The organism is Chishuiella changwenlii (assembly GCF_900142565.1).
GTDB classification, from domain to species: domain Bacteria; phylum Bacteroidota; class Bacteroidia; order Flavobacteriales; family Weeksellaceae; genus Empedobacter; species Empedobacter changwenlii.
The window spans coordinates 1-173,226 of sequence record NZ_FRBH01000009.1 but is presented as its reverse complement, the minus strand read 5'-3'; the positions used below and the strand labels follow the sequence as shown (position 1 = coordinate 173,226).

Here is a 173,226-nt window from a genome sequence, read left to right as displayed (position 1 = left end):
TTCTAACTTCTAACTTCTAACTTCTAACTTCTAACTTCTAACTTCTAACTTCTAACTTCTAACTTCTAACTTCTAACTTCTAACTTCTAACTTCTAAATCCTGATAAACCTTGCGGATAATTCCATCGGATAAACCAATTTTAGGAACATGTATCTTTTTAGCATGAGACCATTTTAAAACATTGTTGTAAATTTCTAATGCATACACAACAACATCTGCACGGTCAGGTTTCATATTATAATTTTGCATTCTTTCTTCTGCTGTCATTGTTTGCAAAATCTGATACTGTCTTTTAACATATAAACTACTAAGAGGTAAACCTAATTTTACACCAGAATATTTATAAATGTGATTAATGTTTCCACCAGAACCAATTAACTCTATTGGCTCTTTACCAATATTTTCATCAATCCAATGTTTCATTTCTACAAAAGTTGTAGGATCTACTTTACCTTCTAATAAACGAACAGTTCCAACCTCAAATGATTTTGAAGAATAAACCTTTCCTTCTTTTAAAAGCGTTAATTCTGTGCTACCTCCACCAACATCAACATATAAATATGTTTTTTCATCTTTAATAAAATCTCCCAATTCAGTATTAAAAAGTAATTCAGCTTCTGTTTTACCATCAATAATTTCAATGTTGATACCAGACTTTTTCAAGACTTTTTTTACAACATCTTTTCCGTTTTTTGCTTCGCGTGTTGCAGAAGTAGCATAAGCTTTGTAAACTTCTATATCATACACTTTCATCATTAGTGCATAAGAAAGCATCGCGTCGCAAATACGTTCTGTATTTTTTTCAGAAATTTCACCATCAATAAAAACGTCTTGCCCCAAGCGGATAGGCATCCTAACAATGCTTGTTTTATTAAAAATAGGAGCTTTTCCTTCTTCTTCATAAACGTAATTAATCAATAATCTCATGGCATTAGAACCAATATCAATCGCGGCTAATTTTCTAATCTTCATTTTCTTCTTGGTTGTTTAATTTTAAAAAATAATCATAAGTTGTGTATTGAGATCTATTTGGAGGTAAATCATTTCTTTTATATGCTAAGCTAGATTTTGCAGTAATTTGTCTACCTTTTACATTATCTTCAAAACTAATGTCAAAAGTATCCATAATAATTTTCTTTAACTCTGGATTGTAAATTGGACATGCAACTTCTACACGGCTATCTAAATTTCGTTCCATCATATCAGCAGAAGAAATATAAACTTTATCATCGCCAGCATTCTTAAACCAATAAATACGTGGGTGTTCTAAAAACTTATCAATAACACTAACACATTGTATGTTTTCTGAAAGATTTTTAACCTCTGGAATAAGACAGTTAATACCTCTAATAACTAAACGAACTTTTACACCTTTCTGCGAAGCTTTGTACAACAAATCAATCATCTGTTTGTCGCTTAAGCTATTTAATTTCATGTTGATTTCTGCTGGCAATCCTGCTTGATGATTTTTAATTTCTTTTTTAATCATCTTCACAATCTTTTTTCGTGTACCATGCGGAGAAACTAATAAATGATAATAGTTTTGGTTAAGATAATTAGCTCCAAAGAATTTAAAAATTTGTTCTACTTCTTTTGTTATACCTGGATTGGTTGTAAAATAAGTGTAATCTGTATATGCTCTTGCAGTTCCTGCATGGAAATTTCCTGTGCTTATAAACACATATTTTTCTGCTAAATCACCATCTGGCTTACGTTCTATGTAACCAATTTTAGAGTGAACCTTTAAACCAGGAACACCAAAAATAACATTTACGCCAGCTTCTTGTAATTTTCTAGACCACATGGCATTGTTAGATTCATCAAAACGAGCACGAAGTTCTAAGACCGCTGTAACTTCTTTTCCATTCATTGCGGCATTAATTAATGAACGCATAACTTGCGAATCTTTCGCAACACGATAAATGGTAATTTTTATTTTTGTTACTTTAGGATCTATAGCGGCTTCACGTAAGAATCTAAGCAAAAGAGAATAGTCATGATAAGGCGCCATGATCATTTCCTCTTTTTCAGTAAATGACTGAAAATAGCTTGTGTATTTTAAAGGATTTTTTAAAGCTATAGGTTTTATCTTTTCGTATGTTAATCCAGGAATTCCAAAAGTTGGAAAACTCATTAAATCTCTTTTGTTATGGTATTTTCCACCTGGATTTATACTATCATATTCATCTAAGCGTAATTTCTTTAGAAAGAATTTTAAAGTATCTTCTGCAATTTCTGCGTCATAAACTAAACGGACTGGAACTCCTTTTTTTCTATTCTCTAAACTATGTACAACTTTTTCTAATAAACTATGTTCTAAATCGTTATCAAAATTTAATTCACTATCTCTTGTGATTTTAATGGAATGAGCTTCAATTGATTCGAAATCAAATATTTTGAAAATATCTTTTAAATGAAAACGTATAATATCTTCCAAGTACATGACATACGTTTTATCGTCTTTTTTAGGTAGAACAATAAAACGAGGAAATAGGTGAGAAGGGACAATTAAAATTGCATATTGTACTTTATCTTTTAATTGCATTTTTATCGCTAGATAAAAAGAACCATCTCTTAAAGATGGTACTTTTTTGATATCATCTAAAATAAAAACACCTACTGTATGAATAAATTCACTGTAAAAGTATTCTGAAATAAAATCTAAATAATTGTCTGGAATACTTTTATCATCAATAACATAAATCTGATGTTCTTCTAATTCCTTAAAAAGTTTTTGATGTAATTCATCATATTGTATACGTTGTTGGTAGACAATTTCATTAATTTCTTCTATTAATTCTTCATCTGTTTGATCTGCAACAATATTATGATAAACTTTTTCTACATCTTTAAACTGAATTGATCGTAAAATTGTTGAATAACGTACAGAATAAAACTCATCTAAATTATTGGAATAAATTCCTAAAAAACGAATTCTTTCTGATAAAGGAACGGTTTCATCGGCTGCTTCTTGCAATACACGAGCATTGAATGATAACCAACTAATTTCTCTATTAATATATTTTTTCATTTAATTTCTTTCGGTACAATAATTTTTATGGTTTTACCTTTGTTTATATATTTCCAATTGTCATTATCAAATTGAATCCAAACAAATCCTGAAGTAGGAAGATTGTATATAATATCATTTCCTAATTGATTTGTAAGGTCAGTAAAGGCGGGATTGTGACCAAAAATAAGAACATTTTCGTATTCATTGTCTATTTTCCTAATCCAATCATCTAAAATAAAACTAGAAAACGTATAAAGCTCTTTTATTAACTCTACATTTTGAGAGGGGAAAAGTATTTCGTTTACAATTACTGAAGTCTCTTTTGCTCTCGTTGCATTAGAGGAAAAAATTTTGTCGAATTGTAAGGATAATTTTTCCTTTAAATAAGTTGCTACTCTTATTGTTTTTGTTTCTCCTGTAGATGAAATCGAACGAAATTGATCTGAAACATTTTCATCCCATCTGCTTTTAGCGTGTCGCATTAAGAATAGATTTTTCATAACGTTTAGATTTTGGTTAATAAAAAAACAGTAATTAAATCTAATCATTATTTAACGAATAGACTTAATTACTGTTTACTTTTTTCGAAGAATGGGGTTAAATTTCTCCTTCGAAACTATTAAAATCACTTTTTACCCAATCTGGTAATTCAATAGATTTTTTTTCTTCCATATCATACATTACTTGTGTACTTCTTCCGATACAATGTATAATATCTTCGTTGTTTTTTCCTTTACTAGTTACGATATATTCAAAATCGAAACTCTTATTACCTAACTTAGATACACGAACACCAATACGTGGTTCTATTGCATCTGGACGTAATTCTATCTGGTAATCTGCTTCCATATGTGCAATAACAAACATATGCCTTGTCCATTGCCATTTTTTACTAGCAGCCATCATATAATAAGCTCTACCAATCTGAAAATATTCGAAATAGTAAACATTATTTACATGACCAATAGGATCGTAGTCGCTCCATCTTGGTTCTAAGCTTTTGAAGAATTTAAAATTTTCTATACTCATTTTTTGTGTTTTTTAAATGTTATTTTAATCTTCTGGATTTGGGTCTATAAACTCGTATTTATACAATTTAACTAACCAAAAGAAAAAGGAGAATAGGATAGGACCAAATACAATTCCAATAAATCCGAATAAATTTAATCCAACAATTACTCCAAAAATAGTGATTAAAGGATGTACATCTGCCATCTTTTTCTGTAATAGTAATCGAATTACATTGTCAGATAATCCAACAATAATAAAACAATATAGTAAAAGACCTATAGCATTTGCAGTATCTCCTTTTGTCAACATAAATATTCCGATAGGAACATATATTATTGCAGCCCCAACTACTGGTAGCATTGCAGCAAAAATTGTAAGAACAAACCAAGTAAAAGAGCTATCAACACCAAAAATTAAATATCCAATATAGGCTACAATAGCTTGTAAAAAGGCTGTTAATGGCATTCCGACAGCATTAGAAATAATTAAATCTCTTAAGTCGCTGTTCATTTTCTTTAGATTTTCTACTTTAAACGGAAGTATCTTATAAAACCAATTTACAAGTTTTACATGATTCATCAACATAAAGTACAGAATAAGAAATGCTACACCAAGTTGTAAAGTCATATCCATGGATGCATTTACAGTTTTTTCTAATATACTTCCTCCAACTTGTGTTAACTTCTCAATATTTGTTGCACTAAAAACATCGACATTAAATTTTGTTTGCAACATTTTAACTGTTTCATTAATGTCACTTTTAACTTTCTCTGTATCGTTTAAAATAACAAGAACTTTATTTGTTAGCATTTGTATCACTAGATAAACTGGTGCAATAATTAAAATTGCACTAATTGACATCAATACAATAACACTAGGTAACTTCTTCCATTTCTTGTTATCGGTTAACCATCTTAATGGCTTTAGTAATAAAACGTATAAACACAAAGCACCCAAAAAGCCAGGAAAGAATCCCAGAAGGTTTTTAGCGATTAAAGAAAAAACAATAAGTATTACTAGAATAAAAAGAATTTGTAATAATATATTGTTTGATAAATAGTGTTTTTTTATATTCATATAAGTCAATTTTTAAATAATAAATTTTTAGTTTTAATATCAAATTGAATGCTAAAAATCGTGATTTTATACAAATTTTGATAATTTTTTTCTAACTATTTTTTATTGAATTAGTTGAGAGATTAATTTTTTTAACCTAAACTCTAAAATACCTAAATATATGTTTCAAAATAACATATCCGATATAAATTTTATCCTTTTTTAATTATTGTATTAATAATTTCTAGAAAAGTAAGATATTTAAAAACTCAGGAATAGATAAACTTCTAAAAAACAAATCATTTTATTTTGAAATGTAAAGCAGTAGGTTTAGATTTGAAAATCTTTATAAAAAATAATAATTAACAAAGAAATACATGTTTAAACAACTTTTATTAACCGCTTCACTTGCATTCTCTACATTTTCTTATGCGCAAGTAACATCTATGATTAATGACAAGAATTCTGATGCTTCTACTAAAGTTTATGGAATGGCATTTTTAACAGATGCAACGAAAGCGAATGAAAAGTATAATTTTATTTTAGAAAATCAGGCAGCTATTCAATTTGCAAAACCTTTATTAGAATATGGTTTTCAGGCATCTAATGCACAAGCAGAAGAGAATGGATTAATGATTTATGTTGTAAAAGATAAAAAAGTTGTAGACCAATGGTTGGCTAATCCTACTTTTTATAATGTTTTTCATGATGGAATTCCTTATTCTTTTAATGCAGATAATTTAGCAGTACTTGCAGATAAGTATCCGTTAATTTATAAAGAAGAAAAGCGTCAATATAAAAATGAAAAAGAGTATAAAAAAGAGAGAGATGCGCTTTATCGTGATCCCTACAATTTAATTATTGTTGAGCCAGATTTTACTTATGAAGGTTATTTTGAAATTCAGTTTCCAAAAAACGAACAGTTTAAAAATACTGAAGCAATTGATGCATATTTACGTCCATTAATAGAAAAAAATTCAAAGAAAAAATTTGATATTAATTATGCTTTATCTGAAAAGAATATCTTAGATCGTAATCAATTTACAATGACAATTGTTAGTGAGGAAAATGTTTACAAGAAATTAAAATTAGATAATTTAGAAAAAGGAGCGTGGCAGACTTTGCCTTATGAAGCTTATATTTACAAAAAGAATAATTAAGAGTATACCTTTAAAGACCATTTTTTTAATCCTTTTAAAAAGAAAATTAGCTAAATAATAAATATAATATTTGAAAGAATAAACACGTTCATTTATATAAAAAAAGGTCGGAAATATTTTCCGACCTTTTTGTTTTTTTTATTTCTTTTGAATTGAAACTAATTTTGATGTTTCTCTACAAACATCAAATACGAAATCGTATTTTTTAGTTTGATCTTTACTTTCATAATTCGCGATGTATTCTCTACATGGAACTTGATCTTTTTTAGAACGATCAAAATCAACTTTACTTCTTTTAAATAATTCTTTTTTTAAGAATGTTGAATCTAAACTTTCAGCTTTTAAAAAAGCCTGAGCTTCAGGAGATATAGATAACTTTTTTGAATAAGCTTCATCTAATACTCTAGCATTTGGAAAATAGTTGCAAGAAAAGGCGCGTGGTCCGAAAGCCATAGCTACGAAAACCATTCCTATTCCGACACCTAGCAAATACTTCATAAATCTTTGCGAAAACGTCATATAATCAATAAATTAATATCGTGAAAAGGTAAATCAAACCAATCACATAAATTCTTTTTTACAATTCTACCTTTGTACAAATATACACCATTTCTTATAGTTTTATCTGTTTGTACCACATTAGAAAAACCAGATTCTTCTGAGATTTGTTGTAAATAGGATAGAAAATAATTACTTAACGCTTTCGTAGACGTACGTGCAACACGAGAAGTTATGTTAGAAACTGCATAATGAATGATATCATTCTTTACAAATGTTGGGTTGTCGTGTGTAGTTAATTCAGATGTTTCAAAACATCCTCCTTGATCTATACTAACATCAATAATTACAGCACCCGACTTCATATTTTCTACCATAGTTTCTGTCACAACACAAGGTGTTCTTGTTTCGCCACGTAATGCACCAATTGCTAAATCGCAACGGCGTAATGCTTTTCCTAATTCTTTAGGATCTATTGTAGAAGTTGATACACGTTGACCTATATTCTGTTGTAATCTTCTTAATCTGGTTAAAGAGTTATCAAAAACTCTTACAGAAGCGCCAAGCCCTAGAGCTGTTCTTGTTGCGTTTTCTGCAACTGTACCTGCGCCAAGAATAACAACTTCTGTTGGTCTAACTCCAGTTACACCACCCATTAATATTCCATTTCCACCGTTAGATGAGCTCATTAATTCACTTGCAACTAAGATGGCAGTTGTTCCTGCAATTTCACTTAATAAACGAACAACAGGTAAATGATTTTGTTCATCTCGAATAAATTCGAAACCAACAGCATCTACACGTTTTGAGATTAATTTCTGAAAATATTCTCGTTTTAATGTATTTGCTGGGACAGATGAAATAATTAATGCATTAGGTTTTATCCATTCTATTTCCTCCAAAGTTAATGGTCCAACTTTTAAGATAACAGGCTTTTCAAAAACGGCTTGTGTATTATATGAAATTTGTGCACCAGCTTCAGAATATTCTTTATCAGTATAGTTTGCACCTTCTCCAGCACCAGTTTCTATGGTAATCATGTGACCACAATTTACCATTATTTCTACTGCATCTGGAGAAAGACAAACTCTTTTCTCTTGATTATTTGTTTCTTTAGGAATTCCAATATCAAATCGTTCCTTTTTATGCGGAACCTCTAATCGCTCTGTTTGAGTAATTAGTTCTTCTTGCGAAAAAGGTGTAAATATGTTTTTACCTTCCATACGATTACTTAAAATTTAAATGACGAGCGCCATCAATATTTTTAATTGTAATAACGTGATGCTCTTCAGGTATAAAGTTAGCAATTTTATTTGGCCATTCCATTAAACAGTAATGATTTGAATAAAGATATTCTTCAATTCCAAAATCTAGGGCTTCATCTTCATGATTTAAACGATAAAAATCAAAATGATATACTTTACCATTATTGGTATCATATTCATTAACAATAGAAAAAGTAGGGCTTGATACTTCATCACTTGTACCAAGAGTTTTTACAAATTCTTTGATAAAAGTCGTTTTTCCAGCACCCATTTCTCCTTCGAAAGTGATTAGTTTATAGCGAAGATTGGCAAAAATATCTTTTGCAACTTCAGGCAATTCGTTTAAATTATGAATAATAAATTCCATTTATTTTTTTGGTGTTAACACAATCATTGGTATAATTACTTCTTCAAGAGATATACCACCGTGCTGGTAAGTATTCTTGTAGTAATTTACAAAATGATTGTAGTTTTTCGGATATGTTAAAAATAAGTTTTCTTTTGCAAAGATATACTTTGATGTAACATTTACTTTAGGTAAAAAGAATTTTTCTGGCTGATCGACAGCTAAAACATCTTTTGGATCATATTGTAATTGCTTTCCTAATTTGTAACGTAGATTAGTACTTGCTTCTTTGTCACCAATAACTTTTGTAGGTTCTTTTACGTAAATTGTTCCGTGATCAGTAGTTAAAATAATTTTCATTCCTTCGTTTGCCGCTTTTTTTACAATCTCCATTAAGTATGAATTCTCAAACCAATGTTTTGTAATCGAACGATACGTTTTATCATCACGAATCATTTCACCAACAATTCTGTTATCTGTTTTTGCATGCGATAGAATATCAATAAAATTATAAACAATTACATTTAAGTTATTGTTTTTATAATTATTAAAATCATCCGCAATTTTTTTCTCAAAATCAGAATTAAGTATTTTGAAATAGTTGTAAGATAAATCGCCTAAACCAATACGTTTAAGTTGTTCACCTAACAAATCTTTTTCAAACATATTTTTATTTCCTTCATCGGTATCATTTAACCAATAATCAGGATATTTATTTTCTATTTCTAACGGCATTAACCCCGCAAAAAATGCATTACGTGCATATTGTGTTGCAGATGGTAAAATGCTGTAATATAAATTTTCGTTTTCGGAATTATAATAACGATTAAAAATTGGTTCTATCACTTTCCATTGGTCGTAACGTAAATTATCAACCATAATTAATAGTACGTTTTTATCTTTTCCTAATTGTGGACGAACTAACTGATTAAAAATTGTGTGTGATAATACAGGACGATCATCTTCATCATGTAACCAATCTTCGTAATTTCTTTCTATAAATTTAAAGAATGCTGCATTTGCTTCGCTTTTCTGATTTTCGATAATCTCTGTTAAAGCAGTATCTTCTATATTTTCTAGTTCTAATTCCCAATAAACAAGTTTTTTGTAGATTTCTTGCCAATCTTCGTAATCACGTGCATTCATCATTTCCATTGCAATGTTTCTAAACTCTTGCTGGTAATTGATAACTGTTTTTTCTGATATAATTTTACTAGAATCTAATATTTTTTTTAAACTTAATAAAATCTGATTTGGGTTAACAGGTTTTATTAAGTAATCTGCAATATGAGAACCAATCGCATCCTCCATAATATGCTCTTCTTCACTTTTTGTTACCATAATAACAGGAAGTGAAGGACGCAATTCTTTAATTTTAGGTAATGCTTCTAATCCGCTAAGACCAGGCATGTTTTCATCTATAAGAACAGCTGCAAAATTCTCTTTTTCTATTACCTCTAATGCATCTGTAGCATTATTAATCATAGTTGTTTCGTATCCTTTTTTCTCTAAAAAAAGTTGATGTGGTTTAAGTAGGTCTACTTCATCATCAATCCATAAAATTTTTATAGCCATTGTTGAATTTTATTATTAAAAATATATTTTGTTAAGTCTAAAGATTAAATCAAATATAATGATTCGTCAAATGTTAAAATCAAAATAGTTTGTTAAACCTTAAAACAGTAAATCTAAAATTCTAATTACATAAATAGTTCCAAAAAATGCTCAGAATAAAATTTAAACAATATTTTAAGAATGTTTTCCCTGATCACTAGTGTATAAATGACTATATTTTATATCTTTGTTTGAAAATAAATACGTTTGAATTCATTAAAGAATAATAAGTTAAAGATAATTAATGATCCTGTTCATGGATTTATAACAATTCCTAACGAACTTATCTACCATATTATTCAGCACCCATACTTTCAAAGATTACGCAGAATTTCCCAAACAGGGCTTACAGAATCTGTTTATCCAGGTGCCCGTCATTCCAGATTTCATCATGCTTTAGGATGTATGCATTTAATGCAAAAATCACTAAATACCTTAAAAAGGAAAAATGTTGACATTACTTTAGAAGAAGAAAATGGAGCATTAATCGCTATACTTTTACATGATTTAGGGCATGGACCTTTTTCTCATTCATTAGAACAATCTATTATAAATGGTTCACATCACGAAGAAATTTCTCTTCGATTGATGGAAGAATTAAATAATCATTTTGATCAGCAATTAACTTTAGCAATAAAAATTTTTAAAGGAGAATATCCTAAAAAGTTTTTATCTCAATTAGTATCTAGTCAATTAGATTGTGATCGTATGGATTATTTGAAAAGAGATAGTTTTTATACTGGCGTTGTAGAAGGAAATATTAATCCGGAACGTATAATATCTATGATGAATGTTTCTGGTGATGAATTGGTGATAGAAGCAAAAGGAATTTCTTCTGTCGAAAAATTTTTAATGGCAAGAATGTTTATGTATACGCAAGTTTACACCCATAAAAAATCTTTTACAGCAGAAAATTTCTTAATTAGCGTTCTTAGAAGAGCCAAAGAATTAACTCGTGAAGGGAAAAATATATTTGCAACATCTGCTTTTAGATATTTTTTAGAAGAGAATGAAAAAGAGGGTTTATCTAAAAAAGGATTAGAAATTTTTACACGCTTAGATGATTCGGATGTATTATCTGCGATAAAGGAATGGCAGTATGAAGATGATTTTATTTTAAGTAAATTATCAAAAAATATTATTCAACGTACATTACCAAAATCATTTTTATTTGATAAAGAATTATCAGAAAATGATTTGTTATTAGAAAGAAGAAGAGTAGAGTCGAAGTATAAAATTGATGATGCTAGTTATTTTGTAGAACAAACAACAATAAAAATTCTCCCTTATAATAAATCGGACAATCCGATAAATGTTTTATTTAAAAATGGAGACGTTAGAGAAATTTCTTGTTCAGATAAAAGTCTGTTAACACAGTTTTTACAACAAGATATTACAAAATACCACTATCATAGTATATAAATCAGCTATTTAATAAATTTGACAAAAAAGTTAAATTACTTAAATAATCATTTTATAAATTTAAGAATAATTATTAGTTTTGCAGACTATGAAATTTAAAGCTGCTGATATTGCACAGTTATTGCAAGGAACCGTAAAAGGGGATGCAAATGTAGAAGTTTCGACATTGTCGAAAATAGAAGAAGGAAAAGAAGGGTCTATTTCGTTTTTAGCAAATCCGAAATATGAAAACTTTATTTACACTACACAAGCGTCAATTGTTATTGTAAGTAAAGATTTTGTTGCGACAGATTCTATTTCTTCAACATTAATTGTTGTAGAAGATGCTTACCAAGCATTTACTCAGTTATTGCAGCATTATAATACAATAAAAAATAACAAAGTTGGAATTGAAGAGTATTCAAAAATTGACTCTTCAGCAGAACTTGGTAAAGATATATATGTTGGAAGTTTTTCTTATATTGGAGCAAATGTTTTTATAGGAGATAACGTGAAGATATATCCAAATGTTTCGATAGGAGATAATGTAACAATTGAAAGTAATACTGTATTACACTCTGGTGTACAAGTTTACGAAGGATGTAAAATAGGTAAAAACTGTATTATCCATTCAAATGTTGTAATTGGTTCTGATGGTTTTGGATTTGCTCCAACAGCAGATGGATCATTTGAAAAAATTCCTCAAATAGGGAATGTTGTTATAGAAGATAATGTAGAGGTAGGTTCTGGTTCAACTATTGATAGAGCTACAATGGGATCTACAATTATCAAGAAAGGAGTAAAATTGGATAATCAAATTCAAGTTGCTCATAATGTTCAAATAGGGGAGAATACAGTAATTGCTTCACAAAGTGGTATTGCTGGTTCTACTAAAATTGGACGAAATTGTATGATTGGAGGGCAAGTTGGTATTGTTGGACATTTAACAATTGGAGATTTTGTACAAATACAGGCACAAAGTGGTGTTAATGCAGATGTAGAATCAAAATCTCAATTATATGGTTCTCCAGCAATAGATGCATCAAGCTTTAGAAAATCATATGTGCATTTTAGAAAGTTTCCAGAAATTGTGAAACGAATCGATAAATTAGAAAAAGAAAACAAACAAAAGTAAAAGTTAATGTCTGATAAGCAAAAAACTTTAGCGAACGAAGCCATACTTAAAGGAGTTGGTTTACATACAGGTAAATATGTTACATTAACATTTAAACCAGCTGATCCTGATACTGGATTTGTTTTTGTAAGAACAGATTTAGAAGGGCAGCCTCAAGTAGAAGCTGATGCACAATATGTTGTAAGCACTGCAAGAGGAACAACATTAGAGAAAAAAGGAGTTAAAATTCATACAACTGAGCACGTTTTAGCTGCTTTAGTGGGGATGGATATTGACAACTGTTATATAGAGATAGATAATGCAGAACCACCAATTATGGATGGTTCTTCTAAGTTCTTTGTTGAGGCAATAGAAACTGCAGGAATTGTAGAGCAAGACAAAGACAGAGAGTATTTCCGTATTAAAGAAATTGTAACTTATGTAGATCCAGAAACTGGTTCTGAAATTACTGCAATTCCTTCTGATGATTATCAAGTTACTGCAATGGTAGATTTTGGAACAAAAGTTTTAGGAACTCAAAATGCAACTTTATCATCTATCAGTAAATTTAAAACAGATATTTCTCAAGCAAGAACATTTTGTTTTTTACATGAATTAGAACAATTATTAGAAGCTGGTTTAGTAAAAGGTGGAGATTTAGACAATGCAATTGTTTACGTTGACAAAGAGATTACACCAGAAACTAAAGAAAAACTTTGTAAAGCTTTTAATAGAGAAGATGTATCTATTCGTCCAAATGGAATTTTAGATCATTTAACTTTACATTATCCAAACGAAGCTGCTCGCCATAAATTATTAGATGTTGTTGGAGATTTAGCTTTAGTTGGTAAAAAATTAAAAGCTAAAATTATAGCAACTAAACCAGGTCACCATACAAATACAAATTTTGCTAAAAAGTTAAGCAAACAAATTAAGTTAGCTCAACGCAATAAAGCACCAGAATTTGATTTAACAGCAGAGCCAGTTTATGATATTAACGATATCATGAAATTGTTACCACATCGTCCTCCATTTTTGTTGATTGATAAGGTAATTTCTAAAACATCAACAGGATTAGTAGGTGTAAAAAATGTAACAATGAATGAGCCATTCTTTGTAGGTCATTTTCCTAAAGAACCTGTTATGCCTGGTGTATTACAAATTGAAGCAATGGCACAACTTGGTGGGTTATTAATTTTAGGAGAATTAGAAAATCCTCAGGATTATTCAACTTATTTCATGAAAATTGAAAGTGCTAAATTTAAGCGAAAAATTATTCCTGGAGATACACTTGTGTTTAAACTAGAATTAGTAGAACCAATTAGGAGAGGAATTGTACATATGCAAGGAATTGGATATGTAAATAATCAGATTGCTGTAGAGGCAGAAATGATGGCAGTTATTACAAAAGAATAATAAAAAGAATGGAAGTTATGAATTATCCGATGGCGTATGTTCATCCTACTGCAATTATAGGAGAAAATGTTACAATTAGTCCTTTTTCTTCTGTTTACGAAGATGTAGAAATCGGAGATGGAACTTGGATTGGACCTAATGTTACAATTATGTCTGGTTCCCGTATTGGTAAAAATTGTAAAATTTATCCTGGTACAGTAATTTCTGGAGAACCTCAAGATTTAAAATACGAAGGCGAAAAAACCTTAACATATATTGGTGATAATACAACAATTAGAGAATGTGTAACAGTAAATAAGGGAACAAATGCCTTAGGTTATACAAAAATCGGAGATAATTGTTTAATTATGGCTACTGCTCACATCGCACACGATTGTGTTGTTGGGAATAATGTTGTTATTGTAAATGCTGTAGGTTTAGCGGGACATATTGAGGTTGGTGATTTTGCTTTTATTGGTGGATATAGTGCTGTACACCAATTTACAAAAATCGGAGAACATGCCTTTGTTGCTGGTGCAACACAAATTCGTAAAGATGTTCCTCCTTATGTAAAAGCAGCTAAAAACCCTGTAGCTTATGCTGGTGTTAATGCAATTGGATTAAGAAGAAAAGGATTTACGTCTGAAGAAATTTATGAAATTCAAGGTATTTATAGAATTTTATATCAACAAAAGAATAACGTATCTCAAGCTGTAGAACAAATCTTAGAAAAATTTCCTGATTCTCATTATCGCGAAGTTATTTTAAATTTCATTAACTCTAGTGATAGAGGAATTATGAAAGGTTACAGTTCTGGAGTATAATTAATTTTAATAAAAAAAGAATAAAATAATATGGCAACAACTTCTGATATCAGAAAAGGTCTATGTATTGTATTTAATAATGATACTTACAAAATTATCGAATTTTTACACGTTAAGCCAGGTAAAGGACCAGCTTTCGTTCGTACTAAATTAAAATCTTTAACTAACGGAAAAGTATTAGACAATACTTTCTCTGCTGGACATAAAATTGAAGAAGTTCGTGTAGAAACACGTAATTATCAATATTTATACGAAGATGATAATGGTTTCCATTTCATGAACAATGACGATTTTTCTCAAGTATATTTAAATAAAGATTTAATTGATAATGCTCAGTTTATGAAAGCTGGTGATGAAATTAAAATCTTATTCCGTGCATCTGATGAGACTGCTTTAGCTGCAGAATTACCAAATACTGTTATAATGGAAATTACTTATACAGAACCAGGTCTTAAAGGTGATACTGCTACAAATGCTACAAAACCTGCAACGACTGAAACTGGAGCTGAAATTCGTGTTCCATTATTCATTAACGAAGGAGATAAAGTAAAAATAAATACTGAAGATGGTTCTTATGTAGAGCGTATTAAAGAGTAATTTATTTAAACTATATATAATACAAAAACCCTCTATTTTAGAGGGTTTTTTTGTGTTTGAAAATTTGATGTATTTTAAATTTGCAATATATTTGCAATATTATTTTTAAAGTAAGGTCTTATTTTAATGATTTTTAATTTAATTAATTTTAAGTTTTTCTTTTTGCCTTATTAGATCTGTTACAAGTCCAAGAATCAACACAGTATCTTCATCATTTAACTGAATTGCGTTTTTATACTTTGCATTTTAAACAGAAATAAGAGTTACATTTATACTAATTTGTAAAGTATTTCTATTTTTAAATGAATACTACTACAAAATCACCACAACTTCAACGCTATAAACTCTAACTAAAAAATTAAAAATTTATGAAGAAAATTTTATTAATCAATGTGATGTTTTTATCTGTTTACACTTATTCACAAGTAGGGATAAATACACAAATGCCACAAGGTATTTTACATGTAGATGCCAAAAACAATAACAGCACTACAGGATTACCAACATTAGAACAGCAGTCTGACGATTTCGTAGTAAGTGCAAATGGCAATGTAGGTATTGGCACAACAAATCCAGATGCTTCTGCTATTTTAGAATTAAACGTAAATCAATTAGCTGATGGAAGTAAAAAAGGTTTTTTAGCACCAAAGTTATCTTTAAAATCGAGGGTAGATATTTCTACTATTCCAAATCCAGCTGTAGGACTATTAATTTATAATTTAGGAACTGAACCTACATTTACTTATAAAGGCTATGTATTTTGGAATGAAACAGAGTGGAGAGCGATTGATGGATCATCTTTAGCTGAAGGAACAATTGGATCGATTACTTGTAATTCAGTTACATTAATACCTAGTAATTATACTACTGGAGTATCATACAATGGAACTATGAATGTACCATATACTGGAGGAAATGGAGGTACATACCAAGCTCAAACATTAGGACCAATTAATGGTTTAACTGCAAGCTTATCTGCTGGTAATTTTGAAAATGGAGCTGGCGCATTAAGTTATAATATATCAGGTGTACCAACACTATCAACACCTAATACTACAACTTTTAATATTTCTTTAGGTGGGCAAAATTGTAGCGCAGTAATAGGAGCAGGAGATGGTATTTCTCCTGGTGATTTAGTTTATTATAAAACGACTATACCTGCATCTGTAGGTGGAGGAGGAAATAATGCAGTTATTAGCTCTAACTGGATGAATTTCCATGCAAGTGATTTACCAGTTATAGGAGGTAAGCTAAGGCTTGATGGTTATTTTAGTGCTCCTGTTACTGGATCTGGTACAATTTCATTTAATCCAAGACTTGTAAATGTTTCAGATAGTCCAGTTAGATTTTTCTTTAGCGCAATGACAACAGTTGATAATTTTAATACTGCTAATATTGTTTTGTCACCAAATGGAGGATGGGTGAATCTTGACAATGGTATTTATAACGGTTATGGAGAAAATAACACAACATCAAATCCTAGTGCAGCAGTAACTTCTGTTGGTCAAGCTAATACAGAGGTAGTTACAGTGGATTTATCATTAGATGATAAATGGTATAGAATTTATTATTATCCAATAGTTGATAATAATAACACTACTTCCATTGCAGATGATCAAAGAAAAATATTCTTATCAATTCAAAGATTATATTAAATAACAATTTATATGTCATTAAAAAAAGCTCCAAAAGGAGCTTTTTAATTATTGTTATATCGTTTACCAATCAACTGTATCTTTTTCTACTGGTTTTGTCGTATTAGGCTTTTTGTTATATAAAAAGTCTAAGTATATTTTACTGTAAGAATTAAAAAGTTGTAATAATTTGAAATAATTTACATCATTTAACTGAATATTATTTCCAGTATTATTTAAGGCATTATCTATAAAATCTCTGATTTTAAATTTTGGAATATTTAAATCTTTTGTAAAATAATCTTCTCCAAAATAGTTTTTGATTTTTGTAATCTTATCATATTTTGTTTCATAGTCTATTAATGCTTTTCGTTGTTTAGCTTTTCCAGAGAAAACATCATATAATCTACCAACATCTAATCGTGTTAGAGTAATATCTCCACTAAATAACCCAGCTTTTATAGACGAAGTATCTTTTATAGGTTTTAAATCTGGGTTTACACCAAGGCTTTTATAAAGATTTGTAATAACATCTTGTTTTCTACCATTCTTTACATCTTTTTCTAAAATACCAGTTAATTTTTGCCCAACGTAGGCTGTGTTTAATTGAATTGTTTTTACAGCTAAATGAATAATAATTTCTGATTTATTAAATAAAGTTGGTCTTAGGATAATTTGTCTATTTTCGTACCAATCGGATTGAATTTGTAATGTATCATTCACTTTTGCTTCAATAAAGAAAGTTCCTGTAAAATTAGAAATTGTAGTATGATTTGTTCTTAAATTGGTAATGTAAACTCCTTCTGCAATTTCTTCAGAATCGTCAATAATTAAATTTCCTTGTACCCATTTTTGTTGCGAAAAGATAAATGGCGACAATAATAAAACTGTAAATGTTAGTAATGATTTCAATAGGATATTATTAATACTTGATTTGCTTGTACGAATATATGTTGAAAATAATTAACGATAATTATATTAACAAATACTTAGCTAGGGTTTAGAATTCTATTAAGAAATTACTGACTTTGATTTAACTCTTTTAGATACTGTTTAGAATATTGTTCCAAATCAATCATAATTGTACCGAATTGTCTATTTAGCACTTTATCTTTTAATGGATATCTTGCATTAACATAGTACAAAAATTCTTCAATTTTATATTCAGGAATATTTAATTGATTCGTATAAAAGTCTTTAGGGTAGTAATGTTTTACTTCCTGTATAAGAGATAACTTAGCTTCGTAATTTCTTACTTTTCTTTCATCTCTATAAAAACCATTCATATGACCAATTAAACGAACAGGATTTAAAACATCTAGAGGTTTAAATTTAGCAATGTCTCTTTTTGGTTCCAAATCTCTCAAACGTTGATCTAAACCAATTCTGTCGTATAAATCAGTTTTTTTATCACGTTGAAATTTTGCTTGTAATGGACTTTTACCAATTGTAACATTTCCTAATTCTATTGTTTCTATATTAAGGTGAGCCTGTAAATATCCTTTAGAAAAAATACTCTCATTGATAACAATTTTTCTTGGTATAAGAAAATCCGCTTCAAAAAGAATTGTGTCTCCAATAGCAGCTTGTATAGAGTAATATCCAGAAGAACTTGTGTAGGTTTTACTCTCTGTACGAGAATTTTCTACTCTTACACCAGCAATAGAAGTTACATAATCGTTTCCTTCATCTACAATCACAGAACCAGTAATCAACTTATTTTGAGCATAAGAGATGACAGAACTTAGTATAAAGAAATAGGAAAACCAATTTCGCATAATTATTAACCTTTTAATTTTTGTTTTATTTTAGACCAACGATAATTTCTTATAAATTTTTCTTGATCTTTAGTAACCATTTTTGTTGTTTTATTAAAAGAAGCATCAAAATACCCTTTCAAATAAAACACAATATACGAAAGTTTCTTTTTACGCAAAGCTAATTTTGTTCCAGCAATTACAGTAATCCAAAATCCGTAACCTAAAGCATAATAAGCAGAGCCTTGTTTGTACAAAGCAGATTTATTATAACTTGCGCCTGTTGGTTTAAGATGTTTAATATGTAAGGAATCGTCTGTTATAACTTTCCAGCCATAATATTTACATAATAATTCATCAACAGTATCCCATCCCATATGTGGACGTAAACCACCAATTTTTTCGTAACACTTTTTTCGATAAGCTTTAAAAGCTCCACGAATATGATCTTTATCTGTTAAACTTTCTAAAATCCAGTTTCCATTTTTTTCAATGTATGCAAAACCGCCTACCATTGCAATTTGTTCGTCCTGATTAAAATGATGTAAAATTGTTTCAAAATAATTAGCTGGTATATCTAAATCAGCGTCTAGTTTTACAATTATATCATAATTGGGATCAATTATTTTATAGCCTTTTAGAAATGCCTGAACAACTTTACTTCCTGGCTGATGTTCTCCTTTTGATAAAATATTTAGAAGCTTTATAAAAGGATATTTTTGCACATATTCTTCTACAATTTTCTGTGTTTTATCAGTCGAATTATCATTTACAATAATAACCTCATGCGGCAAAATAGATTGTTTAACAATACTATCCAGCGTAATTGCAATAAAATTTTCCTCGTTATGCGCTGGTATTACTATTGTATACTTAGACAGTAAAATTTTCTTTTCGTTCTGCATAAATGGCATAATATCTAGGTGTAAATTTTCTTAGCAAAGGTCTAATCCCAATTTTATTTGATGGATGCGTCCATTTGTGTCTATGAATTACTTTCCAACCAGCTTTTTCCATTAACATATCAAATTGCCAATCCTCAAATTCGTGATAATGTACATCACGAGGATCATTCTGATTACGATAAGCAGGAGAAAACCATAATCTCATTGGAATTGTTGCTAATAATTTATCTCCAGGTAAATTTCTTAAAACTTCCATAGGATTAACCAAATGCTCTAAAATTTCTAATGCTGTAACAAAGTTAGCATCATAATTTTGTAAATCCTTGTAATGATAATCTAAATCATCACCATTTGTATTTTTTACATCAAAACCATTTTCAATCATTACTTCTGTAAATGGATTTTTAATACCTAAATCAAGTAATTTATCAGTTGGTTTAGCAAATTTCTTTAACAATGATAAAGTTTCATTGTATCTTTTTTGAGGATATATTTTGTACATTTTTAATGTCACTTTTAAGCGATAAATTTAATCATCTATTTTTAATTTTATTCGTTTATAATTTATTTTTTTATTGCAAATTTGCATTATGAAAACTATACAATATTATCGTTTAAGAAATAATAATAAGGTTGAGGGATTTGCCAAAGAAGTTGATGATACAACTTATTTTAAAGCTTACAACGAGTTTTCATGGCACGAAAATCCTATACTGTTTGATACAATTGATGTTGGTCTTAAAGTTTTAGACAAACGTAATAGAAGATTATATACAAATGATATTGTGCTTTATAAACTATTATCTAAGCCATCTTTAAGAAAAGGTTTTGTTGCTTATGAGCCTTTAAGGAGAGATTTCGGAATAATTGATTTAGAAACCTATCATTTTACACCTTTTTTTGCAGATGAATTAGCTCTTTTCGAAAATGATCGTTTAGAAGTTATTTCTCATTTATTCACTACAAAAGAAAAATCAAATTAATTCTAATCTTACTTATTTATAATTTGTACAAATTATATTAAGATTAATTCTTAATATTTGTTTAATACACGCTACAACCTTATTTTTGTATTCAAAACTCAACAAAATTGTTATCTAAAAAAACCAAATACGGACTAAAAGCAATGGCTCATTTAGCCAGGCAAGAAAGTAATAAGCCTGTTTTGATTGGTCAAATTTCTGATATAGAAGTTATTCCAAAAAAATTCTTAGAAGCTATTTTGCTAGATTTAAAAAAATTAGGGTTTGTGAACTCTAAGCAAGGAAAAGGAGGAGGATATTATTTGGCAAGAGAGCCAAAAGATATCAGTTTAGCTTCTTTAATAAGAGTATTAGAAGGTCCAATTGCTCTTTTACCTTGTGTTAGTAAGAATTATTACGAGAAATGTGATGATTGTCCTAATGAAGGTGTCTGTACTTTAAATAAAGTAATGGTTGAATTAAGAGATTCAACATTAGAAATCTTAGAAAATAAATCTTTAGAAAGTCTAAAATAAATATACAAGAATAAAGCCTGATTAAATCAGGCTTTATTCTTATATATAAAAAAGGATATCTTATAAATTATAAATAAAATTATATAATTATAACCGCTACATTTTTGTTAATTTTATAGCTTATTAGTTTATAATGACTCATCCATCAATAAAAGAAAGATTCAGAGAAATTCTTCTACAACATAATTTTCCTCAACATTACTATTTATTAGCAATTAGTGGGGGAGTTGATAGTATGATTTTGCTGAATTTATTTCGAGAATCATCTGCTAAGTTTCAAGTTGCACATTGTAATTTTCAACTTAGAGGAGATGATGCTATTCGCGATGAAGAATTTGTAAGAGATTATTGCGCCAAGCATACAATACCGTTTCATTCGGTAAAATTTGATGTAGAAGCATATCAAAAAACAGGAAATTACTCTGTGGAAATGGCATGTAGAAATCTACGTTACGATTGGTTTAAGGATGTACAGAAAGTAAATAATTTAGATTATTTAGTAACTGCTCATCATTTAGATGATAATTTAGAAACGTTTATTATTAATCTTTCTCGTGGAACAGGATTAAAGGGATTAGTTGGAATGCAAATAGATAATGGAAAAATTTTTCGTCCATTATTAGAGTTTACAAAATCTCAATTAATTGCATATGCTCAAGAAAATAATTTAGATTGGAAAGAAGATTATACAAACGAAACAGATGATTATACACGAAATAAAATACGTCATCATATTTCACCTATCTTAAAAGAAATACATCCTCAATTTAATGCGAATTTTTTGCAAACATTAGAATTTCTTAATGATAATCAGCAAATTATAGCGCAACAAATACAACTTGTTAAAACAAGTTTATTTAAAGGAGAAAACCCTATCAGAATTAATGTTGATGAATTAAAAAAATTGAATCCATTAGCATCTTATTTACATTATTTATTTGAGTCGTATGGTTTTTTATCAACCAAAGAATTAATTAAATTTTTAGATTCAAATACTGGAAGTGAAATTAAATCAGATACTTATAGATTAATAAAAGATAGAGAGAATTTACTCTTAATTATAATTGAAAAATCTACCGAAAATGAAATTCAAATTTTAGATGATTTTATTGAAATCAATTCGCTAAATTTGAAGTTCGTAAAATCTAAAAATCCAAACGAATACGCTACTGAAATAGTAGACTTTACGACAATTTTATTTCCATTAAAATTAAGAAAAGTAAGAGAAGGTGACTTCTTTTACCCGATAGGAATGAATGGGAAAAAAAAGTTAGTAAATAAGTTTATGAAGGATTTAAAACTATCAAAATTAGAAAAAGAAAATGTTTGGTTGCTTTGCGATCAAAACGATCAAATAATTTGGATAGTTAATCACCGTTTGGATGAAAGATTTAAAACGACGCAAACAAGTAAAAACTTTTTAAACATTACGTTATGTTAAAGAAACTTTGGATACTTTTTTTGTTTCCAATTTTAGTAAATGCTCAATTATTTAGCCCAGCTAAATGGACTAGCGCTGTAAAGGAAGTTGGTCAGAATGAGTTTGAAATAGAAATTACAGGGAAAATTGACAAAGGTTGGCACCTTTATTCTTCTAACCACCCAGATGGTGGAGTAGGAATTCCTGCAGCAGCAACTTTTAAACCTGCGGCTAACGCGAAATTAGTAGGAGGTATGCGTGAAGTTGGAAAACGAATTGATAAATATAGTGACGTTTTTAAGCAGGATGAGAAATACTTCGAAAATCAAGTAAAATTTGTTCAGAAAGTAAAAGTCTCTGGAGATAAACCAGTAAATGTTACTTATCTAATAGAGTTCCAGATGTGTGATGCACAAAGATGTTTACCACCAGATGAAACAAGTGGAACTATAAAATTAACACCAACTGCGAAAGCTGAGGAAAAAGATAAAGTAGAAGAAAAAGCTGAAAATAAAGTTATAGAGCCTGTAAAAGCAGATTCTGTAGCTCAACAAATAGCAAAAGATACTATAGTAAAAGATAGTGTTCCAGCTACGATTGACGCTAGTACAACTACTTCTAAAGATATTGATGAGTCTTTATTAGCTGATAACGAAAAGAAAAATAATGGATTATTAAAAATCTTTTCTTTAGGATTTTTAGGAGGATTAGCAGCATTGTTAATGCCTTGTATTTTTCCAATGATACCGCTTACTGTTAGTATGTTTACAAAACAAAGTAAATCTAAAACAGAAGGAATAGGGAAAGCTTTTATTTATGGTTTATCTATTATAATAATTTATGTTGTTTTAGGATTAATAGCAACAGTTTCTTTTGGACCATCATTCCTAAATGAAATGTCAACTAACCCGTGGGTTAACTTAGGATTCTTTGCAATTTTTATTGTATTTGCAATTTCATTCTTTGGTGCATTCGAATTAACATTACCTAGTAAATGGGTTAATGCAGCAGATAAAGGAGCAGATAAAGGAGGTTTAATAGGAATTTTCTTTATGGCGTTTACATTAGCATTGGTATCATTTTCTTGTACTGGACCAATCATTGGATCTTTATTGGTACAAGCAACACAAGAAGCTAATTATTACTCTTTAATGGTAGGAATGTTCGGATTCTCTTTTGCTTTAGCAATTCCATTTACCTTATTTGCAATGTTCCCAGGTTGGTTAAATTCTATGCCAAAATCTGGAGGTTGGTTAAATACAATTAAAGTTTCTTTAGGGTTTTTAGAATTAGCATTTGCATTAAAATTCTTATCAAATGCAGATTTAGTATGGCAAATGAATTGGTTACCAAGAGAAATTTTCTTAGCATTTTGGATTGCAATTTTCTTCTTCTTAGGATTATATCTTTTAGGTAAATTTAGATTAGAATTAGACGCGCCAACGCAAACAATAGGTATTCCGAGATTATTCTTTGCAATATTATCATTTACTTTTGTTGTTTATTTAGCACCAGGAATGTGGGGAGCTCCATTAAAATTATTAAGTGGATTAACACCACCAATGACGTATTCTGAATCTCCTCGTGGTTTTCATGAAGGTGTAAGAGGAGGACAAGCTGTTGCAAAGTTTGATGATCCTAATATTACAGCTGGTCCACATGGAATACCATCGTTTAAAGATTTTGATTTAGCAGTAGTTTATGCTGAAAAAGTGAATAAACCAATATTGTTAGATTTTACTGGACATGCTTGTGCAAACTGTCGTAAAGTAGAAGAGCGTGTTTGGAGCGACGAAAGAGTAAAGAAAATTTTAGCAGAAGAAGTAGTTCTGGTTTCTTTATATGTAGATGAAGCTAAGGAATTACCAGAAGATCAAAAAGTTTTTTCTAAAGCTTTAGATAGAAACTTGAGAACAGTTGGGAATAAATGGACAGCTTTTGAAATTGAACATTTTAATGCAAACGCTCAACCATATTATATTATAGTGGATAAAGATCTTAAACGTTATTCTAAACCATTAGAAGCAGAATTAGATGTAGAAGTTTATCTGAAATGGTTGCAAGATGGAATTGCAAGATTTAAAGAAAACAAATAATTAAATAAATAAAAAAATAGCCTCAGAAATTTTCTGAGGCTATTTTTTTATTTAGAAATTGGCACTTGAGAAGGCCATATTAATTTTGATGTATCGAATCCAACTTTATTAGCAGATTCTAAAAATCGTGTTTTAACTACATCTGATATTTCTTTTCTACGAGATAATATCCATAATAATTTATAATCTTCACTTGCAATTAATAAATTATTATAGTCTTTATCATAATCTATCACGTATAATTTTTTTGCTAATCGAGGTAAAAAAGTTGTCGAAAAAAGCCCAACATTATCAATATCTTGATTGGCTATTCCATCAATTTTTCGCCAATTTTTTTTCTTAGCATCATAACCACGAACAATAATTTCTATGCTACCATCTTCTTCCTCAAGAATAAAACGATGAGTAACATTTGTTAATTTAAGCTGAGATTTATTTTCGATACGAGCAATTTCATACCAACGTCCCATAAATTCATCTAAATCAAAATTTTGTACAGGTTTATATTTAGTATTCTTTTTATTATGTTTGGCGATATAAGCAGTTGTACCAATGGCTAAAGCTGCTAATGCTAATTTTTTTAAATTCATTTTAATCTTATTTTGTAAAACAATTAATTCATAACCCCTAATTGTTTTAAAATTTTTTCTTCATAGGGATCAATCTCAAACTGATTAAATTTTACAAATTCTGTTCCGTTTTTCAAATAACCCAAATGATAATTTTTTCGGATAACAGGTTGATTATCGAAACTTTCGAGAATAGGTAATTCAGAAATTGCTTCAAGAATAACCTCATTATTGATAGAAATTAAACCAAAGTTCATTAAATAATTATCTTTAGAAAGAAAGTAAGGGAAGTAAGCCAATATATCAGGTCGTTTAACTTTTAAATCTGTCGCTTTACCGAATGTAATAAAATTTTGATCTACAGGAGTAAGATATTCATACTGATAATCTATTAATAATTTATTTTCTTTATCAATTAATCCCCATTTTCCATTTAATTCAACACCAGCTAATCCAGCTTTAAAATCTGTACATCCATCATATTGAAATGGAATAATAATTTGATTCATTAAATCTATAAAACCCCATTTTCCATCTTTTTTCGCGGCACATAGATTCTCAATAAAATCACTTGTTAGTTCATATTCGAACGGTATAATAATTTGATTTGATTTTGTGATTAAACCCCATTTATTATTTTTTAAAGCACTGTAAGCGTTAACAGTAGTTAACACAAGTTTGTCAAATTCTAATGGTAAAATTACTTCACCATTTCTATTTATTAGCCCAAATTTATTATTTACAGAGATAGGAGCTAAGTTATTTCTATCGAATGTTGTTAACTCTTCAAATGTAGTTGTATCCTTATGTACAAAGTCATCAAATTGATCTGTATTTTTTGGGATTAATATTTCCATTTCACTGTATTGTTTTTGTATTAAGTTTTTAAAATATAATTGATTATATAAAAAAATAAAGAATTATATGTGTTTTGTTTATTTAAATTATTATTTTTGTAGTAACTAACAAATCAAACCTAATGAATATTTTTACCAAAACTATTATTTCGGCCACTATCCTAGCTAGTTATTCGGTTGAAGCTCAGAATCAAAGTGTTGAATTTATTAATATCCCTACAACAGTAAATTATAATTACGAATTTAATGGTTACTGGGGTATTTATGATGATAAAGATTCTAATTATAAAATTACTGGAGCAAAATTAATCAACAATTCTTCAAAAACAAGTGAAAATTTATATCTTGATTTATTCCTAGTTCCACAAAATGAATCAATAGATTTAAATAATTTACCTAATAAAATAACTACTAATGCTAAAATAGGTAAATTAGAACCTAATGGTACTAGTTTTAATAATGTTGTTGTTAGCATTAAAAATACTGATATAGAAAAGCAAAATCTTTATAAATATATCCCTGTTTTAGTCTTAAAAGATAGAGAGACAGGAAGTATTTTGAATTATAAGGTTTTGAATAATAATATTAATGGTGTTAAAAAAACTGAATACACTGTAGTAAAAGATAATTCTGCTACTCAAAACACAAGTACAACAACATCTAATGTAAATGTTTTTGATCCAATCCCAACAGCTACACCAGAGTTTAGTAAATTTAATCCTTATGTAGTTGCTGAAAGCAATTTAGATTTATATAATATAAATAAAGAAATTAAACTTCCTGGAGATTGGAAACTTGAAATTGATTTTGAAAAAATGACAGTTTCAGTTGATGGAGAGAATAATTCAATAGATAATTACAAATTAAGTAATTCTAATAAATTAATCTTAATGATTTATTTATCTAAAGAAAATATAAATAAAGATAAAATGATAAATGGATACGATTTTGTTAGTTTTGAATTAGATCCTATTGATGGAGGAACAAGATTGGTAAGTCCTAAATTTCATGATAACATAACTAAGTTAGCACCTGCAGGAGAATATTATCCTTTGCTAGTTTTAAAAGAATTAAATACAGAAAAAGGAGAGTACTTAATAAAATCTGCTGTAAGAATTGGAGATGCAGTATCATTTTAATTAACCTTATTATAATATAAAAAGCGAAACCTAATTAGGTTTCGCTTTTTTTGTTTGATATAAATAATAAACGAGTTGAATATAATTACTGTAACTTATAGTCCCTTCATCATTATTTGCTTTCAAAAACTGATTATTTAGTTCAGAAAAAACTTCGCTTGATTTACCATCATATTTTGAGTAATGATTAATTTCTGCTTTCCTATCTATAGTTATTTGTGGATACATATTATCAAGTTCCATTTTTACAAAATATGGATCTGATCTGTAGATTGCTCTCAAAAGAGAAAAAATACTTTTATAGTAAATAGAATACCTTACATCTGGATTCTGAGAATAAGTTCCTAAATAATAAGCTAAAAAGTTAGCTTCACTTTCTGATGCAAACCCCATTTGATGTCCATACTCATGGAATAGTGTAGAAGGTTGCTTTAAATCCGTATTAAACTTGTTTAAGTTAGCTTCTACAGTAAAAGGATTATAGTACCCTAAAATACCTAAATGATTTTGAATAGAGGATATAAAGGATAATTTATAATGTGGATTTTTCAAGAAATGGTAATTCTTTAACCACTTTTCATTTTTTAATTGATATTGAAGTTTTAAAAATTCTTTATTGTAATCATCCAAATTAGAAGTAAATTTTACAGTTGTCATAGAATCATTTTCAGAAATTAACTTTCTAACTTCTATAGCTTTTTCTAAATCCGAACAATAAATTTCCTTTAGAACCTTAGTTTCTATAACAAGTTTACTTTTATCAAAGCTTAATGTTTCCTTTTTATACATTACTCCCCAACTTAACATATAAATAAAATAAATCACATTTAAGAAGACAAGGAATTGATAAATTCTTTTGATTAAATTCTTCCTATTTGTAAAAATACTTTTTAAAATTAATGTTAAAAATGTTAAAAAAATAATTCCTATAAATGCGTAAAAAAATTCACCAAAAGGTAGAATTACAACGTTTGAGATATTAGAAATTAATTTAGAAATTGGAAAATTAATGTAATTAATTATAAAATTATTTACTGCTTGAAATGAAAATAATACCGAAAATAAAATAATTTGTCCAATAAAAATTGAAGAGATTATAATTATTTTTTTCCGCTTGTATAGTGTGTTTACACAAAACATAAATGTTATAAATTAATTATAAAATTAGATAAAATATTATCAATAATTAATATGAGTTAATATATCTTTTAAATATTAGTGTTGAAATTACAGAATAAAATTTCAAGAATTTTAATGAAGTAGGTTTTGATACAGTTATTTAGCAATTGATTTAAACGCTTATTTGTTAAATGTTTATAAACTTTTTTTTTGTTTTTTGTTTTTTAACTACATTTGCATCAACAACCTTAAAATCTATCTTATGAATACATGCCTACAATGCAACCAAACGCTTTTTGGTCGCAAAGACAAAAAATTTTGCAACGATTTTTGCAGAAACACATTTAATAACAATCTTAACAAAGACAAAGTAGAAATTGTTAGAAACGTTAATAATAGACTTAGAAAAAATAATCGTATATTGAAGAGTTTATTAGATGTTGGAGCGATTTCTGTATCTAAAAATCAATTAGATTTAAGTAAATTTGATTTTAGATACATCACAAATTTAAATGATTCCAAGGGTACACCAATTTATTATGTGTATGATGTTGGATATCAACCGTTAGACGAGGAAAATTATTTATTATTTCAGGAATAAATTTTTATTTTTTTATTGAAAAAAGCGTATTAAGTTTTTAATACGCTTTTATTCTATCCATTTATTATTAATAAATAATCCGAGAAATATAAATTCCTCGGACTATTTTATGATTTTTAATAAATTTTTCTAAATTATTCTTCATTAAAATATTTAAAGAAATATGGAATAGTTTCAATTCCTTTATAGAAATTAAACAAGCCATAATGCTCATTAGGTGAGTGGATAACATCAGAATTTAATCCGAATCCCATTAAAACAGATTTTGTTCCTAATTCTTCTTCAAATAAAGCTACAATAGGAATAGAACCACCACCTCTTTCAGCTAAAGCTTCTTTCTCAAATGTTTCAGCAAGTGCTTTTTTAGCAGCTAAGAAACCTTTGTGATTTGTTGGTAAAATGTATGGTTTCCCTCCATGATGTGGTTTAACCTTAACTTCTACAGATGCTGGAGCTAACGTTGGGAAATATTCTGTAAACTGCTTAGTTACAACATCAGGATCTTGACCAGGAACTAAACGCATAGAAATTTTTGCATAAGCATGTGATGGAATGACAGTTTTTGCACCTTCACCTAAATATCCACCCCAAATTCCATTAACATCTAATGTAGGACGAATAGAAGCTCTTTCTATAGTAGAATAATTCTCTTCTCCTTGTACATCAGCAATTCCAATAGATTTTTTATAATCTTCTAAAGAGAATGGTATTTTAGCTAAATCTTCTCTTTCATCAGAAGTTAATTCTAAAATAGGCTCATAGAATCCAGGAATAGTAATATGTCCTTTTTCATCTATTAACTTACCAATCATTGTTGCTAAAACATTAATAGGGTTTGGAACAGCACCTCCATAAACACCAGAGTGCATATCTCTATTCGCTCCTTTAACTTCAACTTCCACATAAGATAATCCACGTAAACCAACAGAAATAGATGGTTGTTCGTTAGATACCATAGATGTATCAGAAATTAAAATAACGTCGTTTTTTAATTTTTCTTTATTATTTTTTACAAAATTAACTAAAGATGGAGAACCAACTTCTTCTTCTCCTTCAATCATAAACTTAACGTTGCAAGGTAACTCGTTCGATTTATTTAAAGCTTCAAAAGCTTTTACATGCATAAACATTTGACCTTTGTCGTCTGCAGCTCCACGAGCAAAAATTGCTCCATCAGGATGAATTTCTGTCTTTTTAATAACAGGTTCATATGGACCAGATTCCCATAATTCTAAAGGATCAGCAGGTTGTACATCATAATGTCCATAAACTAAAACTGTAGGTTTTGTTGGATCTACGATTTTTTCTCCGTAAACAATAGGAAAACCTTCAGTTTCGCATATTTCTACATTATCTGCACCAGCTTCGTTTAAATATTTTGCAATTAATTCAGCAGCATCATTAACATCTTGTGTGTAAGCAGGATCTGCACTAACAGATGGAATTTTTAATAATTCGATTAATTCATCAAGAAAACGTTGCTTATTATCTTGTATAAATTGTTGTGTATTGTTCATTCTTTTTTGTTATGAATAATAGGTAAATTTAAACATAATTTCTTGACTAAACTTCCTTATTGAGAAAAATTATTTACCGAAAAACCTTTGTATCTTCGCAAAAAAAATAAAGATGATTTTATACAATACCACTTATATTGTTGAAGAAACAGTACATGACGATTGGTTTTTATGGTTAAAAGAAGAACATATCAATGATTATTTAAAGTCGAAATGCTTTGAAGGTGCTCGTCTAGGTAAGATTACATCGTATATAGAAAAAGGAGCAGTAACTTATTCGTTGCAATTATTTGTGAAGGATGAATTGACTTTAGATCAGTTTAAAAATAACTTTTTGTCAGATATTCAACAAAAGAGTATTCAGAAATACGGAACAAATGTTTTATCATTTGCTAGCGAAATGGATCATATAGGAGATTTTAGCTAAAAAATATTAGTAATTATTACTAACTAAAAAAGGTTGTTTCTATTAAGAAACAACCTTTTTAAATTTATGTTTTGTAGATTTTAATTAATCTAAAACTTCCATATCAAAATATAAAGTAGCGTTTGGTGGAACAACTCCTCCAGCTCCTCTAGATCCGTAACCTAATTCAGCAGGGATAATTAAGAAAACTTTAGAACCTCTGTTGAACATTGTTAAAGCTTCCATCCAACCTTGGATTAATCCTGTTACACCAACTGTAGCATCTAATGGTTGACTTCTGTCGTAAGAAGAATCTAATTTCTCACCATCATTTAAACGTAAAGTGTAGTGTACTTGGATTGCATCTCCTTGTACTGGTTTTGCTCCATTACCTTCTTCAATAACTACATATTTTAAACCAGAAGGAGTAACTTGTGCTTTAGCTTCTAAATCTTTTTGTCTGTTAATTTCAGCATCTTTTTCAGCTTTTATTTTTGCTTCAGCTTCTGCTTGTTTTTTAGCATGATTAGCTTTTGCATCATCAAATGCTTTAGCTCCGTCATATTTAGCGTATTTATCACCTTTACGAGCAATCTCTACTTTCTCAATAACAACAGGAACAACTGGTTTGTCACTTGGTGTTTTTTCTACATTAGAAATAGAATCAACAACTTCTAAACCTTCAACAACTTGTCCGAAGATTGTGTGACGTCCGTCTAACCATGGAGTAGGAACTTCTGTAATAAAAAACTGAGAACCGTTTGTTGCAGGACCAGAATTAGCCATAGATAAAACTCCTTTTTTATCGTGTTTTAAACTTGGTTCAAATTCGTCTTCAAAATCATAACCAGGACCTCCAGTTCCAATTCCGTCTGGATCTCCACCTTGGATCATGAAATCTTTAATTACACGGTGAAAAACAATTCCATCATAATATGGAACTCCTTTTGCTTTTGCTTTATTCTCTTTTTTTCCTTCTGCTAATCCAACGAAATTAGCAACCGTCATTGGAGCTTCTTCTTCGTATAATTTGATTGTCATTGCACCATGATTTGTTGTCATTTTAGCATACAATCCGTCTTCTAAACTTTTAAATTCTTCTTTGCTCATCGATTTTGGGATTTTAACACCACAACTAACTAACGTAGTTATAACTGTTAAGATTAATAATAATTTTTTCATTATAGGTTTTAGTGTTTATTTATTTTTAAGACTTTTACATCCATAATAATTGGTTCATCTGGACCTATTTTTCCTTCATCTCCATAACCACCATACCCTAAAAATGAAGGTAATAATAGTTTTGCACTCTCTCCTTGTGGAATATATTGTAGTCCGGCGTGTAAACCTCTTGCTAAATCTGCTTTACCTAGTACAACTTTTTTAATGCCATTATCTTGATAAGAATAAATAACATTATTTTCTAAATCTGTAACTTGATATTGAAACTCAATGTAATCTCCTTTATTAGCTGTTTGCTCAGTTCTCTGTCCATTGTTAGAAATCCAAAAACCAGAACTTGTTTTTACATATTTTAGATCTGATTTTTTCATATACTCATCAAACCATTGTAATTCTTCTTGGTGTAAAATTTTTCCACGTTCTTGCGAGCGTTTCATAAAATCATCATTAGAATACTCAACAGGATATTGTATTACTTTTTGTTCACAACTTAATAAACCAATTAATGCGAAAGCTATTAGGATAATTCTTTTCATTTAGATGACAATATTAGTCAATTTCTCTTTATATTCGGGTAAAATACTTTGTAAATAAGCAATTGTTTCTTCTATAGAAACATCTGATCGTCCACCAGCAGCATTCATGTGCCCACCACCATTAAAATGTTTACGCGAAAACTCATTTACATCAAAATCTCCTTTTGATCGAAGTGATATTTTAATAAAATCGTGATGTGTATCTTCGATAAAAATAATAGAAAAAATGAAATTTTCTACACTTAGACCATAATTAACAAAACCTTCCGTATCTCCTTTCTGAAAACCATTTGCTAACAAATCTTCACGTGTTAAAAACATAAATGCTGTACGGTATTCTGGTAAGAAAGTTAAATTGTTTAGGGTTAATGCTAATAATTTTAATCGTCCTTGTGTTTGTGAGTCGTTGACATAAGAAGTTACTTTGTCAACTTCTACACCTTTGTCTATTAATTCGGCAACAATTCTGTGTGTATCAGCTGATGTATTACGAAAGCGGAAACCTCCAGTATCTGTCATCATTCCTGTGTAAATACACTCAGCAATGCCTTTGTCTATTTTATCTAAGTCGCCCATGGCTTCTATAAAATTATAAACCATTTGACAAGTTGCTGGCATTTCAATATCAGAATACATAAAATCGAATGTATCTGGTTCGCGATGATGATCAATTAATATTTTAGGCGCAATAGAACGTTCTACCCAATTTCCTAAATCATCAATACGAGTAATAGTATTAAAATCTAAAATAAAGATTAAATCTGCTTGATGTATAATTGCTTCTGCAACTTTTGCCTTATAATCTGCAATAACAATGTCTTTTGCAGCAGGCATCCATTTTAGAAATTTAGGAAAATCATTTGGTGCAACAACATTACATTGGTGTCCCAATTTTTTTAAATAATGGAACATAGCCAAAGTAGAACCTATCGCATCTCCATCAGGATTTTTGTGAGGAAGAATAGCTATTTTCTTCGATGTTGATTTTAAAAGAGCTTTTAGCTCTTCGAAATTTGTCATTTGCATAGTTGCAAAGATAAACAAACAACTCAAAAAAAATGGAGGCTAAAGACAATAATTGCTAAATCCAAATTAATCTCATGAAATAGTGTAACGTAATCTACTTTCTTCTTACTAATTTTACAGTTCAAATAACAAGACGATGGATTTTTTATTGCAAGCAAATGGCTTAACAAGAAAATATAAAGATAAAGTAGCGCTTAATGATTTTAGTATAGATATTCCGCAAGGTTCTATTTATGGGCTTTTAGGACCAAATGGAGCAGGAAAAACTACTTTTATACGCATAGTTAATCAAATTACAGCACCAGATAGTGGAACTATTTTTCTAAATGGAGAACCATTAACAAAAAAATCGATAGCACAAGTTGGTTACATGCCAGAAGAAAGAGGTTTGTATAAAAACATGAAAGTTGGTGAACAAGCGCTTTATTTTGCAAAATTAAAAGGTCTTTCGACTGCAGAAGCTAAAAGAAGAACAGAATATTGGTTTGAGAAACTTGGAATGATGTCGTGGTGGAATAAAAAGCTAAGCGAATTATCGAAAGGAATGGGACAAAAAGTTCAGTTTGTAATTACAGTTATCCACGAACCTTCATTATTAATTTTTGATGAACCTTTTAGTGGATTCGATCCTGTGAATGCTCAAATTATTGCCAACGAAATTTTAGAATTGAGAGATAAAGGAACAACAATTATTTTTTCTACACATAGAATGGAGTCTGTTGAAGAAATGTGTGATCACGTAGCATTAATTAATCAGTCTAATAAAGTATTAGATGGTACAATAGAAGAAGTTCGTAATCAATTTAAAACAGGGAAATTTCAGGTAGAATTAGAAAATGTATCTGCAGATGGTTTACAAAATTTATCTAATGAGTTTGATTTGTCTAATGTTGAAGTAAAACATCAAAGAACAAGCCTTAATTTATTGTATAATAAAACTATACACACTAATGAAATACTTAATAAATTAATGAGTATTGGACAAGTACATCAATTTAAAGAGATTATTCCATCTATGAATGATGTCTTTTTGGAAGCCGTAAAACGTAGTTCTAACTCTAACTTATAAGCTAAATTATAGATGAAAAATATATTTTTGATTGCGCAACGCGAATTCTTTTCTCAAGTAAAAAACAAGGCATTTATTATAATGACATTTCTTTCTCCATTATTAATTGCTGGAGCTGGAGCTGTTATTTTCTTTTTAAGTTCTGCAAATAATTCAGAAGTGAAAAATGTTGCGATTGTTGATGAGAGCGCTGAGTTTTTAACATCATTTAAGTCGTCAAAACAAATGATGTTTAGTATTTATACTCCTCAAGAATTACAATCGATAAAAGATACTTTAAAGGATAGTGAATATTTAAACGCGATATTATATATTCCTAAAAATACAGATGGAAATTATAGTAATATTGAGAAAAACACACAATTGTTTACCAATGGTAATCTTGGAATTACAGATAGAGAAAAATTAGCGCATACTATAAGCGATAAAATTGAGAAACATAAACAGTTAAAAGCTGGTATTAATTTAGTTGATTTAGATTCTTCTAAAGCTAGAGTGAATATTAACGTATACAACGTAAAAGACGGAAAAGAAGATACAGGAGTCGAGTTAAAAATTGCGCTGTCTATATTTTTAACGTATATCATTTTTATGTTCGTTATGATTTACGGAGTTAAAGTAATGCGCTCTGTGGTTGAAGAAAAGAACAATAGAGTAGTAGAAATCATTATTTCTTCGGTAAAACCATTCGATTTAATGATGGGGAAAATACTAGGAACAACTTTAGTTGCTGTTACACAATTTGCAATATGGATTGCTATGACAATGAGTTTGCTTTTAGCTTTTCCAGTATTAGCTTCTTCTCGTATAGATCAAGCACAGATAATGATGAATCAAACACAAATGGCAGAAACAAATCCTGATATGATGCATAAAGTAACAGAAATAAGTGAAGTCTTGTTAACGTTTAATTATCCATTAATCATTTTTACTTTTATTGCTTATTTTGTATTGGGTTATTTATTTTATAGTTCTGTTTTTGCAGCAATTGGTTCTGCTGTAGATAATGATACAGATACGCAACAGTTTACATATTTCCCATTGGTGCCGATGATGATTGGTTTATACGGAAGTATGACAACTTTTGAGAATCCCGATGGTCCTGTTGCTTTTTGGTTATCTATGATTCCTTTAACATCGCCCATTTCTATGATAACCCGAATTCCGTTCGATGTTCCCATGTGGCAGTTAGCATTATCCTTATTTTTATTACTAATTAGTACAATTTTTATGGTGTATGTTGCTTCTAAAATTTACCGTATCGGAATTTTAATTTATGGGAAGAAACCAACAGTAAAAGAAATTATTAAGTGGATTAATTACAAGAATTAAATTTTATTCTAAATATCAAAAGAGAGCTTTTAGCTCTCTTTTTTTATATTGAAAATTTATGAATTACCATTATTTTATATCTGTTTGTATATTTACTAAAACTTAGATAACAAGTAGAGATTAGGATAAATTAATAAACCTTTTAAAATGCAAATTCCAGATAAAAACGAAATATTTCCATTGCCTCATTATAATAAGTTATGTTTTCTTAAAAATATCATCAAAAATCCCAATATTATAGTTGGTGATTATACCTATTATGATGATTTTGATAATGTAGAAAATTTTGAAAAAAATGTAAAATATCATTTTGATTTTATTGGTGATAAATTAATAATCGGAAAGTTTTGTATGATAGCTTCTGATGTGAAATTTATAATGAATGGAGCAAATCATAAAATGGATGGAATAACAGCCTATCCGTTTTATATTTTTGGTAAAGATTGGGTGAAATCAACTCCAAAAGCTGAGGATTTACCTTATAAGGGCGATACAATAATTGAAAATGATGTTTGGATTGGACATAATGTAACAATAATGCCAGGTGTAAAAATAGGAAATGGTGCTATAATTTCAACAAATTCTACAGTAACAAAAGATGTAGAACCTTACAGTATTGTAGGAGGAAACCCTGCAAAAGAAATAAAGAAAAGATTTTCGCAAGAAAAAATTGATGAATTACTCGCAATGGAATGGTGGAATTGGGAAATAGAAAAAATAACAGAAAAGTTAGAATTCTTAACTGAAAAATTGAAATAGACAGAACTTAAAAAATACAAATAACTTAACTTTGATAAAAATTAAATAAATATGATTAATCCAAATTATCGTTTACTTGTTGTAAGTACAAGTACAATTTATGGTAGTGGATATTTAGAATATATTCGAGAAGAAGTAATAGATTTCTTAAAAACAGATGAATTATTATTTATACCATTTGCTCGTCCTTCTGGTATTTCTCACGATGATTATACACAAAATGTGGTGAATGCTTTAGAACCTTTTGGAATTAAAGTTTCAGGATTACATACATACAATGATCCAAAAGAAGCCGTACGCAATGCAAAGGCTATTTTTATTGGAGGAGGAAATACATTTTTATTATTAAAAACATTGTACGAACTTGGTTTGGTAGATGTTATTAGAGAAGTTGTAGCAAATGGAGTTCCATACATGGGAAGTAGTGCAGGAAGTAATATGACTGGTTTAACAATAGGAACAACGAATGATATGCCAATTGTTTATCCGCCTAGTTTTAATGCTTTACAGTTTTTACCATTTAACATTAATCCTCATTATTTAGACCCAGATCCAAATTCAACACATAAAGGAGAAACAAGAGAAACACGCATTAATGAATTTCATAAATTTAATTCACAATCAGTTATTGGATTAAGAGAAGGGAGTTGGTTACGCGTAGAAAACGGAGAAATAGAATTAAAAGGAACTTTAAAAGCACGTATTTTTAAACCAAATGAAGATGCTATAGAAGTTGAATCAGGAAAATTATCTGCTACCATTTATTCATAACATTGTTAATCACAAAAAATAAATAACAGATGAATACAAAGGTTTTTAAAATATCTTTTGCAAGTGTATATCCACATTATGTAAAAAAGGTAGAAAGTAAAGGAAGAACAGTAGAAGAATTACACGAAGTTATTTATTGGTTAACAGGTTATAATTCTACAGATTTAGAAAAAATAATAGAAGACAAAATTGATTTTGAATCTTTTTTTGCTCACGCTCATTTAAATCCAAATGTAGATAAAATAAAAGGTGTTATCTGTGGATATAGAGTAGAAGAGATTCAGGATCCTTTGTATCAAAAAATTAGATTTCTTGATAAGCTGATAGATGAATTAGCGAAAGGAAAAGCAATGAATAAAATTTTGAGAGAATAATAATCTTTTTTATAAAGTCGAAAAACTTTCAGTTTGATTTTTATGACAAAACTAAATATTATGTAATGATAAGTTTAGTTTAAGTCTGGTATGTCTTCCTTATACGATGCAAAGCTGAAATGATACTTCGACAGGTTCAATATGACAAAGCTTGACAAATTTGAATATATAATTTCGGTTTCGATAAGTTCAACGTGAAAGAGTAGATTTTTAAATTAAAACATAAATATTTGTCCTCCTGAAATTGTTTCAGGAGGACATTATATTATAGATATTGTATATTAAAAAAACTATCAGTTCAAGTGAAGTTCAATAGGATTTTGTATCAAGAACTAAGACTAAGACAGTTTATCAAGTATTTTGGAAAAAATATAACTGTCAATATCCTTAAATCTTATGTCTTAAAATCTTAAATCTCTTCTTCAATTCTATTTTCAAAAATTACTAATTCATCATTTAAAAAACGAAACTTTTCTGTTCTTGTTCCTTTTAATCTTGGTGCTAAAATACCATCGTTCCAAATAGTATCAGAACTTAAAATTCTAGCTTCGTCCCAAAGGTTTAAGTTTATAAAACGCTGAATAGTTGCACTTCCACCTTCGATAATTAAAGATTGAATATTAGCTTCGTATAAATAATTAAGAATTTGAGGAACTATTTCTGTAGAAAAATCTAACTGAACTAATTTTAAATTTTCTTGTTCCGAATTTTCTATCGAGTTAAATATAACAGTTTGTTGAGTTTGATCGTATAGATGGAAACTTTGTGGTATAGCAAGATTTTTATCAATAGCAATGCGAACAGGATTATTACCATCCCACAATCTTGTATTAAGCTGTGGATTATCTATTAATGTTGTGTTTTTTCCAACTAAAATAGCTTGTTCTTCTGTTCTCCATTTATGTACTAATTGTTTACTATACTGGTTTGTAATCCATTTTTGTACATCATCTCTTCCCATGTATCCATCCTCGGTCTGTGCCCATTTTAAGATAATATATGGTCTCTTTTTTTCATGGAAAGTAATAAAACGTTTATTAAGCGCAAGACATTCTTTTTCTAAAACACCTAATCTAACGTCAATACCATTTTTTAATAAACGTAAATAACCTTGGCCATTTACTTTTGCAAAAGGATCTAATGTTCCAATGACAACTTTAGGTATTTCTTTTTCGATGATTAAATTAGCACAAGGTGGAGTTTTACCAAAATGAGAACATGGCTCTAATGTTACATAAAGCGTACTTTCTTTTAGTAATTCTTTATCTTTTACAGAATTAATTGCATTTACTTCGGCATGTGGACCTCCGTATTTAGAAGTAAAACCTTCTCCAATAATTTTATTATTATGTACGATTACAGAACCAACAAACGGATTAGGATATGTTGTTCCTAACCCGTTTGATGCTATTTGTATACAACGAGACATAAATATCTCATCGATTGCTTGTTGTGTCATTTTAAAATGTATGATTAAATTTATCAATCATTTAAATCAATGTTGAATAATGTTTTTAATTTGATTTCTTCTTCTGTAAGTTTCTTACGTTTTTCATCAATTTGTTTAAAAACATCTCTTAAAAGTGGACTGTCTTTATTGGCGTTAGAAAAGAAATTAACATTATTATCTAATTGATTAATGTCTTTTTCTAATTCTTCAATATTCTTACGCGTTTTTCTAATTTCATCATCTAGCATGCTACTGTTTCCATTAGCTTTCACTTTGTTTACTAGCGACTGTAACTCATAGTCATTTAGCTCAGCTTTAGATAAATTTAAATCAGAAATTTTAGAATTATATAAACTATTAAATTCTTGGTTAATAGCTAATTTGTCCGAAGGAACTTTTCCTAATGTATTCCATTCGCTTTTAAAACTCTGAAGTTCTTTTAATGCTTGGTCTTTATCCTCAGAGATTTGTGCAGCTTTAAATTTGTCTAAGAAACTTGTTTTTTGCTCAAAGTTTTGTTCTAATTTTTCGTTGTCTTGTTCGTGACGTTTCTTGTATCGGTCGAAGAATTTATTACATGTTTCTTTGAATTCTTTCCAAATTTTGTCAGAATTTTTTCTTGGTACATGACCTATATTTTTCCAATCATTCTGAATTTTCTTAATTACAGCAACGGAATTATTCCAATCTGTACTTTCAGCATGTTGTTTAGCGATTTCTAACAAAGCCGTTTTCTTTTCAAGATTAATTTGCTGATCAGATTTTAAGCTTTTATAGAAATCATTTTTAATATGATTAAATTCTCTTGTTTCCTTCTTAAAAGCATCCCAAGTTTCTGCATTTTTATCTTTCGGAACTCTTCCTAATCCAATAAAGCTTTCACGTAAAGTATTAATTTCAGTAATTGCTTTTTGCCATTCGCTATGCGATTTATTTGCAACACTTTCGTTAATTGATTTTATTTTAGAAATAATCTCGTTTTTCTTTTCAAGATTATCTTTTTGTTCTTGTTTTATTTTTTCGTTTAATTCACCTTTTCTGTCGTGAATCTTATTTGTTAATTCTTTAAAGTGTAACCACGTAGGTTCTCGTAAATCCTCTTGTACTGGTACAGCTTCTTCTTTCCATAAACGGTGTAAGTATTGCAGTTCATTAAGAGCTTTTTGTACGTTTGGTTCATTTATAAGCTCTTCTGCACGTTTTATGATAGAATAACGAACTTCTAGATTATGTGCATAATCAAGCGTTTGTAATTCTTTGTTCATATCCAAATAAGTATAGAAATTGTCTAAATGGAAAAAATAATTTTTGAAGATATTTTCTGCATTTTTAGCTGGAATTCTTCCTGCGTTATGCCATCTCGTTTTTAATTCACGAAATTTCTTAAACATAGAAGAACTAGAATCATTTTGTTCTTGGTACAATGATTTTAATTCATCAATAATAGCTAAACGTTCTGCAAGATTTTCATCTTCTTTCTTTTCATTTTGTTTATGATGAATAGAAAGTTGATTTTTGTAATCATTGTAAACTACGTTAAATTTTTCACGATATGAAGTTTCATATCTAAAATCTATTTCGTTACCTCCGTCTTCTAAAAATGCTTTTTTCTTTTCAGCTTCTTCTTTTTCTAATTTATTTTTGAAAGCATCTCTAATCTGATTAAAATGTTCGCGAATATCCTGAACATCATGCTTACTTAATAAATTTTTAGCTTCATCAATCAAAACATCAAAACTAAAAGTATCATAATCTTTCAGTGTAATTTCATTACTTTCTTCTTGATTATTCGACTCATTTGTTTTGTACGATTCTGTGTTTAAATCGTTTTTAGTAGATTCATTAGAATTATTTTCTCCGTCTGCATTATGCAGGTTATCCATTTCAGTATTCATAAGGAAATATGTTTTGTTTCTCAAATCTACTAAAACAAAAGAAGAAAATCAAGAGATTTAGTCTACTTTATTCCATATCTCCCATGCTTTTTCTGCTTGGAGAACTAACATTTCGTGTCCATTTTTAGTTTTAGCACTGTTGTTATCTCCGTTTTCTAAGAATTTAGTTACAGGTGGATTGTAGATTAAATCGTACAACAAATGTGTTTTGTCTATAGACTGATAGGGAAGAAGCGGAGCATTTTCTACATTAGGAAAAGTCCCAACAGGTGAACAATTGATAATGATTTGATAATCTTTGATTACACTTTCGTTAATATCATTGTAAGTAAAATGATTTTCTAAAAAATTTCTAGAAACAATTTTATATTCGATGTTTAATTTATCTAAAATATAAAAAACGGCTTTTGCAGCACCTCCATTTCCTAAAACTAAAGCTTTTTTGTGGTGCTCTTCTAAAAGTGGTAAGATAGAATGATGAAAACCATGAGAATCTGTATTATAGCCTATTTTTTTTCCATCTTTTATTAAAACAGTATTTACAGCTCCAATTTTTTCAGCTTCTGGAGATAGTTCATCTAAAAAAGGTATTATTTCTTGTTTGTAAGGAATGGTAACATTAAAACCTACTAAACCTTCTTTCTTAAATACATTTTCTACTTCACTAATTGTATTTAAATCAAAAACATTGTAGACAGCGTCTACAATGTTTTCATTTTTAAATTTTTCAGCAAAATAAGTCTTTGAAAAAGAGTAGGCGATGTTTCGTCCTATTAATCCAAATTGTCTCATTCTTCTTTATTTTTATTAAACTGAGCTTTTATCAATCGGAAAATTAAAGGCGAATTTGCCACGATAATAATTCCGAATATAAACTTCTCTAAGTTATGTTTTACAATATCAAACTGACCTAATGTGTGTCCTAATAACGAGATTACACCAACCCAAAGTACTGCACCAATAAAACTATACGTTATAAACGTTTTATAATCTAGATTGGTAACACCACATATAAATGGAATAATTGTTCTTACAACTGGCATAAAACGAGCAATAATAATTGCTTTTTTTCCATTTTCATTAAAGAAAACAGTCGCTTTTTCTACATGACTTTTTTTAAGAAAAAAAGAGTCTTTGCGTCCAAGAACCCAACCACCAAATCTTCTTCCGATAAAATAATTAACATTATCTCCTAAAATTGCAGCAACCATTAATAATGGAATAATATATTCTATATGTAAATGATTCTGTTCATCATTAGCAGCAATCATTCCTACAGCAAATATTAAAGCATCACCAGGTAAAAAAGGCATTATAAATGACATTACAATTAAACCTGTTTCAGCAAAAATGATAAGAAATAAGATTACATATATCCAATAACCATAGTTATTGATAATGTCCATTAAAACCTTATCTGGTCGTTGTACAAAATTGGTAATAAAGTCAATTATTGTTTGCATTGTTTATGTTTTATGCTCTGATTATATCAGCTCCTATAGCACGTAAACGAGTGTCAATATCTTCGTAACCACGATCAATTTGATCGATATTATGAATAATTGTTTTTCCTTTTGCAGAAAGTGCAGCAATTAATAATGACATACCGGCACGGATATCAGGAGATGTTAATTCTGCTCCTTTTAATGGTGTATCATGATTAAGACCAATAACTGTTGCTCTATGTGGATCACATAAAATAATTTGTGCACCCATCTCAATTAATTTATCTACGAAGAATAAACGAGATTCAAACATTTTTTGGTGAATTAATACACTTCCTTTTGCTTGCGTTGCAATAACTAATATAATTGATAATAAATCTGGTGTAAATCCTGGCCAAGGAGAGTCAGAAATAGTTAAGATAGATCCATCTATAAAACGCTCAATTTCGTAATTCTCTTGAGCAGGAATATAAATGTCATCATTTACTTTTTCTAATTTAATTCCTAATTTTCTAAATACATCTGGAATAACACCTAAGTTTTCCCATGATACGTTTTTAATCGTTAATTCTGATTTAGTCATTGCTGCTAAACCAATCCAAGAACCAATTTCAATCATATCTGGTAAACAAGTATGCTCTGTTCCTCCTAATTCTTCAACACCTTCTATTGTTAAAAGATTAGATGAAATACCAGAAATTTTTGCTCCCATACGATTCAACATTTTACATAATTGTTGAATGTAAGGTTCACAAGCTGCATTATAAATAGTTGTTGTTCCTTTAGCTAAAACAGCAGCCATAATAATGTTAGCAGTTCCAGTTACAGAAGCTTCTTCTAATAACATATAAGAACCTGTTAATCCTTCTTCACCAACTTCTACACCGTAAAAATCTTCATCTGGATTAAAACGGTATTTAGCACCTAGAGCAAAAAAACCTTCGAAGTGCGTGTCTAAACGACGACGTCCAATTTTGTCTCCTCCTGGTTTTGGCATAAATGCTTCTCCAAAACGAGCTAATAATGGCCCCATTAACATGATAGATCCACGTAAAGCAGCTCCATCTTTTCTAAATTGTTTTCCTTTTAAATAATCTAATCGTAATTCGTCTGCCTGAAAAGTAAAATCTCCTTTTCCGTTTTTTTGTGTTTTTACACCTAAATCTCCTAAAATTTCTATTAAGCGATTAACATCACGGATATCTGGAATATTTTTTACACGTACTTGTTCGTTGGTTAGTAAGACAGCACATAAAATTTGTAGCACCTCATTTTTAGCACCTTGTGGAGTAATCTCTCCTTTTAAAGGTTTCCCTCCCTTTATTTGAAATGTAGCCATTTTTTTGTATTAAATAGTTTTGATTTAACCTTTGTTATTGCGAACGTTTTGGTTACGATTATTGTTTTGATTATTATTTCGATTGTTGTTATTTCTGTTGTTCGAATTTTGGTTATTGTTTCGATTATTATTGTTGTTGTTATTACGATGATTTTGGTTGTTTCTATTTGTATTACTCTGATGATTAGAATTGTTATTATTCATTTTATCAGAAGAAACCAATTGATCGTTAACTTGTCGTAAATCAATTTTACCATCAGATAAGTCGTATAAATGATCAAAAATTACTTGATCCTCAACTGTATCTTTATTCCAAAGTAGGTAACATTTTTTCATATGATTTGCAATTGCAAAAAATAATCCTTCTCTTTTTTCACCTTCTTCCCAAGTAATTGCAACATCAATCATTTTTCTAATGTTGTGTCCATAGTATCTATATTTATAAATACTTTGTGGATAGTTTACTTTATTGGGTTTACTATTTACAGTATCTTTTTTAGTTGGAATAGGATATGGAGATCTTACATCCAGATCAAATTCTGCCATAATGAAGAGTTGATCCCAAAGTTTATGTTGAAAATCTGGAACATCACGTAAATGAGGATTTAATTCACCCATTACTTCTATTATAATTTCCGCAAAGCCGTTACGTTCTGTCTCGTCTGTGATTGTTTTACAATAATCTACCATTTCTTGAATATGACGACCATATTCTGGAATAATTAATTGTGTACGAAGTGTATTGTATTCCATTAAATTTTATACTGTGTATGTTGACAAAATTACAAATTTCTATTTGATATTTTAACTGAAAAGTTGATTTTCGAATTATAAATTTATATTAAAATTATTCTCCTAAAAGAACACCAGAAACGTTCCAATAACTAAAACTAGTTCCTTCTGGTTTTCCTTGCGGTATTTTAACTTGCACGCTGTGTTTACCAGCTTTTAAATCTCCTAAATTAACAAAGAAAGGAGAGGTAAGTGTCCCAGGACACCAATTAGAACGACTATAATCTGAAGAAGATAAGCCGTTGTTGAAATTTCCAGAAGCCGGATTGTAGCTTCTAAAAGAACCACAATCTTGTCGCCAAGGAATTGTACTAAAAACTTTTTGATTATCTACAAATATAGTATTTTCTTTTGGAACAAACTCATCTCCATTTTCCCAGCCACCATGTCCAGTTGTTATAAAACGTAATTTAGCATTATTCATATCTTCTTTTAATGTGAATTCTACTCGTAAACCATTAGGGTCATTAAATAAAGATGAATATTCTTGTCCAGCCATCTCCATTACATTTACTGTATTAAAAAGTGGAAGAACTTTTTGGTTAGGAATTGTATTTTCTCCAGATGGATGAATAGTTAAATTAGCAGAAATAAGATGCCCGCCTTGATCATAATTTCCGATATAAAAACCTATTAAAACTTCTTGATCCGACAAAACACCTTGAAATTCAGAAATTTCTTGTCTATAATTTGATTGGGTTTGCCATGTTTGATCTTTCAGCTGAATATGATTAAATTTATTGATACCGAATGATGTAAAAAAGCGCATTAATTCTACAGTAGGTGAATAGTTTTCTGTTAAGAAATAGCCTTGGTATTTTTTGTTATTACCATTTGTGTAAATTGGTAATTCATTAATTCCTTTTTGTAAACCATTCATAAATGTAATTTCAGAATGCATTGGAATTAGAAAAACTGATCCAGTTCTATCATAAGCATCTCCATTAGACATTTGAGTTACATTTAAGAATATCTGACTTTTTTGATTGATTTTAGGAATCTTTACTCTCTTTACGACAACTGTTCCATTCGCAAAACGATAAAGTGAATCTGTTGAATTTACATAATTTGTAAAGTTAATTTGTTGATTATCTAGTAAAGGAATATTTACAAATTTATTTTTCCAAATAATATCTTTATAAGTCAACAAGTCTAAAGGCTCTTGCTCTAATTCTTTTTCTACAAATAAACTAGGTTCTACCTCTCTATGACGTTCTATTCTAGATGCTCTTAAGGTGTAATTATTATTGCGTGTCATTTCTAGCACGAAACCTAAATTAAGCCCTAAAGTTGTTGGTGCAGCATTAATATTTAAATTATCTACAAACCATAAATCAATAGAATTTGAGTTAATAATTGTAGTTGCTTTTTTACATCTTAAACCTAAAATTCTCTTTGTTTCTCTTGTAATTGTAAAAACAGCTTTGTTAAAAGAAATAGAATCGTTGCTAACAATAGATTTTATAGAGTCAAACTGTGTTATAGATGAAATGATAGGCGATTTATCTTTACTAAAATAAAACATTTCATTTGGGAATTGTCTATCATCAGTAAAACTATTCTGTGTCCCAATAATTGTTTCTTTATTGTTACTTATTACTTGTATTGGATTGCTTTCTTCAACTTTTTTATCATTAGAAAATTTTTCATACGTAATAATATAAGTTTCTTGTGCATAATTTTGAGCACTTATAAAACAGAAAACAAAAAAGATAATTGATTTTAAATTCATTTTAGCTAAATGTAAAAAGGTTTACAAATAAATTGTAAACCTATGAAAAAAATATCTGATTTAAGAATAATAATGCTACACAAACGCATTAATTCCGGTAATATCTGCACCAGTAATTAATAAGTGTACATCATGTGTTCCTTCGTAAGTTATAACAGACTCTAAATTAGCTGCATGTCTCATCATCGGAAATTCACCAACAATTCCCATAGCACCAATTATTTGACGAGATTCTCTTGCTATATCTAATGCCATTTTTACATTATTTCTTTTAGCCATAGAAATCTGTTCTGGCGTTGCTTTATTTTCATTTTTTAATGTACCTAAACGCCAACATAATAATTGTGCTTTTGTAATTTCTGTTATAAATTCGGCTAATTTTTTTTGTTGTAATTGATAAGAAGCAATTGGTTTCCCAAATTGATTTCGTTCTAATGAGTAATTAAGAGCAGATTCATAACAATCTATTGCTGCTCCTATAACACCCCAAGAAATTCCATATCGAGCAGAATTTAAACAAGACAATGGACCTCTTAAACTATTTACATGTGGTAAAATATTTTCTTCTTTTATTAGAACATTATCAAAAACAAATTCTCCCGTTTTAGAAGCTCTTAAAGACCATTTGTTTAATGTTTCTGGTGTAGAGAAACCTTGCATATCTCTTTCTACAATAATTCCTCTAATTTTGCCTTCTTCATCTTTTGCCCAAACAACTGCAATGTCACAAATAGGAGAGTTGGTAATCCACATTTTCGCTCCATTTAATCTGTAATTTTCGCCATCTTTCGTTAATTTAGTTTCCATTCCGCCTGGATTAGAACCATGATTTGGTTCTGTTAACCCAAAGCTTCCAATAAAATCTCCAGAAGCTAATTTCGGAAGAAACTGACGTTTTTGTTCTTCGGAACCATACGTATAAATAGGATACATAACTAAAGAAGATTGTACAGATGCTGCAGAACGAACTGCCGAATCTCCACGTTCTAATTCTTGCATAATTAGACCATAAGACATCTGATCTAATCCTGCACCTCCATATTCTTCTGGAATATATGGTCCTAAAGCACCAACAGAACCTAATTTTTTCATTAAATCTGGAATATCATGATGGTGTTGCGCGGCATCATCAATAACTGGTTTTATTTCGTTATCTACAAAATCTCTAACCGATTGTCTGATTAATTTGTGTTCAGTCGATAATAAATCATCTATATCATAGTAGTCTGTTGTTAATTTCATTTTATGCAGTTTTTTATTATTAATCTAAAATTATGTTCATTAAATGTAAATATAATATGAATATTATTTGTTTTATGTTTTTGATTTACGAATTTTTTATATACTTTAGGTAAAACAATATAACCACAAAATAACACAAAAAAATGATAGAACGTGAATTAAAAGAGTTGAAAATTTTAACTGATAATTTAGGAACTTCTGCTGGAGAAAATTGGTTTGCTAATGGAAATGAACTATTGTCTCATTCACCAGTAGATGGTAAGCTAATTGGAAAAGTAAAAACTTCAACAAAAGCTGACTATGAAAAAGTAATTAAATTTTCTGAAGATGCTTTTAAAGAATGGCGATTATTACCAGCTCCTAAAAGAGGAGAAATTATTCGACAATTTGGAGAAAAACTAAGAGAGAAAAAAGAGTTTTTAGGTAAGCTTGTTTCTTATGAAATGGGAAAATCTTATCAGGAAGGTTTAGGTGAAGTCCAAGAAATGATAGATATATGCGACTTTGCTATAGGTTTATCTCGTCAATTATATGGTGCAACAATCCATTCCGAAAGACCAATGCATAGAATGTATGATCAGTATCACCCATTAGGAATTGTTGGTATTATCTCAGCTTTTAATTTTCCTGTGGCTGTTTGGGCATGGAATACATGTTTAGCTTTGGTTTGCGGAAATGTTGTCATTTGGAAACCTAGCGAAAAGACACCGTTTTGTGCAATTGCTTGTCAAAAAATATTAGCCGAAGTTCTAAAACAAAATAATATTGTAGAAGGCGTTTCTTCTTTAGTAATTGGAGATAAGGAAATAGGTGAATTAATTTCTCATGATAAAAAAGTTGCTTTGGTTTCTGCTACAGGATCAACAAGAATGGGAATAGAAGTTAATAAAGTTGTTGCAGCACGTTTAGGTAAAACAATTTTAGAACTAGGAGGGAACAATGCAATTATTGTTACACCAGATGCAGATTTAAAAATTATGCTTACAGCTGTCGTTTTTGGTGCTGTGGGTACTGCCGGACAACGTTGTACAACAACAAGAAGATTAATTGTCCACGAAAGTATTTTTGATAAAGTTAAAGATGCTTTGGTGAATGCTTATAAACAAATAAAAATAGGAAATCCATTAGATTCAGCTAATCACGTAGGTCCATTAATAGATACAGACGCTGTAGAATCATATTTATTGGCATTAGATGAAATAAATAAAGAGGGTGGTAAAATTTTAGTTGAAACGGGTGTCTTAGAAGGTAAAGATTATTCTAGTAATTGTTATGTAAAACCAGTTATTGCTGAAGTAGAAAATGATTATAAAATCGTTCAGAAAGAAACATTTGCTCCCATATTATATTTAATAAAATACAAAGGAGATGTAATGAATGCAATTGAAATTCAGAACAATGTAAAACAAGGTTTATCTTCTGCAATTATGACAAATAATCTTAGAGAAGCCGAACTATTTCTAAGTCAACAAGGATCGGATTGTGGAATTGCTAATGTAAACATCGGTACTTCTGGAGCAGAAATTGGTGGCGCATTTGGCGGCGAAAAAGAAACTGGAGGAGGAAGAGAGTCTGGTTCTGATGCTTGGAAAGCTTACATGAGAAGACAGACAAACACAATTAATTATTCTACGGATGTTCCATTGGCACAAGGAATTAAATTTAACTTTTAAAAAATCTACACAAATGAGTACAACACACGAAAAACTAGCAAAACATATATTAGTAGACGGTTATCCTATTGTAATGGATGTCGAAAAATCACATGGTTCTTATATCGTAGATGAAAATGGGGTAGAATATTTAGATATGTTTTCCATGTTTGCATCTACATCTATTGGTTATAATCATCCAGATTTATTGCGTAAAAAAGATTTCCTAGGTAGAAATGCTATTAATAAACCAGCAATGTCAGATATATATACAAAAGATTATGCTGATTTTGTAGAGACTTTTGAGCGCGTTGCAATGCCAAAGGAACTGCAATATTTATTTCTTATTGATGGAGGAACATTAGCGGTTGAAAATGCTCTAAAAGTTGCGTTTGATTGGAAAACTCGTCTTAATTTTTCTAAAGGAATAGAACAAGAGGCTGGTGAAGTTATTCATTTCAAGCAAGCTTTTCATGGTCGTTCTGGTTATACACTTTCTTTAACGAATACAAGAGATCCAAGAAAATATCAATATTTTCCGAAATTTGATTGGCCAAGAATTGATAATCCAAAAAGATCGTATCCTGTAACTGAAAATAACTTACAAGAAACAATAAATGCTGAAGATAAAGCTGTTCAACAAATAGAAGAGGCTTTATCTAAAAGAAGAAATAAAATTGCATGTATTATAATAGAACCAATTCAAGGAGAAGGCGGGGATAATTATTTTAGAAAAGATTTTCTTTTAAAATTGAGAGAAATATGCAACAAAGAAGAGATATTACTAATTTTTGATGAAGTACAAACAGGAATGGGAATGACTGGTAAAATGTGGGCATTCCAGCATTATGATGTTGTTCCAGATATACTTTCTTTTGGTAAAAAGACACAAGTTTGTGGAATTTTAGCGAATAAAGAAAAATTAGATATCATTCCAAATAATGTTTTCAAAGAATCGAGTAGAATTAATTCTACATTTGGAGGGAACTATATTGATATGTTGAGATTTAAATTGATTTTAGAAGTTATAGAAAAAGAAAATTTAGTAGAAAATGCTCAAAAAATAGGTAAATACTTTTTAGAAGAATTTTTTAAGATAGCTAAAGAAACAAAAAAAATAAATGCCGTTCGCGGATTAGGATTATTTATAGCTTTTGATTTTGAATCGGAAGATGTTAGATCTTCTTTTATAAAAAGATGCTTTGAACATAAATTAATATTATTGGCTTGTGGGGAAAAATCCGTTCGTTTACGCCCGCATCTTAATATTTCCTTAGAAGATGCTAATAAAACGATAGAAATTATTAAATTATCATTAAAATAATTAAAAAGTTGGATTGGAATAAAGATTGCTTTTTAACTTTGTAGTACTATAAAAAATAAAAATGATAGAATCTTTTTTCTTTGATTTTGATGGAACTTTACAAGGTTTCGAAAATCATACAATTAGCGATTCAACTTTAGAAGCGTTACAATTATTAAAACAAAAAAATAAGAACATATATATTGCAACAGGAAGAAATTTGGTAGATATGCCAGATGATGTCTTTGGTTATGGATTTAATGGGTTTATTAATAACAATGGAGGAATGTGTTCTGATGAAAATAAAAATACTTTTTTCGTAGAATATCTTGATCCAAATGATATTGAAGCGCTATTAGAATATGATGAGCAAAATCCGACAGCATTTTCTTTTATGACAACAGATAATCCATTTAGCATAAATCGTGTTAATGACGGTATTATTAAATCATTTAGTCATTTCAATATAAAAGTTCCAGATGTTGTAAATCCGAAAGATTTAAGAAGAGATAACATTATGCAAATGAATCTTTTTGTAGATGAAATACAAGAGAAATATTTAATGGAAAATGTTCTTAAAAATAGTGTTGCAACAAGATGGATAGAACATTTTGCGGATATTAATCCGAAAGATGTTAATAAGATGAAAGGGATAGAAAGAATGGCAAATAAATACAATATAGATCTTTCTAAAACAATGTCTTTTGGAGATGGAGGTAACGACATAGCAATGTTAAAAGGTTGTACAATTGGTGTTGCAATGGGAAATGCAAACGAAAATGTAAAACAAATTGCAGATTATGTTACAACTTCTGTTGAAGAAGATGGTATATGGAATGCTTTAAAAAAGTATGAAATAATTTAGGAAACATTTTGAATTTCTTGAAGTTGTATCTGATTTCTTACTATTTTTGATTTACTAATTCACACAAATATGGAAATTGATAATAGACAAATAGTTTATATACATGGATTAAATAGTTCTGTAAATTCTCAGAAATTTAAAATTCTAAAAGAAGCTTTTCCAACAGCTATTTGTGTAGAATGGACAGTTGAAAATAATATTTTTGATATTATTCAGGCAACTTATGAAAAACTGAAAGGAATTATCAATAACCTTGTAATAATAGGTAGTTCCACAGGTGGAAATTTTGCATGGCAACTTCAGAAGAAATTAAAAGAAAATGGAAAATCAAGTGAATTGATTTTACTTAATCCTTTGGTAGATCAGTCTTTTAAATATGTTGATGATTTACCAGAGGAGCTAAGTAAATATTTGGCTGATATGAACCGTTTTGAAGATACTAAAGTGTTTTTAGCTTTACATGATGATATTCTGAATACAGAGAAATTAAAAGATTTTTTTGAGATTCAACAAAAAATTTTTACTGATCAAATACAGATTATTGAAGTTGATGATAATCACAGGATAGAGAATTTTGAAACTTTATTAACGTTAATTTAATTTTTAGATAATATTTAAGTAACTATTATTTAACTTAAATGTGTTCTTTTTGTATCTCGAAATGATTTTATAAATTCTATGAAGAAATTACTATCTTACCTCTTTCTTGTATTCACTTTCGTAACTTTTGCTCAAGAAAAAGATTCTACAAAAATTCCAAAAAAAACAGTTCAAGAATTCAAAAATATGATGTCTCCATATTATAGTTATGGAAACGGATTAGGAATTACTTCACCTGATAGTTTGTATCAAGTTAATATACGATTTCGTATGCAAAACAGAATGGAATATATTCATTCTGATGGTGATGAAGATAAAATTGATGGACAGATAAGACGTTTACGCCTAAGATTTGATGGATATATTGGAGATCCAAAATTTGGATACTCTATGCAATTATCATTTGCTGCAGGTGATGTTGGTAGTGCCGAAGAAGGAAAAAATACCAATATTATTCGTGATGCCATGATATTTTATTATCCAAATAAACATTGGAGTTTAGGTTTTGGACAAACAAAATTACCAGGAAACCGTCAACGTGTAAATTCATCTGGTGCATTACAATTAACAGATCGTTCTATTAATAATGCAAAATTTAATATTGATAGAGACTTTGGATTTCAAGTATTATATAACAAGCGAGAAAGTGAAAAGTTCTCTTATATTTTAAGAGGTGCAATTTCTACTGGAGAAGGACGTAACTGGACAAATTTTAATGATACTGGACTTGCTTATACTGGAAAGGTTGAATTATTCCCATTCGGAGATTTTTCAAATGGAGGAAGCAACTTCGAAGGAGATATGCATAGAGAACAAACTCCAAAAGTGATGCTTTCTGGGGCTTATAGTTATAATGATAGAGCTCATAGAACACAAGGAGGATTGGGAGACGATATTCTTGGAGGAGGAACAGCAAACATTCAGTCTTTATTTTTTGACGCGATGTTTAAATATAGAGGTTGGAGTTTTATGTATTCTTATATGAGTAGAGATTCTGATAAAGCTTTATTTTATAATCCAGAAGATATTTCTAAATTTAATTATGTCTATAATGGCTATGGATCAGATTTTCAAGGTTCATATACATTCCCCAAACATTGGGAAGTCATAGGTAGATATTCTACACAAAAAGTAGATAAAGAAATTTTTGATTTTACTCCAAATACAAATCAATATACAATTGGACTTACAAAATATATTTGGGAGCATGCATTCAAATTACAGGCTGAATTTACTTATGAACAACAAAAGTTTTATAATTTGAATAATAAGAATAACTGGTATGCTCGTTTTCAAATAGAAATTGGTATTTAAAACTAAATAAATTTTAACCGATTTTTAAATGTTTTTAAATGCTTTTTTTTAAATTTGTATAAAACCTATACAAATGTCCTTACCTAAGAAAAAAAAGTCAATTAACCAAAATGTGAAATTTGGTGAAAAGAACATTCAATTAAAAGATGTTATTATTATCATAATTATAATAACAATTAGTGTAATATGTATACTACAGCTTTTAAATTAATCATATAAAAAAAATCGAGAATTATCTCGATTTTTTTATATAATAAACTAATTTTCTATTCATTATTTCAATATCATATTTAGTAATTTTCTGTCAGTTTGAGTAATTTTTCGTAATGAAATGAAGAAAAATTGTATTGAGAACTTAGATAAGAAAATCAATTAATCCTTACTTATTTCTCGATACAAAATTCTACCGAATTTCACTCGAAATGACGGGTTAAGTATTATGCGATTTTGAAAGAACATTTTGGCAAGTTCAATGTAACAAACATGACTTGATAAAATGTATTATTTAAAAAATTACAACACAATTTTCTGTCAGTTCGATTGATTTTTCGTAAAGAAATGAAGAAAAATTGTATTGAGAACTTAGATAAGAAAATCAATTAATCCTTACTTATTTCTCGATACAAAATTCTACCGAATTCCACTCGAAATGACGGATTAAATGGCAATCTTTTACTTTATACATTGTACAACGAAACCTTATAAATTCTCAAGCATCATTATAATTTCACTTTCTATTCTTTGCATAAGATCAGGTGAAATTTCTATTGTGTGTTGAACATTCTCAATCGTATTATAAGTTAATTCACCAGTTTCTAAATTCAAATTATATTCAATTTGTCCTTCCCAAGAATTACTCGATTCGTAGAATGAAATTGTTTTAAAAGGTAATCGTGGTAATAATTCACCAAAATATTCTTCTAATTTTATTTTATTACTTTCAGAGATGTTTTCCATTCTTTTATAATCATTGTATGAGCAGTTGTCTCGTAAAAAATAATTGCTAAAAGCTGTAAAAACTCTGCATGATTTAATTTTCCTTCCACAACTTCATTCAGGTTAATTTCGTAATATTCCTCAATTGTTCTTGTAATTAATTCCTTAAATGCATCTAAAGGAATAGATTCATTTTTTAATTCTTTCATCAAATAATTATCAGAAACTAAAAAATCTGGTCTTGTTCTAGCAATCGGAGATTGACGAATATTTAAAGCATTATGCAATGTTTGTGAAATTAATATGCCTCTTTCTATTTCTTCAAATTCCCATCCAGTTCTTACTCTACGAGGATTTTCTTCGTAAAAAATATGGTTATGAAAAGCATGTATATGTTTTGCAATATCTGTATTCGTATGTAAATACAAAAATTGAGAAATTGAACTAAATAAATGATTTCCGTTTAAGTTATTTGGGTAATATGTAAACAATAAAGGATAATGAAATAGAGTAGTGTACAAAGGAGAAAAACTATCTATAATATTAAGATTTAAAAGATTTGTTCCTTCAAAGTCTATTCTTTGTTTTTCTTGATAATAATTTACACCAGCTAAATAAATATCTTGATAAGCTAAATCGAATTGATTGATATACGCTCCAATTTGTTTAAAAAACGCTGTACTTAAGTGGTGAGTTGTAATTAACTTGTATTCTTTTCCTTTAAAAAGCGCTACAAAACTTTCATCAATTTCAGTTTTTAAATCCTCTTTTACAACTTGATCAAAATTAAATTCCTTATCACGAATAATATTTACATAAACTTCATTATATGTATAAATTAATTGTTTTATTGGCGCTGTATTTAATTCCTCAAAAGGATTGTATGTAGCCGATGGAGTAGCGTATAAAGTAAATAAACGACTAAATTCTTGATGAATTTTTTGTTCATCAGGAAACATATTCATTAATTGATTTGTATTCGCACTAATAATGCTTTCACCTAAAAAGAATAAAATTCCTGCTTTTAAATCTTCATCAAAGCCACAGCGATCAAGTGTTGCATCAAAATATGTTTTAAAAGGACTTTCAGTTATCTGGCTCATAAAGTTGTATTTATTTACATTTCTTAAACGTAAAAGTATTGATTTTTTTGAAGATTGTAAACCAAAAAACCTCTTTATAAAAGAGGTTTTTAATTTTTTTGATTGAATATTTATCTAATTAATTAGAAGTCAACCTTAGAAGGGTTTAAACCAGAAAAACCTTCTGTTGGTAAATCATCTATCGCTTTAATATCTTCTGCACTTAATGTAAAAGATTCAGAATCTAAATTTCCTTCGATGTTTTTCTCTGAAGAAGAACGAGGTAATGGTAAAATTCCTTTCGATAAACAGTAATTAATACAAACTTGACCAACAGAAACATTGTATTTTTCTGCTAGTTTAATAATTAATTCGTTTTCTAGAATTCTTCCAGAACCAAGTGGACTCCATGCTTGTACAAGAATATCATTCTCCTTACAAAAAGCAACTAATTCTGGTTGAGAATGTCCTGGATGAAGTTCTATTTGATTCACCATTGGTTTTACTTCAGCCGTTTTTAAAAGAGCTTCTAAATGATTGATATTAAAATTACTTACACCTATAGATTTTACTCTTCCAGATTTGTAAATTTCTTCGATAGCGCGCCAAGTATCAGCATTAATTTCTGCCCAATTTTCTGGAAATTGCGTTTCATTTGCTGGCCAGTGAATTAAATATAAATCTAAATAATCTGTTTGTAAATCTTTTAAAGTCTGATCAAAAGCAGCTAATGTTTTTTCGTATCCACGTTCTGTGTTCCAACATTTAGATGTAATAAATAATTTACTTCTATCTACATTACTCGCTTTTAAAACTTCACCAATTTCTTTTTCATTTTTATAAATTGCTGCTGTATCTATATGTGTATATCCTTTTTCTAGAGCAATTTTAACAGGCTCTATAACTTTATCACCATCTAATAACCAAGTTCCGAAACCGATTGAAGGAATTTGTACATTATTATTTAATGTAAAATGATTCATTATTTTAATTTTTAATGAGTTAATAATTTTCGAAAAAATAGCATAATTGCTTAGTCAAATTTAATACAATCGTTTATTCAAAATTGTCAAAAAGTGTTAATAATCGTGTTAAAGTTTATTAATATGAAAGAAAAATTCTCAATAAATTTTAATCTTTATTACAACTAAAAAATAAGAGAAATGAAACATTTTACAGGAACTATTGACGATTTTATGATTGTATATGACGACTATATAGATTTGCTAATCTTAGATCGAATTAATCAAGATATTACACTACATCATAAATCGCTACAAGGAATTTATGACGAACCGTCTATGAAAGAAAAATTAATAGAATTAAAAATCTATTTAAAAAAGCACTTATTAAGAGAATTTGAAGATTGGGAAATTTCGATTGATACAGAGTCTTTTAAACATGGGTTTAATCAAATTATTAATGGATCAAAATTAAACTTTGCTTGAAGAGCAACTAATCTAAACCTTCATAAAATCCTCTTCTAGTAAATCCTCTAAAGGGCTTTGTGTAATTGACTGTGGTAATTTTCTAAAAATAAAATTTCTAACACCCATTAAAAATTTATTATCCCATTGTGCAACTTTACCAGCCAAACGAGAAGTGTCAATAATATAATGTGTACGTTTTAAACGACGACGATTATAACCTTCGAAAGCACGTAAAATATCTGTTTCATTTTTTATCAATTCATCATATAATACACAAACATCTTCTACCGCCATACAAGCACCTTGACCCATATTTGGAGTTGTAGCATGTGCAGCATCACCAATTAATAAAACACGATTAAATGCATAATTACTAATCGGTTTTATATCCATAATAGGTGTTGTAATAATATCTTCTTGTTTTGTTTTTTGAAGCGTATTTCTAATTTGTCCTGAATAATCTTTGAATTGATTTTTTATATCTTGAAGTGTATAATTATAGACTTCCGATTTTAAAGGTGTATTTACACAAGCGTACCAATAAATCTGATTATTAATAAGTGGCGTTAAACCAAAACGTCCATTTGGTCCCCAAGTTTCTATACTTTTTTTAGAAAAGTAAGTTTTATCTTCTACAATTGCTCGCCAACATACATAACCTGCATATCTTGGTGTAGAATCTTTTAATAATTGCTGACGAATAATAGAGTTTATTCCATCTGCTGCAATTAAAAAATCTCCTTCGGTTGTTGTACCATCTTCAAAATGTAAAATAACTTTCTGAAAACTTTGTTCGAAGAATTTTATTCTTTTTGATGTATGAATATGAGTTGAATCTATTTTTGAAATTAAATAACGATGTAAATCTGCTCTATGAATGGCAAAATTCTCGTTATTATAATTTTTTCGAAGTCTATTTGTATCTGCTTTTAAAATTGTTTTTTCTTGCCAATCTTGTATCTCAAAATCTTCGAGCATGTGACCTAAAGGGGCTACTTCGTCAGCTAAACCTAAAATCTCAAAGGCTTTCATTGCATTAGAAGCTAATCCAAAACCAGCTCCAATTCCGCGCGCTTCAGCTGAGGCTTCAAAAATTTCATATTCAAATCCAAGATCTTGTAAGGCTTTTGCTAATGTTAATCCAGCAATTCCTGCTCCAGCAATTAAAAACTTTTTTGTCATTCTAAATTTAAAGCATAAAAATACTTAAAATTTAGATACTTTTAAACTGTTATGCATGTTGAATTAAAATTCGTTAGTTTATTTTTACGAGAAAACTAAATGTGTTTAATGATAAATTTATTTTAAGTCTAATATGTCACCTTGAACTCGTTTCAGGATCTCATCTTGCTATAAATAAATGAGAAGCTTAAATATGCTTCGACAGGCTCAGCATGACAAGCTTTAAGAGTATAAATTAAATTGTATTTTTTGTAATTATCTTTTTTATGATAAGAGTATTAATTTTCGTTAATTAAGCCGTTTTCAGAAATTGTAAAAGTCCTATTATCAAAAATTGATTTCATAATTAACCAAACTTTATCAACTAATTTAAATTTCAAATTTTCGTTACTATCAATTATTCTTAATTGACCAGTAAAAGTTATTCCATCAATTTTTAAACATTTTTTCGTTTGTTGATTATATAAAACTCCATTTGGAATATTATAGTGTTTTGTTAGCTTCTCTATTTTTTTGTTTTCAGGATTTACGTCTTTTCTAAAATTCGTTATATAATTAAATAGATAGTCTTGACTTTTATTCTCCATTATTATAACATACTTTAACAAATCTAATTCGTCTTTATATTTTAATTCTCTGTTATTGCCTATATCAATATTCAAGATTTCAGTTCTTGTTAAAGAAAAATTGATTTTAACATCAAAGTCTAAAATATGTATTTCTTTAGAATTTTCACTTAGATCTTTTTTTTCTATTTCTCTTAGTTCTACTAAGTCAATATTTTTATACTTTGCGTAATTAAAACCATCAGTAGTAAAACCTTTCTTACAAACAATAACTCCTTTATTAATACCACTGTCTTCAATAGTATTAGCAATTTTCATTACAATATCTTTGTTTATTTTTTTATTCCAATACTTACACTCTATGGCCGTTAGGTATTCATGTATACCATTAGAATGTGAAGTTAATACATCAATTTGATGTTCAACACCAGATTTACCTTTAACTTTACAAGTATTTCCATAACATTTTATTTTCACTCCAAATTCTTTACCTAGAGTTTTATAAATATATTTTGTAATTGATTCGTAAGTTTTCCAGTCTATATCCTTTCGATGCATAAAGTAATTTATAATGTTAGAGAAATGAGTTTATATTTCTTTATTAGATGATCAAGTGTTTCTGTTTGCTTGAATTTTCTTTGACATAAAAAATGCTTACGATGTTAGGAAAATTTTACTTCCACTTTGATGTTAGCACAATTGTCTCATTATGTGGTTTATTCTCCTCTGGTAGTTTATCAATCTTCATAACTACAGGTAGATCAGCAGAAAGTCCGGCAAGTATGCAACCACCTTGTGGAAGTATAGACAAGCTATCAAATGATATTTTATCTAAATAAGAAACTGTTCTTCCAATTGCTTCTATATCTTTATTATTAATTAATCTGTGTAAAAGATAGTTATGTAATTGAGAAATTATTGTATCGGATATATCGTATGGTCTTTGGCTTGAAATAGTTAAAAAAACACCAAACTTTCTTCCTTCTTTTATTATTTCTTCAAATGTTTCTAAACGATAATCTTTCCATGTTTCACTTTCACGAATTGAATTTCGTGATAATATGTTATGTGCTTCATCAATTATTATATTTAGATATTTTTCTCTATCTAAATTATTTTTTTTATAATATTCATAATAATATTTGCAAATTACTAATGGGATTATTTTCTTCATCTCAACATTAACATCGTTGAGATTTATTATCACTAATGGCTTTTTATTTGCCATTATTTTATCTACATTGATAACAGCAAATACTTTCGTAATTTCATTAAATTTTGTGTCAAGTCTATTATATAAAGGTCCGATATGTTCTTTTGAGTAATATCCTTTTGTTATTACGTCAAAATAATTAATTATGATTTGTAATCTTATTTTAATAAATGCATTAATCTTAGTTAAGTCAATCACTAGAGTTTTAATAATTTCTTTTAGTCTTTCTAAAAATTCAGAAGGTTTATCATTATTTTTAATATTTTCTAAAACATATGTACCATACTCAATTTTAAGTCCACTTTTAATTCTGTTTCTCACTTCCTTTATGTTTTTAAAAATTGAAGTATGATTATTTAAACGAAATAATTCATCTAAAAAGAAAATGTGAAAATCCTTATCTAAATTTTTACCACCTTGAGTAAGAATTGTACTTATAGTATTATTAATAAGAGATTTGATACCTATTTCAGTTTTTGTATGTTCAACTAGTGTTTTTCTGAATAAGGAACTATTTAAAAATGGTTTTTGAGTTTGATCAGTTGCTTTTAGTAATATTGACCAAAAAGTTAAATCATTTACTTCTGATTCAGGTATTGGAAATTTATCTTTACCATTTTTTGAAGTTGAGAGAAAAAAACGATTTTTATATTCTTTTTCTATAATTATATTGTCGCTATCATTTTCAACAGCATATTCTCCATTAAAATCAATTAAAATGAATTTTGCATTATTTTGAAATTTAGGATTCTCTTTATATTTGTTTAGTAGCTCATGATAAACCTTAGATAGAGTATATGATTTTCCACTACCCGTGTTTCCAAAGATACCTATATGACTTGCAAATAATTTATCAACTCCGAGTTCTATAGGAGTATTTGTTTCATTTAATAAATAGCCAAGTTTAATTTTTTCATCATCAACTTTTGCAAAACTGTGAATACAATTAAATTCTATATCATTTAATAGAAAACAATCATTATCAATCAAAGGTAATTCTTTTAATCCTTGGCGGAATATTTTTGTGTCAATATATCCAACTAATGTTACATTAAGAAAACGTTTTATTTTGTTTTTATGATTTGTATAGTTATTTATATTTAAATCTTTATCTTCAGATATAAATTCACCTTCAATTTTACCAATAATTTCATTATAACCTTTAGCTATTTTTATATATGAACCAACGGATACATTTTTGATAATTTTACCATCAAATATTAAATGTGGAGCATTTTTATTTTTATCTACACGAATAATTATATTTTTACCCTTAACTTCACTTACAGAACCAATTTTTAAAATTGATTCAGCAACAAAATTATCGTTACTTATTTTATTCTTCATCTTTTGGTTCTGCTTTGAGATTATCAGAAACAGCGATATCAACAACGGATAGTTTTTCGTTTATAGAGGATTCAAATTTTTCCGCAATATTTAAGAAAACAGAATTGACTACTTTTTTAAAATCAAAACCAATAAAATCTGTATATAAATTTTTATACTTCAATTGAGAAAATAAACTTTCAATATATTCTTTTTGTGAATCGCTATAGTTAAAAACAATTACTAATAGAGTTGGATTTGAGTTCAATGCTCTTTTTGTAATTTCTTTTATATGTTCGTCAGCAAAAGAGAAACCAGTGACAAAAAGAACAGTATTTTCACGTTCCAAAATATTAGAATACATTCTCATTTGTTCGTAATATTCAAGACGTAATGTTGTATTTTCAAATTTTTCTTTTGTAGGATTAATCATAACTAACTTATCATATTCAGTTATGAAGTTATCAAAAGCTTCATCAATAAAATTTTCTAAATTTAGTTTAGAGCATTCCTTTTTAATTTCTTCATAATCCTTGGGAATTATCTTGGGAGTATTTCCATCGTTTTCTATCTTAGTTAACGGAATTAAATATTCTGAGTTGAAATCAATGTTATTTAAATTTAATAATACATCACACTTTTGATTATATTTTATTTTGGTTTCAGATGATTTATCCCAAGTTACTGAACCATGAACCTTAAATAAGTTAAACAAAGGTAATTCTGAACTTAAACTATATTGAGAACTATTTTTAAAAAATGATTTTTGATAATTAGACGTATCAAAAGTTTGATTGAATTTACCACTGAATCCATCATTAAATTCTAAACCTAGTTTATCTAAAGTTACATCTAAGAATAAATCCATATTGGTTGTGAAGATATTTACTTCTTTAGGCAATAATTTATTCTTGCGTTTTAAGATTAAAACATTTAATGCTTGTAAAAAATCTTGATAGTTTTTTTGGGTTTCTTCAAATTCCGACTGCTTTGTTTCTTCTAACTCAAAAGTTTCATCAATTAATTTACTGTTCCCTTTGATACACTTTTCATAGTACCAGTATTTTATCGATACATCTAAGATTTTATACCACTTTTCAGATTTTACTTCATTTGGTTCTTTATCAAGGTCAGTTAATAATGTTTCAATATTTGAGAGTGTTTCTAAGTAATTTCTGGATGCACCCGAACCAATTAGAAAATTGAAGTGGCAACTTTCTATAATTTTTAGAATTTTGTCATTGTCCATTTTTTTAGAAGTATTATTACAGTTGTTTTAATCTAATTCACAAATATAAAATACTTTACATAATAAACAACAGTGCGTAAAAAGTTATTTAATAAACTTAAATACTATATTGATTCCTAACCACAAAGCACAAAAAAAAGGAACTTCGTCAAGTTCCTTTTAAATTTTTTAATAAACAGCGTATATTATTTTTTGAATAATACTGTAATACCTTCTTGATTTGGTAAAATCGGGCGAGGTTCTTCTGCTGTTACTATTCCTGCTTTTTCTTTTCTAAAGTTCGCTAACCAAAGAGGAATCCAAGAGATAGCCATCGTTGCAAAGAAGATGATACCCCAAAATCCACATAAGGCAATTGTTAAGAACAATAAGAAACCTAAAAATTGAATCATGATTTTATTTTTATGTGGTACAAACTTAACAAATAAAATTTATAGAAATGCTAACAATAATCACTTTTCTTTCATCATTCGATTTATTAAATTTGTAGAATTAGTTTATTAAACAAAAATCAAATATAGCCAAAATGGAATACAGAATTGAGAAAGACACCATGGGGGAAGTAAAAGTTCCTGCAGATAAATATTGGGGTGCTCAAACAGAACGTTCAAGAAATAACTTTAAAATTGGAGCTGCTGCTTCTATGCCAAAAGAAATTGTTGAAGGTTTTGCTTATTTAAAAAAAGCTGCTGCTTATGCTAATGCAGAATTAGGAGTTTTACCAACAGAAAAGCGTGATGCAATTGCTGCTGTTTGTGATGAAATCTTAGCAGGAGAATTAGATGATCAGTTTCCTTTGGTTATTTGGCAAACAGGTTCTGGAACACAATCTAATATGAATGTGAACGAAGTTGTTGCAAATCGTGCACAAGTTTTAGCTGGTTTTAAAATTGGAGAAGGAGAGCCAGTTTTAAAAGCAAATGACGATGTAAACAAATCTCAATCTTCTAATGATACTTTTCCAACAGGTATGCACATTGCTGCTTACAAAGCTGTTGTAGAAGTAACAATTCCTAGTGTTGAGCAATTACGTGATACTTTAGCTAAAAAAGCAAAAGAGTACATGAGTGTTGTTAAAATTGGTCGTACGCACTTAATGGATGCTACACCTTTAACTTTAGGACAAGAATTATCTGGTTATGTTGCACAATTAAACTATGGTTTAAAAGCTTTACGTAATACATTAGCGCATTTATCTGAAGTTGCTTTAGGTGGAACTGCTGTTGGTACAGGTTTAAATACTCCAGAAGGATATGATGTAGTTGTTGCAAAATACATTGCAGAATTTACAGGACATCCATTTGTTACTGCTGAAAATAAATTTGAAGCTTTAGCTGCACACGATGCAATTGTAGAAACTCATGGAGCTTTAAAACAATTAGCTGTTTCTTTAAATAAAATAGCAAACGATATCCGTATGTTAGCTTCTGGACCACGTTCAGGAATTGGAGAAATCTTAATTCCAGAAAATGAGCCAGGATCATCTATCATGCCAGGTAAAGTAAACCCAACACAATGTGAGGCTTTAACAATGGTTGCTGCTCAAGTTATGGGTAACGATGTTGCAATTACAATAGGAGGTACACAAGGACATTATGAATTAAATGTTTTTAAACCAGTTATGGCGGCTAATTTCTTACAATCTGCTCGTTTAATTGGTGATGCTTGTGTTTCTTTTGATGAGCATTGTGCACAAGGTATCGAGCCAAACTACGATCGTATTAAAGAATTAGTAGATAACTCTTTAATGTTAGTTACTGCGCTTAATACAAAAATTGGATACTACAAAGCTGCTGAGATTGCTCAAACAGCACACAAAAATAATTCAACATTAAAAGAAACTGCAATTGCATTAGGATATGTAACTGCTGAAGAATTTGATGAGTGGGTGAAACCAGAAGAAATGGTTGGTTCTTTAAAATAAGAATTATAAAACTATTATATAAAATAAACCCTCGATATGTTCTTATCGAGGGTTTTTTGTATAATTATTCTTCTTCAGGACTCTTAAAACATTTTGTTTTGAAGTTGGTAAGTTTTGAAGTTTTTCGACATCCATTGTGTTAGTTTAGAAAAAATAATTTCGATTCTATTCAATTACACTTTAACATGATGAGAAGTTGAAACGAGTTCAACTTGACAGACGTTATTAATTAATTTAAAAAAGAGAATTCGTTATATTATACACAATAAAAACCCTCGATATATTTTTTATCGAGGGTTTTGGATTATTATAAGTCTCTTATGTCTTCCTGAACTTGTTTCAGGATCACATTATACTATTAACGTGATGTGACAGTTATCTAAGCCCTTAAAGTCTTAAATCTAAGTACTATTGAGCTTTTGTAAACTCTAAATTGATTGATAATTTTACTTTATCAGAAACAACTAATCCTCCTGCTTCTGTTACTTGGCTCCATCCTAAACCAAAATCTTTACGATTAATTTCTCCAAAAAATTCGAATCCAGCACGAGTGTATCCAAAAGGATCTTGAATAACTCCACCAAAATCAGCATCTAAAGAAACAGCTTTTTTCTCTCCTCTGATTTCTAAAGTTCCTTCTATTTTTCCATTTTTAATACCAGAAGTACTTTCAAATTTTAATTCAGGAAATTTATCTGCATGGAAAAAATCTTCAGACTTTAAATGTCCATCACGATCTCCATTTTTTGTGTTGATAGAATCAACATTTGCAGAAAATGAAAATTTTGCATCAGAAAAATCTTCATCGTTTGCTTCTACATTAGCAGAAAAATTATCAAAATTTCCTGTTACTGTAGATATTACCATATGTTTTACTTTAAATTGTACTTCTGAGTGAGAAGCATCTAAATTCCATGTTGTTGCCATAATATTGTTTTTTTGTATGATTGTATAAATTGTTTAATTAACCTATTCTGAATGATAACATTCCCAATGAACCGTATATTAATTTGTCATTAAAAATAGTTACCTGTTCATTCTTTTCTTGTAAACCTAATGCATATACAGAAGGCAAATAATGTTCCATAGATGGAACGGCTAAATTGTAAGCAGTACCTTTTTGTACAAAATTGAATAGTTGTTGATGATCCCCAGAAGTAACAATATTTTTAAATGTATCATTTACTTCATAAGCCCAATCGTAACCTGCATCTGGTTCGTTCCAGTTTAATGCTCTCAAATTGTGTACAACATTTCCACTACCAACAATTAATATTCCTTTTCTTCTTAATGCACTCAACTCTTTTGCTAAAGCATAATGTTGTTGAGGAGTTTTGTAAACATCTAAGCTCAGTTCTATCATCGGAATATCTGCATTTGGATATAAAAATTTAATTACACTCCATGATCCGTGGTCAAATCCCCACATTTTGTCTAAATCAATATCAGAAGTTTTAATTAAGTTTTTAACCTCACTTGCTAATTCTGGACTTCCTGGTGCCGGATATTCTACATCAAATAAAGCTTGAGGAAAACCATAAAAATCATGAATTGTTTTTGGCTTTTGTAACGCAGTAACTTTTGTTCCCTTAGTTTCCCAATGAGCCGAAATACATATAATTGCATTAGGCTTTGGAATTGTTTTTCCAATATTTCTCCAACCATCAACAAAGATATTTTCTTCTATTGCATTCATCGGAGAGCCATGTCCTAAAAATAAAACAGGCATCTTTTCTGTTGTAGAAAAACTTGAACTAATTGATTTTAAGTTATTGAAATCCATGATTTTTATGGTTAATAATTATAATGTATTATTTCGCTTGAAATTCTAAGTTAGAAGTTAATGTAACAACATCACCAACAACCGCTTCTGGTATTTTAGCACCTACATTAAAATCAGTTCTTTTAATATTTCCTTTTACTGTAAATCCGTAAGTTTTTACTCCATTGTTTACAATATTACCATTGTAGATTAAAGTTAAAACAACTGGTTTTGTAATACCGTTTAAAGTTAAATCTCCTGATAATTTAAATTCTTTTCCTTTAATTTTAGAAATTGATTTAGATTTAAATTCTAATTTATCGTTTTTAGCTGCATTAAAGAAATCAGCAGATTTTAAATGATTATCTCTTGCTTCAACACCTGTGTTGATAGAATTGATGTTTGCAGTTACGTGAAATTTAGCATCACTTAAGTCTTCTTTTGTAAAACTAGCGTGAACAGTAAAATCATTAAAATTTCCTTCTACATCAGAAATTGTCATGTGAGATACAGAGAATCCTAATTTAGAGTGTGCTGCATCGTTTGTGTAGTTTTGAGCAAAAGCAGACATAGAAGCTGCAGATAACATAAGTGTGAATAATAATTTTTTCATTTTATCAGTTATTTATTTTTTGATGAGACAAAGTTATTATCCTCACAAAGCAGGAGCATTGATATAAGATAAGAAATGAAGTTGCTTAAACTAATTATACTATTTTCAATTATAATCTTGTTTGATTACACTCTGTCATGTTGAGCTTGTCGAAATATTTTTATAGAATTCTTTCTAATTCTTCGACAGGCTCCGAATGACACTTTAAATTAATTAAAATATAAACTTAAAAACTTCAATTAAAAAAGATGATTAATAGGCGATAGGTTCACCATTTTCATCAGTTGTTAAAACTTCGGACATATAGTCAAAGAAAGAATTTAGAGATGTAAATGCTTTTACTACTTTTTTAGGAAAATCTTTTTCTAAGATGTCATTTTCAGTAAAGTTCTTTACAAAGATGTATTGTTTCTTTCTTAGTAAATCTATTCGTTCATGCTCTTTATTAAATCCTTTAGGCGCCGTTTTTACCTCGTCACCAACCAATTTTCCAAATTCCTTTTTTAATTCCTTTGATTGAAGAATTTTTACTAATTCGTCCGAAACATCTATGTCTTTTCTAATACGCAATAAATCGTCTCTTTCTGGACCCCAAAAGCCCGCTGCTATAAAACAATTATTTGGTTCGAAATGGATGTAATATCCTCCACGTTTATACGGTTTTTTTCTTCCTGTTTGTGCAGAGAAATGATTCTTGTATGGTGTTTTATCTAAAGAGAATCTTACATCTCTGTATATTCTATAAATTTTTAGTTGCTCTAATTCATCGCTTTTACTCAATTCTTGGTAAACCGATTCAAAAATTACATTTGCTTCTGTTTTTGCAACCTCAAATTCATCTTTGTGTTCTGTAAACCATTCTCTGTTGTTATTCTTTTGTAGTTTCTTTAGAAACTTAAATATTTCTGACATGTTTTTATTCTTTTTGAGGATTAAAATTACTTTCATATAATTTAATCCATTGTTCTGGATTTATTTTAGATACTAATTCTTTTATTAAATCATACGGTATATCATCCATCTTTTTAAGTCTTATGCAACCTTTTCCCATGTCTAATTTTCTTTTAGAATGTTTGGGATATTCTTCTATAAACCAATTATAGAGTTCTAAATCTGCATAAATCCCCATGTGATATAACGAGATAAAATTCTTTTGCGATGCGATTCCAATAAAAGGTAAAGGTGATTTAGGATCGCAATGATAACCTTTTGGATAAGTAGAGTGAGGAACTACAAAACCAATGTGTCCATAGTTTATTCTTTCTTCAAATCCATTTGGTAAATTATCTTTTATTGTAAGGTACAGTTTTCTTACGCTTTCGACTCTTTCTTTAGGAATACTTTCAAAATATTCTTCTAAACTTGATACTTCATATTGCATCTATTTTCTGTATTTATCGTTTAAACCTTTACCATCTAAAATTAGTGGTTTTATTTTTTCTATTCTAGATAATTTTGTTTTTTCTTGTTTTGCTTCCTCAATGTATTCTATGTATTCTTTTTGTTTGCTTTTACTTAAAGTATTAAATGAATTAAATAATGTATTATCTTGATTTAAAGTTTCTTTTAGTAATCCATTAAGTTCTTTTGGAACAGGTTTTTCAAATTTAAATTCTATTCCATTTTCAACTAATTTTATAGCTTCTTCTATATATTGTTTTACTTTCTCTACATCAATTTCATCTGCAGAATTAAACCTCCATTGACGTAAAGCTTTTGTTTTTTCCTCGTTTGCATTCACTAAGACGTTGTACTTATCTTGTAATAAAACACCATTGTAAAACCACAAAGCAAAATGATTTTTAAAACCACTAAATGCTAACACATTTTTCTTTTTGTAAGTGTAAACATCACCTCCCCATTTAAACTCTTTTTTAAGGACAGTGTTATTAATAATTTGTGTTATTTTTTCGTTTGCTTCTGCCCAATTGCCATTATACTTTGTCCATTCTCCAGCTTTTTGATCTTTCATTAAATCTATTTTATGGAGTAGAATTTTCTGAATTAAATCTTTTGGAAGAGGAATATCTAACGGAATTTGAATTGCCCCTTTTGTGGTTTTAAAGTCTATTAAATCCTCTTTAAGATGATTTATAGTATCTGGACCAGGATATAATCCTAAATGGTTTTTGAACATTGCAAAATGAATTAAATTTCCATTTAATCTATAAGTCGGCATATTGTAATTAATTGTTTCCTTTGCTTCTGGAACAAAGTCTTTTATTAATTGACGGATGTTTTGTAATAACGTTTTCTTGTCACCATCAAAACCAGCAATGTATTCATCAATATTAGAAAAAGAACTCATGGTAATTTGTGTTTTGTATGTGTATATTAGACAAACTAATTTAGTTAAAAAATAAAAACAAATGACCGACATCTTCTTGTTTACTTAAATGTTTATTACATTTATAATTCTATAAAATACAATTAACACGTGAAAAAAATAACTTCAAACTTAATTTTGCTTGGAGCATTAATGCTAACAAGTAATTTCAGTTATGCACAAGACGATGTAAAAGCCGATTCTATTTATGTAAGAAATAACTACGAAAAAATAGAACAGTTGATTCCAATGCGAGATGGGAAACAATTATTTACGGCGATTTATATCCCAAAAGATAAATCGAAAAAATATCCCGTATTGTTAAACAGAACCCCATATACAGTTGCACCTTATGGAGCAAATGAATACAAGAAATATCTTGGGAATTTTCCTGCCGAAATGCGAGAGGGATTTATTTTTGTTTATCAAGATGTGAGAGGAAAATGGATGAGCGAAGGTGACTTTGATGATGTTCGACCAATTAATATAATAAAAAATAAAAAAGCTATTGATGAAAGTACAGATACTTACGATACTTTAGAGTGGCTAGCGAAGAATTTAAAAAATTATAATCAGAAAGCTGGAATTTATGGAATTTCTTATCCAGGTTTTTACTCTACAATGAGTTTAGTAAATTCTCATCCAACTTTAAAAGCTGTTTCTCCACAAGCGCCAGTTACCAATTGGTTTTTAGGAGACGATTTTCATCACAATGGTGTTTTATTCTTAGCAGACTCTTTTAAGTTTATGTCTTCTTTTGGTGTTAAACGACCACAACCAATTACACCAGATAAAGGACCAAAATCGTTAGATTTTCCTATAAAAGATACCTATAGATTTTATTTAGAAGGAGGTTCTGTTAAAGAATTAAAAGCGAAATATTTTCAAGATAATATTAAGTTTTATAACGATTTATTCGCGCATCCAGATTATGATCAATTTTGGAAAGACAGAGACCCTTTACCTCATCTAAAAAATGTAAAACCTGCAGTAATGACTGTTGGAGGTTTTTTTGATGCTGAGGATGCTTATGGTGCTTTTGCAACATATAAAGCCATAGAAAAACAAAATCCTACTGCAACGAATATTCTTGTTGCTGGGCCTTGGTTTCATGGAGGTTGGGTAAGGAGTAAAGCTGACACGTTTGGCGATATGCAATTTGGTTCTGAAACAGGTGAATATTACAAAGAGAATATAGAATTACCGTTTTTTAATTATTATTTAAAAGATAAAGGGAATTTTAAACCTACAGAAGCGCATATATTTATAACTGGTTCTAACCAATGGAAACAATTTGAGGCATGGCCACCGAAAAACGTTTCAACTAAAAAAATGTATTTGCAGGATAATGGAAAAATTACATTTGATAAATCTAATAACTCGACAACATTTGATGAATATGTTGCAGATCCAAATAATCCTGTTCCTTATCAAGGAGGTGTTTTAGAGAATAGAACGAGGGAATATATGGTAGATGACCAACGTTTTGCTTCTACACGACCAGATGTTATGGTGTATCAAACAGATATTTTAACAGAAGATATTACGATTACTGGTCCCGTAATTAACCATTTATTTGTTTCATCTACTGGAACTGATGCAGATTATGTGGTAAAACTAATAGATGTTTATCCAGAAAATACGCCGAAGTTTAACGATAAACTGATGGGAGGTTATCAAAACTTAATTCGTGCCGAAATTATGCGAGGAAAATACCGTAATAGTTTTAGTACACCAGAAGCGCTGATTCCAAATAAGAAAACAGATGTAACCTATACAATGCCAGATGTTGGACATACGTTTAAAAAAGGACATCGTATCATGATTCAGGTTCAGAATTCTTGGTTTCCTTTAGCTGATAGAAATCCACAACAATTTATGAACGTTTATGAAGCAACGGCAAAAGATTTCATTAAACAAACACAACGAATTTATCATGATTCTTATATTGAAATTCCTGTTTTGAAATAAAATATTCTTAAAAGTCCAATATATGTATTGGACTTTTTATATTTATATAAATTATCGGTAAAAATGAAAAATAAGCAATTAAAAAATATATTTCTAGGTACATTATTCGCATTATCTTCTTCTATTTATGCACAAACGTATACGTTGAAATTTAAAACAAACTATGGAAAGTTTGATGTGGTCTTGTATGATTTTACACCTGAGCATCGTGATTTAATATTAAATCAAATAGAGAAGGGAACGTATACCAATGCACAGTTTAATCGCGTTATAAAAGATTTTGTTATTCAGGGAGGAGAATTAGACGAAGATATTTTAGAAGAAGAAGCTGCTTCTTTAATTAAGAAACCAGTTCGTTTGGCACCCGAATTTAATCCAAAAGCTTACCATAAAGTTGGTGCTTTAGGTGCAGGGAGAGATGATAATAAACAAAAAGGCTCTTATTATAATCAACTTTACTTTGTTGTTGGTAAAAAAGTTTCAGCTAAAGATTTAGATGATTTAGAATTTAAAAAAGGAATAAAGTTTACTGAAGAGCAGCGAAAAGAATATCTTAAAAATGGAGGTCAACCTCGTTTAGATTATGATTACACTGTTTTTGGAGAGGTTACAAAAGGATTAAACAATGTTATAAAAATAAGTGAAGTAGAAACCAATAAGGAACTTCCTGTAAAACCTGTCATCTTCTCTATAAAAGTGAAGAAAAATTCGATTAAAAGAAAAAACAAAACAAGTTTTATGGTTGGTGGTTCAGCTATAAAGTATTAATAAGTTATAAAGTAACTTATTTTTCTATCCAATTCTTAAACTGAGATGTACTATTTTGACTTGTTTTTAGAATAGTATGGTATCCCTTTAATTTTATAGCGATTGAATTTTTACTATAACGTTCAATTTTTTCAACGTATTCTTTTTGTATAAGTTCACTTCTGTTTATTCGAAAGAAATTAAAGGGATCAACTTGGTTTTCAATATCTTTTATGGTAGTTTCTGTTAGTAAATGCTTGCTTCCTAAATTGTCATGAGCAAATATTACACCTTCAGAAGCTTCAAAATAAGCAATTTGATGACTATCTAAAAAATAAACACCTTTATTAGTCGTGATAGAAAAACGTTTTTTATATGTTTTCTCCACTAAATTTTGTTGAATAAGCTTTGTAATATTCGTCAATAAATCATCATCTTTTTGAGAAGAATTACTTAAAAGTAGAAACTTATTCCAAGCTTTTTCAAAACGATCCTTAGAAAACGGTTTTAGTAAATATTCAATTCCATTACTTTCGAATGCATTCATCCAAAATTGATCATAAGCAGTCGTGAAAATAATAGGACAATCAATAGATACTTTAGCATATATATCGAATGCATTGCCATCTAATAGTTCAATATCAGAAAAAATTACATCTACTTTATTCTTATTAAGAAAATCTATTGCAGAAGAAACCGAATCAATTTCAGTTAATGTATTGATAGATATTTCTAACTCTTGTAGAAATCGCTTTAATTTTCTTCTTGCGGGAATTTCATCCTCTATAATAAGTACATTTATCACGTATGTTCTTTTAAAATCAGTGGAATTTTTATTGTAAATAATTCATCAGAATTTTCTATCGTAATGGAATTTTCTGTCAGTATTTTATATTGTTCTACTAAGTTATTTATTCCTTTACCTGAACTTGTTTTCGTGTATTGCTTTAAGATTTTATTATTCTTAATTTCTATTCCATTGTCTGTAATCTCTACGCTAATATAAACAGGATTCTGTAATGTCCCTAAATTGTGTTTTATAGCATTTTCTATTAGTAATTGCAATGTTAATGGAACTATGTAAACTAAGTTATTTGTAAGTTTATTCTCTATGTTTAGAAGATAAGCATTTCCATATTTATGTTGCATCAGTTTAAAATATTGTTGTGCAAATTCTATTTCCTCTTCGATAAGAATTGTTTTTCTATCTAATCCCTGCAAAACATATCTATATATTTCTGCAAACTCATTAAGAAAGTCTGATGCGACTTGCTTATCTTCTTCAATTAACTGATCTAAAATATTTAAATTATTAAAAAGAAAATGTGGATTGAGCTGACTTTTTAGTTGATTAATTTTACTTTCTGATAAAGCCCGATTATAGTTGATTAACTTTAACTGTTGCTGTTTATTCTGATGATAATAGTAATATGCTAAGAAAAAGCTTCCATAAATAAAGCCATTAATTATGTTTGATAAGAATGAAACAGAAATGGTATGCCTATTAAAATTTCGTTCTACAGTATTAAACAGAAATGATATAGTATAGCCCGTAACGTACATTATTATGATATAGAGAACAATTGAAATAGAAAATATTTTAAATAATTCTTTAGTACGAATTACATCAGATTTTTGCCATTTTTTTATAAAAAACTGAAGAACTAAAAATAGTATAATAGCATTGAATAATGATGAAATTGCAGCCTCTGGTGTAAAAATATAAATATTGAGCGTTTGTCTTACAATAAGTCGTGTATAAATAGACTCTACATACGCAAAAAGTAAAATAAAGAGTAAAAAATATCTATTTTGGCTGATGTAAGTAATTATATTTCTCATTCTAATTTGGATAGAGCAATTTACAAAAAATAGTACTACTTCGCTATAGCACTATTCATTGTAAATAAAGTATCTTATTTATTGTCTGGGAAAGAAGCGATTGTATTTCCCTTATCATCATAAAAATCTAGTTTTGCTTTGTTGTCTTTGTCTACATAAAACATAGCTCTTGGTGCTCCGTTTTTATCAAAGAGAAATAATCCATTATTTTGATCACTCGTTTTTCCTAATATTACACGAGGTACAGTACCTAAATAACCTTGTTCTGTATATTGTTTATATTTTTCTCTCATAGCTTTTGGATCTTTTTTCTTAAGTTCCTCCAATTCTTTCATAATATCAGTAGTCATTTGCTGTGTTTCTTTACTAGCACGATCTGTAAACGCTAAACTACTACTCACAAAACGTCTATCTCCTTTCTTATAATCTTCTGTTAATAGTTGCATGACTTGATCGCCATCATACTGATCGTATGTAAGCGATAATCCAGAAGAATGTCCATCTTTCGTTTTTCTTCCATCATAAATAAAACCTCCACATTCTATTCCTTCTTCATTAAAAAATAACATACCAGATCTTTTCTTTCTATCTTCATTGATAGATCTACCATTAACAATATCTTTTCCATTCGGGAAAAGCCCTTCGTTTGTTATTATCATTCTTACTGTTCCGTCTTTTTCTACAACATTAATTCGCTCCACATCAATTTCATTAAATTTCTGATTTTGATTGTTTTTAAATGCTGAAGTGGTAATGAAAAACATTCCGATTACCGTTGTTATAGCAAATGCTCGTAAAAAAACTAATTCTTTCTTCATGTGTATAAATTTATTTGTGTTAATGTCTATTTTTTTAACGTGATGAATATTAATGAGGTAAAACTAATTGAAGCAGCATTGCTATTCAATAATAAAAAATTGAATAAAGGAATTAAATTGATAAACGAAGGAAAGAGTAGAATAAACAATATTCTTCATTTTAAAAAAATAAACATCTACAATGCTTTTGCAATACAATTGCATCTTATTTTTTCTACTTTTGTAAGCAAATGAAATGGTTCACGAAAATATTATTAATTTACATTATGGCACTTTTAGTGGTACCATGTAGTGATGCAAAAAATTGTGAACAGACTTTAGAAGAGACTACAACTGTAGCACATTTTCACAATCAGGATAATGAAGATAATTGTACACCTTTTTGCGAATGTATTTGTTGTGGTATTCCTATTACAAATTATCAGTTTAGACAAATAGAAGAACCTATACCACTACAATTTACAGCTTCTAATAAAATAATTATCAGAGCGTACAATGTTACTTCGACATATGCTGGTAGTATTTGGCAACCTCCAAAATTTTATAGTTAGTTTTTTTTAGACAATTTATGTTTGATATGTTTTAGTTGGCTTATAGAATTAAGTTAGCCAGCCATTATTGTACTTACATCAAATATCTATTGTCCTATTTTATAAAAAATAGAATAGTTTTTTTGTTTACTAACTTATAAAATTTAACAAGCCATGTTAGATAAAATTATAAAATTTAGCATCAAAAATAAGCTTGTTGTAGGATTTATGACCTTATTACTAATTGTATGGGGAACATGGAGTGCAACAAAATTACCAATAGATGCCGTACCTGATATTACAAATAATCAAGTACAAATATTCACAACCTGTCCAACTCTTGCAGGTGAAGAAGTAGAGCAATTAGTTACTTTTCCAATAGAACAAAGTATAGCAAATGTACCAGACATAACAGAAATTAGAAGTGTTTCTCGTTTCGGGTTATCTGTGATAACTGTTGTGTTTAAGGAGAATGTAGATATCTACTTTGCCAGACAATTAATTAACGAACGTTTACAGGAAGCCAAAGATCAAATTCCAGCGGGAATAGGAAAACCAGAATTAGCGCCTGTAAGTACAGGATTGGGAGAAGTGTATCAATATATTATTCATCCCAAAAAAGGAAGCGAGAAGAAATATACAGCAATGGATTTGCGAACAATGCAAGATTGGATTGTTGCGCGACAATTATACGGAACACCAGGTGTTGCAGAAGTTAATAGCTTTGGTGGACAACTTAAACAATATGAAGTTGCAGTAAATCCAAATCAATTAAAGGCAATGGGCGTGAGTATACCAGATATTTTTACTGCTCTAAAAAAGAATAATCAGAATACTGGTGGTGCTTATATTGATAAAAAACCAAACGCATATTTTATTAGAGGAATTGGATTAGCTAAATCTTTAGAAGATGTAAAGAATATTGTTGTAAAAAATTCTGGAGCAGTACCAATTTATATTAAAGATATTGCTGATGTACGTTTCGGAAGTGCTATAAGATATGGTGCATTAACTTACAATGGCGAAGTTGATGCTGTTGGTGGAGTAGTAATGATGTTGAAAGGCGAAAACAGTAACGATGTTGTGAATAGAATAAAAGAAAAACTTCCGACAATTCAACAATCTTTACCAAATGATATTACAATAGAACCATATTTAGATCGTACAGATTTGGTTGATAGAGCAATGAGTACAGTTGAGAAAAATTTAATTGAAGGTGCTTTAATTGTAATTTTTGTCTTGGTATTATTTCTAGGAAATTTTAGAGCAGGTCTTATTGTGGCAACAGCTATTCCATTGGCATTATTATTTGCATTAGGAATGATGAACTTATTTGGTGTTAGCGCTAATTTGATGAGTTTGGGAGCTATAGATTTTGGATTAATTGTAGATGGAGCTGTAATTGTCGTAGAAGCAACTATGCATCATCTTGGTTTAAGAAAATCTATGCGTCGCTTAACTCAACAAGAAATGGATGAAGAAGTTTTCTTATCTGCCTCTAAAATAAGAACAAGTGCTGCATTTGGAGAAATAATTATTTTAATTGTATACATACCTATTTTAACATTGGTTGGTGTAGAAGGTAAAATGTTTCGTCCAATGGCACAAACTGTAGGATTTGCAATTTTTGGAGCTTTAATATTATCTCTTACTTATATCCCGATGATGTGTGCATTATTCTTAAGTAAGAAGCCTGTTCTAAAAAAATCATTTAGCGATAAAATGATGGAGAAGCTTCAACATATTTATCAACCATTGTTACAGAAAGCCATAAATGTAAAATACATTATTGTTGCAGCAACCATTAGTGTATTTGCCTTTTCATTGTTTCTTTTTAGTAGAATGGGAGGCGAGTTTATTCCTCAATTACAAGAAGGTGATTATGCTTTTCATTGTATTCTTCCGCAAGGTAGTTCGCTTAATCAAAGTATTGAAACTTCTATGCAGGCATCTCGTATTCTGAAAAACTTTGATGAGGTTAAGATGGTTGTAGGAAAAACAGGATCAGCAGAAGTTCCTACAGATCCAATGCCGCCAGAGGCAACAGATTTAATGGTTATTTTAAAACCTCAGAAAGAATGGACTTCTGGTAGAAGTTATAAAGAGCTAGCAAATGACATGATGGAAAAATTAGAGGTTATTCCTGGAGTATTCTTTGAAAAAAATCAACCCATACAAATGCGTTTTAATGAGTTAATGACTGGTGTTAGACAAGATGTTGCTGTAAAAATATTTGGAGAAAACTTAGATAGTTTAGCAATCTATGCAGAAAAAGTAAGTCAAGTTATTCAAAAAGTTCCTGGTTCAACTTCTCCACAAGTTGAAAAAGTTAGCGGATTACCACAAATAAATATTGAATACGATCGTGTAAGAATTGCAAATTATGGATTAACAATAGAGGACGTAAATGATGTTGTAAGTACAGCTTTTGCAGGTAAAAGTGCTGGGTTAATTTATGAAAATGAACGAAGATTTGATTTGGTTGTTCGTTTAGATAGTCTTTACAAATCTGATATTGATGATGTTAATAATTTAACCATTCCGACTGATAGAGGGATGCAAATACCATTGTCTCAAGTTGCAAAAATTGATTATAAATTGGGACCTGCACAAATAAGTAGAGAAGCAGGAAAACGTAGAATTGTAATAGGTTTTAATGTTCAGAATAGGGATGTTAAAAGTGTTGTAAGTGATATTCAGAAGAAGCTTTCTGAGGAAATAAAACTACCTACAGGGTATTACTTCACGTATGGAGGACAGTTCGAAAATTTAGAAAAAGCAAGTAACAGACTTTTAATAGCAGTTCCTGTATCGCTTTTACTCATTTTTGTCTTATTATATTTTACTTTCCGATCTATTAAACAAGCCTTGCTAATTTTTACATCGATCCCGATGAGCGCAATAGGAGGTATTATAGCATTAATTTTAAGAGGAATGCCTTTTAGTATAAGTGCAGGAATTGGATTTATAGCTTTGTTTGGTGTAGCAGTTTTAAATGGTATTGTTTTAATCGGAACATTTAATCAATTAAAAAAAGAGGGCATAAATAATACAATACAACAAGTAAAGCAAGGAACAATTATGAGGCTTCGACCTGTTTTGATGACTGCTACTGTAGCTTCGTTAGGTTTTCTACCAATGGCAATTAGCACAAGTGCAGGAGCAGAGGTACAGAAACCTTTAGCAACGGTTGTAATAGGAGGATTAATCTCTGCAACTTTTCTTACATTATTTGTACTTCCGTTGTTGTATATCATCTTTAATTCGAAAATTAACTTTAAATCAAATCGTAAAATGACGTCTATTACAACAATTATAATTTTTCTTTTTGGGTCGATGTTTTTGCAAGCACAAGAGAAAATTTCTGTTGAACAAGCAATAGAAATAGCGATTGAGAATAATCAAGATATAAAATCTAAAACATTAGATATAGAATCTACAGAACAATTAAGAAAAACAGCTTTTGAATTACCAAAGACAAGCGTTAATTTTCAATATGGTAATAATGAAGGTTTTGAGTTTAATGATGGAGTTATGATTTCTCAAACCATTCCTTTTCCATCTATTTTTAAAGCAAAAAAGAATCTTGTAAATGAGCAAGTGAAAGGAAAGGAATTTGAAAAATCTATTTCTATTAATCAACTAAAGCAACAAGTTCGTTATTATTTTTATCAATTAGAATATTTAGAAAATAATGCTAAAATTCTAAGTTCTTTAGATAGTATATATACGGATTTTACTCGTGTTGCCAAGCTAAGATACAAAGCTGGAGATACTAAAAGAGTTGATATTAGTACGGCTCAAACTAAGCAAGGAGAGATAAATCTTCTTTCTCAGCAAAATAAAATGTATAAAGTAAATGCCTATAGAAGTTTACAAACCTTATTGAAATCTGAACAAGAATTTGAAATAGAAACTTCAGCGGAATATCAGCCACTATTTATTACTTCAATGGTAGATGAGAATTTCTTAGACAAGCATCCAGCTATACAAGCATTGTATCAGGAAGCAAAAATTATAGAGACATCGCAAAAGGTTGAAAAAGCAAGTGGATTACCAGATTTTACATTTGGTTATAGTAATATTTCATTAATTGGAGCGCATGAGCGTAATGGTATCGAACGGTATTATAATCGTGGTCAACGATTTAGTTATGTAGATGTAGGAATTTCAATTCCATTAACTTTTGGAGCTACAAAAGCTCGTATACGTTCGTTGGATTTATCTAAACAATCTTTTGAAGCTGCCGCAAATTGGCAAAAGCAACAATTACAAACGCAATTACAAAATACTTTACAAGAGTATGAGCAAAAGTTAGTTCAGTACAACTATTTAAAAGAACAGGCTCTACCCAATGCAAAAGAGATAATTAATGCAGCAAAATTGGGATATGAAACCGGTGATATTTCGAATGTAGAATATTTGTATTCTGTACAAGCAGCTACAGATATTCGTTTGAATTATCTGAAAAGCATTCAAGATATCAATAATTCAGTAATTAATATTTATTCACTTATTAATCAGTAAAATATGAAATTGTCTTATCAAACATTCAAAATAAATTTTTATTTAAGTTTAATTCTAATTGTTTTAGTTTCTTGTAATAATGAAAATCAAACAATGAAAGAAGAGAAAGAAACACATTCAGAATCTGAGCATTCTAAAAGTAATAAGGAAGAAGAATCTTCTACAGTGACAACTTTAACGAATGAACAGATAAAGGAAGTCGGTATTTCTTTTGGAAAAATTGAAGATAGAGATTTAACAGCGACCATAAAAGCAAATGGTACGCTTCGAGTTCCAAATAATTCTAAAGCAAATGCAACATCGTTATACGGAGGTGTAATAAAAACGTTACGAGTACAATTGGGAGATTATGTGAAAAAAGGGCAAGTAATTGCTACAATAGAAAATCCTCAGTTTATTCAGTTACAAGATGAGTATTTAATGATTGATAGTAGAATAAAGCTAGCAGAACAAGAGTCTCAACGTCAAAGAATTTTAAATGAAGGCGGGGCAGGAGCATTAAAGAATTTACAATCTGCAACAACAGATTTATCTACATTACGAACACGAAAAGCATCGTTGCATAAACAAATACAATTAATGGGAATTAATCCGAATAATGTAAAAACGTCTAACATGAGAACTGGACTTGCTGTTTTAAGTCCTATTAGTGGAACTGTAAGTAATGAGTTTGCTAAAATAGGTACGTATGTTGATGTTTCTTCTCCAGTATTAGAAATAGTAAATAACAGTTTATTGCATTTAGATTTACAAATTTTTGAAAAGGATCTTCCTTTTATTAAAGTTGGGCAAATGGTAAATTTTACAATTACAAATAACCCAAATACCATTTATTCGGCAAAAGTTTTTAATATAGGTTCTTCTTTCGAAGACGAGAGTAAAACCATTGCAATACATTGTACAGTAATAGGAAATAAGACGGGTTTAATAGACGGAATGAATATTACAGGAACAATTAGTATTGATAATGTTTTAACTCCGACTGTTACTGACCAAGCCATTGTTGAGGCAGATGGTAAGTATTATATTTTTATAATAAAAGATAAAGCTAAAAATGAATTTGAGAAAGTTGAGATTACTAAAAATGCTTCAAATCTTGGATATACAGCAATAACGACGACAAAAAATATTCCTAAAAACATAGAAATTGTTACAAAAGGAGCCTTTTTTATCAATGCTAAATTAGAGAATAAAGGAGGTCATGAGCATTAAGTTTATTGTACAGTTTATAACGTATAGAGTAAAATGTATAAAGTAGAAATTAAATTTTACTAAAAATAAAAAGACGAAGATATTCTTCGTCTTTTTTTATATGTTATACTATTTTGAAATCTTACTTATTATCCAACTGAATTTTTTGTTGACTCTGTTGTAATTGATATAATTCGATAATATCTTCTATAGGATAATTAAACCAATCAATCTGTTTTTTTACTTTAGAATTTTTATCCAAATACAAATAGGTTGTAAATTTCATTGAGGGATATTTTACACCATTGTACGTATATGCAGAAAATTCTCCATTAGCAATAATCATAGAATCGTTGCTAAATAACTCTTTCACATTTAATAATTGATTGTTATCATATAACAATGTCTGATCGCTCCAACGAACAATATCATTCAATAAATAACGAGGGTCTACTTTAGAAGCACCAGAATACTGTGCTACATTTTCGTAAACTAAACTATCATTGTAAAAAGATAACATTTTGTTGTAATCTTTTCTAGCCGAATAAACTTCGAAAAAGCGTTTTCCTAAATCTTCATTTTTAGATGATGAGGTAGAATTACAACTAATAATTGTTGCTAAAATGAATGTTGCTAAAATATGTTTTATAGTCATTATTCCGAAGTTCTTGTTAAATAATTTTCTCCATTGTCATCAGCTAAGCCATCTTCATTTAAAATCATAATTTCTGAATTATCTGACCAACGGAAAAACTGAAAAGGTAAATGATGTTTTTCAACTTTTATTTCCATTAAAGAACCATCGTCCTTTTTGAACAAATCGCCTTTATATGTCTCATTTTTATAATCAATCGTAAACTTATCATTCGCTAATTTTAGCGTCACTTTATCTCCATTATATTTTCCTTCAAAAGTTCCTTTATAAACAAGAGCTTCGTTTGTGAAAACAGAATTTTTTTCGAGAGATACAACATCTTCGTGCGTTAAGTTATCAGAACTTCTGTCTACAGAATTGACTTCTTTTTTACATGAGAAAATAAAAATTGTAGAAATAGCAATTAAAAAACAAAATTTATTCATTGACAGTTATATTTATTTTTTTACAAATTGCTCTACGTCTTTTCTAGAAACAGGATTTTCTCCTAAAATAAGTAAACGCTCAACAACATTACGTAATTCGCGTATATTTCCAGTCCAATCTAATTCCTTTAAAGCTTCGTAAGCAGAATTATCAAATGTTTTCTGACTCGTTGTTTCCGAAACAAAATGCTCAACTAAAGAAGGAATATCATCTTTTCTATCATTAAGAGCAGGAACATTAACAATAATAACTGCTAAACGATGGTATAAATCTTCTCTAAAATTACCTTCATCTATTTCTTTACGTAAGTCCTTATTTGTAGCAGCAATAACTCTTACATTAACATTAATTTCTTTTTCAGATCCAACAGGAGAAACTTTTCCTTCTTGCAACGCACGTAATACTTTTGCTTGTGCAGAAAGACTCATATCTCCAATCTCATCTAAAAAGATTGTTCCATCATTCGCTAATTCAAATTTTCCTTGTTTGTCTTTAACAGCTCCTGTAAAAGAACCTTTTACGTGTCCAAACAATTCACTTTCTATTAACTCTGCCGGAATTGCAGCACAGTTAACCTCTACCAAAGGTTTTATGTTACGACTACTTTGATCATGTAAATGATGTGCTACTAATTCTTTCCCTGTTCCATTTGGACCAAGAATAAGAACACGAGCATCTGTATCTGCAACTTTATCAATTATTTGTTTAACTTCTAAAATAGCAGGAGCATCTCCAATCATTTCATATTTCTTTTCAACTTTCTTTTTAAGCGCTTTATTTTCTTTTTTAAGCTCTCTATTAGTAGAAATTAATGTTTTTCTATCTAAAGCATTACGAACAGTTGTTAATAGTTTATTTAAATCTGGTGGCTTAGAAATAAAATCATATGCACCTTTTTTAATGGCATCTACAGCTAAGTCCACATCACCGTGTCCCGTTATCATTACAATAGTTAATTCGGGATTATATTCTATCGCCTCAGATAAAACTTCCATTCCATCTTTTTGAGGCATTTTTATATCACTAATGATTAAATCGTATTCTTTTTCTTTAATTTTTTGCAATCCGATAGCTCCGTTTTCAGCTTCATCAACATTCCATTTCGGATTTTCGTCCATTAGAATGCTTTTTAAAACATTACGTATAGCCTGTTCATCTTCGATTAATAAGATATTTGACATCGTGTAGACCGTTTTATTTGTATAAATTATAATAGATTCAAAGATAATTGAAATTATTATTTTGAATCTATTAATAATGAGTTTTTAAGTGATATTTTATGAAGTTTTAATTTTCTTAGCATTCTCTAACCCTAATTCTTTTATTGAAACTTCTCTCATTTCTACTTTTCTTATTTTTCCAGAGATTGTCATAGGAAATTCATTAACAAATTTCCAATATTTTGGTCTTTTAAAATGCGCAATAGATAAACAATATTCTTTTAACTCATCTTCGTTAACTTTTATACCATCTTTAATTTTTACCCAAGCCATAACTTCTTCACCATATTTTACACTTGGAACACCAATTATTTGTACATCAGAAATAGCGTCATGTTCATATAAAAAATCTTCTATCTCTTTAGGAGAAATATTTTCTCCACCTCTAATAATAATATCTTTTATTCTACCAGTAATATTAATATATCCATCAACATCCATAGTAGCTAAATCTCCAGTATGTAACCAATTGTTATCATCAATTACTTGTGCTGTTGCTTCGGGATTATTCCAATATTTTTGCATAACAGAATAACCTCGTGTACAAAATTCACCAGCAATTCCTTTTGGTAAAATCTCTCCTGTTGCTGGATCAATTATTTTTATTTCTAAATGATCTTGAACAGTTCCTACTGTAGAAACCTGTTTTTCTAAAGGAGTTCCAATAATTGTTTGTGTAGAAACAGGCGAAGTTTCTGTCATTCCATAACAAATAGAAACCTCTTTCATATTCATTTTAGATTGAACTTTTTTCATGATTTCAATAGGGCATGGAGAACCAGCCATTACACCAGTTCTTAGAGATGATAAATCAAAACGATCAAAATTTGGTAATTCTAACTCCGCAATAAACATTGTTGGAACACCGTAAAGAGAAGTACATTTTTCTATTTCTACTGCTGATAGAGTTTTAGCAGGATCAAAACTATCTGATGGAATAACCATACAAGCTCCATGAGAAGTACATGCTAAATTACCGATAACCATTCCGAAACAATGATAAAAAGGCACAGGAATACACACACGATCTAAATGAGAATAATTTAATCTTATTCCAATAAAGAAACCATTATTTAATAAATTATGATGCGTTAATGTTACACCTTTAGGAAAACCTGTTGTTCCAGAAGTATATTGAATATTTACTGCATCATCAAACTGAACTGATTGTTCTAATTTATGAATTTCAGATGTTGGTGTTTCTTCTCCTTTTAAAAGAAAATGATCCCAATCTTCTTCAAAAATAATAATGTGTTCTAAAAGTTTTGCATTAGGCTTTACATTCGTCAACATTTCTTTATATTGACTTGTTTTAAAACGAATAGAAGCAAAGACAGCTGATATTTCAGCTTGATTAAGAACAAATTCTAATTCATTTTGTCTATATGCTGGATTTAAATTCACTAATATAATTCCTATTCGAGCTGTTGCATATTGTAAAAGAACCCATTCGGCTCTATTAGGAGCCCAAATACCAACACGATCTCCTTTTTTAATTCCGATAGCTATTAAAGATTTAGCAATTTGTTCTGTTTGAGAAAAGAATTCTGTATAAGTCGCACGATAATTCTGATCTACGCAAACTAAGGCTTCTTGCTGTGGAAATCTTGCAACTGTGTTTCTTAAATTTTCACCTATAGTTTCACCTAAAAGTGGGTATTTAGATGCTCCACTTGAATAAGATAAGTTCGTTATCATTTATTATTTTTTATTTATTGAAAAACCTGCTTTCTATTCATTTATTATAAAATGTGCACAGGTATGTTTAAGAATCAAACTTAGAAATCATTTTTTGATTAATATAAATCTACAGCAAGTGTTTTTACTTTTATGAAAGAACTTTATTAAAATGAATGTTTTTAAAAAAAACTCAAAATGAAATAGCGTAAATTTTAACAAATACTTAAAACAAGTGCATGATATAAAGTAGTAATTTCATTTAAAATCTAACGAATGAAATCAACAGATCACATTAATTATATTTCAATTTACGATAAGATTGAAGTTGAAGATGCTCTTTTTAGTAGAATAGAAGCAATAAAAAAAACATTAACCATTGTAACTGAATTGGATAAATGGAATTTTGCTTATGCAGAAGGAAAATGGACAATAAAAGAAGTTGTGCAGCATTGTATAGATTGCGAACGTATTTTCTCTTTTAGAGCACAACATATTGCAAGAGAGGATAATCAGAATTTAAACTTTTTTGATCAAAATGAATATGCTGTTAAATCTAATGCGAACGCTAGAGAAGTAAAAGACTTAATAGAAGAGTGGGATCATTTAATGCGATCTACACATTATCAGTTTTTATCTTATAATGATGAAACATTAGCAAGAATAGGAAAAATTGGAGATTACGAATATTCTGTGGAACAGTTAGGTTATATAATTGCCGGTCATGCAATTCATCATATGAATATTATAAATGAGCGTTACATATAAGAGCTATTAGATACTAGATGTTAGTAGTGAGATTGCTGTTTAATTTTCTTCTAAGTCTCGATACCATTTTTCTTTATTCTATTATGAAAAATCACTTGGACAGACAGAAAATTTTACCTTTCTAATTATTTCTAATCCGTCATTTCGAGTGAAATTCGTTTAGAATTTTGTATTGAGAAATAAGTAAGGATTAATTAATTTTCTTGTCTAAGTTCTCGATACAATTTTTCTTTATTTCATTTCGAAAAACCACTCGAACAGACAGAAAATAGTTTTTTTTGATTATTTCTAATCCATCATTTCGAGTGAAATTCATTTAGAATTTTGTATCGAGAAATAAGTAAGAATTAATTTATTTTCTAGTCTAAGTTCTCGATACAATTTTTCTTTATTTCATTTCGAAAAACCACTCGAACAGACAGAAAATAGTTTTTTTTGATTATTTCTAATCCGTCATTTCGAGTGAAATTCGTTTAGAATTTTGTATCGAGAAATAAGTAAGGATTAATTTATTTTCTAGTCTAAGTTCTCGATACCATTTTTCTTTATTCTATTATGAAAAATCACTTGGACAGACAGAAAATTTTATCTTTCTAACTTCTAACTTCTAACTTCTAACTTCTAACTTCTAACTTCTAACTTTTAGTATAATAATTCCAAACTGCTTTTGTGATGTCAGCAATAATTTTTTCAGTATCCTCAAAAGATTCTGTGATTTCTTTTAAATAGACAGAAAGAATAACATGTTTTCCATTTGGAAGTTTAAAGATTCCGATATCATTCATTGCTACTCTCAAATTTTCCTCATTGGTTCCAGACATTCCTGTTCTATGAGCTAATTCGGTATTTTTTGGTAATCCAGCCTTCATCCATGTAATTCCACGTGAAGTTTCAATCATTACTTGATATAGATACTCAGTTGTGTTTTTCTTTAGAATTTTATTTTTATAAAATTTTTCTAATAATTCTGTAGAAGCGAGTGGAGTAGTTGTATTCTTATATAAATTCTCCCAATGTGACATTTGCTGTTCATTAACTTTAATGGTAAAATCTTTAATACCTTTTTCATTAATAAATTTTTGTACAACATCAGTTCCTCCAATAATATTTAACAATATATCACAACCATTGTTATCACTATGAGAAACTGTATAACGGATTAATTCATCAAGAGTTAGATAAATTTCTCCATTAGGAAACTTCTCTTGTATAGGACTCCAAGTATCTGCGTGTAAATCTGCTTTTTTAATGAAGAATTTTTGATTTAATTTAAGTTTACCTTTATCAACTTCATTAAGAACAGTTAAAGCAATATGAAATTTAAAAACGCTCATCAAAGGTGCAGATAAGTTTCCATTTATACTAAGTGTATCATTGGTTTCTATTTCTTTTATAGAGATTCCTACAGTTGCATTTTTAGAAGAGATAATTTGCTGTAAATCTTCTTTTAAATTATTAATTGTTTGAGATTTTACTGCAAATGATAATAGAAATAAAAAGATAAATATTGAACGGTTTCTCATAAGAATAAATATAATAATCTAAATTAAACAATTAAATTGACTCTGCTATTTTTAATAATTCGTTTGTAGTCTTATAATTACGAGTTGTAGCGACAGTTTTTAATTTATTTTCTAAAAAATTGTTGTTCAATTTTGTTTTGCCATAACCATCTGGACAATAAACGTAAGCAACCTTATTGGTAATTGATATTTCTTCGCCTATAGCTTTTTTATCTTCAATAATTTCAATGTTTTGCATATCTGGCTGATTATTAAAAAATGTAAAATGAATAAAACTTGTTTCTTTATCAGTAGAAAATGGATTTTGAGAAATGATTTCTCTTAGGTCATCAATTCTTAAGACTAAGACAGGAACTTTTAAACTGAACGTTTTTTCGATTTGTATTGATATTAATTCTCTTATTTGATTCTTATTTTTTATTTCAGAAGTAAAAATTACATTACCGCTCTGAATATAAGTTGTAATATGATTAAAATCTAAAAACTCAAATAGGTTTTTTAAATCTATCATTTTAATGCAATTTTTTCCACTTACATTAATACCTCTAAGAATTGCAATATAAATATCCATATATCTATTTTTATTAATAATAAAACCTCGTAATGAAATTACTTACGAGGTTTATTTGTTAATGTATGTTGTATTAATTTACTTCTTTTATAGGTTGCGAATTAGATCTCTGCGGATTAGGAGGTCCAACCTGTTGTTCCTCTTGCTTTATAGGTTGCGAATTAGATCTTTGTGGATTAGGAGGACCAACTTGTTGTTCTTCTAGCTTTATAGGTTGTGAGTTAGATCTCTGCGGATTAGGAGGACCAACTTGTTGTTCCTCTTGTTTTATAGGTTGTGAGTTAGACCTTTGTGGATTAGGAGGTCCAACTTGTTGTATTTCTTGATTTACAGGTTGCGAATTAACTTCTTGATTATTAATTGTATTATCAACTTTTGGTTTTTTTAATTTATCAATTAATCTTTTAGCTTGTTTAGCTTCATCTGTTTTATCATAAGCTGTTACCACTATTTCTAATGCTTGTTTAAAATCAGCATCATTTCCTGTTTGTTTTATTGCATAAGCATTTAATAGCGCAAATTTTGCAATAATTATTTCGGTAGGAAACTTTGTAATAGCTTCTTGAACTTTAGTTTTTACTTCGTCGTATTTTCCTTCTTTGTATAAATTATATGCTATAATATATGCATCAGAAGCTTCTTTTGTTTCTGCTGTAATAAACTCAACCTCTGGGTTTAATATATATCCAGCATAAATTGTATTAGGATAATGAGTTAGAATATCTTGCTTATATTGTTCTTCTAATTTTTGATCACGATTTTTGTAAATTCTATACAACTGATAAGTTGCTTGTAATTTAATATCCTCGGATTTTGGTGGAGAAGCAACTAATGCCTTTAATTCTTTTCCAGCTAATTCACTATTCTCAAAAATATCAAAATAACCAACCCCAAGAGCTAACTGAGTTGTATCTCGTTGAACTTTTAAATCGTTTAATTCTTTTACAGAAGTAGGTATTTGTTCTAAATAATAATCAATTTCAAAACGACGTGGATTACCTGCACTTATTTGTCCAGTTAATTGTGCTTGTTTATCTTCTATAGTTGTATTAATAGCATTAGAATTTCTCCAATTATCTTTTAAAGAAACACCTCCCCAAACACGTCTAAATTCTTGTTGTCCAGATGTTTTTAAATTCTGATTATAAAAGTAAAATTTTGTTTTATCATTATCTCCAAAACTAGAAGTAAAACTAGCTGTTTTAGTTTCTAACTGGAAAGTTTCCATTTCCCTTTTCTCTTCTTCAATCTGTTTTTCTTCTTTTTTTCTTAATTTATCAATTATATCAGTAAAAAAGACAGATTGTTGCTCTTTAGGCAAAGAAGCTAATTTTAAGATAGAATCATTTTTCTTAACCAAATAATGTTTCTCCATTAAAGTTTTTAAGGCAGTATTTCTAACGCCAATTCTATCTTGATCTTCTTTTAAAGTATAACTCGTCTGAGCTGAGTCATAATAAGCAGAAGCATAAACATAATCGTTTTGTTTAAACTTAATATTTCCATAATTCTCGTAAGCTAAACCACGAATATGAGGATCAGAAACAGGTTCTTTTAAACTTAATTTCGCATACTCAATTGCTTCGTCTAATTTATCAGCACGGTAAGCCATTTCGGAAATACCATAATAAAATTCGTTCTTTTTAGAAGAGTAAATCCCCTTTTTAGAAACATCTAATAAATTTTCTTTGTAATTAGAGTAATTATTTACTTTAGGATCAAAGTTAGCAGCGATTGCTAATTGAGATTTAATTTCTAAATCGAAACCAGGTTTCATTTTATATACTTGTAGAAAAGCTTCACCTGCCTCTTGTTGTTTTCCTAATTTAGAAAAAACTTGTCCCATTACATAGAATAAGCGAACGCGTTCTTCTTTATTTCTTGAAAAATATTCTGCTTTTTGTAAAGGATCTAATGCTTCTTCGTACTTTTTTTGATCAATTAAAAACTGAGCATACGTACGAGCAATCATCGTTTTTAACTCTTTACTTTTATAAGGGTCTTTTTCGTATAATTCTTGTAATTTTTCTGCACCATCAAAATAATTACCACCTTTTATTTCGGCAATTGTTTTATAAACAGATGCTTCACGTGCATATTTAGAATCTTTAAAGTTTTTTTCAACGTAATTTAAAGCGTCCAAAGATTCAAAATATTTTTGCTGATAGAACAGAGATTTTCCAATGATAAGATAAGCTCTTCCCATCAATTTATTTTTCTCTTCCCCCTTAATCATCATCGAATGTTTTTCGATTGCTTTAGAAGCTTTTGTCTCAACAGCATTAAAACCTGTAGGTTTTTCAACTTTATTTTGATTATTTCTATTTCCACCATTTCCAATTGCTAAACTACCAGCAGAAGGTGAATCATTATAACTAGAAGAGTCTGCAACAGAAAAGTACTCAATTCCTACAGGAAGAATTTTAGCATAATTTTCAGTATAATTTTTTTGAGTTTCTGTATTTTTCTTATTTAGTTCTTCTTCAGCATTAAACATTCCATTAAACCATGCAGTCATTTTGTGATATTGACGGTTTTTAAAACTATTATTTTGTGTAGAACAACCGATAAATAAACTTGCGGTAAATATGCTGAGTACAATCTTTTTCATGCTTTGGTATAAAAACAAATCTACGATAAAACGTTCGATTATTAAAAATCTTGTGTTGGCTAAAAATTTAATTAATTCTTTGCTATTTTATTTATACTTATAATAAATGTTGAAACTATTATGGTAGTTAAAGATTTAGAATTAATTTGTTTACTAGATTTTGTCGAAAAATTGTACATAAACTATTGTTATAATTGAGAATAATCTGTTAAATTCGATAAATAATAATGTTTTAAAAGACAAAGATGAAAGCTTTTTTGGCAAAGTTTTTTGCAAAATATATCGTAAGTAAAGAACAAAAATGGATTAATAATCCACTTGAAATTCAAGATAAAATATTTAAAGAACTAATTGCTTCTGCAAAAGAAACTAAATTTGGTAAAGATCATAATTTTAGTACAATTACTACTTATGAAGATTTCAAGAAACAAGTTCCTGTACGCGATTACGAAGGATTAAAAGATTATTTTGACGCTATTGTAGCAGGTGAAAATGATATTTTATGGCCAGGAAAGCCTCTTTATTTAGCTAAAACTTCTGGAACAACTTCTGGAACAAAATATATTCCACTTACAAAGGAGTCTATTCCAAATCATATCCACTCTGCAAGAAATGCGTTGTTATTTTATATTAACGAAACTCAAAATTCTAGTTTTGTTAATGGTAAAATGATATTCTTACAAGGAAGTCCAACTTTAGAAAGTAAGAACGGATTAAAGTTTGGTCGCCTTTCAGGAATCAGTGCCCATTTTGTTCCTAATTATTTACAAAAAAATAGATTGCCATCACAAGAGACTAACATTATAGAAGATTGGGAAACTAAAATAGATAAAATTGTAGAAGAAACTGTACAAGCAGATATGACTCTTATTTCTGGAATTCCGCCATGGTTAATCATGTACTTTGAAAGATTAATTAAAGTTTCTGGAAAAGATAATATTCAGTCTATTTTTAAGAATTTTCAGTTAATGGTAACTGGAGGTGTAAATTATGAACCTTATCGTGAAAAAATTAATCAATTAGTTGGTAAAAAGGTAGATTGTATACAAACTTATCCAGCATCGGAAGGCTTTATAGCTTATCAAAATTCTCAGAAAGAGGATGATCTTTTACTATTATTAAACAACGGGATGTTTTATGAATTTATTCCTGTAGAAGAATTCTTTGATGAAGAACCTACACGAATTTCAATAACAGATGTTGAAATAGGAAAAGATTATGTGATTATTTTAAATACGAATGCTGGTTTATGGGGATATAATATTGGAGATACAGTAAGATTTACATCTAAAAAACCATATAAAATTGTAGTTTCAGGAAGAATTAAACATTATACTTCAGCATTTGGAGAACATGTAATTGGACATGAAGTTGAACAAGCTCTACAAAAAACAATAGAAAAATATCCTGCGACGATAAATGAATTTACTGTATCGCCTCAAGTTAATCCAGCCGATGGATTACCATTTCATGAATGGTTAGTTGAGTTTGATACAAAGCCAAATAATCTTATTGAATTTAATGCTGAATTAGATAAACAAATGAGACAACAAAATAGTTACTATAATGATTTAATTTCTGGAAATATTTTACGTCCACTAATTATTTCTGAAGTTGTAAAAGATGGATTTCAGACTTATATGAAATCTATCGGAAAGCTTGGGGGGCAAAATAAAGTTCCTCGTTTATCAAATAATCGCGAAATTGCAGACATATTTTACCAACTTAATTTAATTTATTCATCAAAAAAGATATAATACTATGATTTACAAAACTGTACAAAGCTCTTTAATTACATTTTCTCAGTTAATGCTTCCATCGCATTCTAATTTTAGTGGAAAAATTCACGGAGGTTTTATTTTATCCTTATTAGACCAAATAGCTTTTGCTTGTGCATCTAAATATTCAGGAAAATATTGTGTAACAGCCTCTGTAGATCGTGTAGATTTTTTATCTCCCGTAGAAGTAGGTGAATTATTGACGCTTAAAGCTTCTGTAAATTATGTAGGAAAAACATCTATTGTTGTAGGAATTAGAGTAGATAGCCAGAACATACAAACGGGTGAAATTAAACATTGTAATTCTTCTTATTTTACAATGATCTGTAAGGAAGAAGACGGACAAAAAGCTGAGGCTCCTAAATTAATTTTAAAAGATTTAGATGAAGTTCGTCGTTTTTACAAAGCAATACATCGTATCGAACAACATAGAAATACAAGTCAACAATTAAGCGATTCTATTGATTATAAATCCGAAGAATTAATTAATTATTTGTTAGAAAAATATAATGTAAAAATTGAAATTGATTTTTAATTTATTTTTTTTGTACTTCTGAGCTTTTCGAAACATTTTATAAAATTCTTTATTATTCTTCGACAAGTTCAGTAGGTCAAAGCTTGACAGACTAGACTTTAAATACTAGTTTCTAGCTTTGTTATTATATTATTTAACCGCAAAGGTCACAAAGATTACGCTGAGAGCGCAAGTAAAAATTCGAAGCCATACTCCTTATAATCTTATAGCTTAAAACTAACTTTTAGCAAGCACAGTTATTCTGAACTTGATTCAGGAACACATCCACTACTCACACAATGTGAAACTGAAATAAATTCAGCTTGACAAGTTGGGTGAATATATAAAATGTTTCGACAAACTCAACATGACAGACTGTAGTAAAAACAAGATTATAATTTAAAATATTACATAATTCTCTTTTTTTAGTCTGAAAAATAGTCTCATTTATAAATGATTACTAATTAATTTAAAATTATTTCTTCTACGAAAATATACCTCATACTAAAGTATAGCTTCAAAATTTAAACATATATGTTTTTATTATACAATGTGTTGCGCTTTTATTTCTCTGTTATTTATTGTTAAATAAAATCTGTATAAGCTATATTTGTAGCACCTATTACCTAACACTATGAAAATAAATATTACTCCAAAATTTTTGGTTGTAGAAAGATATAAAGATGAATTTTTAACAGAAAACATTCATCAATTTATACAACTAATTTCCAAACAAATTATTAAAACTTCTTCCAATATACTTTCTTCAATTAGAGAGGAGAGTTTTCTATTGATTTCATTGTATCATTTTTTAAAAAATAGCATTTATAAATATTAAAATTTATTGCTATATCCCTATGATATAACTAACAGAAATCTAAAATCATTTATAATTAACATTCAATCAAAATAAATTATGAAAACGTCGGTGAATAAATTATTTACGTTATTTCTGCTTTTAGTAGGAATAGTATCTTTTAGCCAAGTAGGAATAGGAACTGAAAAACCTAGAGGAGCTCTAGATATCAATTCTCCTCTAACAAACAATTCGGGATTAGTTTTACCTACTAATCAGTCAACAGATAATATTGTAAATCCTCAAGGAGGTTCTGTTGTAGAAGGGACTATTATATATGATAGTACAGAAAAATGTGTAAAGTATTACAATGGAACAGCATGGTCTAATTGTTTATGTGATTCTTGTAAAGATGAATCTATAGATAACGGTTCATCTGGAATAGTTTTAGATTGTTCTGCTAATGGATTCACAGGAAACTATGTAAAAGGTCAACCTTTAGATCATACGAATACTTTTACTGTTACAGTTACAAATAATACATTAAGTAGAGTAGATCCAATTTCATTTCAACCAAGTGATTTAGTTTTAAGTGGTTCAAGTGGAGGGATTACTGTCATAAATGCTGTTCCACATTCTACATTTATACAACCAGGTCAATCAATGGTTATAACATTCGGGCTTAGTGGAACACCTACAGAAACAGGTAAACTAACAGCTACTTTTTCCAAATTAAGTTTACAATGTACAAACTCTGTAGATGTATATTCTCCTACAAGATTTGGCTATGAGGGTACTCACCTAATAGCTTCACCAGTGTTTCAAAATTCAATTGGTTATAATAGTCAATTAAAAAATGGAGATTATTACGGACCTAATGGAGTATATAAAATGAATAGACCTTTTATTTTTTCTCAATTCTCATTAGATAGTCCATCAGATTTAAAAGAAGAGTTTGATATATTATCTGTATCGGCTAACTCATTTAATAATTTGCCAGCACGCGTACAAAAAATAAAAGATTTTCTTGCGAAAGGAGGAGTTGTAATTATTTGTTTGGAACATACTGGCTATGCTGGCGAAGGTACTCAAGAATATATATTTAATCATTTTGGTAATACAGGTAAAATTGATAGACCTGCTGGTGCTTTTAGAGCAAATGCTTCTAGAACACAAGTGTTTAGTGATGTTTTTGGTAATACGCAAGGAACAATAATAAATGGAACTTCTTTGGCGAAAATTAATCAATCGCAATTAGCTTCTGGGAGCAGAGTATTTGCTACAGTTGGCAATGATGTATTATTATGGACTTCTGAAGGAGAATACGATGGAAAAATTATTTGGTGTACTGATTCTGATATATTTAAAGATTCAAGAGGAGCAATAGATACAGATCAAGAAAAATTTCTACATAATATGATGGCTTATGTACTTAAGAAAGCAGGGATATAATGTGCATTATATCTTTTCATTTATTATTTATAATACAATGATTTCATCTATCTAAAAAGAATTAATAAATTTTTAGAAAATTCAATATATAATATCTGCATTTAACGATGCAGATATTTTTTTTCTTTTATGATTTGTATCATTTAATCGATTTTATTTAGAATAAATAAAAATAAAAGAAAATCTTCGTTTATATTTGTCTTATTAAATATTAGACTAATTATAAATAACAATAGTCGCTAAGAGACTTTATAATATAAAATGAAGAGATATTTTTTTCTATTAAGTTGCTTATCAGGATTAAACTTATATGCACAAACGAATGATTCTATTAATAAAAATGAATTTGTAGAGTTAGAGCAAACTGTTATTTCTGGGCAATATAATAGTCAGTCAGTTAAAAAATCTATTTACGAGGTAAAAGTAATTACTCGAGATATGATTGAAAGACAAGCAGGAAATACACTTGCTGATGTTTTAAATCAAACATTAAATATGAACATTACACCAAGTTCATCTACAGGAAAGTCAACTGTAAGTATGTTTGGTTTAGATGGTCAGTATTTTAAAATTTTAGTAGATAATATTCCACTTGTAAATGATGAAGGAGTTGGTAATAATACAGACTTAACTCAAATAAATCTTGATGATATAGAACAAGTAGAAATTGTAGAAGGAGCAATGGGAGTAGAGTATGGTGCTAATTCTATTGCAGGTGTAATTAATATTATTACAAAAAAAGGAGGGAAAAATCTATTTGATATTTCAGCTACTCTACAAGAGGAAACTATTGGTGACGAATACAATTGGAAAAATAAGGGAAGACATATACAATCCCTGAAGATCGGGCATAAATTTTCGGACAAAATCTATGGTAATTTAAGTTTTTCACGTAATGATTTTCAGGGATTTTTTGATAATAAACAAGGTAAGAACTATGCAGAGAATGATGGGTTAAGAGGGTACCAATGGTTGCCTAAGGTTCAGAATTCAACAAAAGCATTAGTTCAATACAAAGAGAAAGACTTTAGATTGTTTTATAAGTTTGAATATTTTAACGAAGAAACTAAATATTTTCAACCTAATATGAGGATGAATCCTCAACCAGAAACGGGAACAGTAAATCCGATTGCTGATGATAGAGTTTACACAACAGATAGAATTTATAATCATTTAAATGCAGCAGGTAGGTTTAAAGATGCTATAAATTATGATATTTCTGTTTCTTATCAAGAACAAAAAAGAAAATTAAAAGCGTATAACTACGAAGTTCTTACAGGTAACGAATTAAACATAAATAAATACGACTTCGAAAGCAGAAAAATGTACTATTCTAAAGGTATGTTTAGCAATTTCATAAACAAGAATGATGTTATTGATTTCCAATTTGGTTATGAAATAGATCAAACCACAGGATATGCTTCACCAATTTCTATGGAGTTTAATAGTAATCCAGACAAACCAATACAAAGAAAAATTGGAACGTATGATTTCTTTGCTTCTTCTGAAATTAATTTAAACGATAAAATCTCTTTACGTCCAGGAGCTCGTGTAATGTTTTCGGAACAATTCGATACGCAATATGTAATGAGTCTTAGTGCGAAATATGCTTTTGCTAAAAATTGGGAGTTACGTGGAATTGTAGGAACATCGCCTCGTTTACCAAACTATGATGAGATGTATTCTTTACTAGTTGATGTTAATCATGATGTAAGAGGAAATGAGAATCTTAATCCAGAAAAAGGAGTTTCTGCATTTTTACATTTAAAAAACAATTGGGAGATTAATTCAAATACCAACTTAGAACAGAAAGTTTCGATTTGGAAAATTGATTTAAAAGATAAAATTGATTTAGTGATTATTGGAGAAGAGCCTCTTCGTTACCAATATAATAATGTCGATAAATATAATGTACAAGGTATAATGTATATGAACCAGTTTTCTGTAGGAAATCTTATAGGTGGAGTTGGTGCTACATTTACAGGTATTAAGCAATCTATAGATCAAACAGATGTTGTAGAAAAACAAAAAGATAAGTATTTCTATTCACTACAAGCGAATGCAAATGCTTCTTATAGAATACCAAAAACTGGTACAACATTCTCTGTTTTTTACAAGTATAATGGAGAAAGAGAGCAATATGTTTTAAAAACAGATGCAGCTACTCAACAACAATATTTATTAAAAGGAAAACAGCAAGCTTTTAGTTCTATGGATGCTTCTATTAGACAATCATTCTTTCAGAATAAAATTAGTTTAACATTAGGAGCACGCAACTTATTTGATGTTACAACTTTAAATAATACAACTTCTGCTGATGGACCTCATAGCGCAGCAGCAACAAGTGTTATGTATGCTTATGGGCGATCATATTTCTTAAAATTAACATTCAATTTAGGTATCAATTAATAAAATAATCATGAAAATATATTCACTTATTCTTGTTATTATAACATCAATATTTCTTTCATCTTGTTCAGACGAAAGTTCGCCTTTAGGACTCGACTTCGTTGCAGCTTTTAAAAATGAAAGTATTGATTTTAGTAAAATAGAAGGAGAAGAAACTATTCAGTTAGTTTTTTCTAAAACAGCAGAACAAGACGGGCAAGTACATATAAGAGTTAGCGCAGAAAATGCTAATTACGATGTAGATTATACGACATTACCAGCTGCAACACAAAACGAAATTATTGTTCCAATTAAGAAAGGACAATCAACAGCTAGTTTTACTTTTAAGAATTTAATTTATCCTTTTGATAGATCTGATAAAAAAGTTCAGTTCGAAATTGTAAAAATAGATTATCCTGCAGCAGTTATACAAGGATATAAATCGCTTAGTATTTCTTTTGACCGTTCTATCGGAGGAACTATGTCTCCAGAAGTAGGAGGTCCAAATCAACCCTATCAAGTCTATATTGATTTAAGTAAATCTGTTCAAACAAAAGTAAGAAGAGATAGTTGGGATTTAGGATTTTACAATGGTTCTTATTTCCGTGTTGTATTAAATGGATCTATTTATATGGCAACAAAAGCTTTAACAGAAACAGATATTACAAAAGTTACGAAAGCTTCTGTAAATAGTATTTTGGCTTCTGTTGCAGTAGGAACTTTTTCTGATTCGAATAAGGATTTTGTAGATCATCCTGCAGGAGATATTCTAAAAACTGCAATTGCAGAGATAAAAGATAATGATGCAGAAAATCCAGTTTATTTATTAAACTTAGGATATGAAGTAGGGAATACGACACCATCTGCTGGATCTGTTGCTATTGCTGGATCTGCGAGAGGATATAAAAAAGTAAGATTCTTAAAAAGAGGAGAAGACTATTTAGTTCAGTATGCTAATTTAGACGATACAACTTTCCAAGAAAAGACCATTAAGAAAAACTCAACACACAATTTTACTTTTTTAAATCTTGTTACAAATAGCGAAACTTCTGTTGAGCCAGAAAAATTACAATGGGATTTAAACTTTACAGTTTTCACAAATTTAATCGAAGGGAATGGTTCTTATGGATATTCAGATTTTGTTGTGAATAATTTAAAAGCTGGAGTTAAAGCTTATAGAGTAGATGTTTCAAGTAGCGTAACATATGACAACTTTAATGAAAGTATGATTGATGAGGTTAAATTTCAGAATGATCAACGTGTTATTGGAGACTCTTGGCGTCAAGTAACTTCACCACAAACAATTTATACAGATAGATTCTATGTTTTAAAAGATGCAGAAAATAATTACTACAAAATTAAAATGACATCTTTTATAAATGCTTCTGGTATAAGAGGAAATCCAAGTTTCGAATACAAATTAATAAAATAAATAACTAACTACTTATTGTGCATTATGCATTGAACGTCATTAGATGAAAAGTTTTATGAATAAACATAATGCACAATAGGTTATATAAATAATTAATAATATGAAAAAAATATTTACTTCTTTCGTAGTAGCAATGATAGCTGCTTCAGGTGTTAATGCTCAAGAACTTATTAAAGCTGAGGCTTTAATGGGACAAGGTTACGTTAATGATGTTTATTTTGGTTTAGAAAATCAAACATCAACTACTGTTGCTAGAGATTGGGATATTGCATTTTACAGACGAAGTCTATATTCTATGGGAGTACGATCTAACGATGGTAAAATTGCTAACGTTTACGAAGTTGCAGATAACTTTGATGCTTGGAATAATGTAACAATTGATAATTTATCAACTTTAACTCCATTATATAACAGTGATATAGATTGGGAAGATGGTGCTTTTAACCAAGGTTCTGCTCAAATGGGATGGGGATCTTACGATTTTGCAACTCATTTTGTAAATGGTAATGTAATCTTTGTTTTAGAATATGTATCTGGTGGTTATGTAAAATTTAGAATTAATGATTTAAAATCTGGTAGTTATAATTTTACTTATTCTAAGTATGTTGATGGAGGATGGGGAGAAGATAAAACTGTTACAATAGGACAGAATTCATCTTTAGATAGAATATTCAATTATTTTAATATCACGACAGATTCTGTAGTAACACCAGAGCCAGCAGACTCTCAGTGGGATTTAAAATTTACACAATACGCAACAGATTATCCTATGGGTAGTGAAACTGTAAAATATGTAGTTACAGGAGCTTTACACTCAGATAATGTAAGAGTTGCAGAAATTGAAGGAGAAGGGAAACCTGCTTCTAGTGTAGATTATAAAAAAGAAATTAATACAATTGGTTTTGACTGGAAAACTTTAAGTGGATTTAGTTATACGTTACGTGATGTAAGTTATTTTATAAAAAATACAGTATCAAACAAAATTTATAAGTTAGAATTTAATTCAATTCCATCATCAAGTGTAGGTAAATTAGGTTTTGAGTATACAGATGTAACAGCAACTTTGGCTACAACAGAATTAGAGAAAACAAAATTCGGAATTTATACAAATCAAGCACAACCAAAGTCGTTTAGCATTGTTTATAATTCTGCTGAAACAAATTCATCAAATATTGCGATTGCAGTTTATTCTATTAATGGACAATTAATCCATCAAGAAACATATAAACCGACATCATCATTTACAAATAAAACGATTAATTTATCGCAAGCACCAGCGGGAGTTTATGTAGTTAAACTTCAGTCGGGAGATAAAATTGAATCTAAGAAAATAGTTTTACGATAAAGTTCTGAGTTAACTTTATTTTGTCTCTTTGTGTGGGTTGCCCAATAGTTGGGCAACCTTTTTTTATTGTTGATGAGGTTTTATTTGCATGTGCTTATGTTGCTCATTCATTAAAACTTTTTCTCCTACGACAACAAAACCTTTGTTTTCGTATAATTTTTGAGCATTTGGATTTTTATAATCAACCAATAAACCTAAATTTTTGTGTTGCTTAACTGTAATTTCTTCAATTAAATAATCCAGAATTTTAGAGCCAATTCCTTTTCCTTGAAATTCATTTAAAACAGCAATTGTATCAATGTATATTTCACCTGCTTGTGTCTCATTTTCAGGATTTATTTCTCGATTATATTTTTGTTTCAATAAGTCTAATACTGGTTGTCTTAATTGATCCAAATATGCACCATCATAAAAAGTAGTTGAACCTGCTGGTTTGTTATCATATTCAACAATTACAGTATTTTGATAACTATACTGATTATCTTCTGCTTGTATTAATTCTTCTAAAAATCGGATTGCTTCTTCGTAATTATTCTCTCCAATAAATTCATAAACAATTTTATCCATTGCAAGCATCATTGTTTTTGCAATAAATGGATAATCTTCTTTTGTTGCTTTTCTAAAATTTGTCATAAAAAAATAGCCTTGAAATATTTCAAGGCTAAATTTATGAATTATAAAGGGAAATACTATTTAGTTTTCATTTTATCTAAAGCATTATTGTATCCCTCTTTTGCTTTTTCTCCTGCTTCTTTTGCTTCTGCTTTAACATCTTTTGCAGCATTTTCTACGTCTTGTTTAGCATCTTTTGCAGCTTTGTTAATGTCCTCTTTTGCTTTGTCAGCTTTAGCATCAACATTATCTACTGTGTTTTTTACACCTTGTTCTACATTATCAGCAGCATTTTTTAGTGCAGCTTTAGTATCATTCCATGCTTTTTCAGCATCGTCATAAGCTTTTTGCGCAGCTTCTGTTGCAGCTTTGTCACCTCTTGCTTTAGCTGCATCTAAATCTGCTTTAGCTTTGTCTAATTTAGCTTTTGCTTCAGATTCTGTGATTGTTGTAGTTGTTGTAACAACAGTTGCAGAGTCATTCGTAATTGAATCTACAGTTGTTTCAGTTTCAACTGCATTATCTTTTTCATTTTTACATGAAGTTGCAAACGATAATGATGCGATAGCAACTAATACAAATAATTTTTTCATAGTTTTTATAATAATGTTTAATAAACGTTTATATAACAATTTTGATACCATTTTTTACAGAAATGGTCTAATCACGATTTTTAATTGTCTGTTTTTTAACTTAAAACATTAAGTTATCAATAAATATGCGTGTTACAAGCGTTTTTTTATTCAATAAAATTATAAAAATGCCTAACTTTATTGAAACAAATTACACACATGAAATATTTATTAATTTTGCTATCAAGCTTATCAATAGCCCAAACTTACGAGGTTATTAATCAAGAGAATTCTGGTACTAGTTACAGAGGATTATCATTTCAGGATGCCAAAACATTTGTTGTTTCGGGATCTAAAAATACTATAGGAAAAAGTCTAGATGGAGGTAAAACCTTTACATGGATAAATCCTAAAGTTGTAAGTGATAGAGATTTTAGAGATGTAGAGGTTTTAGATAAGGATAATTATTTAGCGATGAGTGTAGATGCACCAGCTTATATCTTAAATTCTAAAGATGGAGGAAAAACATGGAATAAAGTGTATGAAAATAATACGCCAAAGATTTTTCTAGATGCAATGTATGTTGATCCTAAAACTAAAAATATAATTGTTTTAGGAGATCCAATGCGACCAGATAAACCTTTTGTTTTAAAGTCTTCGGCAAGTAATTTAAAAAAATGGGAGGAGGATTTATATGTAAATAAACAATTACTACGATTAAAAAATCCGAAAGAAGCATTTTTTGCATCAAGTGGAAGTAATATATATTCTGACGAAAAGCAAACACTTATTGTGAGTGGAGGAGAACAGTCTAATTTATATTATTATACATCGAGAGGAGGGCAATTATATATTTTAGATAAAACTAAAAGTAGTACTTCTGGTATAAATGGAATGGATTATAATCCGACTTATAATGTTGGTTATTTAGTTGGTGGAGATTATAAAAAACCAGAAGAGTCAAAACATAATTTATATAAATTTAAAATTTTAAATGGAGCTGTTTCTTTTGTAGATTCTTGGAAATATCCAGAAGGTTATAAATCTGGTGTAACAGTTATTGATAAAGATAAAGTTGTTGTTTGTGGTTATTCTGGTGTAGACTATTCCGTAGATGGTGGACACAATTGGAAAAATATTACAAAAGATAGTTACAATACGTGCAAAGTTTCTCCAGACAAAAAATATGTTATTTTGGTTGGAAACAATGGAAAAATTGGAAAAATAAATTTATAAGTAATTTTTAGACTTATAGAGATCACAATTTAGCCTTGTCAAGATTTTAAACTTTGGCAAGGCTATTTTATTAATTAAAAAACTCTTTCCAGATGCTAAATATTAGGTCTTCACCTAACTATTTTCTATCTAAACGAATCGTAAATGTAGTTCCTTTATTTACTTCAGATTCTAATTCTAAAATACCTTTGTGTAAAAGGACAATTTGCTGAACAATACTTAAACCAATTCCATTTCCTTCATTAAAATTCTTATTCTTTCCTCTAAAAAATAAATCGAATATTTTTTCTTGCTCATCTTCTGGTATACCAATTCCATTATCAGAAAACTGAATAATAAAATGTTCTTTTGTTGCAGAAAGCAAAACTGTACATAATTCGTCTTCAGAATATTTACATGCATTTTCTATTAAGTTTGTAAATGCAATATAAAGTAAGTAAGGATTACCAATAAATTCGAAATCATCGGGCATTTCATTCATTTCTAGGTTGTCGTAATTCACACTAATTTTATAATGATTATTCTTTCCTAAAATGTTCAGTTTAGCATCCATTAATACCTCATCTAATCTTAATTTTATAAAACTAACTTGAGATATATCGTAATTTGCTCGTGCCAAATCTAATAGAGCCGTTGATAAATCTGTTGCTTTCTGTGCATCAGAAAGCGCATTATCTATGGATTGTTTATAATCGTCTAACGTAACGTTTAATTCTTTTGCCAATTGCAATTCGGCAATTAATGCTGATAAAGGTGTTCTAAACTCATGAGAAATTGTAGAAACAAAGTTTTTATGCGTATTAAATGATTTTTCTAATCGATTAAAAGTTGAATTAAAGGTATGTGACAACTCATAAATTTCGTCTTTCGTTTTAGGAAGAGGTAAACGGTGATGAAGTCGATGTTCTGAAATGTCTCTAATTTGATTGATAATTTCTTTAAGCGGTTTCAAAGTATAGTAGGAGAAAATAAATCCAATTCCAAAAATTACTAAAACAGAAACAATGTAAATAATTTTTATATTATGTTTTAGTCGGTTCATGTAAAATTCTCCAGTAACATCTTTTGCTCGTCCTATGATATAAAACTTTTGGTTATTATACACATAAGTAACGGCCATATATTGCTGATTGTCTCCGTACCATTTTACACGATCTTTTTTTTCTATTTTTTTCCAAACCCAATTGTAGTTATTACCTAAAGGGATGGGTGTGTCTGAGAAAATAAGTTGTTTATCAGAATTATAAATACTCACATCAGCTTCGTTTAATATTTGCTTATTTCTAAGATGTAAAAAACGTATATGACTTTCATCCATTCCAGCTTCAAAATATAACTCAGATCGCCACGTAATTTTATATCCTAAGCGATCGAAAAATTCATCGTTTTGATTTTTTTCAGAAACCAAAACAATTGCATAAGCAAAAACGAGAAAAATTCCTGCGGTAAGTATACTATAGGTTAGTGCTGTTCTTATGGCTAGTTTCATAATAAATTAGTTAAGATGAAACCAATACCTGCTTTTGTATGAATAAGCTTTTGTTCGAAGTTTTTATCAATTTTCTTTCTTAAATAAGCGATGTAAACATCAATATAATTTGTTCCAGTATCAAACAAGTTTCCCCAAACATTTTCTGCAATCTCATCACGAGTTAAAACACGTTCTGGATTTTGCATTAAAAAATGTAATAATTTAAATTCCTTGGGAGTTAATTCTATTTTTTGCTCATTTCTAAATACATCTTGTTTATCCAAATCAATATACAATTCATCATACTTTAATGAGTGTTCTATTTGAGTTGTAACAGCTCTATTCAAAATAACTTTTACACGAACATATAATTCTCTCATATCAAATGGTTTCACCATATAATCATCTGCACCAGCATCAAACCCATTAATTTTTTCATCAATTGTACCTAATGCAGTTAGCATTAGAATTGGCAATTCAGGATGTAAGTGTTTTATTTTTTTGCTTAAACTAATACCATTCATGTGCGGAAGCATAATATCTGTTATTACTAAATCGTACTGATTATTTGTTAAATCGAAATAAGCTGTTTCTGCATCCATAAAAACAGCAACTTCATAACCTTGACTTGTTAATCCCTTTTTTAACAATGTAGCTACGCGTTCATTGTCTTCTATGACGATTATTCTCATAAGAAAATAATTTTTTTAATTATTGATGTATGATGATACAAAGATAGATACTAATAAGATTGGTTGATTAGAAATATAGCCGATCTATTTATACGTAAAAAATTCTTAAAATAATTTAACAAATCAAACGATAGTAGATCAGTTGTTTAAGTTGTTTTCTTATGTCCTGCAATTAGATTTGTTATAAAAATTCTAATAGTTTTCTAATAGTTGCCCTTTCATTTCGAGAATACATTTGTCCTGTAAAAAAAGAAGAATAGTTCATTTTACAGTTAATAATTATGAAAAAGAAATATATAAAAATCGGAACAGTTGTTTTGCTTGCTTTTTTGGGAGTAAACAAAATGAATGCTCAGGAAAAGAAAAATGATTTTGGGAATCCTCCTTTAATTCATTATTTAAACGATGAGCATACAAGATCTATATCTTTAAGTGGTTATGCAGAAGCATGGGCAAGATATACACAACTTAATCCTGGTAGTATGATTAACGACCAAAATAAATCTGAATCTGCAGATTTATCTTTAAGAAGGATTCGTGTAAAGATGACTTATAAGCCAACAGAAAAATTAACGTTCGTATTACAAGGAGGAGCAACAAATGTGAATGCAAACCAAAAAGGAGTTAATAATTTTGAGTTATTAGATGCTTATGGAGAATATAAATTTTCTAATGCAATTCAGTTTGGTGCTGGTCGTTCTACTTGGAGAGGTTTATCTCGTTTTACAACAGGACCATTAAATACTTTATTATATGACCTTCCTGCTTATGCAACATCTAATGCTGGTATTACAGATGCTACAGTTCGTGAATTAAGTGCTTACTTAAAAGGACAAATAGGAAAATTTGACTATAGATTAGTTGTAGCAGATCCTTATACAAATTTAATGGCAGATCCTAAACTTAATGTTGCAACAGTAAGTAAAAATGCAACAAATAAAGATTTCTCAGGATATTTTAGATATGCTTTTTTCGATACAGAAAATATTTCTTCTCCTTTTAATTCTGGTACTTATATGGGGAAAAAGAAAGTATTAAGTGTAGGAGCTGGTTTTGATTATATACACAATTTAATGTGGCATAAAGACGAGCTAGATGTGACTAAAAATGATGACATGAAAAACTTTGCTGTTGATGTATTTTACGATGCACCAATTAACAAAGAAAAAGGAACATCTATTAGTGCTTATGCAATGGCAATGCACAACGATTATGGACCAAATTATGTTCGTTATGTAGGAACTAATAATCCAGCAACTGGAGTTAATTCTGCTAATGCAAGTCTTAATGGTGCTGGTAACGCTATGCCTATTATTGGGACAGGAAATACTTATTTCTTACAAGTTGGTGGAACTCTTCCTTATTTCAATAAACAGAAAAATGATATGCAATTACAACCTGCTGCTTCTGTTCAATTATCAGATTTAAAAGGTTTAAAAGACAACGCTGTTATTTATGATGCTGGTGTTTCTTTATTGTTTAATAAAATGTCATCAAGATTAACTTTTGATGCTCAGAATAGACCAATTTTTACAAACGATGGAGGTAATGCTGTTGCAACAGACAGAAAATGGCAGTTTGTATTAAAATACAGAATAGATATTAGTTAAAAAACAATTATTATGACAACAAGTAAAAAATTAAGAAGTTTAGCTTTAATAGGATTAATGACGCTTTTATGCTCTAATGTAGCATTTGGGCAATCTAAAAAACAGAAACATCAAGATAAACCAGTTTATTTTCATTATTTAGTTTTTTGGCTAAAACCAGACTTATCTCAACAAGAAGTTGCAGATTTTCAAAACTTTTTTGAAGGCTTAAAACAATTGCCTTATCAAAAGAATTTAAGATATGGAACTCCGGCAGCTTCTTCACCAAGAAGTGTTCTAGACCAAACATATACGTATAATGCTTCTATGGAGTTTGATTCTTTAGAAGATTTAGAAAAATATGGTCAATTACCAGAACATTTAGCTTTAGTAGCTAAATACAAACCTTATTTCGTGAAAATGTTAGTTCACGATACTGTATACAATCAAAAGAAAAAATAATACATTCAATACATTTATTTAATTATAATTAAAATGAAAAAATTCGTACAAAGTGCGATGGTTGCTATCGTAATGGTAGCATCATTCAATGCAAAAGCAAATGATAAAATTGCTAATGACGGTAAAAACGATCCTGTAAAAGTTGTAAAAGAGGAGGAAAGTAGTATTCCTGCAATTCGTTTAATTAGTAAGCCAGATGGTAGCTCTTCTTTTGAAGTAGGAACAATTAAATGTCTACAACATTTAAATACTTCTACATTTTGGATGAATAACTCGGTAGAAGACTGGGAGAAAGATACGCACAAAGCGCCAAGAAGACAATATGTTGTTACATTAAAAGGTCGTATTAAGTTTAAAGTAACAGACGGGTCTACTTTTATTGTAAAACCAGGAACAGTTTTATTAGCTGAAGATACTTCTGGAAAAGGTCATAGCTGGGAGATGGAAGATGAAGATGATAATACTTGGGTAAGATTATATATTCCAATTACCGAAGGAAAAGAAGACTTCTTTGTACCTAACAAATAGTAATCTTAGTGATTGAAATTGATGGAAATCAGTGCAGACTTTATGTTTGTGCTGATTTTGTTTTTTATGCACATTCCCTTAAAATTCTAAATTTCTTCTAAATCTGTTTGTTTTTTTACCAGAACAATAAAATTCTAAGTTTAAGATATGAAGAAATTAGTATCATTTATCGCAACATTGGCCGCGCCTTTTGCAATAGAAGCACAAGATTCTATTCTAGAAAAGAAAGACAGTTTATCATTTATTAAATCTAAACGAATGAGTGATAGAGATCTTGCTAAAAAAAGAGAAGGAACATTTATCACAGGTATACCTGATATTTCTTCAGATCCAGTAACTGGTTTTGGATTTGGAGTAAGAACCAATGTAATATGGAATGGAAAAAGAGATAATGAGTTATTTGCTTACACACCATATTTAATGAAATTAAAAGCCAATGCAGCTTATTATACATCTAATGCAAGAGAGTTGGCTTTGTCATTAGACATACCTTATTATAAGGGAACGAGATGGCGTTTCAAAATAGATTTTAAAGCGCAACAGAATCCTGCAAATTTATATTTTGGTCTTACAGAGAAGACATTAGGAGATTTACATCTTCCATCTGACGAAAACACAACTTTTTCAACTTATAAAGAATACGATAAAGCAAGAAAAACATTAAGACCTGGAGGTCCAGGTGAAGCCGCACTTGTTACAGATGCGTTATCTAATCGTTTTAGAGAAACAGAATATATGCTTAATCTAAAAGCAGATTATGCCTTAGGAAATGGAAAATGGAGAATAATGGGAGGGTATGAAATACAACACTTAGATTATAAAACATTTGAAGGTACTGAAGCAGATGCAATTGATCCTGTTCTTGGAAAAACGAAAGCTCCTAATGGGACATCTCTTTTAAGACGTGATTTTGAACAAGGAAAAATTTCTGGAGTTAATGGAGGATGGGTTTCTATTATACAAAATGCTATTATATACGATACAAGAGATTTTGAACCAGACCCAACAAAAGGGGTTTATTTTGAAATTGCGAATGAATATTCTAGTAAATTTATTGGTTCACAATTTGATTTTGATAAATTATTGATACAAGCACGTTACTATCAGAAACTTCCATTTGGACCACGAACAGTTTTAGCAGGACGTGTAGGAGTAGGAAATGTTTTTGGAAAAAATGCACCATTTTTTGAATATCAAGATCAATGGAGTCCCGAAGGAAGTATAAATGCAATGGGTGGTAAAGCTTCATTAAGAGGTTATAGAGCCAATCGTTTTTTAGCTAGATCGATGTGGTTTACAAATTTCGAATTAAGAACGCGTTTAGCCGAAACAACGTTATGGAAACAACATTTATCGTTTACAATAGCTCCTTTCTTTGATATGGGAACAGTACGTGATCGTTGGCAAGATTTAAACTTTAAAAATATTAAATCTTCTTATGGAGCAGGTTTTAGGATAGGTTGGAATCAATCTACAGTATTATATTTTGATTATGGAAAATCTAAAGAAGATGGTTTATTCTTTTTTGGAATTGGACAAGCATTTTAACACGAAGTACTTTAAGTAGATGAAAAAACGAGTTTATACTCGTTTTTTTATTTTATATAAATGTAGTATTCTAAATTTCTTCTAAATCGAGTTGCAGTTTTGCGTGTAAATTTTAGAAGTTAATATGTTTTCAAGAATCAAAAATATCATCATCGTCGTTCTTATTGGTATTTATCAAGTTCAAGCACAAGATTCTATTTATCGTTTTAATAATTCAGAGCAAGATAGTATTGTAGTCAATCAAGAGAATAATTATAAATTAAATTACAAACATTTAATTGCACCAACTGTTCTTATAGGTTTTGGAATTGTAGGTTTAGAAAGTGACGGATTAAAACAATTGAATTTATCTACCCGAAATGAGATAAATGAACATCAACCAAAGCATATTTCATTAGATAATTATACGCAATTTGCACCAGCTTTAATGGTATATGGTTTAAATGCTTTCGGAGTAAAAGGAAAACATAATTTTAGAGATAGAACTATTATTTATACTACATCGCAATTAATTTCTGCTGCATTTGTTGTTCCACTAAAACATCTAACAAATGAAGAAAGACCAGATAAATCGAATAGATTATCTTTTCCGTCAGGACATACAGCAATAGCATTTTCTTCTGCACAGTTTATGTTTAGAGAATATAGAGATACTAATTTTTGGTTAAGTATTTCTGGTTATTCATTTGCTGTTTTTACAGGTATTTATAGAATGGTAAATGACAAACACTGGATAAACGATGTGGTTGCAGGAGCAGGCTGTGGAATCTTATCGACAGAATTAGCTTACTTTTTATACCCTAAAATTAATGGACTATTATTGCGCAAAGAAAAAAAATCTACAACAATGATAGCTCCTTTTTATCAAAATAAAAGTTTTGGAATTGGATTGGTAAAGAGTTTTTAACTCATTTAATTTTTTCGTTTATTCAACATTTGTGCATATTCGGATGGACGAACACCAACAACTTTATAAAAAATATTACTGTAAGCCGATAAAGAATTATAACCAATCATCATGGCTATTTCGTACATGTTATATTGGTTTTCTGCAATTAACTCAAAAGATTTAGAAACACGCAGAGAACGTAAAAATCGAACATAATTCATTCCTAGACTTTCTTTAAATTTTCTTGAAAGTGTACGCGTACTCATTCCAAAAAGTTTTGCAACTTCGTCTATAGTATAATTCTTTTCGATATTATTCATTAGAAATCGTCCTATTTCAATTAACTTTTTATCTTTTGGAAAAGGATGTTGTATCGAAATAGGTAATTTATTCGAATCCATTTCTGGTAAAATAGATTTTATAGCATTCAAGAAATTATATTTCGCCTTATCATCTTCAAGAATAATCCCATTCCAATTTTTTGTAAATAAGAACATCTCTCTTAATAAATCATTTACAAAGTAAATATTTGTATCACTGTAAAAATTATCTTCTTCGTCCGATGTTTTAAAGTAGAAATTATAAAGACTAGAATTTTTGCTATACGTTAGTATAGAATGAGGAATATTGGCAGGAATCCACATAAAACACCTTGCGGGTAAATACCAATGCTTGTCATTTATAAAAATATGAACAATACCGCCTTCAGCATAAATTAGTTGCGATTTTTTGTGTTGATGTATACCTGTTTCTATATCATCTACACTTACATTTTGAACATAGAAATCTATTGTTGATTTATCTACATCAGCGAAGAAATCTGTTTTTAGCATAACATATTTTGTACTTACATCCGATACAAAAATAAACGATTTTGGCGTAAATGAGCAAATGTTTTTCTTATTTTATCTTTAAGCTTAGTCCGCTTTGCACGTACCTTTGCAGTATCAAAAATCAATAAAACATTCAGAATTTATTACAAAATGATATTTAAAATTTTTAAATATCAATTGCTTGCATTTGCATTAATGTGGAGCGGATTTTCCAATGCTCAACATGATGTAGATTATAGTTCGTTGAAATTAAGCAAAGCAATTGAAATAGGATTACAAAACAATAAGAAATTACAAATCAATTCTATAAAAACAAATTTAGCAGAATTGAAAGAACACGATTTGAAAAATGAAAAGTTACCTAATGTCAATTTTCATACAGGTTTTGGTGTTCGAACTAATTTAAGACAATATGAAGAAGGATTTTTAAAACCATCTACAAAATACAATGTCCCACGTGTATATTATGATTTTACACTTTCTGCAGAGATTCCTATTTATATGGGAGGAAAGCTAAATAACGAAGAAAAGAAAGCTGAAATAGAAACTGATATTTCAAAATTAAATTTTCGTAAAAATGAACGTGAATTAAGAATGCAAATTATAACTTCTTATCTACAAGTATTGCACTTGCAGGAACAACAGAAGCTAATTTCAGATAAAATGCACGAAGATTCTATTGTTATAAAACAAACTCAAGCATTAAAGAAAAATGGATTAGTGACTTACAATGAAGTGTTGCGTACAGAATTACAGTTATCTAACCATAAAATGTCTTTTACAGAACTAGATAATGAAATAGCAATAGTGGAACACGAAGTGAAAACTATTTTGGCAATTTCTGAGGATAACGAAATCCATCTTGATACCAAAGAGTTATTTACAGATACAGATCACATTGGTCTTGTTGATGAAATGATTTTAGAAGCAAATGATAAGAATGAAACATTAAAAATTGCCAAAGAAGATTTGCATATAAAAGAGTTAGATAAAAAAATAGTAAAATCTAATATTCTTCCAAAAATATCAGCAGGAACAGAATATGGATTACAATATCCAAACATGATGTTTTTTCCGCCCGAAAAATACCTAAATAGAATAGGAATGGTGGGTGTTAGTGTTACTATGCCGTTAAGTGATTTATTTAAAAATAAACAGAAAATGCAAATGGCGGATCAAAATATTTCCATAGCAAAACTGCAGATAGAAGAAAAAGAAAATCAAATAAAACATGATGTTTTTGCTTCTAATAAACGTCTGGAAGAAGCCATAGAAAAAATAAAAATTGCAGAAGAAGCAATTGCTCAAGCCAAAGAGAATTATAGAATAGTTAGAACTAAATACATTAATAAACTTAGTTTAATTACAGAATTAATAGATGCTGATAATGCTTTTCTAGAAGCAGAATCTAATTTGATTTCTCTACAAATCAATAAACAATTAAAATATTATCAATTACAATACACTTTAGGAAATTTATAAAACAATGGGAAAACAACTTACAAAAGGAGATAGAAGAGTAAATAGGGCGCTTTCTACAGTTGCATGGATTTTTATTTTAATAGGAATTATTACAGTTGGTTGGTTTTATTTATTTTCTAGATCACACGTTACAACAAACGATGCACAAGTGCGTCAATATATTACACCAGTAGCTAGTAAAGTATCTGGATTCGTAAAAAAAGTAAATTTTAAAGAAAATGAATTTGTAAAGAAAGGAGATACATTAGTTGTAATTGATAATCGAGAATTTAAGAATCAAGTAGATATTGCAGCTGCAAATCTAGAAAGTACATCACAGTCTGTTGCAACTTATCAGAAAGCTGTAGAAACAAAATCTTCTGATACAAGTATTATCAATGCAAAAATTGATGCGGCAAAGATTGATGTTTGGCGAACAGAAAAAGATTATCAACGCTTTAAAAACTTGGTTGATGAAGATGCTGCGACTATGCAACAATTTGAAGAAGTAGAAGCGAAATACAAACAAGCAAAAGCCAATTTAAAAGCTCTACAAGAACAACTGAATGCGGTAGGGGTTATTACATCTGCAGAACAAACAAAAGTTGCACCTGCAAAAACAGAAGTTCTACAAAGACAAGCACAATTAAACAATGCAAAACTTATTGCATCTTATAGTTATGTTGTGGCGCCTTATGATGGTTGGGTTGGTGTAAAAAATATACAAGAAGGACAATTAATAAAAGAAGGGCAAACATTGGTACAAGTTGTTTCTGAAGAGAAATGGATTGTTGCCAATTTTAAAGAAACTCAATTAGGAGAAATCGATTTAAATAAAGTAGTAGAAATTAAAGCGGATGCATATCCGAATATAGAATTCGAAGGAAAAATAGAATCTCTTTCTCCAGCTTCTGGTTCAGAATTTTCTTTGATAAAACCAGATAATGCAACAGGTAATTTTGTAAAAATAGAACAACGTTTTCCTGTAAAAATTTTATTAAAAACTTCTAAAAATAATGACAAGTTACGTACAGGAATGAATGTAATTGTATCGACTGAAAAAATAAACTAATGTCACAAGAAAATTCAATATTTAAAAAATGGGTTCCGCAGAAAATGGTTGTTCCAATCTTTATGATTACACTATTTCCTCACATGATGATCCTCTCATTATTCAATATGAATAGCACATTTACAGCATCTTTTTTAGATTTAGAAGTTGATGATTTACAGTTTCTATTTTCTTTAGCTTATGCCATGATTGTGTGTGGATTATTTATTCATGTGCGTTTTTTTCATTTTTTTAATGTTCGAAATTATTTACTTACAATGACAATGCTTAATATCATTGTCTTGTTTTCTATGACATTAACAACCAATAAGGAATTAGTTTTATTGTTGAGATTTATACAAGGACCATTAACTATTTTAGAAGGCGCTATTTTATTGCCAATTATTATGGCGAATATTAAGAATGAAAATTCTAAATTAATTACTTATTCTTTTTTATACGGATTAATACTAACAGGAGATAAAATAACAACGTCTATTGCAAAATTTGCCATACAGAATTACAATCATAACATGATGGTTTATACAATTATGATTTTGCATGTTGTAGCACTTACTATTTATGTTTTCTTTTTTAATCAGAATAGAATGTTTCCTAAAAAGCCTTTGTATCAATTGAATTTAGGAGGAATATTTTTAATGATGATATCACTTATTTCAGGTGCTTTTTTCTTAATTTATGGAAAGAAATATAATTGGTTCGAATCTTCTTATATCGTATTAGCTTTTGCAAGTACATTAATTTTTAGTGGACTTTTTATTATTCATCAAAAAACAACTAAAAGACCATTGTTTAATTTTGAAGTCTTACAATCAGAACGTGTAATACTTGGAATAATCTTATTCTTTGTGTTTTATATTTTACGTTCTGGTATGAGTAATATTTACCAAGTAATGGCAACAGTATGGCATTGGCACTGGGAATATGTGTTAGAGATTCAGTATTTTAATGTTATTGGTTCTATAACTGGAATTATACTTTCTTTCTTTTTAGTAAAGAATAAAATAGATTTTAGAATTATTTTTTCTGTAGGATTTACGCTTTTAGCTTTTAGCATGCTATGGTTTAGTTATTTATTTTATCAAGAAACACAGCTTTCTGCAATTACGCCACCGCTAGTTTTACAAGGAGTATCGCAAGGAATGTTATTTACACCTTTGGTGTTGTATATTATAGGTTCTGTTCATCCTAATTTTTCGGGAAGTGCTTCTCATGCTGGTGTTGCTGCTCGTTTTTGGACAACAACAATAGGCTTTTCTGTTATGCAAAATGCAGTTTTGTATCTCACTACAAAACATCAATTTTCTATGGTTAAGAATTTGGATAAATCATCTCCAATTTTTCAGGAACAATGGGCTAATCTATCCAATAAAAACAGCTTAATCCATTTACCAAACGATGCAGACTTATTATCTGCAGGTGTCTTGAAAAGTAAGTTATTTAATCAAGCATTATTAGTTTCAAATATCGAGATTTTTAGAGTATTATTTATCTTAGGAATCATTACAGCTTTTATAATTTTGGTGTATCGTCCAATTAAAAATAGATTATTTGCTTAGTTCTTTCCTATCCAACCTAAATGAGTGTTTTTAAAATTATCTGTAAATTTTAATCCATACCCAAATATTCTATCCATTGCAGAATGAGCAAATAAAATAATTCCGATCAAAGAAATGAGAGAGTTGTTGAATAATGTTCCAAACATAAAAATTAGAATACCAATAAATTTATGGTGGAATATGTTATATAACCATGCTCCAATTTTTGGATTGATTAAATATCCTAACATAGAGAAATCTGGTAATAGAATACAAATTGGGAAAACCCACCAGGCATATTCTAACTGATTAAATAAGATTATCGAAAGTATAAATTGTCCTAATTCTTCTAGTTTTAAGAGATTATTCATTTTGAAAAGCATAATTACTAAATTTTATTAAAGCAAATATCCTTAAGATTTAAAAAGTAATTTTTGACAAAAGTCAAGAGTTTTCAATTTTTCTTTTTCTAATTCTACTAAAAGTTTCTGCTGACATTCCAAGAACAGAAGCAATGTATTGTAATGGAACTTGATTAAACAGTGCTTTATTTTGCGTAAAATATAAATCGTATCTTTCTTCTGCAGACATCGATAAATGAGAGAATATTCTATCTTCTATCATAGAGAAACATTTTACAATAAATCGTTTTTCAATTTCATTCCATTTCGGAATGTCTTTACATAATTTCTCATAATTTTCCTTTGTAATGGTTAATAATATTAAATCTGTAAATGCTTGTATTGTCCAACGGTTAGGTTCATTAAAAAAGAAACCTTTAACATCTGTTACCAAGAAGTTTTCAGTAGAAATCCATTGTGTTATTTCTTTTCCTTCGTCAGACAAAGCATAAACTCTTAAAATACCATTTTGCACAATGCTCAGTTTATTACATACAGTATTTGCTGTAGAAAAGAAATCATTTTTATTCAGTTTTTCTTCATAAAAATAAGAACGAATAATCTTTAATTCGTTTATCGTTAACTCTCCAAAATGATTCTGTAGAATTTCATCAAAATCTTTCATGATAATTGAATTAATGATACAATCTAAAACCTAATTTAGTACACATTGTAGCGTGTTTATCGAAAAGTAGATGTACCAATTCTACAACATCATCTGTTTCTTTTGCTAAGCAAAAAAAGTATTGATCTAAAACTGTACTTAATAATGGAGAAGAATTTACATAGCCAGATAAAGCTTTTGCACCAGTTACATCTAAAAAATATTGAAAAGTCTCGTCTTCTAATTCTAGCTTTTTTGTATTGGCAAAGTGAACGATTTTATCTGTAAGTTTTCCTTCAAAAATTTCTGCAATTTCTTCTAAACTATAGTAATAATCATCAATCTGTATTACATTATTGTCTCCTTCAAAAACCAAATAAATAATTTTATAATCTCTAAAATCTCTATCAAAATGCAATAAATTACTAATACTTTCTTCAAAGCTTTCTATGCTATCACACGTCTTGTAAACATTCGTTATTTGAAAGTTTTTAGCCAAATGCTCTAAAAAATCTAATAGCTGAAAATCTTTTTGTTCCTCAATATCTTCTACACCTTCTAAACAAAATAGTTTAAAATCGTCTATTTCATCATTAATTGTAATATCGTTCATTGCTTTTTACTATTCATCAAAGTTAAGCGTAAAGTTTTTAATGACTAAACTCATTTGATTAACTTAATTATAATTATTAATTTAGAATAATTCTACATAAATAAGGTTTAATGGAAAAAATGATTGATCTTGAAGATCTTGCAAAACAGTTAAGTTGTCCAGATGGAGAAAACGGAATAGCTGTTGGTGAAATAATGAATGAAAGCAATATCGGGATGACAAAATCTGCAATAGATAATTTGCAGTTAAAAGATAGAGAACAAATTCTAGAATTAGGTCATGGAAATTGTAAACATTTGCCTTATGTTCTTAAACAAGCAAATGATTTAGAATACATTGGTTTAGAGCTTTCTCAAACAATGAAAAATAGTGCAATCTTAAATAACTCAGATCATTTAAATTCTAATGTTAGATTTGAGCTTATTCGAGACGAAAGAATACAATTTTATGAAAAAAGATTCGATAAAATATTTACAGTTAACACAATTTACTTTTGGAAAGAGCCTGAATTCTTTTTAAACGAAATTTACAGAGTACTGAGATTTAATGGAAAGTTTTCTCTTGCTTTTGCTAAAAAAGAATTTATGGAAACTTTACCTTTCACACAATTTGGGTTTAACTTATATACAGAAGTAGAAGTGATTAAATTACTGAAATCTGCAAAGTTTGCAATTGAAAATATTGAAACGATTACTGAAAATGTTTTAAGTAAGAATGGAGAAATGGTTGAAAGAGAATTTATTGTAATTGTTACTAAGAAATAGATAAGATTTAAATTCAATATAAACTTAATTTTCTAGCGAAAGAAATATAAAATAATTTCTAAAAGCATCAAGAATTATCCGAAATTTGTTTCTTTATTACAAGAATATGATACAACCACAAAGAGTCTTTGATTTACCTCGCTTACAACAAGAGAAAACACCAAACATTAATATTTTTAATTATAAAGAAGATAATGAATGGAAAGGTATTTCGACAACAGATTTCATTAATAGAATCAATAATATTTCTAAAGGTCTTATTGCGGCTGGTGTACAACCAAATGATAAAGTTGCTTTAATTAGCGAAAATAGACTGGAATGGAACTTAATGGATTTTGCCATTCAGCAAGTAGGTGGAGTTGTGGTTGCTATTTATCCTAATATTTCTGACAAAGATTATGAGTTTATTTTAAATGATGCAGAAATAAAACTTTGCTTTGTAAGTAATGATTTTTTGTATCAGCGTTTATTGGGAATAAAAAATCAACTTCCAATTTTAAAAGAAGTTTACACGTTTAATACTTATCTAAATACACCAAATTGGGTAGAACTTGTTTCGAAAGGTTTATCTATTTCTGATGAAACATTAAATGCTCAAATTAATACCATTCAAACAACAGATTTAGCAACTATAATTTATACATCTGGAACAACAGGAAATCCGAAAGGAGTAATGTTGACACACGAAAATTTATTAGCAGATGTTATAAGTTCAGAATATTCTTTTCCTGTACAAGCTTACGATAAAGCCTTATCATTTTTACCAGCTTGCCATGCTTACGAGCGTGTTTTTCAATATGTATATATCTACATGGGATTGCCAGTTTATTATGCGCAATCTATGGATACGATTGGGCAGGATATGAAAGAAATACAACCTCAAATTTTTTCTGCAGTACCTCGAGTATTAGAAAAAGTCTACGATAGAATTATGTCGAAAGGAGAGGAGTTGAAAGGTATAAAAAGAAAACTTTTCTTTTGGGCAATTGCATTGGGCGAAGAATACGATTTAGATGAAACTAAACTTTCGGCTTGGTATAAAATTAAATTATCAATTGCACGAAAATTAATATTTTCTAAATGGAAAGAGGCTTTAGGTGGTAATATAAAAGGAATAGCATCTGGAAGTGCTACTTTACAAACAAGATTACTAAAATTATATTTAGCTGCTGGTATTCCAATTTATGAAGGATATGGATTAACAGAAGCGGGACCATGTTTAGCTGTAAATTGTATTAAAAGAGGAATGAAAATAGGAACTGTTGGTTTACCTCTTATCAATATAGATATTAAACTAGCAGAAGATGGAGAAATTTTAGCAAAAGGTAAAAATATCATGAAAGGATATTACAAGAATCCTGAAGCTACAGAAGAAGTTTTAAAAGATGGTTGGTTATATACTGGCGATATTGGTGAATGGGTTGACGGAAAATTTTTAAAGATTATAGACCGTAAAAAAGAGATGTTTAAAACATCTGGAGGAAAATACATTGTTCCTCAACAGATAGAAAAAGTAATGTCTGAATCTAATTATATAGAACAAATAATGGTTGTAGGAGAAGGTAAAAAATTCCCTGCTGCACTTATTGTTCCATCTTATGAAAAGTGTTTAGATTGGGCAAAAAATAACGACAAATCTTTAGTTTCTTTAACAAAAGAAGAGCTCTTAACTTCATCAGCAATAGAAGAATTAATTTCATCAGAATTAAACAGATTAAATATCAATTTTGGAAACTGGGAAAAACTTAAAAAGTTTGTGCTTTTACCAAATGAATTCACAATTGAAACTGGAGAGTTAACCCCAACTTTAAAAATGAAACGAAAAATTATTGCTGAAAAATATAAACAAGAAATTGAGCAATTGTATAGATAGATTTAAGAAGTTAGAGTTTAGAAATTAGTATTTTAAAAATACTAATTGTCATGTTGAATTTATTTAAATATCACATCCTCTAATTTAAAAAATTACAATGCAATTTTCTGTCAGTTCGAGTGATTTTTCGGAATGAAATGAAGAAAAATTGTATCGAGAACTTAGACAAGAAAACTCATAAACTGTCTTAGTTCTCGATACAAAATTCTAAACGAATTTCACTCGAACTGACAGTTTTAATAAACAGTGATATTGAAACAACATTTCGACAAGCTAAATGTGACAAGGAGGACAAGCTAAACTTAAAAGCAATTTTATTACATCAAGTGTCATGTTGAATTTATTTCAACATTGCATCCTTTAATTTAAAAAATTACAATGCAATTTTCTGTCAGTTCGAGTGATTTTTCGGAATGAAATGAAGAAAAATTGTATCGAGAACTTAGACAAGGAAAGTAAAATGTAGAGAGTACAAAGTATTTTAGTATTTACTACATTTTGTCATGTTGAATTTATTTCAACATCGCATCTAATATTGTAAATTTAGAAATATAACTCTCATCACAATAATTTAAACTAAGACAACATTTATTTTCAATATTTTTGTATAAATAAATCATTTTTTGGAACCAATAGAAATTCATGCAAAACAAACAAGTAATTGGGGACTATTAATAGGAAGTTTAATTTTCTTATTTTGTTCTGTCTACTTGTACCTTAACGCCAATCAAGTTAATTCGCCATCGATGGCAAAAATAATCAGCGGAATTTTATTTGTTCCAAGTATTATTTTATTAGTATTCTCCGCAAATAAACTGCGTAAAAAGCAATTAGTTTTATTGATTGATAAACGAGGAATTGTATTTCATCCTTCCGCTAATTTAAATTACATGGAGTGGAAAAATATTGCAGAAATAGAAGACTTAAAATTACCACGTCAACGCGTTATCAATATAAAATTGGTAGAAAGCGATTTATTTTTGCAGAATGAAAGTAATACATTTTTACAAGCGCGTATGAGATTTTGGTACAAAATGTATGGAGCAGTTGTTTCCTTTGATGCCAATACATTAAACAAACATCATTTCGAAATCTTAAATCTATTTGATGATTTTATGGAAGATTATAAAACTTCTCTTACAACATAAACCAATTAATTCATCAGAATCAACTAATTTTGCACAATGCAATTGGATTTACTTTATAAAAATTTAGGAATTAAGGATATGAATGCTATGCAAAGATCAGCATTCAAAATGTCCGAAAATCAACGCGATTTAGTTTTATTATCGCCAACAGGATCAGGAAAAACATTAGCTTTTCTATTTCCAGTTTTAAGAGATTTAAAACCAGACGTAAAAGGAGTTCAGTGCTTAGTTTTAGTTCCTGCACGCGAATTAGCATTACAAATAGAAACTGTTTTCAAATCAATGAAATCAGACTATAAAGTAACATGTTGTTATGGTGGGCACAATACTAAAATAGAACAAAACAATTTATTAGAAGCTCCAGCAGTTTTAATAGGAACACCAGGAAGAATAGCTTACCACTTACGCAACGAAAATTTTGATCCAACTACGGTTAATACTTTAGTTTTAGACGAGTTTGATAAAGCATTAGAATTAGGTTTTAAAGAAGACATGAGTTTTATTGTGAATCAACTTTCTGGATTAAAACAACGTATTTTAACATCTGCAACAGAAATGGAAGATATTCCAGAATTTGTTGGTTTAAATGATGAAAAAATAGTTAGTTATTTAAAAAATATCGAAGTAAAACCAGATTTACAAATGAAATTAGTTAACACGATTTCTGAAGAAAAACTGGATACTTTATTTAATCTTATATGTAAAATAGGTAATAAGCGAATGCTAATTTTCTGTAATCACAGAGATGCAGTAGATAGAATTAGTAACTTATTACATGAAAAAGGAATTGCACGTGAAAGTTTTCACGGTGGAATGGAACAAGATGAAAGAGAAAGAGCTTTACTAAAATTCCGTAATGATTCTGTTCGTGTTTTAATTACAACAGATTTAGCGGCAAGAGGATTAGACATTCCAGAAGTAGATTCTATTATTCATTATCAACTTCCACCAAAAGAAGCAGCTTTTATTCACAGAAATGGTCGTACAGCTCGTATGAATGCAAAAGGTTTTGTTTATTTAATTATTAGTAATGAAGAACATTTTCCTTTTGTAAAAGAAAACTTAGCTGTAGAAAATTTAGGAGGAACATATAAAATACCAGAAAGAACACCTTATCAAACTATTTATATATCTGCCGGTAAAAAAGATAAAGTAAACAAAGTAGATATTGTTGGATTTTTATTTAAAAAAGGTAATTTAGATAAGAATGATGTGGGTATTATCGAGGTAAAAGATACTACATCTTATGTTGCCATTAATAGAAAAAAAGTGCCAGATATTTTGAAAAATTTAAATGGTCAAAAAATTAAAAATAAGAAAGTGAAAATGCAAATTGCATATTAATATAAAATTGCAGTTTTACTTTAATTAAATATATTTAAATAACTGATTAATAATTATATAAATTAAAAATAATTATGATTGCACATCACGTACTTTTCTGGTTAAAAGATGATATAACAGAAGCTGAATATAACGAATTCAAAACTGGATTAGAGGATTTAGAAAAAATGACACCAACAAAATTCTTTCATATTGGAACACCTGCTGCAATAGAAAGAGATGTTGTAGACGGAACATATTCTTTTTCTTTATTTGTTGCTTTTGAAGACATGACAAGTTTTGAAATTTATCAAAAACATCCACAGCATATAGAGTTCATAAACGGACCTAATAGACATGCTAAAAAAGTTTTAATTTATGATGCAGATTAAGAATTGAAAATCTTTCTATGAGAAATATACTATTATTCATTCCATTTTTATTTGTTTTATTTTCTTGTCAAAATGAAGATGATTCTACAAATGAAATTTATAAAAATCGATACGAAAGACGATTCATTATTTTTCAAGATTCTTTAGGGACAACAATTAGAGATAGTGGAGTGGTAAGAGTTTCTCAAAAAGATAATATATTCAAATTTGATTTTGAAGTTGCGAGTGGAACTGTAAAACCTATCGAAAATATAAGAATGGAAATTACAGGGAATAATACACTTCGAAATTTAGAATGGACACCATCAAAATTAATCACGCTTTCAAAAGATAGTATCAATATCTCGTATAGAGAAGGAGCTAGCTATTGGTTTGTGAATGGAATTTCTTCATTTTAAGAAAGACTGAAGCTATAAGACTATATGATGTAAGGTCTTTTTTTAATAAAAACCTTTATCATCAATACTCATAAAAATAAAAAAGCTATCCTATTGGATAGCTTTTTTAGTATATAAAGTTTTGGATATTAATTATAATCCGAATGCTTCTTTTACTTGATCTACGAAATCTAATTTCTCCCAAGTAAATAATTCAACTTCAACTTCAACAACATCTTGTCCATTTGCAGATTCAAAACGTTTACTAACAGTTTCTGGTTGACGACCTAAGTGTCCATAAGAAGCAGTTTCTTTGTAAATAGGGTTTCTTAATTTTAATCTTTGCTCTATAGCATAAGGTTTCATGTCAAAAATTTCAGAAACTTTTGTAGAAATCTCACCTTCTGTTAGCTCAACTTTCTGAGTTCCGAAAGTATTAACTAATAAAGATACTGGTGCAGCAACACCAATCGCATAAGAAACTTGTACTAAAACTTCTTCTGCAACACCAGCTGCAACTAAATTTTTAGCAATATGACGAGCAGCATAAGCAGCAGAACGGTCAACTTTAGAAGGATCTTTTCCAGAAAAAGCACCACCTCCGTGAGCACCTTTACCACCGTAAGTATCTACAATAATTTTACGTCCAGTTAAACCTGTATCTCCGTGAGGTCCTCCAATTACGAATTTTCCTGTTGGGTTAATATGGTATTTAATACTATCTGTAAATAAATCGCGTAAATGTACTGGTAATTGCGCTTTAACACGAGGGACTAATATGTTGATAATATCATTTGTAATTTTATCTAACATAGCTTCTTCGTTTGCAAAGTCGTCATGTTGAGTAGAAATAACAATTGTATCAATACGAACAGGTTTATTGTCGTTATCATACTCAATTGTTACCTGAGATTTAGCATCAGGACGTAAATATGGTAAAAGATCTTTTTCGTATTTACGGATATGCGCTAATTCTTTTAATAACTTGTGAGATAAATCTAATGCTAAAGGCATGTAGTTTTCTGTTTCGCTAGTCGCGTAACCAAACATCATTCCTTGATCTCCTGCACCTTGTTCTTCTTCAGAATTACGGTCAACACCTTGGTTAATATCTGGAGATTGTTCGTGTATTGCAGATAAAATTCCACAAGAGTTTGCATCAAACATGTACTCGCTTTTTGTATAACCAATTTCAGAAATTGTTTCTCTAGCAACACGTTGTAAATCTATATAAGAATTAGATTTTACTTCTCCAGCTAATACAACTTGTCCAGTTGTAACTAAAGTTTCACAAGCTACTTTACTTTTTGCATCAAATGCTAAAAAATGATCTAAGATTGAATCTGAAATTTGATCGGCAATTTTGTCTGGATGCCCTTCAGAAACAGATTCTGATGTAAATAAATATGACATTCTAAATTTTATTTTTTATATAAAATAGGAAGGAAAAAACTGAAGTCCTGTTTTAGCAATTATTTTTATGAGGCTGCAATCAGTCAAATCTTTCCTCTCGATTTTTCGAGTTCAAATATACAATGAATAAAATGAATAATAAAAGAAAATAAATGTTAATTTCTCTAGTGTTTTAGTAGAATTATAAAAGACAAAGATGTTAAAGTTATATTGTAATATGCTTAAAATTAGCTATTTTTTCTATTTGATATATGATTTCCGTTTTTAAATAGATATTTATTCGAAAAAAAAGTAATACTTTAGAAAAAAATAAGAGAAAAATGAAATTCGACTCCCTTGATCAACAACTATTAATGTATCTACAAGAAAACAGCAAAATTACCTACAAAGAATTATCAGATAAGCTACAATTATCTTCTACTGCAATACATGAAAGAATAAAAAAGCTAGAAAAATCTGGAATAATTTCTAAATATGTAGCTTTAGTTAATAGAAGATTAATTAATAAAGAACTTTTAGTATTTAGCCATATTAAACTACAACAACACTCTGCAGACCACATAAAAACTTTCGAAGAAGAAATACAAAACTTAAAAGAAGTACAATCTTGTTTCCATGTTAGTGGAGATTATGATTACATTGTAAAAATGTCTTTTGAGCATATGGACGAATACCGAGATTTTATGGTAAATAAACTAACAAAAATAAACGTCATTGGTAGTTCTCACAGTACTTTTGTGATTAGTGATATAAAAGATGACACTGCATATCAATTACTTTAAAAACATAAACTCAGTTATTTACTGAGTTTTTTATTAGGATTTAATTTTTTAAATCTTTAAATTTCTATAAAAATTGAAGAATAATAATTTTAATTTATGCTCAACAGTTTGTCATTAGTAATATTAGCAGGAGATGATTACAATACTCAAAAGAAAGGAAAATACATGAATTGTGTTGGTCCTAAAAAAGAGTTTGTTGTAGAATATTCTATTTATAATGCATTATCTATTGGTATAAAACATATTGTTTTTGTTATCAATCAAGATTTTGATATTGAAACCAAAAAATATTTCCAGCATATTATAGAAAGTCAAGGAGGAACAGTAGAGTTTATTCTACAAACAACATACACTGCTGTTTCTAGAAGTATTTATGATAAAATAGAGCATAGGAAAAAATCTTGGGGAAATGCACATGCATTAATGATTACAAAAAGACATTTAATGCATCCCTTTATTGTCATTAAATCCAATGAGTATTATGGTATAGACGCATTTATTAAAGCTAAAGAATTAATAGAAAACGGAACTGTTATACCTAATCGTTATGCAATGATTGCTTATGAATTAGATAAAACATTTAATCTTGATACTGAAATTAATCGAGAAGTATGTTCTACTAATCAACATTTTTTATCTTCCATAGATTCTCCAAAAACTTATATTATTAATGAGGAGAATGAATTTTCTGTTAATGTAGATTTTTGGATATTTCATCCTTCTATTTTTAGAAGTTTAGAAGATCAGTTTGAAGACTTTCTTAAAGAAAATGCAAGTGAATTAGAAAAGAATTTTACATTATCTGATATGATTATCGAAATGATGAAAGAAAATCAATTAGAAGTTAAAGTTGAAAATTCTAATCAAAATTGGATTGAAATTATTGAGAGAGAAAATGAACAAGAAGTTAATCATTATATACAAGAATTAATTCATCAACATAAATATCCAAATCCTTTATGGAAATAATTAACACACTACGATTTAAAAAATATCTACCGACCGATTTTAATGAATATTTTAAGCTCGTAAAAGATGACGAAGTGATGAAATATATTACTGGAATTGGAATGACAGAGGAACAAGCAAATCATAAATTTACATCTATTTTAGATAAAAGTTCAATAGATGAGCAGTTAGGCTACTTTAAAATTTATGATGAAAATGAAACAATTTTAGGTGAATGTAAAATTGTTTATAATTCGCATTTAGAAAACTCTTTAGAAATAGGCTATATGCTTAAAAAAGAATTTTGGAAAAAAGGTATTGGAACAAAAATTTGTGAACATTTGATTTCTAATGCAAAAGAGAATTTTTCTACTTTGGATATTATTGCAGTAATAGATCCCGAGAATATAGCTTCGAGAAAATTGTTAGAAAAGTTTAATTTTGAATCGTATTGGAAAGGAATTGAAAATGATGTTCCGACCGAAAAATTGATTTTGAACAAAACAAAATGATACATGTAAAAGATGTTGCGCAAGCAATAGAAGAAATAGCACCACTAGCTTATGCCGAAGATTTTGATAATGTAGGTTTATTAGTTGGTGATTATAATGAGCAAGTTACAGGAATTTTAGTAACCTTAGACACTACACCAGAGGTTGTAGAAGAGGCTATTGAGAAAAATTGTAATTTGATTGTAAGTTTTCATCCCATTATTTTTTCTGGTTTAAAAAAGTTAAACGGGAAAAATTATGTAGAAAAAGCGGTAATGAAAGCAATTAAAAATGGAATTAATATTTATGCAACGCATACTGCTTTGGATAACTCTAGAGTTGGTGTTAATTTTAAAATTGCAGAACAATTAAAACTTTTTAATACTAAAATTTTAATTCCGAAAGCGAATATCATCAAACAATTAATTACATATGCCCCTACAGAACATGCAGAAGTGTTAAAAAATGCACTTTATGACGCTGGAGCAGGAAGAATAGGTAATTACGATTCGTGTGGTTTCTCTGTAGAAGGAAAAGGAAATTTTAGACCAATGGGAGGTTCTAATCCTTTTATTGGAAAAGTAGGAGAGTTGGTTACTGAGGATGAAACACGTATAGAGGTTGTAATGCCTCAGCATTTAGAAGGAGCAATTATAAAAGCTTTATATGCCAATCATCTTTATGAAGAGATTGCTTATTCAACTTTTACATTGAATAATCAAAACCCATATATAGGAATTGGAATGGTTGGAGATTTAGAAGAAGAAATGAATGAACAAGATTTTTTTGATTATTTAAAGCAAGAAATGAACACTCCATTTATTAGACATTCTAAATTATTAAATAAAAAAATAAAAAAAGTAGCTGTTCTAGGTGGTTCTGGTGCATTTGGAATAAAAAATGCAATAGCCGCTAATGCAGATGTTTACATCACAGCAGATTTAAAATATCACGATTTCTTTACTGCTGAAAATAAGCTAGTTTTAACAGATATTGGACATTTTGAATCGGAACAGTTTACAAAAAATTTAATAACTTCGTTTCTTAAAGAAAAATTTACTAATTTTGTGGTCTTTAATTCTGGAATTAATACCAATCCTGTTAATTATTGTTAACTATGTCTGAAACAAAAAATATCAAAGAACTAAGCGTAGAAGAAAAGCTTCGCGCATTATACGACTTACAATTAATTGATTCACGTTTAGATGAAATCAGAAACACAAGAGGTGAATTACCTTTAGAAGTGGACGATTTAAATGATGACGTTGCTCAGTTAGAAACAAGAATTCAAAAAGTTGTTGACGAAACTAAAGGTTTGGATGAAGATATTAAATTAAAGAAAGAAGCAATTAAAAATGCTGAAACTTTAATTAAAAAATATACAAAACAACAAGACAACGTACGTAACAATAGAGAGTTTGATGCTTTAGCTAAAGAAGTTGAGTACCAAGGTTTAGAAATTGAATTATCTGAAAAACGTATCCGTGAATTTACAATTAAAATTCAACAAAAAAATGCACAAATAGAAGACTTTAAAACAAAGTTAGCTTCTATGAAAGAGCATTTAGGTCACAAAAAAGCTGAATTAGATACAATTGTAAAAGATACAGAAAAAGAAGAAGCTACATTGTTAAGATTATCTGGTGAATATTCTGATAAAATAGAAAATCGTTTGTTAGATGCTTACAATAGAATCAGAAATTCTGTAAAAAATGGATTAGCTGTTGTTCCTGTTCAACGTGGAGCTTCTGCAGGATCTTTCTTTACAATTCCACCACAAAGACAAATGGATATCGCTCAACGTAAAAAAATTATTACTGATGAGCATTCTGGACGTATCTTAGTTGATTTAGAATTAGCTTTAGAAGAACAAGAAAAAATGGAAATTGTTATCAAAGGATAATAAGATTTATATAACTTATAAAGAAAGTGTTACAAATTTTTTGTAACACTTTTTTTATGAAAATTAATTACTTAAAAAATCTAGCATACTATTTGTAATATATTTTTACGATATTAGTCACAATAATAGAAAACTATGAAAAAATTTATAATTCTAGCAATATTATCAGTTACAACATTTACGGTTAGTTCATGTTCTAACAACGATGATAGTAATAATGGAGTAATCGAAAATAGAGGAAATGTTACTTACGATGGTTTTAATTTACCAATTAGAAATGTCGTTATAGAAGATATGCAACCAACTCAAAACGGAATTTCTTACATTGTAGAATTATCATCTAACCCTATAAATTATAATGGGCGTAATTCAGGAGCCTATATTTATTTAGAAATTTTTCAAGCAAATGGATTCACATTTAGTGGAGAATATAATACAAGTGAAGCTAATTTTAATTCGAGAAGTTTAGATTTTATTGAATTTCATGTTGATCCACTTTTACAAAATGGTGTAGCCGTTGAAGGAGCATCTACTTTTGCAGTATATGATAATTATTTTGCTTCTGGTACAATTCGTTTAGAAAACTATGATAATGGATTATTAGTTTCTAATTTCTTGATGACAGATTTAGATGGTCGTCCACTTAGAGGAAATTTTGAAGGTTTATTTGAATATATACAACATTTTAATGCAATCGGTAAAGTTCCTTCAAATCCAACGCTTAGAAAAGCGATAGAAGAACGTAAGAAAACGAAAGGAGATTTAAAGAAATTAAGAGCAGAAAAATTTTAATAACTCACACGAAAATAAATTCCAAATATGGGTAGATTCTTATTAGAATTTACCCATATTTGTTTTTTATAAATTGTTACTAATAATAAATAAACCAAATATGATTTCGACGATTATTTTCGATATGGATGGAGTAATTGTAGATACAGAACCTGTACACAAATATGCTTTTTTTGTTCACTTTAAAGAGTTAAATATTGAGGTTTCTGATGATTTTTTCTCAACATTTACAGGTCAATCAACTAAAAATGTTTACCAAATACTTAAAGATAAATTCAATTTAAAAGAAGAAATAAATGATTTAGTTCTACGTAAACGATCTATTTTTAATGATGCTTTTGATACCAAACCAGATTTGTATTTAATAGCAGGCGTAGAAGATTTAATTAAAGATTTATACCAAAATAACATCGAATTAATATTAGCTTCTTCTGCTTCTCATTCAACTATAAATAAGGTATTTAATAGGTTTAACTTAAATGAATACTTTAAAGAAAAAATATCTGGTGAAGACTTCCCAAAATCTAAACCAGATCCAGCAATTTTTCTACATGCAGCAGCTTTATCAAGTTCCGAAAAAGAAAATTGTATGGTGATTGAAGATTCAACAAATGGAGTACAAGCTGCAGTAAGTGCTAACATTAAAGTGATGGGATATGTAAGTGAAAATTCGAAAAAGCAAGATTTGTCTAAAGCGAATTTTATTTGTGAAAACTTTGCGGATATAAATGCAGAATATATAAAAGAATTGTAATTAGATAAGAGATATTAGATTCTAGGTATTAAGTACTAATTTGTCACATTGGGCTTGTCGAAATGTTGTTTTAGAATCACATTATTTGCTTTACTGGATGCGATGTTGAAATGAATTCAACATGACACTTGGTTTAATAAATAATATCATACTTTGTACTCTCTACATTTTATTTTTCTTGTCTAAGTTCTCGATACAATTTTTCTACATTTCATTCCGAAAAATCACTCGAACTGACAGAAAAAAATACCTTTCTAACATCTAACATCTAACATCTAACATCTAACATCTAACATCTAACATCTAACATCTAACATCTAACATCTAACATCTAACATCTAACATCTAGCAGATATAAAAAAACAAAAAGCATCTAAAATTTAGATGCTTTTTTATGTATTCAATTATTTTTTAATTATCCTTCAAAACTTCTTACAGCTTCTAAGGTTTTATTTATCTCTGCATCCTTAATCGCATCAGAAATAAACCAAGTTTCATAACCAGATGGAGCAATATAAACTTCATTCGTTAATAAATGATGAAAGAATTTATTGAATCTTTCGTGGTTACAATTTGTAACATCAGTAAAATTTCTAATTTGGTCTTGTTCTGTAAAGAAAACAGATAACATAGAACCTAAACGATTTGTATGTACTGGAATACCTTTTTCTTTGAAAATTTTAGTCATCTCAGTATCTAAAATCTCAGTTGCTTTGTCTATACGATTAAATAACTCTCTATCATTATTAATAATGTTTAAAGTAGTTAAACCAGCGCGCATTGCAATAGGATTACCAGATAATGTTCCAGCTTGGTAAACAGGACCAAGAGGAGCTAAGTGGCTCATGATTTCTTTACGAGCAGCAAAAGCACCTACAGGAAAACCTCCACCTATTACTTTACCAAAAGTTACAATATCCGCTTTTATATTTAAACGTTCTTGTGTTCCACCCATTGCCTGACGAAATCCTGTCATAACTTCATCAAAAATTAATAAGGCATTATGAGCATCACAAATAGTTCTTAAACCTTCTAAAAATCCTTTATCTGGAACAATACATCCCATGTTTCCTGCAATTGGTTCAACAATAATTGCAGCAATCTGATCTTTATTTTGCTCAAATAATTCTTTTACAGCATCTAAGTTATTGTACTCAGCTAATAAAGTATCTTTTGCAGTTCCTTGAGTAACGCCAGGAGAATTTGGATTACCGAAAGTTGCAGCACCAGAACCAGCTTTAATTAAAAAAGAATCTGAATGTCCGTGGTAACAACCTTCAAATTTTACAATTTTATCTCTATTTGTGTAACCTCTAGCTAAACGAATTGCAGACATACAAGCTTCTGTACCAGAATTTACCATTCTTACCATGTCTATATTTGGTACAACAGAAGTAATTAATTTTGCTATTTCTGTTTCTAATTCAGTTGGTGTTCCAAATGAGAATCCGTTTTTCATTTGTTCTACCGTAGCATTTAATACTCTAGGATCTGTATGCCCAATAATCATTGGTCCCCAAGAGTTAATGTAATCTACGTAAGCACGTCCATCTTCATCATAAATATAAGCTCCTTCAGCTTTCTTGATAAAAATTGGTGTTCCTCCAACAGATTTAAATGCACGAACAGGAGAGTTTACACCTCCAGGAATATATTCTTGCGCATCTTTAAATAATGCGCTACTTCTTTGATACAACATAATTTCTACAAAATAGTTGCACAAATTTACTGAATCAAAAGTGAAAAAAGAAGTGATTTTAGTTAGATTATTAATCTATTTGCTGTTTTCTTCTCTAAATATTCTATCAATGTTTTAATGATGGCATTTTCTTTTAAAATGGTTTGATTTCCAATTAAAAATAATTGCTCTTTGGCACGAGTTAATGCTACGTTTAATTTTCTATCCACATTTCCGTCATCGTTCATATTTACCAAAGCATTTAATTGCGATGAATAAGTTACAGCAAAACTGTACAAAATAATATCTCGTTGACTTCCTTGATATCGTTCTACTGTATCAACAGTAATCTGCTCATGATTAGGAATATTTGCTAGTTCTAATTTCTGTTTTATTAAAGCGATTTGATTACGAAATGGCGCAATAATTCCAATTGTTTTCTTCGGGTCAAATTCTTTATTATTTAGTTCATAAAGAGAAATGATTTCTTGTACAAATTGTACAATTAAATCTGCTTCTTGAATATTAGTTGGAGCTAAATAAGGATTTTCATCAACATTAATATAAGCAAAACGATTATTGATAATAAATTGCTGAAACTCATTTGTTATATCATGATTAATAAAATATAAATCGGCACGTTGACGTTCTAAACTTTGTTTTACTCCATCATTAAGATTTGGAATGTCAAAAGCAACATTTAGCTTTCCATCATAAAAATATTGATTCGGGAAATCGGCAATTTCAGCATGCATTCTTCCTTGATATGTTAATTGGTCGAAAGCATTTTCTATTTTATTTTTCTCGCAAAACTCATATAAACGTTCAAAAATTGAGTTTTTACGGTTCATTAAGCCAATACTTTCTAATAACTCATTATTGGTTTTGGCTAATTCTGGACTTTGTAAAACAATTGCTGGTAGTTGTTTATGATCTCCAATCATAATAAAACGTTCGGCTTTTGGTAAAATTCCAACAATTTGTGGTTCTAGGATTTGAGAAGCCTCATCTATAATTATTGTATCAAATTTCTTTAGTTTCAGAATATCATTTTTACTTGAAATTGAGGCAACAGTTGAAACAAAAATACGTTGATTATTAATGATGTCTTGAATTGTTTTACGAGAAAATTTTTCTCCTTTTTCTTCTAATTCATGATCTTTTTGCTCAATAATCTTGTTCAATAAATTTTTATGGAATGCTGTAGAAGTTGATAATTCACTTCCTATTCGAATAAATTTTTGCTCAATTTCATCAGAAATCGCTGTATTTATAGCTTCACATAGTTCGTCAACAGCTCTATTTGTATAAGCCAATAATAAAATATTTGAACTCTGTTTCTCGAAAATTTCTTTAACTAATTCCTTAATAATAATAGATGTTTTTCCTGTTCCAGGAGGTCCATTTAATAAGAAATAATCGTTTGCAGACAATGCTTTACTTAAAATTCTATTTTGCTCTTCAGAAAGCAATTCATTATGATAACTATAATTAACTTTACTTTTTGGAGTAGTTTGCGTTAAAATCAATTCTTTTTTCTGCGTAGAAGATTGCATAAAACTGTACAAATTTCTATACATCGATGTAAATGAGGAATCCATGAAATCTCTTTCTAATGCCCATTTTCCATTTTTATCAAAAGAATCAAAAAAGCGCGTATTAGGCTGCTGATAACGAAAACGCAAAACAATATATTCTCTCGAAATACTTTTAATGGTACATTTAAAAACCTGATTGGTTAAAACAGAATCATTTGATTTATTTCGAGGATATAAAATACAGATATCACCTTCTCGGATTGATATAAAATCATTAGAAATGTTTGTACGCTTTAATTTAATTTCCTTTTTAATATCAGAAATATTATTTTCTACAATTTCTAAATCATAAATAATCTCAAAATTATTATTCTTCTCTTCAAAAGAATTTAACCATAAACTTGCTAAACCATTATTGGTTGTCGATTGACTAAGACCAAGTTTTGCCATGTATTGTTCCTTGGCTATAAAGTTAGCAAAAGAGTAGAAGTAGGCTTTTTGTAAAGGAGAACTGGTGCGAATTGGATAAATAAATTTCTCTAATTGTTCTTCTAATAATTCGCGAAAACGAGGATTAATTTTACGTTTTATAAAATTAGCAGGTTTTATGTTATAAAGAAGATTTTCTATTTCCTTATCCGTTTTTGTAGCCAAACGATTCTCGTTAATAATAATTTGATTTCTTAATTCGAAAATTCGTTGAACTCGTTTTAAACTTGGAACTTCGAAACGTAAATTTCCTTGATATACTTTAGAATATAAGATAAAACCTTCTGTATTTTTTGTAATGTCTTTAAACTCTAATTCGTATAAAACACCAATAATTTGATAGTATAAAAATAACTGTGTTGCATGATTAGGTTTAATGCTTTTTCCATCGTCAGGAAATGGAGCTCCACCAGATTTTAATTCTATAATTTTATTTGTCCCATCATCATTTAAATCCAATAAATCTAAACGTCCCTGAATCCCATATTGTTCACACAAGAAAGAAGGCTCTAATAAAGCTCTATCTAAAGAAATATTGTAGTGAGAAAAATCTTCTAATAGAACTTTCTGTAAACGATGAAAATGTCCTTTAGCATCTTCGTAATATTCTTTTAAGTTTTGAGGATTTGTAAGGTCTTTACAAGAAGTATATTCTAACGGATAATTCTTAAAATCATTTTTAAACAATTCATTAAAATCTGTTTTCTCTATATTTTCTGTACAAAAATGGTCCACAACAGAATTAGCAAAATTTCCTAATCGTATATGTTTACTGTTAGGAACTTCTTCAAATTTTTTCTGAATATAATGTAACTCTGTAGTTCCATAATCCTGAAAACACTCTGCAATTGCAGAAATATCAACCAAATAATCTGGTTCTAAAATAATAAATCGAGGATGATAAATTCCTTCCTCATCTATTGTTGAATTAACTAAATTTAATTGTGCGCCAACCCAAAAATCCGAAGGAGATATAAATATTTCATTTACACCATCTTCATCTATTTGTATTGTAATGTATTCGTCGCTTTCATTTTCTTCGTGGTCACAAATTAAACAATCACGTTTTATTTCAATTACTTGTACACGAAGTTTTTTTACTCTATTTCGTGATAGAATTTTATTGGTGTAATATTCTTTCTCTGGAAAAAAGTAGACAATTTCTGCCGGAATTAAAACATCATATAAACCTGATATGAATTCTATAACATACTTAAAATGTGTAAAATATTCATGTTCTGATGGTTCATACTTTTCAGATAATACGCGTTGAGCCGTTTTACGAAAAGAATGAATCTTTGTAGAAATATGATATTGATTACAAATGAATGATAACTTAGAGAAAAAATTAGAAAACTGTAACGTTTCATTTTTAGTTAATTCGAATGCAATAATTTCTACTAACCTTTTTAAATCAAAATATTTAGATGAAATTGATTTGGAAGAAAGTTGAATTTTTAATGCTTCTTGTAAGTAATGATTTGCTAATTTTTCCTGATTCACGGCGATTAAATTTGTGTAAAATTAGGTATAAAATTTAATTCCACGTTTTCCAATCTTCACTTGTAAACTTCCATTCTGGTGTTATAATTCTACCATTTTTCACATTATACCAAGGAGATAATTGTTTATTTATAGGATTATCAAGTATTTGTAATTCTTGAGCCGGCATATAACTTTGAGCTAATAAAACAATTTGTTCTCCATTATTATTTTTTGCTAAGTCTACAACAATAACAGCATGTCCAAATGGACGACCTATTTGTATTAAAATATCACCAATTTTAACCTCATCATACGTAATGCTCTTTAATTGTTGTTGTAAAGATGCTGTGTTTGCATAACTAAAAATAGTTTCTAAATATGCCCAATATTTATCTTTAGAATAATCTCCTTTTGCGTAATCTTTATAATAACGTGGTTTACCATCTGATAAGTAATTGAAAGCAATTTCATCATATCTTTTTTGCTGATACAAATAATCTGCTCTTAATCGCATTGTAGCATCAGCACATTGGTGTAAATCTTTATTACCTATTGACAAATCGATCACAGAATTGTAAACATTCTGTTTTGTTTTTTCTTTTCCATCATAATATTTAACAACAGAACCCAATGGTTTTAAAGGTAGATGCTGTAAGAAATAACCAAAATCTTTTGTCGAATAGTTTTCTCGTTCGTATCCTTTAGGTAGTAAATATCTATTTAAAATAATTGACTCATCTTGTTGTATAAAACTTGTATTCACTTTCTCTTCTAGCTCAGTAGAATCATTTTTAAGAATACTTTTTTCTTTATTTTCAGTTTTACATGAAAATATACCGATAACTATTAATAAAACGTATAGATTTTTTATCATGATTTAATTTTAATATGCGAAATAATGACAAAGAAACCATCAGGATCTTTTATACTAATACCATTATTTTTCCAATATGGATTTTTAGGTTCTATTGCTTCTATTTTAAAAGAGTTTAATTTAGATTTGATTTCATCATATTCTAAATTTGTTTTAGGATAGAATACTAAACAATCATCTTCATCTGGAAAATGATGAACCTCCTCAGAAGTTGTTGTAAACTCAAGATGCCAATCTTTATTTTGTTTTCCTATAAAAACACCATTATAATTATTATGATTTTCAAAATTTCCAAGTATTTCTAAACCTAAAATATTCGTATAGAAATCTATTATCTCATCAATTCTATTTGTATGTCTAGCAACTCTTAATTCCATAATGGGTTTTTATAAAATTATTAAATATTCTTTATATAAAGTATTAAGTATTAATTTTTAATTTCTAAATTCAAAATTGTAGGATGTGATGTTGAAACGAGTTAAATATGACAAAGTGTAGTAAATATTAAAATACTTTGTACTCTCAATATTTTACATTTTCTAGTCTAAGTTCTCGATACAATTTTTCTTCATTCCATTTCGAAAAACCACTCGAACTGACAGAAAAAAAATACCTTTCTAACTTCTAACTCCAAAAAAAAGTCCAATACCTAAAAAGATATTGGACTAAATATTTGATAAAACTTAATCTTATTTAAGTTTCTTGTCTTTATATATTTTTTCTGCTAATTGTACAGCTTTATAAGCATCAACAACTCCACCAGTAGCAGAAATATCTGTTAACTGAGAGTTCTTATTAACAGAACCAATAATAACTTCTTTTACTTGTTGTGCATCTAATTTTGGATAATGTGCCCAAACTAATGCCGCAACACCAGCAACAACTGGAGAAGCCATAGATGTACCATCTAAATTTTTGTATTCACCATCTTTATTTGGGACAGTAGAATAAATTGCCGCTCCTGGAGCAAAAACATCAACAGATTTTTTTCCGAAATTAGAAAAACTAGCTTTTAATGCAGTGTTGTTCATCGTATTAGCACCAACAGTAATAATGTTTTTTATTACAGCTTCGCCTTTTTCATTGTAAACAGTAGGGAAGTGGATTTCATCATCTATGTTTACATTGTCATTACCAGCAGCTTTTATTAATAATAAACCTTTTTTCTCTGCATATTTAAAAGCATCCCAAACAATTTCTTTTTCAGGAGAATATGCTTTTCCAAAAGACATGTTTAATATTTTAGCTCCGTTATCTGCCGCATAACGAATGGCATTAGCAACATCTTTGTCACGCTCATCACCATTAGGAACAGTACGAACAGACATAATTTTTACATATCCATCTCCTGCAATACCATCCATACCAATTCCGTTTCCAGTTTTGGCAGCAATAATTCCAGCAACGTGTGTTCCGTGTAATGCATCTGGTCCAGCAGCATCGTTATTTCCGTATTTGCTTTCTTTTTTATCTTCGTAATTATCTCCAACAATAGGACGAGGATCTAAAGCTAAATTTAAATTAACTTCAACTTGCTCTTTATAATACTTAGCACCTTCAGCTATTTCATCACCAGTTTCTTTGGTAAACTCTTGCATCGTTTTTCCTTCCCATGCTTCGTCTGGAACCAAACCAAAAATAATCATCCCTTGTTGAGCCTCTTTAGATTGCGGTTTAAAACTCATCATGTTATTTTTAGATAATTCTCTCGTTCCCCATTCTTTGTTTAATGCAGGAAAAGCAACAGAAAAAATGTCGTTCATTTGACCATATTGTGCATAGCCTTGTTTAGCTTCTGCTAATTTAGTCTCAAACTCAGTTTTTATCTTTTGAAACTCAGCAAACTCGTTTGGATACTTTGTTTTATTTTTTTCTGCTTCTGGACTTTTCTCGAATAAAGCACTATATTTTACATATAATCTTGTTAATTCTAATGTATCTCCATCTACATTTTTTCCATCTTTTCCACCAATGAAATTCCAACCATTAACGTCATCAATGTAACCATTGTTATCATCATCTTTTCCGTTTCCAGCCTTTTCTTTTGTATTAACCCAAATGTTATCTTTTAAATCTGGGTGAGTAATTTCTATTCCAGAATCTAAAACACCAACTACAATAGGAGTAGCTTTACGTTTTTTAGCCTTTAGAAAATCAAGTGCTTGTTGAGTATTTACACCGTAAATACTATCTTTTTCAATAGATGCATGTTGCCATTGCTTTTGCTCTACTTTTGGTAATTGCTTTGTTGCTGTTTCTTGTGCAAAAGATGTTACACCAATAAACATTGCAACTGATATGCTTAATAAGAATTTTTTCATATTCAAAAAATTATTTATTCGAAATTTAAAATTTTCACGAATAAATATACAAAAAGCGCTCCAAAATTTGGAGCGCTTATTAAAGCGTAATTTTATTAACGCTTAATATTTTTACAATCAGTATAACTTAAAAATTAAGTTGCTGTAATAGATATAATTGTGCACAAACTCTAGCATCAGAGAGCGCTTCGTGATGATTTAATTCTAAATTGAATCTTTTAGCACAATCGGATAATTTTGTTGGAACAATTCCTTTAGATTTTAAAATTCTATACGTGCATTGCCATTTCTCTGATAAATTGAGAATAGAGTAATTCAAGTCGTAATATTCCATAGTCTTTCTTAAAACAGAACGATCAAATGATTCATTGTGGGCAACAACAATTTGATTTTGTAATCTATTTTTTATTTCAAAATATACATCATCAAAAGTAGGTGCATCAATCGTATCTTCAGGTCGAATACCATGAACCATAATATTATGGTAATTATATTGATTAAGAGGAGGCTGAATTAATGTATGAAATTCATCTGTAATCACATTATCTGTAACAGTAACAATTCCTACTGCACAGGCTGAATTGCGATAATTATTCGCCGTTTCAAAATCTATAGCTACAAAATTTTCCATCTTAATAAGTCATTTTATCATTTAAAAATTCAATAATTTTTTCTACATCATTTGGAGAAAACCAATTTACAGCTTCATCTTTCTTAAACCAAGTCATTTGGCGTTTTGCAAATCGTCTTGTGTTCTTCTTAATCTCTTCTATAGCAAAATTTAAATCAATCTTATGATCAAAATAATCAAATAACTCTCTATAACCAACAGTTTGCAAAGCATTTAAATCTTTTAAAGGAAATAGTTTTTTTGCTTCATCTAGTAAACCTTCATCTAGCATGATGTCAACTCTACGATTAATACGATCGTACATTTCTTCTCTAGGAAGTTCTAAACCAATTTTAATAATATTAAAAGGACGTTTATTTAAATCTTGATTTCTGAAATGAGAAAAAGGAAATCCAGAACCTCTGTAAATTTCTAAAGCACGAATAACACGTTGCTTATTCTGAATATCAACTTCTTGGTAATAGTTTGGATCAACTTGATATAATTCTTGTTGTAGTTTTTCTATTCCAAACTCTTCTAATTCGCTATTCAATTTTTCTCTTACAGATGGGTCTACATCTGGAAAACTATCAAAACCAACAGTAATGGCTTTCTCGTATAAACCAGAGCCACCAACCATTATACAATTATCATGTTGTTTAAAGAAATTGTCTAAAAAAGATAAACCATCACGCTCAAAATCACCAACAGAATATTTATCTTGGATAGATATATTTTGAATAAAATGATGTTTTGCTTGTGATAATTCTTCATTAGAAGGAACAGCTGTTCCAATTTTCATTTCTTTAAAAAATTGTCTACTATCGCAAGAAATAATTTCTGTGTTGTAATAATTTGCCAATGCTATAGCTAGACTTGTTTTTCCTATTGCAGTAGGACCAACAACAGAAATTAAGGTTTTATTTGATGAAATTTGTTGCATGATTAAGATTTCGGTTGCAAGATAAGCCCGATTTATGTAAAATAAAAAAGCTTCTATTATTAAATAGAAGCTTAAGAATTATGATATAAAATTATATTAATTAAAATGATATAAAAATACAACATCAGCTACATAAGCTGGTTTTGGATTGTCTTTAATTTCGAATGTTGCTTCAATTACAACTTTAGCAATTCCTCTAAGATCTGTTATAGATTTTAATTTAGCTTTTAATCGAACTTCGCTATCAACTAAAACTGGCTGACCAAATTTTAGATTCTCGATTCCGTAATTAATTAACATTTTGATATTTCTTACTTCCGCAATCTGATCCCATAAGTAAGGAATCATAGATAATGTTAAATATCCGTGAGCAATTGTTTTTTTGAAAGGACCTTCATTTGCGGCTTTCTCAGGATCAGTGTGTATCCATTGGTGATCTATTGTAGCATCTGCAAAACGATTAATTTGTGCTTGATCTATTAAGTGCCATTGTGAAACTCCTATTTCCTTTCCTTCAAAAGCTTTATATTCTTCAAAATTATTGATAATTACCATACTTGGAATTTTAAATTTTTAGTCCTAATTAGGCGACAAATCTAATGAAATCTCAGTAGATATAATATTTTTTGATAAGTTTTATCAAGTTTTTTTATAACGAATATTCTAAATTGATTTTTAAATTGGCTTTTATATAATTTTATTTATTATTTAAACTACTCTCTGTCAATTTTATATAAACTTCCAGCATCTGTAATTGCATATAATGCACCGTCTTTACCTTGTGTAACATCTCTGAAACGTTGATTTTCGCCAGCTAATAATCGTTCTTCACCAACAACTTTATTATTTTTATCAATTGCTAGTCTTACAATGTGCATTCCATTAAGCGTTCCTATAAATAAATTGTTCTCCCATTCTGGAACACGATTTCCTTTATAGAAAGTCATACCACTTGGTGAAATAGATGGATCCCAATAATAAGTAGGTTGTTCTAATCCGTTTTGTTGTGTTAATCCACCACCAATAGGTTGACCAGCATATTCTATTCCGTATGTAATAGTTGGCCATCCGTAATTTTTACCAGGTTTAACAAGATTAATCTCATCTCCACCGCGTGGTCCATGCTCACTTTGCCATAAATCTCCTGTTAAGGGATGTAAAGCTATACCTTGTATATTTCTGTGTCCTATACTATATAGTTCTGGTAAAGCATTCGCACCAGAAAAAGTAGGATTACCAGAAGCGGCTGTTCCATTTGTTGTAATACGAACAATTTTACCTAAGGCTGCACTAGTAGATTGTGCTAATGGACGAGTTTCTATAATAGAACGTTCTCCAGTACTTACTAATAAATTACCAGTTGCATCAAACAAGATACGACCACCATAATGTAGAGTACTGTTCGCTGCAGGGTTGGCTCTGTAAATAACTGTAGCATTTTCTATTGTAGATTCGTTAGCAGAAAGTTTCCCTTTAGCAACAGCTGTTAAAGTACCTCCTGATGCATTTTCTGCAAAAACCCAATATATCATTCGATTAGTTGCAAACTGTGGGTCTAATGTTAAACCTAATAAACCTCCTTGTCCTTCCGAATTTACAGTAGGTATACCAGTAATAGGGCTACCTACAGTTCCTGTTTGACTTACAATTCGCATATTTCCTCTTTTTTCTGTAATTAGCAATCTACCATCTGGTAAACTAGTAATTCCCCAAGGACTAGTTAATGATGTTGCGATTGGTTTTGCAGAAATTGTTGTGGTTGTTTTTATACTACCAATACGTGTCTGTCCAGAAAATGCAGGTGTATAATTGGTATTAGCTGGATTAGTTTCTACTGGTGGTCCTGTTTCAGGAGTTTCTGGATCGGGTGTGTTTTGATCATTATCAGATTGCGAACAGGCCGAAACTAACATTGTTCCGATTAATAGTGTGCTTAAAATAATCTTCATAATTAATGTTTTTAGAATAATTGATTCATAATAAATAGTGTAGATTTTTTACATTCATTAGTGTTGTTGTATTGTTGGAGACTTACAACTATCTTGCCATTTATATTCCCCAATTTTCATGTACTAAATTGTAATTAAATTATTTTGGAGTACTTTTTTAAACAAAAAAAGTCTAACTTCATTATAAAGTTAGACTCTAATTATTATTAATTTTTTAAATGTTAATCAATCACATAAACTCTCTGATTCTCTTTCCAAGATAAATACTTAAATACTTCTTTATTAAAATATTTCATACCAAACATTAGAATACCAAAATCATCTATTAAACCAAATGGCCCAAAAAAAGCTTCTGGAATAATATCGATAGGAGAGATGATATAAAAAACAGCAAATAAACCTATAACTAAATTTAATTTACTTGGCGTATAAATACCTTTTCTGTAATCTTTAAGCATTGCAAAAAATGCTTTTACCTTCTCAAAGAAAGACTTGTCCTTCTGCGCGCTAGCAGCAGATAAGGTTGCGACTTTCAATAATCTTGATTTTTTCATAAAGCAAACTTAATTTTTTAAACTATGTACTATGTATTACAAAGTATATGCCAATATTAATTTTGTCAGTCTTTTTACAAATCTTGCTCAATAGCAAAAATCCATTCAAACTTCTGGTTCTCAAGCTTTCCTTCTGCAATTAGGAACAATGCACGTTCAGTCTCTTCGTATTTTACTTTATCCATTGTTTTCTCATCAAAAGCAGGCAATTGCTCAATCTGAACAGTAAAAACTTTATGATGACCTTTATAATTAACTTCCTTTGTAATTTCTTTTTTATTCATGATATATTCAACTAATCAATGAAGCAAAGTTACAAATGAATAAAGATAATCTTATCTTTGTTTGGAATTAATTTTTAGAAATAAAATGAAAGATTTAAGCGATCAATTAAAGAATCTATTTCCTGACCATGTTTCAGAACCCGAAGAAATTATTGAACCTGATAATAATTTATGGATGCAAGATGATCCTTTAATTTGTAAATACGAGAAACGAAAAGGAAAACCTACAACCGTTATTGAAGGTTATACTGGAGCGGATGAAGATTTTAAACAATTAGCGAAAGAAATTAAGGTCTTTTTAGGTGTAGGAGGTAGCTTTAAAGACGAATCTATCATTATACAAGGAGATTACCGAGATAAAATAATGAGCTTTTTAAAAGATAAAGGCTTTAAAGTAAAACGAGTAGGCGGTTAATAATTTCTTTACAATCGTTTCAAAGAAAGATTGTATATTGTGTGTTTATTTTTAATTAAAAAAACATGAGTAAAGCAGCATCAGAATTAGTTTTAAATGCAGACGGAAGTATTTACCATTGTAATATAAAACCAGAACATTTAGCTGATACAATTATAACTGTAGGTGATCCTAATCGAGTAGAAAAAGTTTCGCGCCATTTTGACAGTATCGAACATAAAGCATCAAAAAGAGAAATTATTACGCATACCGGAACTTTAAACGGTCAGCGATTAACAGTAATTTCTACGGGAATGGGAACAGATAATATCGATATTGTTTTTTCAGAATTAGATGCATTAGCAAATATCGATTTAGAAACTGGAGAGATTAAAAAAGATTTTAGAAAATTATCTTTTGTTCGTTTCGGAACTTCTGGAGCATTACAAGCAGATATTCCAGTAGATAGTTATGTAATAGGTTCTCATGGACTTGGTTTAGATGGGTTATTACATTATTATGTAGGAAGCGAAGCGGTAATGAATAAAGAAATAGAAGATGCTTTTATAAAACACGTAGATTGGTCAGCAAACAAAGCTCGTCCATATCTTGTAAAAGGTTCAGAATCTATTTTAAATAAATTAGCGTCAGAGAAAACTCACCAAGGAATTACAGCAACAGCTTGTGGTTTTTATGGACCTCAAGGACGTTTTCTTCGTTTACAGCCAAACCCAGCAGATATAAATGAACGTTTAACTTCTTTTGATTATGATGGTTTAAAAATATCAAATTTTGAGATGGAAACTTCTGCAATTTATGGTTTAGCTGCAATGATGGGACACGATGCCTTATCTATTAATGCTATTGTTGCAAATAGAATTTTAGGTGAGTTTAGTGCAGATTCTTACAAAACAATAGATGAAATGATTGAATATTCTTTAGAAAGATTAACAAAATAATTCTAAGCTTATTCTAGATTATAAAACTTAAAAGACTTGATTTTTCAAGTCTTTTTTTATTTTAAATGAACAACATCAGTAAATTATTGAACTTTAAAATTGATTATATAACTTTGTATGATGGTTTTAAACGACAAATTAAAAACTTTAATTGAAAGTGTTCCTAAAAATTTATGTGGTGTATATTATTTATTGAATGATAAAAAAGAAATTATTTACATCGGAAAAAGCATAAATATTAGAAATAGATTAGTTCAGCATTTTAAATCAACAGAAAAAAAAGAAGTTAAACTTCAACATTTTACAGATTCTGTAGAATATGAAAACTTAGGAAGTGAATTAATTGCTTTACTTAGAGAATCTGAGCTAATTAAAAATCATTTGCCCATTTTTAATCGTGCACAACGAAAAATTAAGTTTTTTTATGGTATCTACCAAACTAAAACTCCTGAAGGGTATATGGCTTTAACCATTAAGAAAATTGAAGCAAATAAAGAGGAATTACTTTCTTTTACTTCACTTATAGAAGCTAAGAATTATCTTTTCCTTATTACAGAAAAATATTTTCTATGTCAGAAAATTAATGGATTATACAAAACGAACTCAGCTTGCTTTCAGTACAATTTAAAAGAATGTTTTGGTGCTTGTATTAATCAAGAAGATTATAAGCAGTATAATAAACGTGTAAAGGTTTTTATTGAATCAATACAATTACCTAAAAAGGATTTTTTGTTTGAATTACAAGGAAGAACTGATCATGAAAAAGGGATTGTTTTAATAGAAAAAGGTGTTTACAAAGGATTTGGTTTTTGTGATAAAGATTTGACTGATCTTGATGAATTAAAAAAATGTATTCAACATAAACAAGATAATCGGGATATAAGAAGAATTCTTTTTCGATTTATTAAGTTAGAGATATCTGCATCAATAAGTAAGGGATAAAATAGGGTTTTACGCTATTTGTTTAAAATTTAGTTTTTATCCATTTTGCGATTGGTTTCTCGAAATACTCAAAAATTAACCAACTAAAAAATAAAGCAATTGTAAAATAGATTCCAACTTTTGTAAAATCATTTATTTTTGGTAGATATTGATTTCCATATTTTATTACAATCATGTGAATCATATAAAATGAAAAACTAATCTCTCCTAAATAAATTAGTACTTTATTTTGTAATATTTTTGAAAAGAGACCTTTTTGTAGAGCAAAAATTAAAATAATTGCCAACATAGGAATCCAGTAATATATTCCATATCTAAATGCTCTTGCAACGTCATTATGAAAATAAAAAAACACTGATAAGAGTAGGATAGAAGCTAATTCTATTAAAGTTCCTTTTGAAGTATTTAATTCTATTTTTTGTATTTTCTGATAAATCTGACACGCTATAATTCCTAAAATAAAATCGAAACTTCTAACGATGGGATTGATATAAAATATTCCTTTTTCTAACTTTAAATCTGTTTTAAAATATGGTTCTGCAAAAATTATTATTGGAATTATTAGTAACAAAATATATTTCAGTTTCGGGAATTTATGCAACCATATAACGTAAAAAGGAAACATGATATAAAAGAATAATTCTGTAGAAATACTCCAAGAAACGTTATTAATAGAGAAATAATAATCTTTGATTGGAATATAAGACTGAAATAGAAATAGATTGACAATAGAAATATACCAATGAAAAAATCCTTTCCATACATTAATCATTACAAATGGTAACATACAGAAAAATGCTAAAACATGTAAAGGATAAATACGAGCTATTCTTGCAATATAGAATTTCTTTTTATCGAAGTTGGGATTATCAATAATCTTTTTTTCATAGTTAAGTGCTAAAACAAAACCACTTAAAATAAAGAAAAAGCCAACACCTAAATAACCTTCGAAAAAAATATTATTTTTTAGCCAATTGTACCAAACTAAATCTGTCTTTACAAATGTAAGATGACTTAGAAAAACAACAAAAGCGAAGAAAAAGCGTAAAGAAGTTAAACTATTAAGCATTAGTCTATTATTTTAATTTCCATTTGATAATATTCATCAAACATTGCAATAAATTCATCTAATTTACTTTCTCTAATAGAGATAGTAAACATACACTTGTCTGTGAAATTTTTGTCTTTTATTTCACCATCCATTCTATCTACATTTCGTTCTACAATGCCTTGTTGATCGTAATTAAATATCATTTTTATTCGCTTAGAAATAAAACGTTCTACAATGTTAGCTTCTTCTAAAACGACTTGTGCCGCATATTTATAGGCTTTTACTAAACCAGGTATTCCTAATTTTGTACCTCCAAAATAACGAACAGATACAATTAGAACATTTGTTATTTCTGCTGAAAGAATCTGATTATATATAGGCAAACCTGCAGACCCACTTGGTTCTCCATCATCATTTGCACGGTAATTTTTACCATCAATTCCTAAAATATAGGCATAACAATGATGATTTGCATCTGGATGTAATTCATACAATTGTTCCATGTAAGTTTTAATATCATCTTCATTTTCTATTGGATAAGCATAATTGATAAATTTGCTCCCCAATTCTTTAAAAATAATATCTTTTATTGGTTTTTCAATCGTACGATAGCTATCTGTCATTTTTAGTGTAAACTTATAAAGTTGTGCAAAGATAATTTATTTTATATTTATGAAAAATATTTAAGATTTTAAGACCTTAAGATTATAAGCTATAAGTTTTATCAAATGAAAAAAATTGTAAAATTGAGCTTTTCCAAATGTCGTTTAAGAATCGTATTATACGCTTTAATAGATGCGATGTTGAAACGAGTCCAACATGACAAAGTGTAGTAAATATTAAAATACTTTGTACTCTGTACATTTTACTTTATACATTTTATTTTCTTAGTCTAAGTTCTCGATACAATTTTTCTTCATTCCATTTCGAAAAACCACTCGAACAGACAGAAAATTTTTACCTTTCTAGCTTCTAACTTTTAAGGCATGGTTTCTGTATACATACTTGTGATTTTATTAAACTTTAAAAATTAAAAACAATGAAGAAAGTAGCCATTTTAACAGGAGAAGGTTTTGAAGAAGTAGAATTAAGTTCTCCAAAAGAAAGTTTAGAGCAAGCAAATTATCAAGTTGATATTATAGCAACTAAAGATGATAAAGTAAAAGCCTGGGCAAAGACAGATTGGGGAAAAGAATACAAAGTAGATTTTAATATCAATAAAGATAGTATCAATATTGATGATTACGAAGCATTAATATTACCAGGAGGATTATTTAATCCCGATGAATTAAGAGTAAACGAAAAAGCATTAAATTTTATAAAAGAATTTAATAAGACTAAGAAACCAATTGCAGCTATCTGTCATGGTTCACAGACTCTAATTAATGCAAAACTAGTCGAAGGTAAAAATATGACATGTTACCCAGCAATTAAAGTAGATTTAGAAAATGCAGGAGCATTATACCAAGATAAAGCTGTTGTGATAGATCATAATTTAATTACTTCGAGATCTCCAGAAGATTTAGAGCAATTTAATCAAGCAATTATTGATGCAATAAAATAATTAAAACTTTATTGAATAAAGCATTTTAATAAGTAAATAATATAAATAAAGAAAAGGGGTTGATATGAATCAATCCCTTTTCTTTATTTAATTGTAATTTTTTGATCAACTTTTTTGTTTAAAATGTTAAGATATTCTAAAAACCTTAGTACTTTCACGTTCAATATAAATTAACACACAAAATTTTAGTTGGATGAAATCGAAGTTATCTGCAAAAAGATTAAAAAATTATGCGTCAGAATTACTGACAAATAAAGCAGTATATGCAGCTGCAATTGCAATGCTTGCGACAAATGTTGATGCTCAAAAAAAACCGTTAGATTTAACTGTTTTTGATGAATGGCAATCTATCGGGATGAAAGAATTATCTAATAATGGTAATTGGGTTGCCTATCAGGTTAATGCACAAGAAGGTGATAATACGTTAAATTTTTTCGGTTTAAAAACAGATAAAAATTTAAACTTCCATAGAGGAGAGCAAAGTGTTTTTACTTCTGATTCTAAATTCGCAATTTTTAAAATTAGACCATTTTACAAAGATTTAAAATTGGTTCGAATTAAAAAGAAGAAAGAGAATGAAATAGCAAAGGATTCTATTGGAATTTTAAATCTTGTAACAAATAAAGTTGAGAAATTACCGAATATAAAATCATTTAAAACTCCTCAAAAAGGAGGTTCTTTATTGGCTTATTTATTAGAAAAAGAAGAAGTAAAGAAAGATAAATCAGACTCTACAAAATCTAAAGATAAATCTGCAAAACCTGCTAAATCTTCAGGAAAAGATAAAAAAGATGTTCCATTAGAATTAGTTCTAAGAAACTTAACATCTGGTCAAAAAAAATCATTTAAAAATGTCGTTAATTACGATTTTAGCGAAAATGGTAAACAATTAATTTATTCTACTAAACAAGAAAAGAAAGATAGTTTAGACAAGAATAAATATGGAGTTTTCTTAGTTAACACAGCAACATTTGCTCAGAAACAATTAGTTGATACAATTGGAGATTTTAAACAATTTACATTTGATGAATTAGCTAATAAAGTTGCTTTTGTAGGAACTACAGATGATGAGAAAAAAGAAAACAAATCATATTACTTATATTATTCATCAGTTCCAGCTCAAAAAGAAATTCAGAAATCTGAATTAGTTGGTTTAAAGAAAGACTGGTTTGTTTCAGAAAATCGTCAACCTAAATTTAGTAAAGATGGAAAATCTTTATTTATAGGTATTGCGCCTAAGTTAGAAGAAAAAGACACTACTTTAATTGCAGAAGATCATGCAAAAGTAGATGTTTGGAGTTATAAGGATGATTTTATTCAACCACAGCAATTAAAAAATGCTGAACGTGAAAAGAAACGTTCTTATTTAGCTGTAATAAATTTAGATCAACCACAACAATTAGTTCAATTAGCTGATGAAAACCTTAATATGGTAGATGTCTTAAATGAAGGAAATTCTACTTATGCTTTAGGTATATCAGATAATTTATACAGACTTTCATCTAGTTGGGATTCAACACGTAGAAGAGATTATTATATTATTAATACAAAAACAGGACAGAAAGAACTTTTAGTAAAAGGTTTAGCTGGAAATGTAGAAACTTCTCCAAACGGAAAATTTGTTGTTTATTTTAATGAAGAAACAGGTATTTGGTCAAGTTATAATATAGAAACAAAAGAGACGAAAGTTTTAAATAAGAAATTAAAAGTTAATTTTGCCGATGAAGAAAATGATTCGCCAACTTTAGCTGGGGCATATGGTATTGCTTATTTTACGACAAATGATGAAACGGTATTAATTAGAGACCGATATGATATTTGGGAGTTTGATTTAGCAGGTAATCGTAAACCAGAAAACGTTACAGATGGTTTTGGTAGAAAAAATAAAATCTCGTTTGATATTAATAAATTAAATGATGATGTAAAAACGATAAACCGTGAAACACCAATTTATTTAAGCGCATTTAATAATGGTAATAAACAATCTGGAGTATATCAAACAATAATTTCTAAAGCTAAAAAGCCACAAGAAATCGTAATGTCTGATACATGGGGAAGTCAAAAAATGACTAAAGCATTAAATGCAGATGAATTTATTTACACGAAAGAATCTTTCCAAAATTCACCAGACGTTTATGTTTCTACAAACTTTAAAGACGAAAAGAAAATTTCTGCTATTAATCCACAACAAAAAGATTATTCTTGGGGGAAAGGAGAATTAGTAACTTGGAAAACATATTCTGGTAAAGATGCAACTGGAGTAGTGTATAAGCCAGAGAATTTTGATCCAAATAAAAAATACCCTGTAATTGTTTATTTCTATGAAAAATTATCAGATAATTTAAATCGTTATCAAGCACCAGCTCCAACACCATCAAGAATAAACCATACTTACTTTGTAAGTAACGATTATATTGTATTTACACCAGATATTTCTTATACAATTGGACATCCAGGTAAATCTGCAGAAGATTATATTAATTCTGGAGTAGAAGCATTAAAAAAGAACAATTGGATTAATGGTTCTAAAATAGCGATACAAGGACAAAGTTGGGGAGGATATCAAGTAGCACATCTTATTACAACAACTAATATGTATGCAGCAGCTTGGACAGGAGCGCCAGTTGTAAATATGACATCTGCTTATGGTGGAATTCGTTGGGGGACAGGTATGAGCCGCCAATTTCAGTACGAACAAACACAAAGTAGAATTGGAAAAACACTTTGGGAAGCGCCAGAGTTGTACATAGAAAATTCTCCATTATTTAATATGCCAAATGTAAAAACACCAGTTGTTATTATGCATAACGACGAAGATGGTGCTGTTCCTTGGTACCAAGGAATTGAAATGTTTATGGCTTTAAGACGTTTAGGTAAACCAGCTTGGATGTTAAATTATAACGGAGATGATCATAATTTAGTTAAACGTGCGAATAAAAACGATATTCAACAACGTCAACAACAATTTTTTGATTATTATTTAAAAGATAAACCAGCTCCGAAATGGTTAACAGAAGGAGTTCCAGCTATTTCTAAAGGAATAGATTGGGGATTCGATCTAGAAGAAACTAAATAATCTTTTTAAAATCATAATCAAATTATAAATATAAGAGACTACCTTAAAAAGGTAGTCTCTCTTTTTTGTAGAAAACTAATTAATTTAGTTAGAGTATTTGTTGATTCACATTATATTTTTAACTCTGAGTTATCAACTAAACTGGTTAATTTTTGTGAAATTTATATCTTAGATAAAGTATCCCAAATTCTTCTTTTTGGACATCAACTAGTTCTAACGATTGTCCAAGAGCAGGTTTATAATCTTTTAATCCTTTTGTTTCAAATATGGATGAAACACCAGAAAGTCCGTCAATTCCAGGGTACAATTGTAAAAGCAATTCATCTATTAATCCGGCTTTTAAAAATGCACCATTAATTGTAGCTCCACCTACCAATGTAAATGTATCAAAACCAAAATCTTTACTTAAAATATCTAATGCTACGTTTAAGTCATAACCATCCTTTCCAGCAAATAGATAAGAGATATTTCTTTCTTTTAATAAATCAAGATATTTATCAGAAACTGTTTGACCTAATACAATTATAATCTCATCATCCATAATGGTATTACATGTATAATCTGTAATTCCTCTTGAGTCAAAAATCACTACACCTTTATTCGTTTTTCTATCTGCAACATATGTATTGAAATTTTGAGTTGCAGGCTCATTAGAAAAATCTAATACATTTGGAAAGGCTAATTCTTGAACTGAATTTCTTCCTACAATCCACGCATCTGCATTTTCTGCTTGATTTTTATGTAGATACAAAGTGGTTGAATAGTTTTCTGGAGCATCTTTTGCTAAAGGTGTTAGGCGTTCAATATTTAATCGTCCATCAACGCCACTAATCATATGGCAAGTTATTTTTTTATTCATGTACTTAATTTTTATATGAACAAAATTCTAAATAAATATGTTTTGTTTAGGTAGATGAATAACGGATTAAACTACCATTTTTACTAACCGATTATGATTAAGTATAATCTAATGATTATTTTTGTATTATAATCTAAAATAAAGGTGAAAGAGGTTCTAAAAATAAATTCAATTACCGAATATAATAGAATGATAGGTGTAAAGACATTACATCCATTAATTTCTGCTGTTGATATGTCTGAAGTTGATAATTTTCCATTATCTCCAATGATTTCGAATTTCTATACAATTTATTTTATTGAAATTGAATGTGGCGTAATGAAATATGGTCGTAATAATTATGATTATCAAGAAGGAACTTTATTATTTACAGCACCTCAACAACTTATACAAGGAGAGCCAACTATTTCTCCTGATGAAGCAAAGGGTTGGGTGTTGATTTTCCATCCAGATTTAATTCGTAATACTACTTTAGGAAAAAATATTAGTAAGTATTCTTATTTTTCTTACTATACTAATGAAGCTTTACATCTTTCAGAAGATGAAAAAGATCTTGTTAATAATAGTTTTAAATATATTCTTTCTGAACTTAAGAGTGGGAGTGATAAGCATAGCAAAGAATTAATTACAACAGCTATTGAATTGTTACTAAAATATTGTAACCGATTTTATGACCGTCAGTTTTTTAACAGAGACTTTACCAATAAAAGTATTTTAGAAAAATTTGATTTATTACTTAATGATTATTTCTCATCAGATAAACCGCAAAGAATAGGCTTACCATCAGTTGCATTTTTTGCGGAGAAATTAAATTTATCAGCAAATTATTTTGGTGATATTATAAAAAAAGATATTAGTTTTTCAGCTCAGGAGTATATCCAATCTAAAATAATTGAAGTCAGTAAAGAACTAATTCTTAATCCAGAAAAAACGATTACAGAAGTAGCTTATGAATTAGGATTTAAGTATCCGCAACACTTTATGAGATTGTTTAAAAAGAAGGTAGGAGTATCTCCTTTAACTTACAGAAATATGAGTTGATTATTATAAATAACAAAATAAACGAAATAAAATTATCTTACAATAAAAGCCCTTCCAAATTTTTGGAAGGGCTTTTCTTTAAAATAAGGTTTTATAAGGTTGAGCTGATTAAAACAATCAATATACTCTATACATTGTACACTATAGTTTGTACGTTGTATAAACTATATAATTATTTTTTATAACTCATTCCATCATTAAACCAAAATAAACCATAATCTTTACCTTCTTTATAACCAGGTAAATCTTCTCTATTATTTATAACTGCTTCGTTACTGATAGGAGTTGTAAATGGCATTTTTCCTGTCGGATTAAATTTACCAGAAATAACATCTAATAAGGCTTCGTTAGATGTACCAAATGTTGCTAAAACACCAGCAAATCTGTTTTTCGTTTTATCGTTATAAATTTCATCAATTACAAAAGGATTAGTATAATTCATTACCAATATTGTAGGCTTTTTAGCCGTTAATGAGTTAATGTAATCTACATTTACTGCACAAGAAGATAGGTTAATTTCTAATGGCTCTTTTGTTGATTCAAATAGAGGTTTAATAGCAGGTTTTATCCAAAGAAGTATAACATCAGCTTCTTCAGGAGTAGAAACAAACTCTAAACCGTTTACTTTAGCAAGCTTTTGTACGTCTCCAGTTTTATTTTTATCATCGCTATACTTTCTAAAATAATTTTCGAAATAAACTTTTGTCGATTTTTTAAGCGGTAAACTATTCTTATCATTATTTAATAAGACAATAGATTTACGATGAGCAATTTCTGCTAAACTCTGAAAATCTTTATTACCAACTAATTTTTCAGCTGCTTCAACATCTACATAAGGATTTTCAAAAATACCTAGTTTAAACATCTCTTCTAATAATAAAACAACAGACTCATCTATGTATTTCTTATCTATAATTCCATTTTTTACCCCTTTTAATAACAATTCTGGATTAGCATTTCCAGCAAACATATTTACACCAGCTTCTAATGCTTTAGCATAACGTTGTTCAGCGCTTAATTTTTCTACACCCCAAGGCATTTGATCTATTATTCCTGTGTCAGAATTTATAATTCCTTTATATCCTAATTCTTTTCTCAATAAGTCTCTCAAGATTGCTTTGTTGTAAGCATAAGCAACTTCCTCGTATTTTGTATCTTTTGGAACAGAATAATAAGGCATAATTGCAGAAGTACCAGCTTTTATTGCCGCTTTGAATGGTACTAAGTTTTGTTCTAGTTGATTTCCAGGGAAAACTTCAAATTTTCCCCAAGAAAAATGAGGATCGTGTCCTTTTTGGGTAGCACCACCTCCAGGGAAATGTTTTACTGTTTGCGCAACAGATTGACCACCTAATTTATCTCCTTGGAAGCCCAAAACAATTTGTTCTATAACATCAGCAGCTAATTGAGGATCTTCACCAAAAGTTCCTTCTGTACGTTGCCATCTTGGTTCTGTAGATAAGTCTGCCATATACATATAACCTTTTCTTATTCCAACAGAAGTCCATTCTTGTCTTGCTGTTTCTGCAAATTTTTTCACAAGGTTATGATCACGCATAGCAGCCAAACCAAGTTCTGTTGGCCATTTTGTGAATGATGTTCCAGATACATTAGTTCCCGCCGCAACGTTTGATGTTAAATGATTTCTAGGATTGGAAGTTACCAAAGAAGGAATTCCTAAACGTGTGTTTTCTGATAATGTTTGTAACCTGTTCGACCATTCTGCAAGGTTTTTTGTAGAGGTATCTGTTCTTAAAATAAAGTGTCTTAGATGAAATTTTGTAACTCCTTTTGTTGTTCCCGCAGCATTCATTACAGGGTATTGTAATTCTTCTTGTGTAAACATATTAAATTTTGAAACTTCATCTTCTTCATTGAAAGTAGGTTCTATAGGCAAAGTGTTTTTTTTCTGGACTCCGCCCCATCCCCATTGATTTTTCATTCGAGTATCACTGATCAAAAGCATACCCACTTTTTCTTCAAGTGTCATTTGTTTTAAAAGATCCAAGCTTCTTTCGTTTGGAGATAAGCGCCAATCTTCGTACTTATCTAGTTTTCCATTTCCATTTAAATCTTTAAATTGAAGTTTATCAATCGTTAAGATTTTTGCAGAAGTAGCTTTTATAACTGGTTGTTTACCTGGATCATCATTCTTTTTCGTCCAAGAAACCAATACTGTTGCAGATAACAGTATCAAACTTATTTTACCTATATTTTTTCTCATAAAAAGTGGTTTTGAATTTATTATTTTTTTTGTTGAGACATTATAAGATTAATAGCGTACTAAGTACGTTAATAAGTACAAATATAATTTTATTTTTGATATGACGTAAAAAATACGTCATAAATCTATTCAAATCTATTTTGTAAATTAGCCAATCCATATAAATAAGTAAAAACTTAAAAAGAAATGAGTAAAATTTTTTTTGAAAATTTAGAACAATCTATTCAAAATATCCACTTGGGATTAGTTGTCGATTGTGTAATTTTTACATTTCATGAACAGAAGATGAAAGTTTTACTAAACAAATATGTACTTAATGATAAATGGATGCTTCCAGGTGGATTTATTTTTAAGGATGAAGATGTTGATGCAGCAGCTAAAAGAGTTTTAAAAGAAAGAACAGGAATTGATAATGTATTTCTTCGACAATTTCATCTTTTCGGGAAAAATGATCGTGTAAATATTGATGAAAAAATTAAGTTAATGGAGAATTATGGTATAGCTTCCGATAAGCTTCCTACTTTTCTAAATCGATTTGCATCTATGGGATATTTCTCTTTTGTAAAGTTTGATGAAGTTAATTTAATAGAGAAAGAAGACGATATTTACCAATGGTTCGATTTAGATGCTATTCCTCAATTAAGTTATAATCACAATGAAATCATCAACAAAGCTATTAAGATGATACGCATACAGTTTGATTACTTGCCGATTGGTTATCAATTGTTACCAAAAAAGTTTACAATTGTTGAGTTAAGGAAAATAAATGAAGGCATTTTAGGTATCGAAGTCGATAAACGAAATTTCCGAAAAAAAATGTTGGCATCTAATTTAATTATTTCTCTTAACGAAGTAAGGCAAACAGATCCTTATCCTAAGCCAAATCTATACAAATTTAACCAAGAAACGATAAACGAGTTATTGGATCAAGAAACATAAAATAGAGTAAGAAAACTATTATTTCTACAAGATGAAGTAATAGTTTTTTTTAGTTTTAATAGGGGCGATCGGGCGGGCTATACGTTCTATCTTTTTAGTAGAGATTTTAGAGTTTTAATCTCTACTAAAAAGGATGCCACTGCTATCCCTATCGCTAAAAAACAATAGTAGTTAAAAGTTATAAATAATTGATTTTTAATTAATTAAGTTTTATTTTTTATAGTTTTAAATTGTTCTATTCCAATTTATTATTAATATATTGGCGAATATTAACCCAACCTAAACTTAATTATATGAATAAAAATCTATTCTTATCCTCACTGTTTACCTTATTTTTTGTAACTTCTTGCTCACAAGACGATAGTGTAGAAAACTACCAAACCGAATTAAAAAAAGAAGAATCTTCTGGCTTTTTTACTTTCTCTGATAATGCCAATGCAAAATCTAAAAGCAGTAATTCTAATTTTTTAACTGCGATGAAGTATTCATACTTATTGCAACGTTATGACCGTTTACACAACACCAATCTTTCGGGATTAGTTAATTCTTCTAATAGTGTAAAATACAATAGCGAAAACAAACAAAATTTTATTGAAGAAAATAAAGACTTTTATATTGAAACCAGAATTTATTCTCAAGTATTAGAAGAAGAAAATGGAGACCAACGAATTATCTTTCCTAAAATAAAAGATAATAAAGTAGAAGGACTAATGGTCGGTTTATTATCTAAAAATAAAACAGATCTTCGTTTTTTCTTTTATGATAAAAATACCACGTTATATAAAGAGTTTTCTTCATTATTTCAGAACAAATACAACGAATTATTTAATAGTTCCTTACAAAGTAGAACTAGAAATGGTTTATGTGGATATGGTAGCGAAGTTTGCGAACTTGGAGGTGTAATTGTAAGACCTAATCCTGGTGGTAATCCTGGCGGAGGAGTTAGAGAAGGTGGTTCTGATTCTGGTGGCGGTGGTTGCCGTGAATACCAAGATTGTGATAATTCACATGAAGCTGAAGGTGGAGGAGGTCACAATGAGGGAGTAAATGTAGGTCAAGCTTTAGTAGACAAACCCTTTGCATTTATAGATGTACCATGCGATGTTATAAAAGAATGGCTTAAAACAGCGAATCGTCAGGTTGCACAAGCACAATTAAATAAATTAAATCAGATAACTAGAAGTCATTCAGTGACTACTGCTTATGGGTCGATAACTCACACTACAGTAGCTAATTTACAACATATAAACAATGCTTACAGTAAAGTGGTTAATATGGATTATTTTCCTATTACAGTTAACCAATTACCAGTTGTAAATGGTACTAGATTAACACCTGAACAGTTTTTAAACCAAATACGCAAAAATATCAATAGTTTTGTAGATACTAGTTATAGTGAGTTTGAACCTTACCATTGGTATGGTGTAGATGACAGAAAGCTGTGGAACTCATCTAATCCTTTGGGGACTGTAATTGCTATAGATATAGAAGGTCCAGATAACGGTTCTGTTATGGTAACGGATTATGCATCTGACCATTGGACATTTTCTACTATTTTCGATCCTAAATATGGAGTTCATCCAGTGAGTGGACACCGTGATTTTGGATTTACTAAAAATGCAAATGGTTCTTATACATTTTATAGTAGAGGTGTAGATAGATTGACAAGCTGGGAAGGAGAATTTGCACAAAATAACCTTGGAGGATTTCCATTCAGTCGAGCAGATGCATTATGGAAGTCTTTCCAAAATAAGATTAGTAATTATGTAAATTCACATGGAGGAACATCAAAGGTAAACGAACCACAAATAGAACGACCTAATTGGCAAAAAGTAAAAGATGTTTTAGATGGTAAACAACCTTTAAGTACCTTAAGTAACGATTGTAAATAGATAAATTATGATAAGAAAAATAATAATAAATTTAATTACAGCTCTTGTTTTTTTTCCATTAGTATTACTTAGTAAAGATTGGAAAAATATATTATATAGTAATTATCAATATTATGATACTCACTATACTACTCTTAAAGAATATATATCAGTATTATTATATGTAAATTCATATCCATTAACCTCATTTATATTTTTAATTTTTATACTTCTTCCCTTTCAATTGATAAAGGATTATCATTATAAAAAAGGAGAGAAAATTTCTTATATCAAGAAAGTAGGAATATTAAGTTTGATAATTGCAGGCTTTATAATTTTCATAGGAACATTTACTAATATATGGACTCATCCTTGGTGGCATAATTTTATTCATGTGTTTTATTCTTTATTTCTATCATTAATATTTACAACAATTTTATATTTTCTTATAGACAGATACGTAGAAAGAAGTCATGAAGACTAGACTGGCAAAAGTAAAAGATGTTTTAGATGGTAAACAACCTTTAAGCGAATTAAGTAACGATTGTAAATAGATAAATTATGAAATACATACATTATTCTGTAGGAGTATTATGTTCATTAATACTTCTAATTTTTATGATAATGCCATTTGGAGGACCTTCATTTATGCTGGAATTTGTTACAGATGGAATTTATGGAGAAAAAGTATTTAATATTTATAATATACCATATGATAATTTATATGCTATTTGGATTAATAGATTTATAGGTCTTGTTTTTTGGACTTCTATTTTTATTAATGTTGGACTTCTATTATTCAAAAAAATCAATATAAAAACAAAAGGAAAAATATCTTTGATTAGCCTAATTATCCTATTGCTAATCATATTTGCTCCAAAGATATTTTAGATGGTGTAAACAACCTTTAAGTACCTTAAGTAATGATTGCAAATAGATAAATTATGATAAGAAAAATTTCAGGAAATTTAATTATAGCTTTATTTATTCCTTTTCTTTTAAAAATAAGATGGTTACCGAATGTATGTAATGCACTATTTAAAAAAGAATACAAGTATTATGACTTCGATATAAAAACATTGTCAGAATTCTTATATCATGTTTATGGCGAAAATTATATAGGAAGTTATCTTATATCATTAATAGGTTTTTTAATTCCTTTCCAAACAATAAAGGATATTCTTTATAAAAGTAAAGGGAAAATATCTTTTTTACACAAAATATTTATAGTAACAATACTCTTGTGTATAGAGATAATAATTATTGGAACTTTCGTAAATATATGGACGATTCCTTGGTGGCATAATTTCATGTATTTACTAATATCAATTGTATTTGGGATTATCATTACAACTATTACATACTTCTTTATAGATAGATACGTAGAAAGAAGTCATTAAAGAAAGATGTTTTGGATGGTAAAAAACCTTTAAGCGAATTAAGTAACGATTGTAAATAGATAAATTATGAAATACATACATTATTTTACAGCAGCAATATGTACATTAATATTTTTAATTATAGTATTATATGCTAGCCCTTTGTATATAATAAATCAGATTCGATATGGATTTTATGTTGAAGAATTTGTCCAAGAATATGGCTTATCATTTAATAATTCTTATGTATATATAATAAATAGATTTATAGGTCTTGTTTTTTGGACTTCTATTTTTATTAATGTTGGACTTCTATTATTCAAAAAAATCAATATAAAAACAAAAGGAAAAATATCTTTGATTAGCCTAATTATCCTATTGCTAATCATATTTTCTCCAAAGATGTTTTAGATGGTGTAAACAACCCTTAAGTACCTTAAGTAACAATTGTAAATTAATTAATTATGAAACATGTTTATAATTTTATGGCAATTTTTAGCTTTCTAATACTGCTAATCACGATGATAATGCCATTTGGAGGACCATTATTTATATGGGAATTAATTAGAAATGGATTTTATGGAGAAAAAATGTTTATCACTCATAACATACCTTATGATAATTTTTTTATTATTTGGTTAAATAAATTTATTGGTGTTGCATTTTGGGGTAGTCTAGTTACATGTGTTATGCTAATATTCTTTGATAAGATGGATATAAGAAAAAAAGGAAAGATATGTTTAGTATGTTTAATTATTCTATTACTAATCATTTTTATACCAAAAATTTTTTAAAAAGCTAAAAGAACCTTTAACGTTTTATCTATTTAGATATCAACCAACCATTTAAAACATGAAAAGATATATTATTTTTACAATTTTATTGTTGTTAGTACCTTTAGTTTTATTACTAACAGCAAATTACTATTATGAAAACGACAGTATAGTATTTGATAATTTTATTCTAAAATTAGAACTTTCAGCATTTGGTACACTTTTCTATTTAGAAAAAATTTTAAAGTTAATTCTCTATTTTAATGTTCTTTTTCTTTTAATAGAATTTGTAAGAATGTATCAATCAAGAAAAATTAAACTAAGCAGTTACTCTAATCAATTAAAAAATAAATACGCTGAATTATTTAATAAGAGAGGTCTATTTAACTTATTAAGAAAAATAATTGTAAATCTTTTTATTGCATTTATTTTCTTTCCATTAATCTTACTTACGAAAGAATTTAATACTATTTTTAGCAATGAATGGGCTGACTATAATTCTCTTAAAGAATATATATGGTTGTCTTTAGAAGATTTAGGTTATCCATTTTTTTCTTTTTTCTTTTTAATCTTTATACTTATACCTTTTCAATTAATAAAAGATTCATATTATAAAAGAGGTAAAGGAATGAGATTCATTAAAAAGGTTAGTGTATTATTTCTGTTAAGCATTAATTGTGTTATAATCATCCATATATTCATTAATTTTTTAATGTTTGATATTTTAATTCAACTTGTTTTATATGGTCTTTTATCTTTATTATTTGCAACTATTACATACTTCTTTATAGATAGATACGTAGAAAGAAACTATAACTAAAAGATATTCGAAAAGAAAAAGTTGTTTAAACTAATTATTTACTAAAATATGTCGTGTTGAGCTTGTCGAAACATTTTATAATATTTTTTATTATTCTTCGACAGGCTCAGAATGACACTCAGTATTATTCTAAACCTTTCTTCTTTCTTTTATTTGAACAGTAACAACACCCATTATTTTTACTTCATCATCAGCATTAAGTTGAATACTATCATTGTAAGATGGGTTTAGTGCAATTAATTTGTTTTGTTTAAAATCAAATCTTTTTAAAGTATAATCGCTATTGTTTACGCTAACAATTACATCGTCGTTGTGATGTGGCGTAAGATCTGATCGAATAACCAAGACATCATCTAAATCATATTCATTCGCCATAGATAAACCACCAACAATTACAATAAAAGTTGATTCAGGATGTTGTAAATATCTATCATCTAAAGATAATTTACGATCTACAAAATCCTCTGCAGGCGAAGGAAATCCAGCGCTTACTTTACCATAATCAATTACTTTTATTTTTTCATCGATTACTTTAACTTGATATACGGTTAATTCTTTATCTATTTTCATATTATTTAAACACGCATTAAATGCTCCCACTTTGTAGTATAACAAGGAGATAGGTTTTTTTGTTTCATTTTCCAAGTTCTGTCTAAATCTTGACTAGCAAGTTTTATTTTTACTTTTCCACTACCTAATTTAGCATTCATTTTATCAATAACATTCATCAATTTTTCATGTTTAGGATTCTCAAAGTTAAACATGTCCATTTGCATTTGATTATTTAATACGATAGAAGAAACAATTACTCCAGCTTTCTTATATTCATATTTATCGAGCGCAATTATATCTAATACTTTCAAAGCATATTTACTAATTATGATGTTGCTATTACTATCATAAGGTAATTGTATGGACATGGCACGACTGTAATATGGATTTTCTGTATCAAATCTATTGGTTGCAACATAAACAGTTACAATGTTACATTTACTTTTTTGTTGTCTTAATTTTTCGGCACACGAAACAGAAAAGGTTGATACACGTTCCTTAAGATATTCGTAATCTTTAACATTATGTTCGAAACTGCGCGTTGTTGCAATACTCTTTTTTCTTACAATTTCATCAAGTTGTAAAACAGATTCACCTAACAACTCTTTTTTAAGCCTTAATTCAACTATAGAGAAATTCTTTTTAATATATTCATCGCTCAATTGCGTAAAATCCCAAGCAGTATTAATATTCATATAACCTAAACGTTTACTTAATCGCCTACCAATTCCCCAAATATCGCCAGCTTTAAGCCATTTAAGTGCTTTATCAATTTTCTCTTTAGAGTCGATTACATAGACACCATTATGATGATCTGGAAACTTTTTTGCAATTCTATTTGCAACTTTTGCAAGTGTTTTAGTTGGCGCAACACCAATACATACAGGCATTTTTGTTATTTGGAGAATACGTTCTTTCATTTCCAAAGAATATGACTTTAAATCGTATTTCTCAAATCCTTTAAAATTTACAAACGATTCATCAATAGAATAAACTTCAATATCTGGAACAAAACTTCTTATAACAGCTGTTACACGATTACTCATATCTGCATACAGCGGATAGTTTGAAGAAAATACATTGATGTTTTTTGCTTTAAAAATATGATTGTATTTAAAAGCTGGTGCGCCCATTGGTATTCCTGCTTCTTTTGCTTCATCTGATCTTGCAATAACGCACCCATCGTTATTGGATAACACGACAATAGGCTTTCCATTAAGGCTAGGAACAAACACACGTTCGCAACTTGCATAAAAGTTATTACAATCAATTAAAGCGTACATTCTACTTAAAATTATTCTACAAATTTCGATAATAATAACGCTAAAGTATGACGTTTAAGTGTTAAATTTTTATAGGCTATTTTATAAAAATTGAAATACTTAAAAATATTTTTAATTAAATAAACTATTGTATACTAATTTATTAATAAATCAATTCTTCTACAATTAAGATCTATTCCCATTTCTTTCCATATTCGGTTAATTACTTTGTTGCATGAAATTGATAAAGCAAAAATATTATAGGATAACTTTTATCTCTTTTTTATTTAGCTGCACAGTAAATGCACAACAAAAAGAATTACCAAAGGTTCATCATGCAGAACCATTGTATTTAGATTTAGTTAGAGATTTAGGAGCAAGAAAAGGAGAGAAGGAGGTTAATGTCGGAATGGAATTCGCTAAGCATAAAAATTACAATTTATTCATGTATTTGGCAGAATACGAATTTGCTCCTGTAAACAGATTGGGCTTAGAAGTAGAAGCTGATTTCTCTTTTTATGGAAATAAAAAAAGTAGCGCAAAATCGATGAGTCACCAACTCGAAGCTTTACGTTTTTCTTCTCAGTATTCATTTTTCGTATCAGAAAAAACACAAACAACATTTGCTGTAGGTTACTCTCAAATAGTTGATTTTAATGATTTCAATAAAATGAATTCCAAACAAATCATAGCAGGTACAAACTATAATCCATTTTTTATTGCAGCAAAAAAATGGGGAAATAATTGGCATACACTTTTATTTTTTTCTCCAATTATAGAACAATCTTTTGAAGAGAAAAACGTAGAGATGCGTTGGGAATTAAATTCATCAATCTATTATAATCTACCTGGAACTTCTCATTATGTCGGATTAGAGTTTAATGAGGCTTTAGATGATAGCAAGTTTTCTATGGTTATTCATCCAGAAGTAAAAATTAAAATGAATAATCAATTGGCAGTAGGCTTGGTAAATGGTTTTTCTATTAATCACCATTCCGAAGATTTTAGCCTATTTGGTAGAGTAATTTATGAATTATAAACGTGTAGATTTTGAAAAATTTAAAAGTAATTATTATAGGAATATTAGGTTTAGTTTCTAATCATTTAAAAGCTCAACTTAGCCCTCCAGGACTTGGAAAAGCAGATGTTGTACAATGGTCTGCATTAGGTATAAAACAAGATATTAACGATAAGTGGCAATCTGTAACTTATACAGGTTGGGGAAATAAAAGTGAGCATGATAAATACAATCCATTAGAGAAAAATGCAATTTGGATTTTAAATCAGGAATTTTACAAGAAAATTAATGACAAGTGGCGCTATTCTTTTGCATTAAGTTATCGTCGACAAAATGAATTTGAAACAAATGAGTTTGGAGATGAAACAAAAGATGTAAAACAAGAATTTAGAGTGTATGGTAGAATTAATTATCAGATTAATCTTGATAAACTAAAAATAACACCAACTTTTAGACAAGAGTTAAGAAGATTTTATACGTCTGATTTTAAAAATGATGGTGATGATTGGCAATTGAGATCAAGATTTAGGATTCAGTTTGCTTACAAGTTAGATGAAGAGGAGAGGCATAAGATTACAGCAAGTGCTGAAAGTTTATTTTCTACAAAATATGATATTGAAAAAGAAGATTGGTCAGAGTTCGACTATAACGAAAGTAGATTTACATTGTATTATTCTTATTCTCCCAAAAATATTCCAGCGCAATTTAATATTGGATATATGAATAATTTGGTAGGAAATCACAATCCTTATAGCGTTAATTACTTTGCTTTTGATGTTATTTTAACCAATATATTTTAGTAGTAGGAAATACAATTTTCTGAGTTCCTAATCTCGAAAACTAAATAATTAATTAAAATTAACTAGCTTTGTAAACGAAATGAAGTTTTTACAAAACATATTACGTCTTCCATTTTTCAGCACTTATTACAGTACAATATTTGCTCGGGTAGACTATGTGTATACTTCGTACTAAAATTGTACATCTAAAAATAATCATAATCTACAAGCCCGAGCAATTGCTCGGGCTTTTTTTATTTAAAAAAATATGGAAAATTTAAAAGAAAATGTAGCTATTATTCTACCCGAAAATGGTTTAGAAGCAAAATTAAAATTAGCAGAAAAAGAACAAAGAAAACTCAGAATTAAATTAGGTTTTGATCCTACAGCACCAGATTTACATTTGGGGCATGCAGTTGTATTAAAAAAGTTGAAACAATTTCAAGATTTAGGGCATCAAATTGTTATTCTAGTAGGAAACTTCACGGCTCAGATTGGAGATCCGACAGGTAAAAATAAAAGTCGTCAGCCTTTAAGTGCAATTCAAGTACAACAAAATGCAGAAACTTACATCAATCAATTATCAAAAATAATAGATGTAACAAAAGCAGAAATTGTATTTAACTCGGATTGGTTAGACAGTTTACCTTTTTCGGAAGTATTACAATTATTATCAAAAGTTACTGTTGCTCAATTAATGCATAGAAACGATTTTAATAAACGTTTTACAGAAAATATGCCTATTGCAATGCACGAATTAGTTTACCCTATTTTACAAGCATACGATTCTGTACAGATAAAGGCAGATATAGAAATGGGAGGGACCGACCAACTATTTAATTGTACAATGGGTAGACAATTACAAGAGACGAACGGAGACGAACCACAAATTGTTATTTGTATGCCATTACTAAGAGGAACAGACGGAAAAGAAAAAATGAGTAAATCGCTACATAATATTATTGGCTTAACAGATTCTCCAAACGAAATGTTTGGAAAAACAATGTCTATATCCGATGAATTATTAGAAGAATATATAGTACTTGCAACAGATTTTTTTGTAGCAGAAAAAAATAATTTAAAAGAACAATTAAAGACTGAAAATCCTATGATAATTAAGAAAATGGTTGCTAAGAACATTATTACACAATACCATTCTGTTAATGATGCAATTGCTGCGGAAGAGTTTTTTAATAATCAGTTTCAGAAAAAAAATGATGACAATAAATTATTTGTTTCTATTGCTAAATCTAGTTTAATGATCACAACTTCTTCTGTCGTTGAAATTTGCCATCAACTAAAGAAAGATAGTTCAAAAACAGCTATCCGTAGATTGATAGAAAGTGGTGCAGTACAAGTAAATAGCATAAAAATTACAGATCCGTTAGAAGAAGTGAAATTAATTTCTGATACTAAAATTAAAATTGGGAAACGAGATTTTTTCAACATAGTTAATGATACTGAGTAAACTATCCATTTTATAGCGGATAATGGTTTTATAGATCAATGAATTTTAATCATTTTCCTAACAAAATTCATCTTTAATTTATACTAAAAGTATAGAGGAGATTATTTATATTTGTAGGATAAGTAAAGAAGTAAATAATAATAAATCAAAATAAAACTATATGAGTTCTTATGATGTAGCCGTAATAGGTGCTGGACCTGGAGGATATGTTGCTGCAATCCGTTGTGCGCAATTGGGATTTAAAACTGCAATTATCGAAAAAGAAAATTTAGGAGGAACATGTCTTAATGTAGGATGTATTCCATCTAAAGCTTTATTAGATTCTTCTCATCACTATTATGATGCTGTAAATCACTTTAAAGAGCACGGAATTGAGATTGATGCTCCTAAAGTAAACTTCACTCAAATGATTGCTCGTAAAGCAGGTGTTGTTGATACAAATGTTGCTGGTATTAAATATTTAATGAGCAAAAATAACATCGATGTATTAGAAGGTACAGGTGCTTTTAAAGATGCTACTCATATTGTTGTTACTGCAAAAGATGGTTCTACTCAAGAAATTGAAGCTAAAAATACAATTATTGCTACAGGTTCTGTTTCTTCTGAATTACCATTTGCTCCAACAGATGCAAAAAGAATTATTACTTCTACAGAAGCTTTAGCTTTACCAGAAGTTCCTAAACATTTAATTGTAATTGGAGGAGGAGTTATTGGTTTAGAATTAGGTTCTGTTTATTTACGTTTAGGTTCTGATGTAACTGTTGTAGAATATGCAGAGCGTATAATTCCTGGAATGGACGGTGCTTTATCAAAAGAATTGACAAAAGTATTGAAAAAACAAGGAATGAAATTCCATTTAGCTACAGGAGTAACTTCTGTTGTAAATAATGGAGATGATGTAACATTAAAAGCAACATCTAAAAAAGGAGAAGAGTTAGAAATTACAGGAGATTACGCATTAGTTGCTGTTGGTCGTCGTGCTTTTACTGGTTCTTTAGGTTTAGATACTGTTGGTGTTGAAGTTGATGAAAGAGGTCGTATCAAAACAAATGATCACTTACAAACAAATGTTTCTAACATTTATGCAATTGGTGACGTTGTTGCTGGTGCAATGTTAGCTCACAAAGCAGAAGAAGAAGGTGTTTTAGTTGCTGAGCAATTAGCAGGTCAAAAACCTCATATCAATTATAACTTGATTCCTGGTGTAGTTTATACTTGGCCAGAAGTTGCTGGAGTTGGTAAAACTGAAGAGCAATTAAAAGAGGAAGGTGTTGAATATAAAGTTGGTTCTTTCCCATTTAAAGCTTTAGGTCGCGCTCGTGCTTCTATGGATACTGATGGATTTGCTAAAATTTTAGCTGATAAAAATACAGACGAAATCTTAGGAATGCATATTATTGGTGCTCGTGCTGCAGATTTAATCGCAGAAGGAGTTACAGCAATGGAATTCCGTGCGTCAGCAGAAGACTTAACAAGAATGTCTCATGCTCACCCAACATTTGCAGAAGCAATTAAAGAAGCTGCTTTAGCTGCAACGGACAATCGTCCAATCCATTCTTAATAAAATAAAGAATAGTATATATAAAAATCGGAAGAGTTATTCTTCCGATTTTTTTTATTTAAACAGGAATTTCTTCTACTAAAATTTCATTATTTTTTATATTATAATATGTACAAGTCATTTCATCTAGATTCATTATCCATTTTTCAATTCCTGTTTCTGCACAATGATCACAAAATGTAAAGAAATCCGTTTCACCATTTTGATGTATTTTTAAATAATTAATAAATTGTTTTTTATCACTTTCATTCTTAATGACTAATGAATTATATAAAGGTTCAGAAATTGTTTTATAATCATTATCACTATAATAAATAGTGTGCCCATCTTTTACAAATGTTTCAAATGATGTAACACCTAATTGTTTAATTTCTTGAATATATTTTGGAAAGTCTGCTCCAGAAGTCATTTTATTATGAGCTTCTTCAATTTGTTTTATTGTAAACATAGTTTTTTAGGTTAAATTATTTTGAGTGATAAAATTAAAAAATAAAACATAGCACAACGAGTAAGTTTTCAGTATTTTTATGAAAAATTATCTTTATGCGATTATACAAATTTTTGTTTATTATTTGTTCTATCTTCATTTCTTCTTATAGTATAGCCTGCTTAAATGGCACTCAGAAAGAATTATCTACAGGAACAACATTGTTTGCAGATTATGACGATATTGTTCCAAATGGGCATCATTTTTTTACTGATAATCTTACTGATGATTTAGTTAAGTTAGATAGCTTGTATACTGTACAACCGAAAATAGATTACTTAATTGAGAAAGGAATTATTTACATTATACAAGGAAAATTTCAAAAAGCGATTGATTTATATCTTGATATAGAAAAGCAAAAGCCAAATCAATATTCAACGGCATCTAATCTTGGAACTGCTTATGAGCTAATAGGAGACAATAAAAACGCATTAAAGTGGATTACAAAAGCTTTAGAATTAAACCCTAATTCTCATGAAAAATCAGAATGGATACACGTAAATATCTTGAGAATAAAATTAGGAGAACTTCCTTTAAATTCTAAAAATTTGATTAATCAAGATTTTGGAAATGAAGATTCACCTAAAACAAATTTATCTACAGCAGAAATTAAGGAATTAATAAATTATATTTATTATCAATTAAATGAGCGTATGTCTTTCGTAAAGCCTAAGAATGATATTGTTGCTCACTTATTGTTTGATTATGGTAATAGCTTATATCTAATTAAAGATTTTAAAAATGCAAAAATTGCTTATGATAAAGCAGTAGAATATGGCAATACATCTTCTTTGTTACAAAAACGATTAAATCTTGTTAAAAGAAATCAACAAGAAAAGTCTAATGAAACACAAGATTCTAAAAAATCTATTACTTTCTTCAAAGAACATTGGGATACTATTCTAATTTCTGTTTTAGCAGTTGTTATTTTCTTTTTTGTTTTTAAGAATAAGCAAGGAAAAACAAGGAGATAGGTTTTACTATTTAAAATAAATTGGATTTGGAAAAATGAATTGATAATTCAATTCATTAATCAATTTATCCGATGAAATTATCTTTCCTTTTTTCGAAGTAGATTTTATTAAATTCTGATTAATTTGATATTCTAAAATCTCCTCTTTCGTAGGATTTTCTGGAGCAACAGCATTATAAATTTTTCCTTTGAAGTTTTGTTCTATTATTGTATCGATAATAGTGCAAACATCTTGGTAATGAATATGATTTGCAACAACATCTAGATTAGGTTTATCTAGTTTAATGTAATTCGATAAATAACGATTATCGCCCATTAATCCTCCCAATCTTAGAATAACCAATTGCGGATATGTTATTTTTAATTTATTCTCTATTAATTGATAGGATTGATTTAATTCGCAATCAGAAAAAGTCGTTTCATTAATTACATCTCCTTCATCAGGATATATTCCAGTACTACTAATTAATAGTATTTGTTTATTAAACTCACCAATAAATTGAATTAACTGTGTAAAACGGAAATCTAATTCCTCTATAGATTGTCGCTTTCCTAATGGAATTGTAATTACTATAAATTCATACGCAGTGGTTGATATACTTTTATCAATTATTTGATCAAAATCTATGGAAATACAATTTGGTTGATCAGCATTTCTTTTCGTTGTTGTTAATACATATTTCTGATCCAAAATAGCTTCTAATCTATTTCCAAGCCAACCTTTTCCTATAATTAATCCTTTCTTCATTGTTATTCAAAATCGTTTTATAAAGATATAAATATCAACTGTAATTTTTATACTGAAAAGAGGCATTAAATTAGAATCTCTTTTTACTTTTGCAATATGTTAGAAATTCTTTATCAAGACGAATATCTTGTAGCGATAAATAAACCAAGTGGATTATTAGTTCATAAATCTTTTTATGCGCGAGATGCAAAAGTATATGCCGTTCAGGAACTTAGAAATCAAATTGGAGGACAACATGTTTATCCTATTCACAGATTAGATCGTAAAACATCTGGTGTTTTAATATTTGCTTTAGATAAAGAAGTATTAAAGGTTATGAATGAATACTTTGCAAGTAGAGAAGTTGAGAAAAAATATCTAGCAATTTTACGCGGTTGGGCGCCAAAAGAATTAACAATAGACTATGATTTGACTAATGATGATGGGGTAAAACAAAATGCAATTACTTATTTTCATCTTTTACAAACTGCCGAAATAGATTTAGAATATAACAATCATCCAACCTCACGATATTGTTTAGTTGAGGCAATTCCAGAGACTGGAAGAATGCATCAATTACGTAAACATTTTCGCCATATTTTTCATCCAATTTTAGGAAGTCGTCCACATGGATGTAATAAGCAAAATAAATTATGGTTAGAAAATTTTGGATTAACAGGAATGATGCTTCACGCTCATCAGTTGATATTTAATCATCCAATTACAAAAGAGAGAATAGTTTTAAATGCAACCATTAATGATGAATTTACTAAAGTAGGAGAGATTCTCGGTTTGGATTTAGAGCAATATAAAAAAAGCCTTAATTAGGACTTCTTTTATTTCGTTTTCCAATTCGGTTTTCTTACTTCAATTTCTGTTACAATTAAATTAATATCCTTATTTAATTGAGCATTTTTTTGAGCAAATGAAATAATATTACCATCTGGTTTTTTCACATCATCTGATAATTCTTTTACGTTTTTATACAAATCAATTAAATTTTCATAAACGTCTTTATCATTATTGGGATGCTTAGCAATAGAATCTAAATTTAACTTTATTACACTATCTTTTTTATTAATTTCTTTTACCAATGTAACCATTGATTTTTCTTTTATTAAACGATTTATTGCTTCGCTTGCATCTGCTACTTTACAATCTTTAGATTTGGAAGAAGTACACAAAGCATATTCTTTATCGAAAATAGCTTTATTCCAAACATCGTAAATTGTGGTATTAGCATCAGCAGAAATTTTAGACAAATCTTTCAATTCATCAAAAACCTCTTTTCCTTTTTCGTCAAAATTTGGTTCTTTCTTACAAGCTGTAATAAGCAGTAATAAAATTCCTACAAGTAAAATTCTCTTCATGTGTTCTAAAAATTTCTTAATTATATTCGCTTATAATTTTCTCTCTATGTGCATTTCCCCAATTAGCAATCGTAAGCGTTAAATCTTTTAATGTTTCTCCATATTCTGTTAATTCATAAACTACAGAAATTGGATTTGTATTGCTGACTGTTCTCATAACAAGTCCATTTATTTCAAGATCTTTTAGTTCTCTACTAAGCATTTTCCCAGAAATACCTTCAATTTCTTTTAGTAATTCTGAATATCTCATTGTTTCGAAACAAAGGCAAGAAATAATGGAAATCTTCCATTTACCTCCAATAACATCCATTGTATCGTGTATTGCTCTTATATTATGTCTGCAAACTTTAGTTGCATTATCATATTCTGTTTTTTTATTCTCCATACTACATTTTATGAGTAGTTACTAAAATGTCACCATTATTTGTTCTATCAAATTTACTAAAAGTTAAATGAGAAAAATATCTTTGTCTTATTAAAAATAAAATTATAATGAATTTAATAGAAGATTTAAACTGGAGATACGCAGTAAAAAAATATAATTCTGAAAAAGTAAGCGAAGAAAAAGTAAATAATATTTTACACGCGATTAATTTAAGTGCATCATCTTGTGGTTTACAACCTTACAGAGTATTTGCTGTTAGTAACGAAGAATTGAAAGCGAAATTAGGAGCAAACTCTTTTAATGGACAAATAGCAGATTCATCTCATTTATTAGTTTTTGCAGCTTATAATAGCGTTACAACAGAGCATGTACAAAATTTAACTTCTTTAATGGCAGAAGAGAGGGGAGTGCCTGAAAGTGCGTTACAAGATTTTTTTATCAGCATAGATAGTTATTTCAAAACTAGAACAGATGAACAAAATAAATTATGGGCAGAAAAGCAAACATACATTGCTTTAGGAACAGCTTTAATAGCAGCAGCGAATGAAAAAGTTGATTCTACACCAATGGAAGGTTTTGATCCAGCTTTATTCGATGAATTATTAGGTTTGCAAGAATTAGATTTACATAGTACAGTTATCCTATCATTAGGTTACAGAGATCATGAAAGCGATTATTTAGCGAATTTGAAAAAAGTTAGAATTCCGTTAGATGAAATGGTAACGAGAATAGATTAATTTTAGAGGCTAGAGGCTAGAGAGATAAAAATTTTCTGTCTGTTCGAGTGGTTTTTCGAAATGGAATGAAGAAAAATTGTATCGAGAACTTAGACAAGAAAATCAATTCTAAAATAACTAGAAATAAAAATGCCTTCAAAAAATTGAAGGCATTTTTTATGTAAATCTATATTATGAATTTGATTTCAATATATCTTCAAAAAAGGTTTTAGAATCGTCGTCAAATGTTGGTTTTTGTAATAAGAGCTGAGATATTTTTACAATCTTATCAAAATCTTCTTGTGTAAAAAACTCTCCGAAATGTTGGTTACAAAAGTCTCCAATATTTCCTAAAACAACATTTACTTCTTCTTTATTTAATTCTCCTTTTTGTTTCCATCTTTCTCTAAATAAACTTGCAGCTAAATAAGATGAAATATCAATTAAATCGTTAATAGAAATATTATCACCGCCTCGTAACTTTGACATAATAAGTATGTCCATATCACGAAAAATAACATCTCTTATTGTTAATTCTTTTTCTTTCATTCTGTATAATTCTATTGCAAAATTAGAGATTAAAATTTGCATCAACCTGAAATTTCATAATTTCTTTTGTAGTTGGATGCACTAATTCCAAGTATTCTGCATGTAAATGTAAGCGATTTGCTTTTTTTCCGTACAAATCATCTCCAATTATTGGCGAATTTAAACCTAAAACATGAGAAGCATGCATCCTTAATTGATGCGTTCTACCAGTAATCGGGTAGAAGTGGACCAGTGTTTTATTGTCCTTTCTTTTTATGACTTCATATTCTGTTTTTGCTGTTTTTCCATGTTCTTCGCAAACCATTTGTCTAGGACGATCGTCTAAATCTACACGTAAAGGCAAATTTATTACACCTTTATCATTGTTAATATTACCATCTAACAAAGCAACATATCTTTTCTTTATTTTTCGTTTAATAAATTGTTGCTGTAATGCTTTATGACTTTCTTTATTTAGCGCTAAAACCAAAAGTCCAGAAGTTGCCATATCCAAACGATGAACAATTAGTGGTCCTGTAGCATTTGGGTATAAACTTTTTATTCTAAAATAAACAGAATCTTTAATTTCAATTCCGGGAACAGATAAAAATTCTTCTGGTTTATTAATCACAATTAATTCGCTGTCTTTGTAAATAATTTCTAGTTGATCAACATCAGAATTTTGTTTTAATAATAAGTTTTCTTCCAACTCAATTCCATCTAACATATGTCCCAAAATAGGTTCACATTTTCCAGTACAAGCAGGGTAAAAATGTTGGTGTTTTCTTACTTCAGATTTTGGAGAATCGCCCCACCAAAATTCTGCCATACATATTGGTTCTAACTGATTAAGGAATGCAAATTGTAATAATTTTGGAGCTGCACATTCACCAGCACCAGCAGGTGGTTTTTGAAAAACTGTTTGTTCAAAAATAGATTTTAAACTTTTATTTTTATTAAACTTATTAGTGAATTGATATTGTTCAAATAATTGATTTTGAAGTAATTTAGATTTTATTTTTCTTTCTTCTTTTAATTCAGAAATCTTACTTTCATAAGATTCGATTTCATTTAAAAAAGCTATTTTTTGAGTTTCAATTTCCTCCGTTAATTTTCTAAATTCGTATTTATCTCGTAAACTTTGTTTCACTAAATCAGCTTCAAATTCTTCTGCATCTTCAACATTTAAAGTTGTAATAATAACAGATCGTTGCTTTTTTCTATCGGCTTTATTTGTCTTTAAAAGTAGCTTAGCATCTACTATTTTTTGAGTTGAATTTTTATCAAAATTAAGCCATTCTTGTTTAAGATTTAGATAGGATGAATCACTTTCTAATTTTTCTAATATTCTGTTTATTTCATTTAAACGTTCTTCTTGTTCTAAGAAAAAACCATCTTTATGCAGCATATCAAAAACTGGAGGAACAAAGTATAAGTGTACATTAGAATTTGCAAGTTTACCTGAAACAGCAGCTAAATATCCAATCTCATTCAATTTATTTTTTACAACCAAAACACCAAACATTTTTCCAATAGGAATGGAAGACGTATCATTTAATAAACCGAAGTTATGTTCAAAATCTGTTTGATTTTCTAAATAATCCTGAACTTCTTTACAAGCTAATTTTGCGATTTCTTTTGGCTCATAATAAAATGGATAATCAAATAATACTGGAATATCTAAATTTGAAATTGATTGTTTAAAGTGATGAAAATACTGAGACATTTTATAATGTATAATTCTTTTGCAAATTTACATTATAATTAAGAATTAAGAATTAAGAATTAAGAATTAAGAATTAAGAATTAAGAATTAAGAA

162 protein-coding genes are annotated in these 173,226 nt (G+C 29.0%); 78 read left to right on the top strand and 84 right to left on the bottom strand.

The window, feature by feature from the left end; translation table 11 throughout:
• Positions 1-79: 79 nt before the first annotated feature.
• From BUA86_RS12520 to BUA86_RS12500, 5 genes are all read right to left on the bottom strand, one after another.
• Complete coding sequence (locus BUA86_RS12520) at positions 80-973, bottom strand: Ppx/GppA phosphatase family protein (protein ID WP_072933152.1); 894 nt, start codon at positions 971-973, stop codon at positions 80-82.
• Positions 963-3,032 carry a polyphosphate kinase 1 gene (gene ppk1 / locus BUA86_RS12515; RefSeq protein ID WP_072933151.1) on the bottom strand — a complete coding sequence of 690 codons (2,070 nt, stop codon included), beginning with the start codon at positions 3,030-3,032 and terminating at the stop codon, positions 963-965. The genes BUA86_RS12520 and ppk1 overlap by 11 nt, the downstream gene beginning before the upstream one ends.
• Positions 3,029-3,514, bottom strand: a complete 486-nt coding sequence (locus BUA86_RS12510) for a SixA phosphatase family protein (protein WP_072933149.1) — start codon at positions 3,512-3,514, stop codon at positions 3,029-3,031. The genes ppk1 and BUA86_RS12510 overlap by 4 nt, the downstream gene beginning before the upstream one ends.
• Before the next feature lie 97 nt (positions 3,515-3,611).
• Positions 3,612-4,043 (bottom strand): acyl-CoA thioesterase, encoded by a 432-nt coding sequence (locus BUA86_RS12505; protein WP_072933147.1) that lies wholly within the window; start codon positions 4,041-4,043, stop codon positions 3,612-3,614.
• A gap of 24 nt (positions 4,044-4,067) precedes the next feature.
• Positions 4,068-5,102, bottom strand: coding sequence for an AI-2E family transporter (locus BUA86_RS12500; RefSeq protein WP_072933145.1), 1,035 nt, complete (start codon positions 5,100-5,102; stop codon positions 4,068-4,070).
• 356 nt (positions 5,103-5,458) lie between these two features.
• Between BUA86_RS12500 and BUA86_RS12495 the strand changes: the two genes are divergently transcribed.
• A complete protein-coding gene (locus BUA86_RS12495) occupies positions 5,459-6,241 on the top strand; it encodes a hypothetical protein (RefSeq protein WP_072933144.1) in 783 nt (260 codons plus the stop codon).
• A 138-nt stretch (positions 6,242-6,379) separates the two neighbouring features.
• On the opposite strand, the gene BUA86_RS12490 is transcribed toward BUA86_RS12495, so the two are convergent.
• The 4 genes from BUA86_RS12490 to porX are packed head-to-tail and all read right to left on the bottom strand — an operon-like array spanning position 6,380 to position 9,925.
• Positions 6,380-6,739: a hypothetical protein gene (locus BUA86_RS12490; RefSeq protein ID WP_143147321.1), complete on the bottom strand. Its 360-nt coding sequence runs from the start codon at positions 6,737-6,739 to the stop codon at positions 6,380-6,382.
• Positions 6,740-6,756: 17 nt separating this feature from the next.
• Positions 6,757-7,962, bottom strand: a complete 1,206-nt coding sequence (locus BUA86_RS12485) for an alanine dehydrogenase (RefSeq protein WP_072933140.1) — start codon at positions 7,960-7,962, stop codon at positions 6,757-6,759.
• 4 nt (positions 7,963-7,966) lie between these two features.
• Positions 7,967-8,371: a tRNA (adenosine(37)-N6)-threonylcarbamoyltransferase complex ATPase subunit type 1 TsaE gene (gene tsaE / locus BUA86_RS12480; RefSeq protein WP_072933139.1), complete on the bottom strand. Its 405-nt coding sequence runs from the start codon at positions 8,369-8,371 to the stop codon at positions 7,967-7,969.
• A complete protein-coding gene (gene porX, locus BUA86_RS12475) occupies positions 8,372-9,925 on the bottom strand; it encodes a T9SS response regulator signal transducer PorX (RefSeq protein WP_072933137.1) in 1,554 nt (517 codons plus the stop codon).
• Positions 9,926-10,171: 246 nt separating this feature from the next.
• Here porX and BUA86_RS12470 point away from each other — a divergent pair, with 246 nt between their 5' ends.
• From BUA86_RS12470 to BUA86_RS12445, 6 genes are all read left to right on the top strand, one after another.
• A complete protein-coding gene (locus BUA86_RS12470) occupies positions 10,172-11,386 on the top strand; it encodes an HD domain-containing protein (RefSeq protein ID WP_072933135.1) in 1,215 nt (404 codons plus the stop codon).
• 88 nt (positions 11,387-11,474) lie between these two features.
• A complete protein-coding gene (gene lpxD / locus BUA86_RS12465) occupies positions 11,475-12,500 on the top strand; it encodes a UDP-3-O-(3-hydroxymyristoyl)glucosamine N-acyltransferase (RefSeq protein WP_072933133.1) in 1,026 nt (341 codons plus the stop codon).
• 6 nt (positions 12,501-12,506) lie between these two features.
• Positions 12,507-13,895: a bifunctional UDP-3-O-[3-hydroxymyristoyl] N-acetylglucosamine deacetylase/3-hydroxyacyl-ACP dehydratase gene (locus BUA86_RS12460; protein WP_072933131.1), complete on the top strand. Its 1,389-nt coding sequence runs from the start codon at positions 12,507-12,509 to the stop codon at positions 13,893-13,895.
• 17 nt (positions 13,896-13,912) lie between these two features.
• Positions 13,913-14,698 carry an acyl-ACP--UDP-N-acetylglucosamine O-acyltransferase gene (lpxA, locus tag BUA86_RS12455; RefSeq protein ID WP_072933175.1) on the top strand — a complete coding sequence of 262 codons (786 nt, stop codon included), beginning with the start codon at positions 13,913-13,915 and terminating at the stop codon, positions 14,696-14,698.
• 30 nt (positions 14,699-14,728) lie between these two features.
• Positions 14,729-15,295: an elongation factor P gene (efp, locus tag BUA86_RS12450; protein ID WP_072933129.1), complete on the top strand. Its 567-nt coding sequence runs from the start codon at positions 14,729-14,731 to the stop codon at positions 15,293-15,295.
• A 368-nt stretch (positions 15,296-15,663) separates the two neighbouring features.
• Complete coding sequence (locus BUA86_RS12445; protein WP_143147320.1) at positions 15,664-16,950, top strand: hypothetical protein; 1,287 nt, start codon at positions 15,664-15,666, stop codon at positions 16,948-16,950.
• Positions 16,951-17,013: 63 nt separating this feature from the next.
• Here the strand turns inward: BUA86_RS12445 and BUA86_RS12440 are convergent, their stop codons facing one another.
• From BUA86_RS12440 to BUA86_RS12425, 4 genes are all read right to left on the bottom strand, one after another.
• Positions 17,014-17,841, bottom strand: a complete 828-nt coding sequence (locus BUA86_RS12440) for a hypothetical protein (RefSeq protein ID WP_072933126.1) — start codon at positions 17,839-17,841, stop codon at positions 17,014-17,016.
• A gap of 107 nt (positions 17,842-17,948) precedes the next feature.
• A complete protein-coding gene (locus BUA86_RS12435; RefSeq protein WP_143147319.1) occupies positions 17,949-18,707 on the bottom strand; it encodes a hypothetical protein in 759 nt (252 codons plus the stop codon).
• Positions 18,708-18,712: 5 nt separating this feature from the next.
• Positions 18,713-19,600, bottom strand: coding sequence for a glycosyltransferase family 2 protein (locus tag BUA86_RS12430; RefSeq protein WP_072933122.1), 888 nt, complete (start codon positions 19,598-19,600; stop codon positions 18,713-18,715).
• A complete protein-coding gene (locus BUA86_RS12425) occupies positions 19,560-20,093 on the bottom strand; it encodes a class I SAM-dependent methyltransferase (protein WP_072933120.1) in 534 nt (177 codons plus the stop codon). Before BUA86_RS12425 ends, BUA86_RS12430 begins: the two co-directional genes overlap by 41 nt.
• Before the next feature lie 88 nt (positions 20,094-20,181).
• On the opposite strand from BUA86_RS12425, the gene BUA86_RS12420 reads away from it, so the two are divergent.
• The 4 genes from BUA86_RS12420 to BUA86_RS12405 all read left to right on the top strand — a co-directional run bounded on the left by BUA86_RS12420 (position 20,182) and on the right by BUA86_RS12405 (position 24,605).
• Entirely contained in the window at positions 20,182-20,574 is a 393-nt protein-coding gene (locus BUA86_RS12420) for a hypothetical protein (RefSeq protein ID WP_072933118.1), read from the top strand.
• Between the two features lie 107 nt (positions 20,575-20,681).
• The gene (locus BUA86_RS12415) at positions 20,682-21,089 is read left to right on the top strand and encodes an RrF2 family transcriptional regulator (protein WP_072933117.1); all 408 of its coding nucleotides are present in this window, start codon (positions 20,682-20,684) and stop codon (positions 21,087-21,089) included.
• Positions 21,090-21,222: 133 nt separating this feature from the next.
• Positions 21,223-22,530, top strand: a complete 1,308-nt coding sequence (tilS, locus tag BUA86_RS12410; protein WP_072933115.1) for a tRNA lysidine(34) synthetase TilS — start codon at positions 21,223-21,225, stop codon at positions 22,528-22,530.
• Positions 22,524-24,605, top strand: a complete 2,082-nt coding sequence (locus tag BUA86_RS12405; protein ID WP_072933113.1) for a protein-disulfide reductase DsbD family protein — start codon at positions 22,524-22,526, stop codon at positions 24,603-24,605. The genes tilS and BUA86_RS12405 overlap by 7 nt, the downstream gene beginning before the upstream one ends.
• 47 nt (positions 24,606-24,652) lie before the next feature.
• On the opposite strand, the gene BUA86_RS12400 is transcribed toward BUA86_RS12405, so the two are convergent.
• On the bottom strand, positions 24,653-25,195 hold the full coding sequence (locus BUA86_RS12400; protein ID WP_072933111.1) for a lipocalin family protein: 543 nt from the start codon (positions 25,193-25,195) through the stop codon (positions 24,653-24,655).
• A gap of 23 nt (positions 25,196-25,218) precedes the next feature.
• Complete coding sequence (locus BUA86_RS12395; protein WP_072933109.1) at positions 25,219-26,031, bottom strand: WG repeat-containing protein; 813 nt, start codon at positions 26,029-26,031, stop codon at positions 25,219-25,221.
• Between the two features lie 122 nt (positions 26,032-26,153).
• On the opposite strand from BUA86_RS12395, the gene BUA86_RS12390 reads away from it, so the two are divergent.
• Positions 26,154-27,170 (top strand): hypothetical protein, encoded by a 1,017-nt coding sequence (locus tag BUA86_RS12390; RefSeq protein ID WP_072933107.1) that lies wholly within the window; start codon positions 26,154-26,156, stop codon positions 27,168-27,170.
• Between the two features lie 30 nt (positions 27,171-27,200).
• Here the strand turns inward: BUA86_RS12390 and BUA86_RS12385 are convergent, their stop codons facing one another.
• Positions 27,201-28,310, bottom strand: a complete 1,110-nt coding sequence (locus tag BUA86_RS12385) for a DUF3810 family protein (protein WP_072933105.1) — start codon at positions 28,308-28,310, stop codon at positions 27,201-27,203.
• 400 nt (positions 28,311-28,710) lie between these two features.
• Between BUA86_RS12385 and BUA86_RS16290 the strand changes: the two genes are divergently transcribed.
• Positions 28,711-28,890: a hypothetical protein gene (locus tag BUA86_RS16290; RefSeq protein WP_229731758.1), complete on the top strand. Its 180-nt coding sequence runs from the start codon at positions 28,711-28,713 to the stop codon at positions 28,888-28,890.
• Positions 28,891-29,024: 134 nt separating this feature from the next.
• Here the strand turns inward: BUA86_RS16290 and BUA86_RS12375 are convergent, their stop codons facing one another.
• A complete protein-coding gene (locus BUA86_RS12375) occupies positions 29,025-30,407 on the bottom strand; it encodes a dipeptidase (RefSeq protein WP_072933101.1) in 1,383 nt (460 codons plus the stop codon).
• A 112-nt stretch (positions 30,408-30,519) separates the two neighbouring features.
• Here BUA86_RS12375 and BUA86_RS12370 point away from each other — a divergent pair, with 112 nt between their 5' ends.
• Positions 30,520-30,834 (top strand): DUF4286 family protein, encoded by a 315-nt coding sequence (locus tag BUA86_RS12370; protein ID WP_072933099.1) that lies wholly within the window; start codon positions 30,520-30,522, stop codon positions 30,832-30,834.
• Between the two features lie 84 nt (positions 30,835-30,918).
• Here BUA86_RS12370 and BUA86_RS12365 read toward each other — a convergent pair whose 3' ends face one another.
• From BUA86_RS12365 to BUA86_RS12355, 3 genes are read right to left on the bottom strand one after another with little or no spacing between them, the layout of a single operon-like run.
• Positions 30,919-31,995: a peptidylprolyl isomerase gene (locus BUA86_RS12365; protein WP_072933097.1), complete on the bottom strand. Its 1,077-nt coding sequence runs from the start codon at positions 31,993-31,995 to the stop codon at positions 30,919-30,921.
• 8 nt (positions 31,996-32,003) lie between these two features.
• Positions 32,004-32,531, bottom strand: a complete 528-nt coding sequence (locus BUA86_RS12360) for an FKBP-type peptidyl-prolyl cis-trans isomerase (protein ID WP_072933095.1) — start codon at positions 32,529-32,531, stop codon at positions 32,004-32,006.
• Positions 32,532-33,557, bottom strand: a complete 1,026-nt coding sequence (locus BUA86_RS12355; protein ID WP_083580369.1) for a DHH family phosphoesterase — start codon at positions 33,555-33,557, stop codon at positions 32,532-32,534.
• Between the two features lie 136 nt (positions 33,558-33,693).
• Here BUA86_RS12355 and BUA86_RS12350 point away from each other — a divergent pair, with 136 nt between their 5' ends.
• The 5 genes from BUA86_RS12350 (at position 33,694) to BUA86_RS12330 (ending at position 37,862) form a co-directional block, all read left to right on the top strand.
• A complete protein-coding gene (locus BUA86_RS12350; protein WP_072933093.1) occupies positions 33,694-34,626 on the top strand; it encodes an ABC transporter ATP-binding protein in 933 nt (310 codons plus the stop codon).
• 12 nt (positions 34,627-34,638) lie between these two features.
• A complete protein-coding gene (locus BUA86_RS12345) occupies positions 34,639-35,958 on the top strand; it encodes an ABC transporter permease (RefSeq protein ID WP_072933091.1) in 1,320 nt (439 codons plus the stop codon).
• 147 nt (positions 35,959-36,105) lie between these two features.
• Entirely contained in the window at positions 36,106-36,717 is a 612-nt protein-coding gene (locus BUA86_RS12340) for a Vat family streptogramin A O-acetyltransferase (protein ID WP_072933089.1), read from the top strand.
• 51 nt (positions 36,718-36,768) lie between these two features.
• Positions 36,769-37,488: a dipeptidase PepE gene (gene pepE / locus BUA86_RS12335; protein ID WP_072933087.1), complete on the top strand. Its 720-nt coding sequence runs from the start codon at positions 36,769-36,771 to the stop codon at positions 37,486-37,488.
• A gap of 29 nt (positions 37,489-37,517) precedes the next feature.
• Entirely contained in the window at positions 37,518-37,862 is a 345-nt protein-coding gene (locus BUA86_RS12330; RefSeq protein ID WP_072933085.1) for a DUF2200 domain-containing protein, read from the top strand.
• Positions 37,863-38,271: 409 nt separating this feature from the next.
• Here the strand turns inward: BUA86_RS12330 and ribD are convergent, their stop codons facing one another.
• From ribD to BUA86_RS12290, 8 genes are all read right to left on the bottom strand, one after another.
• Positions 38,272-39,321, bottom strand: coding sequence for a bifunctional diaminohydroxyphosphoribosylaminopyrimidine deaminase/5-amino-6-(5-phosphoribosylamino)uracil reductase RibD (gene ribD, locus BUA86_RS12325; RefSeq protein WP_072933083.1), 1,050 nt, complete (start codon positions 39,319-39,321; stop codon positions 38,272-38,274).
• Positions 39,322-39,344: 23 nt separating this feature from the next.
• The gene (locus BUA86_RS12320) at positions 39,345-41,207 is read right to left on the bottom strand and encodes a DUF349 domain-containing protein (RefSeq protein ID WP_072933081.1); all 1,863 of its coding nucleotides are present in this window, start codon (positions 41,205-41,207) and stop codon (positions 39,345-39,347) included.
• Positions 41,208-41,264: 57 nt separating this feature from the next.
• Positions 41,265-41,999, bottom strand: coding sequence for a shikimate dehydrogenase family protein (locus tag BUA86_RS12315; protein ID WP_072933079.1), 735 nt, complete (start codon positions 41,997-41,999; stop codon positions 41,265-41,267).
• Complete coding sequence (locus BUA86_RS12310; RefSeq protein WP_083580368.1) at positions 41,996-42,670, bottom strand: DedA family protein; 675 nt, start codon at positions 42,668-42,670, stop codon at positions 41,996-41,998. Before BUA86_RS12310 ends, BUA86_RS12315 begins: the two co-directional genes overlap by 4 nt.
• A gap of 10 nt (positions 42,671-42,680) precedes the next feature.
• Positions 42,681-43,991 (bottom strand): UDP-N-acetylglucosamine 1-carboxyvinyltransferase, encoded by a 1,311-nt coding sequence (gene murA / locus BUA86_RS12305; protein WP_072933077.1) that lies wholly within the window; start codon positions 43,989-43,991, stop codon positions 42,681-42,683.
• A 24-nt stretch (positions 43,992-44,015) separates the two neighbouring features.
• On the bottom strand, positions 44,016-44,744 hold the full coding sequence (locus tag BUA86_RS12300; RefSeq protein WP_072933075.1) for a DUF4290 domain-containing protein: 729 nt from the start codon (positions 44,742-44,744) through the stop codon (positions 44,016-44,018).
• A 94-nt stretch (positions 44,745-44,838) separates the two neighbouring features.
• Positions 44,839-46,515 (bottom strand): PNGase F N-terminal domain-containing protein, encoded by a 1,677-nt coding sequence (locus tag BUA86_RS12295; RefSeq protein ID WP_072933073.1) that lies wholly within the window; start codon positions 46,513-46,515, stop codon positions 44,839-44,841.
• Between the two features lie 75 nt (positions 46,516-46,590).
• Positions 46,591-47,757, bottom strand: a complete 1,167-nt coding sequence (locus BUA86_RS12290) for an acyl-CoA dehydrogenase family protein (protein WP_072933071.1) — start codon at positions 47,755-47,757, stop codon at positions 46,591-46,593.
• Between the two features lie 143 nt (positions 47,758-47,900).
• Here BUA86_RS12290 and amaB point away from each other — a divergent pair, with 143 nt between their 5' ends.
• From amaB to BUA86_RS12265, 5 genes are all read left to right on the top strand, one after another.
• On the top strand, positions 47,901-49,430 hold the full coding sequence (gene amaB / locus BUA86_RS12285; RefSeq protein WP_072933069.1) for an L-piperidine-6-carboxylate dehydrogenase: 1,530 nt from the start codon (positions 47,901-47,903) through the stop codon (positions 49,428-49,430).
• A 13-nt stretch (positions 49,431-49,443) separates the two neighbouring features.
• Positions 49,444-50,733 (top strand): L-lysine 6-transaminase, encoded by a 1,290-nt coding sequence (gene lat, locus BUA86_RS12280; protein WP_072933170.1) that lies wholly within the window; start codon positions 49,444-49,446, stop codon positions 50,731-50,733.
• 61 nt (positions 50,734-50,794) lie between these two features.
• Positions 50,795-51,577 (top strand): Cof-type HAD-IIB family hydrolase, encoded by a 783-nt coding sequence (locus BUA86_RS12275; RefSeq protein ID WP_072933067.1) that lies wholly within the window; start codon positions 50,795-50,797, stop codon positions 51,575-51,577.
• A gap of 69 nt (positions 51,578-51,646) precedes the next feature.
• Positions 51,647-52,177, top strand: coding sequence for a YqiA/YcfP family alpha/beta fold hydrolase (locus tag BUA86_RS12270; RefSeq protein ID WP_072933065.1), 531 nt, complete (start codon positions 51,647-51,649; stop codon positions 52,175-52,177).
• A gap of 78 nt (positions 52,178-52,255) precedes the next feature.
• A complete protein-coding gene (locus BUA86_RS12265; protein WP_072933063.1) occupies positions 52,256-53,491 on the top strand; it encodes a porin in 1,236 nt (411 codons plus the stop codon).
• A gap of 699 nt (positions 53,492-54,190) precedes the next feature.
• Here the strand turns inward: BUA86_RS12265 and BUA86_RS12260 are convergent.
• The 3 genes from BUA86_RS12260 to BUA86_RS12250 form a co-directional block, all read right to left on the bottom strand.
• Positions 54,191-54,448 carry a hypothetical protein gene (locus BUA86_RS12260; protein ID WP_072933061.1) on the bottom strand — a complete coding sequence of 86 codons (258 nt, stop codon included), beginning with the start codon at positions 54,446-54,448 and terminating at the stop codon, positions 54,191-54,193.
• Positions 54,418-55,530 carry a hypothetical protein gene (locus tag BUA86_RS12255; protein WP_072933059.1) on the bottom strand — a complete coding sequence of 371 codons (1,113 nt, stop codon included), beginning with the start codon at positions 55,528-55,530 and terminating at the stop codon, positions 54,418-54,420. Before BUA86_RS12255 ends, BUA86_RS12260 begins: the two co-directional genes overlap by 31 nt.
• Before the next feature lie 122 nt (positions 55,531-55,652).
• On the bottom strand, positions 55,653-56,492 hold the full coding sequence (locus BUA86_RS12250) for an aldo/keto reductase (RefSeq protein ID WP_072933057.1): 840 nt from the start codon (positions 56,490-56,492) through the stop codon (positions 55,653-55,655).
• Between the two features lie 180 nt (positions 56,493-56,672).
• On the opposite strand from BUA86_RS12250, the gene BUA86_RS12245 reads away from it, so the two are divergent.
• A complete protein-coding gene (locus BUA86_RS12245) occupies positions 56,673-56,957 on the top strand; it encodes a hypothetical protein (RefSeq protein WP_072933055.1) in 285 nt (94 codons plus the stop codon).
• A 12-nt stretch (positions 56,958-56,969) separates the two neighbouring features.
• Here BUA86_RS12245 and BUA86_RS12240 read toward each other — a convergent pair whose 3' ends face one another.
• From BUA86_RS12240 to BUA86_RS12220, 5 genes are all read right to left on the bottom strand, one after another.
• Positions 56,970-58,121 carry an FAD-dependent monooxygenase gene (locus BUA86_RS12240; protein ID WP_072933053.1) on the bottom strand — a complete coding sequence of 384 codons (1,152 nt, stop codon included), beginning with the start codon at positions 58,119-58,121 and terminating at the stop codon, positions 56,970-56,972.
• Between the two features lie 278 nt (positions 58,122-58,399).
• On the bottom strand, positions 58,400-59,245 hold the full coding sequence (locus tag BUA86_RS12235) for a restriction endonuclease (RefSeq protein WP_083580367.1): 846 nt from the start codon (positions 59,243-59,245) through the stop codon (positions 58,400-58,402).
• 115 nt (positions 59,246-59,360) lie between these two features.
• Positions 59,361-61,247: an ATP-binding protein gene (locus tag BUA86_RS12230; RefSeq protein WP_072933052.1), complete on the bottom strand. Its 1,887-nt coding sequence runs from the start codon at positions 61,245-61,247 to the stop codon at positions 59,361-59,363.
• The gene (locus BUA86_RS12225; RefSeq protein ID WP_072933050.1) at positions 61,237-62,475 is read right to left on the bottom strand and encodes an SIR2 family protein; all 1,239 of its coding nucleotides are present in this window, start codon (positions 62,473-62,475) and stop codon (positions 61,237-61,239) included. Before BUA86_RS12225 ends, BUA86_RS12230 begins: the two co-directional genes overlap by 11 nt.
• Positions 62,476-62,660: 185 nt before the next feature.
• Positions 62,661-62,867 (bottom strand): hypothetical protein, encoded by a 207-nt coding sequence (locus tag BUA86_RS12220; protein ID WP_072933048.1) that lies wholly within the window; start codon positions 62,865-62,867, stop codon positions 62,661-62,663.
• Between the two features lie 134 nt (positions 62,868-63,001).
• Between BUA86_RS12220 and fumC the strand changes: the two genes are divergently transcribed.
• Positions 63,002-64,399, top strand: a complete 1,398-nt coding sequence (gene fumC, locus BUA86_RS12215; RefSeq protein WP_072933046.1) for a class II fumarate hydratase — start codon at positions 63,002-63,004, stop codon at positions 64,397-64,399.
• Positions 64,400-64,807: 408 nt separating this feature from the next.
• On the opposite strand, the gene BUA86_RS12210 is transcribed toward fumC, so the two are convergent.
• The 6 genes from BUA86_RS12210 to BUA86_RS16225 form a co-directional block, all read right to left on the bottom strand.
• Entirely contained in the window at positions 64,808-65,326 is a 519-nt protein-coding gene (locus BUA86_RS12210) for a YceI family protein (protein ID WP_072933044.1), read from the bottom strand.
• A gap of 37 nt (positions 65,327-65,363) precedes the next feature.
• Entirely contained in the window at positions 65,364-66,182 is an 819-nt protein-coding gene (ygiD, locus tag BUA86_RS12205; protein WP_072933042.1) for a 4,5-DOPA-extradiol-dioxygenase, read from the bottom strand.
• 28 nt (positions 66,183-66,210) lie between these two features.
• Positions 66,211-66,774 carry a YceI family protein gene (locus BUA86_RS12200; protein WP_072933041.1) on the bottom strand — a complete coding sequence of 188 codons (564 nt, stop codon included), beginning with the start codon at positions 66,772-66,774 and terminating at the stop codon, positions 66,211-66,213.
• A gap of 252 nt (positions 66,775-67,026) precedes the next feature.
• Entirely contained in the window at positions 67,027-67,686 is a 660-nt protein-coding gene (locus BUA86_RS12195; RefSeq protein WP_072933166.1) for a DUF2461 domain-containing protein, read from the bottom strand.
• Between the two features lie 4 nt (positions 67,687-67,690).
• Complete coding sequence (locus BUA86_RS12190; RefSeq protein WP_072933039.1) at positions 67,691-68,155, bottom strand: DUF1801 domain-containing protein; 465 nt, start codon at positions 68,153-68,155, stop codon at positions 67,691-67,693.
• Entirely contained in the window at positions 68,156-69,082 is a 927-nt protein-coding gene (locus BUA86_RS16225; RefSeq protein ID WP_083580366.1) for a DUF1801 domain-containing protein, read from the bottom strand.
• Positions 69,083-69,211: 129 nt separating this feature from the next.
• Between BUA86_RS16225 and BUA86_RS12175 the strand changes: the two genes are divergently transcribed.
• Both BUA86_RS12175 and BUA86_RS12170 read left to right on the top strand, forming a co-directional pair.
• Positions 69,212-71,071 carry a CocE/NonD family hydrolase gene (locus BUA86_RS12175; RefSeq protein ID WP_229731756.1) on the top strand — a complete coding sequence of 620 codons (1,860 nt, stop codon included), beginning with the start codon at positions 69,212-69,214 and terminating at the stop codon, positions 71,069-71,071.
• Between the two features lie 63 nt (positions 71,072-71,134).
• Complete coding sequence (locus tag BUA86_RS12170) at positions 71,135-71,839, top strand: peptidylprolyl isomerase (protein ID WP_072933037.1); 705 nt, start codon at positions 71,135-71,137, stop codon at positions 71,837-71,839.
• A 16-nt stretch (positions 71,840-71,855) separates the two neighbouring features.
• Here BUA86_RS12170 and BUA86_RS12165 read toward each other — a convergent pair whose 3' ends face one another.
• The 3 genes from BUA86_RS12165 to BUA86_RS12155 form a co-directional block, all read right to left on the bottom strand.
• A complete protein-coding gene (locus BUA86_RS12165; RefSeq protein ID WP_072933035.1) occupies positions 71,856-72,623 on the bottom strand; it encodes a LytR/AlgR family response regulator transcription factor in 768 nt (255 codons plus the stop codon).
• Complete coding sequence (locus BUA86_RS12160; RefSeq protein WP_072933033.1) at positions 72,620-73,660, bottom strand: sensor histidine kinase; 1,041 nt, start codon at positions 73,658-73,660, stop codon at positions 72,620-72,622. The genes BUA86_RS12165 and BUA86_RS12160 overlap by 4 nt, the downstream gene beginning before the upstream one ends.
• A 74-nt stretch (positions 73,661-73,734) precedes the next feature.
• On the bottom strand, positions 73,735-74,478 hold the full coding sequence (locus BUA86_RS12155) for a hypothetical protein (protein WP_072933031.1): 744 nt from the start codon (positions 74,476-74,478) through the stop codon (positions 73,735-73,737).
• Between the two features lie 230 nt (positions 74,479-74,708).
• On the opposite strand from BUA86_RS12155, the gene BUA86_RS12145 reads away from it, so the two are divergent.
• From BUA86_RS12145 to BUA86_RS12135, 3 genes are all read left to right on the top strand, one after another.
• On the top strand, positions 74,709-75,029 hold the full coding sequence (locus BUA86_RS12145) for a DUF6660 family protein (RefSeq protein WP_072933027.1): 321 nt from the start codon (positions 74,709-74,711) through the stop codon (positions 75,027-75,029).
• A 153-nt stretch (positions 75,030-75,182) separates the two neighbouring features.
• Positions 75,183-79,535 carry a CusA/CzcA family heavy metal efflux RND transporter gene (locus BUA86_RS12140; protein ID WP_072933026.1) on the top strand — a complete coding sequence of 1,451 codons (4,353 nt, stop codon included), beginning with the start codon at positions 75,183-75,185 and terminating at the stop codon, positions 79,533-79,535.
• Positions 79,536-79,538: 3 nt separating this feature from the next.
• On the top strand, positions 79,539-80,747 hold the full coding sequence (locus BUA86_RS12135) for an efflux RND transporter periplasmic adaptor subunit (protein WP_072933024.1): 1,209 nt from the start codon (positions 79,539-79,541) through the stop codon (positions 80,745-80,747).
• Positions 80,748-80,868: 121 nt separating this feature from the next.
• Here BUA86_RS12135 and BUA86_RS12130 read toward each other — a convergent pair whose 3' ends face one another.
• The 4 genes from BUA86_RS12130 to BUA86_RS12115 form a co-directional block, all read right to left on the bottom strand.
• Positions 80,869-81,381 carry a hypothetical protein gene (locus BUA86_RS12130; RefSeq protein WP_072933022.1) on the bottom strand — a complete coding sequence of 171 codons (513 nt, stop codon included), beginning with the start codon at positions 81,379-81,381 and terminating at the stop codon, positions 80,869-80,871.
• Positions 81,381-81,806, bottom strand: a complete 426-nt coding sequence (locus BUA86_RS12125) for a hypothetical protein (protein WP_072933020.1) — start codon at positions 81,804-81,806, stop codon at positions 81,381-81,383. Before BUA86_RS12125 ends, BUA86_RS12130 begins: the two co-directional genes overlap by 1 nt.
• 12 nt (positions 81,807-81,818) lie before the next feature.
• Positions 81,819-82,988, bottom strand: a complete 1,170-nt coding sequence (locus BUA86_RS12120) for a sigma-54-dependent transcriptional regulator (RefSeq protein WP_072933018.1) — start codon at positions 82,986-82,988, stop codon at positions 81,819-81,821.
• Between the two features lie 96 nt (positions 82,989-83,084).
• Positions 83,085-84,725: an AMP-binding protein gene (locus BUA86_RS12115; protein ID WP_072933017.1), complete on the bottom strand. Its 1,641-nt coding sequence runs from the start codon at positions 84,723-84,725 to the stop codon at positions 83,085-83,087.
• Positions 84,726-84,980: 255 nt separating this feature from the next.
• Between BUA86_RS12115 and BUA86_RS12110 the strand changes: the two genes are divergently transcribed.
• Complete coding sequence (locus tag BUA86_RS12110; RefSeq protein ID WP_072933015.1) at positions 84,981-85,472, top strand: DinB family protein; 492 nt, start codon at positions 84,981-84,983, stop codon at positions 85,470-85,472.
• 635 nt (positions 85,473-86,107) lie between these two features.
• Here BUA86_RS12110 and bla read toward each other — a convergent pair.
• From bla to porW, 3 genes are all read right to left on the bottom strand, one after another.
• Positions 86,108-86,995 carry a class A beta-lactamase, subclass A2 gene (gene bla / locus BUA86_RS12105; protein WP_072933013.1) on the bottom strand — a complete coding sequence of 296 codons (888 nt, stop codon included), beginning with the start codon at positions 86,993-86,995 and terminating at the stop codon, positions 86,108-86,110.
• Positions 86,996-87,026: 31 nt separating this feature from the next.
• The gene (locus tag BUA86_RS12100) at positions 87,027-87,566 is read right to left on the bottom strand and encodes a DUF1697 domain-containing protein (RefSeq protein WP_072933012.1); all 540 of its coding nucleotides are present in this window, start codon (positions 87,564-87,566) and stop codon (positions 87,027-87,029) included.
• A 73-nt stretch (positions 87,567-87,639) separates the two neighbouring features.
• Positions 87,640-90,177, bottom strand: a complete 2,538-nt coding sequence (porW, locus tag BUA86_RS12095) for a type IX secretion system periplasmic lipoprotein PorW/SprE (RefSeq protein ID WP_143147317.1) — start codon at positions 90,175-90,177, stop codon at positions 87,640-87,642.
• 245 nt (positions 90,178-90,422) lie between these two features.
• Here porW and BUA86_RS12090 point away from each other — a divergent pair, with 245 nt between their 5' ends.
• The 6 genes from BUA86_RS12090 to BUA86_RS12060 all read left to right on the top strand — a co-directional run bounded on the left by BUA86_RS12090 (position 90,423) and on the right by BUA86_RS12060 (position 99,882).
• Positions 90,423-91,934 (top strand): GH3 auxin-responsive promoter family protein, encoded by a 1,512-nt coding sequence (locus BUA86_RS12090; RefSeq protein WP_072933008.1) that lies wholly within the window; start codon positions 90,423-90,425, stop codon positions 91,932-91,934.
• 4 nt (positions 91,935-91,938) lie between these two features.
• A complete protein-coding gene (locus BUA86_RS12085; RefSeq protein WP_072933006.1) occupies positions 91,939-92,490 on the top strand; it encodes an acyl-CoA thioesterase in 552 nt (183 codons plus the stop codon).
• 895 nt (positions 92,491-93,385) lie between these two features.
• Entirely contained in the window at positions 93,386-94,717 is a 1,332-nt protein-coding gene (locus BUA86_RS12075; RefSeq protein WP_072933002.1) for a hypothetical protein, read from the top strand.
• Between the two features lie 261 nt (positions 94,718-94,978).
• Positions 94,979-97,126: a TonB-dependent receptor plug domain-containing protein gene (locus tag BUA86_RS12070; RefSeq protein WP_072933000.1), complete on the top strand. Its 2,148-nt coding sequence runs from the start codon at positions 94,979-94,981 to the stop codon at positions 97,124-97,126.
• Between the two features lie 10 nt (positions 97,127-97,136).
• A complete protein-coding gene (locus BUA86_RS12065; RefSeq protein ID WP_072932998.1) occupies positions 97,137-98,537 on the top strand; it encodes an HmuY family protein in 1,401 nt (466 codons plus the stop codon).
• A 100-nt stretch (positions 98,538-98,637) separates the two neighbouring features.
• On the top strand, positions 98,638-99,882 hold the full coding sequence (locus BUA86_RS12060) for a T9SS type A sorting domain-containing protein (protein ID WP_072932996.1): 1,245 nt from the start codon (positions 98,638-98,640) through the stop codon (positions 99,880-99,882).
• Positions 99,883-99,945: 63 nt separating this feature from the next.
• On the opposite strand, the gene BUA86_RS12055 is transcribed toward BUA86_RS12060, so the two are convergent.
• Both BUA86_RS12055 and BUA86_RS12050 read right to left on the bottom strand, forming a co-directional pair.
• Entirely contained in the window at positions 99,946-100,515 is a 570-nt protein-coding gene (locus tag BUA86_RS12055; RefSeq protein ID WP_072932994.1) for a GNAT family N-acetyltransferase, read from the bottom strand.
• Positions 100,516-100,571: 56 nt separating this feature from the next.
• Positions 100,572-101,087, bottom strand: coding sequence for a hypothetical protein (locus BUA86_RS12050; RefSeq protein WP_072932992.1), 516 nt, complete (start codon positions 101,085-101,087; stop codon positions 100,572-100,574).
• 198 nt (positions 101,088-101,285) lie between these two features.
• Here BUA86_RS12050 and BUA86_RS12045 point away from each other — a divergent pair, with 198 nt between their 5' ends.
• Positions 101,286-102,302, top strand: coding sequence for a beta propeller repeat protein (locus tag BUA86_RS12045; protein ID WP_072932990.1), 1,017 nt, complete (start codon positions 101,286-101,288; stop codon positions 102,300-102,302).
• Between the two features lie 118 nt (positions 102,303-102,420).
• On the opposite strand, the gene BUA86_RS12040 is transcribed toward BUA86_RS12045, so the two are convergent.
• Together BUA86_RS12040 and BUA86_RS12035 are read right to left on the bottom strand one after the other, a co-directional pair.
• Positions 102,421-103,791: a HAMP domain-containing sensor histidine kinase gene (locus tag BUA86_RS12040; protein WP_072932988.1), complete on the bottom strand. Its 1,371-nt coding sequence runs from the start codon at positions 103,789-103,791 to the stop codon at positions 102,421-102,423.
• Positions 103,788-104,465, bottom strand: a complete 678-nt coding sequence (locus BUA86_RS12035; RefSeq protein ID WP_072932986.1) for a response regulator transcription factor — start codon at positions 104,463-104,465, stop codon at positions 103,788-103,790. Before BUA86_RS12035 ends, BUA86_RS12040 begins: the two co-directional genes overlap by 4 nt.
• A 281-nt stretch (positions 104,466-104,746) precedes the next feature.
• Between BUA86_RS12035 and BUA86_RS12030 the strand changes: the two genes are divergently transcribed.
• The 5 genes from BUA86_RS12030 to BUA86_RS12010 all read left to right on the top strand — a co-directional run bounded on the left by BUA86_RS12030 (position 104,747) and on the right by BUA86_RS12010 (position 109,499).
• Positions 104,747-106,075 carry a hypothetical protein gene (locus tag BUA86_RS12030; RefSeq protein WP_072932984.1) on the top strand — a complete coding sequence of 443 codons (1,329 nt, stop codon included), beginning with the start codon at positions 104,747-104,749 and terminating at the stop codon, positions 106,073-106,075.
• A gap of 12 nt (positions 106,076-106,087) precedes the next feature.
• A complete protein-coding gene (locus BUA86_RS12025; protein WP_072932983.1) occupies positions 106,088-106,516 on the top strand; it encodes a Dabb family protein in 429 nt (142 codons plus the stop codon).
• 33 nt (positions 106,517-106,549) lie between these two features.
• Positions 106,550-107,044 (top strand): cupin domain-containing protein, encoded by a 495-nt coding sequence (locus tag BUA86_RS12020; RefSeq protein ID WP_229731747.1) that lies wholly within the window; start codon positions 106,550-106,552, stop codon positions 107,042-107,044.
• A 147-nt stretch (positions 107,045-107,191) separates the two neighbouring features.
• Positions 107,192-108,592, top strand: coding sequence for an Omp85 family outer membrane protein (gene omp85 / locus BUA86_RS12015; RefSeq protein ID WP_083580365.1), 1,401 nt, complete (start codon positions 107,192-107,194; stop codon positions 108,590-108,592).
• A 124-nt stretch (positions 108,593-108,716) separates the two neighbouring features.
• Positions 108,717-109,499 (top strand): phosphatase PAP2 family protein, encoded by a 783-nt coding sequence (locus BUA86_RS12010; protein WP_143147316.1) that lies wholly within the window; start codon positions 108,717-108,719, stop codon positions 109,497-109,499.
• A gap of 5 nt (positions 109,500-109,504) precedes the next feature.
• Here BUA86_RS12010 and BUA86_RS12005 read toward each other — a convergent pair whose 3' ends face one another.
• A complete protein-coding gene (locus BUA86_RS12005) occupies positions 109,505-110,314 on the bottom strand; it encodes an AraC family transcriptional regulator (protein ID WP_072932981.1) in 810 nt (269 codons plus the stop codon).
• 150 nt (positions 110,315-110,464) lie between these two features.
• Between BUA86_RS12005 and BUA86_RS12000 the strand changes: the two genes are divergently transcribed.
• The 3 genes from BUA86_RS12000 to BUA86_RS11990 are packed head-to-tail and all read left to right on the top strand — an operon-like array spanning position 110,465 to position 114,406.
• Positions 110,465-111,796, top strand: coding sequence for a TolC family protein (locus BUA86_RS12000; protein WP_229731746.1), 1,332 nt, complete (start codon positions 110,465-110,467; stop codon positions 111,794-111,796).
• 4 nt (positions 111,797-111,800) lie between these two features.
• Positions 111,801-112,847, top strand: a complete 1,047-nt coding sequence (locus BUA86_RS11995; RefSeq protein WP_072932978.1) for an HlyD family secretion protein — start codon at positions 111,801-111,803, stop codon at positions 112,845-112,847.
• Positions 112,847-114,406, top strand: coding sequence for an MFS transporter (locus BUA86_RS11990; protein WP_072932976.1), 1,560 nt, complete (start codon positions 112,847-112,849; stop codon positions 114,404-114,406). The genes BUA86_RS11995 and BUA86_RS11990 overlap by 1 nt, the downstream gene beginning before the upstream one ends.
• Here BUA86_RS11990 and BUA86_RS11985 read toward each other — a convergent pair.
• From BUA86_RS11985 to BUA86_RS11975, 3 genes are all read right to left on the bottom strand, one after another.
• Positions 114,403-114,756, bottom strand: a complete 354-nt coding sequence (locus tag BUA86_RS11985; RefSeq protein WP_072932975.1) for a DUF4260 domain-containing protein — start codon at positions 114,754-114,756, stop codon at positions 114,403-114,405. The two genes, BUA86_RS11990 and BUA86_RS11985, sit on opposite strands and share 4 nt — an antisense overlap.
• A 73-nt stretch (positions 114,757-114,829) precedes the next feature.
• Positions 114,830-115,411, bottom strand: coding sequence for a Crp/Fnr family transcriptional regulator (locus tag BUA86_RS11980; protein WP_072932973.1), 582 nt, complete (start codon positions 115,409-115,411; stop codon positions 114,830-114,832).
• Positions 115,412-115,421: 10 nt separating this feature from the next.
• Positions 115,422-116,003 (bottom strand): DUF6642 family protein, encoded by a 582-nt coding sequence (locus BUA86_RS11975; protein ID WP_072932972.1) that lies wholly within the window; start codon positions 116,001-116,003, stop codon positions 115,422-115,424.
• Positions 116,004-116,113: 110 nt separating this feature from the next.
• Here BUA86_RS11975 and BUA86_RS11970 point away from each other — a divergent pair, with 110 nt between their 5' ends.
• The 6 genes from BUA86_RS11970 to BUA86_RS11945 all read left to right on the top strand — a co-directional run bounded on the left by BUA86_RS11970 (position 116,114) and on the right by BUA86_RS11945 (position 121,901).
• Positions 116,114-116,767, top strand: coding sequence for a class I SAM-dependent methyltransferase (locus tag BUA86_RS11970; protein WP_072932970.1), 654 nt, complete (start codon positions 116,114-116,116; stop codon positions 116,765-116,767).
• Between the two features lie 106 nt (positions 116,768-116,873).
• Entirely contained in the window at positions 116,874-118,640 is a 1,767-nt protein-coding gene (locus tag BUA86_RS11965; protein ID WP_072932969.1) for an AMP-dependent synthetase/ligase, read from the top strand.
• Positions 118,641-119,263: 623 nt separating this feature from the next.
• Entirely contained in the window at positions 119,264-119,788 is a 525-nt protein-coding gene (locus tag BUA86_RS11960; RefSeq protein WP_072932967.1) for an STM3941 family protein, read from the top strand.
• 36 nt (positions 119,789-119,824) lie between these two features.
• Entirely contained in the window at positions 119,825-121,132 is a 1,308-nt protein-coding gene (locus tag BUA86_RS11955) for a DEAD/DEAH box helicase (RefSeq protein ID WP_072932965.1), read from the top strand.
• A gap of 74 nt (positions 121,133-121,206) precedes the next feature.
• Positions 121,207-121,503, top strand: a complete 297-nt coding sequence (locus BUA86_RS11950; RefSeq protein WP_072932963.1) for a Dabb family protein — start codon at positions 121,207-121,209, stop codon at positions 121,501-121,503.
• 17 nt (positions 121,504-121,520) lie between these two features.
• Positions 121,521-121,901: a hypothetical protein gene (locus BUA86_RS11945; RefSeq protein WP_072932961.1), complete on the top strand. Its 381-nt coding sequence runs from the start codon at positions 121,521-121,523 to the stop codon at positions 121,899-121,901.
• Between the two features lie 132 nt (positions 121,902-122,033).
• Here BUA86_RS11945 and metK read toward each other — a convergent pair whose 3' ends face one another.
• Positions 122,034-123,293 (bottom strand): methionine adenosyltransferase, encoded by a 1,260-nt coding sequence (gene metK / locus BUA86_RS11940; protein ID WP_072932959.1) that lies wholly within the window; start codon positions 123,291-123,293, stop codon positions 122,034-122,036.
• A gap of 320 nt (positions 123,294-123,613) precedes the next feature.
• On the opposite strand from metK, the gene BUA86_RS11935 reads away from it, so the two are divergent.
• From BUA86_RS11935 to BUA86_RS11905, 7 genes are all read left to right on the top strand, one after another.
• Positions 123,614-124,075 carry an Lrp/AsnC family transcriptional regulator gene (locus BUA86_RS11935; RefSeq protein WP_072932957.1) on the top strand — a complete coding sequence of 154 codons (462 nt, stop codon included), beginning with the start codon at positions 123,614-123,616 and terminating at the stop codon, positions 124,073-124,075.
• Positions 124,076-124,183: 108 nt separating this feature from the next.
• Positions 124,184-125,044, top strand: coding sequence for a dTDP-glucose pyrophosphorylase (locus BUA86_RS11930; protein WP_229731745.1), 861 nt, complete (start codon positions 124,184-124,186; stop codon positions 125,042-125,044).
• The gene (locus BUA86_RS11925) at positions 125,035-125,535 is read left to right on the top strand and encodes a GNAT family N-acetyltransferase (RefSeq protein ID WP_072932954.1); all 501 of its coding nucleotides are present in this window, start codon (positions 125,035-125,037) and stop codon (positions 125,533-125,535) included. Before BUA86_RS11930 ends, BUA86_RS11925 begins: the two co-directional genes overlap by 10 nt.
• Entirely contained in the window at positions 125,532-126,629 is a 1,098-nt protein-coding gene (locus BUA86_RS11920) for a Nif3-like dinuclear metal center hexameric protein (protein ID WP_083580364.1), read from the top strand. The genes BUA86_RS11925 and BUA86_RS11920 overlap by 4 nt, the downstream gene beginning before the upstream one ends.
• A gap of 2 nt (positions 126,630-126,631) precedes the next feature.
• Positions 126,632-127,417, top strand: a complete 786-nt coding sequence (locus tag BUA86_RS11915) for a zinc ribbon domain-containing protein (RefSeq protein ID WP_072932952.1) — start codon at positions 126,632-126,634, stop codon at positions 127,415-127,417.
• Positions 127,418-127,552: 135 nt separating this feature from the next.
• Positions 127,553-128,209, top strand: a complete 657-nt coding sequence (locus BUA86_RS11910; protein WP_072932951.1) for a hypothetical protein — start codon at positions 127,553-127,555, stop codon at positions 128,207-128,209.
• A gap of 100 nt (positions 128,210-128,309) precedes the next feature.
• Positions 128,310-128,963 carry an HAD family hydrolase gene (locus BUA86_RS11905; RefSeq protein ID WP_072932949.1) on the top strand — a complete coding sequence of 218 codons (654 nt, stop codon included), beginning with the start codon at positions 128,310-128,312 and terminating at the stop codon, positions 128,961-128,963.
• 415 nt (positions 128,964-129,378) lie between these two features.
• Here the strand turns inward: BUA86_RS11905 and hemL are convergent, their stop codons facing one another.
• The 11 genes from hemL to BUA86_RS11850 all read right to left on the bottom strand — a co-directional run bounded on the left by hemL (position 129,379) and on the right by BUA86_RS11850 (position 141,688).
• Complete coding sequence (gene hemL, locus BUA86_RS11900) at positions 129,379-130,662, bottom strand: glutamate-1-semialdehyde 2,1-aminomutase (protein WP_072932947.1); 1,284 nt, start codon at positions 130,660-130,662, stop codon at positions 129,379-129,381.
• A 62-nt stretch (positions 130,663-130,724) separates the two neighbouring features.
• The gene (locus BUA86_RS11895) at positions 130,725-134,171 is read right to left on the bottom strand and encodes a DEAD/DEAH box helicase (RefSeq protein WP_072932945.1); all 3,447 of its coding nucleotides are present in this window, start codon (positions 134,169-134,171) and stop codon (positions 130,725-130,727) included.
• Positions 134,172-134,205: 34 nt separating this feature from the next.
• A complete protein-coding gene (locus BUA86_RS11890; RefSeq protein WP_143147315.1) occupies positions 134,206-135,027 on the bottom strand; it encodes a DUF4846 domain-containing protein in 822 nt (273 codons plus the stop codon).
• Positions 135,024-135,404 (bottom strand): VOC family protein, encoded by a 381-nt coding sequence (locus tag BUA86_RS11885; protein WP_072932942.1) that lies wholly within the window; start codon positions 135,402-135,404, stop codon positions 135,024-135,026. The genes BUA86_RS11890 and BUA86_RS11885 overlap by 4 nt, the downstream gene beginning before the upstream one ends.
• A gap of 312 nt (positions 135,405-135,716) precedes the next feature.
• Positions 135,717-137,348 carry a S8 family serine peptidase gene (locus BUA86_RS11880; protein ID WP_072932940.1) on the bottom strand — a complete coding sequence of 544 codons (1,632 nt, stop codon included), beginning with the start codon at positions 137,346-137,348 and terminating at the stop codon, positions 135,717-135,719.
• Between the two features lie 127 nt (positions 137,349-137,475).
• A complete protein-coding gene (locus BUA86_RS11875) occupies positions 137,476-137,979 on the bottom strand; it encodes a 3'-5' exonuclease (RefSeq protein ID WP_072932939.1) in 504 nt (167 codons plus the stop codon).
• A gap of 1 nt (position 137,980) precedes the next feature.
• Positions 137,981-138,901: a tRNA (adenosine(37)-N6)-dimethylallyltransferase MiaA gene (miaA, locus tag BUA86_RS11870; protein ID WP_072932937.1), complete on the bottom strand. Its 921-nt coding sequence runs from the start codon at positions 138,899-138,901 to the stop codon at positions 137,981-137,983.
• Positions 138,902-138,997: 96 nt separating this feature from the next.
• Entirely contained in the window at positions 138,998-139,456 is a 459-nt protein-coding gene (locus BUA86_RS11865) for a MaoC family dehydratase (RefSeq protein ID WP_072932935.1), read from the bottom strand.
• A 158-nt stretch (positions 139,457-139,614) separates the two neighbouring features.
• The gene (locus BUA86_RS11860) at positions 139,615-140,850 is read right to left on the bottom strand and encodes a PQQ-dependent sugar dehydrogenase (RefSeq protein WP_072932934.1); all 1,236 of its coding nucleotides are present in this window, start codon (positions 140,848-140,850) and stop codon (positions 139,615-139,617) included.
• Between the two features lie 221 nt (positions 140,851-141,071).
• Complete coding sequence (locus BUA86_RS11855; protein ID WP_072932932.1) at positions 141,072-141,404, bottom strand: YkvA family protein; 333 nt, start codon at positions 141,402-141,404, stop codon at positions 141,072-141,074.
• Positions 141,405-141,478: 74 nt separating this feature from the next.
• Positions 141,479-141,688 carry a hypothetical protein gene (locus tag BUA86_RS11850; RefSeq protein WP_072932930.1) on the bottom strand — a complete coding sequence of 70 codons (210 nt, stop codon included), beginning with the start codon at positions 141,686-141,688 and terminating at the stop codon, positions 141,479-141,481.
• Positions 141,689-141,773: 85 nt separating this feature from the next.
• Here BUA86_RS11850 and BUA86_RS11845 point away from each other — a divergent pair, with 85 nt between their 5' ends.
• From BUA86_RS11845 to BUA86_RS11835, 3 genes are all read left to right on the top strand, one after another.
• Positions 141,774-142,103, top strand: coding sequence for a translation initiation factor (locus tag BUA86_RS11845; RefSeq protein WP_072932928.1), 330 nt, complete (start codon positions 141,774-141,776; stop codon positions 142,101-142,103).
• A 65-nt stretch (positions 142,104-142,168) separates the two neighbouring features.
• A complete protein-coding gene (locus BUA86_RS11840; protein ID WP_072932927.1) occupies positions 142,169-143,041 on the top strand; it encodes a nucleoside phosphorylase in 873 nt (290 codons plus the stop codon).
• Between the two features lie 117 nt (positions 143,042-143,158).
• Positions 143,159-143,983, top strand: a complete 825-nt coding sequence (locus BUA86_RS11835) for a GIY-YIG nuclease family protein (protein WP_083580363.1) — start codon at positions 143,159-143,161, stop codon at positions 143,981-143,983.
• Positions 143,984-144,005: 22 nt separating this feature from the next.
• On the opposite strand, the gene BUA86_RS11830 is transcribed toward BUA86_RS11835, so the two are convergent.
• Complete coding sequence (locus BUA86_RS11830; RefSeq protein WP_072932923.1) at positions 144,006-145,052, bottom strand: acyltransferase family protein; 1,047 nt, start codon at positions 145,050-145,052, stop codon at positions 144,006-144,008.
• The gene (locus tag BUA86_RS11825) at positions 145,052-145,657 is read right to left on the bottom strand and encodes an IMPACT family protein (RefSeq protein ID WP_072932922.1); all 606 of its coding nucleotides are present in this window, start codon (positions 145,655-145,657) and stop codon (positions 145,052-145,054) included. The genes BUA86_RS11830 and BUA86_RS11825 overlap by 1 nt, the downstream gene beginning before the upstream one ends.
• 416 nt (positions 145,658-146,073) lie before the next feature.
• On the opposite strand from BUA86_RS11825, the gene BUA86_RS11820 reads away from it, so the two are divergent.
• Complete coding sequence (locus BUA86_RS11820) at positions 146,074-146,598, top strand: DJ-1/PfpI/YhbO family deglycase/protease (protein ID WP_072932920.1); 525 nt, start codon at positions 146,074-146,076, stop codon at positions 146,596-146,598.
• Positions 146,599-146,791: 193 nt separating this feature from the next.
• A complete protein-coding gene (locus BUA86_RS11815) occupies positions 146,792-149,674 on the top strand; it encodes an alpha/beta hydrolase family protein (RefSeq protein WP_083580362.1) in 2,883 nt (960 codons plus the stop codon).
• A gap of 145 nt (positions 149,675-149,819) precedes the next feature.
• On the opposite strand, the gene BUA86_RS11810 is transcribed toward BUA86_RS11815, so the two are convergent.
• A complete protein-coding gene (locus BUA86_RS11810) occupies positions 149,820-150,533 on the bottom strand; it encodes a dihydrofolate reductase family protein (RefSeq protein WP_072932918.1) in 714 nt (237 codons plus the stop codon).
• 189 nt (positions 150,534-150,722) lie between these two features.
• Between BUA86_RS11810 and BUA86_RS11805 the strand changes: the two genes are divergently transcribed.
• Complete coding sequence (locus BUA86_RS11805; protein ID WP_229731744.1) at positions 150,723-151,574, top strand: helix-turn-helix domain-containing protein; 852 nt, start codon at positions 150,723-150,725, stop codon at positions 151,572-151,574.
• 172 nt (positions 151,575-151,746) lie between these two features.
• On the opposite strand, the gene BUA86_RS11800 is transcribed toward BUA86_RS11805, so the two are convergent.
• Positions 151,747-153,798, bottom strand: coding sequence for a glycoside hydrolase family 3 protein (locus tag BUA86_RS11800; protein ID WP_072932915.1), 2,052 nt, complete (start codon positions 153,796-153,798; stop codon positions 151,747-151,749).
• A gap of 186 nt (positions 153,799-153,984) precedes the next feature.
• Between BUA86_RS11800 and BUA86_RS11795 the strand changes: the two genes are divergently transcribed.
• From BUA86_RS11795 to BUA86_RS11760, 5 genes are all read left to right on the top strand, one after another.
• Positions 153,985-154,737: an NUDIX hydrolase gene (locus BUA86_RS11795; protein WP_072932913.1), complete on the top strand. Its 753-nt coding sequence runs from the start codon at positions 153,985-153,987 to the stop codon at positions 154,735-154,737.
• A 293-nt stretch (positions 154,738-155,030) separates the two neighbouring features.
• Positions 155,031-156,629 carry a hypothetical protein gene (locus BUA86_RS11790; RefSeq protein ID WP_072932911.1) on the top strand — a complete coding sequence of 533 codons (1,599 nt, stop codon included), beginning with the start codon at positions 155,031-155,033 and terminating at the stop codon, positions 156,627-156,629.
• Between the two features lie 540 nt (positions 156,630-157,169).
• Complete coding sequence (locus BUA86_RS11780) at positions 157,170-157,499, top strand: hypothetical protein (RefSeq protein ID WP_072932908.1); 330 nt, start codon at positions 157,170-157,172, stop codon at positions 157,497-157,499.
• Positions 157,500-157,552: 53 nt separating this feature from the next.
• On the top strand, positions 157,553-158,008 hold the full coding sequence (locus BUA86_RS11775) for a hypothetical protein (RefSeq protein ID WP_072932906.1): 456 nt from the start codon (positions 157,553-157,555) through the stop codon (positions 158,006-158,008).
• 831 nt (positions 158,009-158,839) lie between these two features.
• Positions 158,840-159,580: a hypothetical protein gene (locus BUA86_RS11760; protein ID WP_072932901.1), complete on the top strand. Its 741-nt coding sequence runs from the start codon at positions 158,840-158,842 to the stop codon at positions 159,578-159,580.
• Between the two features lie 129 nt (positions 159,581-159,709).
• Here the strand turns inward: BUA86_RS11760 and BUA86_RS11755 are convergent, their stop codons facing one another.
• Both BUA86_RS11755 and BUA86_RS11750 read right to left on the bottom strand, forming a co-directional pair.
• Positions 159,710-160,150: a LexA family protein gene (locus BUA86_RS11755; protein WP_072932899.1), complete on the bottom strand. Its 441-nt coding sequence runs from the start codon at positions 160,148-160,150 to the stop codon at positions 159,710-159,712.
• 5 nt (positions 160,151-160,155) lie between these two features.
• Positions 160,156-161,415 carry a Y-family DNA polymerase gene (locus tag BUA86_RS11750; RefSeq protein ID WP_072932897.1) on the bottom strand — a complete coding sequence of 420 codons (1,260 nt, stop codon included), beginning with the start codon at positions 161,413-161,415 and terminating at the stop codon, positions 160,156-160,158.
• Positions 161,416-161,629: 214 nt separating this feature from the next.
• Here BUA86_RS11750 and BUA86_RS11745 point away from each other — a divergent pair, with 214 nt between their 5' ends.
• The 4 genes from BUA86_RS11745 to lpdA all read left to right on the top strand — a co-directional run bounded on the left by BUA86_RS11745 (position 161,630) and on the right by lpdA (position 166,220).
• Entirely contained in the window at positions 161,630-162,433 is an 804-nt protein-coding gene (locus tag BUA86_RS11745; protein ID WP_072932886.1) for an HAEPLYID family protein, read from the top strand.
• 11 nt (positions 162,434-162,444) lie between these two features.
• Entirely contained in the window at positions 162,445-163,212 is a 768-nt protein-coding gene (locus BUA86_RS11740) for a DUF2490 domain-containing protein (RefSeq protein WP_178300422.1), read from the top strand.
• Between the two features lie 247 nt (positions 163,213-163,459).
• Entirely contained in the window at positions 163,460-164,659 is a 1,200-nt protein-coding gene (gene tyrS, locus BUA86_RS11735; protein WP_072932882.1) for a tyrosine--tRNA ligase, read from the top strand.
• 160 nt (positions 164,660-164,819) lie between these two features.
• Positions 164,820-166,220 (top strand): dihydrolipoyl dehydrogenase, encoded by a 1,401-nt coding sequence (gene lpdA, locus BUA86_RS11730; protein WP_072932880.1) that lies wholly within the window; start codon positions 164,820-164,822, stop codon positions 166,218-166,220.
• Positions 166,221-166,278: 58 nt separating this feature from the next.
• Here lpdA and BUA86_RS11725 read toward each other — a convergent pair whose 3' ends face one another.
• Complete coding sequence (locus tag BUA86_RS11725; protein ID WP_072932879.1) at positions 166,279-166,668, bottom strand: DUF1398 domain-containing protein; 390 nt, start codon at positions 166,666-166,668, stop codon at positions 166,279-166,281.
• A 95-nt stretch (positions 166,669-166,763) separates the two neighbouring features.
• Between BUA86_RS11725 and BUA86_RS11720 the strand changes: the two genes are divergently transcribed.
• Complete coding sequence (locus BUA86_RS11720; RefSeq protein WP_072932877.1) at positions 166,764-167,681, top strand: tetratricopeptide repeat protein; 918 nt, start codon at positions 166,764-166,766, stop codon at positions 167,679-167,681.
• 6 nt (positions 167,682-167,687) lie between these two features.
• Here the strand turns inward: BUA86_RS11720 and BUA86_RS11715 are convergent, their stop codons facing one another.
• Positions 167,688-168,428 (bottom strand): Rossmann-fold NAD(P)-binding domain-containing protein, encoded by a 741-nt coding sequence (locus BUA86_RS11715; protein WP_072932875.1) that lies wholly within the window; start codon positions 168,426-168,428, stop codon positions 167,688-167,690.
• 96 nt (positions 168,429-168,524) lie between these two features.
• Here BUA86_RS11715 and BUA86_RS11710 point away from each other — a divergent pair, with 96 nt between their 5' ends.
• Positions 168,525-169,235: a pseudouridine synthase gene (locus BUA86_RS11710; RefSeq protein ID WP_072932874.1), complete on the top strand. Its 711-nt coding sequence runs from the start codon at positions 168,525-168,527 to the stop codon at positions 169,233-169,235.
• 8 nt (positions 169,236-169,243) lie between these two features.
• On the opposite strand, the gene BUA86_RS11705 is transcribed toward BUA86_RS11710, so the two are convergent.
• Both BUA86_RS11705 and BUA86_RS11700 read right to left on the bottom strand, forming a co-directional pair.
• Complete coding sequence (locus BUA86_RS11705) at positions 169,244-169,777, bottom strand: hypothetical protein (RefSeq protein WP_072932872.1); 534 nt, start codon at positions 169,775-169,777, stop codon at positions 169,244-169,246.
• A 16-nt stretch (positions 169,778-169,793) separates the two neighbouring features.
• On the bottom strand, positions 169,794-170,162 hold the full coding sequence (locus tag BUA86_RS11700) for a winged helix-turn-helix transcriptional regulator (protein WP_072932871.1): 369 nt from the start codon (positions 170,160-170,162) through the stop codon (positions 169,794-169,796).
• Positions 170,163-170,269: 107 nt separating this feature from the next.
• Here BUA86_RS11700 and BUA86_RS11695 point away from each other — a divergent pair, with 107 nt between their 5' ends.
• The gene (locus BUA86_RS11695) at positions 170,270-170,899 is read left to right on the top strand and encodes an NAD(P)H-dependent oxidoreductase (protein WP_072932869.1); all 630 of its coding nucleotides are present in this window, start codon (positions 170,270-170,272) and stop codon (positions 170,897-170,899) included.
• Between the two features lie 171 nt (positions 170,900-171,070).
• On the opposite strand, the gene BUA86_RS11690 is transcribed toward BUA86_RS11695, so the two are convergent.
• Positions 171,071-171,469 (bottom strand): hypothetical protein, encoded by a 399-nt coding sequence (locus BUA86_RS11690; protein WP_072932867.1) that lies wholly within the window; start codon positions 171,467-171,469, stop codon positions 171,071-171,073.
• Positions 171,450-173,132 (bottom strand): RluA family pseudouridine synthase, encoded by a 1,683-nt coding sequence (locus BUA86_RS11685; protein ID WP_072932866.1) that lies wholly within the window; start codon positions 173,130-173,132, stop codon positions 171,450-171,452. The genes BUA86_RS11690 and BUA86_RS11685 overlap by 20 nt, the downstream gene beginning before the upstream one ends.
• Positions 173,133-173,226: the final 94 nt, after the last annotated feature.

Bases quoted from the DNA above. Each gene is read 5' to 3' on its own strand.
- BUA86_RS12110 (WP_072933015.1), top strand. From the start codon at position 84,981: ATGAAATCAACAGATCACATTAATTATATTTCAATTTACGATAAGATT.
- BUA86_RS12350 (WP_072933093.1), top strand. From the start codon at position 33,694: ATGGATTTTTTATTGCAAGCAAATGGCTTAACAAGAAAATATAAAGAT.
- BUA86_RS12060 (WP_072932996.1), top strand. From the start codon at position 98,638: ATGAAAAAAATATTTACTTCTTTCGTAGTAGCAATGATAGCTGCTTCA.
- BUA86_RS12190 (WP_072933039.1), bottom strand. From the start codon at position 68,155: ATGCAATATGAAGTATCAAGTTTAGAAGAATATTTTGAAAGTATTCCT.
- BUA86_RS12250 (WP_072933057.1), bottom strand. From the start codon at position 56,492: ATGAATCATTTTACATTAAATAATAATGTACAAATTCCTTCAATCGGT.
- BUA86_RS12500 (WP_072933145.1), bottom strand. From the start codon at position 5,102: ATGAATATAAAAAAACACTATTTATCAAACAATATATTATTACAAATT.
- BUA86_RS12170 (WP_072933037.1), top strand. From the start codon at position 71,135: ATGAAAAATAAGCAATTAAAAAATATATTTCTAGGTACATTATTCGCA.
- BUA86_RS11915 (WP_072932952.1), top strand. From the start codon at position 126,632: ATGTCTGAAACAAAAAATATCAAAGAACTAAGCGTAGAAGAAAAGCTT.
- porX (WP_072933137.1), bottom strand. From the start codon at position 9,925: ATGGCTATAAAAATTTTATGGATTGATGATGAAGTAGACCTACTTAAA.
- tilS (WP_072933115.1), top strand. From the start codon at position 21,223: ATGACTCATCCATCAATAAAAGAAAGATTCAGAGAAATTCTTCTACAA.
- BUA86_RS12370 (WP_072933099.1), top strand. From the start codon at position 30,520: ATGATTTTATACAATACCACTTATATTGTTGAAGAAACAGTACATGAC.
- BUA86_RS12155 (WP_072933031.1), bottom strand. From the start codon at position 74,478: ATGAAGAAAGAATTAGTTTTTTTACGAGCATTTGCTATAACAACGGTA.
- BUA86_RS12420 (WP_072933118.1), top strand. From the start codon at position 20,182: ATGAAAACTATACAATATTATCGTTTAAGAAATAATAATAAGGTTGAG.
- BUA86_RS11855 (WP_072932932.1), bottom strand. From the start codon at position 141,404: ATGAAAAAATCAAGATTATTGAAAGTCGCAACCTTATCTGCTGCTAGC.
- BUA86_RS11985 (WP_072932975.1), bottom strand. From the start codon at position 114,756: ATGAATAATCTCTTAAAACTAGAAGAATTAGGACAATTTATACTTTCG.
- BUA86_RS11995 (WP_072932978.1), top strand. From the start codon at position 111,801: ATGGGAAAACAACTTACAAAAGGAGATAGAAGAGTAAATAGGGCGCTT.
- BUA86_RS11970 (WP_072932970.1), top strand. From the start codon at position 116,114: ATGGAAAAAATGATTGATCTTGAAGATCTTGCAAAACAGTTAAGTTGT.
- BUA86_RS11705 (WP_072932872.1), bottom strand. From the start codon at position 169,777: ATGAAGAGAATTTTACTTGTAGGAATTTTATTACTGCTTATTACAGCT.
- BUA86_RS11805 (WP_229731744.1), top strand. From the start codon at position 150,723: ATGATAGGTGTAAAGACATTACATCCATTAATTTCTGCTGTTGATATG.
- BUA86_RS11725 (WP_072932879.1), bottom strand. From the start codon at position 166,668: ATGTTTACAATAAAACAAATTGAAGAAGCTCATAATAAAATGACTTCT.
- omp85 (WP_083580365.1), top strand. From the start codon at position 107,192: ATGAAGAAATTAGTATCATTTATCGCAACATTGGCCGCGCCTTTTGCA.
- BUA86_RS12340 (WP_072933089.1), top strand. From the start codon at position 36,106: ATGCAAATTCCAGATAAAAACGAAATATTTCCATTGCCTCATTATAAT.
- BUA86_RS12200 (WP_072933041.1), bottom strand. From the start codon at position 66,774: ATGAAAAAATTATTATTCACACTTATGTTATCTGCAGCTTCTATGTCT.
- BUA86_RS12510 (WP_072933149.1), bottom strand. From the start codon at position 3,514: ATGAAAAATCTATTCTTAATGCGACACGCTAAAAGCAGATGGGATGAA.
- BUA86_RS11875 (WP_072932939.1), bottom strand. From the start codon at position 137,979: ATGGAAAATTTTGTAGCTATAGATTTTGAAACGGCGAATAATTATCGC.
- miaA (WP_072932937.1), bottom strand. From the start codon at position 138,901: ATGCAACAAATTTCATCAAATAAAACCTTAATTTCTGTTGTTGGTCCT.
- BUA86_RS12245 (WP_072933055.1), top strand. From the start codon at position 56,673: ATGAAACATTTTACAGGAACTATTGACGATTTTATGATTGTATATGAC.
- BUA86_RS12055 (WP_072932994.1), bottom strand. From the start codon at position 100,515: ATGACAAATTTTAGAAAAGCAACAAAAGAAGATTATCCATTTATTGCA.
- ppk1 (WP_072933151.1), bottom strand. From the start codon at position 3,032: ATGAAAAAATATATTAATAGAGAAATTAGTTGGTTATCATTCAATGCT.
- BUA86_RS12210 (WP_072933044.1), bottom strand. From the start codon at position 65,326: ATGGCAACAACATGGAATTTAGATGCTTCTCACTCAGAAGTACAATTT.
- lat (WP_072933170.1), top strand. From the start codon at position 49,444: ATGAGTACAACACACGAAAAACTAGCAAAACATATATTAGTAGACGGT.
- BUA86_RS11920 (WP_083580364.1), top strand. From the start codon at position 125,532: ATGATACATGTAAAAGATGTTGCGCAAGCAATAGAAGAAATAGCACCA.
- BUA86_RS12365 (WP_072933097.1), bottom strand. From the start codon at position 31,995: ATGAAAAAATTATTATTAATCTTAACAGTTATAACTACGTTAGTTAGT.
- BUA86_RS11990 (WP_072932976.1), top strand. From the start codon at position 112,847: ATGTCACAAGAAAATTCAATATTTAAAAAATGGGTTCCGCAGAAAATG.
- BUA86_RS11800 (WP_072932915.1), bottom strand. From the start codon at position 153,798: ATGAGAAAAAATATAGGTAAAATAAGTTTGATACTGTTATCTGCAACA.
- BUA86_RS11955 (WP_072932965.1), top strand. From the start codon at position 119,825: ATGCAATTGGATTTACTTTATAAAAATTTAGGAATTAAGGATATGAAT.
- BUA86_RS11845 (WP_072932928.1), top strand. From the start codon at position 141,774: ATGAAAGATTTAAGCGATCAATTAAAGAATCTATTTCCTGACCATGTT.
- BUA86_RS12115 (WP_072933017.1), bottom strand. From the start codon at position 84,725: ATGATAACGAACTTATCTTATTCAAGTGGAGCATCTAAATACCCACTT.
- BUA86_RS12260 (WP_072933061.1), bottom strand. From the start codon at position 54,448: ATGGAAAACATCTCTGAAAGTAATAAAATAAAATTAGAAGAATATTTT.
- BUA86_RS12130 (WP_072933022.1), bottom strand. From the start codon at position 81,381: ATGACTATAAAACATATTTTAGCAACATTCATTTTAGCAACAATTATT.
- bla (WP_072933013.1), bottom strand. From the start codon at position 86,995: ATGAGAAACCGTTCAATATTTATCTTTTTATTTCTATTATCATTTGCA.
- BUA86_RS12255 (WP_072933059.1), bottom strand. From the start codon at position 55,530: ATGAGCCAGATAACTGAAAGTCCTTTTAAAACATATTTTGATGCAACA.
- pepE (WP_072933087.1), top strand. From the start codon at position 36,769: ATGATTAATCCAAATTATCGTTTACTTGTTGTAAGTACAAGTACAATT.
- BUA86_RS12120 (WP_072933018.1), bottom strand. From the start codon at position 82,988: ATGTCAAATATCTTATTAATCGAAGATGAACAGGCTATACGTAATGTT.
- BUA86_RS12495 (WP_072933144.1), top strand. From the start codon at position 5,459: ATGTTTAAACAACTTTTATTAACCGCTTCACTTGCATTCTCTACATTT.
- BUA86_RS11820 (WP_072932920.1), top strand. From the start codon at position 146,074: ATGAAGAAAGTAGCCATTTTAACAGGAGAAGGTTTTGAAGAAGTAGAA.
- BUA86_RS11700 (WP_072932871.1), bottom strand. From the start codon at position 170,162: ATGGAGAATAAAAAAACAGAATATGATAATGCAACTAAAGTTTGCAGA.
- BUA86_RS11825 (WP_072932922.1), bottom strand. From the start codon at position 145,657: ATGACAGATAGCTATCGTACGATTGAAAAACCAATAAAAGATATTATT.
- tyrS (WP_072932882.1), top strand. From the start codon at position 163,460: ATGGAAAATTTAAAAGAAAATGTAGCTATTATTCTACCCGAAAATGGT.
- BUA86_RS12020 (WP_229731747.1), top strand. From the start codon at position 106,550: ATGAAAAAATTCGTACAAAGTGCGATGGTTGCTATCGTAATGGTAGCA.
- BUA86_RS12355 (WP_083580369.1), bottom strand. From the start codon at position 33,557: ATGCAAATGACAAATTTCGAAGAGCTAAAAGCTCTTTTAAAATCAACA.
- BUA86_RS12220 (WP_072933048.1), bottom strand. From the start codon at position 62,867: ATGATTCAATTTTTAGGTTTCTTATTGTTCTTAACAATTGCCTTATGT.
- BUA86_RS12490 (WP_143147321.1), bottom strand. From the start codon at position 6,739: ATGAAGTATTTGCTAGGTGTCGGAATAGGAATGGTTTTCGTAGCTATG.
- BUA86_RS12290 (WP_072933071.1), bottom strand. From the start codon at position 47,757: ATGAAATTAACAACAGACTACTATGATATAGATGATTTATTATCGACT.
- BUA86_RS11865 (WP_072932935.1), bottom strand. From the start codon at position 139,456: ATGGTAATTATCAATAATTTTGAAGAATATAAAGCTTTTGAAGGAAAG.
- BUA86_RS11850 (WP_072932930.1), bottom strand. From the start codon at position 141,688: ATGAATAAAAAAGAAATTACAAAGGAAGTTAATTATAAAGGTCATCAT.
- BUA86_RS12070 (WP_072933000.1), top strand. From the start codon at position 94,979: ATGAAGAGATATTTTTTTCTATTAAGTTGCTTATCAGGATTAAACTTA.
- BUA86_RS12400 (WP_072933111.1), bottom strand. From the start codon at position 25,195: ATGAATTTAAAAAAATTAGCATTAGCAGCTTTAGCCATTGGTACAACT.
- BUA86_RS12235 (WP_083580367.1), bottom strand. From the start codon at position 59,245: ATGCATCGAAAGGATATAGACTGGAAAACTTACGAATCAATTACAAAA.
- murA (WP_072933077.1), bottom strand. From the start codon at position 43,991: ATGGCTACATTTCAAATAAAGGGAGGGAAACCTTTAAAAGGAGAGATT.
- BUA86_RS12135 (WP_072933024.1), top strand. From the start codon at position 79,539: ATGAAATTGTCTTATCAAACATTCAAAATAAATTTTTATTTAAGTTTA.
- BUA86_RS12040 (WP_072932988.1), bottom strand. From the start codon at position 103,791: ATGAAACTAGCCATAAGAACAGCACTAACCTATAGTATACTTACCGCA.
- BUA86_RS12505 (WP_072933147.1), bottom strand. From the start codon at position 4,043: ATGAGTATAGAAAATTTTAAATTCTTCAAAAGCTTAGAACCAAGATGG.
- lpxD (WP_072933133.1), top strand. From the start codon at position 11,475: ATGAAATTTAAAGCTGCTGATATTGCACAGTTATTGCAAGGAACCGTA.
- BUA86_RS12405 (WP_072933113.1), top strand. From the start codon at position 22,524: ATGTTAAAGAAACTTTGGATACTTTTTTTGTTTCCAATTTTAGTAAAT.
- BUA86_RS12140 (WP_072933026.1), top strand. From the start codon at position 75,183: ATGTTAGATAAAATTATAAAATTTAGCATCAAAAATAAGCTTGTTGTA.
- BUA86_RS12320 (WP_072933081.1), bottom strand. From the start codon at position 41,207: ATGAATACTGAAATGGATAACCTGCATAATGCAGACGGAGAAAATAAT.
- BUA86_RS12025 (WP_072932983.1), top strand. From the start codon at position 106,088: ATGACAACAAGTAAAAAATTAAGAAGTTTAGCTTTAATAGGATTAATG.
- BUA86_RS12330 (WP_072933085.1), top strand. From the start codon at position 37,518: ATGAATACAAAGGTTTTTAAAATATCTTTTGCAAGTGTATATCCACAT.
- metK (WP_072932959.1), bottom strand. From the start codon at position 123,293: ATGTCATATTTATTTACATCAGAATCTGTTTCTGAAGGGCATCCAGAC.
- BUA86_RS12085 (WP_072933006.1), top strand. From the start codon at position 91,939: ATGATTTACAAAACTGTACAAAGCTCTTTAATTACATTTTCTCAGTTA.
- BUA86_RS11885 (WP_072932942.1), bottom strand. From the start codon at position 135,404: ATGGAATTAAGAGTTGCTAGACATACAAATAGAATTGATGAGATAATA.
- BUA86_RS12445 (WP_143147320.1), top strand. From the start codon at position 15,664: ATGAAGAAAATTTTATTAATCAATGTGATGTTTTTATCTGTTTACACT.
- BUA86_RS12295 (WP_072933073.1), bottom strand. From the start codon at position 46,515: ATGAATTTAAAATCAATTATCTTTTTTGTTTTCTGTTTTATAAGTGCT.
- BUA86_RS12360 (WP_072933095.1), bottom strand. From the start codon at position 32,531: ATGAAAAGAATTATCCTAATAGCTTTCGCATTAATTGGTTTATTAAGT.
- amaB (WP_072933069.1), top strand. From the start codon at position 47,901: ATGATAGAACGTGAATTAAAAGAGTTGAAAATTTTAACTGATAATTTA.
- BUA86_RS11810 (WP_072932918.1), bottom strand. From the start codon at position 150,533: ATGAATAAAAAAATAACTTGCCATATGATTAGTGGCGTTGATGGACGA.
- BUA86_RS16225 (WP_083580366.1), bottom strand. From the start codon at position 69,082: ATGAGTTCTTTTTCTAATATTGATGAATACATTGCTGGTTTTGATGGT.
- BUA86_RS12125 (WP_072933020.1), bottom strand. From the start codon at position 81,806: ATGAATAAATTTTGTTTTTTAATTGCTATTTCTACAATTTTTATTTTC.
- BUA86_RS11760 (WP_072932901.1), top strand. From the start codon at position 158,840: ATGAAAAGATATATTATTTTTACAATTTTATTGTTGTTAGTACCTTTA.
- lpdA (WP_072932880.1), top strand. From the start codon at position 164,820: ATGAGTTCTTATGATGTAGCCGTAATAGGTGCTGGACCTGGAGGATAT.
- BUA86_RS12075 (WP_072933002.1), top strand. From the start codon at position 93,386: ATGAAAACGTCGGTGAATAAATTATTTACGTTATTTCTGCTTTTAGTA.
- BUA86_RS12195 (WP_072933166.1), bottom strand. From the start codon at position 67,686: ATGTCAGAAATATTTAAGTTTCTAAAGAAACTACAAAAGAATAACAAC.
- BUA86_RS11975 (WP_072932972.1), bottom strand. From the start codon at position 116,003: ATGAACGATATTACAATTAATGATGAAATAGACGATTTTAAACTATTT.
- BUA86_RS12050 (WP_072932992.1), bottom strand. From the start codon at position 101,087: ATGAAAAAATTATTTGTATTAGTTGCTATCGCATCATTATCGTTTGCA.
- tsaE (WP_072933139.1), bottom strand. From the start codon at position 8,371: ATGGAATTTATTATTCATAATTTAAACGAATTGCCTGAAGTTGCAAAA.
- BUA86_RS12225 (WP_072933050.1), bottom strand. From the start codon at position 62,475: ATGGACAATGACAAAATTCTAAAAATTATAGAAAGTTGCCACTTCAAT.
- BUA86_RS12090 (WP_072933008.1), top strand. From the start codon at position 90,423: ATGAAAGCTTTTTTGGCAAAGTTTTTTGCAAAATATATCGTAAGTAAA.
- BUA86_RS12300 (WP_072933075.1), bottom strand. From the start codon at position 44,744: ATGGAATACAATACACTTCGTACACAATTAATTATTCCAGAATATGGT.
- BUA86_RS12315 (WP_072933079.1), bottom strand. From the start codon at position 41,999: ATGAGACAATTTGGATTAATAGGACGAAACATCGCCTACTCTTTTTCA.
- BUA86_RS12240 (WP_072933053.1), bottom strand. From the start codon at position 58,121: ATGACAAAAAAGTTTTTAATTGCTGGAGCAGGAATTGCTGGATTAACA.
- BUA86_RS12375 (WP_072933101.1), bottom strand. From the start codon at position 30,407: ATGAACAATACACAACAATTTATACAAGATAATAAGCAACGTTTTCTT.
- BUA86_RS11880 (WP_072932940.1), bottom strand. From the start codon at position 137,348: ATGAAAAAATTCTTATTAAGCATATCAGTTGCAATGTTTATTGGTGTA.
- BUA86_RS11715 (WP_072932875.1), bottom strand. From the start codon at position 168,428: ATGAAGAAAGGATTAATTATAGGAAAAGGTTGGCTTGGAAATAGATTA.
- BUA86_RS11775 (WP_072932906.1), top strand. From the start codon at position 157,553: ATGATAAGAAAAATTTCAGGAAATTTAATTATAGCTTTATTTATTCCT.
- BUA86_RS11755 (WP_072932899.1), bottom strand. From the start codon at position 160,150: ATGAAAATAGATAAAGAATTAACCGTATATCAAGTTAAAGTAATCGAT.
- BUA86_RS12265 (WP_072933063.1), top strand. From the start codon at position 52,256: ATGAAGAAATTACTATCTTACCTCTTTCTTGTATTCACTTTCGTAACT.
- BUA86_RS12270 (WP_072933065.1), top strand. From the start codon at position 51,647: ATGGAAATTGATAATAGACAAATAGTTTATATACATGGATTAAATAGT.
- BUA86_RS11685 (WP_072932866.1), bottom strand. From the start codon at position 173,132: ATGTCTCAGTATTTTCATCACTTTAAACAATCAATTTCAAATTTAGAT.
- BUA86_RS12145 (WP_072933027.1), top strand. From the start codon at position 74,709: ATGAAATGGTTCACGAAAATATTATTAATTTACATTATGGCACTTTTA.
- porW (WP_143147317.1), bottom strand. From the start codon at position 90,177: ATGAAAAAGATTGTACTCAGCATATTTACCGCAAGTTTATTTATCGGT.
- BUA86_RS12030 (WP_072932984.1), top strand. From the start codon at position 104,747: ATGAAAAAGAAATATATAAAAATCGGAACAGTTGTTTTGCTTGCTTTT.
- BUA86_RS12425 (WP_072933120.1), bottom strand. From the start codon at position 20,093: ATGTACAAAATATATCCTCAAAAAAGATACAATGAAACTTTATCATTG.
- lpxA (WP_072933175.1), top strand. From the start codon at position 13,913: ATGAATTATCCGATGGCGTATGTTCATCCTACTGCAATTATAGGAGAA.
- BUA86_RS11695 (WP_072932869.1), top strand. From the start codon at position 170,270: ATGAATTTAATAGAAGATTTAAACTGGAGATACGCAGTAAAAAAATAT.
- BUA86_RS12520 (WP_072933152.1), bottom strand. From the start codon at position 973: ATGAAGATTAGAAAATTAGCCGCGATTGATATTGGTTCTAATGCCATG.
- BUA86_RS12010 (WP_143147316.1), top strand. From the start codon at position 108,717: ATGTTTTCAAGAATCAAAAATATCATCATCGTCGTTCTTATTGGTATT.
- BUA86_RS11945 (WP_072932961.1), top strand. From the start codon at position 121,521: ATGAGAAATATACTATTATTCATTCCATTTTTATTTGTTTTATTTTCT.
- BUA86_RS11980 (WP_072932973.1), bottom strand. From the start codon at position 115,411: ATGAAAGATTTTGATGAAATTCTACAGAATCATTTTGGAGAGTTAACG.
- ribD (WP_072933083.1), bottom strand. From the start codon at position 39,321: ATGACACAACAAGCAATCGATGAGATATTTATGTCTCGTTGTATACAA.
- BUA86_RS11965 (WP_072932969.1), top strand. From the start codon at position 116,874: ATGATACAACCACAAAGAGTCTTTGATTTACCTCGCTTACAACAAGAG.
- BUA86_RS12430 (WP_072933122.1), bottom strand. From the start codon at position 19,600: ATGCCATTTATGCAGAACGAAAAGAAAATTTTACTGTCTAAGTATACA.
- hemL (WP_072932947.1), bottom strand. From the start codon at position 130,662: ATGTTGTATCAAAGAAGTAGCGCATTATTTAAAGATGCGCAAGAATAT.
- BUA86_RS11890 (WP_143147315.1), bottom strand. From the start codon at position 135,027: ATGATAAAAAATCTATACGTTTTATTAATAGTTATCGGTATATTTTCA.
- BUA86_RS12385 (WP_072933105.1), bottom strand. From the start codon at position 28,310: ATGTTTTGTGTAAACACACTATACAAGCGGAAAAAAATAATTATAATC.
- BUA86_RS12160 (WP_072933033.1), bottom strand. From the start codon at position 73,660: ATGAGAAATATAATTACTTACATCAGCCAAAATAGATATTTTTTACTC.
- BUA86_RS11720 (WP_072932877.1), top strand. From the start codon at position 166,764: ATGCGATTATACAAATTTTTGTTTATTATTTGTTCTATCTTCATTTCT.
- BUA86_RS12390 (WP_072933107.1), top strand. From the start codon at position 26,154: ATGAATATTTTTACCAAAACTATTATTTCGGCCACTATCCTAGCTAGT.
- BUA86_RS12395 (WP_072933109.1), bottom strand. From the start codon at position 26,031: ATGGAAATATTAATCCCAAAAAATACAGATCAATTTGATGACTTTGTA.
- BUA86_RS11745 (WP_072932886.1), top strand. From the start codon at position 161,630: ATGAAATTGATAAAGCAAAAATATTATAGGATAACTTTTATCTCTTTT.
- BUA86_RS11795 (WP_072932913.1), top strand. From the start codon at position 153,985: ATGAGTAAAATTTTTTTTGAAAATTTAGAACAATCTATTCAAAATATC.
- BUA86_RS12045 (WP_072932990.1), top strand. From the start codon at position 101,286: ATGAAATATTTATTAATTTTGCTATCAAGCTTATCAATAGCCCAAACT.
- BUA86_RS11710 (WP_072932874.1), top strand. From the start codon at position 168,525: ATGTTAGAAATTCTTTATCAAGACGAATATCTTGTAGCGATAAATAAA.
- BUA86_RS11860 (WP_072932934.1), bottom strand. From the start codon at position 140,850: ATGAAGATTATTTTAAGCACACTATTAATCGGAACAATGTTAGTTTCG.
- BUA86_RS11950 (WP_072932963.1), top strand. From the start codon at position 121,207: ATGATTGCACATCACGTACTTTTCTGGTTAAAAGATGATATAACAGAA.
- BUA86_RS12005 (WP_072932981.1), bottom strand. From the start codon at position 110,314: ATGCTAAAAACAGATTTCTTCGCTGATGTAGATAAATCAACAATAGAT.
- BUA86_RS11905 (WP_072932949.1), top strand. From the start codon at position 128,310: ATGATTTCGACGATTATTTTCGATATGGATGGAGTAATTGTAGATACA.
- BUA86_RS12460 (WP_072933131.1), top strand. From the start codon at position 12,507: ATGTCTGATAAGCAAAAAACTTTAGCGAACGAAGCCATACTTAAAGGA.
- BUA86_RS12485 (WP_072933140.1), bottom strand. From the start codon at position 7,962: ATGGAAGGTAAAAACATATTTACACCTTTTTCGCAAGAAGAACTAATT.
- BUA86_RS11815 (WP_083580362.1), top strand. From the start codon at position 146,792: ATGAAATCGAAGTTATCTGCAAAAAGATTAAAAAATTATGCGTCAGAA.
- fumC (WP_072933046.1), top strand. From the start codon at position 63,002: ATGGAATACAGAATTGAGAAAGACACCATGGGGGAAGTAAAAGTTCCT.
- BUA86_RS12000 (WP_229731746.1), top strand. From the start codon at position 110,465: ATGATATTTAAAATTTTTAAATATCAATTGCTTGCATTTGCATTAATG.
- BUA86_RS12310 (WP_083580368.1), bottom strand. From the start codon at position 42,670: ATGCAAACAATAATTGACTTTATTACCAATTTTGTACAACGACCAGAT.
- BUA86_RS11830 (WP_072932923.1), bottom strand. From the start codon at position 145,052: ATGCTTAATAGTTTAACTTCTTTACGCTTTTTCTTCGCTTTTGTTGTT.
- BUA86_RS11790 (WP_072932911.1), top strand. From the start codon at position 155,031: ATGAATAAAAATCTATTCTTATCCTCACTGTTTACCTTATTTTTTGTA.
- BUA86_RS11780 (WP_072932908.1), top strand. From the start codon at position 157,170: ATGAAATACATACATTATTCTGTAGGAGTATTATGTTCATTAATACTT.
- BUA86_RS11840 (WP_072932927.1), top strand. From the start codon at position 142,169: ATGAGTAAAGCAGCATCAGAATTAGTTTTAAATGCAGACGGAAGTATT.
- BUA86_RS11925 (WP_072932954.1), top strand. From the start codon at position 125,035: ATGGAAATAATTAACACACTACGATTTAAAAAATATCTACCGACCGAT.
- BUA86_RS11935 (WP_072932957.1), top strand. From the start codon at position 123,614: ATGAAATTCGACTCCCTTGATCAACAACTATTAATGTATCTACAAGAA.
- BUA86_RS12230 (WP_072933052.1), bottom strand. From the start codon at position 61,247: ATGAAGAATAAAATAAGTAACGATAATTTTGTTGCTGAATCAATTTTA.
- BUA86_RS11910 (WP_072932951.1), top strand. From the start codon at position 127,553: ATGAAAAAATTTATAATTCTAGCAATATTATCAGTTACAACATTTACG.
- BUA86_RS12100 (WP_072933012.1), bottom strand. From the start codon at position 87,566: ATGGATATTTATATTGCAATTCTTAGAGGTATTAATGTAAGTGGAAAA.
- BUA86_RS12275 (WP_072933067.1), top strand. From the start codon at position 50,795: ATGATAGAATCTTTTTTCTTTGATTTTGATGGAACTTTACAAGGTTTC.
- BUA86_RS12035 (WP_072932986.1), bottom strand. From the start codon at position 104,465: ATGAGAATAATCGTCATAGAAGACAATGAACGCGTAGCTACATTGTTA.
- BUA86_RS12435 (WP_143147319.1), bottom strand. From the start codon at position 18,707: ATGCGAAATTGGTTTTCCTATTTCTTTATACTAAGTTCTGTCATCTCT.
- BUA86_RS11750 (WP_072932897.1), bottom strand. From the start codon at position 161,415: ATGTACGCTTTAATTGATTGTAATAACTTTTATGCAAGTTGCGAACGT.
- ygiD (WP_072933042.1), bottom strand. From the start codon at position 66,182: ATGGATTTCAATAACTTAAAATCAATTAGTTCAAGTTTTTCTACAACA.
- BUA86_RS11835 (WP_083580363.1), top strand. From the start codon at position 143,159: ATGATGGTTTTAAACGACAAATTAAAAACTTTAATTGAAAGTGTTCCT.
- efp (WP_072933129.1), top strand. From the start codon at position 14,729: ATGGCAACAACTTCTGATATCAGAAAAGGTCTATGTATTGTATTTAAT.
- BUA86_RS11690 (WP_072932867.1), bottom strand. From the start codon at position 171,469: ATGCAAATTTTAATCTCTAATTTTGCAATAGAATTATACAGAATGAAA.
- BUA86_RS12065 (WP_072932998.1), top strand. From the start codon at position 97,137: ATGAAAATATATTCACTTATTCTTGTTATTATAACATCAATATTTCTT.
- BUA86_RS12345 (WP_072933091.1), top strand. From the start codon at position 34,639: ATGAAAAATATATTTTTGATTGCGCAACGCGAATTCTTTTCTCAAGTA.